The sequence below is a fragment of the Psychrobacter nivimaris genome, from assembly GCF_043419765.1.
Taxonomy (GTDB): domain Bacteria; phylum Pseudomonadota; class Gammaproteobacteria; order Pseudomonadales; family Moraxellaceae; genus Psychrobacter.
Map to the genome: position 1 here is coordinate 173,015 of NZ_JBHOFX010000004.1, position 230,686 is coordinate 403,700.

Sequence of the window (230,686 nt, forward strand, 5' to 3'; positions counted from 1 at the left end):
TACGCTAGCAGATTGGTTGGCTATGTAGATACGCTTGCTGAAGAGCTCAGCGCTCGTGATGATAACGATGCGTTATTTACAGTGCCTTATTCGACATTGTCAGTAGGTACCATCCATGGTGGTACAGCGACCAATATCGTACCCAACTTATGCGAGTTTACTTTTGACTATCGTAACCTGCCGCACATGACGCAAGACGATATACTAGCGCCCATTCGAGCCAAAGTCGCTGAGCTAAATGCCCAAATGCAAGCACGCGCGCCAGAGACTGGTATTGAGCTGATGCAAGAAGAAAGCGTCCCAGCCATGACTGATAGTGATAGCGCTGAGCTACAATCGTTAATCGCTGCGCTGACAGGAGATGATGAGCGTCATAAAGTGGCTTACGCGACTGAAGGCGGTCAGTTTACCAATGCAGGTATCCCAACGATTATCTGTGGCCCTGGTAGTATTGAGCAGGCGCACAAAGCGGATGAGTATGTGGAGCTTAGCGAAATTGAACGCTGTGATGCGTTTTTAAAGAAGCTGTTAGATAGCTGTACGACTCAGCCGTCCATGTAATCGTAATTCTTCAGAAGAATGCGTGTCGGTCTTTTAATAATTTTCTCGAGACTTTTTGATATATAGGTATAAGTGACACCGTCTTAATGGCGGTGTTTATTTTTTAGTCGCATATTTAAGTCGTATAGCCGTTCGTATTAGAACCATTTACACATGACAAAGTAGGGGTGGGTTGATGTCTTGGCATCTGTTTGCAGTGTTTTTCGCAAGTACGTTTTTTATCTCAGCGACCCCTGGTCCTAATATGCTGCTGGCGTTTCAGTATGGCATGAACTATGGCGTCAAACGAACCTTATGGACGCTGGCAGGTCTGAGCCTTGGCTTGTTTGTATTACTGCTATCGACACTGCTTGGATTAGACGTAATCAGTCGCCAGTCACCGTGGCTACTGACCATTATCAAGGCCGTGGGTGCGGTATATTTAATCTATTTGGGTATCAGCTCTTGGCGCGATGCTGGCGACGGTAGCTTGATGAGTGATGCTAAAGAGTTGAGTGCCGAGGTAGCAGCAGACTATGCTGCCACTGACGGCGTACCCAGTACACCACAGCCGCGTTCACTATCTAGTGCTGCTACTAAGATAGCGCCGAGCAATACTACCTTGTTTCGTACTGGTGTTTGGGTATCATTATCTAATCCGAAAGCTATCTTGTTCTTTGCGGCATTTTTTCCTAAGTTTATCAATTTTAGCGCGCCACTATGGCCGCAATATGTCCTATTGACCATCGGCTTGTTTTTGAGTGAAACGATTTGGCAAATCGTATATACGCTAGGTGGCAAAAAGCTGGCAAGCTGGCTTGATGTTGGTAATCGCTTAGCCTGGCTCAATCGTGGTTGTGGGGTGATATTTATAATTATCGCTGCTGCTTTATTGGCTGAAGTGTTAAATAGTTTTATAGCTTAAAAACTACCGATAAGATTTCAAATTAAAGTGATTAATTAAACACACGTTTATTAAATTATTTTCTATACAAGCCAAATTAATTATTGACTTTAATTTTTAAATCGTTATTATTGGCTCATTGATTTACATTGCTTATCTTTCATAATCAATAAATCGTTTCAATTAATCTGCTATTGTCGCCATGATATTAGCCACAACCTATGGAGGAATCATCGTGTCCTATATAACTACCAAGACGTTTTTAAAGATTAAATGTGTAAACCACATGACAGCAATGACACCTTCGAAAAGGTTTGGCTAAATTTTTATATAAGCTATTGAGTGATATCCCATCTATCGATATCAACGAATAGCCTTCTGTATCTACTTGCGCTATCTCTTTTCTAAGTCTACTGTGCCAAATTTGCTCTGCGATCATGCTAAGCTATATTGCGCCTGCTGTTATCTGTTTACCTAACATTTTTCTTTACCGTTGTTGCTAATAAAGCGACTCAGGCTATGATTTAGCTAAAGCTTTTCTATGCGTATACTATTTACGCTGTGGCCGACGGTACTGATCTATATTATCTTTCTTTAAAATGTCCATAATAAATTAACCATGAATTTTTATTGATTTTTTAATTAATAAGAATACGGTTTTTTATTGCCTAAATTTTATAATTTATTAATTTTAGTTCTTATTAGACGTTTCGTTTAATTGAGATAGATAAGTAATGTCTAAAAATTATGAAGACTGGTAATTATAAAAAATGCATGGTTATTAAGATAATAAATGGAAATAACAAATTATGAGCATTCAATTAGTATTAAATGAAAATCGTAAGCAAGGCGTACCCGTCAAGATTTACACCTCGGATGTTGAGCAAGGTGCGATGCAGCAGTTACGCAATTTAGCCCAGCTAGAGTTTGTGCATTCACATATTGCAGTGATGCCCGATGTGCACGTTGGCAAAGGCGCTACAGTCGGCAGCGTGATACCGACCAAGTCAGCCATCATTCCTGCCGCAGTTGGGGTAGACATTGGCTGCGGTATGAACGCAGTACGTTTGTCCCTAACGGCAAGTGATTTGCCTGATAGCTTAAGGTCATTGCGATCGATCGTTGAGCAACAAGTGCCAGTCGGCTTCAATATGCATAAGCAAATCCAAGCCAAGAACTCAACGCTTGATCCACTAGGCAAACGCCTAAAACCGATTACTGATAAACATCCAGGTTTGCTTAAAATGCTTAAAGGTTTTGAGCGTACGTGGGCAAAGCAGTTGGGAACACTCGGCGGTGGCAATCATTTCATTGAGCTGTGCTTGGATGAGAACAATGATGTCTGGGTCATGCTGCATTCTGGCAGTCGCGGCATCGGTAATTGTATCGGTCAGTACTTTATTAACCTTGCCAAAAAAGAACGTCAATCGCGTTTTGGTCATGTACCAGATCGTGATTTGTCTTACTTTGCCGAAGGGTCTGATAGCTTTGCTGATTATGTCGAAGCAGTGAGCTGGGCGCAGGATTACGCGCTTGAGAACCGCCGCGAGATGATGCGCTTAGTGATTAAGTCATTACAGTCGCCACAAGCGGGGTTGCCACGATTTCAGCTGACCAAAGAAGCCATCAATTGTCATCATAACTATGTCAATGAAGAGGTACATTTCGGCGAGCAAGTCTATGTGACGCGTAAAGGTGCCATTAGTGCTTATGCAGGTGAGCTCGGCATTATCCCAGGATCTATGGGTGCCAAGTCCTTTATCGTCCGTGGTCTAGGCGCGGCAGAGTCGTTTTGTTCTTGCTCACATGGGGCAGGGCGACAAATGAGCCGTGGTAAAGCGATACGCGCGTTCACCATTGATGAGCTAAAAGCGCAAACCGATGGTGTCGAATGTCGCAAAGACAAAGGCGTCATCGATGAGATACCCGGCGCTTATAAAGACATTGATGAAGTCATGGCCAATCAAACTGACTTGGTTGAAGTGGTGCATACGTTGAAGCAGGTCATGTGTATTAAAGGTTAGAGAGTAAAACCATAGCGAGTCACGACGGTGTCAATCGAGCTAAATGTACTAAGTGTACTATTTGCGCTCGATTTCTTCACTAAGATGATTTTCGGTATTGGTATCTCAAGAAAATCAAAGAACAGGTAACAATATGAGCTTAAAACAAACCTTAAAAAAGGCCAAACAAATTGAACGGCAGCTAGAAAAAAAAGCTGAGACAGGTGTGCAACACTCGCTAGGCACAGTCAAGCCGCGCAACTATTTGGCACTGGATCCACTATTAAGAAAAGGTGGTATTCATGAAAAAGAAGATATCGATATCGTCCGCAAAAAACGTCGCCGCGAGACCAAGCAGCAGTTACGGAAAACAGATTGGTTATCAGAATAGTGATGATTAACATTCACTCACAAAAAAGCCGTTCGCTATTATAGTGAACGGCTTTTTTATTCTTACTCAAACTTATAATTTAACCATTGTTACCTTAACCACTAGGCCAATACTTCGATTAGCTCACCTTTCACCATGTGCGGACTGACGAAATCAGTAATACGTACGCTTACAAGTTTACCCAACAGCTCATCCATTTTCTCAACATCATGAGGGAACATAACGGTACGAGTATTATCTGCCGTACCGATTAAGCAATCAGGATGACGGTTGGCGACTTGTTCAACCAAGACGCGAGTCGTAGTGCCGACCATTTCATGAGTTTTGGCAAGCGTTGAGTCAATGATGACTTTCTGGAATTCAGCCAAGCGAGCTTTCTTGGTGGTGAAGCTTACATCATCTGGCAACTCAGCGGCTGGCGTACCTGGTCGCTTAGAATAGATAAAGCTATAAGAGTGATCGAAGTTCAACTCTTTCGCCAAGTTTAAGGTATCTTGGAAGTCTTGATCGGTCTCACCTGGGAAGCCAATGATAAAGTCACTCGACAAGTGAATATCTGGACGAATGGCCTTTAGCTTATTAATCTGATTGATATAAACATCAATCGTATGGTTGCGCTTCATCGCTGCCAAGATAGCGTTTGAGCCACTTTGAACCGGTAGATGTAAGTGCGATACTAGCTCTGGCAATTGTGCATAGGCATCAATGATGTCATCAGTGAACTCTAGCGGATGGCTGGTCGTATAGCGAATACGCTCGACACCGTCGACATGCGAGACATAATGCAATAGCTCAGCGAAACGGCAAATGCTGCCATCGTCTTTTTCGCCACGATAGCCGTTGACGTTTTGACCCAATAGGTTGATTTCACGGATACCTTGAGCGGCAAGGCTGTCAATCTCAGCCAATACGTCATCAAGTGGACGTGATAATTCTTCACCGCGCGTATAAGGCACCACGCAAAATGAGCAATACTTTGAGCAGCCTTCCATAATAGAGACAAATGCTTTGTAGCCTTCTACTCTTGGCTCTGGCAAAAAGTCAAACTTTTCGATGCTAGGGAATGACACGTCAATTGTGCCAATACGGTTTTTAGGCGCGATTTCACGTTGCTCATTTGATTGATCGTATAGCTCTGGCAGGCGATGCAAGGTTTGCGGGCCAAATACCATATCGACATAAGGCGCACGCTTTTGAATATTATCGCCTTCTTGTGAAGCGACGCAGCCACCAACGCCAATGACAAGGTCAGGGCGTTTTTCTTTTAGTTTGCGCCAGCGGCCCAATTCTGAAAAGACTTTTTCTTGCGCTTTTTCGCGGATAGAGCAGGTATTCATTAACAATACGTCGGCCTCATCGATATCATGAGTCACTTCCATACCATGCGAATCGCCGAGCACGTCTAGCATTTTGCCAGAGTCATAGACATTCATCTGACAGCCTTGGGTCGTGACAAAGACCTTTTTTGTCGCTGCTTTTTCGACGGGTGCTTGGACTGAACTTGCTTCTTTGAGTGCAGTGACAGCACGTGCGGTGACAGTCGTCTCAGCAACAGCATCGTCATCGATGCGGGGATTGAATACAGTAACACTCATAAGGATAAGTCCATGATTGACCAAAAATATAGCGGAGTAGCCGATTAACAGGTGGCGTATTTTATCACAACCCTGTGCCAATGTGAAAAATTAGCACGAGCGATAGCTCCTCAATATGATAAATAATTCATAGCAGTATCAATTATTTACTGTCGTTCATATTACTATTCATAAAAACTGCGGCTCGTTATCACTTCTATGTTACACCGTGCTGTCCTATTTATTAACAAAAGGTAAAGGAGATAGTTGAAAGCACAATGAGTATAGTATGATGATTGCTATACCCTTGGCGGTACTTAGCGAACCGTTATTCACATATTTGTAGAGATATCATAAAGAGAGTCAGTATGACAAAGTTGCGTGTTGCGCATAGCATCAAGGATGAAGAGTCTATCAGTCAAAAACACGCGTCAAAGCGAATCACAGTAGGTACGCTACGGTTGAGCGCGTTGAGCGTGGCAACAGCGGTCAGTGCACTTGGTGTGTCACAAGTCGCTTGTGCCGAGTTGACATGGGGCGATGAGGAAAGCTACCAACAAGAAAGTAACTATCAACAAGATTATCAGAAAGACAGTAGTATTGACTCATTTATGGCAGCCGCTATCGCCGCAGATCGTGGTGATGTGAGTGCGCTCTATAATTATGAGCAGGTCATGAGTGGCGGCTTGTTTGCGATGTATCCCACTTATTGGCGTATGAATCTAGACCTCAATTCACAGAGTTCAGCAGCTGTCTCGCAGTTTGTGCGTCAGTATCCAGATACGGTTATGGCTGAGAAATTGGTGGCTGATTTTGCGGAGACCAAAGCGGGGTCGAATGATTATGCCTCGGTTAGACAGGTAGCCAATTTGATTACCAATGCGGATGCCAGTGAGCGCTGTGCGGTTGCGCTTGGGTTCAATAATGGTGGTGACACCATGCGTGCTATGGCAGCCAAATCTGATGTGTGGCTGACCACCAAAAAGCAACCAGCATTGTGCGATCAGCTAGCGATGGAGATGAACAACAACGCGCTAATTAGTAATCAAGATCGTGCGGCTCGTCTCAAGCGTATGCTACGTAAAGGCAAGACTGGTGATATTATGGCATTGTCCTCACGTCTTGGTACGCCAATTGCTTATTCGGCGCTCAGTGAAATTCAGCTAAATCCGTCTTCTTTCTTTAGCCGTTTTGGTCGTGAGCCTGCAAGCCAAACCAATCAATACCTATATATGTATGCAATCGGCCGTATGGCTGATAAGTCTTATCGTGAGGCGGCGCTACAGTTAGACTTTGATATCAAACAAGACAATCAGCGCGCGGTCAGATTGTTGAATGACGAAACCCGACGCTATGCTTATCGTACGCTTGGCGTACAGCGTATGAATCACAACACTGACGATGGGTTTAACGCTGAAGCAGTCGATTGGTTCCGCAACAGTTTGGACAATGACTTTAATTTTGAAGAAGCTGAAGATTACGCTATGGCGGCGATTCGCTTCGGTCGTTGGGATGATGTGGTAGAAGCTATCTCAAAAATGGATGGCGAAACGCAAAAAGAAGCCCAGTGGCAGTATTGGCTAGCTCGTGCGTATGAGCAGTCAAGCGATAGTAGCAAGCGTAATACGTCCAAAAAAATGTATCAGAACCTAGCAAAGAGTAATGACTACTATGGTTTGATGGCAAAAGATAAAATAGGGCAGCGTTTCGATGCCAGCCGTTTAGGTGGTAGTAATTTGCCTAATGTTAGTACTGCTGACCGCGCGCGTGTCATGCAAGACGCTAACTTCGCTCGTGCGTTTGCGTTATACAACTCTGAGGCTAGTCGTGCTTATGCCAATCGCGAGTGGAACTGGGCGGTGAAGCAAGCTCGTGATAATCGTGATGACAATTTGATTATTGCCGCTGCTCGTCAAGCCTATGATATGGGCTGGCTCGATCGAGCGATTTATGCGGTTGATAATACTGATAGGGTGGATAGCTTAGCACTCTCGCATCCAATGCCGCATCAAAGCGCAGTCGTACGTTATAGTGAGGCAGCAGGTATTGATCCAGCATGGGCGTACGGTATTATGCGTCAAGAAAGCCGTTTCGTATCTTCTGCGCGCTCAAACGTAGGCGCGAGTGGACTGATGCAAGTCATGCCTGATACCGCAAAATATATCGCTCGTAACCTAGGCGAGACGTATAGTGCGAGCCGTGCCAATAGCGGTGATACCAATATCCGCTATGGTACGTGGTATATGGGTGATATTTTGGGCAAACTCAATTATCAGCCAGTATTGGCAACCGCAGGCTATAATGCTGGACCTAATAATGCCAAACGCTGGCAGCCAGTTTATGGCTCACTTGCTGCAGATCAGTATGTAGAGTCGATTGCATTTCCTGAGACACGTAACTATGTCAAACACGTGATGGAAAACGCCACTATCTACAGCAGTCTATTGGGTCGTGGTCAGCCGATTACTCAGCGTATGGGTACGGTGCCAGCTGGCTTTTAATCACTGAACTTGCATTTGATAAACCACTAATGATTTATTGTTAGTGGTTTATTTTTATCTACTGATTTGCTTTGTCAATTGATCAACTCTGATTTGCCCAAGCAGCACTCATCTAGCTAAAATAAATTTCATATTTTTTATCCTTCAGTACTTTATAAACATTTATCGAGCTTCCTGACGATGTCGTCAACGTTTACGTTTTTGCTATAGATTAAAAAAAACGTTTTGTTACCATTGCCTTAATGGGAAACCCTATTTTTCAGTCTTGTTCTTAGGTCAATACGTGTTTTATGTATCGCGTCTAATGATTTAAGTTATAGCCTATGTCTTATCATTGCTAACTAACTGCCTTCAGTCCTATGATCAAAAAATATTTTAGTCTGTCTACGTCGCCAAAAACCAAATATTCGTTATCTAATCGGATATGCTTTTTATCGAAGGCAAATACAAAGACAGATACAAACCTGAGCAACAAGGCTGCTAACTCTATGATGCGATTGCGTGCAGGTTTGGCTAGCAAACACCGTGTAGGTAGTACTAAAGCAACGATGAGCTTCGGCGCTTTAATACTTATACAAGGCGTTATACTGCTACCAGCACAGGCGGCTAGCACGGTTAAGACTGGTCAGCGCGTATTGATGATTGAGATGACCCCAGCATTATGTAATATGCAGCCAACGCGGGCACGTATGCGTCAGTGTTTAGAAGGGTATTCATTGACCGTATCTGGTCTGGATATGGGATATGGCGAGCGCTGCGGTCGTGGTAGTGAGCCACGTCTCACACCGCTACAACTAAAAGTCGTTAACCGAATCATGCCTGACACAACGGTACGTAGCCAAACGTGGCAACGTTACGGAGCCTGTAGTCCGCTTAGCGCTAGCAGTTACTTTCGGCAGATTACTAACTATGCAGGTGGATTAAAGCTACCGAATGAGCTAAATACGGGTAATAGTTATACCGTTTCCAAATCACGATTTATCAGTCAAATGACCCGTCTCAATAGTGGTATGTCATCAAACAGTGTGGATCTCATCTGTCAAGAAGGCAGCCGTCGCCAATCGATACTTACTGATATACACGTGTGTTATGAAGGTAGTGATTTTGGGACTTGTCATGACGTTATAGACAGCTGTGGCAGTAAATTTATCATTTCAGGTGGACGATAGCCTTTACTTAGTTACCTGCTCAAACTTCTTTTTTGATACCATTTTTCATTTCACTTAGCCCAACTTAATAGTGCAAATTGCCTATTTTGACCATTGTATCTACGTATAATACAGTGAAAATATGCTTTAGTTATCATGTACTGAAACCCTCTAGCGCTTTATTCGTAAGCGCTTAGCCTCTATAGAGCTCCTCTCGTATAAAATGTAACAATATAATCCCTGACGGGTCTATGACTGTATCTAGACGGTCACTGCGATGAAGTGCTACACTAGCTCTCGGTTTATACATGCTGCTATGCGGCAAACAAGTCGATATCTAAAATGATAATCGTTCATTAGAATTATCTAATAATTAATTAGGGAGTATTCAATGTCAATGAAACAGCCTTTACGTGTTGCCGTCACTGGTGCCGCTGGTAATATCAGCTACGCGATGCTATTTCGTATTGCATCTGGCGAGATGCTAGGTAAAGATCAGCCAGTTATTTTGCAATTACTTGAAATTACGCCAGCTCTTGACGCCCTAAAGGGTGTGGTCATGGAACTAGAAGACTGTGCATTCCCATTGTTGGCTGGTATCGTCCAAACTGACGATGCTAACGTCGCATTCAAAGATATCGATTATGCTTTACTGGTTGGTGCACGTCCTCGTGGCCCAGGTATGGAGCGTAAAGATTTGCTAGAAGCCAACGCTGCGATTTTCTCAGCACAAGGTAAAGCATTGAACGAAGTCGCTAGCCGTGATGTAAAAGTATTGGTAGTCGGTAACCCTGCCAACACGAACGCACTTATCGCTCAGCGTAATGCACCAGATCTTGATCCACGCAACTTCACTGCAATGACTCGTCTAGACCATAACCGTGCTATGGCACAGTTGGCTGGCAAGACTGACAGCACTGTAAATGACGTGAAGAAAATGATCATCTGGGGCAACCATTCGTCAACTCAGTATCCAGATCTAACCGCTTGTACAGTAAACGGCAAGCCTGCGCTAGATTTAGTTGATCGTGAATGGTACGAAGCGACTTATATCCCAGAAGTACAACAGCGCGGTGCTGCGATCATTAAAGCTCGCGGTGCATCATCTGCCGCTTCTGCTGCCAACGCTGCTATCGCACACATGCGTACGTGGGCGCTAGGTACTGATGAAAACGATTGGGTATCTATGGGCGTTTACTCAAACGGCGAATATGGTATTGCTGAAGGTTTGATCTACTCATTCCCATGCACATGCACTAACGGCGACTGGTCTATCGTAGACGGCGTTGATGTATCATCAGACTTCTCGAAAGAGAAAATGGCTGCCACTGAGCAAGAGCTTAGTGAAGAGCGTGATGCAGTAGCACATTTACTACCGTAAATCTAAGCTGCTATCCAGTAAGCTATGATGTAAGTAGTAAAGATAAGTAGTACAAAAAAGCCCTCTTAAATATGAGGGCTTTTTTTATGTCTATAAGAAATAGGCAGATGAGAGCAATTTAATCATCATTTTGAACGAATAAAATCAGTTTACCGTTAATACAATTGATAACGTTAGATAAACGTTGATTAACAGCTATTAAAATAAAGCTTGCTACAATGAATGTGTCAATTTGAATAATAAGCACATTAAACAATAAGTACGAATAAGTACGACCATATTCGTACCATTTAAGGAGAAAATTATGTTGGGTGAACCAGAATATAGTATGAATGAGTTATTTGCTCAGTTAGGTCTAGACAGCTCTGATGAAGCAATTGATAATTTTATCGCAGCAAATCAATTAGCTAGCGAAGAAAAACTGACAGAGGCTAGCATTTGGACGGATAATCAGCGTATGTTCCTGCAGGAAGAATGGCAAAAAGATGCAGCATGGGTAGAAACCATCGACGAGCTAAATGTCCGTTTGCATCCTGACGCATAAAGACTTATAAGCATATTTAAAGAACCCCGTGATAGTCTTAATATCGCGGGGTTTTTTATATCTGGAGGAACACTAAACCTTAAATTTGCTTGTCGCGCCACTCAAGTAAGTCTGCAACATCTTGATGAATACCCGCTTTTAATGCTTCTATTCCATCATAGCGACGCTCACCGTGCAAAAAGTGTAGGAAACGTACGTGTAAGTTCAATCCGTATAAATCAGCTTGCAACTGTGGAAAGTGGACTTCTAGTCGCCAGTCATCACCTTTATCAACAGAAGGTCTTTTACCAATATTAGCCGTGCCGAACAAACTATGCGGACGCAATCCGGCAACACCTGTATGACCGTCGGTGGCAAGCGCAGTCAAACCATCAGCGATCACATTACCATTGTCATCTAAGCTCACCACATCGACTGCAAAAATACCATGCAGGGCAGGCTTTATTCGTTGCAAATCGATATTTGCGGTAGGAAAGTCTATTGTTCGACCTATCTGGTCGCCGCGCACAACCACTCCTGTGATTGCATAGTCACGACCAAGCAACCGGTTGGCCGCCTGAAGGTCACCTGCCAATAGTAAATCACGAACGCGAGTAGAGCTGATACGGGCAGCGTCGTTATCGGTCGTATCAATACTGTCGCTATCAGTACTACTATCAGTAACCGTATGCAGGTTGGTCACATCCAAACCATAATCACGCAAAAACTGACTGTCGCCAGTACGATCATGGCCGAAGCGAAAGTCATCACCCAGCACCAACGCTTTTACATTCAAACGCTTGGCTAATATATCGGCAAAAGCTTGTGCTGATAGCGAGCGAAATTCTGTATCAAAACCTGCTACGATCAATGTTTCAACACCATATTCTGCTAGCAGTGCTTGCTTCTCTGCCAGATTGGTCAAACGTGCAGGCGCTTTAGCAGGTGCAAAAAACTCGCGTGGCTGCGGCTCAAATATCATGACCGCTGCACCCAAATCTTGGGTATGCGCAATCTCACGAACTTGGGCTAGCATGGCTTGATGACCAAGGTGCACACCGTCAAAATTACCGATAGTGAGCACGCAAGATGCCAACTCTACTGGGACAGTGTCCGTAGATGAGGTGTGTGGCGACGAAATCAGTTGCTCAAGAAAATAGGTTTTCATAAGTTTTCAGCTATGATGAGACCAAATAAAAAACGAAAAAACACATCTATGCTTAAAATTGATGTGTCTAAAACCAGCCATTATAAAGTAAAATAGCCACACTAACATCCTATAGTCTACGTGTAATGCAAGTATGGCGCATAGGGTGGCTATTCTTTATTGCCAATGATGCTAATACCAACCCTAACAACAATCTCGACAACGATGGAGATCTTATGTCTGCTGCTGCCTTAAATACTATACCAACCGACCTATCGACATATCAGCTTACCGATCAGTTCGTTGTGCAGCGTGCAAGTAAAGAAGATTTACCAGAAGTTTTAGCCATTTATAATCAAAGCATACCGGGCAAACAAGCAACAGCCAATCTTGCATTGGTTACGCTAGAGGAGCGTGCTGCTTGGTTTAATGAACATTTGGATAGCACAACCAGACCGATATATGTGGTCAAAGTACTACCATCAGATGATGGAGCTCAGACAAAGGCGCCAATAGTCGCATGGGGCAGCTTCAGCGATTTGTACGCGCGTACGGCCTATCACATTAGTACCGAGATTAGCATTTATCTAAATCAAGATTATCAAGGCAAAGGGTTAGGCAGTTTGCTGACTCGTTGGATGTTGACGCAAGCACCAAGCCTAGGTATTCGAAATATCATCGCCCTCGTCTTTGCTCACAACCATCCAAGCTTAGGATTGTTCCGTAAGCTTGGCTTTGAGCAATGGGGTTATATGCCCGAAGTCTGCGATATGGAAGGGTTTATCGCTGATGTTGTGATGCTTGGTAAATCAGTGACATCAGACGATATCTCAGATAAAGCGTCTGAAACAATTTAGCTTAAAACGCTCTAACCTAAAATCTTCCATTGACCTTCTATCTTCTGTAGCTGGTAGGTCAGTGGTGCAGGTTCGCTCTGTCCTTTTAGCATCAGCTCGCCAGTGATGGTGGCACGAGTTTTATCATCATTATATTTGGTATCAGTAATCGTAACGCCATCCACCGTTTGCTGAAACGCAGACTGGGTATTGGCAAGCTCTTCTTCGAAGTTTGCCATATCGACTTGGTAGTATGATGCTGCATCCTTCACGTCACCGTAATATAAACTGTTTAGGGCTTGCTTGACAGTATCCTCTGGCGTACCGGCTTGAGTCGGATTGGTCACTAGGCTTTTCTGTTTAGGCGCATCGGTAACTGGATTAATATTGTTACTATCAATCGCTGTCTTATCTTCAGTGCCATCTGTAATTTTGCCTGTTTCGCTAGCACTGTCATCGGTCATTGCTTGGTCAGTCGTATCATTGTCTAATGTGATGTCTTCTGAGGTATCCACAGTCGCTACCACATCTTCATTATCGGTAGCAGTTTCAGCCGACTCATTATTGCTACAACCGCTAATAAGTAATCCAGTGCTTAGTACACCAGTTGCTAGCAAAATTGGTAAGCGCTGAAAGATTGGCTGTTTCGTTGTCATATTAAACCTCAAATGTCATTTATTCATTAGTGATCTATTATGACAATTATTCGCAGCGCGCATTGTCATTTCTCATAACAGGCTTGTTTTGGTTTCGTAAGCCTGCCATAAGTTTGCTTATACTTTGTCCTAACCGTGCTTTAGCTGACGCGGACGGAACCCTGTCGCTAGCAATACCACACCGTAAACCAGCGCTCCGACGGCACACATAATAATCAGCGCGACGATACGCTGCCACTGAGCCTCATCGGTAGGGAAGTAAGGGAGCATAAAATAAAGCACGCCAATCATAGAGCCAGTCGAGATAGCAAACTGCGTAAACAGCTTTTTCCAATGCGGACCGAAACGGAAAATATCACGCTTATGTAAGAAGTAATATAGCAAGCCTGCGTTTACAAAAGCAGCGCCAGTCGTAGCCAATGCCAGACCACCATGTAAGGGTATCTCTAAGAAATAGAATATCCCGATAAAAATAACGCTAAAGATCATATTGGCGATGACAGAGATGATGCCGATTTTGACAGGGGTTCTAGTGTCTTGCCGCGCAAAGAATGCAGGAGCAAATATCTTAATGAGCATAAATCCTAAGATACCACCTGCCATACTACGTAGAGCCAGTGAGCTCATTTGAGCGTCACGTAAGGTAAACTCACCGCGTAAAAACAGCGCTTGCATCAGTACATCTGCCAGTACAAATAAGGCAGCCGAGGCAGGCACACCGACCAAGATGATAAGACGTGCTGCCCAGTCGATGGTCTTTTTGAAACTGACGTCGTCTTTTTGAGCTTCACTTTTTGATAGGCTTGGTAAGATGACGGTACCAATCGCCACACCAATCAGACCCAACGGCAGCTCGCTCATACGTTCAGCTGCATAGAGCCAAGAGACGGAACCGCCAATCATCAATGAGGCAAAGATAGTGTTCAACAGTAAATTGATCTGAGTGACAGAAACACCAAAGATAGCAGGTAACATCAATTTTAAAATTCGACGAACGCCTTCGTGCTGAAAATCAATCTTTGGCGCGACAAGCAGCTTTTGTTGCCAGAGTTGCGGCAGTTGAATCAAGAACTGTAGCAAACCTGCGATGGCGACTGCATAGCCGAGTGCCATAATAGGCGTATCAAACATTGGCGCAAAAATCAGTGCGCCACCAATCATACACAGGTTCAATAACACGGGCGCAAAGGCGGGCGCGGCGAAACGACCGTAGCTTTGCAAAATGCCACTGGCAAAAGCTGTCATAGAAATGAATAGCAAATACGGAAAGGTAAGACGCAGTAACTCAGCGGTGATGGCAAACTTGTTGGGTTGATCGGCAAACCCAGGGGCAAACAACGTCACCACCCAAGGTGCGATTAAGATGACCACTACCGTAAGCATCGATAGCACTAGCAACAATGCGCCCGAGGTACGACTGACCAAAATCTGCACTTGTTGTAAGCTGTATTTTTCCTTGTACTCAGATAGCACAGGAACGAATGCTTGGCTAAACGCACCCTCCGCAAACAGTCGTCGTAAGAAGTTTGGGATTTTGAAGGCGACCAAAAAGGCATCCATCAAACCACCTGCACCAAAAACCCCTAGCAATACAACATCACGTACCAAACCTAAAATACGCGATAACATGGTCATACTACTGACCACCATGGTTGAACGAAATAACCGACTTTTTGCCATGAGAACCTATCTTGCTAAGTTGTATATTGAGTTATGTGCCGATGTGATATGGATGAAAAACTGACGAATTATATCACTTTCACCATTGAGATAAATGGATTGAGTGTGGAAATCACTTATGTGACGGTGCATCGTTTTTCGTTGCATCAGTAACTAACTGGCGCAACCTTGCCCATTCAAAATAATCACCAGGGTCAGTCTTACGCCCAGGCGCGATATCGCTATGGCCTGTCAAGTGGCGACGTGTTTTGGGATAGGCCTTATAGATGGCGGCAATTACGTCGGCTAGCTTCTTATATTGAGCAGAGGTGAAGGACACAAAATCCGACCCTTCAAGCTCAATGCCAATGCTATAATCATTACATTCAGGTCGACCTAAGTAGCTAGACCGTCCAGCATGCCACGCCCGTTCGTTGAAATTGACAAACTGAGTGATAGCACCATCACGTTCGATAAGTAAATGCGCTGATACTTCTGCGCCTTTGATTGTTTGAAAATAAGGATGAGCATCCCAGTCCAATTGATTGGTAAATAATGCTTTCACGTAATGCGTACCGTTAGTGTCGCAGGCACCAAATTCATTCGGTGGTAGGCTGATATTGTGTACGACGATGGCGTCAATACTTAAACCTTTTGGCCTTACATTGTAATTGGGTGAGGCTAGCCAAGTGGCTGCTGATAGTAGACCATCTTTGATGGACATTGGTGAGGTAGATGCTGAGTTTGGTGATAATACGGGCATAATACTCTCTTTTTATACTAGTATTGATAATGGTGTGATAGATAATCTATCTAAATAGCTAAACGATAGTGGGCGACGTGTTTGGTTTTTTGACCCAGAAACTTTAATAACGCTGATAGCGTATGAATAATAACGTGCGAGATTTTAACTCATGTCTATAAAACTGACGTCCATACCTATCGATTGTACGCTAATGACCATTGGCCTGCGAGCACGTCTGCCATTAGCTGTAGCAGGGTTATTGCTCTCGGCTCAAACACAGGCGTTTTTACCAACGCCGCTCTCTGTCCTTGAATCAGATACATTGTCACCTGAGGCATCTAGCATAGCACCTACTAGCACAGCACCTACTTATTCTAATTCAAATGCATTATCCGAGCCGGATAATATTAATAGTGCTGAACCTAATATTCAAAATAGTACTTTATCTGAATCAGGCTTAGCGACAGAACAGCTATTATCGAGATGGCGTCAACAAGTAAAAACAGGCAAGTTGGCACAGCATACAACATGGCGACGCTTGTTGTATTTTTACGATGATAAAAACAGTGTATTCAGCAAAAAGAAAACCGAGAGTTTGGTTGATGATCCGAGCTTTTTTTTAAGTAAAAATGGTCAACGAGATTCAGGTGCAGAGTTAGATGCGATGCTTGTGGCACTCGCAAAAGAGTTGGCATCATCATCAGCGACTGATAACGACGAAGCAAGAACTGTTACCAATGATAATTCTGTCTTATGCCGTTTCCCAGCGCGAGTACAATGGCTGACTGATACGTTGAATATTGACGACACAACGATACAAGTTGATTGTCCAGAGCTGGATGAGTGGATGTCGACATTAGCGCCTGAGCAGCTATCTATCATGTTTGCGCAGGAATATTTGGACAATCCGCTCTCTGCGTTTGCTCATACGCTGTTACGCATTGACTCAAAAGCGAGTATCGCCGATCCAAACCAAATTGATAAGGCTTATGCGCTGAACTATACGGTAGACGGTGATCCAAACGACAGTTTTCCAGTCTATGCTACTAAGTCAATGATTGGTAGTTACAACAGCGCTATCGAAATTGATCCTTATCCAGAGATGCTAGCGAAATACCTGCAAGATGATGAACGTGATACGTGGACATATCAGTTGAGTCTGACGCCAGCGGAAGTGCAGCAGATTATGCGTCACGTTTGGGAAACCAAAGCATTAAAGATGCCGTATTACTTTACCACGGACAATTGTGCTTCTGAGATTCTGCGTCTTATTGATGTGGTCCGTCCGCAGCAAAACTTACTGAGCCAACTGTCTTACGCCGTCGTGCCTTCTGACGTGATTCAGTTATTAAATGACGAGCAGTTGCTGGCAAGTAAAACTTATACGCCTGCTGATAATACCTTACGTCAAAATCAGCTAAATGAGGAAAAACAACAGCGCGCGCAGTTGGGCTATCATAATAGCGCCAAACAAACCGTGAATGAGATTAAGTCTGCGCAGCTCAACCCTGTATCGAGCATGTCAGCTGATGGGCAAACACTACTCAAGCGTCAAATCGACGTATCGGATAATAATCCGATAGACAGGCATCCGCTACAACTGGGTACGATAGGTATAGGGCAGCGTGGCGATGATGATTATATGGATATTGGGTTTCGAGCGGGGTTTCATGATACGCTTGACCACGCCTCAGGGTATCCACAATTCTTTAATTTAGAAGGGCTGGCTGCGACATTACGACTGTATGACACAGATAACAATAAACCCAATCAGCCAGACAGTGTGGTCTTGCAAAACGTCACGTTGATTCGTGGCCGCTCTTTTAACCCTGTTAATGCTGCCAAAAAAGGCAATACTTGGGGCGCCAGTATCGAGGCGATGCGAGTGAACGATGGATCGCAAGAGGCAGGTACGGATCATTTAGTCGGTAGTGTGGGTTACGAGAAAGGCTGGTCATGGGCATTTGGTACACCAGTTGCAGGTACTGGTGAGATGCCGCCGCAACTGTGCTATACGTTTTTGGCAGGTACAGGGCAAGTAGGACGCGGTATCAATAAAGGCTTTCGTCTAGGTGCAGGTATCAATGCAGGTTGCCGTTATCAGATTAACAATCAGTTACGCGCGCAAGCTGAATTGCAATTGCCATATTGGTATCATGGCAACAGCGATGAATCCAACGTTCGTGGTCATTATTGGCAACCAATCTCAAGCCTAGGTCTGCAATACGACCTTGATAAAAAACAAGCCCTACGTATCAATGCAAATTACGAATGGCAAGAACGTATCGATGCCAATGATGATATACAGCTATCGTACAGACGATACTTTTAGTCACTGATTTAGATATTGGTTTAGACACTGATTTAGCCGTTGATTTAGGCATTAATTTAAACAAAACGGCTTCTAAGCGCTGTAATGGTTGTATAAAGGAAGTTGTATAAAGGAAAACATGCTTTATGAGTACGCAAAATTTACTAATTATTGGTCAAGGTGCTATCGGCCTGCCAGTAACCAATAAACTTGCCCAAGATGGCTATTGTGTGACTGGGCTGGCTCGTAGTGAGCGCCACCATTATGATTTGATAGATAGCGCAGATTTTCTGCAGGCTGATGCGTTGACGCTGACGGCTGAGCAGCTACAAGCGTTTACTCATATTGCGATTATCGTCACCCCTGACGAGTACTCGACCAGCGGTTATCACGACAGTTATCTAGCGATTAATCAGCATTTAGCAACGCTTGCTCCACAGCTCACCAAACTTGAACGTGTGGTATTTATTTCTTCTACTGGTGTCTATGGTCAGGACAATGGCGAGTGGATTGATGAGCATACTGCACCTATTACGCCTGCGCGTGAAGCCTCGAAATTCATATTGCAAGCAGAACAAGCGCTGCAACAAGGCTTCGGTGATAAAGCCATTATTATTCGCCCCAGTGGTATCTATGGGCGCGAGCGCTTAATGCGACTACGTAAGGCTCGTGAACCAAATAAAGATCCAGTCCCAGCTGAGCATTGGAGCAACCGTATTATGGATCGCGACTTGGTCAATATCATCACTAAAGTGTTGACGATAGAAACACCAGAGTCTGTCTATCTAGCAACGGACTATCGACCTGTTACTACGTTTGAGCTAGGGGTTTGGCTTAGTGAGCAGGTTGGCGAGACACCTCCTACTATTGATAATACAAAAACCTCAGTGACAGGAAAACGCTTGCACAGCAACATTCCGTTAGCTTGGCTTGATTATGCTGATTGGCAGACAGGCTACCGAGATATTTTAAATCATCAAGAGTAAGCCTTTAGAGTTAAGCCCTAAAGAGTAAAATAGCCCTTGATATAATCGTTTTTATTTGTTTTACAGTTTATGGAGATTTCATGTCCCAGCCTTCTACTTCTGACGATCGTTTGTCTCATGCTAATCTGGCAGCAGAAGGCGGGCAGCTAGCAGAAGGTCATGTCCAAAAAAAGGCTGAGCAATCGTCTATATTAGCTGATTCACAGCAACCTGCGATCGTACATCCTAACTTTGATCCCAAACAATCTCCTCTTGACCCTGCCAGACCATTGAGTGATATTCCTGAGCCTGCTCGTCGCCTAAATGGTCAACTGCGCAGGCTCTACGGTAACTCGACTCGGTTCTATCAGCCCAATGCAGACAGCTTATCGAAATGGTCGCTGATAGCCTCAGAAGCGCTGGCTGAGCATTTATCATTGCTGAATGCAGCACAGCTTATTGCATTGCCGGATAGCTTTTATCAAAATCATAGTGAGCAGCCACTAATATCGACATTATCAGATATGACGTTGTTAGATATGTCGGATATTCAGCAGGCGATTCGGGCTTATCCAAAACTGAACCGTTACGGGTTTTTGCCTATTGATAACTCTACAGTGACTGAATCAGATAACGACTCAAATAATGACAGAAAGGCTGAGAAGCCTGCATTATCTATGCGCGCATTGACCAAACGTTATAATCCTGATGAGCTACTCAATAGTCTGTATGCCGACGATTGGCAAGTGATACTACAACCGCAGCAGTTTGATACAGGTGAGGGCAGTTTGGCCACAGATATCATGGCATGTAGCGTGGCCGTCCATGCGCTAAAGCAATGCAGTAGCCGTAAAAGTATCAATCATAGTTATAGCGCCGCAGAAATCTGCCAGCATGTGCGTAGCTATTTGCTCAGTCAGATCATTTGTGAGCCGTCGCAACGCCACGCATATCGTCAGATTCGACTATTTGCTGGTCACATTATTGTTGCCGCTTATCATTTGGGTTGGGAGATGCAAGTCCGAGCAGATGGACAGAGCTATTTTAATATCTCGTCGCGGAGTGGTTTGTTGACTCGCTATGCCAATATGCAGGATTATGAGATCAATGGTTGGTCAAGCTGATCAATAATGCGTACAATAATGCAAATTTTTTGTCCCCTCTTTTTGCTGATAGGAATGTCATAATGTCTCATGTAACACGCCCTCAAGACCCTACATTTTCATCTCATCAATTTATTCAACTGGCTCTAGACAACCAAGTGCTCAAATTCGGTGAGTTCGTTCTAAAGTCTGGTCGTATCAGTCCGTACTTTTTTAATGCAGGTTTGCTTGCGACTGGTGAGATGTTGTCGTTACTAGCACGTGGTTATGCAGATGCCTTAGCTGAACAAATAAGTGCAAATAATGACGATAATGAGCAAGAGCTAGTCATCTTTGGTGCGGCTTACAAAGGTATTCCTTTTGTCGCAGCGACAGCGCAAGCGTTATGGCTACATCATGGTATTAATGCTAAATGGGGCTATAACCGTAAAGAAGCCAAAACTCATGGCGAAGGCGGCAATTTGGTCGGTGCTGACGTAACTGGCAAGGCTGTTTGGGTACTTGACGACGTCATCACAGCGGGTACAGCCATGCGCGAAGTAGTCGAGATTTTAGAGCAAGCAGGCGCAAGCGTTGCTGGTATTCTCGTCGCACTTGATCGTAAAGAAAAAGGTCAAGCAGAGCACTCTGCTATTCAAGAGCTTGCCGCGACACTAGAAGTGCCCGTACGTGCATTGGTCGATATTGATGATTTGATCAGTTATTTGGCTGATGACCATGGTGCACAAAACGGCCAGCATAAAGACGCGACCCAGTTAGCCAAAATGCAACACTACCGTGAGCAGTACGGCGTATAGTTGGGCACTGATGTTGTTTAGTAGGTGTGTTTCATATTAATAATATAATGTAAGTGAGTCTTATCATGAGCCAACAAAAACAAGAAAAGTCGCTAAAAATACTCGTTATTATGGATCCTATCGAACGGGTTAATTATAAAAAAGACACCAGTCTCGCTATGATGTGGGCCGCTCAAGACCGTGGCCATCAGCTCGGTTATTGTCAGATTCATGACCTGTGGTTGGACCGTGGTCAGTTGATGGTTGATACGCAGCCGCTTACAGTGAAGCGTGATCCTGCAGATTTCTATACATTGGGTGATAAAGGCACAGGGCCAGTGGGCGACTATGACGTGATTTTGATGCGCAAAGATCCACCGTTTGATATGCGCTTTATTTATGCCACTTATATGCTTGACCATGCCAAAGCAGCAGGCGTGCTCGTGGTCAATGATCCACAAGCGATTCGCGACTGTAATGAGAAGCTATTTGCGACGTGGTTTAGCGATTATATGAGCCCAACGATTGTGACTAGCAAACAAGCACACATTCGTAAGTTCATCGCTGAACAACAGGACGTCATCGTCAAGCCACTAGATGGTATGGGCGGCACTGGCATCTTCCGTTTGACTGCTGATAGCCCAAACATCGGAGTGACGTTAGAGATACTGACTGAGCTTGAAACTTTGCCTATCATGGCGCAGCGTTATTTGCCAGAAATCAAAGAGGGCGATAAACGCGTATTAATCGTCGATGGTGTCGTGGTAGATTATAGTTTGGCTCGCATTCCAACCAAAGGCGAGACCCGTGGTAATCTAGCAGCTGGTGGTAGTGGCGTTGCTATGCCATTGACTGATATCGAACGCCAAGTAGCAGAAGTAGTGGCACCAATTGTCAAAGAAAAAGGCCTAATGTTCGTTGGTCTAGACTTGATCGGTGGGCGTATCACTGAGATTAACGTCACTAGTCCAACGTGCGTACGTGAGATTAATGACCAGTGTGGTACAGATATCGCGACCGATTTTATCATGGCGGTTGAGAATAAATTTACTGCGTAGCTTTCGCTATGTTCAGGAACGTTTTGAATTAAAGAATGTTTTGACTACGTAAAACCCATATTTTGAGGTATTGTTAGTCATTGGGTTTTCTTACCGTTTACTAGTATTACACGACGCCAAGCTGTGACCAATCATGGCTTGGATTTTTGTTATTTTTGCTGCATAAAGTACTGTATATAAGACAATGATTTCCTCTATACTATGCGGGCTTTTGCTAGGTCATTATTTTTCATAATTGCTACCGCAGCAGTGAGATAAACCCTTCATATAAATAAAGTAAAGATAGGCAGGCGTTCATGAAAACACCGCATATATTGATGATGGCAGCTGGTACTGGCGGGCATGTTTTTCCAGCGCTTGCAGTGAGCGACGAGTTGACCCAGCGCGGTGCGGTGATTCATTGGTTGGGAACGCCAAACGGTATGGAAAATGGGTTGGTTGAGCCGACGGGTTATCCTTTTCACGCTATTAATATGCAAGGACTTCGTGGCAAAGGCGTTGGTCGATTATTGAAGCTACCAATGACTCTGCTATCCGCGACGATGGCAGCCGTAAAAGTGATTCGCAGTAATCAGATTGATGTGGTCGTTGGGTTCGGTGGTTATGTCACTGCACCTGGCGGTATCGCTGCGCGTATGACTAATACGCCTTTGATCATCCATGAGCAAAATGCCATCGCTGGCATGAGCAACCGCTACCTATCTAAACTGTCGACCAAAACGTTACAAGCGTTCGAGAATACCTTTGCTAATAGTCAGCAAGATGCCAAGCTTGAGACAGTGGGCAATCCTGTGCGTAATGCCATCACTGGTGTCGCAGAGCCAACGGTACGCTACGATGTAAATGACAGTTCACCGCTTAAACTGTTGGTAGTCGGCGGTTCACTTGGCGCTCAGATATTAAATGATACAGTACCAAAAGCGTTAGCATTACTAGATCAACCATTTGAAGTCCTACACCAGTGTGGACGCAACAATGAAGCAGCCACGCAAGCGGCTTATAGCGAGCAAAATCTAAACAACCATCAGTTTACTGTACAGCCTTTTATTGATGATATGGCTGCAGCTTATAACTGGGCAGATATCATCGTTTGCCGCGCAGGTGCATTGACCGTGACGGAAATTCAAAACGTCGGTATCGCCGCTATTTTTGTACCGCTACCGCATGCAGTGGATGACCATCAGACGGCTAATGCGCGCACGTTGACCTCGCATGATGCGGCAATTCTATTGCCGCAGTCAGAGCTAACTGCCAAAAGTCTAAGTGACGAGCTTGGCCTACTCAATCGAGAGAAGTGCTTGGCGATGGCAAAAAAAGGCCATGCATTGGCCAACCGTAGTGCGAGTAAGCAAGTTGCTGACATCATTTGGCAAGCGCTATAGTCTGTAATCTATACCCTTATTTGAATTTACCAAGTTTTATTGACCTTTAATAAAGAGAGATCCTTATGCCTACCTCTGCGAAAGCTCTACCTAAGCGTTTGATTGAAATACCAGAAATGCGCCGCATTCAGCATTTGCATTTTATCGGTATTGGTGGCTCAGGCATGTGCGGTATCGCTGAGGTAATGAACAATCAAGGCTATCAGGTCAGTGGTTCTGACATCGCAGAAAGCTTGGTGACTAAACGGTTACAGCAGATTGGTATTGAGATATCGATTGGCCATGACTCCAAAAACATTGCCAATGCTGACGTCATAGTTGTTTCATCAGCGATTGATCGTAGCAATCCTGAGGTAAAAGCAGCACTTGAAGCTCGCCTGCCAGTGGTACGCCGCGCCGATATGCTTGGTGAGCTAATGCGCTATCGTCATGGTATCGCGGTTGCTGGCGCGCATGGCAAAACGACAACGACGAGTTTGCTCACCACAATGATGGCAGAAGGACAGCTAGATCCTACCTATGTCATCGGCGGTAAGTTAAATGCGTCAGGAAAAAATGCAGCATTGGGTAGCAGCCGTTTCTTGGTAGCAGAGGCTGATGAGTCTGATGCATCGTTCTTGTCATTGCATCCGATGGCCGCGATTGTGACCAACATCGACCAAGACCATATGGAAACCTACGAGAACAGCTTTGATAAATTAAAAGCCGCTTATATCCAATTTCTACAAAATATGCCGTTTTACGGTTTAGCAGTGGTTTGCGGTGACGATCCTGAGCTGTATGCAATGATCGATGATATCGGTCGTCCAGTATTAACCTTTGGTCTTGAGCCGTTCAATGACGTACAAGCTGTAGACTTAGTGACAGAGGGAACCAAAACTCACTTTACCGTATTGCGCCGTGACCGTGAGCCATTACGCCTGACGTTAAACATTCCTGGTACACATAATGTCTATAACGCGCTTGCTGCCATCACGATGGCGACCGATGAAGGCGTTGATGATGCAGCGATTGAGCGTGCTCTGCAAAAATTTGAAGGCGTGGGCCGTCGTTTTGAGCAGCATGCCTCTGTCGATATCGATGATGGCAATGTCTTGTTGATTGATGATTATGGTCATCATCCAAAAGAAGTTGATGCGACCATTAAAGCCGCTCGTCAAAGCTTCCCTGATCGTCGTTTAGTGATGCTATTTCAGCCGCATCGTTATAGCCGTACCCGTGATTGCTACGACGATTTTGTAGAAGTGCTATCGAGCGTTGATGAGCTATTATTATTAGATGTTTATTCAGCAGGTGAGAGTCCGATTACGGGCGCTGATACAAAGTCACTAGCGCGCAGTATCCGTTTGCGCGGTGAAGTTGAACCGACTATCATTGATAAAGACAATCTAGCCCCTGTTATGCAGCGTTTGCTAAAAGCTAACGATATGCTGATTACCCAAGGCGCTGGTAATGTCGGGCAGATTGCTATCGATTTAGCTGCCAATAACCTTTATATTAAGTAAGCTAAAATTTAGGGACGATCCTCATGACAACTGATAATAAAGACAATAATAGCACTCAAAATGCAGCTACCAATGATACATCTTTAGACACGACGACTCATGCAAAAGACGCCAGTCAGTTTGGCAAAGTAGCCGTTATTTATGGCGGCAGTAGCAATGAGCGCAGCGTGTCTTTAGACAGTGGTGCGGCAGTATTGCAAGCGCTCCAAAACCAAGGCGTTGATGCGACTCATTTTGATCCAAAGCACCAAGACATCACTGAGCTACGCAAATATGACCGCGTGTTTAATGTGTTGCATGGTCGTGGCGGCGAAGATGGCCTGCTGCAAGGCGTATTACAGTGGTTTGATATACCGCAAACTGGCTCAGGGATTCTAGCTTCTGCACTAGGCATGGACAAAGTACGTACCAAGCAATTGTGGCAAGGTTGCGGCCTTTCAACTGCACCATTTTCGTTATTGACGGCTGATACTGACTGGCAGCAAGTGGTTAATATGTTAGGTCTGCCACTTATCATTAAACCAGTTCATGAAGGTTCAAGTATTGGAATGACCAAGGTCAATCACCTTGACGAGCTACCTGCCGCTTATGCAACTGCAGTGGAGTGTGGTGATGCAGTGATGGCTGAACGTTGGATTACAGGTCGCGAATTTACGATTGTGATTATCGATGACGAAGCCTATCCAGTTATTCGCCTTGAGCCTGCCGACATTACTAACTTCTATGATTTTGAAGCCAAGTACAATCGCAACGATACCAGTTACTACATCCCCTGTGGATTGAGCGCGGCTGATGAAAAGCACCTGCAAGATTTAAGCCTTGCGGCATTTCGTGCAGTAGATGCAAAAGGCTGGGGGCGTATCGATGCAATGCAAGATGAAGCAGGCAATTTTTGGTTGCTTGAAATCAATACCGTACCAGGTATGACCAGTCACAGTTTGGTTCCGATGGCAGCCAAAGCTCGCGGCCTAGATTTTGATGCACTATGCTGGCACATTTTGGCGCAAACACTATAATTACCAAATCAACTAAATTGAGTAGATAGTGATGACTCTTTGTGTCACTAGAGCTGCTATACCACAGCTTCGTGTAAACTTGTGTAAATTCGCTGCTGCTAGTTGGTGTTTGGCTATTGTTTAACCATAAAATACGTTAATATTGTAAGAATAGGTCTATTTCGGTGATATTTATGTTGTTTTGTGAATACAACTGATAACTTATTCATAATTTAAGAAAAATGTTACGTTTAAATTAACGTAATCGCTGTATATAAGCTATATTTTTAATAAAATTTGATAACATATCGACTTAATAAGCTTCTGCCAAAAATACGCAGATTTATATCAATAAATAGCATGATCAGTTTTATGCAAATATAGGGACAAAGGTCGTTATGGCTCAAACTGTCAACGAGGTAACTGACTTGATGAGTGATAAAGCCGGTCGCCCAAAATCTAAGATCCAAATACCGGCAACGGTAAAGTATTTATTTATGGTACTGGTCTTAGGTTTGCTAGTGCTAATATTAATGATGGGCGGCAAAGCGCTGCGTGATGCACCGCCAGCAAATATTTATGTCAGTAATCAAGGTTTGTCTGCTGCTCAGTATGGCTCATTGCAAGACGTGATGGAACAACAACAAGTAAGTAGCTTCTTTACTTCTGATTTGCAAGCATTGCGAGACATTACGATGGGTTTAGCTTGGGTAGACCAAGTGAGTATCTCTCGTGATTGGCAACGTGGCATCGTCGTCAACGCATTACCCAAACAAGCAGTTGCTAATTTTGGTACAGAACGTTTGGTCGATGCAAAAGGGGCTGTATTTGTTCCTGCTGATAGTAGAGATTTAACACAAGAGCGTTTTGCCACCCTACAAGGCGAGATGTCTCAAGCACCAGTTATCATGCAACAAATGCAGCAGGTCAATGATTGGTATGCACCGCTTGGTATGCAGGTCGAAGATATCATTCTGTCACCGAGAATGACTTGGTTAATCCGCTTTGACAATGGGCTACGTGTGATTGTCGACAATGAAAATACGGCGCAAAAACTACTGAATTTAAGCCAACTGCTTGGCAATCAGTTACGTACGCGTCGAGATGAAATGCAGTCTGTAGATTTACGATACAAAAATGGCTTTACCATTGCTTGGAACGTGACACAGAGTGCTGAAGCAGAATAGCCTAAGTAAGCATTACATCTATACATAACCGATATGAGCTAATATGGTTTATTTAGTTTGAAGAAAATATGTACAACATCATAGCGTATTAGTAACGCTTTTTTTAATGATTCAATAGAAGAGCATTACTTGCTCTTCTATTTAGCGATAATTTGTCTGGTACCATGAAAAATAATGAAAATCTGGTTGTTGTCCATCTAAGTGCCACGGCAGTATATGTCGTCATAGGCAATGTTGTCTCTGCAAAAGACATTCGTATTTTGGGCGTAGGACAAGTTAAAAACAGCGATTTTTATCAAGGTCAAATAAAGCATCGTGAACGTCTGCAAGGTGCTATTAAGCAAGCCATTCAAGAAGCAGAAGACACCGCTAACTGCCGTGTGCACAGTGTTTGGTTAACGCTTGCGACCCCTGAGCTATCCAGCAAAAACAGTGCTGGAGAGGTCAAAGTAGAAGATGAAGTCGTACGTGCCAAAGATATGGTACAAGCATTGGCCAATGCAAAATCGCGTGATTTATCATCTGATTATTATTTGATGCATTGCTGTCAGCAAGGTATCTATGTCGATGAGCAAGACTTTATGGTGGATGATGTCATCGAAATGATGGCACACAATATCACCGTGATGTACCACATGATGATGATGCCTGTTGCCAGCCGTCAGAATATCCAAAAACTATTGCAAAGTTGTGACGTCGGCATTGATCATATTGTTTTCGATGCAGTGACCAGTGCTGAGTATAGTTTGATGACTGAGGAACGCCAACAAGGGGTTTGCCTAGTAGATATTGGCGCTAGTACGACCAGCATCTGTGTGTATAAAGAAAATAAGCTGATTTTTACACATTGTATAGCAACGGGCAGTCATGAAGTGACAATGGATATTTCAGCTGATTTTGGTATTTCCATGATTGAAGCTGAAAAGCTGAAGAAGTCTCATGGTACAGCTGATGTTAATAGTGTCGATCCAAGCGCCTTCTTTTTGTTCAAGCCTCAAGGCTCGGGCGACGAAATTAATATTGGTATCTATAACTTGGCACGTATTATTGAAGCTCGTTACGTTCAGATATTTACTGAAGTAGCGCGTCAATTACACGAAGCAGGTTTGATAGGCTATATCGATAAAGGGATTGTGTTGACTGGCGGCGGTAGTACGATTAAAGGTATGATACCCTTTGCCAAAAAGCTACTAAAAATGCCTGTCGTACTAACAAACACCCATCCTGCTATCAGCGCTTATAATCATTTTGATAATGATGAGTCATTTAAGCTATTAAATAGTCAAGTGAATGACCGTGCTTATCAGACAGCTTTTGGCACATTGCTATATAGTCAAAGTGAGCAATTCCGCCGTAGCGAAAAAAGCGAACCTGAAGCGATTCAAAACAATCGAGTATCAGGTGTATTTCGGAGTGCGGGTCAACGGTTTGCAAATGTTTTAAAGAAAATACTATAGACCTGTTTAACAGAATATCTAGAGCATCCATACGTTATGGAATGTCTCTAAATTAGTTAAGCAAAAAAATAAAGTAATATTGCGAATAAATTCGTTTTAAAAATAAAGTATTAAGTAATAATGACATATTATTGTCTATACTGATCGATTTTAGCCATACCCCGTTTTATTTAAATACATTTATATATAGTATGTCGATAGCGCGCCACATGAGTGCGTTACTATGTATCGACTTACACGCTATCTGCAACTGGAGAATCTTTTTTATGTCAAAATACACCATGCCAGATGATAATCAGCTTCAAAACAATGGCCAAGCAAGCTTCACTGTATTCGGTGTTGGTGGCGGCGGCGGTAATGCAGTTGAACATATGGTACAGCAAGGCATCAGAGGTGTAACGTTCGTTTGTGCCAATACAGATAAACAAGCGCTAGATCGTCTTACTGCACCGCACAAACTGCAATTAGGTGCAAAAACGAACCGTGGTCTAGGGGCAGGCGCAAATCCAGAAGTGGGTCGTGAAGCAGCAGAGAGCGAAGAAGAAGCGATTCGCGCATTGCTTGAGCACTCGGATATGGTATTTATCACTGCTGGTATGGGTGGCGGTACTGGTACAGGCGCAGCGCCAGTTGTTGCTCGTATTGCGAAAGAAATGGAAGTGCTGACAGTTGCGGTTGTGACCACGCCATTCAAATTCGAAGGTGGTAAGCGTATCAAAGCTGCTAAAGCAGGTATTGAGCAGCTGACTAACTTTGTCGACTCAATTATCACGATTCCAAATGATAAATTAATGAGTGTATACGGCAACATCTCTATGCAAGATGCTTTCAAAAAAGCGGATGATGTATTGCTGCATGCTGTTCAAGGTATTGCGGAAACCATTGCTAGCGAAGGTATGATCAACATCGACTTTAACGATATCCGTACGGCAATGACTGCGAAAGGTCATGCGATGATGGGTATTGGCCGTGCCAGCGGTGATGATCGTGCGCGTCAAGCGACTGAAAAAGCCATCAGATCACCACTACTTGATGATTTGCGTTTAGAAAATGCAAAAGGCCTATTGGTTAACGTTATTTCTTCAGAATCATTGTCACTAGATGAGATGAGCAAAATCAGTGCAATAGTCGAAGAAATTACTGACATCGACGACGCTCACATTTTCTACGGTTCTGTGATTGATGAAAAAATGGGTGACGACTTACATGTAACCGTTATCGCAACTGGCTTAACGTTAGATGAGAATGCTGGACAAGAGCCAGAAGTAGTAGAGCAGCCAGTACCTTCTGTTAATAGCACGCAACCTGTTGATCCTAATGTGCATACCAGCGCTTTAAATAGTCAGAAGCAGTCTCAAGCTCAGCAGTATCAAGATAGCGTTGCACGTCCTAGTGCAAGTGCACCTCAAGAGCAGCCTAAGACGAAAACAAACAGTATTCAAGACTATTTAAAGCGTCAACAGAATAAATAGTACTTCTAATTTACTGTGAGTAAGAAAAAGCCAGCGTTTTAACGCTGGTTTTTTTGTATTTAAGGAAAAATGAAACGTCTTGTATAAGAAAAATTATGACAATTTTCTATGTAATCTATATGTATATGATTGTCGAAACGTATATGAGCCTCGTTGTTTTATAGCATTAGGTAGGCCATATAAAGTAAAAATCAGCAATAGAATATTGACGATAAGTGTTATCAATCAAGGAGATAAGAAAATTAGCGCTTTTTATATATAGCGAATAAGGGGTCGGTAATGGTACACTATGTCAATTGTAACAAAATATGTGAGAAGACAACCATGAACCAAAGAACCATAAAAACAGCAATAGCCGTTACGGGTACTGGTCTACATAGTGGTCAGCCTGTTGACTTGGAGTTTCATCCACAGCCGATTGACACTGGTATTGTTTTCGAGCGCTCTGATATAGAAGGTAGTCAACCAATTCCAGCGAGTGCGTTTTTAGTACAAGACACGATGATGTCATCGAACTTAGTGTTTGGTGGTACGCGAGTGGGCACGGTTGAGCATCTGCTTAGTGCCATCGCTGGTCTAGGAGTAGACAATCTGTTAGTTCGGGTCTCTGCTTCAGAGATACCAATTATGGATGGTAGCGCTGCGCCTTTCGTTGCGCTCTTACTAGATGCAGGATTTTGTGAGCAAGAAGCGGCCAAAAAGTTTATTAAAATTATACGTCCAGTACGAGTAAAGCTAGAAGATAAGTGGGCAGAGCTACGTCCTTATGAAGGGTATGAATTAAATTTCGAAATTGATTTTGATCATCCTGCGTTTGATAAGAACTTTCAGCATGCACAGTTGCAGTTCTCTACACAGAACTTTATCGAACAATTAAGCACTGCGCGTACTTTTGGATTTTTACGTGATATAGAAGCGCTACGTCAAAATAACCTAGCATTAGGTGGCAGTATGGAAAACGCCATCGTTATCGATGATGCCAACATACTTAATGCAGAAGGCTTACGTTTTAACGATGAGTTTGTCCGTCATAAAATCTTAGATGCTTTGGGAGATTTGCATCTGATTGGCTACCCAATTTTAGGTCGTTTTAACGCCTATAAGTCTGGTCATGCTCTAAATAATTTATTAGTACGTGAAATACTATCTGACGAAGATAACTTTGAAATTGTAACTTTTGATGACAATGTAACCTGTCCTATCGAGTATTTACCACTTAGTGATTTGGTTATTGAAGGATAAATACAGGAATATACAGGAAGTATCGAAACATTTACGCAATATTACATAGGAAGCCCATAATTACATTTATATAATATGCTATATTTTGAATATATTATCTATATGATTATATGAATTTTCTGTTAAGGCATGTAATACAAAAGCTGTAGATGGTTTTTAAATCCTTCGTTATCTATATCCATAATCTGGATGTAGCTAACGAAGGATTTTTTTTATCTGATACATTACAAAAATCCATCTTTATCAATGCCATCACCTGCTCTTATTTACATAACTTTACATTTAATGGTCAGTATTTTTAATGATTAATCAAACGCAAAAGAGCTTTTTTGAGATTTTCATCAGTGGTGACATGCTCTGCGGCCTGTGATATAGTCCGTTTTGTGTTCTGGCTAAGCGCCTGATTTTCATTGGCTTTACGAGAATTTGGTAAGTGCAGTGATGATGTTGATGATTGTTTAGATGAATAATTATCAGTAGAGTTTTTAGCCACAACGACGCGAATTTGCTTGAGTTGTTTAAATGTAATTGACTGCTCTGTTAGTATTTGCAAATACGAGCTATGTAAATAGCGAATATGATTTGCTGCTGTCATTGAGCTAACACTTAATATCAACTGCTCAGGTGATAAGCCTACAACCCAACAGGTATTGAGTATTTCTTCAGGTAGACAGTCTACCAATAGCTCTTTTATCTCGTTGGTTGCTTCTATATATAGTCGCATGTTGTTAGCAAGGGTTTGAGGTAGCGCGCTACCAGCAAATGCTTGATGATCTATAAGCTGGGCAAGCCGATTAGGCTGTTTTTTTGACATCGTAAGTACTCATCTAATAGGTGACAAACTCGATACTCATAACAGACATGCTAAAAGCAATATATAGCAGATGGCTTATAAGATAGTTGACTAGGTGGGAAGTACTACTGGCACTAGTCACTATTTGAAAAGAATGAACCGTTGTAATAGGGATTTTATCACGTCTATTTGATGATTATATCCTCTAAATTAATTGATGCTTCGTTACGGATGACGAGTAGACTTGTATTAACAATAGGTAGTAAATTTATGAAACAAGCTTTATTAATTTTGTCAGTATTGGGAATGGGTATCGCACAGACGAGTGGTGCTGCCGAAACAACCTTTCAACCAAATAATACCTTGAGTCATACCATCACAAATATTTCTACTTCTGCGAACTATGGTTCTAGTCGCAACATCTATAGCACTAGCAGTGGTGCCCATGTATATAGCAACGATGAGATCAGTCAAGCAATTGACAACCTAAGCGCTCATGCTAAGCAAAAAGAATACCAACTAGCTTCACTGACCAGTCGTTTGTCTTACGAACAGCGTCAGCAGCAAGCAAGCCGTGTACCTGACCGCAACTCTGCTCCTGCTATTGCAGCAGCAAATGCATCTCGCGTTGCACTATCTAGAAGCTCTGGCTACTGTGCTCGCTATGTACGTAAAGCATTACAATCAGCAGGTTACGAATTTACGCCTAACCCTTCAGCCTATCAGTACGCCTCTCGTGGCACGCTAGCCCAAGCCGGCTTTACCAAAATCAGTAACGACATGGCACCACAAGTTGGTGATGTCGTTGTCTATAACCGCACGTCAAGCCGTCCACATGGTCATATTCAGATTTTTGATGGCAATGACTGGGTATCTGACTTCCGTCAAAATAGCATTAGCCCTTATAGCGGTACATACAGCTATACGACATGGCGTGATTCGCAGTATGTTGATGATGCATCAGATCGTGGTATCTACCTTGCGATGGCTGACAAATAAAGATCGGTTAAATGAAGTAAGTATCAGTTAAATAAGACTCAAGTTTTCTCCAAACTCAGTAATGCTCTTTATGACATTACTGAGTTTTTTTTGTGCTTTAAACTGGGATGCCTAAGTGAGTACAGCTCATATAACCAAATCAAAGCTCAAATTTTGGCCAATAATCACGATTGTGAAAATCAGGCGGAGAGGCATGGCCCGAGGCAAAGTATAAGTCAGTTTTGCCAAACCATAAGATGACACAAGGATGTATTTGTTCGATCCTCATGTTTGCAATAGCGTATTGTTGATTCGGTAGTTGAGTTATAGGCAGGCTAAAGCTGCGCTCATAACGAAAGGCTGTCTGCGCTACCATTGGAGTGCTAGATAACGGGTTCTCCCCTGATATATCTGCTAGCTCTTTACAGTTATGCCAATTAATAGATGCGCATGTGGTTCCGTCGGTCTCGTACAACGGTACTGGCGGTAGTGTCACAGGGTTACGATAGTTCTCAAATTGATAGAGTGCATAGCGGCCGTCAGGGCTAGTATTGATCTCTATATAAGCGGTTGCTTGCTGAAGTGGTATCTTGTGAGGTTCGGTCTGGTCAGATGCTACGACATCTTCACCATCAGTCTTACAGCGCACAATCTTGCTGCCAGCAATAAAACATTCAAGGCAGGTTTCTTCCCATAGGTAATCAGTGAAATTTACTTGAGTTTGTTGCCATGTTGGCCAATTGAATTGATTGGCTAGAATTTGGCTAGGCAGAGTCACTTGATAGGTCAGCACTAGTTGCAAAGCTGGTTGCTGGATGATCTCTGCACTTACTTTGATAGAGATATTCTCAAGCTCTTCTATAGACACGCCTAATTCCTGAGCATCTTTCGCTATCGTCTCGGTGGCTAGACGGAGGTTAAAAGCTTGTTTCATTATAAGTACATCTCGACGGTAATAATAAAGAGGTGATAGTGACAAGAGAAATTATACTGATTCAGGGAACTAATACTATATGTTAAGTATAACCGAGACTATCGGAGAACATAAAAGCCGCGAGCAAGATGCGTCGCGGCCTTTGTATTTCATTATCGTTTGGCTATGATATAAGTGAACATAAAACCCAGTCACTTAATGCCAGTCTATCATGACATATTACTGCGCGTGACGTGCTAGGTTAGACAGTTTTGGGTTGGCATTTGGGTTTTTGCGTAGTAATAATGCCATACGACCAATAGAATGAACCAAAGATGCATTAGCCGCTTTAGCAAGTTCAGCGCCAACGATGTCACGCTCTTCTTTCGTGCCAGCAGGCAATTTCACTTTGATAAGCTCATGATCTGTTAGCGCGCGATCGATTTCTTCAGTGATGGTTGGAGTAATACCCTTGTTGCCGATCATAACGATAGGCTTTAGCTCGTGACCGATGCCTTTTAGACGTTTGATGGTAGCGTTATCGAGTTGCATAGAATTCCTAAGTGTTGGTAAAAATAAAAATGGTACTGTCAAAAACAGTTATTGATCATTATAGATAATCTGTGACCATCTTGCATGAGATCAGCAGGATTTTGCACGATTTTACGTGACGAAAATGTTAAACTGAATGTTTGGTACATTATAAACGCTACTGCCTTATAAAACAGTTATTTAACCAATAGAATTTGGTCAGTTTGCAACCAACCATGAATAAAAAATCTGATTAACACCGTATTTAGAATAATCCGCAACGGATTAATATCAGTTTGTAAGTGATAGAGCAATTAAAGCAGCTAGATTTAGTAAAGCAATAGGAGCAGGTATTTTGGCCACGCGTATCGAAAACAAAAAACTATCAAAGAGCAGCAGTGCTTGGATGAAAGAGCATATTGACGATCATTATGTGCAAAAAGCTCAAAAAGATGGCTACCGTGCCCGTGCCGCTTATAAATTATTAGAGATTAATGAAAAAACCAACCTAATCAAAAAAGGCATGACGGTCGTGGACTTGGGCAGTGCGCCTGGTAGCTGGTCACAAGTCGCTAGTCGATTGGTAGGTGACGATGGTATCTTGATTGCCTCTGATATTTTGGCCATGGATACCTTGCCTGATGTGACTTTCATTCAAGGTGATTTTCGTGAAGCTGAAGTGTTTGATGCCATTATGGCAGAAGTGGGTGATAGACAAGTCGACGTGGTATTGTCTGACATGGCACCCAATACTGCGGGAAATAGCGCTATCGATCAGCCACGTATGATGTACTTATGTGAGCTGGCTGTAGACTTCGCGCTCGCAACCTTACCAGAAGGTGGCGCACTTATTATGAAAGTGTTTCAAGGTGAGGGTACACAAGAATTACGCAAGCAGATGCAGCAGGATTTTAGTAAGATTCGTAGTATAAAGCCAGGTGCGTCACGACCACGCTCAAAAGAGATGTTTTGGATAGCGATTAAATAGTTTTAACATCAATAGGTTGCTGCTCTTGTAAGCGTGAGGGTAAACCACCATGAAGTGTTATTATCGCGATATAAAAGCTGCGTCAATTGTTAAATGAATAATCGTAAAACCTGCTTGAATTATGCGGGTTAGCACCACATATCATGGTATATTACCTTTGTTTTTAGCATACGTTTTAGGCAAAGTCGTCTGATAATAAGCGTTTTACAAGTTCAGTGATCGTATATCTATGTTTATCTCATAATGATTATTTATAAAAACAATTTTTAGGCTACCTATAAATCATATAAGTTTAATTTAGCAGTTTTTTATTATCGGGATATTCGTTAAAAATGAGCAATACGTTTATAGACGTCACGTGTTTAATAAACACACCAATAAGTAAGGGATGGGAATAACTAGTGAGCGACATGGTAAAAAATACCTTATTGTGGCTGGTGGTAATCGGCGTTTTGGTGCTGGTGTTTAGCGGCTTTGATCAATCCTCTGAGCCGGATAACCTTAACTACTCTGAGTTTGTGACCGCAGTGTCAGAAAACCAAGTAGCCAGTGTCGAGATCGACGGCGAACAGATCACCGGCGAAAAGAAAAATGGTTCATCTTTTGAGACCATTAGACCAGCTGTGTCAGATGACCAGCTCATGCCAATGCTACGTGAGAACCAAGTCGAAGTTCAAGGAACTGCACCAAAGCGCCAAAGCGTACTAATGCAACTACTGATAGCCAGCTTCCCAATTCTATTGATTATTGGTCTGTTCTTATTCTTTATGCGTAATATGCAAGGCGGCGCTGGCGGTAAAGGCGGTGGCCCAATGAGCTTTGGTAAATCAAAAGCGAAAATGCTGACCGAAGATCAAATCAACGTTAACTTCGAAGATGTGGCCGGTTGTGAAGAAGCCAAAGAAGAAGTTGTTGAAGTGGTTGAGTTCTTACGTGATCCAGATAAATTTACCAAACTGGGTGCAACGATTCCTCGTGGCATCTTGATGGTAGGTCCTCCAGGTACAGGTAAAACCTTGTTAGCGAGAGCTATTGCTGGTGAAGCTAAAGTGCCTTTCTTCTCAATTTCAGGTTCTGATTTTGTTGAAATGTTCGTCGGTGTTGGTGCATCACGTGTCCGTGATATGTTCGAACAGGCGAAGAAAAGCGCTCCTTGTATCATCTTTATTGATGAGATTGATGCAGTCGGTCGTCATCGTGGTTCCGGTATGGGCGGCGGTAATGATGAGCGTGAGCAGACATTGAACCAACTATTGGTTGAGATGGATGGTTTTGAAGGTAATGAAGGCGTTATTGTTATTGCCGCAACCAACCGTGCTGACGTGCTTGATAAAGCGTTACTGCGTCCAGGTCGTTTTGACCGTCAGGTACAAGTAGGCTTGCCGGATATCAAAGGCCGTGAGCAAATCTTGAAAGTCCATTTGAAGAAACTACCAAACACAATCAGTGTAGATGCCAGTTCTCTTGCTCGTGGTACGCCTGGATTCAGTGGTGCACAGCTTGCGAACCTTGTAAACGAAGCTGCATTGTTTGCCGCGCGTCGTAACAAGACTAGCGTCGATATGAATGACTTCGAAGATGCAAAAGACAAGCTATATATGGGTCCTGAACGTAAATCAATGGTAATCCGCGAAGAAGAGCGCCGTGCAACTGCATATCACGAAGCGGGTCATGCGTTAGTAGCTGAGCTATTGCCAGGTACAGATCCGGTGCATAAGGTCACTATTATGCCGCGTGGCTTTGCCCTTGGTGTTACTTGGCAGTTGCCTGAGCATGATCAGACCAGTATGTACAAGTCTAAGATGCTAAGCGACATTGCTATCTTGTTCGGTGGTCGTATCGCTGAAGAGGTGTTTATCAATCAAATGTCAACGGGTGCTTCAAACGACTTTGAACGTGCTACTAAAATGGCACGTGCAATGGTCACAAAGTACGGTATGTCTGATGCACTCGGTATCATGGTGTACGAAGATGACGACAACTCGCAAGGATATTTCGGTGGTGGTGGTCGTACTATCTCTGAAGCCACGCAGCAGAAGGTCGATGAAGAAGTGCGTCGTATGCTAGAAGAGCAGTATGATATCGCTCGTGAATTGATTGAAGCCAACCAAGAAAAAATGCATGCAATGGTTGATGCACTTATGAACTGGGAAACTATTGATCGTGACCAACTGCAAGATATTCTAGCAGGTGAAGAACCGCGTCCACCAAGAGTTTACCAGCATAACGAAGTAAACTTGTCGAAAAACGATGTTAAAACAACGGGTGCTACACCGCCACCATTACCGGCGATGTAAATGCTAGCGTACTCATGTTTTATAAAAAGCCCTTTATGATAGAGGGCTTTTTTATTGTCATCATTTTATGAAGGATTTAGAACCCTATAAGATTTACTGGTATCATAAGCGTAGATAACAATAAATAGGGCGTGTTGAACACTCACAAATAGGCACTGCTAATCACTAAAATTGTTTCAGATAAGGTATAAAGCGACGGTAATGCTCCAGCCTTAACTAGGTTTGCAACGTACTGCTTGTATGGATCTGGGGACAGTTTTAGGCTCAGCTCTAATATTAACAGAAGGAGACAGGACTCTTTTTTGCCATTTCATTGTTAAAAATACACGCTTAGAATGACTAAACTTACTATTTTTAACGTCGAACTGTCTAAAAAAATAGTCTCTGTCAGTGCCATGGTCGAATGTTCAATACGCCCTAAAGCTGCATTATAAATTTTACTTGCGATGGATTATCCATGTCATTATTCCAACCTTTACCCAACTACCAAGTATCTAGCCGTGATAAAACCTTAGATTTGTCGCAGCCGCATGTCATGGGCATCTTGAACGTAACGCCAGATTCATTTTCGGACGGCGGGCAATTTAACGCAGTAGATAAGGCCGTCGCTCATTGTCAGCAGATGATAAATGAAGGTGCTACTATTATCGATATCGGTGGTGAATCTACTCGTCCAAATGCGCAAACTGTGGCAACTGATGATGAGATGCAACGAGTTGTGCCGGTGGTTCGAGCCATTCGTCAGCACTGTGGTGATGCCATTTGGTTATCGATTGATACTAGCAGCCCTGAAGTCATGCAGGCAGCGTTTAATGAAGGTGCTGACATTTGGAACGATGTACGAGCACTGAAACGTACTGGTGCGGCAGAGCTGGCAGCTAAGCTTGATATACCTGTTATGCTAATGCATATGCGCGGTGAGCCAACGACAATGAATAATCTGGCACAGTATAACGATGTGATCGATGAAGTGCGTACAGAGCTGCTCGACCGTATTAACAAAGTAGTCAGCATCGGCGTTAAACAAAGCAATATCATTATCGATCCAGGTTTTGGCTTTGCTAAGAACTATGAGCATCACTGTGCATTATTAAGCCAGCTGAGTAGCTTGCAAACATTAGGATTGCCAATGATGTTTGGCATTTCTCGTAAGCGTTTTTTAGCAGAAGTATTGACCAAAAGTGTGGCTGAAGCTGTGAGTACGACGCAAGCGGTAGAGCGTGATTCGGCAGGAACCGCTGCTGGGTTGTTTGCGCTACAACAAGGCGCAAGTATCATTCGTACGCATAATGTGGCGATGATGCAGCAAGCAGTGGCCTTATGGAGTCAACTGTCAGAATATCGTTGTTAATATCACTTTATAAACGCAAATGCGCAATAAATATTCTTAGGCTTATAAATATTCTATACGCTATGCTTAACGTCTATTTTTAAACTATCTAAACCCGCAAAACTATATAACTTAATAAGAGTAAATCTATGACAAGTACAACTCAGCCAGAACCAACCAATGAACAGCGCCGTATCATTTATCAAGCTCGCCGCGGATTAAAAGAATTGGATTTTTATATTGATCCTTATGTCAAAGAGCTGTATCTGACAGCAGATGCTACTGAGCAAGCAACATTTGCAGAAATGCTCACTCATGAAGACCCAGACTTGCTAGACTATTTTACCAATCAAAATCGTCCAGAAGAGGACGACATCTGGGCATTGGTCAATAAGATAAAAACATGGCGCCATACCAAAGACTTGGTTTAGGTCTTAAAGAATGGGTCGGCACAATATCTAACGTTTCCCATGGTACGCTTATATGACGCCAGTAACCTCGCTACGTATTGATACAGCTATCACGCCTGCCAGTTATATACGCGCGCTGCTATATGTAGGTTTGACTGGCGTTATGATGATATTGGCATGGTTTGCATCTTTGGCCTTATGGCAGTATTTACTAATCTTAATAGTCTCGGCAGCAGTCGCAAGTTATCTGATTATATCGAGACCAATCCTATTACATATTAGTCAGCCAGCGCTCAGTCAGCGTGTCGATAAAGAATGGCAATTACTGATACGAGCGGGACGCGGCGATGAGTTATGGCAAGCAGAGTTGGTCGATATAAATCGCTATCAATGGGCGATGAGTGTCGAGTTCAACATTGTTGAGCCTTATCAAAGAACGTTTTCGACTACTATATTCCGCGACCAAGTGAATCACGAGCAATGGCGACAATTGAATATTTTAGCGAATACCAGTAAGGGTAATATTAGATAGCTGAGTATTTATGGAGCTTAGGTTTTTCCTTTTACGATGAGAAATCCCTACACGTCATAACAAAATAGCTATCTCAAAGGACAAAGAGGTTTGTTATATTAAAATCTGTTATATTAAAAATAGAAAATAAAACTCATAAGTCTGCTGTCCTGTTATTAAATAACATATAGGCAGATATGAGGTTTCATAAATTTTAGCAGTATTTTTGTACTAAACAATACGATAAAAAGAGGAATAGATAATGAGCTTATTAGGGAATTTAGTGAGCCAAGTGGCACGTAGTGCAATGAATCCAGACGACGCTCAGCGTAATCCAGTTAACCAACGTACTGAAACACGGCAGACTGGCGGACTAGGTGATATCTTAGGTAGCGTATTAGGCGGTGGCAGTCAGGCAGGTGGTTATAGCCCTCAACAAAATAGCCGTCAAGCAGATAATGGTTTTGGCTTAGATGACATCATTGGTGGTCTCACGGGCGGCAGTCAGCGCGGCGGTATGAGCTCAGGTGTTGGCGGACTCGGTGATATTTTAGGTAGTGTATTAGGTGGTCAGCGTACTAATAGTGGGTTTGGTGGTAAAGGTATGCTCGTTGCATCATTGATGCCTATGGTACTTAGCTGGATCAAACGTAATGGTGGCTTGAGCGGTGCATTGTCGAAAATCACTGGTATGGGTTACGAAGGTCAAGCACGCTCTTGGATGAGTAATAACGAAGCAAATGATAATTTAAATCCAGACGAAATTAATCGTTTATTTGACGAAAACGAAATTCAGCAAGTAGCCGCTCATACTGGTGCTAATGAAACTGAGGTAAGACAGGGACTTGCTGAGCTATTGCCTGAGGTCATGAATCAGCTAACGCCTAATGGTAATCTAGATAATGAGTCTGAAGCCAATGAAGAGATAGATCAAATCATTAGCCAGCTATCTAGCCGTCTTGGTAATTTTAAGTAGTTTGTTCAAGTAGTTTGGCAGCTTAGAATTTGAAAATTTCTAACTGAATACTTAAAAGTCATGTAGATTAAAATAATTGATAGTATTGATTAAAGAGCACGTTATATAACGTGCTCTTTTTTACGTCTATCACAAGAGCATGACTGTCGGTAAATACTGTTTGGCAGGGACAGTGATAGCGATAGTAAGCCCTTAAAATCGCTCGTCTAGCGTCTCTGTTGTATGGTTAAGTGCTGCAAAGCAGATATCGGTATTGAACCCTCTATACTGTAAAAAACGTAACTGTTTAGCTTTTTCCTTTTGTTCAACTGGTATGTCATTACCGTATTTTTTGGTACGTGCTATCACCGCCAGTTTTAGCCAATCTACACCGTCTACTAAGTTGTCTGCATCATCATCTACAAACTCACTAAATTCATCAGACTCAGTATTTGCCATATCGATTAGCTCATCAATGTTACCTGGCATAGCAATCTTCTTACGATAGAATTCTTGTTTGATCCGGCCACGTCCACGGCCTTTACGGATATTCTCACGTATCAGCATTAGGGTAGTGCGGTAATCACTTTGATAACCTTTTTCTTCAAACTCATCGAGCAGTGCATCAATTTTCTCTGGATCTTGTTCTTTGTCGATCAGCTTTTGCTTTAGCTCAGCCTTACCGTATTCACGGCGTGATAAGTAATAAAATGCGAGCCAACGCAACCGACTTTCTGCTTTAATCGCATCGATTTCTGCTTGTTTTTGTTCAGGGGTTCGTAAGTAGGCTTTGAGCGCAGCTGGTATGTTATCGTTTTGGCTGTCTGTTTCACTATCATTGATAGCAAAAAGCTCAGCTTCATTTTCTGAGTTTTTGGATAGTGGCTCAGTGCTATCACTAGAACCAGTTGTCAAACCATCACTAATTTCGTCATTATGAATGTCGAGTTTGACTTCTGCCAGCATCTCTTTAATGGTTTGCGTTTCAGGGGGTTGATATGTAGGGGCGTCACTAGGCTCAGCGATAAAATTAGCCGCTGGATGGAAACGCTTTTTACGTTTTTTAGATTTAGAAGTCTTCTTTGACTTAGGAGAGGAGTCTTCAAAGAACGCTGTATCAATAGTAGCGTCATTCGTGACTGAATCATCTTTACTTGAACGAATAGTCCGTCTACTAGACTTCTCTGGTTTTTTAGACTCTTTCGTATAAGAGTTCTTGGACGGTTTTTTTGATTTTTTATCAACAGAACTAGCTGAGTCGGCGCCCGACTCAGCTAGGATTTCAGCTAAGGTTTTAATTTTCATAATGAATCATAGTGACTGACAACAGTTAATTGTTAAACCATTATTGTACAGGTTCAGAAGCCTGTTCTGCTTCTTCAGTTTCATCGGCTTTACTATTTTTCTTTGTACCAAGCTTTTCGTCACGAATTTTGTCTTCGATTTCTTGAGCAATGGCAGGATTCTCTTTTAAGAAAAGCACAGAGTTGGCTTTACCTTGACCGATTTTTTCGTCGCCATAGCTGTACCAAGATCCTGCTTTACCAACCGCTCCAATCTCTACACCTAAGTCAATGACTTCGGCTAAGTGGTTAGTACCTTCACCGTAAGTAATTTCAAACTCAGCTTGGCGGAAAGGTGGTGCCATTTTATTTTTAATGACTTTGACACGGGTCTGGTTACCGATGATTTCATCACCGTTTTTGACCGCACCAATACGGCGGATATCCATACGTACAGAGGCGTAGAATTTCAGCGCGTTACCACCAGTCGTAGTCTCAGGGCTACCGAACATAACACCGATTTTCATACGGATTTGGTTAATAAATACCACCATACAGTTAGAGCGTTTGGCGTTACCAGTGATTTTACGTAGGGCTTGGCTCATCAGACGCGCTTGCAGACCCATGTGTGAGTCGCCCATTTCACCTTCAATCTCGGCACGTGGTGTCAACGCAGCTACTGAGTCAATCACGATCATATCGATTGCGCCTGAGCGTACTAACATGTCGGTAATTTCAAGTGCTTGCTCGCCATTGTCAGGCTGCGAGAGCAATAAGTCATCAGTGTTTACTCCAAGCTTGCGTGCATAAACAGGGTCGAGCGCATGCTCGGCATCTATGAAGGCACAGGTACCGCCTTGCTTTTGACATTCTGCAATAGCTTGCAGGGTCATCGTCGTCTTACCTGAACTTTCTGGACCGTAAATTTCAACGATACGGCCTTTTGGTAGACCACCAATACCAAGCGCAATGTCTAATCCTAGAGAGCCTGTAGAGACCACATCGACATCCATAATGGCCGAGTCATCGCCTAGATGCATGATGGTGTTTTTACCAAATTGCTTTTCGATTTGACCTAATGCCGCTTTGAGGGCTTTGGCTTTATTGTCGTCCATATTGGATTCCTTGTTTTCGGTAGTTAAGTTGATGCTATAAATAAAATATTGGTACTGTTAAAACTTTTGGCAAACGCATACTGACTGTTATGAAATCGGCAATTATTGTTTGGCTGTTTTATCGAAAAATAGGTTGTCACGTGACTGGTATAGGTAGTAGTATCGAATGTATCGTTCTACTATACAGTAAAATTAAATAGCGAGAGAAGTAAAAATAAGTCCGTAATACACTGTCGTTATCATTGTTTTTAAGTCAGACTTGGCGTGCTAATTACTTGACTCAACTTCTTAACACTGTTGATTTGATAAGGTAATTATAACAAAAGCAAGGCACTATAATGAGCGTTGAGGGATGCTAGACGACACTATCTGTCGTATGGTATGCGGCTAAAAATCTATAGAAATGATGCGATAGGCCGTTGTTGTTTTGAACCTTATAATGACTATGCTTGTCAATAGATTTAGGAGTTGTCCACAACAAATAAAAGGCTTATTTTCACTAATTGTGAAACATTATGAATAATTAAATTATTTTAGAAATTATTTAAAATAATTTTTTATGTGTGTGAATTTAATGTAAGTAATTGATTTTTAAGGTTTTATAAATTGTACAAAAAATGAACGATTTTACCTTATCCTTTAATTTGCTTAGCTATAAACTTGTCAAGTGGTGACTTATGCACAGGGTTATCCACAGCTTATGGGGAGAACTCTGTAAAGCCTTATAATACATAAGTTTACGTAGATTATTAGTATTAGGAACGGATTCTATATTTCGTTTCTGATCACTTTAGAGAAGCAATTTTGTCTACAAACAACGCTATGAGCGCTATGTTTCACAAATTATAAATTTATATTTTTTTATGCATAGTCATACTATAGGCATTAAAAGTCAGGAGTATGACTCAAGATATATACCTAAGATGTCAACAGACATAGTTATGCATAGAATGTCTAGTATTTTTGAAGATATTTTCTATAGCATATAGAAGGCCACAAAAAAGCGGCTACATCAGATAGCCGCTTTGTCAAAACACTTAAAAGTAGAGCTGTATTAATCAGTCTTTGATATAGATCAAATCCCACACACCATGCCCACGGTCGAGGCCACGACGCTCAAACTTGGTCATTGGACGGAAGTCAGGACGCTCAGTGAAGTTACCTGTACCTGCTTTGTTAGTCAGTCCAGCGAAACCATCCAATACTTCAACCATCCAAAATGCATAATGCTCCCAGTCAGTTGCTGTATGGAACCAGCCGCCTTGTTTTAAGCTGCGCGTAACGATAGTCATACGTTCAGGACTGACAAAACGACGCTTATAGTGGCGCTTCTTTTGCCATGGGTCAGGGAAGTATAGCTGAATACGGTCGATATGGTTTTCTGGTAGCTGCTTGAGCAATTGAATGGCATCACCGTTGATGATTTTTACGTTGCTCAAATCTTGGGTGCCAGCCATATACGCACATTTACCAATACCAGGCTCATGCACTTCTACACCAACAAAGTTACGAGTAGGGTCAGCGGCCGCCATTTCAATAAACGAATCACCCAAGCCAAAACCAATCTCTACCGTAAGCGGCGCATCTGGACCGTTAGGGCTATCAGCAAATAACGTACGTAAGTTGTCAATACCGGTAAGATCGCCATCACCAAAACTGTTATTGACCAAATACTCAGAAAACTCTGGAGCAGTTAATGCAAGCTCAGCGTTTTTGTTCATGTGCGTACGGCGCTTCATAAACGTATTGACGATGCGGATATGCTTGTCAGAGGTCGGTTCTATTTCTTGGTTGGTGCTGTTATCGATATCGATAGGCTCGCTTGTGCTATTAAGGGTTTGCTTATCAGTAGTATTGGTACTATTGACGTTGTCATTGATATCAGAATGTTGACTCATAGGATTCGTAAGGCTTAATTAGGTGGGTGATGTTTGCTTATTATAAGTTAAATCCATACAACTGTGAACGGACAATCCTATTTTCGCGTATTTGCTGGTCAGTGCTGTGGTTTCTCTATGTTACACACGGGTTTTGGCATTATCATATAATGGTATTTTTCAAATGCTTTTTCTAAGAATCAGTAAGTAGAGCGTGTTGCCATGTTATTTATCGAGACCGATTCACCGCCACCGTTTTATCAAGAATCGTTAACACCTGCTAAACGTAAGCAGTTAGACAAGTGGTTCATAGGCAATCGTACCCAGCGTTATTATCTCAAACGCTTTGAGCAGTTTGATCAGCAAGGTTATCTGTCGCCAAAATGGCATTGGGCTGCGTTTTTTATCACTTTTCCTTGGCTGCTATATCGCAAGCGCTATATGGATGCGATTGTGTATAGTGTCGCAGGGTGGTCTTTTATTCAGCTTAATGTGGCACTAGTGCTAGTCGCTTTTGAGTTTGTAGCGATGTCCTATGTGCCAGATGCCTATCAGATGGCAATACGTATCGGCATTGCTGCCGTTATTTGGCTATTTTGGTCGTTTATGGTGGCACGCTGGACAGATGCGTATTACTACCGTATGGCAAGGCGTGAGATCGCTGATGCGATAAATGATCATCCGCGAGATGAGGCAGCACAGAAGGCACATCTGCAAAGAGAAGGTAGCGTTAGCTTATTTGGACTGGCATTAGGGTTTGGTTTTTTTGCGTTTTCGCTATTGGTGATTAAGGTGCAGTTTTTGCCTATTATCGCTAAGCCAAAAGCAAATGAAGTGTTGTTTGATGCTTATAATATTGCGAAGAACGCCCAAAACCGAGTGGCATTGATTTATCAGCAGACAGGGCAGTGCCCAGTAAATCTGCCCCTGAGTACCGAGCAGCAGCAAATACGCATGCATGTCAACATTCAGGCCGATGGCGTGACAGAAACCGACTGCGCGGTAGTGGCAACGATTCAAAACGTGACGTTTCCGATACGCTATTTAAACGAGCAGACGCTGGTCTTTTATCATTCACCAGAAAGTGATAACTGGGATTGCATAAGCTCACTGAATAAAAAACAAGCCCCTAAAAACTGCATGGCTGATTAGGGGCTGTTTTTCACGAGTGCTTGTAGATGTTGCTAGTACTGAGAGCTACTGCTTAGAGTCCGTTGCAATATCATCTTTTTCATCAACTGGTGTTGCTTGGCTCTTTAATGCCTCATAAAAATCGGTTAAATCCATTTTCCGTGCTTTACCAATGTCTTCGTCAAACAAGCTTTCAAGCTCAGCCATTGCTGATTGTGCGGACTCAATCATGCTGGCTTCATCATCATAAATGGCTTGCTGACGTTCAATCAAATCATCATCATAATCACGGAATGTTTTTACTGTTTCTCGCGCTTTTTCTGGAGAAATACCTAATAACTGTAGCGATTCGCGCGACATGTCCAAAGACGACAGATAAGTCTCACGCCAAATGTGACGCACGCCAACCTCACGCAAGCGATAATAGTGCTGACGATCGCGGGCTCTTGCCAATACAATTAACTCGGGATAATTCTTACGAAGATACTGAGCGGTGGTGATAGAACGCTCTAAATCGTCGATGGCAAGAATAAACACTCGCGCTTTTTGAATACCTGCTGCTCGTAAAATCTCAGGGTTTTTCGGGTCGCCATAATAGACTTGGTTACCGAATTTGCGAACGAAATCTACTCGGTTTGCAGAGCGTTCAATGGCGGTAAACTCGATATTGTGCATGCGCAGTACACGGCCAATAATCTGACCGACGCGGCCGAAGCCCGCAATAATGACCTGATGCTCATGATCAGGAATAGTGTCGTATTCGCGGCTCGGTTTGCTCTTGGCGAATAACGGTTCGCCTATTTTTTCTAATAACAAAAATGCCAGAGGCGTTAGCGCCATTGAGATGGTAACGACAAGGTTAAGGGTATTGGCAAGCTCGGGACGTAAGACATTTTGGGCAGTGGCGACACTGAATAGGACAAAGGCAAACTCACCACCTTGAGCCAATGTCACGCCCAATCTGATGCTGGTCGGCCAGCGATTGCCCGATACCTTTGCAATTCCTGCAATCACTGCAAACTTGATAAACATCAAGGCGAGCGCACAGCCAATAATAAAGATGGGTTCTGCTAAAATGAGTTTGACGTCGGTAAGCATACCGACCGACATAAAGAATAGACCTAACAGCAATCCTTTAAAAGGTTCGATACTGGCTTCTAATTCGTGACGATACTCAGAATCAGCGAGCAACACACCTGTCAAAAATGCACCTAATGCCATTGATAGACCGATTTGACCCATCAAAATAGACACGCCCATCACGATAAATAGCGCGACCGCTGTCAGTAGTTCTGACGCACCACTGGAAGCCACAAATTTGAAGAAGGGTCGAACCACATAACGGCTGGCAAAAATCAGACCGGCAAAGACAGCAAATACCTTACCAAAATAAATTAAATCGTAGCTTTGCTCACGCACCCCTGATAAGAACGGAATGACTGCCAACAATGGAATGACCGCAATATCTTGGAATAACAAGATAGTGAAGGCTTCTCGACCATGCGTGCTCGAAAGCTGCTGTTTTTCAGTCAGTATCTGTAGTACAAACGCGGTAGAAGACAGGGCTAAACCAAAACCAACGATAAAGGCAGTATCTAGTTGTAAGGAGAAAAACTGGTGTAGGAGCCACATCAGTAGCGTACCAGTCAAACCGACCTGCAAACCGCCCAATACAAATATAGAGCGGCGCAATGCCCAGAGCCGCGAAGGCTGGAGCTCAAGCCCGATAATAAACAGCAGCATGACCACGCCAAACTCTGAGAAGTGCAATAAACTTTCAGCGTCGCCTGCCACATCCAAGCCACTTGGGCCCAATATGAGTCCAGTGATGAGATAGCCTAAAACCGTTGCAATGCCGAAGCGTTTACCGAGAGGGACAAAGAGCAATGCTGCTCCCAAAAAGATAGTGGCTTGCAACATGAGATTTGGTGAGCCGGCGGCGGCAGCAAACATCTGGGCTCCTTAAAAATTTGAATAAAATATACGATATAAAATCAACGTGACTAAAATCAGTATGGCTAAAACGATATCGCGCTAATATCTATTATTTTTTACGATAAATTTTCCACACACCATTGTCTGCAAGCGGATTATTATAAGCATCGTTGCGGCGTTTACGCGGTGTCTGGCGACTATCTACAATCTTAAAGTCAGGCAGGGCATGTACAATCAGACCAGTACGATAAAACCGTACCCGCTCAGGCTCTAGCATCTCGCCCTTACTATCGCGACAAAAAACATAAGCACGCAGATCGATAAACTCACGGTGCGCTACCAGTCGCGCTTCGTCATCGTTATCTAGCACCGCTGTCATGCGCTCAATTTCATCATCCGTATATTGACCACACTTATCGGTCAGAGCACCTACTGACCCAAAGCTTTTGGATTCTTTAGCGCGTGTCTTAGTTAAATGTAGACGCTGAACATGATAGATAAATTGCGGTATTTCCAGACTGGCAGGGAGCGGTAGATAGTCAGGTGGCATGTTGGCCGCTGGATAAAAATCCTTTGCGCGCTCAAGCAGATTTTGCCAACGTTGTTGATAGGTTTGGACTTCGGCTAAGTTGCCTTCATAAATAGGCATATCACGAATTTGGCGCAAAACATCAGGTGGAAACTGTTCATTACGAAAGTTTGCAATGTCTTCTTGCAGCGTTGATAACAAAACTTTGGCGTGTTTTTTGCCATCTTTTGATGCAGGATCATCGATATAGTCTGGGGCGACAAAGGGTGCTGAGCGTCTAGACATAGTGTTGTATCATCAATAGATAGAGTGAAAATACCAAAAAGTATGATTATAAAAATTAACTGGGGTGCTAAACAAAACTTTATAATAGTTATTATAACCACATAAGCCGATTCGGACTTAATTTTTTTAAGTTGAATAAAACAAAAGATTGTCGCAAATCACGACTGCTTTAATGTGATCTAGATTCTAGTTCTAATTCTACGTAACTTTTAGTATGAGCCAGTATCAGATGCCTATACTTGTATTTGCTACATTAGGGTTCGAATTACTGACCTCTTTATTCAATCACTTAGCTGAAAATGTATCATCAATGATTATGACCAATATGACTATTACCATCAGGCAGCTGTCCCGAAATATCACAGACCAATGCATCGCTATGTGCGATATTCTGCGGGTGAGACGAGCTTTCGACCTGAATAGTAGCATGGTGAATACCAAGCTCTAGTAGTCTTTGTTCGAGACTGGTAATCAGAATATTTGACTCATGGATACTCATCTCACTATCCACTACTACGTGACAAGAGAGTGCATTGAGACCGCTAGTAATACTCCAAACATGTAGGTCATGTACTTTTTGTACTTGAGCGTCTTCGAGTAATTTTTGCTCCACATCGACTAACGATATATTGGCAGGCGTTCCTTCCATTAATATATGCACAGAATCACGTACGACGCGGTAGCCACTGATTAAAATAAGCACGGCAACGATTACTGATGCCACTGCATCTGCCCATACCCAACCAAAACCCATCATGAGTAGTGCAGCGATAATCGCTGCTACTGACCCTAATAAATCGCTCAATACATGCAAATAAGCGCTTTGCATATTGAGGTTAACGGGTTCTGCATTATTAGGTTTCTGCTCTGTGACCTTGGCATCATCCTTACCATGATTATGACCGTGTGACTCGCCACCTTGACTACCTCGGTGCATTAGCCAAGCGACCAGAATATTGATTAACATACCGATAGTCGCCACGATAAGCATGCCTTGGGTCGCAATTTCTGGCGGTGAGTTAAAACGTTTAATCGCTTCATAAAAAATCATCAAAGCAATTATGACAAGTGTCGCGCCATTTACCGTAGCAACTAATATCTCAAAGCGTTTATAGCCGAAAGTTTTCTGGTGAGTGGCCGCTTTTTCGCCGATTTTAAATGCGACCAAAGTGGCACCAAGCGCTATCGCATCGCTTAACATATGCCCTGCATCAGATAGCAAGGCTAAACTACCGGTAAGCCAACCACCAATGGCTTCGATAAACATATAACCAGTAATAATAATAAAGCTGAACAGCAAAGTACGCTGATAGCCTTTGGTATCTCGTGCTGTGGTTGTTTGTTCTAGATGCTCATCATGATCGTGATGGCCTTGGTTTTCTTGAGTGTAATTATTTTCTTCATCGTCGCAAACGTACTTAGGCACATCCGTATTATCATGCTGTTGGCTATGATTGTGCTCGTCAGAGTTTTGATTATTTGGATTCATAATAATACTCAAATTCGCTGATAATTGCGTTCGGTAGATGATACTTACTGACAAGTGACGTTTACTAATAAGTGATGCTTGCTATGAGTAGAGTAAGCGTAGAGCCTTTACCGCATACCATTTGATAGTTATAAATTTAACATAGCCAAGCATGAGAAGCTGTAACGACGAAGTAAACGTGATGAGAAGGGGAGCAGGAAAATACGCTATCGTGTATTAAGTTTTAAATGAGAGTTACCAACCGACAGGATCAATATCCAAAGTGAGCTTAAGGTATTTAGCGCTTGGTAGGGCGAGCACTGGCTGCCACCACTGTCCCAACACATGGTGCAATTGACGACGGTCTTTAGCCAATAGCAAAAGCTGTGCATGGTAGCGGCTGTTCTTTTTACTCATGGGCGCATCAATAGGACCGAGAACAGCGAGGTTATGAGCATTCGGCAAATGCGCAATAGCATCCTTGAGTGCTTGAGTAGTAGCTGCTAATGTTTTACCTTCGCAGCGTATCAATGCAGCATGTCGATGAGGAGGTAAGCCCATCATTTGACGTTCTTGCAGTAGCTCGCGCGCGAATGACAAGTAGCCATCTTTGACCAGTTTTAATAGTAACTCGTTATCAGGTTGCAACGTTTGAATCAATACGCGGCCAGCTTTGTCACCTCGACCAGCACGGCCAGCCACCTGAATCATGAGCTGCGCGGTATGCTCTGGTGAGCGAAAGTCTGCTGATAAAAATCCGCGATCGGCATTGGGTAAGCAAACCAACGTGACATTGGGGAAGTGATGACCTTTGGCAACCATCTGTGTACCGACTAATATAGCAGGGTTGCCTTTATTGATTTGCTCATAAATATTTTCCCAGCTGTCTTTGCGTCTTGTGGTATCACGGTCTATCTGAATAATCGGATAGAGCTCTTTGCTAGTTTGAGGGTTAGCAAAGATTGCATGTAGATTTTCGCTAAGCCTTGTCGTTCCCATACCTTTGGCGTCTAGATTTTGACTGCCACAATCAGGGCATACGGTAGGGATATAAGCTTGCCAATCGCAATGATGGCATTTTAAGTAAGAGTTGCTTGAATAACTGTTTTGTTGGGCTTGACTATTATAGTGAACGGTCAGGTGCGCGTCACAGCGCGGACAATCTGCTTGCCAGCCACAAGCCTCGCACAAGAGAACAGGCGCATAGCCACGACGGTTCAAAAATATTAGTACTTGATCACCAGCTTCTAGCGTTTGCCGTATCGCTCCGATCATGGCATCCGTCAGCCCTGTATCATAGCGTGCACCGTCATCTTGTGCTTGTTGATGAGTACTTTGCAAGCGAGCATCGATCAGTTGCATGGTTGCAGGCTTGGCATTACCTGGACGAGTAAGCAGTTGGTATTCTACTAGTTTGCCATCATCGACCAGTTTTAAATGCTCAAGAGAAGGTGTGGCAGTGCCGAGTATGACAGGGATTTTGTACTGCAAACCTCGATAGAGAGCGACATCAGCGGCATGATAACGTAACGTGTCCTGCTGCTTATACGAGCCATCATGTGCCTCATCAACGACAATCAGGCCTAAGTCTGCGAAAGGATATAGTACCGCCGAACGTGTACCGATCACGATTTGTGCATGCCCCGTGCGGCAGTCTTGCCAACCTTGTAAGCGATGAGTGTTGGTCATGCCAGAGTGTAATAGCACAATGTGGGCGGCGAACCGACTAGCAAACCTTGCCCGCGTTTGCGGTGTGAGACCAATCTCTGGTACCAAAATCAACACCTGTTTACCAGCTTCTAGTACAGCTTGCATCGCTTGCAGATAAACTTCAGTTTTACCACTACCAGTAATACCATTGAGCAAAAAACCAGTATAAGTATCAGATTCGTGTGCAGCAATAATAGCGTCGACAGCAAGTCTCTGCTCCTCGTTGAGATCAAGTGGCATTTTTGCCAGTTTAATTGGAGCAGGCGCTTGTTTTGGCTGAATATAGCGCTCGACTAGCCCTTTATCTTCTAGCGTCCTTAAAAATGCTCGTTGCATCCCTTCTAATAGCAATACATCTTCACTTGCGCCGTACTGACCATGTAGCTTTAGCATGTCGAACTGCTGCTTTTGTTTTTTAGCATTGGCTCGAAAATCATCATCAGTGATATGAGGCAAAATGCGCCAATGGGTAATCAGCAAGTCTAATGGTTTGCCTTGACGGACAAGGCTTGGCAGGATAACTGCTAACACGTCGCCAAGTGGATAGTGGTAATAGCGTGCCAACCAGTAGGCAAGCTTGAGCATGTCCGAGTCCAAAATAGGCTCAGCATCTAGACATTTATTAATAGGTTTGATCTTGTTAGCAGGTACGCTGCTATCGTCTTGTGAAATATTAGCAATCACAATGCCAATCAGAGTCTGACGACCAAATGAAACTTCGACACGGCTGCCGATTTGCGGTATCGCACTGTTTGGCAAAGCAAGCATATCAGCTGGTAGGCTATAGTCAAACACCCGATAAAGGGGAACGGGCAGAGCAACTTGTACCAACATAAACGCTTCGCAGTCTTATTAGGTGAATATAAAATCAGAATAATAGAACGGAGACCAATAAGCTTAGCATGATGCTAAGCTTATGGTGATATGACTCATAGGCTGTTGCTAAAATTAGCACTGAATAATGAGGCTTAACAATTAGCACTTAATACTAAGCATTAAATATCATCTTATTCGATATAAAGAATAGACTCAATTTCTACCACACCACCTTTAGGTAGAGCAGCTACTTGAACGGCAGCGCGGGCAGGGTACGGCTCGCTTAGATTGGCGACAAACACTTCGTTCAAGACAGCAAAATCACTCAAGTCAGTCAAAGATACATTGAATTTGACCACGTCATTTAGACTGCCACCAGCTGCTTCACAGATAGCTTTGATGTTTTCAAATACTTGCTCAGCCTGTGCTTTAAAACCTTCTCTTAGCTCCATCGTGTCAGGATCAAAACCAAGCTGACCTGAGATATAGACAGTATTGCCGACTTTTACAGCTTGAGAATAGGTGCCGACCGCTGCAGGTGCTTTATCAGTTTGGATGGTTTGACGAGTCATGGGGTATCCCTTTTATATTTTATGTGAGTGATTCATTGCTACTAGAATAGCAGTTCTATTTTAGCTATTTGCACCACGACTATATCAGTGATGCAAATCAGCAAATGCGCTTATTATAATTGATATAACCGTATAATGTTAGGGAAACCTAGCAGCGAGCGTAGTTCACGAATACCCTGTGCTAAGTGGTTGCGACTACGTACCACGATATGAATGATGGTATCAGTATTGCGAACATCAACGGTTTCCACACCCATATTGAGCTGGCGTAAGTGATAGATAACTTCACTGATTTGCTCGTCACTAAGCGCAATTGAGAGCTTTAAATAAGCAGGAAAACGAATCTTACCGCTATTTTTCAGGTCATGCTCACCGATGTCGCCTTGTTTGACCGCATTGTCATTTCGCCAACGTAACTGGATCACCTGATAAGGATTGTCTTTGCGGATATCGTCCAGTGAGAAGCACTTATGACGGTGAACGACCAAACCATGACGTGATAAATGGCCTACGATAGGGTCGCCATATATTGGATGACAACAATTAGCAAAATCAAGCTCGACGCCAGCAGCATTCGCAATCAGCTGTTGCGGTTGAGTCATGTCATCGCTATGTACTTTTGCCTGTAGGTCGCTTAGCTCATCGCTAAACAAGCGTGTCACGACTAGCTGAGGAAGTAGCGTACCTGAGCTTATTTGTTCAAATAACGCATCTTTTTCAGTTAGGCCGCGCCATTCAGTCAGGTCTTTCCAGTCAGCATCTGTCAAATCATCAAAGCTTTTCTGGTGCGTTCTGAGCGCACGATCTAAGGCTTGTCTGCCATGGTGTTGTTTGTCAGCGACAGATAGGTCTTTGAACCAACGTAAAATCTCTTCACGGGCTTTGTTGGTCACTACAAATCCCAACCACTCAGCTTTTGGTTCTGAGTGGCTATTCACTTCTATCTCAACGGACTGTCCATTTTTTACTACGGTGCCAAGCTTTGCAGCTTTGCCATCAATATTTGCACCAACAGCAACGTTACCAATCATAGGCCCGACCGCGTAGGCAAAATCTAGCGCGGTTGCACCCTGTGGAAGCTCGTAAGCACGGCCTTGAGGACTGTAGCAAATGATTTTACTAGAGTGCAGATAATCCATCAGCTCATTAATGGTAGAGACTGCCGCTGAAAAATCAGGACTGTTTTCATTCAGATTGTCTTCATCGACCAAATCTTTCATGTTGCGCAATGATGCTTGGATAACCGATTGACTCACATCAGATGCGTGCTCTGCCCCGATGACACCAAGTCTTGCAGCGCTTTGCATTTGCTTGGTCAATATAGTGACTTTTACCACATCATTGTCACGCTCATATATGAGGGTGAGGGACTGGTTACCACCTGGCAGCGGGCGACGAATATTATCCGCAATATGGGTATCATCAATCTGATATTTTTTGATCAAATAATAGGCCAGCTTATCGCACGCTTCGATATTGTCGAGGACGATTTCAAACGCATAATGACGCAGTAGCGCATTAATCTCACCGCGATTGCGGAAAAACTGACGATATATCACCACGCGATTGTCTAATACTTTGACCAGACCATTGAGATCCAAGTTGTTTAGCACGATGCTTAAATAACGATGAATGGACTCTCTTTGAAAGTTACGTCCAAGCCCATGCTGTAGCAGTTTATCGGACAGCTTGTTGTACATATCAGAGTCTAAATTGCGATAACACAATACTTCGATATAGTCAGCAATATCATTCAGACCCATTAATCGGGCAAATGGCACATAAAAATCTAAGGTTTCTTGAGCTGTGGTGCGCTGCTTCTCAGGCCGTACCGCATCAAGCGTAGACATATTATGTAGACGGTCAGCAAGCTTGATAATAAGTACACGTGGGTCAGCGAGGGTTGCGGTCAGAATTTTATGAAAGGTGGCCGCTTTATTCTGCTGCTTGTTATGTGAAGATGACTTTAGTTTGGTCACACCATCGACCAGTCTTGATACAATTTCACCATAACGCTGCTTGATTTGCTCATCACTGACTTCGGTGTCTTCGACCGTATCATGCAGGATTGCTGCAATGATGGTATCTCGATCTAAGCGAAAGCCCGCTAGTATCTCAGCGACAGCGATTGGATGCGTGATATAAGGTTCCCCTGATTTGCGCTTGTCTTTAATGTGCGCAATATCTCCGAACTCACAAGCATCAACAATATCACGGCGCTCAGCAGCAGTGAGATAACCTACCGAACGTAGTAAATTATATTGAGCATCATCGACGAGGTGATGACTGAGTTTGGGTAGGGTTTGACTCATAAAATGATGATCCTATTTTCCATGACCTACTTGTTGGGCCACTTACCGAAGCAAATGGAGGCTAAATAATGACCTACCATACAAAACTTAAGGATGAGTACGCCATTCTCTAATTAATCGCAAATCGCTTTCAATGTCAACTGATAAGCGTGTGGGCGATGAAAAAATTTCACTCAGTGGTCTATTTTGGGGATAGATGGTAACCAAAATAGCCAATACATTATTATTACAACCAAAAAACCACAGCCTATGCTGTGGTCTCTATAGTTGATCAAGATGTGTACTTATTTTATAAAAACGCTATTGGCTCTATAAAATACATCTTATCAAAACAACTTATTAGAAGCTGTGGTCGCCTGACAATGCTAAATCTAATGAGCTAGTAGCAAAATTATGCTCTGGCTGATTTAGGATGTCGCGTGTTATTTTGCCAGCGGCAATTTCACGTAGTGCCAATACTGTAGGCTTGTCGTTATCAACGTCAACCAACGGCTCGGCAATACCTTTGGCCAATTGACGGGCGCGTTTGCTTGCGACCAAAATTAGCTCAAAGCGATTATCAACATTATCCAAACAATCTTCAATCGTCACTCGTGCCATAAATAGCTACCTCGGTTGTTTCTATTAGTAACGGACCTTGCCCGCCACTCAATAAAAATAATATCAAAAATATAAAGGGGGATAGCTAAATATTATAGCATTTTTTGCCAAGCCGCGTAGTTGCTTTTTATATCTACTTACGAGATTAGCTGCTTGTGCTTAGTTTACTCTTCTACCTGAGTGTTTAGCAAGTTGCTAATCGTGCGATGATAGCGCTGCTGCTGACGACCAAGCGTCTGTCTGTCGGCCACGATAATGGCTTTTAACTCAGCTAATGCTACGTCAAAATTATCATTGATCACTACATAGTCAGCATTCACGTATTGTGCCATTTCGGTGACCGCGCCAGCTAGACGGCGCTCTATAACTTCTACAGAATCCTGCGCGCGGGTTGAGAGACGTTGACGTAATGTCGCAATGCTAGGTGGTAGAATAAAAACCATAATAGCATCGGGAAAGATATTTCTGATTTGCGTCGCGCCTTGCCAGTCAATCTCCAAAATAACGTCAATACCCGCCGCTAGCTGGGTACGGACACTTTCCTCTGACGTGCCATAATAGTTACCAAATACTTCAGCATGCTCTAGAAATAGACCTGCATTGATACCATTGGTAAAACTATCGGTATCCGTGAAATGATAGTGCTGACCATCAATCTCGCCCGGGCGTGGTGCGCGAGTGGTATGAGAGACGCTGACAGTTAAGTCATTGGTGGTAGCAAGCAATTGCTTAACCAGTGAGGTTTTGCCAGTACCTGAAGCGGCAGTAACGATGAATAATGAACCTGTCATACAGTTTATCCTAATAGAAGGTGTCTTAGTAACTCGTAAAATGTATCGTAATAAATGCGTGTTGATAAAAAGTTAAGCAGTGCCTCAGTCAAAAACAAAGACTGGAAAAAATAAAAAACGCCATCATGTATGGCGATAGAAATTATAATAGATGCATTATTATAAACGGCTTTTATACAAGTTAAAGCTGGTTTTGCAATATGTCGTAAGTATGCTGAGGTTTGCCTACAAAATATTGCTATGAGCAGACAGCTATTTTAGAGAGCGACAAAAGCAAATTATGCTAAAGTAGAGCATTGATTTCGCCCCAACTTTTGAATAAAAAATTCAAAAATACGTTTTAACTATAAATTATCCAATGATAGGCCTTTTTATGCAAATTTATCTTGCCAATCCCCGTGGATTTTGTGCTGGTGTGGACCGTGCAATTGCGATTGTTAATGAAGCATTGACACGTTTCGAGCCGCCTATTTATGTCCGTCATGAAGTTGTGCATAATAAGTTTGTGGTGTCAGACTTGGCCAATCGTGGTGCGGTATTCGTTGAAGAGCTTCATGAAGTACCAGACGGCTCTATCGTTATTTTCTCCGCTCATGGGGTTTCTAAAGCAGTCGAAGATGAGGCTGAGCGCCGAGATTTGACTGTGTTTGATGCAACATGCCCGTTGGTAACTAAAGTACATATCGAAGTGGCAAAGTTCGCACAAGATGGCATGGATGCAGTGTTGATAGGACATGCAGGACATCCAGAAGTCGAAGGCACTATGGGGCGCTTTAATCGTCGCCATGGCGGGCAGATTCATCTGGTCGAAGATGAAGGTGATGTGGCCGCATTGACTGTACAAGATGCCGAACGCTTGGCATTTGTGACTCAGACAACCTTGTCGATGGATGATACTGCGCGCGTCATAGATGCGCTGCGTGAAAAATTTCCTAGTATCCAAGGCCCTCGCAAAGACGACATTTGCTATGCTACTCAAAACCGCCAAGATGCGGTAAAAGATTTGGCCAGTCGCTGTGAAGTCGTACTAGTGGTCGGTTCACCAAACTCATCAAACTCTAATCGCCTGCGTGAGCTGGCTGAGCGTATGAATTGCCGAGCGTATTTAATCGATAATGCCAGTGAGATGGACAAGCGTTGGTTAGATGGTGTGCAGAGTATAGGCGTGACCGCTGGTGCATCCGCGCCCGAAGTGTTGATCCAAGAAGTATTGCAACAGCTGCAAGACTGGGGTGGTGATCTGCCTAGTGAGCTATCTGGTATTGAAGAAAATGTGACGTTTAGTCTGCCGAAAGCGTTGCGGATACCTGTTACTCAGGTTGGTAAGTAACTAATATTCGTGTTTGTATTTGTATGAACCATCATTGATATGGATAAGGTCGCATGAAAGAACCAAAAGCCAGATTTGTATTGGCAGAGGCCACGCTCGCTGAAGTCAACAAGCAACTAAAGCTCAATATGCTAGTGATGGCAGCAGTGGTTTTTGTATTGTTTATGAATATTATGAAGTTTATGGCAGATAAAAGCTTTTTCTACGCAATGCTCGCAGTAGTCATGATCTGTTTGTTATTTTTCATACAAAAAGCTCGCCGGATTCTCACGCTCAGAAAACAAGAGCTTATCCATAAATAAAAAGTACAAGCCTAAATAAAAAATACAGATGAAAGTACCAAATATAGGATAGCTATGACTGCTTATTACAAATTTGTTAAACGAGAATTACAAGAAGACGGTGTTAGTGTGGCGCATTATCAGCCAACCAAGCATGCTCAAGGTGCTTGGAATGAGCATGAGCAGCACATGGCGCCAGCAACAGGCCTATTAACAGCCGAGATTAACAGCTTCGCGCCACAACCTAATACCCGTATCGCACGTGTGAGCCTCGATATCTTGGGGCTAATACCGCTTGACGATTTTACTATCACTACTCGCTGTATCCGACCGGGTAAGACTATTGAGCTGGTCGAAGCGGTCATGAGTAGCCGTGGCCGCGATGCTATCATTGCAAGAGCGTGGCGACTGATTACTCAAGATACCAGCGAGATTGCCGGACTTGAAGATCAACCAGCAGAATACAAACCTGAAGGACTACCAGTTTGGGAAGGTATGAAAGGCTGGCCGGGTGGTTTTATTGAGAGCGTACGTCTAGTAGCGACAGAAGACCGTCGTTCTGGTCGCGGTATGGTATGGATTACCAATGATCTCGACATGGTAGAAGGCGAGCCGACTGATGATTTGGTGCATCTGTTAGGTATGGTCGATACTGCCAATGGTGTTGTACCAAGATTGGGTCTTGGTTTATCTAAGTTAGAATGGATGTTTCCCAATACTGATTTGCAAATCCATATGCACCGCTCGCCAAAAGGTCGCTGGCTGGGTATCGAGGCTGTACAACAATATGGTGATGATGGTATCGGGTTGACCAGTGCGGTATTGCACGATGTGTCTGGGCCTTTTGGTCGTAGTGAGCAAATCCTTACTATTCGCCCTATGCCACGTTAAAAGGCTAAGAGTCAGTCAGGCTATAGTTTTGAAAAATGAAACTATACGTTGTAATCAATTAATTATACAAATAATAGAGAAATGGTTTTAATAGTAGCTAACAAGACAATATTACTAACAATACAATATTACTAACAAGCTGATGTTAATCGACATAGAGGTTACTATGAAAACCCATACTCAATTTTCAAAAAAGCTGACGACTCTCTGGGATATATTGATAGAAGCATATTCAGAATAGTTGCTGTTGTTTGCGCGTTGATTGTTATATCAGAAAATAACTGAGCAATTAAATGACGAAGCAAGTAAAAACCAAGCAAACAAATAACTGATACCAGAACACCGCCTTGGTAAACAAGCGCGGTGTTTTTTATGGAATAAAACTTTTGAGCTTGAATTTTTTCTCAATGCCCCTATTAGTATAGACAGTTTAACGGTATTACATACGGCAAGTTCTCTAACATTATGAGAACGGCTTTAGTGAGTATATCGTTATCTGATAATAGGTCTTTCATAGAATTTAAAGGAGTTTTTATGAGTGAAGCAACTCAAGCTGAAGGTCTGAATCCAGAATTAAAAAAACATACGTTTGAAGCGGAAGTGGCGCAGTTACTGCATTTGGTAACGCATTCACTATATTCTAACGCTGATATTTTTGTCCGCGAATTGGTATCTAATGCGTCGGATGCTTGTGATAAGTTGCGCTTTGAAGGCACAAATGATGATAGCCTCTATGAAGATGATGGCGAATTAAAAATCCGCATCGCCGTCGATGAAGCTGCCAAAACTATTACCTTTACCGACAATGGTATTGGTATGAACGAAGCCGATGCCATCGAAAACTTAGGTACGATTGCTAAATCAGGTACCAAGGCATTTTTAGATAAATTGTCTGAATCACAAAAGCAAGACGGACAATTGATTGGTCAGTTCGGTGTTGGTTTTTACTCAGGTTTTATCGTCGCTGATACCATCAGTGTCGAATCACGTAAAGCGGGCGAGCCTGCGGATAAAGGCGTGCGCTGGGTATCAGATGGTACTGGTAGTTTTACTGTTGAACCTATTACCAAAGACACGCGCGGTACGGCGATTACTTTGCATCTAAAAGAAGAATATAGCGAAGGCGAAGATAACTACTTAGATCGCAGCAAAATCAAGCGTTTGGTTAATAAATACTCTGACCATATCAGTTTGCCAATTCAAATGCGTAAAGAGATCTGGCAAGAAGATGTAAAAGAAGACGAGAACGACGACACGCCTGCTGGTGGCAAGATGGTACTCACTGATGAGTGGGAAACAATCAATAAAGCCAGTGCACTATGGACTCGCTCTAGCTCTGAAATTGAAGATGATGAGTATGTCGATTTTTATAAGAATATTTCTTATGACATGGATGCGCCGCTTACTTGGACGCATAACCGTGTAGAGGGTCGCGTACAGTATACGCAGCTACTATATATCCCTAAAAAAGCGCCAGTTGATCTATACACTCGTGAGCAGCAGCATGGTCTAAAGCTTTACGTGAAGCGCGTCTTTATCATGGACGAAGCTGAGCAATTGCTACCGATGTATTTGCGTTTCGTGAAAGGTGTGATCGATTCAGCAGACTTGCCATTGAACGTGAGCCGTGAGCTACTACAAGAGTCACGTGATGTAAAATCTATCCGTGATGGTAACGCTCGCCGTATCTTAACCTTACTCGCAAGCCTTGCTAATAGCGAAGACAGTGACAAGCAAGAGAAATTTGCCCAATTCTATGCAGAGTTCGGTGATGTCATCAAAGAAGGTCTAGGCGAAGATGCAGGCAATCAAGAACGTATTGCTAAGCTATTGCGTTATGCCACCAGCACCCAAGACGGTTTGGTAACAAGCTTCGAAGATTATAAAGGCCGTATGAAAGATGGTCAAAAAGCCATCTACTACCTCACCGCTGATAACCTAGCCGCTGCGAAAAACAGCCCGCAACTTGAGCTATTCAAGAAAAAAGGCATCGAAGTTATCTTGATGACCAGCCGTGTTGATGAATGGGCAATGAACTTCTTGACCTCATTCGATGAGACACCGCTGCAAAACATCGCGAAAGGCGCAGTAGACCTAGGCGACTTGCAAGATGAAGCAGAAAAAGCGGAAGCAGAGAAAGCACAAGAAACGCTAAAGCCAGTAGTTGATAAGCTAAAAGCTGCGTTGGGCGAGCGTGCTAAAGACGTCAAAGTATCGACGCGTTTAGTCGATAGTCCAGCTTGTTTGGTCGTTGGTGAAGGTGAGCTATCACCACAAATGATTCAGATGCTACAGCAAATGGGTCAGGACGTACCAGCAAGTAAGCCAACGCTAGAAGTAAACCCTGATCATCCACTCATCAAAAAGCTTGAAAGTAGTGATCAGTTTGACAGTCTGGCACAAGTAATCTTTGATCAAGCATTGTTAGCAGATGGCGGTCAGCTAGACGATCCAGCCGCTTACCTAAAACGCGTCAATGAACTATTGATGAGATAATGTTTAGTAATTAGTAAAAAGGGAGGCTTTATATAGGAGGCCTCCTTTTTTATTTGAACTTTTAGCCGAATTTGAGTGAATTTTACAAATCAGCCTTATCCTCTTAACCGACAATCCGTTACAATCGCGATAGATTAGCGAGCTAAAATATTAAGCAGTGCTGGTCATCTTCTATAATCACTCCATCGTGAATTCAATATAAATCGATGTCTGCATGCTGTATAAAAAATCGTCAATTGATTGCACCGCGCGGCTGTTACATTAAGATAATTATCATTGAGTCATTTTATTTTTCTCGACTGGCTAGAGGTCTAAGTCTTTGTCACTTACGTCGTTAAAAACCGTCTCGCTTCAGCGTTTTTCGCTCAATTTCGCTGCCAATATTATTGCAACCTTATGGATGCTGGTGGGCTCAACACGGGCTTTTTCTTGGGTTAAACCTACTTTTGTACAGTTTGCCGTATTTGCGCTATTGGCACTTGGTAGTAATGTCTTATTTTCATGGTTAGCTGCTGAAAGTGGCAGTATATTTAATGAGCAAGGATTGGTCAGTTATTTGATCTGGCCGATGATTATTTTGCTTGGTGGTATCATTTTGGCTCGGCGAGCGAGCAACCAAGCCTTGGTATTTGTACCAGTAGTGCTGTGGTTGGTCGCCGATACATTGTCAGCCTTATTACAGAGCTTGGTGCAGTTTTTTGGTAGCTATGGTTGGTTGCCAAATTGGAGTTATTCGTTCTTACCAGTACTGTTTTTAGTATTGTTCTTATGGCAAACGCTAGCGCTATTGTGGATTTTCTCCCGTCGTCTGCGTATACCATGGTGGGAGCGAATCATTGTATTGGTTGGCGCGGTGGCGTTGCTGACCATCTGGCAGCGTAATGTCGCTGATCAGCCAATTTTTAAGCAAATACCTGTAGAGCCTGTACTAGAAGAGGCGGCACTATATCAGCAGCCACGTCTATTACAGCAAGCATTGGATAGTATAGACCCAAGTATCGATGGCAAAACTGACTGGTACTTTATGGGAGTTGCGGGGTTTTCTGATCAAAATGTCTTTCGCTCTGAGATTAATAAGGTACGCGAGCTGTTTGATGTGCGCTTTGGTACCAGCGGGCATTCACTATCGCTGATCAATAATACTTATAGTTGGCTAGATGAACCAATTGCTACTAAGACCAGCATTTTGCGCGGCCTAAAGAAAATCGGTCAGCAGATGAACGCTGATGAAGATGTGTTGTTTCTAACGTTGTCTTCACATGGTAATCAGGATATCGTCCAATTGGCAAATCCGCCGCTTGCGATGGATAATTTAGATGCTATATGGTTGCGTGACGCGCTAGACGCATCTGGTATCCGCTGGCGTGTGATAGTGGTGTCTGCCTGCTACTCAGGTTCGTTTATTGACGAATTAGCATCGCCAACCACGGTAGTGATTACTGCATCAGCTGCTGACAAAGCGTCGTTTGGCTGCACCAACACAGCTGAGATGACCTATTTTGGCCAAGCGTTTTTTGCTGAAAGCCTACGAGGGAATACCAGTTTTGAGTCGGCTTTTAAAGATGCCAGTATACGGGTCAATGAGCGTGAGAGCGCAATGGGCTTTGAGCCATCAGAGCCGCAAATGGTCATTGGTAGCTTAATGGAGACGGCATTGCCTGCGTTTGAGCAAGTACTGTTTGATAAGGCGCGCCCATCCGTTGCTAGTATTACAAATAATACTACTTCTACAATGGTTAATATTCTACCTGACAATGCTGCTAATCAGTCGGTAGACGAAGTAGAGATAGGCGCTGAATAGCTGAATAAATACAAAGTATGATCTAGCATTTTATAAATGCCAATATCAGATTTACTATTAGATGATGAGTATTTATTAAACATCGTCATTGGTTCTATTTTGAATAAAAGGATATCACTCATGCAAAACTCCTATAGTCATAGTTTATCTACCAATAGACAGCTTACTCAAAAAAGCGTGAATCGCTGTTTTAATGGTGAGCAGCATTATTATAGTCACGAGTCGACATCTACCAAAACCTCTATGACGTTTAGTATTTATCTACCTGATGAAGCCTTGGCTGGGCGACGTTGTCCTGCGATATTGTACCTATCAGGTTTGACATGTAATGCCGATAATGTCACCCATAAGGCGCATTTTCAGCAGAAATGCAGCGAGCTTGGTATGATACTTATCGCACCTGATACTTCGCCTAGAAGTAGCGACGACAGCGATGTACCAAACGACGATCGCTATTTTGTCGGTCAAGGTGCAAGCTATTATGTTGACGCGACCCAAGCGCCATGGTCAGAAAATTTTAATATGCAAAGCTACATCGTTGATGAGCTATATGACTTATTACGTTCAGAATTTCCTATCCATAGCATCGGTGTCACAGGACACTCAATGGGTGGTCATAGTGCGCTGTTGCTAGGGTTTAAGTTCCCGAGCAAGTTTGTCAGCGTATCGGCTTTATCGCCAGTATGCGCAGCTAGTGAATCTGCATGGGGGCAAGCTGCCTATACAGAGTACTTCGGTGATGACAAGTCTCTATGGGCACAAGCGGACGCCTCACAGATGATTGAAAAAGTCGGTCAGCAGTATTCGAGCATTTTGGTTGATCAAGGCGCAGCTGATAACTTCTTAGCAGAAGGCCAACTACAGACATCTAAACTACAAGATGCTTGTGCAAAAGCCGAACAGCCCTTAACATTACGCTATCAAGCGGGGCATGACCACAGCTATTATTTTATCCAAACGGTGATTAATGATCATATCGAACATCATTGGCATATGGCTCAACTGAGCTAGGCTGCTAAGTAGATAACCGTAATACGTGTTTTCGCTATCCCATTTCATGCTCAAAAGGTAATTTTTATGGCAAGTTATCAAGATTTGACAGCTTCTAATTCAAAGAATAAGTCAGCAGATACGAGCTCTACAAAAGCGACTATGCAGGCTGATATGGATGCTGCTCTAAAAAACAAACAACGTAGCAATGAGTATAATGATGAAGTGTCTCAAGCTAAGTCAGACGAGCTGATTGCAAAAACCGTTAACGATGCTGGCGATAGAGTACTTGATGATGTACAAATATCTCGCGTGATAGAGATGGCATGGGAAGATAGAACGCCATTTGGTGCTATAGAGCATAGCTACGGTCTCGATGAGACTGGGGTTATCAAACTCATGCGCCAAGAGTTAAAGTCGTCATCTTTTCGCTTATGGCGTCAGAGAGTGAGCAATCGTGCTACCAAGCATGAGGCAAAGCGCTCTTTCGAAGTTGGCCGTGCTTATTGTAAAACTCAATATAAGCAGCGCTAAACCACTAAGTATTTAGCATCAATATATAAAAGGCTCTCAGTATATGTGAGCCGCTTGAAATTTCCTTTTTAATTTATCAATATCTTATATAAACATGAATTAGGTAGCTCAATTATGAACAGTCCTGCTAAACCTTATCTTATTGCACCGTCGATACTCTCAGCTGATTTCGCGCGGTTGGGCGAAGAAGTGGAGAAGGTACTAGAGTCGGGTGCCGATGTGATTCATTTTGATGTAATGGACAATCATTACGTACCCAATTTGACGTTTGGTAGCATGATTTGTAAGGCATTACGTGACTATGGTGTTGAAGCGCCAATTGATGTACATCTGATGGTTTCACCTGTCGATAGTATGATTGAGCAGTTTTTGGAAGCGGGTGCTAGTATCATTACCTTCCATCCTGAAGCCAGCGCTCATATCGATCGCTCACTTCAACTGATCAAAGATGGCGGTGCAGAGTGTGGCTTGGTATTGAACCCAGCGACCCCGCTGCATTATCTTGATTATGTCATGGATAAAGTAGATCAGATTTTATTAATGAGTGTGAACCCGGGCTACGGTGGACAGTCGTTTATCGATAGTACTTTAGATAAAGTCCGTCAGGTACGTCAGCGTATCATTACTAGTGGTCGAGATATTCGATTGGAAGTTGATGGTGGTATCAAAGCTAGTAATATACGTGCGATTGCTGAAGCGGGCGCTGATATGTTCGTTGCGGGTTCTGCAATCTTCAATCAAGAAGATTATAAAGCGGCTATTGATGAGATGCGCGCAGAGTTATTATTAGCCAATAATAGCTAGCGAGTGTTATATGGTTAATAAACGCTATTAGCCATACAACAATGATATTAAGATGTGCTGTATAACTTATGACTATATAGTTAATCCGATATAAAAGAGCTACAGCGTTAACCTCGCTTGAAGTATCACAGTTACATCTGCACTCAGTTGCCTTGTACCTCTTTCAAATTGAATCAACTCTATATAACGGTCAGTCACGTAAAGGTGAAATATGGACACAAATAATTCTAGCAGTTCAACAGTGCCTTCTGAGCAAACAAGCTCTCATGAAGCGTTGAACCAGCAGGCTAAGCAATCACTTGAAAATGAAACACCGCAGCGCAGTTTGGTACCGAAAGGTATTACCATTGGCTTAGCGATGTTTGCACTGGTACTTAGTTTGGCAGGTTATGGCTTTCGCCTGATGATAGGTGATGACGTTGAAACCGTACTGCGTCACGCTGCAGTCATTGTGCCTGCATTTATGCTAGGCATTCCGCTGTTTTTTTGGGTAGGCTCTCGCATACTCAATAAAGTTAAAGGTCTGCATATCGAGAGTTGGAATGCCATTAGTTTGGGTTATTTGACCTCTTGTATCTCAATGCTATGGCTGATGGGTACTTACAGTTAAGTTGTTTCGCTGTAAATATAATGCTTTTTCGCACCTATATTGTTTATTCACGCCTATACAGTGTCGTAATATTTTATATTTTTTAATCATTAAGCCATGTTCTACAAGCATGACTGGAATTTTATATGAGAATCGTACCAGCCAGTATTGCTAAAATTATCTATCCTAAAGACTTACCAAATGGCTTATTTACCAGCTTAATTATCGCTTGTTTATTAATGGGGTTGGCGTCACTACGTCACGGAACCGATTTACAAGGTTGGCTAAATGTCATTGAAAACTGGCTGCTGATGCTGCTGATATTGCCTACTGCGACGGCCACCGTTGCACTGCCATTTAAGTATCGTGATCCTAGCCTTGAGCTAAAGCTGGTTTATTATCTTGGAATGTTTGTGGCCTTCTTATTTACATTAGGAAAGTTGCGTTATTGGCACTAATATATACAAATGACATGGCATTCAAGTTTGCTTTTATAGCGAAGACTTATGTGACAGCCCTTGAATTCGAGTGTTAAAGCGTCCATTGTATGAGTAAGACAGATTTACCCGCGTTACTGTAAGACGATAGATTTGCCGAATGAGTTTGTTTTCAATAAATAACTGCTTTGCAATGACCAGTTTCTCTACCAGTACTAAACGGGATAATAAGGAACACATTAATGCCATACGATATCGATAATGATATAGAAGTAGATAACGAGAGTAGCGATCAATTTGCAGGATTTGCTAAAGAAACCACGTTAGAGTTGGTGGAAGCAGATGATGGTAGATTGTTATTGCGTGATGCTGAACAAGACGAAGCGCCGCTGATGACTATCGATTTTTCTGACAAGTTAAAAGAACTACTTGGTAGCGATACTCAAGCCATTGGTCAACACATGATTCATGCTGCAATTCAGGTCATTATGCAAAAGCAAATGAGTAAATGGCATGCGCATGTATATGATAAAGAACCAACACACTACAGCTAACCTTTGGTTATTCTTGAGCACCAGTTAAAGCAAACGCCATTCAAAGTGAATGATTGAAGATATAGCTTAGCAACATCAAACTACAGCCATAAAAAAAGGGTTTATCAATTGATAAACCCTTTTTTTGTTCAAATAACTTCTTTATAGAAAGTATTTATAAAAATGCCTTCTACAAATGATGGCAGTTATTTGATTTTAGCTTCTTTAAAGATCACGTGCTGGCGTACTTTTGGATCAAACTTTTTGATTTCCATTTTGCCAGGCATAGTGCGCTTGTTTTTAGTAGTGGTGTAGTAATACCCAGTACCAGCTGTTGATACTAATTTAATTTTATCTCTCATGATAGCTTTCCTGTAAATGAGGGGTCTTCAAACGATAGGTACGTGTCTCAAAGAGTAAGTTGCCACAATTAATGTAGCAAAACAGCAGCCTAAATGATGAGAGTCATCACCCAGCTGCTATTTTTAACTTAAACTTTTTGACCTTGTGCGCGTAGATCCGCTAACACTTTATCGATACCAAGTTTGTCAATGATGCGCATACCTTTGGTAGACACACGTAGACGTACAAAGCGGTTTTCAGACTCTACCCAAAAACGATGGTTGTGAAGGTTTGGTAGAAAGCGACGACGGGTTTTGTTGTTTGCATGCGAAACATTATTACCCACCATAGGGCGCTTTCCAGTCACTTGGCAAACTCGAGACATGGCGAACTCCTAATCTATGAGGTATGAGTTTTTCTCATACCAGTCTGGGCAAGTTGCACGTTTTTGCGGCATGGACACAGCAAGCGGCAGCTTTGCACCAAACAAAACTATATGAAGGTTGAGCTGGTTTTGCTGCTATCTAAAGGCAAATAACAGGCTGACCAATTCAGAAAATTTTAAAGCCGACATTTATACCATAAAACAGATGAATACTCAAATATTTTTACAATAACTGTCGAATTAAAGGAGGGGTATTATACCCTGAAATGAGCGCTCTATGTTGTTGATTGTTTAATAGTAAAGATTAATTTTTAGTTGTAAGTTATAACAAAAGTCAGTAAAGTTGCTGTTATATATTTAATACAATCTGTTAATACACCAGTATTACTGTAAATCTATGTATCATTACCAATTTCTTTTGATTCTGGGTAATGATTTTTTGCTTATTTGCTCAGATAAATTACTGCTCATGCGGAGTTAAAACATGTCATATACATCCCTGCCTACTTCTAAGTTGTTTCAATTAACAGCACTCACATTATCATTAGCCCTAGCGGGCTGTGGTGGCGGCGGTGACGGTACTGATACTATCGCGCCGGAACCTGACTTAGGAGTGCAACAGCCAGGTACTGGTGATGGGGGCGTTGAAACACCTGCTGCAGAATTAAATATTAGCAACAGTGGGCTAGTAGATGTAGATGGTAATACCATAACTTCTATCGATCTAGAAGGTGCTTATTATGAAGTACAAGTTATGGACGGGAATGATGAGCCTGTCGCAAATGCTAAGGTAACATTCTCGATTGATGCTGATGGTGTTGTGTTATCTCAGACAACATCAGGAGCCAAGTTAACAGATAGTGAAGGTAAAGCTCGAATTTTCGTGAAGCCTAATGCTCCTGAAGTTTCTGGCGCATACACCATCACCGCTAATGCAAGTAATAATGACAATACGGCGATTAATAATTTAACATTTTCCGTACAAGCAACAAATGTAAATCTAAGTGCCCTAACTGTGGTTGACTCGCAGCTTTCTGCAGGTGGTCAAACAGCTATATCATTAATGGCAACTGATACGGAAGGTAACGCTATAAGTGGCATATTAGTCAGTTTGAACGCTAGTTGTGGTCAGCTACCTACTCAAGCAACTTCAGATGAAAATGGTATGATTACATTTGTCTATAAAGCTATAAATACAGACAATACTTTATGTAGTGGGAATGTTCGTATATCGGCTAGTACAGGCAGTTCGGCTACTCAGACGGCCAATCTTACTGTTCAAGCGCCTGAAGCTACTTCTATTGTTTATACTTCAAATGAACTTACATTAGGTATTCAGAATAGCGGCTCATCAGCGACGGGTGAAGCTGAATTTGCAATATATTCAAATAAAACACCGCTCGCCAACGCAGAAGTGACTCTCTCATTAGAAAAGTCTCCTCTCGGATTGACTTTTGGTGTATTAGGAAACAAAAATAGTTTTAATGCTATTACGGATGAAAATGGTAAGGTTTCAGTTAATATTTATCCTGGCAGTACTCCAGGCCCTGTAGAGATAAAAGCAACTTTAGCAACTGATGCTCGTATTAATGCTTTATCAAAAGGCATATCTATTGCTAGCTCTCGTGTAACACAAGATGGAATAAGCTTATCCTTCGGTAAAAATGTGCTGGATTGGAGTTTGGATGGTGATGAAACTTCAGTAGTTGCACGTCTAGTCGATCGTAATGGTAATAAAGTACCCGATGGGACAGTAGTTAACTTTACTGCTGAAGGCGGTAAAGTATCTCCTTCTAGTTGTACAACATCTAATGGTGCCTGTGAAGTTACCTTCTCAACTCAAAACCCTCGCCCTGGTGATGGTCGTGTTAGTATTCTAGCAGTTGTTGAAGGTGAGAAATCATATATAGATAATAATGAAAACAATGCTTGGGATGAAGGAGTTGATACATTGGTCCACAATATTGGAGATACTTTCCGTGATGACAATGAAGACGGCATCTTCCAAATAGGGGAGTTCAATTACCCATTAACTACTCAAGCCAATCAAGTGTGTGAAAACAATATCCAGCAATTTATCCAGCTTAAGTTTCCAACTTTTGCTCAAGATAAGAAAGATCTCTTTGAAAATACCTTTATTGGTAACTTTGTATCGCCAAATAAACCTATGACCTGTAACTCAGGGCTAGATGCAGTAGTACGTTATGAAGGTATTCAGTTGCTATCGAATGGTATTCCAAATATCACGTTATTATCTCCTAATACACAAATCATTACTGCAGCAAATAAAAGAGTAGTTACTCGCATCAATAGCGGTGGTTTCTATGATTTAAACCCAATGCCATCTGGTACTACTATTTCAGGCTCAGTTGTTGACAAAACTAGCGGAGAAGGCAGTGGTAGCTGTACTGTAGAAATGATTGGAGGCCCTGAAGAAGTGCCAGCAATAGTATCTCCTGGTAAACCTGGTGATAATACAGGGACTATTAATACTTTTGCATTAGATGAGTGCGAAGCAGGTGACTATTTCAAAATTTCTGTGACTACTCCTAAAGGTGTGACCACTAATGTTATTTATACTGTTCAGTAAATTCTCATAATTTGTAAACCCCTGACCACGTGTCAGGGGTTTTTAGTTTGTCCTTTCAAAAAACCAAATCACCTTAAATAACCAAAAACAACCAACTCGCTCAGCAAAGTATTGCAAAAAAGATTAAAATAACCGGTTTACTATGCTGTCAGCAATTTTTCAGCGATAAGTCATCATTTTTTATATTGGGCGAATTATGTCAGACAACACTAAAACGGTTTCATTATCGACCATAGCTTCTCAGAGCAAACAGATTCCTAGCGCTATCGATACAGCCACGCTGCTCATCAAATGCAAAGATCAGGCTGGTATCGTACAAGCAGTCTCTGAATTTATTCATCGTTATGGTGCTAATATCATTACGCTTGATCAGTATTCAACGGCGCATGAAGGCGGTCAATATTTCATGCGTTTAGAGTTTGCTTTGGCAGGATTGAGCGATATTATCGAGAATTTTGAGGCCAGCTTTGCGCATACGGTTGCTAAGCGCCACGATATGGATTGGCGTCTACATAATAATGCAACGAAGACCAAAGTCGGTATTTTGGTATCTAAGTTTGATCATGCGTTGTTAGATCTATTATGGCGACATCAGCGTGGACTGCTCGATTGCGAGATTACTTGCGTGGTCAGCAACCATCCTGATTTAAAGCAAGCAGTACAAAATTTTGGCATTACTTTTCATCATGTGCCAGTGACCAAAGACAATAAAGTAGAGGCAGAAGAGCAGATTCATAAGCTGATGGCAGGTAACGACTTGCTAGTATTGGCGCGCTATATGCAGATTTTGTCATCAGATTTTGTCAAACGTTGGCCGATGCAGATTATCAATATTCATCATTCTTTCTTGCCAGCGTTTGTGGGTGCAGATCCTTATCGTCAAGCTTACGATAAAGGCGTTAAGCTTATCGGCGCAACTGCACACTATGTTACAGCTGAGCTTGATCAAGGGCCTATCATCGAGCAAGACGTACACCGTGTAACACATCGCCAAGGGGTGACAGAATTGCGTGCTATCGGCCGTGATATCGAACGCAACGTATTAGCACGTGCCGTAAACTGGCATGTGCAAAACCGTGTGATTGTGGCGGGTAATAAGACAGTCGTATTTAACTAAGAAAAATGAGTAGTGAGTCGGCTAGAAATATAAAAAAGGCGGTCAGTAACTATTGTTGCTGACCGCCTTTTTCTGGATATATATTTTATAAGAGCATTTCTAAGACGAACTTGCTACCAACAAAGCCAATGGCTAATAGGATAAAGGCATAAATAGTGATATTGGCCGCACGTTTGCCTCGCCAGCCTGCACGCCAATTACCGAATAGTAGTACACCAAATAATAACCACGACAGCAAACTAAAAACAGTCTTATGCACGATATGTTGCGCCATCAAGTCTTGCACATAGATAAACCCAATCCCCAGTGCAATACTGAGCAATACAAAGCCAACCAACAGCATATCGAATAATAAACTCTCCATACTTTGCAAGGAAGGTAGTTTATTGACCCAAAAGCGGTGAATGGTATGATGCTTGAGCTCACGTATTTGTAGACGTAGAAATAGCGCTTGTACCGCAGCCATCAACAGCACACAATAGGCAGCTAATGATAATATGATATGAACTTCAAGTCCGATACTGACGTCAGTGAGTGGTTGATAGGGTGCACGGCCGACATAGCCGACAGTCATACCTATTAGCGCAGTGGGTGCAGCCAAAATACCAAGGCTAAGAATAGGGCGATATAAACAGAACAACAGGTAAAAGAATAAGAAAAATAAACTGGTCAGACTGATGATATTGAATAAGTTGAAATTCAAACCATACAGCGTCACAACGTATGGATATAGCAGTGCTGCATGTGCAGCCATGCCAACCAACAATAAGCCCAAACTGAGGCTTTTGTGGATAGGTTTGTCCTGAACCAGCGCCCAACCAATATGAATGCTGACTAAGAGATAAGCCATGCTAGCAAGTAAGAATGCAAAGTGCACAGATAAAAAGCCTCATCTTATACTGAGCATAAACTGCCGCTCAATGTGTCGCTAAAGTGGTATTATCAGAATGATTAGAATAATCGTCCAATTTATCATAAAATGGGTGCCAATTGAGCACCATCTTGCTTATAACTTATAAATGATCGGTAGTGCTGCATAGCGCCAAACATAAAATATATCATCTGTAAAAAGTTGACTACAATTATAAGCGCTGTGTCCTTTGCGAAACGACTATAAGTTTTGAGCCATGTTAATGCTATAGTATTGATAATATAATTCTTTTATCATGTCCCTTGTCATGCAATATCCTAATATCTTATAGCGTATCCTAATATTATTTATGAACCATTTTAATGGTTTGATTTAGAGTTATTTTAATTGCGTATTATTTAATTGAAAACCATTTTAATTGAGAGTTATTTATGTTTGATACCTTAACAGAACGCTTATCGTCGAGCCTACGTAACATCGTCGGTACTGGGCAGTTGACCGAAGACAATATCAAAGACACGCTACGTGAAGTGCGTATGGCGTTGTTAGAAGCCGATGTAGCACTACCTGTCACTCGTGACTTTGTAAAACGCGTAAAAGAACAAGCGCTTGGTGCTGAAGTGCTAAAAGAGTTAGCGCCAGGCCAAGCCTTTGTCAAAATCGTACACGACGAGCTGACCGAAATGATGGGCAGCGCCAATCAGCAGTTAGAGATGACAGGTAAGCCGCCTGTTGTTTATTTGCTAGCAGGTCTACAAGGTGCGGGTAAAACGACTACAGCTGGTAAGTTGGCAAAATATTTACAAGAGCGTCAAAAGAAAAAAGTGATGCTAGTTTCTGCCGACGTTTATCGTCCAGCGGCTATCAAACAGCTTGAGCAAGTAGCCGGTCAAGTGAATGCTAAGTTTGTGAACTCAAGCACAGATGAGAATCCAATTGATATCGCAAAGCGTGCGATTGAAGAAGCCAAAATCCAATATCAAGATATCCTGATCATTGATACCGCTGGTCGTCTACATATCGACGATACCATGATGGATGAGATTAAGGCGCTAACTGCTGCGGTTAACCCATCTGAGACGCTATTTGTCGTCGATGCAATGACGGGTCAAGATGCCGCCAATACCGCAAAAGCTTTTAATGATGCGTTGCCATTGACAGGTGTTATCTTAACCAAGACTGACGGTGATGCTCGCGGCGGTGCGGCGCTTTCTGTACGCGCTATCACTGGCAAGCCAATTAAGTTCTTGGGCCGCGGTGAAAAACTAGACGAGCTAGAGCTGTTCCACCCTGAACGTATCGCGCAGCGTATCCTTGGTATGGGTGATGTACTGAGTCTGGTCGAAGAAGTTGAGCAGAAAATTGACCGTGATAAAGCCGAAAAAATGGCGAAAAAGATGCAAAAGGGCGGTGACTTTGACCTTGAGGATCTATTGACTCAGTTCCAGCAGATGAAGAGCATGGGCGGCATGGCAGGTTTCTTGGATAAGATGCCGGGTATGGGCGGCTCAGATATGCAAAAGGCCGTCGAAGATGCCAAACCAGAAGAAAAAGTACGTGAAATGGAAGCATTGATCAATTCAATGACGCCGTTTGAGCGCAAAAACCCTGATAAGATTAACCCAAGTCGTAAGCGCCGTATCGCTGCAGGTTCAGGGCGTGAGATTCAAGATGTTAACCGCTTGCTCAAGCAACACAAGCAAATGGCAAAAATGATGAAAATGATTTCAAAGCCTGAAGGCATCAGTAAAATGATGAAGTCTATGCAAGGGCTCATGGGTGGCGGTAGTGCTGGCGGTGGCGGCGGTCCATTGTTTGGCGGGGGTCAGCAAGGTGGCGCTAAGGACGTGAATCCAGAACAAATGGCCAAGCAGATGGGACTGGATCCAAACAACATGCCAAGCACCGAAGAGATGCAAAAGCAAATGCAAGAAATGCAAAACCAAGCACCAAAGAAGTTCAAAACCCGTTTTTAGATAACAATTAGTTATTTGTAAGAAGTTTGATCAAAGCCCCGAAGCCAATGAAGCTTTGGGGCTTTTTACCGTTAGCAGTTGTAGATAAACACTGATGGATAAAGTGTGAAAAATATAGAAATTAATAAAATTCGTGTACCCTAAATGCTATGATAGGCGCTGCTTCACTCTGTCTAGATTATTACAGGACATGAATGATAGATCGTTATAAAAAATTAGTAAAATCTGATAAATCAATTTAGAACGCCAAAAGTAAAAGCCGAGGTTGTGATGTTTTTAGCAATGGATACAGTGTTCGACCAGTGTTCGATCGCGATTTTAGATTCGAGTGGACAGGTACTATCGAGCCATACCGAAACAGGTAAGCGTCAGCAGACTCAACAGATTTTACCGATGATTGATGCTGCATTGTCTGAGGCGCAGTTACGTCTTGCTGATATACAAGCTCTAATATTCAATCGTGGGCCGGGTGCATTTAGTGGTATCCGTATCAATACGGCAGTGGTACAGGCTCTGTCTGTAGCGCATAACTTGCCTTGTGTTGGCGTCTCAAGCCTGCAAGCAATCGCACAATGCGCGTATCAGAAGTATGGTCTAACACATCTATACAGCGCCCTTGATGCTCGTATGCAGCAAGTTTACTTTGGACAGTATGAGTTGGTAACTGATGACAAATTAGGTCATAGCATTATGCAGCCAGTATTGGCTGATGGTAGCGATAGTACAGAGCAGCTATTAAATTATGCTAACCAAACGGCACTCAACCTACCTATTGCGGGTAATGGCGCGCCGCTATTGGCACGATATGATCAGCAAGACTGCCATGAAGATGTTTGGCCAGATGCTGTTGTGATTGGGCAGCTTGGTATTGCTCAGTTTGCAAACGATGGTGGTATAGAAGCGTCGCAGGCATTGCCAAAATATCTACGCAACCAAGCTTGGAAAACACTTAAAGAGCAAAGCAAAGCATAGCTTTATAAATATGCTCTTTGAAGCGTCGCTTGCTGTCACTGGTTATGATAAATACTTTAACCATAACCAGTTTAAATCAATTGATAGCAGCTAGCTTTTTAGTGTTTAGCAAGCACATACCGATATAAAATCAACGTTAATATAGGACAGCCAATCGGTCTGTTTTTAGGCCAGTTTTTTTAGGCCAGTCTGTTTCTAGGAAAGTCACTGTGGATATAGTTTTATTTGTTCAAGCTGTCATCATGGGTATCGTTGAAGGTATCACTGAGTTTTTACCCATCTCTAGTACGGGATATTTGATTTTATCAGCAGATGTGATGGGTTTCTGGACTAAAGAAAAAGTCGATTTATTTGTCGTGGTGGTACAGCTTGGCGCTATTTTAGCAGTGATTTATGACTATTGGGGTAGATTGTGGCAAGCGTTGATGGGTTTGCTGACTGGCAAAGCAGAGGGAATGACCAATCCTAGACAGCTGGGACTGAGTCTGATTGTCTCTACTATCCCTGTGATGATTGTTGGTTTTACCTTTGCCGATGAAATCAAAGCTTATTTGTTTAATCCTATCGTCGTTGCCATTATGCTCATCATCGGCGGCCTGCTGATATTTTACGTGGAAAAGCGTCCTAAAGCGGTCATTGCAGAAGAAGCGGAAGATGTCAGCATAAAAACTGCGTTGATGATTGGTTTGTTCCAATGTTTAGCTCTTATACCAGGGACGTCACGCTCAGGTGCCACTATTATTGGTGCGCTGTGGTTAGGTGTCTCACGTAAGGCTTCTGCTGAGTTTTCTTTCTTTTTGGGTATACCTGTCATTGTAGGCGCGGCACTGTTGGATTTACTCAAACATGGTGACGTATTGACCAACAGTGAAGACTGGCTGGTGCTGGGTATCGGAACCATCGTATCATTTGTAGTAGCGCTACTTTGTATCCGCTTACTTGTGGCATGGGTAAGTCGCCGCGACTTTACTATTTTTGCTTGGTTACGAATTATCACGGGTGTTATCGTGTTGGTCGCCGCTTGGGGCTTTGGTTATCAAATGGCTGGCTAGATTTGCGTTATGATTTAACACGCCAGTAATTCATAGTGAAAATAAGCAGCAAATAGGATGATGGTTATGACCGATGTGCCCCAAACGTATGACGAGACAGGTGCTGTTGTACATTGTCAGTTATTCTACGTCAATGACAGCCAGCAAGCACAGGTTGAGAGCCTACAGTCATTGATAGCTGAGAATAAATTACCAATCATTTTAGATATTAAAGTCGCTACAGAGAAACTCACTCAAAAGCGCCGTCAGCAATTGAGCCAAGCATCTACTCAGCCTATTTTATTATTAGATTATAAAGACAAGCTATCATGGCTAAGTGATGGGCTCAGTGTGGCACCTGAATGGGACAAGTTGCAGCGCCGTGTAGTGAGTGCTGGTCGTAAGTCTGAGCTGCTATTACAAGCGGCCAAAATTACATCAGATAGTCATGTTATTGATGCAACCGCTGGCTTTGGGCATGATAGTTTGATATTGGCCAGTACTGGTGCCCAAGTCACCATGCTTGAGCAGCAGCCGTTGATGGCATTGCTGTTACTTGCAGAGCAGCAGCGTATGAGTGCGCTACCCAATTGGCAAAAGCTCATGAGCCGTCTACAGATTATCAATACTGATGCACTCAGTTATTTTGCGAATCTAGAGGCTGGTACCGTAGTCGATAACGCTACCACAATCGATGTCGTCTATTTGGATCCGATGTTTCCAGAAGATAGCTATCAAGATAGCAGAACAGGTAAAGGAGCAAAAGTCGGTAAGCATATGCAGGCACTGCATCAATTGGCTCGTCCACCAACGCTAGATGAAGAACAACAGTTACTTGATAGTGCGCAGGCCGTTGTTAGTCGATATAGACAAGCACAAGGTCGCGTGGTTGTAAAACGTCCACAATATGCACCATTGCTTGCTGAGCAGCCGGCTAGCGAAAGCTGGCACAATGAAGCCGTGCGCTTTGATGGGTATTTTGTCTGATAGCTGCTGTTTGTGATAACGAATGTACGAATATAAATGTACGCAATTAATCAGCTTATATGTTCAAAGTTAATGGATTTAGGAGCAAGGAATGTCAGCGTTAATCATTTGGGTTATGGGTGCAATTCTATTGTTGATTAATATCATGCTGCGTACTCGCATTCTTCGGCTTGAGGCACGGTTAAAAGAGCTGGGCAATCCACAAGAGCAACTAGCATTTTTACGTCAACAAGCAGCACAAAAAGACAAAGTCCCAGCGCTGAAAGCATTACGCAAGCAATATCCTGAGCTATCACTGATCGAAGCGAATAAATTATGGCAACAAATTCAGTAGCCAGTCCATTAAACTTAGTAATTAGTCCATTAAAACTAAGCAACCAGCCTTTTCAAAAATTAATTTAGTTGTTCTGAGCGAAATATATAAGCGCACATAAAAAGTATTCAAACAATGATAATAAAAAGCCATGACATTTAAAGACAAGCTACAAGCCTACATCCAGCTAACCCGTTTTGATAAGCCAGTCGGCATTGAGCTGCTCTTATGGCCAACATTATGGGGCGTACTACTCGCTGCAATGGGTCAAGCGCAGCAGCAAGGAATGACGGCAGCGTTGCCAAGTATCAAGGTGTTCGCGATATTTGCCCTTGGTGCAATATTTATGCGAGCGGCTGGTTGTGCGATCAATGACTTTGCGGATCGAAAAGTAGATGGTCATGTGACTCGCACTAAAGGTCGCCCATTAGCAGATGGACGCTTATCTGGTAAAGAAGCCGTCGCTGCATCTTTAGTACTGGTGCTGTTAAGTGCCAGTCTACTGTTTTTCTTACCCATAGCTGTATTCTACTGGTCGCTCGGTGCCGTTGTATTGGCGTTTATTTATCCATTTATGAAACGCTATACGCACCTGCCGCAAGTATTTTTAGCAGCTGCTTTTGGATGGGCGATACCGATGTCTTATGTGGCAGTGCAAGGCGCTCCCGATATTTGGTGTTGGCTGCTATTCTTAGCGTATATGTGCTGGACAGTGGCCTACGATACCCAGTACGCCATGGCTGACCGTGAGGATGACTTAAAGATTGGCGTAAAATCAACAGCGATACTATTCGGTCGTTATGATGTGATTATCATTTCAATATTGCAGATGCTATTTTTGCTAATGATGGGTGTGGTTATGTGGCATTACTTTGCCCCGACCACATTAGGCGTAACCCCAGTATTTGGGTTGGCGCTAGTTGCGATGATGTTTGCCAAACAAAACAGCGCTTGTGCCAGTCGTAACCCTTTGGCTTGCTTTCAGGCGTTCTTGGCCAATATCTGGGTAGGGCGCTATGTCTTTGCGCTCATCGCAGTTACTTGCATATGGACGACGCTAAATGGATAAATTCGATAAATTGTCGAGGTTCAAATCAAAGAAACTGTCTGATACGAATGCGGCTGTCGTAGACTATCAAACTAAACTTGCCGAACATGGTCTGACTCGCGAGCAAGTTATCGCAACTGAGCGTAAATTAGCAAAGTTTGCTAACACCATGGATTCGCTAGTGCGAGTGCCTTTTACCAAGCAAGGAATGGGTGCGGATGCGGCGCTTTCGACCATTCCACTAGCAGGAGATTTGGCAGGATTGGCGTTGACCAGTTATGCATTTATATTAGGGCGTCAGTTAGGTGTGCCTGCTCACAAAATGACGCCAGCGGTGAGATTGGCACTTATTGATATGGTCGTTGGTATCGTACCTGGCATTGGTACGCTATTAGATATTTTTATTCGTCCTAGCCGTAAGACACTGGGTATCGTGCACGAGCATTTACACCATGAGTATGGTATTACCGAAACCATGCATATGGATCGTCCGTTTTTGCACCAGTCACTAGAAGACAAGCAGCAGCAAAGCCGTTTTGGGTTTTTTTGGCGCAATCCAATTATCGCTTGGCTGTATTTGCATATCCCTGATTTTCTTGGCCTGCTAGTCATTGTATTTGTCGGTTGGGGGCTGTGGACAGTGATAAGCTGGTTGGTCGGGATGTTTGGTCAATCGACTGGGTTTGGTTAAATATAATCACTTATCACTCATCACTCATTAGACAGCTCAGTAGAGACAAGTCAGTACAGAGCAATACACAGAAACGAAAAAGGCGGCAACGATAATAACGTTTGCCGCCTTTTCTATGGTTTTAAAGAGGGCATTGAAACAAAGGCCGCCTCAGACTTTATTCAGTGATGACTTCTGCTTCAGCACTGACGGCATCAAAGTTAGTGACTTTATTGTTTCGGAGAAGGTCGATAGTGCCGCCACCAGCATGACTGACGAGTTGGATGCTACCGTCAGCTGATTGATAGGTAGGATTATTGCCTTGACCTTCGGGTGCGCTTAAGGTCATTTTTGGCTGGTTGGGACGAGTAATGATAGCGTTAAGCATACCAGCTGCCGACGTCTCAAAGACTACGGACAAACTCTCACCTGTTGCACTTTTATAACGGACATCAGTGATTTGTGCGCCTTTAATAGCTTGTTCTGGATTAGGTTTTTCAGCGCTATCATTTGCCGTGGACGTAGTATCACTAAGATCTTTATCTAATTCTGTTAGGTTCATATCACGTTCTGAATCAGTCTGCGCTACATTTTGAGCATCATCTACGTTGCTATCTTCAGCTGCATCAACGTTGATATTGGTCGTTACTGGCGTGGTTTGCGTTGAGGTCTCAGCTGTAGTTGTATCAGTTGCTTCAGGTTCTGGATCTTTTTGACAAGCAGTCAGTAGCAACAGACTGAAGAAAATAGCAGGCGCCGTACGATAAAGCAATTTAGATTTTCGTAAGTTTAGTACTTTTGGAAGAGAAGTATTCATAATCAGCTTTATCCGTTAATAGCGCTCTATGTAAATGTGGTAATTTGCAAGGGTCAACCTGCTATTTATTGACAGTATATTATTACGTATTTACCGTAATCACCAGCTTACGCTGTCCGCCATATTCTTGCAGGTTTCTATGCTCACATAAGTAAATACCTTGCCACATGCCTAGACCTAACTCACCATCGACAAGCGGTATAGTCAAGCTTACCCCAAACATCATGCTTTTGAGATGCGCTGGCAGGTCGTCTGAGCCTTCTAAGGTATGGCGATACTCTGGCTGATCTTCTGGTGCGATTTTATTGAGCCATTCCTCTGTATCTAGTCTGACATCTGGATCAGCACTTTCATTGATTGCGAGACTGGCTGACGTATGCAGCAAAAACAGATGAACCAACCCTACCTTAGCAGAGTGAGGTAACAGCTGCGAAATAGCTTCTTCAACCTTCGGAGTAATGATATGAATGCCACGCGCATAGGCGGGTAGAGTAAGGGTGGTTTGGTGATAGCTCATAGGGTATATCTCACTATTAAAGTCGACATCAAATTAAGATATCATAAGCCAGTATAAACCGTAGAGAGCGTTGCTGTTATTTACACAAGAGCCATTTGTTCTTAAACAAGCGGTGTCTGTAAACGTGTACGATTGGGTGATAAGCGTGCGAGCATCATCTCTGACAGTGGTGCGAATGACCCTAGCATCATATCTGCTAATGCTTCAGCGCAAATAGGTGCCAATGCATAACCTTTTGCGCCCATCGCACTCATTGTCCATATCCGCTGACTGTTTGCCAGTTGTCCAACGATAGGATGGTAATCAGGCGTTTGGGTGCGAATGCCAGCTCGTCCTTGCCACAGACTCGTATCCGCCGGAATGATAGATGCCATTTCAGGAATGGCGGTAATTAGCTTGTCTCGGCTAATCTGATGCTCTTCAGGACGTATGTCAGTACTTGTGTCATTGCGGATAAAACTCGCGCCAAGCAATAAATAGGGCTTGTCAGCGACGACTGTATTTAACTCATCATCTCCAGTCTGCGCGTTGAACCGCGCACAGTAACCACTATATTTAAGCGGTATTTTAGGTAGCTTTATTAATTGCTCCGTCGAGGGCATAAACCAAGACAGCTGCCCACGAATTTTACGACAATCAAAAACACGCTGATCCAATTGATGACTTTCAAAAGCCGCGCAAATAACGATATTATCAGTAGTCATCGTGACAGTGTTATGGTTTTCATCGATACCTTCGATACGAACTTGCTGCTCAGTCTCGGTGATTTCATTCACTTCTAACTGTTGAAAGCAAATGAGTGGATGAGTCAGTATGATGTTTTTTAATGCTTGCGGATTGACCAGACCAGACTGCGGTAAGTACAAGTTCTCTGATAAGTTCTGCTCTTTTAGGCCACTAGTAATCTGTGCTTGCTCATGCGATAGGGTGGTCGCCATCTCATCAGGATAGTCGGCAATTTGTTCCGTACCGATATTGGCTTTTATAAGCAAATCAAGGGCGCCAGTCAGTTCAAGTACTGATGCTGTATTAAACTGTACAGCTGTTTGATTAAGGTCTCGATATAGCCTGCTGCTGTGGAGATAGCCTATGGTATGCAGATGTTCATCAACATGGTGAATCGGCGTCATTTTGGGCGCAAGTAATGCTCTAGGATTGCCCGATGCGCCTGCTAAGGGCGCTGATTTATCTAATAAGGTGACAGTAATACCGCGATTGGCAAGCGACCAAGCTGTGAGCAACCCTGAGACGCCTGCACCAATGACGACAGTATTATCGAATGTGCTGTAAGTCTTTTCCTTCTTCGCATTGTGGCTTTTATTATCACAACTTTTATTATCGCTAGTAATGTCACTACTGTCCGTATCAATCATAATGGCTGTTAGCATTTCTCGTTTTCGACCAAAACCTCTGACTTTTTTAATTTGAAAGCCATGCTCTCTTAGTCCACGCTTGACGATACCTGCACAGCTATAAGTAGCGGCAGTCGTATGAGGGCGTGATAGGCGCTGCATTTGGGCAAAGATACTGTCAGCCCACAACGTACTGTTGCAAGAGGGCGCAAAACCATCTAAAAACCAAGCATCAATACAAGGCGTATACTGATGGGAGTGGTCTAATGCCAGTTTGCTTAGACTTTCTGCTGCATCACCAAGCCACATATCGACAGTTAAGTTATCATGAGAAAAACTTAAACGATGACAGCCTGCAATCAGGGGCGGATATGCAGCCAAAAGTGGCTTAATAAATGCCATTAGCTCAGGCGCACGCTGACCCCATAACGCAAGTATCTGGGTCAGATCTGCTAGCGGTATAGGAAATTTTTCAGTAGTGATAAAGTGTAAACGAGCCGTTGCTAATTGCGGATTGGTTTCACGTAATTGTTGCCACAATTGCCACGTTGCTAGTAGATTAAGCCCAGTTCCAAAGCCTAGCTCAGCAATCGTAAAGCATTGCTTTGGTGCAAGGTGTGCTAAACGTTCTGGTAACTGATTGTGCTCTAGAAACACGTGACGCGTCTCTGCCAAACCATCTGCATGAGAAAAATACACATCCCCAAACTCACCTGATACTGGCACCATATTGCCAGTATCATCCATTTGCCAGTCAATCTTGGCAGGTGTGATAACGTTTAAATGTTCAGGGTTTTGATAGTTAGCGATAGACATGAGGCACTTCTTAGAAATATCAGGAATGGAAGCTAAACGATCAGTTATTACGAATCAATGATATCGACATTTGGTCAGACGCAGCGAAGTAGAGTAATGCAAGTCAGTGCGAGCACAGTATATGTTACCAGCGCTCACGACGGACAAATACTAACCACGAGACAAAAATACCGACTAATAGACTGATCAGAACGGTAAACGCACCGTATAGAAACAACTGTCCTTTACTTTCGTAAACCAAGACATTTACTTGAGTCTGCAAGTCGTTCACTTGGCGCTGCAGTTGTGCATTACGGCTGAGCAGTTCTTGATTGGCAGCTGACAATGCTTTAGTAGATGGTTGCAACTGTGCCGCCAAGGTATCATTGATATCTAGCGCTGAGTTTTTCGTTGGTAAAGCGCGCGCCGCTACTGGCCCAGTCAACGGCAGCACTGCTGTCGGATCGGTTGCATCGACAGCAGGTGTTATGGGCGCAGTGGGTGCAGCTTGCGCCGAAACAGCTGTCACTAACATAAGACCAATCAGGGCACTTTTGTAGAAACGGGTAGGTGAAAAAGAGACTCTCTGAATCACGATGCAGCTACTTGATTGTTGCTATCAGTTGGTGCTGGCAATGCTTGAACAAATGGTTTGATATCGACATGACTATACACGCCATCACGTAAGTAAGGCTCATCGTTTGCCCATGCTTGAGCCGCTTCGATAGAGTCAAAGTCTGCAATGATTAAGCTGCCTGACATATCACTTTTGCCATGCTCGATAGGCGTTGGACCTGCGATAACGAGACGACCCTCTTGGTGCAATGCTTTTAAGCGTTCAATATGTTCAGTACGAGTGATCAGACGTTGTGCACTGCTATTAGCCACGTCATGACCAATGATTGCAAATAAAGACATGAGACTTCCTTAGTGAATAATAAAAAAGTAATGATGAGCTTATGTGGGCTTAGTATAAACGTCATAGCGACAAAGTGATTGCTGCTATGATCAGGCAACAGAAATTATTTTGTGGCTTTGTCTGTTAGGGCAGGGTTGAGATGCTTTTTCAACAGGGCAAATTGAGCCACGACAAAAACCAGCATAATCGGAATCCAGCCATAGGTCTTAAAGTTGATCCATGCTTCATCTGACATTGTGAACGCTGTGATATAATGTAGTACAGCCATTAGGGCAAAAAACAATGCCCAAGCAACGGTCAGCTTTTTCCAGCCGCTAAGCGTCAGGGTAAATACCTCTTTCATAGCAAGCTGCATCAATGGCTTATTAATAGCGGCACTGACGAATAGTGTCAATGCAAAAATACCATTGATAATGGGCGACTTCCAGCGCAAATAAATATCATCACGCAGCAGTAATGTGCCGCCGCAGAATAAAATCGTTAATAATAAGACAACCCATTGCTGCTTATCAAACTTACCTTTTTGACGAATAAAATGAATGGCGTAAACGATAATAGTGGCGACGAGCAAAGCCCCTGCCGCTGCTAAAATACCGTTATAACGCGCCGCGATAAAAAAGGCAATTAAGGGAATAAAGTCTAATAATGCTTTCATAGCAAAGGGTGTATCCAACAAAAACGTATGGGGTAGTTTACACGTCTACCGCACCAAAAAAAAGCAATCAACACGATAATCATGCGATATACGCGACCTACAGAGTAATACTTTCTTATTGCGCCTGATGACCATGCCACTGGCCAAATATAAACACGAATACAGTAACGATAACTGCTAAATCTACAGAATGAGCAAGACAAATCACAATACTCATAATCGTAACAATGACTGTCTGCTACCTAACTTTTATTCTACTTTTATTTTATTTAACACTTTAAGGCTCAGCTTATGAAAATTGACTTACATTGCCATAGTACTTGTTCAGATGGTACCTATGCACCGACCGAGGTCATACAACGTGCTCATTCAGCGGGCATCAACGTATTGGCATTGACTGACCATGACACGCTGGCAGGGATTGACGAGGCAAGGGTCGCTGCCAGTGCCTGCGATATGCAGATTATTAATGGCGTTGAAATCAGCTGTGAACATACGTTAAGCGGTGGTTACGGAAAGAATAAATCCACCAATAAAATTATTCATGTACTTGGACTGGACTTTACTGATCGCGAAAAAATGCACGCAACGCTGCAGCAACTGCAAGACAGTCGAGCCACTCGTGGTCAGCGTATCGCCGAAAAATTGAGTGAGCTATTAGATATTAATTATGATGAGCTATGGCAAGCAGTGCTCGATAAAGCAGGCGGTAACCCACAAGCAGTCGGGCGCGCCCATATTGGACAGGTATTGTTTGAGCGCGGTGAAGTCAAAACCGTTCAAAAAGCTTTTGATAAGTACCTAGCAGATAATAAACCTGCTTATGTAGCAATCGAGGCGTTAACGATGCAGCATGGTATCGAGCTGATTCATGCTTGCGGCGGCAAAGCGGTGCTCGCACATCCCACGCGATATCAACTATCAGCGACACGCGTGCGTAAACTGATCGAAGAGTTTGCGCAGCTAGGCGGCGATGCTTGTGAACTGCCAGCCACTAGTGAGCCAATTAGTACCCGAAGAATGGTCGACCGTAGCATTGCTGAGCATAGTCTTGCGGCATCTATTGGTAGTGATTTTCATGGTAGTAACATGCCTTGGCGACGTTTGGGCGATGTCCCTATTTTAAATGATGATCAGCAAGGGATTTGGGAGTCTTTTGCAACGCTTGCTTAGTGAATAGGATTTACCTTTCTACAGTTACTTCCAATAGTGATAGGGCCTCATTTATTATAACTAATGAGGCCTGAAATATGTACGTAAACATAATTACATTCATAGAGAAATTATTGGGAAATAAATGCGTAAAATAGATTGATAATAGGGCCAGAACTTGTAACACTTGATATAAAAATTTCAGAGCGAATAGTATGCTTTCACTCTGATTTTAGCGCTTATATATTCAACGTATTTATACCTTTTAATGTATTTACACTCTCTGCGGTAGCCCTTCTATGGCTGTATCGATATCCCATCTAGGTTACAACAAAATCTCTCAAATGATTTTTGAGTGGCAGGCTGCTGACCGAACATCGCTGATGGCCTTATTTATCGTGTTAGAAGTGTCGTTGCATTGGTTCTGGTGCTTGTATGTCTGGTGGCAGCAAGATGCATTAAACACCTATGTAAATATGCATTATCTATATCCATTATGGCTTGGGATTAGCTTTGTCGGGCTGTTCTTTTTGTGCATGGTCAAAGGCTTATTTCACTCAAGCAATGACAACGACATTGTCTTAAGCAGATGGCAGATAGCTTTGGTTTTGGTTTACACCGCCTACATTTCTACTGTTATTGTGATGATAGGGTATAGCAGTCTGTTTGCAGGCGTGTCGCTCGTCGGCGGCGCTATGCTTGGCATGATGCTGATTAAGCGGCGCTATGCTTGGCGTATGTTTTGGCTGCATATTATCTTGATGCTATTAGCGATCATGTCACCTTACTTTGGTATCAGTCTGCCTAATTTACGCCAATTGACCGTCATTCATCCCATGCTTGAAAGTCATAACTATCTAACTTACAACGAGATTATGGCTGCTGAAAATGCGGTTGCTGCGTTGGCTTTTGAGAACAATGTCTTAAATTGGGATAGTATCAGCGAGCTACAGCGTTCATCCGCATTTTTTTGGCGGTCGACTCATTTATATTTAGCGCTGCCAAAAGCGATTTTTATTGTTTATATGTTTCGTGCTTTGCTATTGGTGTTAGATGATAGTCGGTTTGAGACCCTTCTGCATGCCAATCAGGACGAGCTTACTCAGCTTAAAAATCGCCGCTACGGTCTGAAAAAGATGAAGTATGCCTTGGCAACGGTGAGAGAATATCAAGATTTAAGCGTCATGCTGTTAGATTTAGATTGGTTCAAACAGATTAATGATAATTATGGTCACGACGTAGGTGATCAGGTTCTGATTGAAATATCGCAGACGCTATCGCAGTCGTTAACAGATGAGTCAATCATCAGTCGTTACGGCGGCGAAGAGTTTTTGGTTGTACTACCAGACACGAAGCATGATAGTGCTATGGTGATAGCTGAGCAATTACGGCTAAATATTGCTGAGCATGTCATGAAGATTGAAGGTCTGGCTGATTTTAGTGTGACAGCAAGTTTTGGGCTATATACCCTAACTCATGAAGAGCGAGATTGTATCGCGCAGGGCTACAAAACGATCACACAGCAAAAGACTGTCGCTCAAACGTCACCTCTTATCAAGCCAATTGCTACACAGCGCGCGGAAAGCAAAATCGCCTCAATGCAAAAGCTGCCTAGTGATATCTGCCAACGACTTATTAGCATAGCGGATAAAGCCTTATATGAAGCCAAGCACCGTGGTCGCAATCAAGTTGTCAGTGCAAATGAGATGTGGGCCGAAAAAGAAGGCGGTAAGCAATCGCTTTACAAAAGCCGCTAGCCATTAATTTATTAACGATCAGCCATGCCACTAAGACTGTGTAAGTATTATCGGTATGGCTGATATTCTATTGATTGGTCCAATTGAGGCTTCGATTTAATCCAATCAAGACTCTAATTCCTGCACTAAACTTGCGAGCACACTTGTGGCAAAGCTACCCGTCGTCAAAGTAAAGTTTAATACTAGCGTCTGATCGTCCGACCATTCCCAGCTTAACGCCTCAATCGGTAGGCGTAGCGCTCGTCTTTGCGCTTTAATATCACGCTGCTCTAATCCAGTTGCTAGTTGCATAAGTAGGGGGCTGTGTTGTACTACCTCGGACTCTAAATCTGCAGCGCTACCGGTAACTTTATCGTTACCCGTGCCCCATAGCACAGCAGTTGGATGAATATCGCCACTGTCAATACGAGCATGCAACGTATCATCTAGTGTTTCACTAGTAAATATCGATCCTGAGCCATCTAAATTAAAAACCTCGCCTGCTAGGCCAGTGTTCCAGCTACCATCGCGTACCCGTGCTGCCAATATCTCATTAAATATCAAGCTACGGGCAGCAGACAATTCCATCGTATTTTGCTCGCGCGGGGCACGCTTACGTTTGCTCTTTTTTGGTTGCGGGCGAGGCTCTCGCGGTGGACGAGCAAACAGTGATAAAGCTTCTCTGACGTTATTACCCTGACGACCAAAACGCTGTGGACCAAAATAATTGGGTACACCATTTTCACCAATGCGTGTTAAATGCTGCTCGACGGCCTCTTTTGCAGATAGTAGTTGCTCAGGTGATACGTTATTTTCGTCATCAACATTTTCGTCACCAACGCTCGCAAACTGGATATCACGTAAAGTAATAACAAACTGATTGGCACGGTGCGTACCGCGATTGAGTTTTTTATTGTGCCAGTGCTGTGCAAGGATAGTGACAGTCTCATTTTCGCCGATGTCTACTGGTGCAAACTTAGTAGGCGGTAATTGTTTTTTTGGTATACGCAAACTGAACCATTGGGTCGTCAACGCGTGACGGTCTTTCAACCCTGAGTAGCCAACATCACGCAATGGAATGTCTGCCCACTCTGACAGTAGTTTCGCCAGATAAGCGGTATTCATGCCTGATTTTTCGATATGCAACCACAAATGCTCACCTTCACCAGTGAAATCTAATGGCAATAGCTCGTTAACGATAAAATCAGTCGTATTGGCTTTATAAGTCGCTTGCTGTATTGGCTGCAAACTTGGCTGTGGCAAATTTGCAGTATCTGTAATAGTGGCAACATCAATATGAGCTAGGTCAATTTGCTCACTGGCTGTTTGTTCATTAGCGTTTTGATCAATAGCTGTTGGATCAATAGTAGCAGCTTGGCTATCTAAACTGTCTTGAGCAGTAGTAGTTATTTCGTTTTGGTTGTCTTGAGAAGTCATAAGATCGTCTTATATTTTGTTTATTAATAATGATTAGAAGTAAAAAGAGTGCGGAAAGCAAAGTTGCATAATTACGTTTTGCAACGCAGCAAACATACAAAAAAACATCGTGTGCGAGGCGCTCTTGCTACTATCAATGCATAGCATATTAAAAATAATAGGATAAGTTGAATTTGTCTGGTTGGTTACGGTCATTTTCAACCTGCTGTCATCAGACATCATTATAACTGTTAAGGAAGCATTATGACCGACACAACGATCAACACAGTCACCATCAGTAAAGCGGATATCCCAAGCGGTGGTATGAAATCATATAAGCAAGAAGACGATAGTATCATTTTAATCACTCGCGATGACGATGAGTTCCGTGCATTCGATGGTAAATGCCCACATGCGGGTGCAGACTTGGGTAACGGATTACGCTGTGGCAATCGGGTAGTCTGTCCTTGGCATCATGCAACTTTTGATAGTCGCGATGGCACCCTATTAGAGCCGATAGCGACTAAAGGCTTGACCCAGTATGAGCTGACTCATGATGGTGATAATTTGAAAGTCGATACCTCAGCTCAGGTAACGGGGCAAGTCGAAAATGATAAATTAACTGACACTCATACCATTATCGTTGGTGGTGGCGGTGCAGGATTTATGACGGCCGACCAGTTGCGTCAGGGTGGCTATGGCGGCAAGATTACGTTGATTAGTAAAGAGGATAAGGCTCCTTACAATCGTCCTTTATTATCCAAAGCGTTTTTGGCAGGTAAGATGGACGAGGATAAGCTGCTATTGGGCGGTGCTGATTGGGCGAATAATAACAATATTGAGTTACGCCTCAACCAAACGGTTAGCGAAGTGCTACCCAATGAAGCGACCGTCGTCATCGAAGATCATGATGGCAATAGCGAGCGACAATCTGCAGATTTCTTGGTCGTCGCCACTGGCGCTAAACCAAATTTACCACCCATCACAGGTGCTGAGATAGATGGCGTATATACGCTACGCAGCATGAGTGATGCCAAATTAATTAAAGCGGCCAGTCATGACCAGCGTGTGGTGATTATTGGTACAGGTTTTATCGGTATGGAAACCGCTTCGGCGTTAGCACAAGCAGGCACGACAGCTTCTATTACGGTGATTGGGCAAGGTAGCCGCGTGATGGGCAAGATTGTCTCTGAAACGGTGAGTAACGCCTTAATTAAGTTACATAAAGAGAAGGGCATCAATTTTGTGTTTGACGCAACCGTCAATGAAATTACTAAGGTTGACCGTCAAGTGGACAAGGATGGAGATAATAATAATCAGGCTTTCTCAAATGTAGGCGGTGTCACGCTGGCGAATGGCGAGCATATTGATGCTGATATTGTGATACTGGGTACTGGCGTGTCTCCACGTACAGAGATATTGAGCGAAGTTAACGATCCAGATGGTGTACAAGTCGATACGCATCTACAGCTGCGCGATGGCGTCTATGCGCTGGGTGATATTGCAAAAGCTAGCAACCAAACGGGTCGCATGCGTATCGAGCATTGGCGCGTGGCGCTGCAGCATGGCATGGTTACAGCTGCTGCAATCCTAAGCGACGACAGTGTTGACTCATTAGAGGCGCGTATCCCTTTCTTTTGGACCATGCAATATGGTAAGAGCCTACGCTATAGCGGTCATGCCGAGACACCAGATCACAATATCCTATTTGGTACGCCAGACATGCATGATTATATCGAATACTACTTCGATGATGAAGGAGAGGATACACGAGCTAGTGCAGCAAGTACGCTTGGACGTGATAAAGAGTTGGTCGCTTTCTCTGAGCTGCTCCGCCGTGGTCATGCACCGACACGCGCTCAGCTTAATGCAGGGCTCGATATTATTGAGCAAGCGCATGCATTATCGCGCTAGTACTATAGACTGATAAGTATTAGTATCTGGCGCATGTCATCAATTAGAACATGAACACATTTAGTGGTCTTAAAATGGCTAAATTTGTGCTAAACATCGTCAGAAATCTTGCAAATATGTTCATATTAACGGCAATTTCTTCCTCGTTTATCTACAATTTTTCTCATTTTAAGCTGGACAATCTAATTAATGACATACCCCTAGACTGGCTTAGTAATCTAAGTCAGTTTTTTTATAGTTAAATCTATATAGATCCGCTACATCGTCATCCTTGTTAAGTATACTAATGTATCACTTGCACTCGGTTTTCTTGTATCGAAATTATTTGAATGCAACTATCCATAGACGGAAAAGGAAAAATTATAATATGAGCGAAAACAATATAAATAACAGCAATATAAAAACAGACCATTTTGATAAAGAGTCGGTATTTTTGCGTGAAGCGACATTGGATGATATTGGTGCACTTGAACAATTATTGAATTGCTGCTATCGCGAGACAGCAGGTTGGACCAATGAGGCCGATTTGATCGGTGGTATTCGAACTACATCAGCGGAGCTCGCTGCTGTTATCAATGATCCTAAGCACTATTATTTCGTTTATCCGAAAACCACAACGGGCAATCGTGAGGGAGATGAGACGGGTGAAATACTTGGCTGTATCGCTGTCGATATCAAAACGGATGCTTCCTCGAACAAAAAAGCCTATATCGGCATGTTTGCGGTACACCCTGTGCTACAAGGGAAGGGTGTCGGGAACGTGATTTTACAAGCAGCTGAGACTTTTGCAGATCGCCACTTACAGTCACTTAATCAGCCTAGCCGTCTGACTATGTCTATACTAAGTCATCGTCCTGAGCTTTTGGCTTACTATCAGCGCCGTGGTTATCAGTTCAATGGTAATAAAATGCCGTTTCCAAACGATGGCAATAATGGCGAGCCAAAGCGTGATGATTTGGAGCTATTAGAACTTGAAAAAATCGTTAGCTAATCAACTTGGCCCAGTAAAAAGCATTAAAAAATATTCTATCTAGCTCAACCCCAAAAATGTCCAAAGGTCATAAACAGACCAATACTCAGCAGCATAAATGCCACAATGATTAGGCGCTTGAACCAGTTAAATGCTGGCAAGCGCGTGGCATTATCATCCGACATTAGATAAGCGAACAAAAACAATAGGCTTGCTGCTAATGTCATGATACCAAGTCCAATCGGTAGTATAAATAAGTACACCTGCCACACAGTCATCTCTCAACGGTCAGTATTAATCGCATCATAACAGCAACAGGATTGCGCTGTCAGTATGCCTTACTTTAAATTTCTTAATGCAAATAATGATTAGAAAAATACAGTAGTCATCAGTGTAATATAAAAGTCATAAGAGCGTTTCATGCATACGAAGCTATATGCTTGCGTCACAACTGATAATAAAAAAGGACGCTCAAATGGCATCCTTTTTTATAATAGTTAAGAATAAGAGAAATGTTAAACAGTGAGCTTAACGCATCGTCACAAACTCTTCTGAGCCAGTTGGATGAATGGCAACGGTATTATCAAAGTCAGCCTTAGTCGCGCCCATTTTAATCGCAACGGCAAAACCCTGAATCATCTCATCGACGCCAAAACCAATGCCATGCAGACCAATGACTTTTTCGTCATCGCCCAAGCATACTAGCTTCATGGTGCATTTTTGACGATGTTGAGTGACCGCGCTATACATATCGGTAAAGCTTGAGGTATAACACTTGATGTTTTCTTTGCCATAGCGTTCTACCGCGTCGATTTCAGACAGGCCAATCGTACCGATAGCTGGATGAGTGAAGATTACCGTCGGTATCAATGTATAGTCTAAGTGCTCATTAGGTTTGTTGTTAAACAAACGCTCAGATAAGCGGCGACCAGCGGCAATCGCTACAGGCGTTAGATCTACGCTGTTTTCGATGATATCACCGACTGCATAAATACCATCGACATTGGTATTTTGGAACTGATCGACTTTGATTTTACCCGTCTCAGTCGTCTCGACCCCTGTCACTTGCAGATTGATACCGTCTGTTGATGGCGCACGACCAATCGCCCAAATCAAGCAATCAACAGTGTCGATACAGTCTTCACCGCCATCGTTAGTGGTTAAATCGAGGCTGTCATCGTCATTTTTATTGACTTCACTGATCACCGTATTGGTGTGTAACTTGATGCCAGCTTGTTCCATTTCTATCAGCAAAGTCTCTACGATAGTATGGTCAAACGTACGTAGTGGCGAGTGTTTGCGTACATACAAATGCACTTCGGCACCCAGACTGTTTAACACGCCTGCGATCTCGACAGCGATATATCCTGCACCTACAATCGCCACACGTTTTGGCAAATGATTCAACGCAAAAAAGCCGTCAGAGTCGATGCCGTATTCTGCGCCTTTGATATCTGGCTGAATAGGATGACCGCCCGTAGCAATCAAAATATGGTCTGCGGTAATCAGCTCGCCATTTACTTCTACGGTATTGGTATCGACAAACTTAGCAAAGCCTTTGATCACTTCGACGCCGTTTTTGGCCAAGTTATTGTCATAAGCGCGGTGAATGTTTTCGATGTATTGTTGGCGGCTCTGTACCAGCTTTTGAAAGTCAAAACCTTTAACATCGACATCAAAACCATAGTCTGGTGCATATTTGTGGATAGCTTCAGCGACTTGCGCGCCATACCACATTACTTTTTTGGGAACACAGCCCAAATTCACACAAGTGCCGCCCAGTTGGTTGGCTTCGATAATTGCGCATTTTTTGCCATAACTGGCTGCACGGTTGAGTGAGGCGATGCCGCCGCTGCCGCCGCCAATAGAGATATAGTCATAATGTTTGGTCATAATTCGGTCTCTTTATTAAGTTGTTATTGGTGCTGTTTCTGACTCTACTGTAATGGGTCTTATCATCCATCTTACAAGTTTTTTATGGTTAGCGTATGTTGAATCGCTTGATTATAAACGGTGGTTGGTTAAGAAATGCCTAGCATTTAGATATTTAAATCTACCTAGACCTGCTTATACAATAGGGCGACGTCTATAAAATAACAGCCCAGGGATAGACAAACCAAGCACCAATCCTGAGGTCACAAATAACGCTTCAAACAAGTACACCATCATTTGGCTAAATAACTCATCTGAAAAACCAAAGTAACCAATCTGCACCATACTGACCATCGCCTTATAAGCGGCGATACCAGGCATCATACAGATAACGCTAGGCGAGATGAGCGCTTTGGGCGGTAGAGTATATTTCTTAGAAAAGTACACACCCAAAAAGCTGGCAAGCATTGCGCCAAAAAAGCTAGCAACCACGATATGGATATGCTGATAAACGAGTGCTGTCTTCAACCCAAAGCCAAAAGCCGTCATCAGTAAACAAGGCAATATATAGCGTTTGGGTACGCTAAACATCAGCGTCCAACCAAGGGTGATGATACAAGACAGTATGACGGTTTTGATAAACCACATCTTAAAACCCCCAATGCTGTATGCGAAGTAAAACCAGCGCCATCACGATACCGACGCATGCGGACAAGGTGAGCATATAGGTAAAAACCGCACGCCCAACGCCAATATTGACATAGCCTTTTAGGATATCGGACAAAGAGTTAATCAAAGGAAAGCTAGGTACCAATAGCAGCACGCTAGATGCGACGGCGATATCGGCATTATTGCCAATATCAAAATAGTAGGTCGTCGCGCCAATGAGCGAGGCAATAAAAGCCGTCACAATGACCGTGATAAAAGGGTTAAAGTGATGCTTGGATAGATAGATACGGGTAAACATCGCTACCATGCCAGCGATGAATGTCACCGCCGTAATCGACCAACTACCGCCATTCAAATAAGCAAAAGCCGCACAAGATGCACCCACAAATAGACTGACGAGCCACGTTGGATATACGGTCTTATCCAACTCATCAAAGGCAAGGGTAGTGCGGTCAATCAAGTCATTATGATCGACAGTGGCTTCGGTCTTGTTGACGATTTGCTGGATTTGTACCAATAGATTGACATTGATGCTCTGATTGATCGTATCTCTGGTAGTAGTGATACAGCGCTCGTCACAGATAGTCGTCAGGGTAATGGCGTTAAAGTTCAGCGAACATTCGACGCTGTTCATTCCCAAGGCAAGACCCAAGCGTTTGGACAAGTCCACCACCACGGCAGACTCAGCGCCATACTGCATAAGGAGTAATCCGCAGCGTACACATAGTCGAGTAATGCGCTGCTGCTTTACGTAGCTGATAGAGGTCATGGGTGAGATACGCAGGTTGGTTGGTATTGATACGCTATTATAAAGGGTATAGGTGCTGACGCGCAGACAATATCAGTCATTATCGAATATTATGTTGGCTGCTATTATAAAAATTTTTGGCAAGGAGCATAAAATGCATATCGCTATTTTGACATTGACATTTTCATTGCCGGGCTGCAGCTCGCTAAAAGAAAAACGCCAACGTATGGGTGGCTTACATGCGCGCTTTGGCAATGCGCCAAGCGTCGCAGTATGTGAGAGCGACGAGCGTGATCGGCATGATGCCAGCGAGTGGACGTTTGTGATCGTTGGACTGTCTAAACATGAGGTCGAGTCGCAATGTAGTCAAATTGAGGAAAAGCTAGAACGTACGGTGGATGCAAGGGTGATGAATGTTGAGAGGGAGTTTGTTTAGGATTTGTTCTAATTATAAGGCTTAATCTACTTGATATATAAATTATAATGCACTATGTTTTAGTGATAAATTTCGATACGAAATATAATTATTACAAATGGATTTTGGGAGTAATTATGAGTAAGAAGTATAAGACACTATACGATTTATTAGGTATGAATAATACTTCATTAAAAGTTAATAGTAACACTATCCAAGATCTAAATAATCAGTTGCAATGTTCACTAAAAGTTGAGCCAAAAGATAATTTTCTCACGTTTAAAGCGCAACTTATTTCATTTCTTAGGGAATATTATCCTGAAGAACTTATCGTTGCAATTAATATTGTAGAGATATGGCCACCTAATATATCAGCCACATTCAAACAGTCTATTCTATTAAATACCTTTCTAAGCATTCCCGAGAAAAAATTTAAGTGTAATAAGACTATTAAAACATATGAAGAGTTTGAACGATTTACTGAATATTTGATAACTATCTTCCCAGATTTTCCAATGATGGAAGATTATGTGCCAGAAATAGATTGGGGGGAAGTAAAGTTTGAATTAGATAATCAGCTTTATAACATATTTTATGGTGGGGTAATTGAGAGAGTCCCTGATTTTATACATGCTTTTTTAATTGTACACGGTGATAAACCTGACGCCCTAGAAGCTATATTGTGTGTATTACAGGTTCAAGATTACGTTATAAATCAACTCAAACATATAATAGAAGTGCCAAAATCTATAGATAGTGGGTACTTAGAGGTTCCAAGTATTCAGTTCTGGACTGAATGTAGAAAGGTGCTTGCGAATTTAGACGAACATATCAAAGATGTACCTAATATACTTTCTATAGTACTAGGTAAAGAAAGTACTTACTCAAATCTTAATGAATTTAGTAGTGCATTTATGCAGTCGAAAGTGAACCAAAACATATTCGTTCAGATATTAGGAAAATACTATCCTTTCTCAATCCGCAATTGTGCATCTGTCGTCATAGATAAGTTTTCTAAAAAACCAACTGATGTTAAAAACGTCTCATTTCGCTTACTAGAATTTATTAACCGTAGGGTTAACACCAGTAGTGAACAGCCCTTAATACTATTTGACTCTAACCAACTATATTCGACAATCGTAACCGCTGTTCTGCATGCTCAAAACCAATTCTACTTTATAATTATATTAGATGATGACGAAGATACAGCAGAGGTTTTCGAGAGTAATTTACAAAAAGCGCTTAAAAGTGATTACTGGGGATTTAAAAGGATAAATTCACCTTATGCATTTAATATTAAGAATGAAGATGAGGAATTAGTATCTAGAGAAAAAATAGAAATATTATATGTAACAGGTGGTGTAACCACAGCCATGGGTATGCATAAAATCCCAAAGTATGGCAAAGTATTCCCATTTTCTGAATTTATTTCAATATTCGATAGTATCGAAACAATGGATGAATTTGTAGATTTCTTAAGTTTTGTAGAAGAATATAAGAAGAGCATGTTTTCTCCGATAAGTTCTTTGGCAGATAAATTCGGTTCCTTTAAGGATTCAAATGGAATTTTAGAAAAAGGTGCTATTACCTACGATGTCATTGCCCTAGATCCTCACACTGGTTCTAACTGGCGATATAAGTACTTAACTAGCTACTGGAAAGACTTAAGCGTCAGTTTTCCTGATGAAAAGACTAAATGGATACCTAAAAAGTCTTACGACAATATTCAGTTTTTAGGTGCTCGTGATGGTACTAAATACAGTTGGTCAACTAAAATTGAAAGAACTAATATACATTTTGTAGTTCAAGTAGAGGAGTTTATATATTTGCCTCAAGTAAACGGTAGAATGCTCGATTTTTTTGCTGAGAGTGCTACCGATGCTCTATCACAGAGACGAGAGATTCTTTCGCAACTTGATGTTATTCAACAGTATCATACCGTTATTTTTGAATGTGAGTTAAATAAGGAGTATTTAATTAATGATAAGGGTGAAGTTGCACCTATCAATGTTAATTTCTTCGACAGTTTAGTTTGGGAGGTTCATCAAAATGATAATTGTAGTAAAGGACGCCTAACTGTTAGTTTGTCTATCAATATCATAGCTATGAAAAATGAATTGGATAAGTCTATTAATAGCGAATTTCAAGGAAGGCTAACTAAAAAACTATTAGAGATTATTTATATAAATAATAGTGCTTATATCTCAGAGTCAACTAGCGAGCTGTTGAAGAAGTCTTATGAAAATAATATTAGAGTATCTTTGGGCTCTAGAAGTAGAGAGTTCGACTCATTAGAAAGCTTCCATAGTTTGCCTAAACCTGAACATTATATAACTGCTAGAAAGGAATTAGCTAAAATAATAAGGGATACAGGCTATGAGAAAAAACGTTATGAGCTGAATTCTGCTAAAAAAGTAATAAATGATATTGCATCAAAATATTTAGCTAAATTGCAAGAGGTAATAGCAATCTATGACAAGTACCAATTAATAATTGATGTCTTAAATAACTATGATTCATATATATATTACAAATATAATAATAGTTATCGCGCAATGCAAAGCCTAGAGCATGAGGTAGCTTTTGATAGAGAGGAATCTGTATATGAACTTCAAAGTAGTTTTGCTAAAAACAGTAATGATCTTAGATATCTTCTTGAAAGATTAATAGCAAACAAATTTAGTGGTGTTAAGAAGCCTTTGCAAGACGATATGTTATTAATAGTAGCCTATGTTGATTGGTTGATGACTTTATACTCTGCTAGTGAGGTAATTCATCATGGTATTGATGTTGGTGGTATTGAGATAGATAGCGAATATATCCCACAGGTATTTTTTTCTGATAATTTTGAAGACTTCGACCATGAGTTTGGTCTTGAGCAAGCAAGAAATAACTTAGGTATAGATATCAATGAGGATGACTCAGTAACAGGTTTAATTACTGAGGACTTACTTGATAAGCTCAACTTAGCTTTTAAAGATGATTTAGGCTTCTCTTTTATGACTCTTGCTATAGTATTGGATGTTCTTCAAAGTTGGGCAGATATAACTAAAATTAAATTAGCTAACCATTACTGTGCATCTTTAGAAGAAGTTATCAATGTGTGTTTTAAGACGATATATGAACTTAAAGATTCAATTAATGTCTCAAAATTAGAGATAACAAAAGCAATTAAATTTTTAATTTTAAACCCTAACAGAGTTCTAAAAAAGCTTGATTCCGAAACAGAAGAGTTTGATGTACCTGTTCTAGAGTACAACAAGAGAGATCAACGCTTAAACATTAGACCTCTCATTAGCTTAGACAATAGTGTTATATGGAGTGCAGGGTGTGCTTATCGTACAAGAGGTATATGGCTAGATAGAATCAATGAAGGGCGTCTTCCTGCTAACTTTTCTTGGGGATCAGTTAATACAGTAGTAGATAGTCTCAAAGTTGATATTGAGAAGGAACTTGAAAAGACTACTTTTAAAGTTTTCAACCGTCATTATGGTTCTGGCTTTTGTCATCATGGTATAGACTTTAAAAGACGCTTTAAAAAAGAAGGCTTTGACGATGTTGGTGACTATGATGTTCTAGTTTATATTCCAAAATCAAATACATGGATTATGGTAGAATGTAAATATAATCAAACACCTTATTGTTTGCAAGATATGAAGCGACTGAGAGAAAAGGTTTTCGGGAGTGGGAAGAAAACTCATATACCTAAGATAATGAAGAGATATGAATTTCTTGAAAAAAACCATAATAAAATTTGTGAGTTATTAGGCTATCTAGATCATTTAAATAGTTCACCAAATATTGTTATGTTATATGTTACTAGAGAAATTTATTGGATTCATAGACGACCTCCTTATCCTATAGACATACAGTTTGTTCAAATAGATAAACTAGATAGTTGGTTAACTAAAAATAAAGATGAATGGGAAAATAAAAGCTCATTGTAGTTTACACTGCTAATTTTGCTTTGCATAAAGTAGTGGAGAGTAGCGATTAGTCATAACAACCAAAATCCCAACCAACAAAAAAGGCCACCCTATAAAGAGTGACCTTTTATCAATCATGACTAACGGTATTAGCTGACTTCTTTCATACCTTGCTCAAGCATTGGCTTTAAGAATATACCCGTGTATGACTCTTTGACTTCTGCCACTTCCTCAGGCGTACCCTCAGCGATGATCATACCACCACCTTTACCACCTTCAGGGCCTAAGTCGATCACCCAGTCTGCCGTTTTGATAACATCCAAATTGTGCTCGATGACCACGATGGTATTACCTTTATCGCGTAGGGCATGCAGGATATTGAGCAGCTTATCGATATCATGGAAATGCAAACCAGTGGTTGGTTCATCCAAGATATACAGCGTCTGTCCCGTATCACGTTTGGCAAGCTCACGCGCCAGTTTGACACGTTGCGCCTCACCACCTGATAGTGTTGGCGCAGACTGACCCAAGCGAATGTAGCTCAGACCGACATCCATCAATGCTTGCAGACGACGATAAATCGCTGGAATGGCTGAGAAGAACTCAACGGCATCTTCAACGGTCATATCAAGCACATCAGCGATGGTTTTGCCTTTATAGTGAATCTCTAAGGTCTCGCGGTTGTAGCGCTTGCCTTCACAGGTATCACACGGCACATACATATCAGGCAAGAAATGCATCTCAACTTTGATGAGACCATCACCTTGACACATCTCACAGCGTCCGCCTTTTACATTGAAACTAAAGCGACCAGGCTTGTAACCACGAGCACGCGCTTCTTGCGTCTGGGCAAACATCTCACGCACAGGGGTAAACACACCCGTATAAGTTGCTGGGTTTGAGCGAGGTGTACGACCAATTGGACTTTGATCAATATCGACCATTTTGTCCAAATGTTCAAGACCGCTAATGCTCTCAAACTTATCGGCAATCAGTGTCGAGGCATTGTTTAACTGAGTCGCTGCCAATGGCATAAGGGTACGGTTAATCAAGGTTGATTTACCCGAACCTGAGACACCCGTCACACAAGTCATGATACCAACAGGAATGGTCAAATCTACATCATGTAGGTTGTTGCCTGACGCGCCTTTTAGCTCGATGGTCATCGGTACTTTTTTGGCTTTGGCCTTACCTTTGACTTCCACATCGATGGTTTTGGCTTTATGACGCACAGTTGGAATCTCGATTTTCTTCTTACCAGACATATATTGTCCAGTGAGCGATTCTTTATTTGCCATGATGTCATCGACCGTACCTTGGGCGATCACGTGGCCACCATGTACGCCTGCACCGATGCCGATATCGATGACGTGATCTGCTTGGCGAATCGCATCTTCATCATGCTCAACGACCAGTACCGTATTACCCAAATCACGCAAGCGCGTTAGGGTTTTTAGCAGACGATCATTGTCACGCTGATGCAGACCGATTGACGGCTCATCAAGTACATACATGACGCCCATCAGACCAGCACCGATTTGGCTAGCCAAACGAATACGCTGCGCTTCACCGCCCGATAGTGTCTCGGCAGAGCGAGCAAGGGTCAGATAATCCAGTCCGACGCTGACGAGGAAGTTTAAGCGCTCATTAATCTCTTTAAAGATTTTTTCTGCGACTTCGCCTTTGTGACCGCCAATTTTTAGCGTTTTATAATAGTCCGCCGCATCACCGATAGACAGCTTAACGATTTCTGCAATGGTCTGATCATCAACACGGACGTTACGTGAGATTTCATTCAGGCGCGCGCCGTCACAGACGTTACAAGTGGTATCTGCGAGATATTTAGCTAACTCATCACGGACAAGGTTACTTTGCGTCTTGGCATAACGACGCTCTAGGTAGGGAAGCACACCTTCAAATGGTACAGTCTTATTTGTTTTGCGACCGCGCTCATCGGTAAAGTTAAAGGTGAGCTTTTCTTTACCAGAGCCTTGCATGATTAGGTCTTGCTGCTCTTTTGACAGATCTTGCCATGGTGCATCCATATCGATTTTGAAATGCTTACATACCGTGCTAAGCAAACCAAAATAGTACGCATGACGTTTGTCCCAACCGTTGATTGCGCCTTGGTTAAGTGACTTCTCATGATGAGTAATCAGTTTTTCAGCGGCAAAATATTGACGTTTACCGAGACCATCACAGCTTGGGCATGCGCCATATGGATTGTTGAAACTGAACATGCGTGGCTCAAGCTCAGGCACCGCACGATCACAGACAGGGCATGAATGCTTGGCTGACATCACTTGATTTTCGTCGCCGCCCTCTTTTGGATTACCATCCATAAAGTGTAGCGTGACCAGTCCTTGACCTAAGCGTAGCGCTGTTTCTAAGCTCTCAGCGACACGGTTGCCCAAGTCATCACGGACTTTAAAGCGATCAACCACCACTTCGATAGTATGTTTTTTCTTTTTATCCAGAGTCGGTAGCTCATCGGTATCATAGACATCACCGTCGACGCGCACACGGACAAAACCTTGACCAATCAGCTGCTCAAGCAAAACGGTATGCTCACCTTTACGCTCACGAATCACCGGTGCCAAGATCATAATCTTGGTGTCATCTGGCAATGCCATGACCTGATCGACCATCTCAGTGACCGACTGCGCGACCATTGGCTCACCATGCTCAGGGCAATATGGTGTACCGATGCGTGCATAGAGCAGACGCAGATAGTCATAAATTTCGGTAATCGTACCGACGGTCGAGCGTGGGTTATGGTTGGTTGATTTTTGCTCAATAGCAATCGCAGGGGATAGACCCTCGATACTATCGACGTCAGGTTTCTCCATTTGCGAGAGGAACTGACGCGCGTAGGCCGATAAACTCTCGACATAACGACGTTGCCCTTCGGCATATAGCGTGTCAAATGCCAATGAAGATTTACCAGAGCCAGATAGGCCAGTGATTACCACGAATTTATCTCGTGGAATGTCTAAATCGATGTTTTTTAAATTATGAGTACGTGCGCCGCGTATTGCGATATGGTCATGTGCCATCGGTTACAGGTTTCCTATTTGCTAAAAGGGGATTGGGAAATATCTCAAGCTAAAAAGTAAATACAGATCAGTAAAGTGGTTGGTTAAAACGTGAATAATTCTAAATTTATGATGTTGTTATAAGTAGTGTTTTTATAAAAGGTATCGTTATAAACAAAACAGTCGTTATGAACAGTGTCGTTATAAAAGGTACATATATTGATAAGGTAAAAGTTAAGCCAGCCTAGTTATTCATTTTCTATTGTTGTTTGGCTTTGTATTGCTTATCGCTCCTACGACTATTTGTTATAGGACTAAGCAAATCTAAATCAAATCAGTGTTAAGTAACAGGCATCGTTTGTTATGGTTTTGACCAAAAATGTCATTTTATAGAAGCGTTCGTCGTTACGTAGATATGGTGAGTTAGCCGTTAATTGTGCTGACAACGTTTTACTTTATTGTCATGGTGACAGCATTATTCAAGGTGTCACTGTGCATCTGATGCACTTGGTAACAAAATAATCTCGTAATATGAATGGCTTGGGTTGAGGGCGCATACGTTACTGCACCAGTAAGACAAAAGTCTCGGCAACCAAACGGCGAATGTCTTATACTAGGGGGCTTGATTTATAGGCCAATGCCTTGATAAACCAGTAGTGATAAATCATGGTATGGCGCAAGTGTTAGTCATGAAAGATAGCACTGAGCAACCAGCAATGATCAACCAGTGAGGCAAGTATGAATAGCGTAGAGAAACGGGCAATCCTCGGAGTCGGTGGCATCTTTGCCTTACGTATGATTGGCTTGTTTATGATTGTGCCGGTATTTTCTGTTTATGGTGACAATTATGCACACGCGACGCCGTTTTTAATTGGTTTGGCCGTTGGTATTTATGGCTTAGGGCAGGCCATCTTTCAGATACCGATGAGTTTGGCTGCTGATAAATTCCCGCGTAAGCCTATTATCTTTTTGGGATTGATACTATTCGCTGTCGGCGGCATGATTGCAGCAAATGCAACGGATATTTACGAAGTAATCATTGGTCGGGCGCTAGCAGGTAGTGGAGCGGTATCTGCTGTGCTTATGGCACTATTGGCTGATGTGACTCGTGAGGAAATGCGTACCAAAGCGATGGCCACGATGGGTCTGACGATTGCGACCTCTATTATGCTCGCCTTTGCTTTTGGTCCATTGTTAGTCGGATCGCTCGGAATCTCTGGACTGTTTTGGCTAACTTCAGGATTTGCTATATTGGCGATGCTGCTATTGGTGGTGGTACCGACGCCTATGCGCGTGCTCAAGCACAATCTGGATAATAAGACCATCGGTCAACAGTTGGCTACTGTCCTTAAGATTGGCGATCTTAACCGCTTACATATCGGCATCTTTGCGCTACACCTAACGATGACGGCGATATTTGTGATATTGCCGCACCAGCTCAGTGACGTACTTGGCTTGTCAGTACGTCAGCAAGGCATGGTTTATCTGCCACTACTGTTTATCGGGTTCGCCATCGCAATACCTTTTATTATCATCGCTGAAAAGAAACGCAAAATGCGTCAGGTATTTTTGGGTGCAATTGCACTGATGACTGCCGCTTTAGCAATACTCGCGCTTGGTAGTCAGGTCGGTGTTGGTATCATATTTGGTTTGTTGCTGTACTTTATGGGCTTTAACTTGCTTGAGGCGACGATTCCCTCGTGGATATCAAAGCGCGCCCCAGTCGCCAATAAAGCGACCGCGATGGGGCTTAATTCCTCTAGTCAGTTCTTTGGTGCATTTGTAGGTGGTGCAATGGGCGGCCTGTTATTAAGCCAGCCTAATTTGTTGGCGTGGGGCATACTGGCTATTATTATGGGTGCCGCACTACTTATCATTATTCCCATTTCTCAGCCACCTTATCTATCGAGCACGACCGTTACTATTCCCAAAGACATCAATATCCAAGACTGGTCACGACAAATGCTGGCAGTAGATGGCGTTGATGAGTTGGTCGTCATGGCAAAAGAGCAAGTCGCCTATTTAAAGTTAGATAAGACACAGTTGACGGACGATTCACGTCAGCAGCTATCGAGTTTGGCGCAGAGTCCGTTAGATATTTAATACGATATATAACAGCTTTAGGCTTATGTTTTTATATAGAAACAAAGCCAAATAGCAAAAATTGCACAGACAGCAATCTCATAAACCATCAGTATCAATCAGTGGAAACTAACTATTTATTTCTACTTAAAAGGAATTAATATGAGTAAATTTGAGATGTTGTCTGGTAGTGTCATCGAGGGTAGAAAGAAGGCACATCGCTCAATAGCCAAGCTAACCGTAGGTCTTGGTTTATCAGCCATGCTGCTGACCTCTGGTTGTGCTACACAAAATATTCAGGCATATCAGAACACCACACCAACGCTCGACATGCATGAGTTTTTTTCGGGTCAAATTGATGGTTGGGGTATGTTCCAAGGTCGAAATGGCGAAGTAAAAAAGCGCTTTTATGTCGACATTGATGCAACCCATGAGGGAGATGATGTCATTGTCCTAAACGAGAAGTTCTCGTGGGCAGATGGCACGAAATCGCAGCGTATATGGCATCTGACTGAGCAGACAGATGGCAGCTGGAAAGGTGTCGCAGGTGATGTCATTGGTGAGGCAACAGGGCAAGTGGTTGGCAATACGTTGCACTGGAATTACTTGTTAGAATTACCTGTCGAGGACAAAACCTATAAAGTAACGTTCGATGATTGGATGTATCTTATCAATGAGAATGTCATGCTCAATCGCTCAGTGATGAAAAAATTTGGCGTAGAGCTGGGTAGCGTGACATTGAGCATGCACCGCAAGCCTTCCGATGTTAATTAAAAACGTCTAAATCATTTGATAATAAGCCAGGTGCTATGCAATATCGATAAAGGTGAAAGGTGTTCTTCAGCGTCTTAAAATGGCAAAATAGCAGCTATTTATCTATTAGCTATTATTTATTGAACTCTACAATATCGACTAGTATATCAAGATAGAGGATCTAAGCGACATAGACTGACGTGCACCATAGGTAGCCTATAGATATTTCGATAAAAATTGGTTAAAGTAAAATTATACAATTGATAGTGTCAAATGATGCTATCAGATAACGATTAAAACAGTTTATTAAATTATTCATAAGTAAAAGGACGGTATCATGCGCGGAGTCAATAAAGTTATCATCATCGGTAACCTCGGAGCAGATCCTGAGGCACGCCAATTCAGCAATGGCGGTAGCGTAACCAATATCTCGGTTGCGACATCAGAGCAGTGGACAGACAAACAAAGCGGCGAAAAAAGAGAAGCGACAGAGTGGCATCGTATCGCACTTTTTAACCGTCTAGGTGAAATCGCAGCGCAATACCTGCGCAAAGGTAGCAAAGTCTATATCGAAGGTAGTTTGCGTACACGTAAATACCAAGACCAAAGTGGTCAAGACCGTTATATCACTGAGATTCGTGCTGAACAAATGCAGATGCTCGATGGTCAAACTGGCGGTGGTCAAGGTGGAGATAGCTTTGGTGGTCAAAACCAGGGTCAAAGTGGCGGCTATAATAATCAAGGTGGCCAAAACAACCAGAATAACTTTGGTCAGCAAGCCAATAACCAGATGGCACATCAAGGCGGTTACAATCAACCAGCAGCTCAAGGTGGTCAGAACAGCTTTAACAATCAAGCGCCTGCTCAGCAAAACCAGTTCAATCAGCCAGCACAGAAACCTGCACAATCTAAGCCTACAGCAATGCCAGACGGCCCTGTAGATGATGATATTCCGTTCTAACTTATACAATAATAATATATGGAATGTAAAAATGCTAAAAAAGCCCTGCAACTGCAGGGCTTTTTTAATGATTGCTATAGTTGATTCAATTTAAAAGAGATACAAGGCAACTGAGTGCAGATGTAACTGTAATACTTCAAGCGAGGTTAACGCTGTAGCTCTTTTATAGAGGATTAACTATATCCAGAAATATAATTCAGTTGATGCTTTTTAACGTAGCTAAATTAAATTTTTATTAAAGAGTTTTTAATTTATTTAGTACGCTCTTAATATTTAAACGATTAAACTTAAGTTTAATTAGTACTGGTTTAATACTATTAATTATCTCATTGGCTAGTATGCCTACTACCTTCTATACTCTATATTGACCGTCTATACCAAAAAATAATTATGATTAGTGACGTTTAGTTTTAAAAATTGCTATACTGACTTTATATGGCGTATAGTTAATATATTGATCGTATATAAATAAAATAAATTTCGATGATAATAACCAAAGCTTTACTTGATATTGGTTAATAAATCGAAAGCTATTTAGATAATAGGTCTTTATATGAAATGGTTAACTTCTTCAGAAAGCAGTATAGCAACGACATAGTAAGTTACAGAGCTGATGCAGAACTATCTTCAAGATTAGCAGTATTTGAGCGTATAGTGTATTGGCTTACTACTCTAGTATATATAGCTTAGATCTAATCTGCATTATTTGTAATTCCGATAAAATCTCTATTACTTTAACAGTGAATTTTTGTCGAAATATTATTGTGAAACTCTAGTAGTAGTCAAAGTACTAGAATTTTGTTTTATTATTAGAAAATGTTTTCGAAGTTATAATAGCAATATATAAAGAATAGTGACTTATGTGTTTAGATTTATCTAAAACTAAATTTATTTAAAATGGATACAATGAGCATCTATCGCTATACATTTTCTATTTATAATGTGTTGTTCGGGTTGTTATTAGGAATTAAATACTCTTTAGAATTAATGATATTTTATACATAGATTTAATGGCCAATGAACGATTTGTTCTCTGCATTATTTCACGAAAAAAAATACCTCAATAGAGGCCACACTCTTATTTTATAGTTGGATTTATTATGAGCAAAAATAACGCAATTGATTTAGAAAGTTTGAACGTAGATGAGTTACGTGCTATCACTGAAAACGCTCAACAACTTATCGCCAAAAAACAGCATCAACGTTTGTATGATGCCTATATGCAGTTCGAGCAGATTGCAGAAGATAGCAATGCAACGATTGAAGAAATACTGAAAGCTGGTGAAAAGTTAGAGAAAAAACGCAGCATTAAATATCGTAATACTGATGACCATAGTGAAACTTGGACTGGCCGTGGCCGTAAGCCAACGTGGTTAGTCGAAGCGCTAGCAGCAGGTCGTGATATCGAAGATTTCGCTATTTAATTAGCTGTTTTCTTATAGAGTTACTTTCTGTGAACCAGTTAGAACATCCTATTTATAATGGTGTATTTACAACCATTTAGCGATAGATATAGCTGCTTTCGAGAAAATAAAAGCCAGTATCTTTACTGCCAGTATTTTGGCAAAAAGATACTGGCTTTTTTTCTGTCATCTATATGCCATTGTTTGTTATGATAATGACGTTTTTGTCTTATATAAGAGTTGTACGACTGTGGCCCAAGTATCTGAGTTTTCTCATAAACGTCCCCGTAAGCTCTGGTGGCTAGTTGGGTTTGTGTTGTTTGCGCTATTTGCTGTGTTGCAAATGCCAGCAGCATGGTTACTTGAGAAATACGCGCCAGATACGCCTTATGTCCAGCATGTATCTGGCAATGTATGGCAGGGTGCTGCTATTTGGCAGTTGCCTATGTCATCGTCGTCGCTCATAGGTATGGCGGAATGGTCATGGCAGCCTTGGCAGTTACTCATAGGTAAGCTAGGTGTGGATGTTAATATCCACTCAGCACAGACACGCTTGGACGGGCAAGTTAAACTTGGGCTAAACTCATGGCAAGTTGACAGCATGAGTGGGAAAATTGCACCTGAGACGCTAGCTAGTATGGTCAACTGGCAGCTGCCAAATACCCCTATTCAAGTAAATAATGTATCGCTAACGCGTCAGTCTGGTAAAAGTGACGCATCTAATAGTGAGCCTGCTAAAGACGCTGGCGGATTTAGTGCAGCGGATGGACAATTGACTTGGGTTGGTGGTGAGGTAGGCTATCCTAGTGGTGGCAAAGTTTTTTATATTACGATGCCTGCTCTAAGAGCTGAGCTTAGTACAGAGCAAAAAAACAATAGAGATTTGCTGCATGTTAATTTATTGAACAATCAAGATAAGCGTTTGGGTGATCTGTATCTCGATAGCGATAATATGCTCGATGTCAGTTTGACGCAGCGTTTGCTAGAGAACATGCCTGAGTACAAGGGACAAGCCCCTCAAGATACGCCAGTTGTCAGTGTGCGCCAGCCATTGCTAGCTGGTTTGGGGGCGAACTAAATGCTTAATATCGCCGCAAGCCTAAAACCTGTTATCAATACTCTCAATCGCTTTTCAGCTTGGCTATTATTGTTAGCCATTGCTTGGCTATGCTGGACAGCCGCTCGTCTTTTATGGCTACTGCTAGCAGCGCCTTTAGCACCTGCATTGCCTTTAGCGCCTCTACAGAGTAATGCCAAATCCACCAACGATTATAGTGGCTTGTTTGCAATCTTTGCTGATCCCGATCCTGTTACCGCAGCCGTGCAACCACCTCCCAACATTGAGCTCAAAGGCGTACTACTAGCCATACCTGAGAGCATGTCTTCCGCCTTATTGAATGTCAATGGCGAAGTCAAAAATTACCGCATCGGTGATGGACTAAAGGACAGTGATTATACGCTCGTGGCTGTTGATTGGAATTCAGTCATTATCGCTGATGCTAACGATAAAGAAACCGTTATTAAAATGCCAGAGGCGATGCCATTAGACCAGAGTGATATGCTAGCAAGCGGAATAAGCAATCAGCGTTTGCCAAACAATAGCATGTTGCCTACAGCGCCCCAACCAGTACAAAACGCTATTCCTGAGACAGAAGGGACAACTGGCGCAGACACTTCAAAAAGTCCACAGTCGGCTATCGAAGAAGCGGTTACGGCCTTGCAAGAAAACCCTGCCAGTTATCTAAGTAGGATGGGGGTGATGGCATCAGGTGAGAGTTATCAAGTCACAGCGGCGATGCCTGCTGGCCTACGTAATCGTTTAGGGCTTGAGCCAGGCGATAAGGTACTGACCGTCAACGGACAGAGCGTAGGTAATAACCCAGCGCAAGATGCTAGTGTACTTCAGCAAGTACAGCAAGCAGGTGAAGCGCAGATAGAGGTTCAACGTGGTGAGCAAGTTATTACGATTCGCCAGCAGTTCTAGCAAGGTAGGTTTTTAGCAAAATTGCTCCCTAAACACTCAGCACATAGTAAGCAATATCACTGTAGGTAATCATCAATATGGTAAGTTTTCAGAATTTTTCAGCCACGCCTTTGTACTGTAGCCTGCAGCGTCTGATGCGCCTGTGTCGTCCACTTTGTCTAGCAGTGCCATTATGGGCTGCTGGTATTGGTCTTGCCAATGCTGAGAGCTGGAAAGTCAATTTGCAAGATGCTGATATCAAAGCCTTTATTAATGAAGTTGCGACCATTACAGATCAAAACTTTGTGCTCGATCCGCGTATCAATGGCAATGTTACAGTCATCTCTAACAAAGCCCTGTCCCGTGATGAGATTTATCAGTTATTTCTGAGCGTGATGCAGGTGAATGGTATTGCTGCGATTGAATCGGGAACGACGACAAAACTGGTGCCAGATAATATCGCTAAGCAATCTGGTGTGGCGGTTGATTTACGCGGTGATAGTGTTGGCGAATCGCTCGCCACTCGAGTTATTTATTTGACTAATACCCAAGCTGCAGAAGTATTAGGTGTTATTCGCCCATTGATGCCGCAGTCGGCTCACGCAGCCGCTGTACCTGGTGTCAATGCGCTAGTATTGTCCGATCGAGCAGACAGCCTTAATCAACTGACGGCCCTTATCCGTGATTTAGACAGTAATGTAAATGATAGTTTGCAAGTGATACCACTGCGCCACGTCGATGCCGAACGTATGATGGAGTTGATTAGCGCTTTAGTCTCAAGTGCGGGTAGTGGGCAAGCACAAGGTGGCAACAATCAGCTAAAGGTGATTGCTGATACGTCGAGCGATAGGTTGCTGGTCAAAGGCAGTCCTGAAATGATTGCTAAAGTCCAAGAAATGGTCAATCAATTGGATACCACGCCGACCAGACGTTTAAGCGGTCTACGAGTCTTTCGTTTAAAGTATGCTAGTGCTGGTCATATCGCCGATATGTTACGCGGCTTACTTGCTAATCAATCTATCAATAGTGCTGGCGCGACCTCGACACTAGAATCAGCCTCACTAAATGATGTAAGTAGCACAGGCGCCGCAATTAATAATGCAGCTAGCGATAGCCTAGGTAGCAGTGCGGCCGCTGTGTCGACTAGCAGAACAAGCGGAACAAGCGCAGGAGTGGGCGGTCGTCCGTTTAGTATTATCGCTGATGAAACTCAAAATGCCGTTATCGTCAATGCCGCACCCGAGCTAATGTTCGAGATTGAAGACGCGGTCAACCAATTAGACAGTCGCCGTGCACAAGTATTGATTCAAGCGGCTATTGTTGAAGTGTCAGGCGATGATGCCACCCAGCTAGGTGTTCAGTGGGCGCTAGGTAACGCCAATAGTGGCTATGGAGTGGTCAATTTCAATAATGTGGGAGCCAGCGCAACGACGCTTGCGGCGGCTGCTTTAGCAGGGACGAGTACGGCAGGTATTAGCGCTGCTGCAAGCTCTATTGCTGGTGCACTGATAGGAATTGGAGACAGTCGTAAAGACAGTCAGGGCAATACAGAGTTTTATGGCGCTATTTTACAGGCGCTTGACTCATCTACCAGTGCTAATCTATTGTCCATGCCATCGATTTTGACATTGGATAATGAAAAAGCCAGTATCTTGGTTGGTCAAAACGTGCCTTTTGTCACAGGTTCTTTTACCACCAGTGGCAATAATTCAAACAACCCATTTCAGACAATTGATCGTCAAGACATTGGTATTAATCTGAATGTCATTCCCCACATTGGTGACAATGGCACAGTACGTTTAGAGGTATCGCAAGAAGTCTCGTCAGTCGTGCCAGGCAGTACGGGTAATGCTAGTGGATTGATTACCAATAAAAGCCTTATCAACACAACCATCCTTGCAGATGATCAGCAGACGATTGCCTTGGGCGGCCTGATGCGTGATAACACCACTACACGTCAACAGAAGGTTCCTGGACTGGGCAATGTTCCTGTTATCGGTAGACTCTTTCGTTCTGACAATGACAGCACCCAAAAGAGCAATTTGATTATCTTTTTACAGCCGACTATCTTACGTGATGGCGGCGCGGTAGCGAGTGTGACTGAACGCAAATTCAATCAAATGCGAGTGTTGCAGTTGGTCATTGATAAAAACGGTACGATTAAGCAACTACCATTGAGCGGCACTGAAGGTTGGAATGGTAATGTCAGTGCGGATTACGAGCTCATGCCGCTAAATCCCCTTATCCCTAAACGTGATCAAGCGCCAAAATCTACTTCGCAAGGTTTTACGAGAGTAGATAGTCCTAATAGTGGTATCACGACCTATCCTCTTAATCGTTAAAATATTAGCTCTATATATAACGGTTAATGCGATTCAGCTGGCATAAATTAATGTACGATGTAATAGATACTAGTTACATCGTACATTAGCTTGCGTATTCATAACACAGATAAACATAGCCGCTTTTATATTTAAGTATATTAGTTACTAATAAAATAATGAGTTACGTATTATGTTTTCCGCTACAGTAAATCAGAAGCTAAAATGACAGATGATAAAAATACAAAAAAATGGCTTTTACTAAGTGTGGCTGCAACTGCACTATTACTCATTCCTAGGCGCAGTAGTCGAAAGGACAATACGAAGACAGTAAACAACCATGATACCGTATCTGAGAGCAGTATTAATGATGCTCGTGAGAATGCAGCTAGTAAGTAGAAGCTAGTAATTAAAAAGTAGAAGATTAAAAATGCGTCTATAGCAATATTCTTATATAAAAATACTTATTTAGGAAAAACTGTTTAGCATTTACTATTCAATTCTATGTTTTGAAAAGTTAGTTTTGGAGTTTATTAATGTGTGGCAACGAATCAGCGACCAATGCTGAGAGAACAAACGCTCGAGAAGCTTTAAAAAATGTCTATCCTCTTATAGATACGCATACACATTTTGATGCTCCAGTATTCGACCATGATCGCAGGCAACAGGTGGAGCAAGCTTATAGTCAAGGTGTCCGTCACTTAGTGCTAGTAGGTTATCTGTATCAGTATTTTGATCGAATGTACGATACTCAAGATTTCATCAATAAAATGTCGCAATCGTCTGCGACGAAAGCAAACAACCAAGATAAGTGCGATATTGCAGCCCATATCGCGCTCGGTTTACATCCTTTTTATATTGAGCAGCATACCGATGATCATTTGATACAACTTGAGCAGATAGTAACTGATAATCGTCCATTAGCCATTGGTGAGGTTGGATTAGACACCTTTACCGATGCAATGAAGCAGCCTGATGTATTTGCTAAACAAAAAAGGTTCTTTGCGGCGCAGTTGGATATAGCAGTAGCCCATAACCTGCCAGTGATGCTGCATATTCGTAAGGCACATGCTGAAGCGCTCGCAATATTAAAAACGCATAAATACGATGCGCATAAATTAGGCGGTATTGCCCACAGTTTTAGCGGTGGTGAACAAGAGGCAAAGGCTTTTGTAAAATTGGGGTTTAAGCTTGGTGTTACGGGTCAAATTACCAATCCGAATGCCAAAAAACTGCGCCGTGCTATTCAAGTAGCAGTTGAGAGTCATGGCATCGAATGCTTGGTCATTGAAACGGATTGTCCAGATATGACACCTATTATGTGTCAGACAACGGATGATACTGATTCACATAATAGGAATGTACCAGCCAATCTGCCATGGGTATTGGCAAGCTTAAGTGAGCTATTAGAAATACCACATGATAAACTTGCCAAGCAATTATGGCAAAATAGCTGTGATGCTCTGAAAGTAGAATGGGCTTATTCAGTGTAACTGTGCTATTTATAAGAAAAGCATAGCTGTAATTAGAAGCTAAAAAGTACTAGCCGTATAAATGATAACCAAAATATTTGAAAAGAGAATTTGATCTGTTATGAGTGACACGCGACAATTTGAACAACTGGAATTCGACGAAGACAGCCTTGTACAAGATGGATTAAACCAACAGGATGAGCAGTACGATCGTCGTTTTCAAGGTACACGGACACTATATGGTACCTCTGCGGTTGATACTTTTTCGGCAGCTCATGTCTACATTATTGGTGTAGGAGGGGTTGGCTCTTGGGCAGCCGAGGCGTTGGCTCGGACAGCAGTAGGAATGATTACGCTGATTGATTTGGATGTATTAGTTGCGTCTAATGTCAATCGCCAACTGCCTGCATTGGACAGCACATTTGGACAAAGTAAAATTGAAGCAATGGCAACTCGTATTAGAGAAATTAATCCCACAGTAATGTTAAATTTAGTCGATGACTTTTTGACGGTAGATAATGTCGCCACACTCCTACCAAGTCGTGAAGCAGTCAGATCTGCCACTGCTCAAGGGCGACCGATTGTTATTTTAGATTGTGTAGACGATATGAATGCTAAATTAGCAATCGCTTTACACTGTCGTTTTAATAAACTAAAGTTGGTCTGTGCGGGCGGTGCAGGTGGTAAGATAGATCCAAGTCAGATTAGAGTAAGTGATTTGCGTGACTGTTATCAAGATCCACTACTTGCCAAGTTACGCAACAAGTTACGCCACGAGAAAGGCATTAACAGTGCTTTAAAAGAAAAATTTGGTATCAAATGTGTCTATTCGACAGAGCCGCCAATTGTAGATAAAAGCTGTCAAACAGGTGGTCTACAGTGCGGTGGTTATGGCTCAGCAGTGGTCGTTACGTCAGTAGTGGCGATGATTATGGTGAGTGAAGCATTACAATTATTAATAAGACAGACGAGTCGTAACTAATGCGTCTGATATTATTTAATGGAGTTTATCTTGTCTATGTCTAACTCGCCAAAGCAGAGCTACCCTGTAGCAGTAGATGAATCAGAGCGTATTAACAAGCTGAAAAAGTATCAGGTACTCAACGAAGATGAGGAGCCTGCGTTTGATCGGCTTGTTGAACTCGTAAAGCTGTTTTTTGATGTGCCTGTAGTCACGATCACTTTTATGGATGAGGAAACCCAATATTTAAAGCCAGCCTGCCAATTTGGTAGTGAAGATGAGGCTGTAAGCAAAGGACCACGTAACACGGCTTTTTGTAATTATACGATACTGTCTGATGATGTATTAATCGTGTTAGACACCTTTAAGGATAGTCGTTTTAGCCAAAGTCCCATGGTTATAGGTGCTCCGTATTTACGATTTTATGTTGGTGCACCTATCATTTTAAATGAAGACAACAAAAGGTATCGTCTAGGCACCTTATGTCTTATGGATACTGAGCCACATCAGAGTTTTAGCAGTCAACAAGAAAAGATATTGGCGCAGTTTGCAATGATGGCCGCAGATGCGTTGAAATTACAAGATAAACAACGCGATGCTAAGCGTGCTAATGAGATGAAATCGAGCTTTTTGGCTAATATGAGTCATGAGATTCGCACACCGATGAACGGTATTATCGGTATGGTAGAGATGTTAGGCGATACCGAACTCAGTAGCGAACAGCGTGACTATGTTGATAACATCAAAGTCTCCAATGAGCATTTGATGGTTATTATTAATGGTATTTTGGACTTATCGAAGGTTGAGTCTGGAAAGATGACGATTGATTCTATTCCATTGAATTTATCTAGCTTATGTAATGAGGTTGTTAGTTTATTTGCGATTAAGGCACGTCAAAGAGGTGTAACCTTAGATTATCATTATACTGAAACGCTATCACCTTATGTAAACGGCGATCCTGTACGTCTAAAGCAGATTATCGCAAATTTAGTCAATAATGCGATTAAGTTCACGCGTGAAGGTGGTCAGGTAAGTATCGATGTCAAACATATGGACAATTGCTACTGTCCAGATAACATCGATAAAAAATTCGTGAGTACGAGTCAAGAAAAAGAAGTAAGCAAGATAGAAGGCGATAAAACTGGTCAGAACATGACTTTGTGTATAGAAGTGAAAGATACGGGTGTTGGTATCAAAGAAGAGTCGTTAGAGGCGATATTTGACGCTTATGACCAAGCAAATAAATTTACCCATCGTATTTACGGTGGTACTGGACTTGGGCTGTCTGTTTGTAAGTCCCTAGTCGATTTGATGGGTGGTCACATTTACGTAAATAGTGAAGTAGGGGTTGGTACGACATTTAGTGTTTTATTACCGTTGACTACTATTGATGAAGACAAGTATGAGACATGGCAAGACTCTAACGATACGACCATGATTGAACCTACGCATGAGCGGTCTGGTCATATATTGTTGGTCGAAGATGATGCTGTCAATGCGATCATAGCCAAAAAATCACTAACCAGCAGTGGTCATACCGTTACCCATGTTACGGATGGTCAGCAGGCAATTGAGGCTTTCGCTTTATTCCCGGACCGTTATGATGTGATATTGATGGATCATCATATGCCGATTATGGATGGGGTGCAGGCAACTATTAAATTGCATGAATTATATGATCCCCGAGTACTACCGCCTATTATTGCCCTGACTGCAAATGCAATGGACGGCGAGCGTGAGAAATATCTAAAAGTTGGTATGCAGGACTATTGTACCAAACCTTTTAAGCAAGAGCAGCTAAATGCCTTAGTACAGTATTGGCTGATACAGAAGCAATCATTGGAGGAGGAGTAACTTACTAGATATTATTGTTAGCACTATTGATTAGCATTTCGATAAAACTATGATTGATAAATATAAAAAAAGCTTAACCGCCTATATGGTGGTTAAGCTTTTTTCTTGATGATAGAGGTATTAGTAAATATCAACTACCAGTCATGTTTAGAGCGATATTAGTTTACGCGAGTTTGGTAGTCGCCAGTACGCGTATCAACACGTACCACTTCACCTTGTTGCACAAATAATGGTACACGTACAACAGCACCTGTCTCTAATTTAGCAGGTTTGCCACCACCGCCTGAAGTATCGCCGCGTACGCCAGGATCTGTTTCTGTGATTTCTAACTCAACGAAGTTAGGCGGCGTGACTGACAGAGGAGCACCGTTAAATAACGTAATGGTACATAGAGCATTGCTGTTTTCTTTTAACCACTTGATTGAGTCACTCATTGCGTTTTTGTCCGCTTGAATCTGCTCAAAGCTCTCAGGATGCATAAAATGCCAAAACTCGCCATCGTTGTATAGATAGTTCATTTCAGTATCCATCACATCAGCAGCTTCTAGGCTGTCACCTGATTTGAAAGTTTGTTCCAGTATTTTGCCACTACGAAGATTGCGCAACTTAACACGGTTAAAGGCTTGACCTTTACCAGGTTTGACAAACTCGTTTTCAAGAATGGCACAAGGGTTGCCATCAAGCATCACTTTTAGACCAGCTTTAAATTCATTAGTAGAAAAACTTGCCACAAGAAACTCCTAGGGGTTGTAAATATAATAGTAAGACATAGGGCTGACTGTACCAAAATTTTCTGTTATGCCAAGTATTTACGGATTAACGAGGATACTTTGATAGGCTAGACACTAAGGGCGTATAATATCGGATTTTGGGCACAGGTAATAGGCTGTCATGATAAACCATTTAATCACACAAAAAAACTGGCAAACGCAATTATCGGAAGCTATTACATCTGTTGATGAGCTATTGAGTGTCCTACAGCTTGAATCAATGCGTGCAGAAGTTTACGTACCTAAGCATTTTGAACTGCGTGTGCCGCGTGGCTTTGTGGCAAAAATGGCTATTGGCGACCGTAATGATCCCCTGCTTAAACAAGTGTTGCCAGATCAGCAAGAGCAAATTAACGTCACAGGCTACGTAGCAGATCCGCTAAGCGAAAACACTCAAAATCCTGTGAAAGGCTTGCTCCATAAATATGAGTCGAGAGTGTTGTTAACGATTACGGGTGCGTGCGCTATTCACTGCCGTTACTGCTTTCGCCAGCATTTTGACTATAGTGCCAATATGCCTACTGCTGATGCAAAAGAAAATATCATCAATTATATTAATGCAAATCCTGAGGTCAATGAGGTAATTTTGAGTGGTGGTGACCCACTAAATGTGACCAATAGACGTTTGTTTTCATGGTTAGATACTTTGGAGTCTCTTCCGCAGATTACTACCATTCGGCTGCATACGCGTTTGCCATTGGTGATACCTGCACGCTTGGACGCTGCATTGTTAGAGAGGTTATCTCAAAGCCGCTGTCATATTGTCATGGTGATTCACTGTAATCATGCCAATGAGCTAGATGCACCAACCGCTGAGTATTTGCAACGTGCTAGAGCAGCTGGAGTTACGCTATTAAACCAAGCCGTGTTGTTAAAAGGTGTCAACGATACTCTTGACGGGCAAGTGAAGCTTAGTCAGCGTTTGTTTGCTTCTGGCGTGCTACCATATTATTTACATGTGTTGGACAAGGTGGCTGGTGCAGCGCATTTCGATAGTAGTGAGCAAGCAGCGATTGAGCTTTATTGGTCATTGCTAGCATCATTGCCAGGTTATCTTGTCCCTAAGTTGGTCAGAGAGTTACCGAATAAACCTTTTAAAGTGCCGATTGATATTTACAGCAATAGCTAATGTAGGGCACTATATTAATGTAGAAAAATTGGCAAACAAAGAGCGGCTCTTAAAAAAAGATGCGGATAGTATCTTTAGAAACTAAAATCTAGGATTTATGCTTTTTTATAAGTATAAATAGATATATGATTGAAAAGGAATATAAATTTTCGGTATACGAGTTAATCAAAAAGCATATGACGTGAGATACAAGACTTTGCCAGTATGCAGGTATTGTCAGAACATACTGCTAGATTCAGGCTCACAATAAATAGATAGCATCATTTTTCTATAGTCGAGCTTCACAAACATTTTTTATGCCAGACATGTATTTGTACTGCTGCATATTACTGAGTGCCTCAGAGTGACTAATAGAGAGTAAAGATACTGATGATAAATTTATCGATATTTAAAGATTATTTAAATTCTACAGCGCCACTACCTCTGTCATCAAATCGTTCAGTAAACGGTCAAGAGCGATACTTGCTCAAGTTATTGACAACGTTACCTTCGCAAACTCAGGAGCAGCAAGCAGAACATCTAGAAAGTGTACTAACAGTACTACGTGAAGCCAATATAGATGACCAACAACGCCTTAAACTTACGGCTACAGTAATCGATGCTTCAGATCGATTGATAGCGACTCTGAGGCAGCATTATATATATGAGACAGGTGCGCTTAATCAGTCTCAAATGTTATGTGTTGCTCAAATACAATCACTACATTATTTGATTATTATGGTCTACGATAGAGTTATACGTCGTGAAGTTTTATCTTCAAATGATCCGTTAAAGTTTTCTTCTAGCAAAGGTTGGCAGCGCTATTTTAGTACTGAGAACAAGCCTTCTAGCACGCTCGCTATTGCGACGTATCAGTCACTATTAAGATACCAAAAACTATTAGGTGAAGAGGCGCTATGTTATCGAAAGCCATCAAATTACCTATGGTCTAGAATCAATCAGTTGTACTATTTAGCGCATAAGCAAAAAGTGACTGATATTGACCTTAGCATACATACTGCCACACATCAGGCAAATAATATCCACCAATTATATTGCCAAATCTGTTTACAACATTTATTGAACGTGCGTGCTATGAGGCGGCCCACAATCTTACTGGTACAACGTTTACTGCCTGAGTGGGCTAAATATATGGTTGCAACAATGGAGCCAACCACTGAGACACGGGTTTTTGTTGATCTTCATAGTAATAGCCCACCCAGTTATTTAACTGCCAACTCTAATATTAATCCGTATGAAGATCGTCATGATTGTCTATTTATAGAGCTTACGCCGATGGTTCTATATTTCAATTCACGTAAGCGATCTTTTATAGAAGAAGGTAGTGTAGGAGTGGAGTATAGTTTACTCAATACTATTTCAATGACTATTAGCTATCGTTACTTACAGCCGCCACTTACCTTGCCAACCAAATATAGTACCACCCAGCATGCTAAACTAATTACTAACTTCAGCGATATACACTATCATGCTAGTCATTCACAAAGCTTTGCTAACCTAATTTCTATAAAAGATCTGAGAGAAGAAGAGCGCCCTTTATACAATACATTCGACAAAAGACGCGTTTACGACAGTGCAACCATAGAGTTGTTTGATGATCATGATAATTTTTCACCATATCGCACACTGAATCTGTTACCGAAAGATAGTGAGCTAGATAAGGATTCTATTGATGAAGCTGTTCTCAATAAAGGTGGGTTCAGTGTAGAAAAAGCTGACCCTGACTTTTCTACAACGGCACCAAAGCCCTTACATATCATGAATTTGCTTCTAGTCTGCCGCTCTGATGACACGGTTCAACCTGACTGGTCAATAGGCGTGGTACGCTGGCTCAACCTAGATACCAAAAATCTAGAAGTAGAATGGCAGGTACTCGGACATAAGCTTGTAGCGTGCGGGTTACGTTTGGAGGGCAGTAAAACGAGAAGCCGCCATTTTGTACCAGCATTTATACTTGGAAAAGATGAAAAGCTGAACACTACTGGCACGTTGATAGTGCCACCTTCTTATTTTCAAATCGATGATAGAGTCGTCATGCGTATCAGCAATAAACAAACCTCTTTACGATTAGGGCGTAGGCTGATGATGACTGATGAGTTTAGCCAATATGAGGTAGCGCAACTCTAGGCCTTACCTTTGTTCCCAAAACGCAGATGGATAGGTTGGTAGCAGCGAAGCCATACAGGTTTTTAACAAAAATATAGTGGACAACAAGGGGCATAAGTTAATCTGCAGCGGGCTGAATTATTGTCTATAATGACGGATGTTGTTACTCTGACTTCTATGATACCCCTAACAATAAAAAAACAACCTAAACCAAAAACTCAGTCAATACTATAAGATTTTCTGAACTTCATCCTAGTGCTTCTTTCATGTTAGGCTAGTCTGAAGGAAAGGTGTAAGGTATCAAGATAAAAATACGACTAAAAGGCTCCCTATGCGCTCTCAATCTCTTTTGAATTTATTGGTAATCAATGATGATCAGCTCTACGCTGAACGTCTTGTACAGTTATTGAGTCCTTATTACGATAATGTGAATTTGGGTTTTTTAGACGATAAAGAAGAGCTATTGAAACTCTTACGCCAACCGTGGGATGTCTTGGTATTTGGTAAGGCTTATGATATGAGCTTTACGGATGTAGTGAGCCTAGTACAAGAGCAAAGTATTGATCTGCCGATGATTTGTCTAGTGAACGAAGAGATAGCGACGACAGCTTGTAATGAGGAAGGACTACCTACTGTTATTAGTGGCACAATGGTCAAAGCGCTCACCATCGATCAAGAAATGCCTGTCGTCATGGCTATTTGTCTACAGCATAGTAGTTTGCGCAGTCGTCGTGAGCTAAAAACTTTACGTCAAGTACTGTCTGAAGCAGAACAACGTGCTAATGTGCTGATTAAGAACTCCAAGAGCGCGGTTGCTTATATTGATGAAGGGATTCATATCTTTGCTAATGATCCCTATCTCCAATTATTCGGTTTCAAATCAATGAATGAAGCGGTAGGCGTGCCTATTATTGATCTGATTTCGGGTGGTGATAGTGTCAAAGGATTTAAACAGTTTTTACGTCAATTTGACAAAGGCAGTCGCCAAGACGTTGAGTTCAATTTTGAAAGTGTGCGGACAGATGGCAGCACTTTTGAAGCAAAGTTACAATTGGCATCGGCAACATTAGAAGGTGAGCCAGTCACTCAGATTATTATTCAACAAAACAATAATAATAGTGCAGAGGTCGCTAAACGCTTGGCTGCCGCTGAACGCAAAGACAATTTAACAGGCCTTGATAATCGTCGTGGTTTTGAAGAGCAGATGGCAATAATACATCAGCAGGCAGTACAAGGATTGTTGACAGCAGCACTGCTATATGTGCAGCTTGACAATGTAGGTAGAATAAGAAGTAGCTTAGGTCTACAAGGGATAGATACGACTGTCAAACAAGTTGCCTATACGTTAGATGAGCTAGTACCTGATGGTCATGTTAGCCGTTTTAGTGATACCGCGTTTACGATACTTGTCAAAAATAAGACTGCAAGCGAACTTGAAGAACTGGCTGTGCATATCGGTTCCTCTATTAAGGATATGTTTATTGAGGTAGATAAACGTACGACGAATACAACGGTTAGCACTGCTATTGTCAAAATTGAAAAGAACACAGCAGAACCTACTGTCATACTAGAACGTGCTATGGATGCTATGAGTCAAATCATGGTAGAAACTTCTAATAGCGGTGGCTCTTATCATATATACGATCCAAGCGAACATGCTAATAGTGACGATCATGCACTTGCCGAATCGTTGGTTGATGCCATTACTAACAACCGCTTTGAGCTATCATTCCAATCAATATACGATATTAACAACGATCGTAGCGACTTCTTTGAAGTGTATCTAAGGCTACCATTGTCCGATGCGAATAATACTGTATTGACCCCTGATCAGTTTATGGCAGTGGCTAAAACGCATCAACTATTAGAAAAAATCGATCGATGGGTACTTATTAATGCCTGCAAGAAAATTAATGATGTACGTAAAGTGTATCCTGAAGCCAGATTGTTAGTACAGTTAACCAGTGCTTCATTAGTTGATAAAAAATTGCCGATTGTTGCCAGTCAGTTGATAAAGGCAGTGGGCGGTACAGCTGGTGTATTAACACTACAGTTCAATGAAATAGATATCTCTGATCATTTAACCGTCGCCAAATCCCAATTTTCCGCGCTCAACGATGTCAATTGTCAAATCGGTGTTAATAACTTTGGCTCGTCTGCCAAATCTATCGAAATTGCCAATTTTGTCCAGCCTGATATGGTACGCTTGGCACGCAGTTATATTCAAGACATTGGTTCAGCAGAAAATTTAGAAACGGTTAAGTCTATTATCATGCGTACTAATGATATCAAAGTCGATGTACTCATGCCTTATATTGAAGATGCAGCAACGATGTCAGTTGCTTGGAGTGTGGGTGCACGCTATTTGCAAGGGTATTATTTAGAAGAACCTAGTAGCACAATAAAGGTAGCGAGTTAAAGGGCCAATATGTCATATCGTTTATGTCATGGCGATAATATTCTTCAACTAAAGATTGCTAAAAATGACACTTATTAATAAATATCAAATGAGCAGTCTTTTGGCTGCTGTTCTGTTGCTCGCAGCTTGTGAGAAAACACCACCTGACCACCGTGCTCCTGTGACTCTGCCCTTATATACCGACGGAGATGCGGACAACGGTTCGATAATTTATAAAGATGCTTGCGGTCAATGCCATCAACGTAATGCAGGTCTGAATAAAAAGGGCCCACAATTAATGAATATATATGGTGCGCCTGCTGCTGAGTTAAAAGACTATACCTATAGCGAAGGGCTAGAAAATTCAGGTTGGGTATGGGATGCAGAGACACTCGATCCATATATTGCAGATGCACAAAAAGCCATGCCAGATTCTAAAATGCTGTCTGACCCGATGCCAGATGCGAAAGAGCGTGCCGATATCATTGCTTATTTATCTACGCTCCGTGCCGCTGCACCAACCCTTACAGATGATGTGAACTGACTTATCATCGTTATGACCTAAAAAATGAGCCAATAACCTACTATGACCCATGCAGCTAACGATAGATCATTATCTACCCTTCAGAAAACAGCGAAACCGTTTAGCCAGTCCATACCTAGTACGGCTGATTTTCAACACAATCAGCAGAAAATTGCACAGCTGTTAGCGCAATTAAATCAGATTGTATTGGATAAGCCGCAAGCAGTTAGGCTAGCACTCAGTTGTATCTTAGCAGGCGGTCATTTATTATTGCAGGACTTGCCTGGTATGGGTAAGACGACTTTGGCACAGGGCTTGGCACAGTTGTTAGGTTTGAGCTTTAGCCGAGTGCAATTTACCAATGATATGTTGCCTGCTGATATTTTAGGTATGAGCATCTACGATCAAAGTAAACAGCAGTTTGAGTTTCGTTCGGGCCCTATCTTTACACAGTTATTACTTGCTGACGAAATCAACCGTTCCAGTCCTAAAACACAGAGTGCGCTACTTGAAGCGATGGAGGAGCGACAAGTCACACAAGACGGTCAGACGTATCCTTTGCCGCAGCCGTTCTTTGTCATTGCCACCCAAAATCCATTGCAACAAGCAGGTGTCTATCCGCTTCCAGAGTCGCAGTTAGACAGATTCTTGTTATGTTTGTCATTGGGTTATCCATCGCCTGCCGCAGAGCGTGAGCTGCTAAAAGGTAAAGATCGTCGTGAGCTACTCAAGGATTTGGATACGGTACTTGATACTGAAGCTGTACTACTAGCTCAGCACGCTGTCAGGCAAGTTTATGTAGCAGATACAGTACTGGATTATTTGCAAAGACTGGTTGCAAAAACTCGTGCAAGCCAAGAGTATCACGGCTTATCACCTCGCGGTGTGTTGTCGCTACAACGTGCTGCCCAAGCGCATGCCTATGTATCGGGATATATGGAAATGACCCCTGAAGATATCCAAGCAGTGTTTGCTGCGGTCACTGATCATCGCCTCGGTCAGCGTTTCGTACCCGCGCATGTGACTGGTGGACAAGCGACAAAAACCATCGCCCAACGTATCCTAGCAGAAGTGTCAGTCGTCGCTTAGCAGCTGATATGCTGTTTGACCGTATTGATTAACTGCATCGGTGAACCATAGTTCTACACATAGTCAACGCTATATAACTTAGAAAAATATTAAAGTCACTCAGTTCACTATTTACGGTATTTTCACCCGATCTCCTCGTATTCGAATGGTTCTGAATCGATTATATCGTTCTATTCGTGAGTTTGTTTGTCAGTCAGATGATATAAATACAAATGATGACAACATTGTCAATCAGATGGTAATAATAGGGTAGTCATGAGCTTGTTACCAAAGGCCTTAACCGCACCAATAAAATCAGCTCTGAGCCGCTGGTTTGCCGCGCGCGCGCCTAAAAGTGATAGTGCTACGCTTAATTTGCGTAATGTCTATATTTTCTTTAGTCGTGAAGGAATGCTATTCGCCGTATTGTTAGGGATTACCTTTATCGCGGGTATCAATTATGGCAACAACTTGGTGCTTGGTTTGTGCTTTTATCTGGTCAGTGTTTGGCTGATTAGTTTTCATGTTACTTTTGCTCATATATCTGGTCTGCAAGTGCGTCTGCTAGAAGTCACTATGACAGAAGCTGGCTTGCCTGTTTGGGTTACACTACAGTTGAATAGTGAGAGTCGCCAACCAAGGCGCCAGTTGCTATTTGAATTTGAGCAGATAACCAATAAAAAAACCAAAAATGGCACTAATGCACCACACTCAGTACTCATTACACGGCTACAAGGCGAGCAAGTCATTCGACTTCCTGTCCAGACTTACAACCGTGGTCAACTTGAACTACCGCGGTTAAAAATAAAAACAGTTTATCCATTAGGTATTATGCGCGCATGGTCTTACGTTTACTTTGCGCGTACAGCTTGGGTATATCCAAAACCTGAAGTTTTTGACTGGCAAGCAAAATATGCAATTGCAAGCTTAGAGGATTTACCAACAGGTGGGCAGTATAGACAGGGTCAGGACGACTTTGAGCGATTAGACAACTATATCGAGGGTGAATCATTGGCCCGAGTCTCTTGGGGGCATGTGGCGCGGGGACAAGGTATGCTGACCAAGCACTTCGCTGATCCGGTGGGTCATGAACAAACGCTTGATTATGCAGATATGCCAGCTGCACATCACGAGCAAAAACTTGCACAATTGGCTTATGGGGCATTGACGCTGGGTCAGCTAGGCGTGCCGTTTCAAATGCGTTTACCTAGTGATGCTTCTGCTTCTGCTACTGCTACTGCGGAGATGGGTAACGGAGAATCCTTTGCGCAAGCATGCTTGCTAAGGCTTGCGAAAGCACCATGACCAATTCTAAACGCTTATCTTCTGCTGATGTTGATACACTGTCCACAGAGTATTCTGCGGTCGATGCTACAAAAACGGCCAGCTTTGAGCAGTTGGCTTTAGGTCAAAAAGTCTCGTTTCGACCTGAGCGAAATGACGCTAAATGGTATCGTAAGTTATTTGCACTGCCAGCTTATTATTGGGTATTAATTGCCCAAGTCGTCGTCGTGTTACCGCATGCCGCACATTTACCATTATGGCTGATAGGATTTGCCGCCGTTAGTATCGTCGCTCAATTGCCTCATATCAAAGCTAAATTCAAGAAACTATCGCACCTAAAGCGTATTTACCAAAGTGTACAAATGCTAGGCTTTCTGCTGGGGCTATTAGGTCTGTGGCTGACCTACAGTAGGGCATTTGGGCTTGATATGGGTGTGGCATTTTTGGTGTTATGCCTAGTTAGTAAGCTATGGGAGCTGTATAAGTGCCGCGATGCCTATGTGGTGTTGAATTTATCATTGTTCGTGCTTGCGGCATTGTTTTTGATGGACCAAGGTTTACTGACTACTTTAGAAGTGATCGTTGGCGCAGTCATTGTATTGCTAGCATTTATTGCGCTTAATGATGATAGCAATGCTAGCGGTGATGGACGCTTGCGGACATTGGGTGTGTTAGGGGTTGGCGCGTTACCATTATTGCTGGTGCTATTTTTGTTTTTTCCGAGACTGCCACCACTGTGGTCCGTACAGCTCTCAGGTCAGCAAGCCGTTACAGGTGTGTCTAATAGCATGTCTCCTGGTGATTTTGCCAATTTAGGGCAGTCAACTGAGCTAGCCTTTCGGGTAGAGTTTGCTGATGAGCGCCCACCGCAACAGCAGCTGTATTGGCGCGGTTTGGTATTTAGTGATTTCGATGGTGTCACATGGCGACCAGCTTCCCAAAAGGGTCAATGGTCGTCGAGATTGCAAGCACCTGCATGGATTCAGAATGCCTTTGCTACTGTACCTGACGAATCAAGGGCGGCACCTGTCAATTACAAGGTTATCTTAGAACCTACTCAGCAAAACTGGCTATTCGGTCTTGATTATCCGTTTTCTGAACAGCCAGATATCAATACTACCTCTGAATTTACCTTATCAAAGGACCAACCTGTTACGCAGCAACTTCGCTATGATGTGTTGCAGTTTGCACAGATGCGTATTGATCCGGTTCTAACAGAGGCATCAAGACGTGAGAACCTTGCCTTGCCTGATGAAGGTAATCCACAAGCACGCGCGCTTGCTAAGCAACTATTTGAACAGTCAGGTTCAGACCCTGTTCGCTACATCGCTGCTATTGAGCAATGGATCAATCGGACAGAGTTTCGCTATACGTTGTCGCCACCACGGCTCCATACCAATCGGATTGACGAATTTTTATTTGAAACCAAAGCAGGGTTCTGTGAGCATTATTCGTCAAGCTTTACTTTTATGCTACGCGCCGCTGGTATTCCTGCACGAGTAGTAGCGGGCTATCAAGGCGGTGAGCCGAGTCGCAATGGTAACGTGTGGGAAGTGCGGCAAATGGATGCACATGCATGGACTGAGGTTTGGCTTGAGGGCCAAGGCTGGGTACGTGTTGATCCGACAGCCTTTGTGGCGCCTGAGCGAGTAGAGCAAGGCATGAATACGATGACCGAGCAGCAAGGGGCAGCTATGTTTGGCAATGGTGCCAGTGCACAAATCAGCTATCAGCAGTATCAGATGCTACAAACGCTACGCCGCCTATCAGACCAAGCGAGCTACTACTGGCAAAAAGACGTAGTCGGCTATGACCAAGACAAACAGGCCGACTCGCTACTCAAATGGTTCAATATCAGCTCAATCATGCAGCAAATCATTTGGTTAGCCACCAGTGCGGTTTCCGTTATGGCTATCTTAATATTTGTCATTTGGTATCGCCGCCGTAAGCGCTGCCACCCAGCAGACCTACCTCTTGCTCAGCTCTCAAAACGTGTTGCCAAGCATGATAAATTATTAGCCCGCAATGATAATGAAGGGCAGCTAGCGTGGTTGGAACGTTTGGCATCAGCTATTGATAGCCGTCAGGGTGACAATGCTCACTCTGCTACAAGTCAGCTAACAGATAGTAGTGATCCAATCGTTATTCAGACAAAGCTTATTGAAATTAGACAAAACTACCGTCAGTTACGCTATGGACGACTGAGTACATTTGATAGCAGTCATAGCGAGTATCAAGAACGACTCAAACAACTTAAAAAAGATGTGCGCGCATTATTATAGAGATTTTGGGTGATAGTGTTATTAAGTTGCTAAGGTGTTCTGAGCTAATTAAAAAATAGATAAGCGAATTAGTGAATTAGTAGAGAGGCGGTTATATGGCGATATATGTAGATTTTGTGCAGATAAAATTCAAAGGCCATAAGTGGTGCCATATGTTAGCGGATAGCTTGCAAGAGCTACATGATTTTGCGGCGTTCATTGAATTAGATGAGCGTTTGTTCCACCGTAACGCCAGCTACCCTCATTACGATATCACCGTTCAAATGCGAGAAACCGCGATTGAGTATGGCGCTATTCCTGCCGATAGAAAAAAGATTATCGAGTGCGCAAAGAAATTAAAAGTAGAACTGAATGACCAGATAGAGCAATCTAGTCATTCTTGATATGAAAGATTTTTAAGTAAATAAGTAATACTTCCGTAGCACATTTCACTTATTTACTCGAATGTATATTTATTCAACTATATCGATCGCATTATTTTGCTATTGCTGCAGTACTGATAGCGTTAAGTGCTTTTGAGATATTAGCAATCTCGGTATCGCAACCTTTGATATTGTGACGTGTCTTGAGGTAGTCAGGGTTGTTGTATGACAGCCATACTTTTTTATCGGCATCTTCGCTAATTAAGATTTTTTGCGGCAAATCAATGGCAACAGTTTGCTCACAGTTCATTAATGGCGTACCCGCTTTAGGGTTGCCAAACATAACGACTTGCGTTGGTCTCAATGATAAGTCGGCACTCTGTGCATTTTTCTGATGGTCGACTCGTGCAAATACTTTCATACCCTTGCTTTCGATAACTGAGACCAGCTTGTCTGCGGTATCTTTGACGGAGTGATTGCTCTGTAAAGTTACCAAGCCTTTTTCAGCATTGATAGAGGTTGTTGTGTCTGTCATAGCACCAGTACTCTTGGTTTTATCCAATAGCGTATCGATACTGGCACAAGAGGAAACGGCTACTGCTAGCGCAGCGATAGAGACGATTTTAATCATAATGACACCTTTAAGTTGTCTGTAGTATGGTCAGTCCTAACTATAATGAGCAACATCAAATATTCATTGTGCGTAATCAGGTTTGCGATTGCAAGACGTCTTAACAGAACGTTAAACCAAATGTTCTGCCAAATAATCTACGAGCAGTCTAATCTTTGGTGATAAATGACGGTTATGCGGATAGATGGCCCAAATGCTTTCTTCGGGCTCTCTATAGTCATCAAGTAAACTGACCAACTCGCCAGATGTTAAGTACTTTTGCACATAGTAATCAGGCAGCTGGACGATGCCCAAGCCTTTTAGTGCAGCATCAACTAGGCTATGGCCGCTATTGTATTGCACAGTACCAGAGACACGCAGGTTTCTTTCTACACTTGCTTGTTGGTTATCCGCCTTACCATGAGTATTACTATTCTCTTTTACTTTAGCAGTATCTATAAAGTGCCAGTAGTCACGAGTACCTAGTAGGCAGTTATGTTGACTTAAATCACTCAGTTGGTGTGGTATGCCGTGTTTTTTTAGATAAGAGGGCGCCGCGCAGACAAAGTTAGTACGCAGGCTAAGTTTCTTTGCCATCATCGTCGAGTCATGCAATTTGCCAATACGAATGGCCAAATCATAACCCCCTTCAATCAAGTCTATTTTCTGATTGCTCAAAAAGGCAGTCACTTCGATATCGTGATACTGCATCATAAAATCATTGATGAGTGGTAATAACTGCTGCTCACCATAGGTAACGGGCGCTGTTAGTTTTATCCTGCCTTGAGGCTTTGATTGTAAGTTGCTTACGGCTTGCTCAGCGGCATCCAAGCCATCGAGCACACTGCGGCAATGCTGATAGAATACGCGGCCTTCTTCGGTTAATGAGACCTTGCGTGTGGTTCGATATAGTAGCTTTATACTTAAGCGTTTCTCTAAGGCACTGATCTGACGGCTGACTTGTGCAGTCGAGATACCCAGCTCTTTTGCACCACGTGTAAAGCTCTCATATTCTGCGACATAGACAAACTCACTAATCCCTTCCCAGCGCATGATTATTACCAATATGTAAAAGATATTTGCAAATATAGCATATTGTTATCCGCTCAGAAATAAATATAATGGTTAGTATCAATGTAAACAGATGGTGTTTTACTGTCATCGATGCTTGCCTATAGAGGGCAGGCAAGATAAGCTCAGTCTATCTTTATTTGTTTTAACTGTGGATATAGTGACCGATAAAATCCATAAAATGTGTTAGCAAGTTATTAGAATTGTTTGTGCTTATAGCGCAACTGTCATGTTATCACCCATAAATAACAATCAATTAAAAAGAGAGATTCTTATGTCTGATAAATTTATTAAATCAAAAGCCGCCATCGCTTGGGGTCCAAAGCAGCCATTATCTATCGAAGAAGTGGACGTCATGCTGCCACGCAAAGGTGAAGTATTGGTCAAAATCGTTGCCAGTGGTGTGTGTCACACAGATGCTTTTACCTTATCTGGTGAAGACCCAGAAGGTGTGTTCCCTGCGATCTTGGGTCATGAAGGTGGCGGTATCGTTGAGCAAGTTGGCGAAGGCGTGACTAGCGTTCAGGTCGGTGACCATGTCATTCCGTTATACACGGCAGAATGCGGCGTCTGTAAAATGTGCCGCTCAGGCAAAACCAATCTATGCTCGGCAGTACGCGAGACTCAAGGCAAAGGCTTAATGCCAGATGGTACTACACGTTTTTATAAAGACGGCGAGCCTATCTACCATTATATGGGTTGCTCAACTTTCTCTGAATACACAGTTTTACCAGAGATTTCTTTGGCTAAAGTCAATAAAGAGGCGCCATTAGAAGAAGTTTGCTTACTTGGTTGCGGTGTGACCACCGGCATGGGCGCGGTTATGAATACTGCAAAAGTCGAAGAGGGCGCTACAGTGGCTATCTTTGGACTGGGCGGTATTGGACTGTCAGCAGTGATTGGTGCTGCCATGGCAAAAGCCAGCCGTATCATCGCGATTGATATCAATGAAAGCAAGTTTGAACTGGCCAAAAAGCTAGGGGCAACTGACTGTATCAACCCGAAAGATTACGACAAACCAATTCAAGAAGTGATCGTTGAGCTAACCGATGGCGGTGTTGATTATTCGTTTGAATGTATCGGTAATGTCGATGTCATGCGCTCAGCATTAGAGTGCTGCCACAAAGGTTGGGGCGAGTCGGTGATTATCGGTGTGGCTGGTGCTGGACAAGAAATCTCAACCCGTCCATTCCAGTTAGTGACTGGTCGAGTCTGGAAGGGCTCAGCATTTGGCGGTGTAAAAGGTCGCACAGAACTACCAGGTTATGTCGAGCGCTATTTAGCGGGCGAGATTCCTTTACAGGACTTCATCACTCATACGATGCCGATAGAAGACGTCAACGAAGCATTTGACTTGATGCACAAAGGCGAAAGTATCCGTACGGTTGTACACTTCTCAGAGTAATTAGCAACGACGTTATTGTCTTAGAAATGCTTTATTAAAAATAAAAAGGCTGCTTCGATATTGAAGCAGCCTTTTTTAATGTTATTTGCAAACATAGCTTAAAGTTTAAATGTATCAAGCACTCTTTTTGCTAATGATTTGATCCGCTAATGTCGATAAGTCTGATGCGGTCAAATCTGGAACTGGTACATTGGGCGCGTTTAGCATCGCATTATAAGGACGGGTCAAAAATGCACCGCGACAACCTGCCGCTTGTGCGCCTATGGTATCCCAGAGGTGACAGGCGACAAGGCATAAATCTGACGTATCAACGGCTAGCGTATCAGCCACCAATTGGTAAGTATCAGGTGCTGGCTTGAATTTGCCAACAGTCTCAATACTAAAGTGCTGCTCAAAGAATTGACTGAGTCCTGCTTTTTCTAATGGCGTTGGAGACGCACTGCTTGCTGAATTGGTCAGCGTGACCAGTCGAAACCCTGCATCGCGCAAACGAGTCAGGGCTGGCGCTGCATCAGGATGCGCAGGCAACGCGCTCATTCTTTCTTTGAACTCATTGATATCGTCGTCTGTCAAAGTCACTTGTCTGATGTTAGCAATCATTTGCAATGCACCAACGCCGAGCTCGCCAAAAGGCGTATAGAGACCGGATAACGTCATGGTCTGCGAGTACAGTACTAGCTGAGCGAACCATTCTCGCAGCACTCTTTGCTTGCCAAAGACGCGCGTGAATAAAGGCGTTAGCGTGTCGATATCGAGCAGTGTTTCATTGACGTCAAACACAATAATCGAGGGAAAGCGTTCAGAAGACATAAAGTATCCTTTTATAGAATGACATTTTTATAACGTCAGGTGGTTTACTCAGTCATGTTGGCCAATTGCTCTAAAATACTGATGTAGTTTTCGACCCCTTGAGCACCGCTGACCAGATGACGCTCATTAAAGATAATCGCTGGTACACTTTGGATACCTTGCTGTTGCCAATGCTGCTCTTCTGCTCGTACTTCTTTCGCAAAGAATTGACCTTCTAACACTGCCAATGATTCACTACGATCAAGCCCAGTCTCTGCTGCAATATCGGCAAGCACATTGATATCTGAGATATCTCTGTTATTGGTGAAATGCGCGGCAAATAAGGCTTGCTTTAACTCATGCATGCGGCCTTGTTGATCAGCGAAATGTAGCAGCTGATGCAAGTTAAAGGTGTTGTGCATACGTGTGTCATCATTGAAGTTAAACTCAAAGCCAACTTCCTGTCCAACTTCAGTCATTCTGACTCGGCTAGCATCTGACTCCTGCTTAGTCGAGCCATACTTCTCGATGATGTGCTCACGTAGGTTTTGCCCTTCGCTTGGCATATTTGGGTTTAGCTCAAACGGATGCCAGTGGATAGTGTGAGCGGTATTGGTTTGCTCAAGCGCTGCTGCCAATTGACGATAGCCGATAACGCACCAAGGGCAGACGACGTCTGAGACGATATCTATTCGGAGTGGTTTTTCTGATGTGCTCATATTTCCTCACGGGTATTATTATGTATGTTTTGTTTGGGATATATAGATAGTGGCATATCAGTTGGAATCAAGCAGATATACCTAATTACCAGACAACTATAACTAGTTACCATATATCAGGTCAGTTCATACTAAGAGAATGACTAAGTGATTACAATGTAGTCTGCGCAGTCAGCGTCGCCAATTCGGTAGCGTAATTGTAACTATTACTAATAAGAAAGTAGGCATTTTTGTAATACGCTGACTCAGTCATAACAAAACCTACGAATACTTAACCAAGCAGGCATGGTCATAAAATAGCTTTTTAATTAAAGTGGCTTCGTTGAAATGATAATCGAAGAAGAAAAATTCTAAGCAAGAATAAAAAGTTAATATCAATAATGGAGTTACAGATGAAAAATATCACCGAAGCGATGAACTGGCGCTACAGCACAAAAGAATTTGATACCAATAAGAAAATCTCAGCAGAAGACTTCCAAAGTCTAAAGGATATTTTGCGCCTCAGTCCTTCGAGTACCAATATTCAGCCTTGGCATTTTGTGATTGCTGATGATGAAGCTGGTAAAGCCCGAATCGCAAAAGGTACTGAAGGCATGTATGAGTTCAACGATGCCAAAGTAAAAGGTGCTTCGCACGTCATTATATTCTGTAGTCGTGTCTATGCAGATGATAAGTTTTTGGATGATATCTTAGAAAAAGAAGATGCAGATGGTCGTTTTGCAGAGCCAAAATTTAAAGAGCAAATGCACCAAACGCGTAAAATGTTTTTGGACATTCGTCGTTATGAGCAAAAGGACGAGCCACATTGGTTGATAGAGCAATTGTATCTCAATATGGGCGCTTTGCTACTAGGGGCTGCAACCTTAGGTATTGATGCGGTGCCGATGGAAGGGGCGGATTTAAAAGCGCTCGATGAAGAGTTTAATTTACGTAGTAAAGGCTACACCGCTGTAGCAGTCGTATCGCTTGGTTACCGTAGTAAAGATGACTTTAACGCTGAGCTGCCAAAATCACGTTTTGATGAAGAGACGGTTATTACGAAAGCCTAGCCAGTTATTATCTAAGCAAAGAACATTTTTAATAGACATATCTACTAAATACTATACGTAAAAAGTCTATTTAAGAGCCTCATAAACTGACTGTTTATGAGGCTTTTTTTATCGAGATTTACTTTTAGATAACCTTAAAAACTGAGGATAAAAAATATACCACCTATTAGCAGCGCTAACATTTCGATACTCTTGCAGATTAGAAACTACACTGGAATCCCTACAAAGTAAAAACAAAACAACTGTTTTCATACGTCATAATAAATTTATTGACGCTGTCATTTTGAAGCGTATTTCATCATTCTATTATGTTCATCTGCCAGCGAGAAGCCAGCATGTCTACTTTGACCTTAACAATCAATAAGCAAGATTATCAGCTTGAAAATCTTGACGCCCGTACGACACTGCTCGACGTCTGTCGTCAGCACCTACAAATTACTGGACCCAAAAAGGGCTGCGACCACGGTCAATGCGGGGCTTGTACCATGCTCATTAATGGACGACGGGTCAATTCCTGTCTGACACTCGCCGTTATGCATGATGGTGATGACATCACAACGATCGAAGGCATCGGAATGCCAGAGTCATTATCGGCATTGCAGCAAGCGTTTAAAGACAATGACGCTTTTCAGTGCGGATATTGCACGCCTGGTCAGATTTGTTCAGCGACCGCATTGATAGAAGAAGTGAAACAAAATTGGCCAAGCCATGTCAGCACAGATTTGCAAAACCCTGATGGTCGCCTTGTACAAGAAATTGCTGAGCGCATGAGCGGTAATATCTGTCGCTGCTCAGCTTATCCAAATATTATCAAAGCCATTTCACAAGTGCTTGAGAGTCAGGTATCAGAGAGTCAAATACAAGAAGCTAGTACTCAAACAACAGACAATACAGTGCAAAATTCAAGCGTGACAGGTATCTGGTCACCACCACCGAGCGAGGCGCAACTTGGTAAGACCTCAGCGAATAACAAGACAGCAACTGCTACAACAGGAGGCCGCTCATGAAACGCTTTGAATATAGCCGTGCTGATGCACCAGAGCAAGCGGCAATATCTGCCAGTACCAAAGATGCGTCATTTATCGCAGGTGGTACCAACTTATTAGACTTGATGAAATTGGAGATTGAAACGCCAATTAAATTGGTCGATATTACCCGTTTAGAATTAGAGCAAGTTGAAACCACTGCCGACGGTGGTCTGCGTATTGGCACGCTTGTGACCAATAGTGATTTAGCAGCGCATCCTGAAGTTATTGCAAATTATCCCGTATTATCCCGAGCGATTTTGGCAGGAGCGACTGGCCAGTTGCGTAATAAAGCAACGACTGGCGGTAACTTCTTGCAGCGCACACGTTGTTATTATTTTTACCAGACAGACAGCGCCTGCAACAAGCGTGAACCGGGGACAGGTTGTCCTGCTATCAATGGCGAGAACCGTACGCTAGCTATTTTAGGCACGAGCGATGCCTGTATTGCTCAGCACCCATCTGACATGGCAGTGGCGATGCGCTTGCTGGATGCCACTATCGAGACAGTTAAGGCGGACGGCTCGATTCGTACTATCAATGTAAAAGACTTTTATTGCTTACCGAAAGATACGCCGCATATCGAAAACGTATTAGAGGCAGGTGAGTTAATCACTCACGTTGTATTACCTGCGCCTATCAAAGGTATGCACACCTATGACAAAGTGCGAGATCGCGCCTCATATGCGTTTGCGCTCGTGTCCTGTGCCGCAGTGATAGACGCTGATGATAACGGTAATCTAAAAACGGTACGATTGGCATTTGGTGGTATCGGTACGGAGCCATGGCGTAACGAGGAAGTTGAAACGTTGTTAATGGGTACTGATGGCAATAATGATGTTATCGCGCAAGCCGCCAATCTGTTATTGAATGATGCCAAAGGTAATGGTCAAAACGATTTTAAGATACCGTTAACGCGTCGCCTACTAAAACAAGTCATTCAGCGCGCACTAGCGGGCGAGGGAGCATAATCATGTCATTATTTGAATCAATCACTCAGTCAGAACCGACCAAAAAAATGACTATGGATGAGCCTGTTGAGTCTTTATTTAGCACAACAGCGAGCAAACTGGTCGGTAAGCCAATTAACCGTGTTGACGGCTCGCTGAAGGTTAGTGGTCAAGCGCCTTACAGTGCCGAAATTCATTTAGACAATAAAGCGTACGGTGTCTTGGTCGGTGCGACCATTGCCAAAGGACAAGTCGAAAATATCGATAGTAGTTCTTTAGACGGCATTCCTAATATTATCAAGGTCGTGACAGATCCTAAGCACTTCTTGCGTAATTCTCAGCAAGGCGGATTGAAAAAAGCCCCGAAGCAGGGAGCGACTGAGATTTTTTATCATGGTCAGCCTATTGCGGTGGTCATCGCTGAAACCTTTGAAGCAGCAACAGAAGGGGCAAATGCGCTTAAAGTCACTTATAAAGATGAGACTGACCAAGCAGCATTGAATTTTACTAAAGAGTTGTCTAACGCCCATGAAGTTGATGAGAAAAAAGGCTCTGACAAAAATTATGTCCAAGGCGATCCTGAGCAAGGATTGGCTGATGCTGAGGTAACGCTTGATCGCTTTTATCATACGCCAAGTCAAAACAGCTCGGCGATGGAGCCACATGCAACATTGGCACATTGGGAAGGGGATAAGCTCGTTCTTTATACGGCAAATCAAATGCTCGCGTCTTGTAAGCAGCAAGTCATGGATGCGCTAAACTTAAACAAAGAGCAAGTTCAGCTAATTGCACACTACGTTGGTGGTGGGTTTGGTAGTAAGCTTGGTATTGCCCCCGAATCTATTGCCGCTGCTATTGCGTCAAAAGATCTTGGTCGACCAGTATTGATTACCATGACCCGTCCACAGGTGATGGAAGCAACCGTCAGACGCTCAAACACTCGTCAGCGCATTGCAATTGGCTGCGACAAGGATGGTGTTATCGATACGCTGATTCACGATACCATTTCTAGCAATCTGCCAGACGAGGCGTTCTTTGAGCCAACTGCCTTGTCTACGCACTATCTATACAGTGGTAAAAACCGCCGTGTAAATTATGAAATGGTCGATATGAACCAAGTGTTATCAGGCTCGATGCGTGCACCTGGCGAAGCGGTCGGTATGATTGCCGTTGAATGTGCAATGGATGAATTGGCTGCGCAATTGGACCTTGATCCTATAGAGCTGCGCCGCCGTAATGAACCCGAAAAAGACCCTAGTAAAGACATTCCATTTTCGACGCGCCAGCTGATTGCTTGTATGGAGCAAGGTGCTGAGCAGTTTGGTTGGAGTCAGCGCAACACAAAGCCTGCCAGTCAATTAGAAGGCGACTGGTGGATAGGCACAGGCATGGCTGCGGCCGCACGTGGTAATCAGTTACAGTCTTCTGAAGCGCGAGCAACACTGCAAGTCGATAAGTCAAAAGCGCTCGGTGTCAAAGCGGTTATCGAGACAGATATGACAGATATCGGTACAGGGTCTTATACCGTATTTTCTCAGGTAGCTGCAGATTTATTAGGACTACCTATTGACCATATCGAGATGAAGTTAGGCGATAGTGCCCTGCCGCCTGCATCAGGTTCAGGTGGTAGTTGGGGCGCTGCGAGTGCAGGTAGTGGTGTCTACCTCGCTTGTGAGCAGCTGCGTGAAATGCTAGCAGCAAAAGTCGGCCTATATCCTGATACGATTCAGTTAGATAATGGTCAAATTAAGCAAGTAGGCAAGCACGAACTGACTGCAGTAGAGACAGCCAAAGAGAATGGTCAAGCGTTTGCTGATAGCACTATTGATAAAATATCTGAAACCACAGGAGTTTCATTTTCAGAGAATGTATTAGAAGAACAGTCAGAATCAGAAAAATATAATTTTGACAATACAGAATCATATGCGCTTGCTGACGTGATCGCAGGCTATGAGGAACAAAAAGTCAGTGCCAAAGGACAGATAAAGCCAGGTAAAAATGGTAAAAAGTATCGTCAGTCTTCTTTTGGTGCAAACTTCGCTGAAGTGGCCGTGCATAAAGTCACGGGTGAGATCCGAGTAAAACGCATGACAGGCGCATTTGCCGCAGGTCGTATTCTTAACCATAAAACAGCGACTTCGCAATGCTATGGCGGTATGGTATTTGGTATTGGTTCAGCGTTAATGGAAGAGGTCATCCATGATAAACGTGATGGTCGCCTGTGTAACCATGACCTCGCTGAGTATCATGTGCCAGTCAATGCTGATGTACCGCAGTTAGATGTGATATTGGTCGAAGAGGATGATCCTTATACCAACCCAATGCATATCAAGGGTATTGGTGAGACTGCTATTGCTGGTGCTGCCGCTGCAATTGCTAACGCTGTTTACAATGCCGTCGGCGTACGTGTTTATGATTTTCCGATTACGCTTGATAAGCTGCTTTACGAGATGCCAGAGTAATTTTTTAAGCCATATGTACGACAGGAACCCGCTTAATGAGCGGGTTTTTATAACTCAATCAGCAGTATATTTCGTCATTATCAAGAAAATAACTACCAAATAAGAGGCGTTATGAATCAGGTCGCTGACATTCTTAATCTGGCAATCAAAGCTAAGCAACAAGGTATTGACGCTGTATTGGCAACGGTTGTACGTACTGAAGGCTCAGCATATCGCCGTGCTGGCGCGATGATGCTTATCTGTGAGGATGGTCGCTCAGTTGGGATGATTAGTGGTGGCTGCTTGGAGCCGCATATTATCAAACGTGCCTTTTGGCTTACTCGTAACGGTGCCAATGTGCAAGTCTATCAGACGGGTGATGACATTCAATATGCTGACGATGGCCAAGCGCAAGCAGGTGTGAAGCGAACTAACTCTGATATATATGATGAGTCGGATAAAGGTTTAGATAGCGGCTTAAATGGCGGTTTAGATGACGCGGACTTTGATGAGCTAAATTTTGGATTGGGCTGTAATGGGCGAGTGCATGTATTGTTTGAGCGACTAACGACAGCAACGTCATTGTTAGAGACCATCCGTAATGTTCGACATACTCAGCAGCCGATTACTGTAGCGACTTTGATTCGTGCTGACGACTATCAGCATCAAGATTCTATATCGCAAAACAGTGATAATTTGCAAACTGGAATGCGTATTAATTTAGATGAATACTGCAGTTTGGGAAGCGTTTTTGCACTAGGGAAAACAGCGTTTTCAAGCATACTTGCCAATACTGTAGAAGAATTAGCACAATATAAGCTGTCTGATAAAAATGCCGAATATGTGACGGTGGAAAACGGCAAGGTAACAACAGAGTGGCTTGTGCAACGCCTGCAACCACAATTGCGTCTATTGATCTGCGGCGCAGGTAATGATGTAATGCCACTGGTGACCATGGCCAAGCTACAAGATTGGCATGTGACAGTTATAGATAGTCGCGCGCAATATGCGACACGTATGCGGTTTCCTCAAGCAGACGTTGTGATGCCGCTATCTTTAGACGACAGTGAGGCTTTGCTTAAGCTCAGTAATAACGCAGCCGTCGCTCTGATGTCACACAGCTTGAGTCAAGATCGCGCGCGCCTAGCTGTACTGCTCGAGCATTCAGACAATTATAGATACTTAGGGCAATTGGGGCCGCGCTATCGTACCGAACGCTTGATTAATGAGATTAGCACGAATATTAGCAATCCTACTATGTTAGAAGCGGGCATTCATAAGCTACATTATCCGATTGGTTACAAGCTGGGTGGAGATGGCCCTGAGGCACTCGCGCTCGGTATCATGGCAGAGATTAATGCGGTCATGCATGATCAAAACGCTTCAGTAAATGGTTCACAAAGTAATCTCTCAAATATCTCAGCGGTGAGTAGTGATATAGATGCCAATACTGTCCAGAGTGGCGTATGAGTAAGCGTGCATTTACAGAAGGTACTGAACATACAGAAAGTACTAAACAGCAGAGCCAGAACCATGCGGTCATTATCTTAGCAAGTGGCCTCAGTCAGCGTCTCGGTGAACCCAAGCAGCTACTCGTTAAGAATGGCGAACCGTTGATTATTTATATGACTCGACTGGCAATAACGACCAATCCGCAAGCCATCGTCATTGTCATTCCTGATAATCATCGTTTGATTGCTAGTACGATTACAGAGTTGGCTAATCAATATCCAGCGGTTCAAATAGTGGTGAACTCACAAGCTGATACTGGTATGGCGCATAGTTTACGTTTGGGTATTGAGACAATTGCTGCTTTTAAATCGACTTCAATCGAACGAGTGCTAATCATGGGAGTAGATCAAGTATTATTAGATGAGCCACATTTAACCGCTTTGCTAGCGGACAAGCAGACGATAGTGGCCAGTCATTATCACAGTTGGCAAGATTTAGCGAAACATCAAAATCTAGATAAAGCGGTATCTGATATCATAGGTCTACCTTTAGCAATTAACTATAAACTGCTGAGACAGTGGCAGTCAGAATTGACAGGAGATAAAGGGCTTCGTCACCTAATTAGAGGGTTGCCCGCTGATCAAATAGGCAGGGTCGATAATCACCAACTTAGCTACGATATTGATACGCCCGAGCACCTAGCATTTGCCAAACAACAAGGCTGGCTTGATAGCTAACCTGATTAATTTAATTGATTTTGAACAGTATTCCTTCTGAACAATAAAATGCGAGAGAATAAAATTATAAATACGATAGAAACCGAACGACTGTACTTAAGACAGTGGCAAGCGAGCGACTTTGCGCCATTCGCTAAGATGAATGCCAATCCTAAAGTAATGGAATACTTTCCTAAGTTATTAACTACTTCGATGAGTAATACTATCGCCAAAAAATGCCAGTCGCTGATTAATGATAATGGTTGGGGTTTTTGGGCGGTCAGTCTAAAAGAGACAGATACTTTTATCGGTATGGTTGGGTTAAATAACGCGAATGCCGATATGTCGTTTTCTCCTGCTGTCGAGATTGCTTGGCGCTTACGTAATGATTATTGGGGACAAGGGTATGCGACTGAGGCCGCGCAAGCTGCTTTACGTTTTGCTTTTGATATTTTAGAACTTAGCGACGTGGTCGCCTTTACTGCCGTTATCAATAAGCGCTCACAATTGGTTATGGAGCGCCTTGGTATGACCAATACACAGGAGGATTTCTTTCACCCTATGCTTGACCCTAATCATCGGCTTGCTGAGCATGTACTATACAAAATCACTCGGCAGCAGTGGCAAGATACTGTAATCACTTAGTTGTATTGACGGCTGGCTTTTACTATGTTTGATTAATATCATCTCGCGAAAATGTCAAAATATGTCCCTTAAACGGTAAGTCTAGGTAAGTAGTATTTTCAGGTTTAACGTGCTTACTACTAAAGCCAAATTCAGCCATCTTATTGGTTAGCTTGTTTTTGCGACCGCGACCAGGATCGACCACGATTACTTCGCAAGTCGGCATAGCGTGACGGTCAATGAACTCGGCTAATATATCAATGTGTTGGTCTTCATAGAGCAAGTCACTGCCGATAATCATATCAAACTTGCCAAGATGGCTATTGTCCTCTGCCCAATCTAAACGCTCAAAATTAATCTCTTTGTTATTATTCAGCGTGGTATTTCTATCAAGGAAATACTCAACCGTTGGATGATAGTCAGTCGCTGTGATGTCCGCATGTCTATGGTTAAGTAGCAAACTAGAGAGCGCCATACCGCAGCCAACTTCCAAAATACGTTTGCCTGCAATATCGTAATCGAGCATATGATTGGCTAGCACCAAGCTTGACGGCCATATCACCCCAAACATCGGCCAAGAAGCGGAGCAGATACCCAAATTTAACGCTTCGTCATCAGGGTCGCTAAATTGTTGGTTGTCACGCAAAGTACAAATATGAATGTCGGTATTGCCAATTTCAATCGTTTGATAACGCACGCGCACAGTGGTCAGCGAAGTCATAAACTGTCCTAAAAAATAAGCAAGAATGCAAGGTTTGGCAGGGGTTGCCGATTTCGGTAGGGTACAACGTTGAAAAAGATAATTAAAATGTTGGAAGCTGTATAGATATTTGAATGATTAGAGATTTATGGCAACTTAAGTTGTGGCAAGAAAATACCTAAGTGTATGAGGAGAGTATGACCTAAATTCTGACAAGTTATTGTTAATTCTGAGAGTATTGTTATTGCTGCGTAGAGTTGGCTGATACTAGAGAGTGATATAGATAAGAATGGTACGAACATTTTCATATAAGCATAAGTAGTGTGCTTAGCTAGAATTAAGCGCACTGCTTATGCTCGCGTAAAAGATCGAGCTTAAGCATCAAATCAGACGATACAGTGGAATGAATTAAGCGAATTAAATCAGTTAAGAAACATCCTTATTTAAGAAATCTCAATCCAGAGGTTTTGAGTGCCCATACCAGCTCTACAAAGGCACGGCTATTGGTCAGAGGTTCGCCATCGATGATGAGAACGTAGCCTGCATTATCTATCCATAAAAATACAAAGCTGGTCTCAGGAATGAGTAGGTCGACCTGTTGAAAAAACGAGATTGCCTGACTCTCTACTGCCCACCCACGTTGCTTTTGGCGAAGCATAAATCCTGAAAAGTCAGCGGCGGCGACACTGAGCATGTCCGCTTCTTCTTGACTATAGCCAACTCGCGCTAAACAAAATCCTTCATCAGAGCCAATCGCGGCACGGCGTTTACCAGATAGGCTCGCCACGACATAAGGCAAAAACTGGTCCAATGGCAAGTTAGGCGCTGGTAAAAACAGTGACAGCTTTTCAATCCAGCCTTGTTCTATAAAACTCTGTAGCCAGTCATCATAATAACGCTGAAGCCAGTCAGCGGCGAGCAGTGTTTGATCATAAGACAGCAAATCCTGTAATGCCAACTGCTCATCAGTCGGTTTGTTCTGTGAAAACGCTTCGAAAATACCAGCTGGCGTCAGAGTAAGATAGGTTTTATCAGCATTTAAGTAAGAAGACATAGTAACTACCATTATGATAAAAGTGATTAATAAGTAACAAATTAGGCTTTTATATCGTTGAGTTCAAATAATTTCGATACAAGCAAATCGAGCGTAAGTTATACATTAGTATGCTTAGCGAGGATAACGATGTAGCGGACTTATATGGATTTGACTATAGTTTGATCGAGATGTTGTTGGCAGTTGTCCCAACGTGCATCGAACTGCCAATCACTTCTACCCAAGCGAAACCATACCAACGAAAATGCGAGACGATCATTGCGCGCAGTACAATGGGCAAAAAACTCATTTTCGATTTGCTCGATCGTACCCCAGTCTTCGTCCTCACGCGCTTGCATCAGCTCAGTGGTGATGTCTTTAGCGATTTCTCGGGCATCGTCGCTGCTGATACGTAGTCGTTGCTTTTGCTCATTGAGAGAAGGAGATATCAGCACACTCCAACGAGTGGCCAACATACTATTGCGCTGGATGTATCTTTTTTTATCAATGCAATCACGAAAGCTTTGCTGGACATGAGGATACAAACGATCTTTGATACGAGTAAACAGATTGTTTACATCGTAGGGGATATCAAACCAGCAACCGTAAAAAAAGTCTGCCACTGCACCTTGTAGCGGTTCTTTCTCCGTCAATAACAAAGCTGCATTGATGCGCTGCTCATGAAAATGACGGTTATTGGGTGCCAAAAATACTTTACGAGAATAAAACCGAAATACTCGGTGCGCGACTCTTTCATTTTCTTTGATAAGGTCTGAATCAGACATAATAATACCCTCCTGTCATCGCTATTATTACGACGGTGCTTGCTTCAGTGATAATGATGTCATACGACAAGCGATGATGTAGTTCAGAGAAATAGCGCTTGATATCAATACAATGGTTGAGCGACTAATCCAATAACGTCTGCATTAAATCAATCATAAACTCGGCATCTTCTTCGCTCATTGGCTCAAACCCTTGAGGCATGCCGAGCTCAGCCAAGGCTTCTTTACCATCTCCATCGTTGTGTAAATTGAGAATGGCCTCTAGGAAGATTTGCGCGTCAGGAAAGTCTTCTTTAACAAGGAGTACATGACTGATATCAGCCAAGTCACTTTCGATAAGTACCGATAGCTGAGTTTTGGTCAAACGTGAAAAGCTATGAAATATCTCTGCCAAGAAAAATGCGACTTGGGCTTCACCTTTGATGACCTTGCGGGCAGCCGCTTGATAGGTCTCGGTCACATCCCAGTTGAGATCAGAGGCTTCTATATCGACGGCTTCTAGCAAGCGCAAACCAATCAATTTGACATCTCGGTTGTCAGCCATCGCGACAGTAGCCCCTGCTTGAATGTCTTCCAAACGGCTAATAGCGCTATTAGCTGCGGCTGCAATGACCATCTCGTCAGATTTGCCGATAGGTCGGGCAATGGCTCGATAGCCTTGCTCTCGGATGAGAGTGGCTGCATCAAAAGGGTTGGCATAAATGATTTGAATGTCACCAGCATCAATGACCTGCTCTTGCTCAGCGTGAGAGGCAGGGATATTGAGATGCATGTTTAAGTTGGCACGTTTTTGAATCAAGGTGTTGAACATGTGCCAGCCTGCAAAGCGATCAGGCGAAAAATCAGGGGCGATTAACATATGGTGTGTCGTCATGACTTAGCCTTCCTCATCTTGTTTCATTTGGGCATATTGAGTCATCGCCGCTTCAATTTTGCTGCGTGATGGTTTGCGTCGTACCGAGGTGTAGCCGACGGTTTCGCCGCGACGCACGTTAGGCACCACAGTGGCATAGACCCAATAATGACTGCCGTCTTTGCATAAGTTTTTGACATAGCCATGCCATTTTTGTCCAGACTCGGCAGTATTCCATAAGTCTTTATAGGCGGCTTTTGGCATATCAGGGTGACGCAAAATATAGTGCTGTTGGCCAATTAGTTCATCTACATGATAGCCACTGATTTCGACAAAGGCGTCGTTGACGTGAGTGATGATACCGTCGAGATTGGTACGCGAGACAATCAGCTTACCGTCTGGGTAGGGGCGCTCTATACCAGTATCATAGACAGTCCGTGACGTGCCATCATGATAAGTCATCGTGATTTGCTCAGCAGGCATATCGGGTTTGTGTGCATCAGGGATTGGAGAACCCATGGTCATCTCCTTCGTTGATCGTTATATCGTCAATCCTCTATAAATTGGATACGGTGTCAGCCTTGCTTAGCCTACTACTTGTAGTACTTTCACTCGGTTTTCTTATATTCAAATTATATTGAACCAACTATGTTTATAGTAATTAAAAGCTAATAAATTCGATAAGCAGTCGCCAATCAAATGAGCTTTGCCAACGCTTCTGAGGCGCGCTTAATATCTAGGAATATCAAGCCAAGCTTGGCATTGGGTTTTGCCATGATGGTGAGTACTGCTTCATCGCCTGATGAGGTCATGATGACGTAGCCTTTCTCGCCTTGAATCATAATGCGATCAATACTACCGCGTGCCAACTCGCGACCTGCACGATCACCCAATGATAATAATGCTGCTGACATAGCACCCACGCGATCTTCATCTACGCCGGTTGGTAGAGCTGAAGCAATCATAAGACCATCGTTAGAGATTAGCGCAGATGCTTCAACATCTGCTGATGAACTGTTTAAGTCTTCCAATATCTGCTGAAATGAATCTGTACGCATATCGCTTTCTCTATACTGTTTGTTAATTTTTATTTATGAACTATAGTTAGCCAAAAATAACCCTATTTAAAAAAGGGTATTATAAATCCTTACTAATAATATTGATATAGTAAATCCCTATTTAAAGTGAGGTTATGAAGTTTTTTTTCTTCAATTTCATAAAATTTGCAACATTGTTATTAAAAAAGCCCCAGTCATTAAATGATTGAGGCTTTTTTGATTGTAATGAATAAAAATATATTGACTATATTGTCTCGCGCCACTTACCTTGAACCATAATGCCTTGGATAGGGTTTAGTCCCATCTGATAGGCCAAGTCAGCAGGACGAGCGATATCACATAGCGCTAAATCAGCATCGCAACCCACTTCTATTTTGCCCTTGTTAGGTAGTCCTAATGCTTGTGCTGCATAAACTGTCGAGCCCGCCAGCACTTCTTCAGGTGTGAGGTAAAATAGCGTACAACCCATATTCATCGTCAATAAAAGCGATGTCAACGGTGAGGTGCCGGGGTTACAATCAGTTGAAATTGCCATAGGAACTTGATGCTTGCGTAATGCCTCAATTGGTGGCAACTTAGTGTCACGTAGCGTATAAAATGCCCCTGGCAATATTACGGCAACCGTATTGCTAGCGGCCATTTTTTTGATATCTTCTTCTGACAAATGCTCTAGATGATCGCTTGATAGCCCTTTATATTCAGCAACTAAGGCACTACCACCTATATCAGACAGCTGCTCAGAGTGCAGTTTGACTGGTAGATCTAATGAGCGCGCGACCTCAAAGACTCGTCTGATTTGATCGCTACTAAACGCGATATTTTCACAAAAACCATCGACCGCATCGACCAAGTCCTCTGAATGCAGAATCGGCAGCCACTCGCAGACTTGGTCAATATAGTCATCCGCACGGTCCTGCTCGTGAGACTTGTACTCAGGTGGCAAGGCATGAGCCGCCAAATACGTGGTACTTACATGAATGTCGTACTTTTCACCAAGTTGGCGAGCGACTGTAAGCATTTTACGTTCAGTGTCCAAGTCCAATCCATAGCCAGACTTGATTTCGATACTGGTAACGCCTTCTTTCATGAGCGCGAGTAGACGTTTTTCACTTTGGGCAAATAGCGATTCAATATTAGCGGCGCGGGTAGCACTGACTGTCGCGACAATACCGCCGCCTTGTGCTGCAATGTCTTGATAGCTGGCGCCTTGCAATCGCGCTTCGAACTCATTGCTGCGGTTGCCACCATAGACGATATGCGTATGACAATCGATAAGTCCTGGGGTTATCCATTTTTCATCTACATCTGTGATTTGGCTATCTTGATATTTAGGCAAATAAGCAGTGACTTTATCCTGTGTACCAATCCAAGCAATTTTGCTGTTTTTAATACCGATGGCAGCATTCAGTAATTGTCCATATGGATTACTATCAGCTTGATTGTCGGAGTAAATATCAAACCCGTATTGCGTTGAAAAGGTAACGATATTGGCGTTGATGATGATGTGATCAAATGATGTCATAGTAGATACATCTAGCGTTTGTTCTATAGAGTTTTTCAATACGGAGTTCTTTGATTCATTCATAATATGCTCCTAATTTTTGTGAAGTCGATGATCTTTGTTGGCAAGATTTAAGCGCTAAGTAAGTGCTGCTCTACAATAGTGGCCAGTAAGCGAGCAGCGACTTTGCAGCTACGACTGTCAATATCAAAGGTAGGGTTAATCTCAGCAATGTCTGCCATTTTTACTTTACCTGATGCCATGATGGTTTTGACCATACGCTCAACGAAACCCAGTTCAATGCCAAAGGCGGCAGGTGCGCTCACACCTGGAACGACACTAGATGGTAAGCAGTCCATATCGATGGTCAGATACACGATATCGACCTGATCTACAAAGCTGGAAACCTGATCGGCAAGTATTTGCCAAGGCTGATAATGACAGTCTTCATCACTAATCACCTGTACGCCTAGCTGCTCAGCACGATCAAAGAGCGCTGCCGTATTAGAAAAGCGACTGACGCCAATACAGCAATAATGAAAGGGTTGACCATGTGCGTCAAGATGCTCGGCAATCTGGCGAAATGGTGTACCAGAGGTCGCTACATCAGACTGACGAATATCAAGATGAGCATCAAAATTAATAATCCCAATAGTAGGCGCTGTGTTTGTGCTGATAGTTGTTTCGCTAGTATTTTCTAAGGCCTGCCATAATCCCAAAAAGCTACCATAAGCAATGGCATGACCACCGCCAAGCCCGATGGGTAATCCACCTTGCTTAACGATAGTGCTCACTGCATCGGCATATTTAATCTGAGCTTGCTCAAGGATGCTCTCGGCAAAGCCATCATTATCATCACAATGAATGTCGCCAGCATCACCCAATAAGGTTGATAATTGACCATCAAAACGTTGTTGTAAATCAGCGATAACTGGCAGCGTAGCAAAGGCTCGACGAATCAATGGCGGGGCAGCTCTAGCACCCACGCGGCCTTGATTGCGTCTGACGCCTTGATCACAGGCAAAGCCAATTAGCCCAATATGTTGAGCCTCATAAGGCTGAGCAAGCTGATACCAATAGCGGGCACGCGCAGTCTCAAATGGCTCTGCACGCCCTGTCCACTGGGTCATATCAGCAGGTGTATGGCTAATGGGTGTGGTAGTCGTTGCTGCTGTTCTCGCTATTGTCATCGCTGCTCTCCGCTTATTGATCTTTATTTAGACTCGTACCAATCGCTGCGTAGTGACTGCCAATGTTCAGCAAGCGTACCATCTAATACCAACTGCTTAGCTGCTTCGATATCAGGGGCTAGATAGCGATCTTTGTCATAGAAAGTCACTTTTTCACGTAGTTTCTGATGTGCCACAGTCAGCGGCTCTGACGTATCTAGTCCGCGATGGAAGTCGATGCCTTGACCAGCAGCCAGAAGTTCAATACCAATAATGGTGGCAGTGTTTTGCGCCATCTCGTATAGGCGACGTGCGCAATACGTTGCCATTGAGACATGGTCTTCTTGGTTGGCAGAGGTCGGGATACTATCGACGCTACCAGGGTGGGCGATAGATTTGTTTTCTGAAGCCAGTGCTGCGGCGGTCACATGAGCAATCATAAATCCTGAGTTTACTCCAGCGTTATCCACTAGGAATGGCGGTAAGCCACCAGACAGAGTTGCATCGATCAGTAGGGCCACACGACGCTCAGACATAGAGCCAATCTCAGCGATTGCCAAGGCTAAAATATCCGCGGCAAAAGCCACTGGCTCAGCATGGAAGTTACCACCCGATATAGCAACCGGCCCATCTTCATTATTAAAGATAAGTGGGTTGTCTGTTACCGCATTGGATTCGATGAGTAGCGTTTTCCCTGCTTGGTTGATGATATCGAGACAGGCTCCCATGACCTGCGGCTGGCAGCGTAAGCAGTAAGGGTCTTGAACTCTATCATCTTGCTCACCGTCATGTGAGGCGCGGATAGCACTGCCTTTGATGAGTTGACGATGTGCTTTGGCGATTTCTATTTGACCATGATGACCACGTACTTCATGAATACGCGCATCAAATGGTGAGTCCGAGCCTTTTGCAGCATCAATCGACAGTGAGCCGACAATGGTCGCAGTCTCAAGCAAGTCACGCGCTAAAAAATAACCACGTAATGCCAGTGCGGTTGAGACTTGCGTACCGTTGATCAGTGCAAGGCCTTCTTTGGCTGCAAGAGTAATAGGCTCAAGTCCATGCTGTGCTAGGGCGTCAGCCGCAGGTACTTTTTTGCCAGCGACAAACACATCACCTTCACCCATCATCGCCAGCGTCATATGTGATAATGGCGCTAAGTCACCAGATGCACCAACTGAACCTTTGGCTGGAATATTGGGTGTGATTTGATTGTTGATTAAGCCAAGTAAACTGTCTACCACTTCGCGGCGTACACCAGAAACACCTTGCGCCAGACTGGCAACTTTCATTACCATAATCAGTCGTACCACACCGTCTGGTAGCGCGTCACCAGTACCTACTGAGTGAGAAACGATCAGGTTGCGCTGTAGCAGCTCAAGCTGGTCATCACTGATACGTGTCTTGGCAAGTAAGCCAAAACCAGTATTGATGCCATAAGCGCTTTTGTCACGGGCAATGATCGTACGCACGTCTTCATGCGAGGCATCAATCGCTGCATAAGCACTCTCAGGCAGTGTCAACATGACAGGCTGCTCATAGATATCTCGTAGCATCTCAAAGCTAAGCTGGCGTGGGTGTAGGGTTAATTGTTTGATATTGCTCATGGGGGTAATCCTAGTGTTGTAAGTCATATAGTCATTCCACTATAAAAGTATTACAGCGTTAACCTCGCTTGAAGTATCACATATACATCTACACTCGGTTGCCTTGTACTACTTTTAAATTGAATCGATTATATGGGTTATATTATTTTTGTTTAGGGCGTGTCCTCATTTTAAAAATGGTGATAAAAATGAGATAAATTGCCGTCAAACAAGGAAGATAGTGCAGATAATATCGAGATATTGACCAACTATTTGACGATGTTTGGCAAAATTTAGCTGTTTTTAGCCCATTTAGAGGACACTCGTTTAAATTGAGGACACGCCCTAGTATCTTTATTAAAATGAAGTTGTTAAAAGGATTTTAATCAACGAAATATTTATTATTAAGTTTGAATTTTTTAGCCAATCCAATTGAGGTACATAGCCAGATGTCCGAATGCCGCAGCCAATAAAATACTAAGTACAACGCGCTCGAACCAAATGATGACCATTTTGCCAACGGAGACAGGAATCTCGGTCGCAAGCACACACGGAATCATGGCTGAGAAGAACAGCACGCTGCTGATGGAGATGACCCCTGCGACATAGCGTGTCAGAATATCTGCCTCACTTAGCAATAATGCTGGCAAGAACATCTCAGCCAATCCCGCTGACATGCCTTTGGCAGCGACTAGCGGTTCTGGTAGGCCGCCAAGCCATGTAAAGGGATAGAGAAGCAAGCCCAACGCATCGAATACGGGCGTATATTTTGCTAATAGTAATCCTGTTAAGCCGACCGCGATGATAGATGGCACAATGGCGGCTGCCATCGTCAGGCCATCACGAAAGTTAGACCACAAGATTTGTTTGAGGTCAGTGGCACGGCGCGAAGTGGATAATCCCAAGTCAAATGCTGCAGCTAGCCGTGTACCACCTTTATAATCTAAAGCTGGACGTTCGACATGATCATCAAAGAGACTGATAGGCGGAATACGAGCAGTAATCGCAGTAACAATAAAGGTAATTACTAGCGTAGACCAAAAGAACACATTCCAGAACTCCATCAGACCAAGCGTTTTGGCAACAATAACCATAAACGCCGCTGATACAGTCGAAAACCCAGTCGCAATGATAATGGCTTCACGCGCTGAATATTGCTTTTGCAAGTACACACGATTGGTGATGAGCAAACCAATAGAGTAGCTACCGACAAAGGAAGCAACAGCATCAATCGCTGATGAGCCTGGGGTTTTCCAAATAGGTTTCATAATCGGCTGCATGAGCACACCAACCATTTCTAGTAAGCCAAAACCAACCAAGAAGGCCAATATCAGTGCCCCAAGCGGTACAATCATACCGACTGGTAAGGCCAGTTTTTCAAATAGAAACGGCAGCATGTCCTTTTCCATCATAAAGGCAGGCGCTATGTCAGCCACATACATCACTGCCAACATCAGACCGATGATCTTGAAGGTCGTCATAATCATGTGAGTGATATTTTTACGCCATGAGCCATCGATAAATGGCTTACTCACTCCATAGAGCATGAGTAAAAATAATAGCGTCACGGACAAGGTATGCTGCTGAGTGATTAGATAGGTTGCGCCATGATCGAACAAAATCGTGCTTTTCTCGCCAATGGTAAATGGCACAAAAAACATCACTAAACCGATCGCACTGAATACGATCAGCTGTATTAATGCGATAGGGGTTGATAGCAGTTTTTTTGACGATATCGTTGCATTTTCATCGTTCAGATCAGATGCTGTATTTTGTTCAATCATATTATCCTCCTTGATAAAACGCCGATTATGTCCTTATACCCAGCTAAGGCGTATAAAGACAAGGGACAAACTATTTAATCATCGGCAGATTTAGACCATAGTCTTTCGCTGTCTTAATCGCCAGCTCATAACCTGCATCAGCATGACGCATAACGCCTGAACCGCAATCGTTGACTAATACGCGTGACAGTCTTTTGGCTGCTGCATCAGTACCGTCTGCGACGATGACCATGCCGGAGTGCTGCGAGTAGCCCATGCCAACACCACCGCCATGATGTAGTGATACCCAAGTCGCGCCGCCTGCGACATTGAGCATGCCATTCAATAATGCCCAATCAGAGACCGCATCTGAGCCATCTTTCATGCTTTCTGTTTCGCGGTTTGGACTGGCAACAGAACCCGTGTCTAAGTGGTCACGACCAATAACGATCGGGCCTTTTAGCTCGCCGTTTTTGACCATTTCATTGAATGCCAAACCTGCTTTATCACGTTCGCCCAGACCTAACCAACAGATACGAGCAGGCAAGCCCTGAAATTGAATGCGTTCTTTTGCCATATCTAACCAGCGATGGATATGTTTGTTTTCAGGGAATAGCTCTTTGATTTTTTGATCAGTCTTATAGATATCTTCTGGATCACCTGATAACGCTACCCAGCGGAATGGGCCTTTGCCTTGGCAAAATAGCGGACGAATATAAGCAGGGACAAAACCTGGGAAGTTAAAGGCATCTTTGACTCCTTCATCAAACGCCACTTGACGGATATTATTACCGTAATCAGTCGCTGGAATATCCATCGCTTGCAAGTCTAAAATCGCTTGTACATGTACCGCACAAGATTGAGCAGCTGCTTTGGTCAGTGCTGCATGTTGCTCTGGATCTTCTTGTGCGGCTTTCCATTCCTCTACGGTCCAGCCGCTTGGTAGATAGCCATTGATCAAATCATGTGCTGAGGTTTGATCGGTGACCAAATCAGGCTTCATGCCACCAGCGTTAGCACGCTTGACCATCTCAGGTAAGATATCTGCGGCATTGCCAAGTAGGGCGATAGAGACGGCTTCACCAGCGTCCGTATGTTGTTTGATTAACTCATAAGCATGGTCAAGATCGTCTGCTTGCTTGTCGACATAACCCGTGCGCAAACGGAAATCAATACTAGACTGCTGACACTCAATGTTTAACGAAGTCGCACCAGCAAAAGTCGCAGCTAATGGCTGCGCGCCGCCCATACCGCCAAGTCCCGCGGTCAAAATCCAACGACCCGCCCAGCTACCGTCATAATGCTGACGACCTGCTTCCACAAAAGTCTCATACGTACCTTGGACGATGCCTTGCGTACCGATATAAATCCAGCTACCCGCAGTCATTTGACCGTACATAAACAGGTCTTTGCGATCTAACTCGTTGAAGTGCTCCCACGTTGCCCAACGCGGTACAAGGTTGGAGTTGGCAATCAATACACGTGGTGCGTTTTCATGTGTTTGAAACACGCCGACTGGTTTGCCAGACTGTACTAGCAACGTCTCGTCATCTTCTAACTCTTTTAATGATTCTAAGATTTGATCATAGCTTTCCCAGTTACGGGCTGCGCGCCCAATACCACCATAAACAACTAGGCTTTTTGGGTTTTCTGCCACATCAGGATGCAGATTGTTTTGCAACATGCGGTAAGGGGCTTCGGTTAGCCAGCTTTTGCAATGTAGCGTGCTACCGGTAGGCGCAGCAATATTACGGCTCTCATCGCGTCGAGTAGGTTTGTTGCTATTGTTATCAGTAGTCATGGTCAAATCCTTGTGAAATCTTTTAAGTCGATTGAGTAATCAAATTGAGTGGTTTACGTTCAGGTTAAGCGTTCACCTTGCTGCTTGCTAAATGTGCTGAATTATTGATCCTGCCGTAAAATTGTATATACAAATTATCAAAGATACTTTTTTCATGCAAGGATTTTTTTTCATGAGCTGATTATTTTTGTTATTCACTCAGCCGATTTAGATAACATCGAGTGAGTTGAAAAGCGCCCTAGTTAATACTGAACGCTCAGACATTTTGACTAAGGCTTGCACGGTGGTCTCGTGATATTATGTGGTCATTCCTATTAGCAAAACTGACGGTTAAAGGCGGATATGACAAAGACGATTCCGGCGTATCAACGCATAAAAAACGCCATACTAGACAACATTCATTCTGGTAAGTGGCAGGCAGGCAATGCGATTTCGACAGAAATGGCACTGGCTGAAGAGTTTGGTGTGTCAAGAATGACGGTCAACCGTGCGCTAAAAGAGCTGAGCGAGGAGCGGGTACTGGAGCGTCGGCAAGGGTCGGGCACGTTTGTCGCGCAGCAGCAGTTCAATCATACCTTTGTAGAAGTGCGCAATATTGCACAGGATTTAAAGTCTGCCAATCGTGATTATGAGGCACAGGTCGTGAGTAAGCGTGCTATTACGGCTGATATGCTCGATAATGAGCTGCGTCGTAAGTTTGGTATTAATGAAGGGTCTGTGCCTGTTAACACAAACGCTCAGACAGACGCTAGTGATGAAGCTGTCCTGTATGAAGTAAAAATTATTCATTTTGCTGATGGTCAGCCTATACAGTTTGAAGAACGTTGGGTCGATGCCAAAAAAGTGCCGAAGTTTATCGATCAGGATTTTAGTGTGGTCAATACCAGTGATTATTTAATCGCTAAAAGCCCTCTAGAGAGTGGCAGCTATACCATTCGAGCATTGGCAGCCCCTGATGAGATTGCTGAGTTTTTGCAAATTGCGCCGCAGTCACCAACGCTTGTGTTGCGTCGACAGACCTATTCGGCTGGCCAAGTCGTTACCTTTGTAAAAATGTGGCACGCGGGTGATCGCTATCAGTTCTCAGGCGAGTTGTAGTAGATATAGTCAGTTCAATATAAATCCGCTACATCGTCATCCTCGCTAAGCATACTCATGTATAACTTGCACTCGGTTTCCGTGTATCGAAATTATATTGAACTGACTATAGCTTACGTATGCTCACTGATTGTGTACGTTTTTTCTGTCCAAAGTGAGATACTATATCCATAAGCTGTTATTTAACGAGATAGCAATTGACGTTGATTAAACTCGTCAGAATATTTGAACAATCGTTAAAAATTAAAATATAATATAGAAACAGTATTGAAAAATAGCCCAAATAGCCTCAAATCGGGCAACCAAAGCCGAATATCATAGAGGAGCTTATATTGTTCTTCTGTATCGGCTTGTCTTATTTATTAGCACCGTATATTTTATTAGTGCTGTGTGTCTTATTAGCATTATGCGTTTTTACTTTATTCATTCACTCTTATAAGGACGTCTTATGAAACGTCGTACTCTTTTAGCCCTTGCCGCCAGCACCATGTTCCTTGCCGCTTGTGGTCAATCTACTACCAACGAAGCCGATACCAGTGCAACTGATAGCGCTGCAACAGGCGGTTCTGATTTGCTACAACGTATCAACAACGGCGGCACTATCAACGTCGGTACAGAGGGTACTTATCCTCCGTTCACGTACCATGATGAGAGCGGCAAACTAACGGGTTATGATGTTGAAGTAACGCGTGCAGTCGCGGATAAATTAGGCGTAGACGTTGAGTTTAAAGAAACCCAATGGGATGCGATGCTGGCTGGTTTGGATTCAAAACGCTTTGATATGGTGGCTAACCAAGTTAGTTTGACCACGCCTGAGCGTAAAGCAAAGTATGACAAAGCAATGGCTTATAGCTGGTCAGGTGCGGTCGTATTGGCACCTACTGATGACAATCGTTATAGCTCGTGGGAAGGTCTAAAAGGCCTACGTACGGCGCAATCACTTAGCAGTAACTACGGTGAGCTTGCAGAGCGTTATGGTGCAGAGATCGTTCCTGTCGACGGTATGGCGCAAGCGATTCAATTAGTGAAGCAGGACCGTGCTGATTTTACGATGAATGACAATCTGGCGGTATTGGATTATCTCAAAAAATTCCCAGATTCTGATCTTGAGATTAAGCTAACTGCACCTGCTAGTGAGTTACGTGGTTCAGGCCTAGTGCTTATCAAAGGTGATGATGAAGTCGTAGCAAAGTTGGATGAAGCAATGGCCGAATTGGCTGCTGAAGGTACGCTAACTAAGCTTAGCGAACAGTTCTTTGGTGCTGATATAAGTCAACAAAAATAATGTCAGTTTCTATCATGTCAGCTTCTGTAATGTCTACATCATGGTTCGCGGACTTATTGGCAGTACTGCCATTTATGAGTCCTGATCGAGCACAGATTGTCATCTCGTCGTTTTGGCCAATGCTCAAAGGCGGTATCTATTATTCGATACCGCTAGCATTGATCTCATTTGCGATTGGTATGGCCATTGCACTGACAGTGGCATTGATTCGTATCATTCCGCGTGCCACTTGGTTCCATGAAATCATCTATCGGCTCGCTCGCGTCTATGTGTCCGCCATTCGCGGTACACCGATGCTGGTTCAGCTGTTTATTATTTTTTATGGTCTGCCAAGTGTCGGGGTGAAGCTTGATCCCTTTCCCTCAGCGATTATTGCATTCTCATTGAACATCGGTGCTTATGCATCGGAGACAGTGCGTGCTTCGATTTTGTCGATACCAAAAGGGCAGTGGGAAGCAGGCTCGACGGTTGGTTTGACGTATCTACAGACTTTTCGTCATGTGATTTTACCGCAGGCGCTTAGAGTATCGGTGCCGCCGTTGTCCAATACCTTTATCAGTCTGGTAAAAGATACCTCACTTGCCTCACTGGTACTGGTCACTGAGCTATTCAAACAAGCGCAGATTATCACAGCTCGTAACTATGAGTTTATGCTGGTCTATACAGAAGCGGCAATTATCTACTGGGGTATCTGTCTGTTCTTGACCTTTATCCAAGGCAAGCTTGAAACTAGGCTAGATCGTTATGTGGCAAAATAAGCTACGTAGTAAAATAAGTTATGGCTCAATAGACACGCCCTAGTACAACAGGAATTTTTATGATCAAAGTCACTAATATTCATAAGGCCTTTGGTGGCAATCAGGTGCTAAAAGGCATCGACTTGACCATCAATAAAGGCAAAGTGGTCGTAATATTAGGACCTTCAGGATCGGGTAAAACCACCTTTTTGCGTTGTTTGAATGCGCTAGAGATTCCTGACCAAGGTGTGATTGCTTTTGATGACGATAGCTTGAGCGTCGACTTTGCGACTAAGCCAAGCAAAAAAACGCTACTAGCCTTACAGCGTAAGTCAGGTATGGTGTTTCAGTCTTATAACTTGTTTCCACATAAAACAGCCATTGAAAACTTGATGCTTGGGCCTACGGTCGTACAAGGGCAGAGCAAAGCGCAAGCCCGTGAGCAGGCATTGGTATTACTTGAGAAAGTTGGACTGTCGGACAAAGCAGATCTCTATCCGTTCCAGTTATCTGGTGGTCAGCAGCAGCGTATTGGTATTGCCCGTGCGCTTGCTATTGAGCCATCGCTCTTACTGTTTGATGAGCCAACCTCTGCACTTGATCCAGAGTTGGTACAGGATGTGCTAGAGACAATGAAGCAGCTCGCCTCTGAAGGTTGGACGATGGTTGTAGTGACTCACGAAATTAACTTTGCCCGCGACGTTGCCGATCATGTTGTACTGATTGAAGACGGTCATGTGGTTGAAGAAGGCAGTGCCAAGCAGCTGTTTGAAGATTCAAAGCATCCTCGTACACAGGCATTTCTGCAACGTATTGAGCAATAAAAACGTTTGGTTTTGCGTAAGTGATGAAACAAAAAAGCCCCAATCATGATGTAATGGTTGGGGCTTTTTTTATCGAAATAAATGGGACGAATTTCAAATGAATAGACAGTAATACTATACTTTTTGTCGTTGCTTTAACCAGCGAGGTACGCGAGTAGCAGTACCATTTAATACAGCATTTAATAAAGCTGCTAGCAAAATAAGCGCCACGCCCAAATACTGAATCCAAGACAAAGATTGATGTAGTAATAGCATCGCGAGCGAAATTGCAGTTAACGGTTCGAAAATCGTAAATACCGATGCACGAGTGGCGGGCAGCTTTTCCAATGCCTTCATATATAGCCCAAATGGCACGACGGTTCCCAATAATGATAATCCTAAAACATAGCCCCAAGTCATTAAGGGCAGACTCAATAATTGATCATAAGTGTTATAGGTCTCAGGCAAGAGCAGTAATACGCCAGCACTAATGATAATGGAAGTGAAAAATACCAAAGGGGCAGGGTGAGCGTAATGCATTGCGCGCTTGCCCAATACGCCATATAACGAATAGCACATCCCTGCTGATAAGCCGAGTAAAATGCCCCAGTTAACTTTTGCTTGTTCACCTAACATCGTCAAGCCAACGCCAAACACTGCCATCAATGCCAGCAAGACTGATTTCCGAGTAATAGACTCACTCAGTAAGAACTTCGAAAATAATAAACTAAATACGGGTGCGGTATAGAGTAAGGCAACGGCAGGGCCGGCACCAACGTAGCTGACCGCAAAAAAATAGCAGACCGACATGCCAAGGACACCTATTAACGACTGCATCGCCAGTCCAAGCCATTGTTTTGGCTGTAACTTGATAAGGTGGGGCCACAGTGTTGGTAGCATGGCTAAAATAATAAAGGCCGCCGTGACAATGCGTAATATCGTTACCTGCCAACCACTAAATCCAATTTGGTTTAGGTAAGTCGAGAATATACCCAGCGTACCCCAGCAGATAGCAGCCGTGATGATTTGAATGGTGCCTAGCCATGATTGATGCGAATGGTTCGTCATTCCGTTGTCGATGTTTGCCATACTGTTTTCTTCTTACGATCTAAGTGCCACAAGATGTTGTAAGATTGCTATTGATACAACCTCTCCAAGCAATGCTGAAATAAGAAAAGACAACCTGATTAAAGGCTGTCTTTTGTTTGTTCTTTTGAGTCTATCACTAAAAGATAATAAATGACTACTAGGGCATGTGCTAAATTTAGTCAATAGTTATTTAAACGGCTAAAAAATGGCTAGCGTTTGCTAAATAACCTAAACAATATCGAATCATTAACTCATATCATATTCTTGTTCGCATCACTTTTTTATTTCTACAGTCTCTGTTAATCAATCCATAAAAAGAATGTTTGCTCTTGGAGAGCATTTCGCTGAATAAAGCACACTTTTTCCACTTGGGTTCTTGGTAGATGATCCGTATCAGCTCCGCAATTTTGTGAGCGCTGTTTTATCCACTGAGTCTGTTCTTTTTTAAGGTCAGCCGCTATATCCTCACCGTACAAGCGTCTGACTTCATTTCGCGTTACTCTGTAGCTTTCATTCAATGCTTTATCAGACGTATTATATATCTGATCAATCAGAGCAGCTTGTGATGCTAATGGCAGATAAGTCGCGTTTTCTTTGTAGGTGGCACTATAGGTATCGACTGTCCATTTACTTCTTATAGATATCTCATGGTTCGATGTATCTATAAACCCCTCAAAATCTTCGCCTTCAAAGATATAACCCTGAAATCGACACGGGGTCATGCCATCTTTACATAAGCTATGCTTGGTTTGCGCAGAGTAGTATTTGACAGCATAGGGCGACTTACTAGGTCCTTGTGTTGTCTGCAATAGCCGTCCTAAATCGGGAGCGACTAGCAGCATATTGTTGCAAGTAACACTTCCTTCTGCACAGCTCTCATAAAGGTTAAGACGTTGACCTTGGATGTCCATACCCATTGTAAAGTTTGCCTGTACAGGTGCTACAGCCGAACTGACAGAGGTCACTAGCATTAGGCTCAAGAGCAACGCAGTACGTCTAAGTAAGTTGGATGTATTTAGGCTTGAGCTAGACATGGAGACGGACATATAGGTTTATACCTGCAGCAAAAAATTACTCAGCAATCGCTTAGCGCCTTCAGTGGCAAACGACTCAGGATGAAACTGTACGCCTTGGATTGGGTACTCTTTGTGCGCCAGTCCCATAATCTCATCACCAGTCAATGCTGACTCAGCAAAGCTCAATTCAGCACGGCTGTCATTAGCGACTACTGAGGTAATTGTCAGACAGCTTGGTATAGTGTCGGCTTTTACCACCAGTGAGTGATAGCGCATGATCTCAAGCTCTTGTGGTAAACCTTGATAGATACCTGAGTTATCATGGCGAATTGATGAGACTTTGCCATGCATCGGCACACTGGCGCGTACCACGTCACCACCAAATACATGAGCAATGCCTTGCATACCCAAGCAAACGCCTAATAGCGGCACAGTTTTGCCCAGTGTCTCGATCACCTCTGCACAGATGCCAAAGTACGCCGGATCGTCAGGGGAGCCAGGGCCAGGCGAAATGATAATTCTATCAAGATTCATCGCTTCTACATCTGCTAAGGTTATTTCGTTATTGCGCTTAACGATGACGCTAGCTTCTTTATTACTGTCTAAGGTTTGGAGAATCTCGCCCACATACTGGTAGAGATTGAAGGTAAACGAGTCGTAGTTATCGATAATTAAAACATTCATGGGTCATAAACTCTTTTGTAAAAATAGTGCTAGGTAAAATATGGTCAATTTATGCGGTATGTTTGGCTTCAATTATGATTGCATAAAGCTATCTAACACGACTTTCATCGCCGACAGTTTACGCTGAATCTCTAAGTATTCATCTGCTGGGTTGGAGTCGTAAACGTTACCACCACAAGTTTGAGCGTAGGCAGACTCGCCATTGATAAAGAGGCTGCGAATTGGAATGGCAAAGATACAATCACCATTAAAATTGAACGAGCCTAATGCACCACCGTAAGCACCGCGACCATCCGGCTCTAGCTCATTAATCACTTTAATGGCTTCTACTTTAGGTGCGCCTGATAGCGTACCAGCAGGGAAATTGCTAGCAAGGGCACTAAACATATCTTCGTTAGGATGCAGGATACCAACGATCTCAGAAGAAATATGCTGCACGTGAGAGAAGCGTTTGATATCCATCAAGCTACGTACTTTTACCGTACCAAATCGTGCCACACGGCCAATATCATTGCGATGCAAATCGACTAGCATATTGTGCTCGGCAATCTCTTTGGCATCGTTGAGCAAGGCGCGGGCAAGCTGACGATCCTCTATCACATCGACGCCGCGTTTGGCAGTGCCTGCGAGTGGATAAGTTTCCATTTCACCCTGACGCAAGCGGAATAGCAGCTCAGGAGAAGCGCCAATGATGCACTGCTGCGCAAATTTCATAAAGTACATATGCGGCGATGGGTTAACGGCACGCAACTTTTCATAAATCGGCATCTTGTCACCGGCAATACGATATTTAGATTTAAAGCCTACTTCGCACTGAAAAATACGCCCAGCGATGATATCTTCTTTAACTTGCATGACGACATTGGCATGCTCTTCTTGGCTCATACCATCACCTAAAAATTCAACTTTAGGCGCTTCATAGCTAGGCGTTGGCTCATCGAGTAGGGCTTTGATTTGCTCTATACGGTTTTCTTGCTGAGCGGTCGGGTAATAAAAGTAAAAGATCTCCCCAGTCATCTTATCTAGGGTCAATCCATCTAAATACACGCCAAACTTAAAGGGTTCAAAGTCTTCGCTGGCTTTTGCATTGAGGCTAGGTTCAAAGAAGTTCACGCAGTCATAACCCAAATACCCGACCAGACCGCCGCTTTGGTCACGGGCGATGACATGCTGCGGCGTTATGTCGCGCAGTAGCTGATAAGGATTGTCGGTTTGATAATGGCTTGTCTCAGCGGTTTTATTATCGGTAATCGCAAGCGTGTTGCGGTCTAATGCGGCGATAGTCGTCACAGGGTCAAAGCCAATCGCATGATGGCGCGATATATGGCTGTCTTCACCTAATGATTCGAGCAAATAGCAGGTATCAAATGCGCTTTCAATACGTTTGAATAATGCAAAAAAATCGATATCTTGAGTGAGTTTGATACGTTGTGGTTTGCTCGGGATGTCGATAGGAGCAGGTTTGGTCTGTATGCGAGTACTAGAGGTCATAACAAAGTCCGAAATGGTTCAAATATGTGTTGATTAATAAGTATAAGTTTCGTCAGTAAAAAGATAGATAGTATCGTCGTCAGAGGCTAAGAGCAGTCTCTATGAGTGGCCAATAAAGCGCTGACATCATGGCTTTGCTTGGCCTTGGCACCGCGAGAGACAGTGGCGATACCAACACCTAGTTGCTCAGAGATATCACGTTGGGTGATGCCACGATCTAGCAAGTCAAAAATGCGAATACGATTGGCGATGTCATGCTGTTCTTTATCCGTCAGCAAGGCACTGAGCAGCTTTTCGATATCTGCACTATCAGTACAGTTGGTCAAATGTTTCACTAAGCTTTGATAAGGATCGGTAGTCATAATAGGTAATCTTAGCCAAAGAAAATAGATAGCTCGTTTATTGAGCAATTTTTCGCTGAGAACTATCTTGTTTCAGTATTCTAGTACAGTAGTACAAGAAAAACAAGTGATGAGCTAAGTTAATATCAGACTACTATAGAAGTGATAAGCGCCTACGCCTGACTATATATAGCCTTAATACATAGCCAGAATAATATTGAATGATAATTTTATAACCAGTATCGAAGCATTTTTGCACTCTCTCAGCATATTCAGGGCTAAAACAGAGAATTTATTATATTAATTATTGCCAAAGTGTTAATACTTCGTTATTATGCCTCTCATTATTTAAACGCAAATCATTATCATTAACATTAATCATGTTATTCGCATGATGAGTTAAGCGTTTTCAAGATATTCCATCTTCTGGTAGGCACTATTTTAAAGGTTTTCGATGATAGCCCTTAAAAATAATTCTAAAAATTCTAATTTCTGACAGTAAACAAAGTGAGTAAATGTGTTATGCGCGAAGTAAAGTTATCTAGTCAATTGACAGTATTGTCTATCGGTGTCGTAGCTGTATTGTGGACGCAAGCTGCCAGCGCTGCAACGGCAGCAGATATGCCAAACACGACATTACAGACGATCACTGTAACAGCGAATAGTTCAGTACGTGACGCTGTACAAGAAGACTCTGTCTACATAGATGACTACACCCCAGCTGCACAAGCCAGCCATTTGAGCGATTTTCTGGACGTTGTGCCAGGGGTAAGCGTGGGCGGTACCTCATCGGTCAACCAACGTATTCGTGTACGTGGTCTTGATGATACCAACCTAAAAGTAACGATTGATGGCGCACGTCAAGAAGGCGCGTTGTTCTACCATATGGGTGACGTCACTATTGATCCAGATCTGCTAAAACAAGCAGAAGTATCAGTGGGCAATAACTCAGTGACGCTAGGCAATGATGCTATTGGCGGTGCGGTTGCGTTTGAGACAGTCGACGCGGCAGATTTACTTAAGCCAGGTCAAAAGGTAGGTGCTAAGCTGCATACAGGTTATGCTAGCAACAATGATGAACTGCTAACCTCAGCTACTGTATATGGTGCGCCAACAGAAAATGTTGATTTGCTGGCTTATTATGGCAAACGCAATGCGGACGCTGGTGAAGACGGTAAAGGCCGTAAAATCCAAACGGAAGACAGCGAAGGCGAAAACATCCTATTAAAAGCTGGTGCTTATGTCGGTAGTGATCATCATGTAGGCGCTAGCTTTAGCCGTACCGAAAACAAAGGCAAGTTCCCATTACGTCCAGATTTTCCTGCTGGTGGCTGGAACCCAATCATCCCGCAGGAAGTCAAACGTGATACCTATGCGCTTGACTACGCTTACAGTCCTGCCAACCAGTTGGTTAATGTAGACGCCAATGTATATCAGACTAGCACGCAGATTTTGCGTAACTCTGATGGCGAACCTGGGTTTGAGTTTGATGCAGAAGTCCAAACCACAGGCGCAAAAGTACAAAACACCAGTATCGTCGATAGCAGTATCATCAATGGTGTGCCAGGGGTTCATAAGTTAATCGCTGGGGTTGAGCATTACAAAAAAGAATCTGAGATGACACGTGACTTTGGTAATGCGAGCACCGATGAAGCAACCAATACGTCTGTATATCTAGAAGACCAATGGCAAATGGGTAAGCTTAGCTTAACGCCAGGCGTCCGTTATGACCGTTATGAGTCTCCAGAGTATGTATCGGCTGGCAAAACTTATGACAATGTCGTTGGCGCATTGGCTGCGAGCTATGAGATTGCACCGCGTACCCAAATATTTGCGAGCTATACGCAGTTATTTAATGGTCCAGATCTTAGTCAAACGATTTTTAACACCGATGGCGCTGATACGTATGTAAACAATGACCTAAAAGCAGAAGAAGGTGACAATGCAGAAGTCGGTATTGCTACAACGCTGCGTGGTCTGACTATGGCTGATGACTCTTTAAAATTAAGTGCTAAATACTTTGAAACCAATATCGAAAACTATATTGAGTTTGTACGTGCAGGTGGTAGTAGAACTGGCATGAATTGCACAACTGGGCAACTAGGTACAAGTGCTGCCCCTGAAGCCTGCCAAGGTGTCATTAACAATGACGAAGATTTCAAAATCAAAGGTGTAGAGCTATCGGCCGACTATCGCGCAGATAACTTCAACATGGGTCTAAGCTATGCTCGTGCGCGTAGCAAAGGCGAAGATACGGGTTACAATATCTCTTCTGTTAGTGGTAGTGGATCTGAGTCTGGCGATAAGTACATGGTCAACTTGGGTTACGCTCCAACCAATACTACTGAGCTTGGCTGGCGCAGTACTTATGTGGCCGATGTGACACCGAATACCGCTGGTGATGACAACGAAAAACCAGGCTATGACGTACACGATATCTTTATGACTTATACGCCAACTCAAATCGAAGGTCTAAAGGCCACACTAGGTGTATACAATATCTTTGATGAGACTTATGCAAGCCATGCATCACGCAACTCTATCGATGATGCCTATACTGATTTTGAGATGGGACGTAATATCAAAACATCTTTAACTTATCAGTTCTAATCTAGCTTATCGAATTTAAGTCTAATCGTAATTATAAAGTCAGCTGTCTTACTCGAGAGCTGGCTTTTTATTGCCTACTAGCTTTTACATTGGCTGTAACAGCAATGACGTGCCAACTGATAAGTACCTACTAAAACAATATATGATAAAGAACTACGACTAATGATTTCATTCAATCTTCGTCAAGCTTGCCTATGGCTCCATCGTTATACTGGGCTTGCCATGGCAGCTTTTTTAATTATCACTGGTATTACTGGCACGTTATTGGCATTTCATGACGAGCTAGACGATGTCTTCAACCATAAACTGGCTCAGGTTGAGAAACAAAACGCATCACATCTGCCTATTGCAGAGCTTCATGACAAGGTCATCAGTGCGTACCCTCAATATGCTTTTTCTAGCATGCCAACCTCGATAGCAGCAGAGAGGTCAGCTGTATTTTCGGTAGACAGGGCACGAGGAAAAGCCGCCCAAAACCAACCAAAAGCACCGTTTCAACAAGTTTATGTCCACCCTTATACTGGCGATATCATTGGTACTCGTGATAGAGATGAGTGGGCATGGCACAACACCATGTGGAAAGTGTTTTGGTTGCATCGCGATTTATTACTGGGTGATATTGGAAAATTGCTACTAGGGATTGTCGCGCTCGTGTGGACGATTAATTGCTTTATTGGCTTTTACTTAACGTTTCCTAGAGCGATCAAGAAAAAAGCACAGAACCAAACCTCGCCTAAAAAACGAGCCTCCTTTTTGAAACGCTGGTTACCAGCGTGGAAAATTCGTACTAAAAGTAATATGTTCAAATTGAATTATGATCTACACCATGCCTTTGGGTTATGGCTTTGGGGGATCTTGTTTGTCATCGCGTGGTCGAGTGTTGGTTTTAATTTAAGAGAGGTCTATCAACCTGTAATGCATGCTGTCGTAGGGCTTGAGGGCAGAGAGGAAAGACAGGAGAACTCAAGAAAACCACATGGAAAAGCAGAGCAGGCTTCTGGTGCAGAAACAACGGCTAGAGTTGAGGTTGTAAACAATGAGGCTGTCGATGTCGAAGCTGTTGATGTGGTCAACAAAGCCAATAGCATTGCTTATTTGAGTGAGCAGGCAAACACCGCTGCCCAAAGCAAGGGTATGATAGTACGGGAGTTTTTAGGCATACGTTGGATTGAGGACGAGGGTCAATGGCAGTTGCGCTTTAAGACAGATAAGGATATTGGTAAAAAAGGCGGTGCATCATCCATCACGGTCAATGCAAAAACAGGTAGCGTTGAACAGGTGAACTTTGGCTACCAAAACTCATCTTTTGGTAGTAAAACCAATAATTGGTTATTGACCTTACATATGGGGCATATTGGCCACGGCATCGGTCACTTACTGTATCAAATGTTTTTAGCATTGGTAGGTTTGGCTGTGACAGTGTTGTCAGTTACGGGCGTCTATCTGTGGTGGAAAGGTCGACAGCAACGACTTAAAGCATCGCAAAAACTTAAATAGATATTAAGACATAAAATTAATGTGCTCAATACATTGCAGTATATTGCTAGTACCAATGTACTGGCACTATATTGAGTTTTTTATTGCGTACTTGAATACGGTTTAGTCATTAAACCGTATCAACAATCACTGGACGTCCTTGATGACTTAGGACAGTGACATCGACGTTGTATAAATCTTTCATCGTTTCTTTAGTAATAACATCAGCAGGGCGACCAACAGCTGTCACTTCTCCTGCTTTCATCGTAACTACAGTATCCGCAAACTGTGCCGCTTGATTGATATCATGCAGGACGATTACTACGGTTTTTTGCTGATTGTGACTAAGCTGACGTAGCTCACGCATGAGTCGACCAGCATGATACATATCTAGGTTGTTCAGTGGCTCATCGAGCAATAGATAGGGCGTATCTTGGCAGACAATCATAGCAATCAGCACGCGCTGACGCTGTCCACCCGATAGCGTTGACAAAAAACGCTCGGCAAGTGGCTCAAGCTCAAAGCGCTCGAGGATTTCTTGTACTTTTTGCTGATCGTCTACGGTTGGTTGTCCTTGATGATAGGGATAACGACCAAACATCAGTAGCTCATGTACGCGCAGGCGTCCTTGTACATGATTGTCTTGCCCAAGCATCGCGACCGTCTTGGCCAGCGTCCGCGCCTGACAGCTGACAATATCACGCTCTTCATTATCTACAGCGAAGCTCACCTGCCCAGACTGTAGCGGCTGCAAGCGAGCCATAACAGAAAACAACGTAGACTTCCCAGCACCGTTAGGCCCAATCAAAGCAATCACCTGCGCCGTTGGTAGGGACAACGTAATGTCATGTAAGATTTGTTGTTTGCCAATATGATGAGAGATATTATTCAGTTTAATCATAGTCAGTCTTATTTAAAAAAGTCTTAGGTTTTTCTTGATGAACAGGATCGGCTAAATAAACAATGTCAGCTAAGTAGTCACAACGAACGACGTTGAGACATAAATATCAATGCTAAGAACATTAAGCCGCCCGCTAGCTCTATCACCACTGACAATACGCCTGCCATATCTAGTACTTGCTCAAAGATAGTTTGACCCAATACTAAGCAAATCATAGCGACCAAGCTGACCAATATCAGCCGCTCGGTGTGATACATATGTCGCGCGATACGATTGGTCAATGCGCAAACCAATAGACCAAAGAAAGTCACTGGACCGACCAGGGCGGTAGCCGTGGCAACCAATACAGCAATGACAGTTAATAGACCAAATGCCAGACGCTGATAGTTGATACCAAGGTTGACGGCCTGTGCTTGTCCGAGCATCAACACATCGCACTGATAACGCCAGCGCCATACAAAGATCGCAGTGATGGCACAGATAAATAAGCTGATGCCCAGCAGCTGAGGATTGACCGTATTGAACTGCGCGTAGCTAGCGGACTGTACGACCACAAAATCATCAGGGTTAATCAGCCGTGCAATGAGTGCTGATAAACTGCGAAACAACACACCAAAGATAACGCCCACCAATATTAGCCGCGTCAGATCCTGACTGCTTTTAGAAAATAATAACTTAAACAATAATAAAGATGCGCCAAACATCAGGACAATCTCTAGCGTGAACTTGGCAATAGGATCGAGACTGGTAAAGCTGATCGCACCTAAAAAGAAAACCAGTAAGCTCTGCAACAGAACATAGAGTGAATCAAACCCAAGTAGGGAGGGTGTTAGAATTGGATTGTGAGTCAACGTCTGAAACAGTAACGTCGACACGCCAATTGCATAGCCAACCACCATCAGTGCCAGCAGTTTTTTGCCGCGTAATGGTAGCGCAAAGTCCCAATAGCCATTGACATTGAGCGTCATAAACAAGGTCATCGAGATAAGTAGAATAATAGCTGCTATGGATTTTGGATGCGCAGTTATCCATGCCCAAAGCTTTGCCAAATGACCTTGTGTAGCGGCTGAGTACTGACCATCTGCTGAAGATGAGTTATCTACCGCTGTGCTAGTGTCGGTAGTACCAGTCTTGGTAGAAGTAAGCTTAGTTGATGAGAACATACAAAAATCCTATGGTGCCAAGCTTATCTAATAAGGCAAAAGATGAACGACAATAAGTGAGCACAGTTAGTGAACATAGTGCTATTGCTCAGCTGGTGCACGTAATAACAGCCATAAAAACAGCACCGTACCAACCACACCAAAAATAGTGGCGACCGGTACTTCAAATGGATAGCGAATAGAGCGCCCGATAATATCGCATAGCAGTACGGCTGAAGCACCAAGTAGGGCAACTGCTGGCAAGCTGCGACGCAATTTATCTCCCATTAGACGGCTCACAATGTTTGGCACGACCAGCCCAATAAAAGGAATCATGCCCACAGTCACGACCACGACAGCGCTCATCATGGCGACCATACCTACGCCAATCCAAGTGACCTGACGCTTACTGATACCCAAGTTCAATGCAATATTGTCACCTAATCCGACGATGGTCAGCTTGTCGGCAATGATATAGGCCAATATGCACAGCGCACCCGTCAGCCATAACAGCTCATAGCGCCCTGCCAATACGCCCGAGAAATCTCCAAACTGCCAAACACTGAGCATCTGTAGTGATTCGGTTTGATAGGCGATAAAGGTAGTGACTGCTTCGATAATGCCGCCGAAGACAATGCCAATCAGTGGAATCATCAAAAAATCAGTGGGCTGTATACGATGAATGAGCAGCATAAATAGCATCATGCCAAAAACGGCAGCGATGGTTGCCACGCCCATTTTGACAATGAGCGCACTGGCAGGGAACAGCAGACTGACCACCAGCAAACCAAGTGCAGCGCTCTGAGTTGCACCGACCATAGACGGCTCTACAAAGCGGTTTTTGAGCACTACTTGGATAATCATCCCAGCCACAGCCATTGCGATACCAGTCAAAATAATGGCGATGGTGCGCGGTATGCGGCTCACCAATAGCAATGAGCTATCGGAGTTGGCACTCTGAGTCAGCAGGCTCTGCAAGATACCTGACCACGAAAAGTCGGCCACACCAATAGATAAGCTCAATAACACCAAAAGCCCCATAAGAATGAGGCTTGCTGTATTGATGAACCACGGTGGTATGACAGTACGTCGATGCAATGCATTGCCAGTACCGCTCTGCCAACTTGACGCTGATGGGGCAGTACTGGATTTGAGCCTAGCATGAGTACGGTGTGAAAATAACGACATAATCTCTACTGGCTTAAAAATGAGCAGGGTTAACGGTAATAATACCTACTTGTGCAATAACCGTTTGTATAGAGAACGGCATTATTTAGCGTTAGTAAAAGCATCTTTAATCGTCGTCAGATCCTGCATCCACTGGTAGTAACCGCCAAATGCTAAGTAAGAATCTGGGCTAAGATAAACCACTTGCTGCTTGCTCCATGCATTGCTCTGGGCAACCAATGGATTGTCTAATACGGCCTTGGCACCAATACCGTCTTCACCAATTGCGGCACTGCGGTCGATGACAAATAACCAATCTGGATTGGCTTTTTGGATATATTCAAACGATATGGGCTGACCATGAGGCGCATCAGCAATTTTGTCATCTGCCATTGGTACATCTAACACAGTATGGATAAAACCATAGCGAGACTTGTCACCATAGGCTGACATTTTGTTGCCATTGACCATGACGACTAGGCCAGTGCCTTTATTTTCTTTCGTTAGACTTTTGGTCTCAGTGATGAGTCCATCTATGTTCTGTTGTAGCTTAGCTGCTTGATCGCTTTTACCGAACAGCGCACCTAGATCATGCAGGCGCTGCTTGCTTGACTCATAGATATTGGCTGTATCAATACTCATGTCCAATGTCGGCGCGATACTTGATAGCTCGTCGTATTTTTCTGCCATGCGTGAACCGACCAAAATAGCTTGCGGCTGCATTGCATTCAACGCTTCAAGATCTGGCTCAAATACAGTACCTACCGATTTTGGATCAGGCTGTGTTTCTGAATGTAGATTCTTTAGTAATAGACCACCAGGCATACCATCGACCGCCACATCTAGCGCCGCCAAGTCTTGCATCAACGTCATGTCATAAACGACAAGTGGCGATGGGTTCATAGCCAGCTCAACATCACCTTTTACGGTATTGACCATGATTTTTTCAGCAGATACAGCGTCATTACTGGCAACGTTCTGTGATTCATCAGCCGTTGGGTTTTCAGTTTTGGCGTCTGCTGGCTCAGAGTCATTAGATTCAGGCGAGCTACATCCTACCACTACCGTAGCTAACAACGCTGTCATGACAGCAGTCAGTAATGGACGTTTGAAAAAAGAGGCGGTAGGTCTGCTAGATAATAAGGGTGTCGGCATAATGAACTCGGTCTATCAAAAAATGTTTAAGCAATTGTCTAAAATAATTGCAAATGAATGACGCTAAAAATATTAAATCTGAAAGATGCTTGAGATAAAAAGCATAAAATGAATAGTCTACTTAGGGCGTGTCCTCAATTCAAACGAGTATCCTCTAAATGGGCTAAAAACAGCTAAATTTTGCCAAACATCGTCAAATAGTTGGTCAATATCTCGATATTATCTGCACTATTTTCCTCGTTTGACGGCAATTTATCTCATTTTTATCATCATTTTTAAAATGAGGACACGCCCTAGTACCACTCACTAATTTTTTATACGAATAGTTTTTATAAAAATAGTATGGGTAGACAACACAGCGGTTATCATAAAGTAGTTGAGACTCATTATCAATATAAATGATAATGGTTTTTATTAACAGTACTTGTTATATTAAACGCAACGTATCATTTGATGAAAAGATAAGGTTCATAGTAGTAAGGTATAAAAGTAGGTAACGTTCATAAAAATGAACGATGCAATAGGTAAAACCACTAAGCAATGTCACGTGTCAGAGATGTATTAAATAGCGAAAATATTGTAAATTATTATTGATAATAATTATCGTTTGCATTATTATCTACGCCATTCTACTCTGAGTAATAAACATTAGGCTGTTATGAGTTCAACGGATTTAGACGCGCCACCACTTAAGTCGTTATTGCTAGCTATTGTTGCAGTCGTAGGACTCCATGTGCTTGCCGCAATTGCACTAGTGGCAATAAAAACGCCTGAACTCAAACCTGAGCCAAAAAAAGAGATGTCACCACTTGAGATAAAGTTTGTGTCATTACCGGCAAAAACGGTCTCAACTGAAGTAGAAAAACAAACAGTCACAGCAAAAAAAGAAGTACAGCCTGAGGTACAAGTTCAGCCAGCACCGCAACCTGAACCAACGCCTAAAGAGCCGATTAAACAACCAACAGAGACCCCAGTAAAACCAAAAGAGCCTGTTGTAAAAAATATAGAGCCGAAAGTGACGCCTGTGATAGCGTCAGAAAAGCCTCGTCCTGATACCAGTCAAAAAGTAGCCCCAAAAGAGCCGCTACCGAAACCAAAGGTTGATAACTCAGCAGCTGAAGCACAACGTCAAGCAGCTGCCCAAGCTGAATCAGAGCGACAAGCCAGAAAAGCTGAGCAAGAGGCGCAAGCTAGGGCAGAGCAAGAAGCCAAAAGAGTCGCTGATGCGAAGGCTGCCGCTCAAGCGAAGGCTGCCGCTCAAGCGAAGGCTGCCGCAGAGGCCGCCGCTGCACAAGCAAGAGCTGAGGCAGAAGCAGCAGCAGCTGCTTTAGCACAGAGTAATGAGCCTGTGAGCTTTACTGCTAGCTCAGCCAACTGGGCATCTGCGCCAAACTTTAGTTTCCCTGAGCGCGCCGCACGTAGAGCCCGTTCTGGTGATACGCTCAATGTTGTCTTGGTATTACGAGTCAACAAGCAAGGCGGCATCGATAACGTGCGCGTTGCCCAATCATCAGGTAATCCGCTAGTAGACAAAGAAGCCCGACGTCAAGTGCGATCTGGCAAGTTCAAACCTTTTACTAAGAATGGCGTACCCGTGGTAGGTGATGTGACCCTACCGATCAGTTACGCGGTTCCTTGATAGTTCATACTTTATAACAACGTATTTATTGATCATTTTTCATTATAAAACTAAACATGATATTTACCTCAGTATCAGGTAATGGCATTACACATTAAGGAGTCTGACATGGACTTTATGCAATACTGGCAGATCAGCGACATGGTGACAAAAACGTTGTTCTTTTTGTTGCTTGCGTTATCTATTCTCTCTTGGGTGACAGGTATCGTCCGCGTATTGCAAAGCCGCAAACTGGCGACCAATGTAGCAGATGATTTGAGTCAGCAACTACAAGCCAGACAGTCTGACTTGGCTGGTGCTGATGCTGCCACTCGTCGTTTGGTGACTGAGCAGACTTTGCTCAAGCACATCGGTCGCTATCGCTTTGCTAGTGAGCGCGGTCTGCCAATTCTTGGCACGACGGCAGCGATTGCACCGTTCATTGGCTTGTTTGGTACTGTATGGGGTATTTTCCATGCCTTGCACAATATCGGTATGAGTGGTCAGGCAGGATTGGGGCAGGTTGCAGGGCCAGTCGGTGAAGCTCTAATTATGACAGGTCTTGGTATTGCAGTAGCGATTCCAGCTGTGGTGTTTTACAACCTTGCAGTACGTATCAATCGCCGCATAATGTATCAAGCCAACGACAGAGCGCATGATTTATTGGCGCAATCAACGGGTCTTGTGGATACTACCAAGGTAACTACGAGCCATGCTGCTAGCGCCTCTCAAGTGCACGCTGCACCAAGCAGTCGTTCAACGACGAGCGAGACTCAGCATACCAGCAACTACAGTAATTCTGTGCCAAAGCAGCTATAGATAGTGTTGATTTTGCAAGCATTAAATCTGCAAGCGCTAAGTCTATAAAGGCTAAAACGACAAGTCGACAAACCGTCAAAAAACGGCTTGGCTGTGTGAAAATAACCAAAAGCATCGAGAGTAACTATGGCATTTCAATTGGGTGATGATGACGTACGAAGCATGGATGAGATGAACCTCATTCCGCTTATCGATATCATGCTGGTATTGATGATTATATTTTTATTGACAGCGACCGTGTTGAATCCGACGGTGCCTTTAGATTTGCCAGAGACCAGTGCCGCGCTCAATGAAACGCCGCCAGAAGCGATTCAAGTCAGCATTGATAAAGACGCGGGGATATTCTGGGATAGTGATCCAATCAGCATGAAAGAATTGGAGACACGCTTGCAGCAACAAGGCGCAACTGGTAAGAACCCAGCGGTACAGTTACGTGCAGATAAAGAAGGCAAGTACGATACGGTCGCTCAAGTTTTGGCAGCGGCAAGTAATGCTGGACTGACTAAAATCGCCTTTGTGAATGAATAGCTTAGTAGCTAAACATTAAATAACTTAGGCACTGAATAACTTAAGCACTGAATAGTTTAAGCACTGTGAGTCAGTGCTAGTAGCTTTGACTTTATATTAGAAAACTGGCTAGATAAATCAATAGCCCGACCAGTAAGACAACCAGCACCGCTATAATAAAAATAATTAAAATAATAAAATTTTCTCCAACCTCATTAACTACTTAAACCTCAAATTAAGTCGTTAGTGAGGTTTTCTTTTTTTACCAGCCGTAGCCAAACGGACGATAGCCGTAACCAAAACCTGCATGTCTGTAGCCAAATGGGTAAGGTGAGCGTAAGTAGTCGAGATCGCGCTGACGGATATAGTAGTAGCGCCCTTGAGAGTAGGCTTCTTCTAACTTCTCAATACCTTCTAACGGACAGACAGGTTGCCAGTCATAGCCTTCGCGACCGAGCTTATAAGCGTTCAGCTCAGTACAGTAGTTTTTGAGACCCTGTTGACGGCCTTGCTCCCATTGGATACGGTTAGGACTAGCACCGCCTATACTGGCGCAGCTATTGGTATAGTGACCGAAGTAAGCTCCTGAACGTCCTTGCGAACCATCAGCGTAGCCGACCTCTTGCCAGTTACTGCTTTTACATTGCTGAGTCGTTAGGCTCTGAGTCGTGGCACAGCCTGATAATGTCAGTACGACCGCGCCAAGTAGCGATAGACTCATGCCTGTTTTGCTCGCGACTTTACTTGTCAGCTTGCGAGCGTGATAAGCGCCCGATGAGTTTGACTCAATAAGATAATTCATAATAAACCTGCGCGCGTTTAAAATTATGGTTTATCATAGCACTTTTTTGAACTGACCACTTTTCGTATCTGATTTTTATAGTGTACTGTACTCAGTAAGTTTATATACGCTAAATAGCTGATTTTACAGTATAACTAGCGAAACTATAATGAGCTTTAGAAGCACTTGCTACACCACGATTGGACGACAACGCTTGATTTTTAATGGTTCGTGCTCATTATAAGCCCTTATATATCGTTGTTTGTTATCGTACTAATCGCAAAACTATATGTACTATTTATAAATAACGGTTCATTAGCGATATTTACCGCTATATCTCTTAGTATCTTTTTCATTTAGTCAAAAGGCCAGACCATCATGGGAACATTGATTGGCGTTATCATTGTACTATTCGTATTAGGGAGTATGATGGCGCTCAAACCGAACGGTATCGATCAGCGTTTGGATAAGCTGCGTATGACCGCGCGTCGTTTACAGCTCAATCCAAAGCTCGTTTCGTGCCCTGATTGGATCAAAGGCCGTGACAATGAGTATGGCCGCGGTATGCTTGGACAGTACTGCCTGATATTTGAAGACACTAAACTGCCGCATACCCGTTATCAAGTGATTGATGGACAATGGCGACCAGACAGCAGTTTTGTCGATACCAGTACAGACGATAAGACGCTTACTATTCCCAGTGCGATTCGTTCTAGTCAAATCAGCAATAATCCAGTAGTCAAAAAGACTGATTTTAGCTTGGATCAAGTGCCGTTAGATTTGCCAGTAAGTATCGAGCCGTTTGTTAAAGGTTTATTGACCAAGGCCAATAGCATTATTATTTATTGGGAAGATATTGCTTATGTACGTCCAGCATCTAATCCTACGTACCATCAAAAACGGATCGAAGCGGACTTATTAGTGCTCAGAGAAAACCTTGAGAAGTGGGCGCTACAGATGCAAAAACAAGCATAAACCTAGTAAAGCATTTTTTCGTCTCCATTAAAGGGCAATATGCAAGTGGTTTGTCATATTCAAATTATTTAAAGTTGACAGTTTAACGCTTAGCAGTGTAACGTCTTTATAACTATATCTTTATTTTATGGTTATTATTTGTTTTATAACCTTTTTTATCAGCAGCGATTATTACTATAAATAGCTGAACCATGGTCGAACCATGAGTATTAGCTTCCATAAATTGCCGTGCTGCTGAATTTAATCTTACTTTTAATTTACTTATATTATGGTGTCGTCAAACATGGCAAAAACCACAACCAAAAAAAGTCCAGCACCAGCTGCTGACAGCCCAAAGGGTAAGTCTTTGGTGATTGTAGAATCACCAGCCAAGGCAAAAACGATTAATAAATACCTTGGTGATGACTTTATCGTACGCTCAAGTATCGGTCACGTCCGTGATTTGCCGGTCAGTGCGAGCAAAAGCGCAAAGAAAGCAACGACCGCTAAAAAAGATGACAGTCTGACCAAAGAAGAAAAAGCGCAGCAAGCACTGGTACGCCGCATGGGTGTAGATCCAGAGCATGACTGGGCAGCAGTCTACGAAGTACTACCCAACAAAACCAAAGTCATCAAAGAGCTTAAAGCATTAGCCAAAGACGCTGACAAAATCTATCTGGCAACGGATATGGATAGAGAAGGGGAAGCGATTGCTTGGCATCTAAAAGAAGTCATCGGTGGCCCTGATAGTAAGTATCAACGTGTGGTCTTTAACGAGATTACCAAGTCAGCTATCCAAAGTGCGTTTAAACAGCCTTCGAAATTAGACATTGACCGCGTGAACGCGCAGCAAGCGCGCAGATTCTTGGACCGTGTAGTTGGCTTTATGGTATCGCCACTATTATGGCAAAAGATTGCCCGAGGACTGTCGGCAGGCCGTGTACAGTCAGTCGCCATGCGCTTGGTCGTCGAGCGTGAGCATGAGATTCGCGCGTTCATTCCAGAAGAGTACTGGCAGATTCATGCGGACACGCACATAGCCAATGGCAAAGCCAAAAAGACCTCAGACGCTGAGCAAATCAGTATCCGCTTAGAAGCGACCAAACAAGGTGGCAAAACGCTAAAGCTTGGTAATAAAGAGCAGACCGATAAAGTTTTAGAGGTGCTTAAAGCAAGCGACTTTATCGTCAAAGAGCGTGAAGAGAAACCAACGCAATCACGTCCAAGCGCGCCATTTATTACTTCGACCTTGCAACAGGCTGCTAGTACGCGCTTAGGTTTCTCTGTTAAGAAAACCATGATTTTAGCGCAGCGTCTATACGAAGCGGGTCATATTACTTATATGCGTACCGATTCGACATTCTTATCAGGCGACGCGCTTGCTGCTGTCCGTGGTCATATCGAAGACAGCTATGGTGCAAAATATGTACCAGAAAAACCAAATTTCTATGGTAACAAGCAAGGCGCACAGGAAGCGCATGAAGCGATTCGTCCTTCTAATGTCAATATGAAGTCAACGCAGCTCAAAGGTGTTGAGCGTGATGCGATACGCCTATACGAGCTAATCTGGCGTCAGTTTGTGGCGTGTCAGATGTTACCTGCCAAATATCTATCAGTGAACCTGTTTGTAGGCGCAGATGATATCGAGCTAAAAGCCCGTGGTCGTACCATGGTGTTTGATGGCTACACAAGAGTCATGCCACCAGCCAAAACTGATGACACCTTACTCCCTGATGTCAAAAAAGGCGATAATTTAAACCTAGACAAGCTCGATCCGAGTCAACACTTTACCAAGCCTGCGCCTCGCTATACTGAAGCAAGCCTAGTAAAAGAGCTTGAGAAAAAAGGCATCGGTCGTCCATCGACGTATGCCTCAATTATCTCAACCATTCAAGATCGTGGTTATGTGAAGCTTGAAAACAAGCGTTTATTTGCCGAAAAAATGGGTGATATCGTTACGGATAGATTGACAGCTAGCTTCCCAGACTTAATGGATTATACCTTTACTGCTGCGTTAGAGGACAAGCTCGATCATGTGGCAGAAGGTGATCAAGATTGGAAAGATGTGCTTGATAACTTCTATGGTGAGTTCAAAACCACTCTAGAGCGTGCCAAAGAAAAAGATGGCATGCGTCCAAACGATCCGACTGATGTGCCAGATGTCCATTGTGATATCTGTGATCGTCCGATGCAATTGCGTACAGGGTCAACAGGTGTATTCTTAGGCTGTACTGGCTACAATCTACCGCCAAAAGAGCGCTGTAAAGGTACCAAAAATCTAATGCCAGTCGAAGCATTCGCCAATCTAGATGATGCGGAAGGTGATGACGAAGCGGCAGAAGTTAAAGATTTGATGGAGAAAAAACGCTGCCCGAAATGTGGCACGGCGATGAATGGTTACATCGTGGATGGTGGTCTCAAACTACACATTTGCGGTAACAACCCTGATTGCGATGGTTATATTCTAGAAGAAGGTAAATTTGAAGTACCTGGTTCAGATGCACCAACCATTGATTGTAATAAATGTGATGGACAGATGGAGCTGAAGACGGGACGTTTTGGTCCTTACTTCGCTTGTCAGAAATGTGACAATACGCGCAAGGTGCTAAAAACAGGCGAAGCAGCGCCGCCACGTATGGATCCAATCCATCTGCCAGAGCTAAAGTCGACCAAGCACGATGATTATTTCATTTTGCGTGAAGGGGCGGCTGGGATGTTCTTAGCAGCGTCTAAGTTTCCAAAAGTGCGCGAGACACGTCCGCCAAAGCTGGCTGAACTACGAGAAATCAAAGATAAAATGGAAGACAAGTTCCAGTATCTGTTTGCAGGACCAGACGAAGATCCTGAAGGCAACCCAACCATCTTGCGCTGGTCACGTAAGAAAAAAGAGCAGTATATTGGCTCTGAGAAAAACGGCAAGGCCACACGTTGGGGTGTTTACTGGCGTAAAGGTGAATGGGTAGAGGAGTAACTATTGTTAAATCCAATATAGTGCTTTTATAGCGTCAGACTCATCTAATGTACTACAGGTACAATTTGCATTGGTCTTTCTTGTATTAGCTTTATATTGGCTTCAACGAACCTAATAGTTACTTCCAATAAAAAACCCTCTTATAATTTAAGAGGGTTTTTTTTGTACTTATAATATTTCTTTTAAGCTATTTTTACGTCTATAGACTTAGCCTAAGTTCATAGGTTTGGACAGTATTAGTTTTTTACGATGATACCGCAACCAATACGATCGCCTGCATTACCTGAAGGCTGACTGGTATAGTCGTCAACGCCAGCATGTACGATAAAGGCCAAACGATTTACGCTGTATTTACCTGCTTCAGTCGCTGCGATTTTCTTGTTCACATAGTTAATAGTAGCAACACCATTTTCATTAGCAGTTAAGTTTGGCAAGTCACCAGCATGGCCATTCATATCATCTGGATTAGAGTGTGGCTTGTTGTCTGGATTGAAGTGACCGCCTGCTGCTTTACCCATGACGTCACAGCTACCTGTTTCGTGGATATGTAATGAAACAGTTCTACCTGGCTGTAGATTAGTGAGTTTACCGTAAACTTGGACGCCACCATCGACTGGACGTAAGAAAACTTGACCAACTTCTTTCTTCTCGCCATCTACTGTTTGTATGGTTGATTTTAGCGTTGGCTGTGCTAAAGGATTGCCTGTTTGCATTTGACTTTCTACCGTTTGGCAACCAGTCATTGCTAACGCTGAACCGCATAATAGAGTACTTGCAAGTAATATCTTATTCATTATTATCTCCAATTGTTTGAGTTGTTATTTTTAATCTTCATTAAAGCCACGAATATCTATCTTATTGTTCTATAAAAATCGGCGTCAATATTCGTTAACATCGGAGTCAGTATAGCCAAGCTAACTCTATAGTTATTCATCAAATGCGCAACAATCAGTTAATAAATGTAAGTAACGTATGGGTTTGAAAAACGGACTAAAATAAATAATTTCTGAAATTAAATGGCTTTAAATGCGTGAGAAACCTATTAAGAAAGCTATGAACTATAAGTAAATAGATAATAAACAGGCATAAAAAAGCCGCCCATCATTGTGATGAGCGGCTTCTTAATCTATAGGACGAGTTTAATAAAGGTTCAATTAATTATGCAGTGCTTTGCCAGAGGTTTTATCAACCGTAACTTTTGCAGGTTTGATTGGTGTTGGCATACTCACCAAAGCAACCTTTAAGATTTCTTCAATCGTGGCGACTGGCTGAATGGTTAGGCCTTCTTTTACGTTGTCAGGGATATCAGCCAGATCACGCTCATTAGTCGCTGGGATCAAGACGTGCTTGATACCGCCGCGATGTGCCGCCAGCAATTTCTCTTTGAGACCACCGATGCGTAATATCTTACCGCGTAAGGTAATCTCACCTGTCATCGCAATATCTGGACGGATAGCGATACCTGTCAACGCAGAGACTAGCGCTGTCGTCAGTGCACCACCAGCAGATGGGCCGTCTTTTGGCGTGGCGCCTTCTGGCATATGCACATGGACGTCTGTTGTTTTAAACGTCTCGTAATCAATGCCTAAGCTATCACCGCGAGCACGAACCACGCTCATGGCAGCGCGAATCGACTCTTTCATTACATCGCCGAGTGAACCGGTAAAGCTAAGCTCGCCTTTACCTTTCATACCGACCGCTTCGATGGTCAATAGCTCACCGCCAACCTGAGTCCATGCAAGACCAGTAATACGACCAATCTCAGGCTCTTCTTCAGCCAGACCGTAGTCATACTGATGTACACCTAGATAGTCATCAATGTTTTTGTCATCGACGGTCACTAGCTGACGTTCTGCTTTTTTCGGAGCACGTGCGCCATGAGTTTCAACCGAACCACGAACCACTTTACGGCAGATTTTATTCACTTCACGTTCAAGGTTACGCACACCTGCTTCACGCGTATAGCTACGCACGATGCTGTGCAATGCCGCTTCAACAATCTCAATCTCGCCTTCTTTAAGACCGTTTTGCTTAATCGCTTTTGGCACTAGGTATTTCTGTGCGATATTGACCTTTTCTTCTTCGGTATAACCCGGCAGACGAATGACTTCCATACGGTCAAGCAGTGCAGGCGGAATATCCATGCTGTTGGCAGTACAAATAAACATCACTTGCGACAAATCTAAGTCCATGTCTAAATAATGGTCGTTAAACGTATCGTTCTGTGATGGGTCCAATACTTCAAGCAACGCTGATGCTGGATCACCGCGGAAGTCTTGCGCCATCTTATCAATTTCATCTAATAAGAATAGCGGGTTTTTGACTTCTACTTTTGCAAGAGACTGAACGATTTTACCCGGCATCGCGCCGATATAAGTACGGCGATGACCACGAATCTCTGCTTCATCACGTACGCCGCCAAGCGCCATACGCACAAACTTACGACCCGTGGCACGGGCGATAGATTCGCCTAGTGAAGTTTTACCGACACCTGGAGGACCAACGAGACATAGAATCGGACCACGAAGTTTTTTCACGCGTGATTGCACGGCGAGATATTCTAAGATACGGTCTTTTACATCTTGCAAACCATAATGGTCTTCGTCTAATACTGTTTTGGCTTTGTCTAGATTGATAGATACTTTGGTCGTCGCATTCCAGGGCGTGTCCAAAATCCATTCAATATAGTTGCGTACCACTGATGATTCACTTGATGCAGGTGGCATCATTTTGAGCTTTTTGAACTCTTGCTCAGCTTTTTTGCGCACATCTTCTGGCAAGTCAGCATCTTCTAAGCGCTGCTCTAGCTCAGCCACATCGTCTTCACCATCGAACGCGCCGTCATTCATATCTGACAGCTCATTTTTAATGGCTTTCATCTTCTCATTCAAGAAGTATTCGCGCTGATTGTCTTCCATTTGCTGACGGACCGCATCTTGGATATCCTGCTCGATATTTTGCTCAGCACTTTGCTTGACCAGATATTCAGTCAAAGTATTGATATGCGTTTTGATATCGTCTTCTTCTAAGAAAGACTGTTTGATATCAAGGTCCATCGACACACGAGTTGAGATGAAATAAACCAACTCAAGCAAGTCGTCGATACGCTTAGCCACACGAGTCAGCTCACGTGCATTGCGAAGTCGCGCATCTGCATAGCTTTCAAATAATGTAGTTAACGCTTGAATTGTGTTTTTCTGTTGGCTCTCATCCATGCTGACATCGAGGTCGGCACGTTCAAATCTCGCCATCAATAAATCGTCATGACCTTCTATGTTATCGACACGAGCGCGGTATTGACCTTCGATCAATACTTTAATGCAGTTCTCGTCGCTGTCATGTGGCATCGTGCTGACGATGCGACACACTGTACCGTACTGATACAAGTTATCTTGATCAATATCTTCGGTCAGTGAGTCTTTTTGCGCGACTACCAATACTTTATTGCCATACTCAGCCTGTGCCAACTCAACCGCTTTTACCGATGGCGCGCGTCCCACAAACAATGCAATCTGCATATGTGGATAGACGACGACGTCGCGTAATGCTAGCAGTGGCAGATAGCTTTCATCTTCATTGTCTTTGACAGCATTGGATGAGGCATTTAACGCATCTGTAGATGAGCTTTCTGTCTCATTATTCGCGTCAGCACTGATGTTAGCGTCAGTGTCAGTATTGGCATCAGACGTCGTGTCAGTGTTCAGGGCAGATGATACATCGATGTCGATGTTGTCTTTATCAATATTATGTGCACTCATATGTTTTTCCTCGTTCCCCAGACTTGTAAAGTCAAGTTCGTGGTTCATGTTTAGATAAATGGTGCTCACGAAAAAAATTGCAAGGCTGAATGGTGAAGTCGTTTGCTTATCTTTGTTAAATAGTTGTCTGAGCGCCCAGTAAACAATGTTATCGATGTTATCAACGATGTGTCGGTAATGATGTATCGTCAATAGTGTGGCTGGTCAATGAATGATAAAAACAGTCAGAAATCATAGAAGAAGGTGTAGATGTATAGGTAACATTTGGCTGTCCGTATTGATGCCTAATCGGTTCTATGCGTAGGCTTTATACCCAAAATAAGGTAAACTGGCGCGCGTCTAAAACAGGCTCTCATATTGAGACGTTTTAGACAACAGGGCGATATTCATTAGTTTCAATATTCATAGGTCTCAATACGACCAAAGTATAAAGAACAAGGGGCAACACATGGCCATCAATGCAGTATTGCTAGCAGTTATTATTATGCTAGGACTGTCACTTTCGCGAGTGCACGTGGTGCTCAGTTTATTAATCGGGGCGCTGGCAGGTGGACTGCTAGCAGGGCTTGGTATTACTGATACGCTCAACGCTTTTCAAGAGGGCATCCGTAATGGCGCAGAGATTGCGCTGTCGTATGCACTGCTCGGGGCGTTTGCGGTAGCGATTGCTCATTCGGGCTTGCCGCAGTCGTTGGCAGGCGCGGTTATCAAGCGTATTGATGCCGCTGGCACGAGTGGCATGATTAAGTACATGCTGTTTGCAGGCCTCATTACCATGAGCTGCTTTAGCCAAAACTTAATCCCTATTCATATTGCCTTTATTCCGCTACTGGTACCGCCACTATTACTAGCATTCAATCGAATGCAGATTGATAGACGCCTAATTGCTTGTCTGATTACGTTTGGACTGGTCACCACCTATATGTTTATTCCTTATGGCTTTGGTGATATCTATCTGAATCAGATTATGCTAAAAAACGTGGGTGAAGCGGGTATTGATGTTGCCAATATTTCTGTGGTGCAAGCCATGGCGATTCCTGCATTGGGTATGCTAATTGGCCTGCTGGTTGCCGTATTTATCAGCTACCGTAAGCCACGTGTGTATCAGCAGATTGCGATAGATCAGCAAGCGCATGATGCCGTCGTAGAAGGTGATGCCTTAAGTAAAACTGCCGCTGGTGCACAGTCGCAAAGCAAGCTAAAGACACTGGTTGCATTGGCTGCTATCGTGACTGCTTTCGTCGTGCAGCTATACACTGATTCGCTACTACTTGGCTCAATGTTTGGCTTCGGTGTGTTTATGGCGACCGGCGTGGTGAAGTGGCGTGATGCTGATGGCGTCTTTAATGACGGTATCAAGCTGATGGCGATGATTGGCTTTATTATGATTACCGCGCAAGGTTTTGCTGAAGTAATGAAAGCGACTGAGCAGATTCAGCCATTGGTCGATGGCGCAGCCTCAATATTCGCTGGTAACAAAGCAATGGCGGCATTTATTATGCTATTGATTGGTTTGATTGTGACCATGGGTATTGGTTCGTCATTCTCAACCATTCCTATTTTGGCCGCGATTTATGTGCCGCTGTGTATCTCTCTAGGGTTCTCGCCGTTGGCTACTGTGGCTATTATCGGTACGGCTGGCGCACTTGGAGATGCGGGTTCGCCTGCGTCAGATTCTACATTGGGGCCAACCTCTGGTCTAAATATCGACGGTCAGCATGACCATATCAAAGACAGTGTGATACCGACATTCTTGCATTACAATATTCCGCTACTGGCATTTGGTTGGATTGCAGCGATGGTGTTGTAGTAAATGATTTGAATGATTGGGTCTGATATAAAGGGCGAGGATAGCTATAAGCTATCCTTGCCTTTTTTGCTTTTTATCGATTACTGAATCGATGCAAGACTCAATAATCTTCATCAAAATCTCTCAACTCGTAACTTAAACCATTCAAAAACGCATCACTTTGCGCGAGCAAAGCATTTAAGCGATCTTCATTGACGAGCCGTGTCATCTCCTCAGCGCTAAAGGGTTGCTCTTGACTGTAGTAGCGTTGCTCTCTAGCGTCCTCGTTGCCTAATGTCTGCAAATACTCATCCACATTGTCTGCACTGGAATCAGCAGCGCTAGAGTCTTTTTCAAATTGTTTATCGTCTTTCATTAAAACCACCTTATGCCGCTTGGCGTAATTAAACCATCTAATGGCACATCCCACGGTTGACGTGCTAATTGTTCAACCACTTGAAAATTATAGCACCAGCCTATCTTTAACGGCCTTGAAGTCCCTGAGCGATAGCTGTTACCAAGCGTCGTATCATAGAACCCGCCACCCATGCCCATGCGGTTGCCATGCTTATCTACCGCGACTAACGGGCAAATAATCACGTCTAGTTCTGACGCCCATAGCAGAGCGCGGCTGTGGTTCTGTTTCATGCCCAATTGATGAATGCGAGTGGGGACATTGATCAGTTTTGAATGATGAACAGGCACAAAGCGCAATCGTTTATCGTCATTGCCATTGCTAGTACGACCAAGAGAACCGACAACTGGTAAATAAGGTAAATAGCCTAAGCGTTGACACCAATCCAATAGTGGCTGAGTAGGTAGCTCACCAAAGCCATCATAGTACAGTCCAACACGCGCATGTATAGGCAATCGCTGCTGTAGTTTGGTCAAATGTAAGCTTGCAGACTGAGCAAGTTGTCTGCGTGCGCCATCAGTTAACTGGCTGCGTTGGCGAGTAAAGTGCCGCCTAGGCAGGTTGTTGATGACAGGTTCGGATGTTTCAGCGTTTCTTGAGTCCGAATTATTTGGATCAAGGTTGTTTGAATCAAAGTTATTTGGCTCAGGTCGTATTGGTTTGGGGTGCATGGTTTCAGAGTGCATAATTTTAGAGTGCATAGGTATCTTATCCAATGAAGTATCAGATTGGTGATGACAAGCGTTTTTAGACATTCGTTTTTAGGCATCGCTCAAGGCTATTTGTGAATATTCAACACGCCTTAGTCATGCTATCATAACGCCACTTTATATCGTATTCTCCTTTATGTGCAGCAGCTGTTGCACTTTTTATCGTTCAGTTATCTAACAACAAACCAGTAAAGAGGGTAGTTATGTCGACACAGAATCAGGCAACTCGTACCGAAAAAGACACCATGGGCAACGTGGAAGTCCCAGCTGACGCTTATTGGGGTGCGCAAACTCAGCGTAGCCGCGAAAACTTCAAAATCGGTGGCGAGACTTTGCCGCGTCCAATGATTGAAGCGATGGCACTGGTCAAAAAAGCCGCTGCGATTACCAATGCAAGCCTAGAGCGTATTGAAGGCGACAAGCGTGATCTCATCGTACAAGCTGCTGACGAAATCATCAATGGTGGTCTGGTCGATCAGTTCCCATTGGTCGTATGGCAGACAGGTTCTGGCACCCAGTCAAACATGAACATGAACGAAGTATTGGCCAACCGTGCCAACGAAATCGCTGGTTCTGAACGTGGCAGCTACACGCCAATTCACCCAAATGACCATGTAAACCATGCACAGTCTACCAATGACAGCTTCCCAACAGCGATCCGTGTGGCTGCTGCTCGTCAGATCAACAGCTTATTGATCCCAGCAGTACAAGCCCTACGCGACACGCTAGCGGCAAAAGCCAAAGAATTCGATAGCATCGTAAAAATCGGTCGTACGCATTTACAAGACGCGACGCCTTTGACTTTAGGCCAAGAGTTTAGCGGCTATGTGAGCCAACTTGACCATTCATTGACTCGTATCGACAACGCGCTACAAGGTCTATATGAGTTGCCACTAGGCGGTACTGCGGTTGGTACTGGTCTAAACGCCCATCCTGACTATGCAGTAAAATCAGCTGAGCAACTAGCGACTTTGACTGGCTTGCCATTCGTTACGTCACCAAACAAATTCGAAGCACTAGCCGCTCGTGATGCAGAAGTATTTGCCTCAGGCGCACTAAAAACATTAGCGGGCAGCTTAAACAAAATCGCTAACGACGTACGTTGGTTGGCTTCAGGTCCTCGTTGTGGTCTAGGCGAGTTGACGATTCCTGAAAATGAGCCAGGCTCTTCTATCATGCCAGGTAAAGTAAACCCAACTCAGTCAGAAGCAATGACCATGGTTGTCGCTCAGGTCATGGGTAACGACACAACTATCAGCATGGCTGGCGCATCAGGTAACTTTGAGCTAAACGTGTATAAGCCAGTGATCGCCTTTAACTTGTTGCAGTCTATCAAACTACTTGGCGATGCTTGCAACAGCTTCAACGAAAACTGTGCAGTGGGTATCGAGCCAGTAAAAGACAAAATTGATGACTTCTTGCATAACTCATTGATGCTAGTGACGTCATTGAACCGTCATGTTGGTTATGAAAATGCAGCAAAAATCGCTAAGACTGCTTATAAAGAAAACAAAACCTTGAAGCAAGTGGCGGTTGAGCTAGAGCTACTAACTGAAGCGCAGTTTGATGAGTGGGTAATTCCTGCTGATATGGTACATCCTAAGTAAGCAGTAGACCAAATAATAAGCTGCTACGGCGTCAGACTCGCTTAATGTACGATAAGTATAATTTGCACTCGTCTTTCTGGTAGCAGCATCATATTTGTTCCACTGAGAATTTAGAATAAAAAAAGACCTTGTCACGTTATGTGGCAAGGTTTTTTTTGTTCAAGTTTTTGGCTCGGATCGTATTTTTATATTGTATCTATTAGCTCTTACATTTTATCTAAACTAACAGAATGATATCGCTATTAAAGTCAGAACTTGTAACATTTTTTGAATAAATATATGTTGGTCTAGGTTTTGAGCATTTTATAGAAGCCAAGTACGATACTTTATGCTAGTAAGCTATCTAGAATAGAAGAAGAAATAGGAAAGCTAGAGTTTTTCATTATATTTTAAACTTGAAATATATGGGGTTCCAAGATGACAGAACGAAATTTTGATTATTGTGCCTTACAGTTTTTGAATCATTGGCTAGACAAAGAAGAAATATATTGTGATTTATTATCTTCATCAAACTTAGAAGACCAAAGGCAAGCATTAGTTAAAGCTGGTGGGTATTTCCGTGTTGCTCGTAATGTACCTAAAAAATATGATCTAAATGGAAAACGATACCAAGCTATATTGGATATATTATCTACTATAGACAATATAAGTTTAGATAATGTAGTCGAAGTAGTTAATGAAGTTAAAACAAGTATTTCAAAAAACTATGGAAATAGACAGGTTTTGTCTCTAACGACAAAGTTTCTATGGCTGAAGTTTAAAGCGCCAGTTCGCATTTACGATACTCAGGCAAGAATTTCATTGGGAACACAGGAAAATAATTACTATGCTTTTCACGAAGCATTCTCTCTTTATTACAAAGATAAGGAAAGTGAGATTATAGAAGCATGTAACAAACTAGAAAATGTTATAACTTACTTAGTAAATCCAAATATGAGCCCTGAAGATATTGAAAACATAGTATCTGAACAATGGTTTCGAGAGCGTGTGTTAGACATGTACCTATGGAATAATGGTCGCAAGTGACACATTAACTTTACTTATTGATTTCTCTCTACTCTAAAAATATGTCTTTATGTATGAGCTAGAAAATCAGTATCTATTAAAAATAAATTTTTTATTCAGTAGTATAGGTATTGGGAGGTTTAAGCCGATTTAACAAGTAATAAAATTATCGACGAAGCAGCCAGTATTTTAATTTTTTAAAAATACAAAACTAAGGAACGTAATGGAGTTAAGTTGGATAGATGTAGTTGATACAGCTGTTAAAATTGGATTTGGTGCAGTTATTACGGCTATTTCAGGATATTTAGTTCTTATTAAATCACAATCGTATGAAAGTGATAAAGAGATTAAGGAGCGCTTCTACAAACTACAGGATGAGAAAAAAATTAAGTATGTAGAATTCTTAGCACAATCACAGGAACTAATTCAAAGTCATTTATACACTTCATCACTGCCAAACTCTGAAGAGTATAAATGCTATTTACGTATTTTCAATGAGGTGCAAATAGTATCAAGTAATGAGGTTCGTGCTATAGCTTACAAATTAATGTCTGCTATAAGTCATTTTATTTTCTTGAATAAAAATGCTCAAGAGATAGAGCTCGTTAGTGATATGGTTAGGTTGGCAAGAGAGAAAGTTGCCTTATTTCAGGAAGTAGTCCAAATAGAAGTAACACAGAGCCCCGGAAAATAACTATATTTTCATTGTAAACAAGAAAGGCATACGATCAACTCATATGCCTTGGTAATCTAGCTTGCAATATAAACCTAATTAGAACTTATAAAGCAAACCAAGAGTGGTTGCCGCTTCAGTACGTGAGTCGACCATTGGGCTATCGTACTGCTCATTTGGTACATAGCTCACGCTTTGATTGGCAAATCCTACCCAGCGCTCATTAAAGTCATAGTTGGCACTGATATTGATATACGGATTCAAGCTAGAGTTAGATTTATACGCATCAACGCCTGTCTCTGCTGACTCTTTTTCACTGACACCATAGTAGTATTCATTGTAGTCAGCATCATGATATTCAAAACCAATACTTGGATAAACCGTTAGCTTGCCTTTAGTGATTCTAGAAAGATAGGTCAGGCGAGCCGTGTTGCCGCCACTACGATCTAATACATCAGCACCTATCTGCGCACGGATGCCGCCAATAGCCGTACGACGCTGATAGCTTAGACCTGCTTCTGCTGAGGATTTACGCTCATCCAAGCCCTGTAGTGCGCCATTGGCATCATCAGGATCAAACTCAGAACCCGCAAGCTTGGCATAGGCAGACAACTGATTGACACCATCGTTGATCAGATATGCACCAGCTTGAGCACCGCGTACATAGACTTTATTGTTGTCATAAAATGCACCTGGTAGCACTCGCACTTCAGTACTGTCTTCTAGATCGTAGGCTGATTTGACCGCCATGACATTGACCCCAACGCTGAGCTCAGCATCTTTGTCAGTCGGCAAGTTGTCATTAAAAAGTGCGGCGTTAGACAGGCTAGCCACACTAAGTAGTGCAGTAGCGGTGAACGCGCTAAATATAGTACGTGTAGAGATATTAGGTAGCGCTGCAAGTTTTAACATAATTGGATCTCGTAAGTGAGTATAAATAACTGAGTGGTGCGATTAGGCAAAACGTGTTCAAAAGAGTAAGCAATAAAACGAATCAGTAATGTTGGTCAGTATGCTGTTTTTGGAGTCTATATAGCAATGATAGATAAGTATGAGCATTTACTCAATGGCTTTTAGTACTTGTAGTAATTGCTGGTGAATATCTTGCCACCACCAGACAAAACCAATGCCGATAAGTAACATCGCAAGCCATGGTAATAGTTGCCAGATAATGTAAGGTTTTTTAAGTGCTTCGGGTTCAATACTATTATGAACAGTGCCATTGTTTAACGGTGAATTGTTAGCAGTAACGCTTTCAGCACTATTGTTAGCATTTATATCAGACGCATTCGTTTCATTGTTAGCAACCGCAGTATCTTGCTCGGTAGAATTAGCATCAATATGAGGTGATTGATCGAGAGGAGTAGCATCATAATGGCTTTGGTTATCGTGTTGGTCATTATACTGGCCACTATAATGACTGTTATATAATGGGGTGTCGTGAGCGCTGTATGAATAGTTGGTTTGATAAGCGTTGAACGTGCGCTGCTGCTGAATCGCTGCGTTTTGTATAGCGACTGCCAGACGCTGACGGTAGCCAATCGCAAAAGCCAACGCAATTATTAGTCCTGTGATTGCGCCACCGATATGACCAGCATTATCAATACCTGGTACGGCAAACCCATAGACGAGGTTGATGCCCATAATAAATATTAGGCTTTTAAGATTGAGCACCATGCCATTGACCGATATTTTAAACAGTGCCGCGATTAATAATGCCGCGCCAATACCCATGATACCGCCTGACGCGCCAGCTGATAGTCCGGGCTGTCCCGTACCATCCAAGATACTTTGCCACGTGACATAGCTATTGAGCAAGTTACCGCCAATTGCTGCTAGTAAAAATAACGCCAAAAACTTGGCTGAGCCAAACATCGGCTCGGCAATCTGCCCAAAGAAATACATGGCAAAGCCATTAAACAATAAATGCATCAAACCAATGTGCAAAAACGCACTGCTGACCAAGCGCCAAGGATCATCACCCATGGTAAAAGGTAAGGCATTGGCACCCCATTTGAGCAGCGCTTCAGTGGAAGGGTTATTGGCATCGACACCTGTCAATATCTGCATAATAAATAGCCCAATAAAGCTGGCTAGTAGCAGGGTAGTGACGGGCGCTGTTTTTAATAGTTGTTGAATGGTCATAAAAGCGAGATATCATTAAAATGTTGTATATATAGTATAGAGGGTATGGTCAGATAATGTTATGTATCCGCAAGTCATCATGGTACAAGTTTTCATAATCTTGATGGCTGATAGCTTTTAAAACTAGCAAGCTCTTAGAAATGGAAAGTGCTTAAAAACGGATAGCTCTTAAAAATTGATAGTTCTTAAAAATGAATAGCTCTAAAAATGACTAACTTTAAGATTCTCATAAGTACCTTTTACCAAGATATCATCCGTAACTTTATTGATATCGGTATGACCGCAGAATGCCATTGAGATATCACACTCTTTATAGATAATTTCGAGCGCGCGGCGTACGCCATCTTCACCATAAGCGCCCAATCCATAGAGAAAAGCGCGACCAATCATCGTGCCTTTTGCACCTAGCGCAATCGCTTTTAGCACATCTTGACCAGAGCGAATGCCACTGTCTAACCATACCTCGATATCGCTATCCTCAGCATGGACAGCTTGTACGATGTCAGACAGCGCAGAAATAGAAGACAGTGCGCCATCTAATTGACGGCCTCCATGGTTAGAGACGACCAGTGCATCGGCACCGCTACGGGCCGCCATGATGGCATCTTCGGGTTCCATGATGCCTTTGATGATGAGCTTGCCGCCCCACATATCTTTGATACGCGCCACATCCTCCCAGCTCAAACGTGGATCGAACTGCTCTTCTGTCCATGAGCTCAATGAGGACAAGTCTTCAACGCCTTTGGCATGACCGACGATATTGCCAAAGCTACGACGTTTGGTACCTAGCATGTTCATACACCACTGCGGCTTGGTCATTAGGTTTATGATGTTGGTAAGTGTCGGTTTAGGCGGAGCAGACAAGCCGTTTTTGATGTCTTTATGACGCTGACCCATGACCTGCAAGTCGGCAGTTAATATTAGGGCTGAACAGTTGGCATCTTTGGCTCGTTGAATCAAATTTGCCATATAGTCTTGATCGCGCATGACATATAACTGAAACCAAAACGGTTTGCTGGTATGAGTAGCGATGTCTTCGATAGAGCAGATGCTCATGGTCGAGAGCGAGAAGGGCACGCCAAACTTTTCAGCGGCACGCGCGGCGTGAATTTCGCCATCTGCCCACATCATGCCGGTGAACCCAGTCGGAGCGATGGCAACAGGCATATTGACGGACTCGCCAATCATTTGTGTCGCTAGACTGCGATTGTCCATATCGACCAATACCCGCTGGCGCAATTTGATACGGTCAAAGTCAGTTTCATTACTGCGATACGTGGTCTCAGTCCATGAGCCTGAATCGACATAGTCATAAAACATGCGCGGTACTTTGCGCTCAGCGACACGGCGCAGGTCTTCAATCTCTGTTACTTTCTTTAAGACAGGTTTTAAATCTTTCATGATTTCTCACCACTTTATCATCGTAATAGGGCGTCTTTGTTATAGGTCTAATGCTATTAAGCGAACAGCTGCTGCAAATCCATCACCGAAAACGGATAGTTTAATCGTTTGGATGGCGTCAAAATCACAGGAATAGCTGTGGCAAATTCCATCATCAGCGCCTCATCAAAGTCTGCAATATCGACATGTTGGTAACTAATTGGTTGTACCGCCTGAAACTGAGTGATTATTTGCTCAGCGATATCACATAAATGGCAGCCTGAGGTGCCGAGTAGCCACCATTGATTGTTATTTTCAGCGGTGTTGAGGCTTGGATTTGCTCCAATAACACGCGCTCGTAATACTTCTATATTATCATCGTACATGGGTAGTCTCTTATCTTCATACTGATTGCAAAGCGCTGATGCTCAGCACGCGCTTATTTAAAGCATAAAATACTTTAACGGTCATTACATCATAAAGAAGTGGGGTAAATAATGACAGCGATTGTGAGATTAGGTAAGATGACCTGCTATTGATCGTTATTAATGGCTGATGCTCAACGGTCGATGATCGGCTATACATAGCCCATTTATAATCATTGATTCTTAGTTGATGTCTCATAGTCATTGATAGAGTATCAACCTTATCTTATTACTTTTTTAACCACTCGGATATCGCGCATGGCAAGTTTTGGCACATTTATCAAACGTTTGTTATTGGCAATTATGCTATTGGTTGTCGCATTCCATATATTGGTCGTTGGGCTACTATTAATTTGGAAAACACAGCCAATTAACAACAGTATGTTTATGTTGACGCATCGCCTAACGGGCGGCACGGTCACTCAGACATGGGCTGAATATGATGCGATTGCCAAATCTGCCAAGCAAGCGGCGATTGTGAGTGAAGACTCGACGTTTAGTCAGCACAGTGGTTTTGATTTTAAAGGTATCAAAGCCGCGCAAAAGAAAAATGAAGAGACAGGCAAAATGTCTGCTGGTGGCTCAACGATTACTCAGCAATTGGCAAAGAACTTGTTCCTAACCTCGCATCGCTCTTATGTGCGTAAAGCGGAAGAGGCTGTCATCACTGTGATGATTGAGACGCTATGGGACAAGCAGCGCATCATGACCGCTTACCTAAATGTGGCGGAGTTTGGGAATGGTATCTATGGTATCGATGCAGCAGCGCATCATTATTTCGATAAGTCTGCGGCCAATCTAAACCGAGATGAGTCAGCGCTTCTGATTGCAATGCTTACCAATCCAAAGTACTACGAAGACAATCAAGGCGATAAGCGTTTGCGTAACAAGCAACGTATTATCAAAAAACGCATGAAAAATGCTGTATTACCGCAAGCAGCTTCGTAAATATAAAGCATGAGGGTTGGGCTAGGGCGTGTCCTCATTTTAAAAATGGTGATAAAAATGATATAAATTGCCGTCAAACAAGGAAAATAGTGCAGATAATATCGAGATATTGACCAACTATTTGACGATGTTTGGCAAAATTTAGCTGTTTTTAACCCATTTAGAGGACACTCGTTTGAATTGAGGACACGCCCTAGATTATAGGATTGAATGTTGTAGGCTCGGCTATTTCGAATAAAACTAGGACAGACCCTAGAAAAGACAGAACGATAAAAGATGATGGCGTATCGATAACGCAAAAGGAGTAGTGACGTGGTAGAGATGACTAGTAATCAGGGCAGCGGTGATGTTAACGATATGATTGACGTTAATAATGTTGAAGACGGTGCTAATGACAATATTAATAAAGAGATTAGTATAGATAGTATCCAAAATAACTTGGCAGAAATCGGATGGCAACGTTCAGAAGATGGTAGCTATTCACCGAGCAGTTATATCAATCGTGATTTGTCTTTATTACAGTTTCATCTGCGAGTATTAGCGCAGGCATCTAGTTCACGTCACCCACTGCTTGAACGCTTATTTTTCTTGATTATTTTTTCATCCAATCTTGATGAATTTTTTGAGATTCGGGTCGCTGGTATCATGCAAAAGCTCAATATCGGTGATGTATCGACCAGTGCTCATGGCATGCGCCCTAGCGAAGTGCTTAACGAGATATCTATTATCACTCATGCCGCAATCAGTGAGCAGTATCGTATTCTCAATGAGGATATCCTGCCAGCACTTGCGCTCGAAGATATTCGCTACCTAAAGCGTGATGAGCTAAACGCTGAGCAGTCTGCATGGATGAAGCGCTATTTTACGGAGCAAGTCGTACCTGTATTGACGCCGATTAGTATTGATCCTGCGCATCCGTTCCCGCGTCTTGTAAATAAAAGCTTAAACTTTATCGCCACATTGGAAGGCAAAGACGCCTTTGGACGCGATATCAACTTAGCGATTGTACCTGCGCCGCGCAGTCTACCGCGTGTGATTCGTCTGCCAGATGAGCTAACTGGTGGTAAAGAGCATCATGTGATGCTATCCGCTATTATCCATGAACATATCGGTGAGCTATTCCCTGGGATGAGTGTGACTGGCTGTCATCAATTTAGGCTGACACGTAATGCTGATTTAGATTTGGCCGATGATGTCGAAGATATTGCCAAAGCATTAGAAGGCGAGCTTGAAAACCGCCGCTTTGGTGATAAAGTACGTCTTGAAGTAACAACCGATTGCCCAACGCATATCAGTGAGTATCTGCTCAATGAGTTTGAGTTGCATGACAATCAGCTATACCGTGTCAATGGCCCAGTCAACCTAACGCGTTTGCTGTTTGACTTTAATATTCCTGCACTACGCTACCAGCCATTTACTCATGTCGTGCCAAAGGCATTTCGCCGAGAAATGGATAAGTCCGATAAATCGACCAGTATGTTCGCTGCTATGCGTAAAAGTGATGTGTTGGTTCATCATCCTTTTCATGCGTTCTCACCGATTATTAATTTACTTTGGCAAGCGGCCAGCGATCCTAAAGTATTGGCGATTAAACAAACGCTATATCGTTCAGGTACCAATTCAGAAATCGTCAAAGCACTTGCCGCCGCCGCTCGTAATGGCAAAGAAGTCACGGCCGTCATTGAGTTACGTGCGCGTTTTGATGAAGCGTCTAATATCGCAGTTGCCAACTATCTACAAGAAGCAGGCGCGGTCGTGGTCTACGGTATCGTCGGTTATAAAACTCATGCCAAGCTCATGCTAATCGTACGCCGCGAGGAAGACCGAATCCGTCGTTATGTTCATCTAGGCACTGGTAACTACCATGCGGCCAATGCTAAGGTTTATACGGATTATGGTCTGTTTAGTGCAGATCCTGATATCTCAGAAGACGTTCACAAAATATTCCAAGAGCTAACCGGCATGGGTAAGCCTGCCAACCTCAAAAAACTACTACATGCACCCTTTACTTTGCATGAAAAACTGATGAGCTTTATCGATGATGAAATCGCTCATGCCAAAGCGGGCAAACGTTCTCATATCATTATCAAAGCCAATGCGCTCACTGAGCGCCGTCTCATTGATAAGTTATACGATGCTTCGCAAGCAGGCGTTAAGGTTGAGCTGATTCTACGGTCTATGTGTTGTCTACGTCCACAAGTAAAAGGACTCTCCGAAAATATTACGGTACGCTCTGTTATCGGTCGGTTTTTAGAGCATACGCGCGTTTATTATTTCTATAATAATAGCGATGAGCGCTTGTACTGCGGTAGTGCAGATTGGATGGATCGTAACCTGTTCCATCGCGTAGAAGTGGCATTCCCGATTGAGAATAAAAAGCTATTTAAGCAGATTTATCAAGATGGCTTAATTAACTACTTACAGGATAATACGCAAGCATGGACACTTGATGGCACTGGCGTGTGGCAGCAGCTACAGCCAGCAGCAGGTGAGGAGCCACACGTCGCACAAGAGCATTTATTAAAAACGATTAATCGTGTCGGAGAGTCTAGCTAATTTGCAAAAGTACCTTTAGGCGATAATCAGCTATTCAATTATCTATCTGACCAAGCACTGGTAAATACTGGTGCTTGGTTTTTTTGTGCTCACCAATTGCAAAAGTTACAAACTGACTTGCAACCTCACAATTATTCACATATTGATACGGCAGTACACTGGTGCATTACCTAAGGTCATACCTATAATTAATATCAATTCTGACGCTACTTGATAAGTATTGGCTACTTACTTGAGCGTTGGTACAAGTTCAAAACAATTTAATAAAATCATAATAATAGGAAATAAACCATGAGTACTACTAACGATGACAATTCAGATATCAAGCAAGCTGCAGAACAGGTAAATGGTCAGGAAGTTGAGAAGAACTTAGCAGAGAATAAAACAGTAGACGCTCCTGAACCGTTAAATGAAGAAGAGCAAACACCTTTTATTGATGATGATTTACGTACCGATAAGTAGGGTCTGTTGAACATTAGAATATCGACCTAATAGGCAATAATAACCAATAATAAAGCGAGGGACGCGCCATGACTATGCAAGAACCAGTAGCAACAGACACAGAAGAAAAGGTAATTGTGGATGACCCTGCTGCTAACGAATTAGAAAATCCTAAAGATAGCTATGCAGGGCGCAAGCACAAGCCTGAAATAGATGGCCCTGAGCAAGACTCGCAAGAGACTGACGAAGTTTATGCTGATCCACGTAAAGAAGAAGACCTTCCAGCAGGTGGCAAGAACGCAGCAGAACTAAGTGCCTATGACTTGAGCCAAAAAGGTAATGAGTAAAGGAATATAGGTAACAGCGGGCTAACCAAATCGATAAAATTATAAATATAAAAAGAGGACATGATAATGCAAACCAAAGACTCAGCAATAGACAAGACAAAAGTACTAGGATCTGACGATCATAGGGCAATTGAAAAAAACACCACTGAGAACAAAGGAACTGATACTTTTGATGAATCTGTGGTTGACTCAGAACACGTAAATGATAATGACAATCCAGCGCGCCAACCAGATCGCCGTGATCAAGAAGGTAGTACCGCATTTGATGATAATATCAATGAAGATACTGTCGGTAGTGCAGCACCAAAGAGTGAGGGTATTAATGATTTAAATCGTTATGCCAATATTGATAACGCACAAACTCGTATCTTAAATCCTGATGAGAAAGATTAAACAGGTATAAGTCTCGAAAGGTATATAGCGTTCCTTGGGTTAGACGAGTAATTATCATAGTAGGGAGTACCAATGAATAACTCACATAATGAAAGCGTTGATAGTGATCATAACTTAAAAGATGCAGATGACAATAATGGTATTGTCCCTGATGATGCATTACAAAAGGCAAATCCAGCTGCAGCAGAAAAGGCTACGGAAGACCATGATCCGCATAATGTCGCTAAGAGCAACAAACAGTATGATAGTCCACTGATGGAAGATAAAAAGTAAGGATTAACTATATCGGTATCTATTAGTATTTGTACATAAATAGGCATTTGTACATAGATAAAAAGGCACTGTGTTTGGTAAGAGTATATAACTCGTATCAAACACAGTGCCTTTTTTGCTTACTATATTTTTACTTTCTACATTATATAGGTAGATATGTTTAGGTAAGGCGTAGGTTTTAAGCAGGCGTGCCACTATGAAAACGTAGCTCAGCATCTGGGCTACTTATTAATTCAGCCTCCACTCCCTTAAAGAAAGCGACTCGCTCATCGATATTCTCATCCGACAATGATTGAGCAAGCGCGAGATAATCCTCGAAATGACGACTCTCTGACTTGAGTAGATAACGATAATACTTCGCTAAGCGTTCATCATTGATGACCTCGGCCAACGCTGCAAAACGCTCACAAGAGCGCGCCTCAATAAATGCCCCAATTATCAATACATCGACCATCGCTGCTGGCTCGTAAGTGCGTTTGTGCTTCAACATACCTTTGGCGTAGCGTCCAGCACTCAGATATTTCCACTCTTGACCGCGCTCATTCATGATACCCAGTACTTGCTCGTAGTGCAGCATTTCTTCTCGTATCAGCTGTGCGAGTTTACGCTGCAAGTCATACGAGAACTCATAACGAAATATCAAATTCATCGCAGTACCAGCGGCCTTTTTCTCGCAGTTGGCATGGTCTTGAATGATCATAGGTAGGTTTTCAATCGCAGCATTTACCCAAGCTTGCGTGGTTCGCGCCCCTAAGAAGTTGTAAACAGGAGATAAGTCTACCTTTATAGGAGTGCGCAGATGCGTAATATCGACACCGTCTTCTTCAGGCAGCTCTTCTTCGATTAGATCTGTTTCGGCACTATTATTTACAGTTTGAGAAACATTTTCTTCGACAGATTTTTTCTCGATACTATCGTTATCTATAGTATTTGCTGTTGATTGTAATGTTGCGAGGTCTTGTTGATTGATAGTCATAGTCTAAGGAAGCTTTATTTATGAATAGTAATAGCAGTAATTATATCGTTAGTCTGACCTAGATACGATGCTAAATAACTGACAGTCATCAATAAGTGTTTATTAATAGATAACGGTTAAGCATAATTAAAGGTATTAATGATTACTTACTGTTTATATTGGTTTTGCTGCATCTATCTCCCAGATGATGATTATAGCTCCTAGAGTAAGCCACTCATACATTATCATTATCAAACAGCCTAAGTATTTACTTAGTGAATGGTGTTTCCTTGTTAATTTCATTATTTGATAGTAGGATGAGATTTTGCTATTTAAGCATTTCGTCTTACTTTTATGATTCACTCTTAGTAAAGAGTAAGTCTAATATTAATAGGTCACCTTTTATTAGAACATCAAATTTGTAAATATATCCTCGTAGAAAAATTAGAGAATTAAAGATTCCATAACGAATGAGATATGAACGTTTAGACCTCACAAGATTAAAAAATCTTAAACAGTTACTGTCACAACTCAGTATTAGTACCCCTCACGAACAGATAAGGATAACAATATGAGCCAGTCTTCTAACACCAATCGTATTCAAAAAGGCAGTCTTGCCATCGATCAGCAGTTATATGACTTTATTGAAAACGAAGTACTACCGAAAGTCGGTGTGGATTCAGACGATTATTGGTCAGGTTTCGAAAAGGTTATTAAAGAATTTACCCCGCGCAATAAAGCGTTGCTTGCGACTCGTGACAAGATTCAAGCGCAAATTGACCAATGGCATCTAGATAATCCTGCAAAAGATGGCGAAATAGACTATCCAGCTTATAAGACATTCCTACAAGAAATTGGTTATCTGCTACCTGAAGGCGGAGCGTTTACGGTTGATACCAAAAACGTCGATGACGAAATCGCACACATCGCAGGGCCGCAGCTGGTCGTACCAGTTCGTAACGCTCGTTATGCGCTTAATGCGACCAACGCACGATGGGGTAGTTTATACGATGCTTTGTATGGCACCGATGTTATCAGCAGTGATAATGGCCAAGAAGCGGGTGGTAGCTATAATCCTACTCGCGGCGCTGCTGTTGTCGCTTACGCTAAAGCGTTCTTAGATGAGCACTTCACACTAGTATCAGGCTCTTACAATGATGTGACTGGCTTTAAAGTAGTCGATGGCAAGCTAGAAGTCGTACAAGGTAATAGCAGTACTGAGCTAAAAGATACGGCTAAGTTTGTCGGTTTTGTCGGTGACGCTGAAGCTCCTACAGGTGTACTGTTAAAGAACAACGGATTGCATGCTGAGATTCAAATCGATAGCAACCATCCAGTGGGTAAAGACGATCCAGCAAACATCAAGGACGTACTGCTTGAGTCGGCTATGACAGCCATTCAGGATTGTGAAGACTCAGTCGCTGCTGTAGATGCAGAAGAAAAAGTTGAAGTTTATCGTAATTGGCTTGGCTTAATGAATAGCGACCTACAAGAAACCTTTGAAAAAGGTGGCAAGACGCGTACCCGTAAGCAAAACCCAGATCGTGAATATAACACGCCAGATGGTGGCAAGCTGATCTTACCAGGTCGTTCGTTATTATTAATTCGTAACGTCGGTCACTTAATGCAGAATCCTGCAATCTTAGTCGATCTAGGTGATGGTCAAGAGCAAATATTTGAAGGCTTGATGGATGGCCTAATCACGCCACTATTATCACTTAATGATATTAAAGGCAAAAACGAGCTATCAAACTCACGTCAAGGCTCAATGTATATCGTGAAGCCAAAAATGCATGGCCCTGAAGAAGTTAAAATGGCCAATGACTTATTTAATGCGTCAGAAGATCTGTTAGGTCTAGAACGCAATACGCTCAAAATCGGTATCATGGATGAAGAGCGCCGTATGACGGTCAACTTAAAAGAAGCAATCCGCCAAGCCAAAGAGCGCGTTATCTTTATTAACACAGGTTTCTTAGACCGTACTGGTGATGAGATGCATACCAGCATGAATGCAGGTCCATTTGTACCAAAAGGTGAGATGAAGTCGCAAGCATGGCAGCCTGCTTACGAGCAGTGGAACGTCGATATCGGTCTAGAGACAGGCCTACAATGTCGCGCGCAAATCGGTAAGGGCATGTGGGCTAAGCCTGATGAAATGAAAGAGATGATGGATACTAAGGCTGCTCATCCTAAGTCTGGTGCTAGCACTGCGTGGGTACCATCACCAACGGGCGCTACCTTGCATAGCATACACTATCATCAAGTGAGCGTAGCTGATGTACAAGACACGCTAAAATCACGCGAGCGTGCTAGCTTGGATGACATCTTGACCATTCCATTAGCGAAAAATACCGACTGGACTGACGAAGAAAAGCAGCAGGAGCTTGAAAACAATGCTCAAGGTATCTTGGGTTATGTCGTACGCTGGGTAAATCAAGGCGTTGGTTGTTCCAAGGTACCTGATATCAACGATGTAGGTCTCATGGAAGATCGTGCTACTTTACGCATCTCAAGCCAACATATTGCTAACTGGTTGCATCATGGCGTGGTTAGTGAGCAGCAAGTGATGGATACGATGAAACGCATGGCCAAGGTCGTTGATGAGCAAAATGCAGGTGATAATGACTATCAATCAATGGCAGATAATTTTGATAGTTCTTACGCATTTAAAGCCGCCTGTGATTTAGTCTTCAAAGGACGCGCACAGCCTAGTGGTTATACTGAGCCATTATTGCATCAAGCACGTTTGGATCTTAAAGCAAAAGCTTAGAACAATAGACTAAATATGACAGGTATTTGAGCATACTTGATGGGCAAGTATGCCAGTCATTCTTGCTCATTTGTAACTAATAAATGTGTCAAAGATAAGTCATAAACTATTTTATGAGCGCTATTTGTTTATTGATAAATAGCGCTTTTTTTTGGCATATTACTTAGTATCTATTACATGCGTTTAAGACTATTAGTAACGGTATTAACCAATATTATTCGTATCTAATTGAGTAAATAGAAGTTTTTTCACAATCGTTCAAATATAAGAAACCATCTGTTATTCGATAACGCGTGTATCGAAAAAGCAAAAAAATATGTTGCAAATTATGTCAAAGTTGTTATGCTTGTATTCGAAGTATGAGTTTGGTAACGGATGTTACGCACGGAGCAATAAAGACCAAACGTTACATGGCAGTTGCGTTGTTTAATCCCAGTCATGTGTGTCATGGTTTTTTACCTTACTGTAATAGAAATTCGCCACACTTGTTTCTGACTAATCTCGGTAGCCAGTTACACATTATATCTTTGAGGATTTGTGACGATACCATTATGGGCGCCAGCTAATAATAGCTTGCTCATTACTACAATTGTAAAGTGGAGATACCCCATGAAAAAACTACTTTTAGCTACAGCAATCGCAGCCCTATCTGTATCTGCAGCCAATGCAGCACCTACCGTTTATGGTAAAGCTTTCGTTACTGCTGACTATGTAAATGCTGAGCGTGATGGCGACAATGATCTATATGACGTAGATAGCGATTCAGTACAAATCAACTCAAACATTTCACGCCTTGGTTTCAAAGGTTCTGAAGCGATGACTGCTAACACTGATGTTATTTATCAGTTAGAGTATGGCATTGCTATCGATGGTACTGATGACAACATCGGCTTCAAAAGCCGTGATACTTATCTTGGTCTAAACAACAAAGACTTTGGTCAGTTCCGTTTTGGTCGTAACTACTCAGTAACTGACTACATCAACAACGTGACTGTTACTGAAGGCTACTGGGATAACCTAGGTGTTAGTAACCTTGATATGGAAGGCGATGTACTTGATGCTGTAACTATGGCTGATGGCGGTCGTGTAAACAACTCTGTCGTATGGATTGCACCTAAATATAACGGTTTGCCTTTAGAGCTTGCTCTTCAATACGGTGCTGACGAATCATTTGTTTCTGACAGTGATGACCGTGACAGTGGCTATGGTGCTTCTTTAATGTTTGACCAAGGTACTGGCTTCACTGCTGGTGTTGCTTACGAAAAAGACATGAGCCAAACTGGTGACCTTTTACGTGGTAGTGCTACTGTTGATCTAGGTAAATACATGGCTGCACCAGTTATGCTAGGTGCTATGTATCAAGTAGCTGATTTCGATGACGGTGCTAAAGACGAAAAAGGTCTAATCGTAAGCGCTGAAATGGGTCTAAACAACTTTGCTCGTCCAGCCTCTGTATATGTACAGTATAACGGTACTGAAAACTTAGCTGGTGTTAACAACCGTGATTCAGATCAAGTGGTTGTAGGTGGCAAATATAACTTCAAAGACAACATGATTGCTCATGCTTATATTGGTAACAACTCTGCTGAAGATAAAGATACTAATACTGATCTTGATGTATTCGCATTGGGTGGCGGTCTAGAATACTTATTCTAATATCACACTTAAGTAGAATATATAAAAAACTCATCCTTCGGGGTGAGTTTTTTTATGCGATAAAGAATGATAACGGCTATGTAAACTTTGGTTTTTTCATCTTACTGTAATATTTGCTTGGTAAAGTTATGTCTAAGCAGTTCTTATGGCTCGCTATATATATGGTTCCGAAGGTGTAAGACCTTGCCATTATATATCTAACGATCTTAGATCATTTATCACTCAAATCGTAAAGTGGAGATATCCTTTGAAAAAATTACTTTTAGCTTCAGCAATTGCAATGCTATCAGTTTCTACTGTTCAAGCAGCCCCAACTGTCTACGGTAAGGCATTTGTGACTGCTAACTATGTAAATGCTGAGCTTGATCGCCAGTCGATGGATTTGCCAAACGATGCTATCAATGTTAATGAAGACAATAGCTCGGTACAAGTTAGCTCACACTCTTCACGTTTAGGATTCAAAGGATCTGAGGCAATAACTGCTAATACAGACGTCATCTATCAGTTAGAGTACGGTATCAAGATCGATGACAGTGGCAGTGACAATATTGGCTTTAAAAGCCGAGACACTTATCTGGGTCTAAAGAATAAAAACTTTGGCCAATTCCGATTTGGACGTAACTACTCAGTCTCTGATTATGTTAACAATGTGACTGTAAATGAAGGGTATTGGGATAACATTGGTTCGAGCTCTTTAGGTAGTAGCAATACACTAACTGAAGCACTTACCTTGACTGATGGTGAGCGTATCAATAACTCAATCGTGTGGATTGCGCCTAAATATAACGATTTACCAGTAGAGCTTGCACTACAGTACGGCGCTGATGAGTCTTTTGTTTCTGATAGTAGTGATCGCGATAGTGGCTTCGGTGCTTCGTTGATGTTCGATCCGGGCACTGGTTTTACCGTAGGTGTTGGGTATGACAAAGATATGAGTGTCACAGGTGAGATTCTACGCGGTAGTGCTAGTGTCGACCTAGGTAAATACGTGGCTTATCCAGTAAAGCTAGGCGCGCTATACCAACAAGTAGATTTTGATGACTCAAACGATGAAGAGAAAGGTTTAGTCGTCAGTGCTGAAATGGGTCTAACCAACTTCTCACGTCCAGCTTCTGTTTATCTACAGTATGATAAGACTGAGAACTTAGCAGGTCTAGGTGGCAATGATTCTGACCAAATCGTATTGGGCGGTAAGTATAAATTCAAAGACAATATGATTGCACATGCTTATATCGGTAAAAACTCTGCAGATTTAGAAAATGGTCTCCTAGTAGTCAGAGACTACGACAACAATACTTCTGAAGAAGTTGTTGCACGCGGTGAGGCGGATGTATTCGCTATCGGTGGCGGTTTAGAATACAAATTCTAAATTAGATTTTTGTATAAGTTATTCATAAAGACTCATCCTTCGGGATGAGTTTTTTGTTGCGTAGCGTTTTAATAATAGAAAAATGTTTGCTACCAACACGAAAATATAAGAGTTTCAGACAGTTTGCATTTTTGCCCTATATTTTATGGCGTATTTTTAGTAAAATCCTTCTTTACCAATTACCGACAGAGTACTATGACCAAGTTTATATTCGTGACCGGTGGGGTAGTGTCCTCACTAGGAAAAGGTATCACCGCAGCTTCTCTTGCAGCGGTCTTAGAAGCACGTGGCGTGACTGTCACGATGACCAAAATGGATCCGTATATTAACGTCGATCCAGGTACAATGAGCCCGTTTCAGCATGGTGAAGTATTCGTCACTGAAGATGGCGCAGAGACCGATTTAGATTTGGGTTATTACGAGCGCTTTTTGCGTCACTCAAAAATGAGTAAAAGTAATAACTTCACCAGTGGCCGTATTTATCAGAATGTGTTGAATAAAGAACGCCGTGGTGAGTATCTAGGCGGTACTGTACAGGTTATTCCGCATATTACTGATGAAATCAAAAACAAAATCCTTGCCAGTGGCGAAGGGTATGACATCGCTATTATCGAAATTGGCGGTACCGTTGGTGATATCGAATCACTTCCGTTTATGGAAGCTGTACGTCAGATGCAAGTAGAGCTTGGCCGTAATAGAGCCATGCTAATGCATCTTACTTTAGTACCGTATATTGCTAGCGCTGGTGAGACCAAAACCAAGCCAACACAGCATTCAGTAAAAGAGCTGCGCTCTATTGGCCTACAGCCTGATATCCTAATTTGCCGCTCTGACCATCATATCTCACAAGACAACCGTCGTAAGATTGCGCTATTTACCAACGTTGAAGAGCGTGCGGTAATCATGTGTGAAGATGCACAAAGTATCTATCAGATACCGCGTACATTACACGAGCAAGATCTTGATGATCTAATATGTGAGCGTTTCGGTCTTGATGTGCCTGAAGCTGATTTGAGCGATTGGGACAAAGTGGTTGAAGCTCAGTTGAATCCAGAAGGAACAGTGACTGTTGCGATGGTTGGCAAATATGTTGAGCTACCAGATGCTTATAAGTCTATTAACGAAGCATTGCTTCACGCAGGTATCACGCATAAAGTAGACGTGAAGATTGACTACATCGATGCTGAACGTCTAGAAGATGACGATACTTTACTTGCGCAGCTAAACGATGCTGATGCTATCTTAGTACCAGGCGGTTTCGGTGAGCGCGGTACGATGGGTAAGATAAAAGCCATCACTTATGCTCGTGAAAACAACGTTCCGTATCTAGGCATTTGTCTTGGTATGCAGTTGGCAGTAATTGAGTATGCACGTAACGTACTTAATATTGACGCCAACTCTTCTGAGTTTGATCGTAAGACAGCTGAGCCTATCATTGGTCTGATCACTGAGTGGTTAGATGAGCGCGGCGAGCTACAGATTCGTAGTGATGATTCAGACCTTGGTGGCACGATGCGTCTAGGCGCACAGCAAGCAGAGCTAGTTTCTGGTAGTAAGCTAAGCCAAATTTACGGTGCGAGCAATATCACTGAGCGTCATCGCCATCGCTATGAGATGAATAGCCGTTATATCGAGCCGTTAGAGCAAGCAGGTATGACCATCTCTGGTTATTCTGCCAAGCAGCATTTGGTAGAGTCGGTTGAGATTTCTGAGCATCCATGGTTTGTTGCTGTACAGTTCCATCCCGAGTTCACTAGCTCACCGCGCGGTGGTCATCCACTGTTTAACAGCTTTGTAAAAGCGGCTAAGAACCACAACGAAGCAAAATAGCTCTCAAAATGTAATCTATATTGAAAGCATTTATTATAAAAAAGACTGATCTCCGGATTGGTCTTTTTTTTGTTTAATTCAGGCTGTTTGTTGTTATTAATCAGCAATCATCTTTACTAATGACGTCTAATTACGCTTGCATACTTTTTTTAATCAGCCTATCGGTTACAATATGGGATAGAGATATTAATAACAAAATAAGAGGTAATGGCTTCATGGAAAACTTATTGACCGCACAATCACATATCACGCTCAATACTCCTAACAACGATACGATTAAAATTGGTAACGACCAGTCTTTTGTATTGTTCGGTGGTATGAATGTTTTAGAGTCTAAAGAATTGGCATTTGAGATTGCTGAGCAGTATGTTGATATTTGCAAGCGCTTGGGTATCGGCTATGTTTTTAAAGCGAGCTTTGATAAAGCCAACCGCTCAAGTTTGCATTCGTATCGTGGGCCCGGTTTAGAGCAGGGTATCGATTGGCTAGGTCAGATCAAAGAAAAATTCCAAGTACCGATTATCACTGATGTGCATGAACCACATCAAGCAGCACCAGTCGCTGAAGTGGCCGATATTATTCAGCTACCTGCATTTTTGTCACGTCAGACAGATCTAGTGCATGCGATGGCAAAAACAGATGCCATTATTAATATCAAAAAGGCGCAGTTTTTGGCCCCTCACGAGATGCGTCATATCGTTAATAAGTGCCTAGAAGGTGGTAATGATAAATTGATACTTTGTGAGCGTGGTAGTGCCTTTGGCTATAATAATTTAGTCGTGGATATGCTTGGTTTTGATACTATGAAGCAGATGGATATACCGGTATTCTTTGACGTGACGCATAGCTTACAACAGCCAGGTGCACGTAGTGATAGTGCTGGTGGACGCCGTGAGCAGATTACAACGCTTGCCCGTGCAGGTATGGCTACAGGGTTGGCAGGGTTATTTTTAGAAGCGCATCCAAACCCAGAAACTGCAAAGTGTGATGGTCCATGTGCGCTGCGTATGAGTCAACTAGAGCCTTTCTTACGTCAGCTTAAGAAAATTGATGATTTGGTCAAAGGTTTTGAAGTATTGGATACTCATTAATACGGTACGTTATAAGAGGGCTATACAATGGCAATTCAGATGGCGCAAGTAAGCATCGAAAATATCGATGATGTAGAAGGCTTAGATAGCGTAATGACTGTGCTTAAGAATATCTCAGGCGTGACGGCTATCAATTTGGATCCTAAGCATAATGTCGCAACGGTAAGCTATGATGATACAGATACTAGTATCCATGCCTTAACAGCAGCGATTAGTATGGTGGACTATGTGACTCAGCCATTTCCGATCGATTCACCGCAGAACCCGCACCATAACGATTTATAATTACAAATAGCTATTGCTATAAATTTGTCGATGCGCTCTTTTACGTTTTTATTAATAAGTTGCTGCCTCGTTAATAGCATCTCGTTAATAAAGCAACAACCAAACGGTCTTGTTGTCGAGGATAATAGGGCTTATGCTTATTTAATGTAGCTTTGATAGTTGGCCTTACTTTGATAACTTAAAAAATATCAAAGTAAGCATTAACAGAATCACTATTAGAGTTGCTTGTTACTAATAAAAATAAGGAGCCTAATATGGCAGATCAAACACGTATTATTAAAATTGACGGTATGACTTGTGGCGGATGCGTAGCAAGCGTACATACAGCAACAGCTGATATTGATGGATTAGAAACTATTACCGTTGACCTAGCTGATAACCTAGCGACGATAACCTTTGATGATAGCAAAACCAGTGCAGAGGCTATTGCTTCAGTTATTGACGATGCTGGATTTGAGGCGACAGTTGCTAACTCATAAATCTCATCTTCTCTGTAAAGAACCAGCTAACATGTTATTACAAGCATGATAGCTGGTTTTTTAATGATTAACGATTATGAGTATTTAGCATTGCTACATTGCTACATTGCTACATTGCTACTTTGTCTAAGATACTCATACTGAATACAATATAACCCAATTGCTTTATTTGAATTTTTTACTAACCCACTGATATTTTATCGTGGTTCCTACGAATTTATAGGCACCATGACGAGTTTTGTTTATGAACGATACCACCCGTACTACCAAAGATGAGTCTTATGATGTCGAAACTGATGTTGAGTCCAATACGCCACTGACACCGCAACGCGCGCATCTGCAATTAGCGATTGATGGCATGACTTGTCAAGCCTGCGCCTCAAGAATCGAGAAGGTGCTTAACAAAAAGCCTTCGGTGTACGAGGTAAGTGTAAGTTTTGCTGGCGAGACTGCCAATGTTGATTATGATCCAACCCAGACGACGCCCGAACAGGTGACAGAGTGGGTGAATAAAACAGGCTTTGTGGCTAATGTGCAGGCAGCCGATAGCTTATTTGCTCAGACTGACGAAGATACCGCCACTCAATACCCATGGCGTTTAATCGGATTATGGGTTTGTTTGGTGCCATTTTTAGTGGGTATGGCAGGTATGTTGACGGGTTTTGGTATGGCGTGGATGCCGCCAGTCTGGGTGCAATTTATTTTAGCGACTGTAGTACAGTTTGGTTTAGCGCTACCGTTTTATAAGAGTGCATGGGCATCTATAAAAGGTGGCCTTGCCAATATGGATGTACTGGTGGTCATCGGTACAGTGACGATATGGGCATATTCGACGTATCTATGGCTCACGCACGGCGATGGTACTCTAAACAGCCTATTGCAAAGTGGGCATCTGGGCGAACACGGTGCCATTAACAGCCCAGCCGTATATTTTGAAGCAGGGGTAATGGTCATTGCCTTTGTGCGTACAGGTAAATATCTTGAGGAACGTACCAAGAAGCACAGCCTAAACAGTATTGATTTACTATTGTCATTGACACCTGATGAAGTAGAGCAGCAGCAGCCAAATGGTGAATTTCATAATATTGCGTTATCTGATGTGCAAGTAGATGACGTCCTACGTGCAAAGCAAGGCAGCCGCGTCGCTACAGATGGTACCGTCATAGAAGGCAGCGGTTGGTGCGTGGAGAGTCATTTAACTGGCGAGTCGGTAGCTCTCAAAAAAGAGCAAGGCGATGGATTGCTGGCAGGTGCCTTGGTAGAGAATGGCAGTCTGCTATACCGTGTCAGTGCGAAGGGCAGTGATACTAAGCTGGGTGATATGGTGCAAGCACTGAGTGATGCACAAGGCTCAAAAGCCAATCTCGCACGTCTCGCGGATCGAGTAACGGCTATTTTTGTCCCCGTAGTGGTAACGATTGCGTTGGTTACTTTTGGGGTCACATGGTGGCTGACAGGTATGGTTGATACTGCTTTAATGCACGCAGTATCGGTGTTGGTTATTGCTTGTCCTTGTGCGCTTGGTTTGGCCACGCCAGCGGCGATCATGGCTGGTATGGGCGTTGCCGCGCGTCATGGTGTGTGGTTCAAGGATGCACAAAGTCTTGAAGCAGCAGGTAATATCGATACGGTAGTACTCGATAAAACAGGCACATTGACTATTGGCAAACCTACTATCGTCGATCATGTCATGGTGGATAAATCGCTTGCTGTGGACGATGTATTGCAGATTGCCGCCAGTGTCGAGGCGCATGCCAGTCATCCACTAGCAACTGCCCTCGTCAATACGGCTAAAGAACGTCAACTGTCTCTATTTAATGTGACTGACATCAGTGTGATAAAAGGTGCTGGTATACAAGCAAATATCGAAGGTCTTGGGCTGATAAAAGTGGGTACGGCAGAGTTTGCGAACTTGACGTTGCCAAGATTCATGCCAAAAGTATGGCAAATTGCCAGTACCGTTGCGATTAGTATCAATGATGAGCCACTAGGTGCGTTTGCACTAGCCGATGACTTAAAGGCAGATACGCCGCAAGCAATCACTGCACTACAAGATGCGGGTATTAATGTGATTCTGATGAGTGGTGATAAGCAGTCCGTCGTCGATCATGTAGCAGGGCAGTTGGGTATTGATAAGGCTTATGGCAAGATGAGCCCGCGTGACAAGGCCAGTCAAATTGCACTATTGCAAACTGCTGGTCATAAGGTAGCGATGGCAGGAGACGGTGTCAACGATGCGCCAGCGATGGCTACTGCCGATGCCAGTTTTGCGATGTTTGAGGGGACTGATGTCGCTCAGCATAGTGCCTCTGCACGTCTAATGGGTGAGTCGCTCATGCATATCGATGCGGCACAAAAAATCGCTCAAGCAACGCTGCGCAATATTAAACAAAATCTGTTTTTTGCCTTTATTTATAACTGTCTTGGTATTCCGCTTGCTGCGTTTGGGTTTTTGAATCCGATGATTGCTGCCGCTGCTATGGCGCTTAGCTCCATCTCAGTACTCATGAATGCACTACGATTGACACGGTTTAAGACAGAGGTTGAGCTAGATAATACGGTATCCACCTCTCATACGGATAAAGAACGCATAGCGAAATAATAGCTATCATATCTGCCTAGGTCTTCTATAAATATAAAACAGATAGCCATCGCATATCTGTATCTCTAAGATTGTTTTTATGACGGCAAGTCGGTGTAAGATAAGGGAAGTTTGGTAAAATATATGCTATGATGCCAAGCACTATAGCCGACTATTAATCTGCTTTATATCCCTCTAATTGCTAGGCAACGATAGCCACAAGATAGAAAGGTATAAAGGGTTTTTAGGATTACGCGCTATATGATATTTTGCTTTATCTTTTTTGTATGCTAGCTGCCGTTATTTATCTCACAAACTTGGCATGACCAAAGGAATTAACAGACATTATGTACGCTGAAGAAACCAACAACGTCACCGCAATTAAAGACATTCGCGCTCGTGAAATTTTAGACTCGCGCGGCAACCCAACTATCGAAGCTGATGTTATCTTAGCTGACGGTACTGTCGGCCGTGCTGCTGCCCCAAGTGGCGCATCAACAGGCTCACGTGAAGCGCTTGAGCTACGTGATGGCGACAAGACCCGCTTTATGGGTAAAGGCGTCAAAAAAGCCGTTTCTAATGTCAACAGTCAAATCCGCAGTGCCTTGATTGACAAAGATGTGACTGAGCAACAGACCATTGATGATGCCATGATTGCACTAGATGGTACAGAAAACAAAGAAAGCTTGGGTGCTAATGCTATGCTAGCTGTGTCACTTGCGACTGCAAAAGCGGCAGCCAAGTCACAGAATCTGCCATTACATCAATACATCGCCAATCTACGTAATCAAACGTCGTTGACCATGCCTGTGCCGATGATGAACATCTTGAACGGTGGCGAGCACGCGGACAACACAGTTGATATCCAAGAGTTTATGATTGAGCCTGTAGGCTTCACAAGCTTCTCAGAAGCGCTACGTGCTGGTACAGAGATTTTCCATAGCTTAAAGTCTGTGTTGAAATCTCAAGGTTTAAACACTGCCGTTGGTGATGAAGGTGGTTTTGCACCGAACTTACGTAGTAACGAAGAAGCCATCACGGTTATTATGCAAGCGATTGAACAAGTTGGCTACAAAGCTGGTGAAGATATTCATCTTGCGCTAGATTGTGCGGCTAGTGAGTTTTACAAAAACGGTCAATACGTTTTGGCAGGCGAAGGTAATAAGGCCTTTGATAGCCAAGGGTTCTCAGACTACCTAGTTGGGCTGGCACGTCAATATCCTATTATCTCTATCGAAGATGGTCTTGACGAGTCGGATTGGGATGGCTGGAAATATCTGACCGAGCAGATTGGCGATAAAGTTCAATTGGTTGGTGATGATTTGTTTGTGACCAATCCTACAATCTTGCAAGAAGGTATTGATAAGCATATTGCCAATGCTATTTTGATTAAATTTAACCAAATTGGCACTTTATCAGAAACGCTAGATGCGATTTATATGGCTAAGAAAAATGGCTATGCAACCATCATTTCACATCGTTCAGGTGAAACGGAAGACAGCACCATTGCGGACTTGGCAGTTGGTACCGCTGCTGGCCAGATCAAGACTGGTTCACTATGCCGTTCAGACCGCGTAGCGAAGTACAACCAATTGCTACGTATCGAGCAGCAAGTACGTGCAAGCTATCGTGGCCGTGAAGAGTTTATCGGTCTACGTGGCTAAGAGTCTGACTGGCTGTTTAGCGCGTAATATACGTTAAGTAATGTACGCTAAAAAGCCTAGACTCATCAGCTGAAGTCAATATTTAGGCGATATATAACCGTTTGTATATCGCCTAATCAGCTTAAATTTTACTATCCTCTTTTATACCGTTTGGCGTTATCACCTTATGAAATATTTTAGCCAATTTATACTACTTGCTTTAGCCGTTGCAGTGCTTTTAGGATTGCAATATCAGTATTGGTTAGGTGAAAATGGCCGATTTGAGCATAATAAGTTGACGGCTCAAATCGAAGAGCAACAACGTTTGAATGACAATCAAGTTGCAGCAAACAACTTACTACGCACCGATGTCCAAGATTTAAAAACGGGACTTGAGGCCGTAGAAGAGCATGCTCGCTTAGATTTAGGTTTAATCAAACCCAATGAGACTTTTGTCCAAGTATCCACCGCACCAACTACGCACAGCAACTATTAGCTTTATAAATACACTAGCTTTCACGAATACACTAATTTTCACGACATGAATTAATTTTCATGATGCAGCATCATAATGTTGTTATCTGACACCATTCATCACACTTAACACCTGCTTTATTCCTCTTTACATATACTGTCATGGGCTTAAACCATGAGTACACTACTATGAATACAACCCCTAATATACATGCCATGATCGTCGCAGCTGGTCGCGGCAGCCGTTTTGGTGCGTCTATCGCCAAGCAATACATAATGCTAGAAGGTCAGACGCTATTGCAGCATAGCGTGGCACGACTTGCTTGTAGTGATTACATTGATAAGTGTCTATTGGTCATATCAGCCGATGACAGCACGGCTCAACAATTAGAGTTTATCCTCCCTATAAGCTATGCAGTCGGCGGAGCAGAGCGTTGGCAGTCAGTACAGTCTGGCGTTGAAGTGATTAGTCAGACAGGTGCTGATGATTCAGATTTGGTGCTTATTCACGATGCAGCACGTCCCGCTGTACCAAGTTCAGATATCGATCAAGTGATTGAAGCAGCGATGCTGGAACCTTATGGCGCTATTCTAGCGACACCAGTAGCCGATACGTTAAAAGCTTCCTATCAGCTAGCTACCTCCGCAGAAGAGAGTCGTGCACATTCTTATACCAAATCTACCATTGATCGTAGTAACATGTGGCAAGCACAAACCCCGCAAGTATTTCGCTTAGGTCAATTAAAAAAAGTCCTAAATCATGTGTTTGAACATCAGCTAAGCATCACAGATGAAGCCAGTGCTTTTGAACAACTAGGTTTTCCAATACGCTTAGTCTCTGGTAGTCGCCAGAATATGAAACTGACCTATCCTGATGATGCGGTACTGTTAACAGCGATTATGGTGCTTCAGTCTTAGTTTCAACTCTGCTTCCGCTAACGAGCATCAGTTTTACTCCTTTTATACTTAATGGTGGCCATGATAAGAATTATGGCTTCAGTAGCCACTATATCCTCGTTAGACTTTTCTGTACTATTCTTAAAAATTAATGAATTCAGAAATAATCTATTGCTAAAAGCTATACCGAGAATATATATAATCTACTTTGGAATATAATATGGTTATTACATATGTTTTTTGTTTCTGAGCGGGCCTATGTCCAGTAATAGGTTGCTTTAATGACCAAACTAACCTATGATGTAACTAACTTAATACAATTAATATAAAAACTTATAAAATCAATAATATATCAGACCGATTCATTACGCTTAGTTATGTTGTCTCTATATTTTTTCTGAAGTTAGTATGATTGTTTTAGCGACATTTACCTGATAATAGGGAGAAGCTGATTGTCAACAATCAACGATTCAACAAATCCAGTAACGACAGATCTCTGCCAGCTTGTATATATAAGCCGGATTACCTCTACTGGTCTTTCAAGTCCTAGCACGCTTAATGATATCTCAGAGACCGCGGTTGAACGCAATCAAATAGATAATGTCACGGGTATTCTTTGCTATGGCAATGGCTACTTTTTACAGTGTGTCGAAGGCTCAGAGCAGGCACTAACCAATCTAAAAAATCGTTTGTTGGTGGATGATCGACATAAAGAATTAAAGATTTTAGATTTTTCTGAAATTACCAAACGTCGCTTTGCCAGTTGGTCATTACGTTCGATTACCCTTGAGCGTTGGATGACTAAAGAGCCTGAGCTTAAAAAGTTAATGCCATTTAAGCCTTATGAGTGGGATTCTAATGAGTGGCAGAAGTTCTTGGACGTGTTGCAAGGCTACTATGAAGAGCAAACGAGAACAGGTAACGTTGATACGCCTCCTGTCAAATATAGTACGCTAGGGGTGACTCTAAGTAAGGTTGTAGGGCAGCATCAGGCGTTCTTTTTAATCCAGACGATATTGGGATTGATGATAGTGGCTACGTTGCTATGGTTGCTGCTGTAATCGATAGATATGAAAAAAGTTCCCATTGAGCCAAGCTATATTTATAATCAATAAGACAACCAAATAAAAAAGCCAGCATCGATTGAATGCTGGCTTTTTTATTTAAAAGAATAAGTTGGCTCTTAATGAGAGACATAAAAAAACCCAGTTCATAATAAATTATGAACTGGGTTTTGGTGGTACGCTTGTTAGTCTAATCTAATGCTAAGCAAAAGTGCTAACAAGTGACGCCAAATAGTGGCGTCCCCAGGGGGATTCGAACCCCCGTTACCGCCGTGAAAGGGCGGTGTCCTAGGCCTCTAGACGATGGGGACTAGTAACAACACTTCAACTGCTTTCACCATTTATGCTGAAGTGGTGCGTATTTTAATAGCGTCGGCGCTTCCTGTCAAGCCTTTTTCTACGTCTTTTTAAAATTAAATATCTTTTTTTAATTGCGCGACGAGGATGTAGGTCATTTCGCTTTAAATGATAGCGAATCCATAAAGAAGTACAGGCGCTAATCGTCAGTGCGAGCAGCATATAACCGATAATGGTGCTCCATAACTTGAGCTGTGGATCCATAATAAAGTCCCTCCTATTAATCTTGATAATGCTTGCTATCAAGACAGTGTGAGCAACTTAAACCATCTATAGGATATAACTACATCGCTTAAGAGTCATATTTTATCATCAGACCGTTATTCATATCCAATAGAACAACTATGTCTGTAATCAATAAATAGTTCCATCTATATATTATGATATCAATCATATCCTTATTGATTGCCAAATCAAGATGTTAAAGTCATCAAGTATTACAAATAGCACTATTATGTATGATTGGCAATATAGGATATGTGATTTATTGACTGTCGCTATCAGCTGACTCTTCTTTCGCCTCTTCATTATGCAGTGCATTGGCCAACATAGGGTAGTTATTTAGTATATGACAGAATAGCTCAGCAGTCTTTTGAGTGTCATACAAGGCTGAGTGAGCATTTTTGCCATCAAACTCTAACCCTGCTGCTTTACAAGCGCGTGCTAGGACAGTTTGACCAAATGCCAATGCTGATAAGGTGACGGTATCGAATACTGAAAAGTTATGAAATGGATTGTGATTTTTGCTATTGGTTCGTAGCACAGCTGCATTTAAAAAAGCCAAGTCAAAATGGGCATTGTGCCCAATTAAGACACATTGACGGCATTCTTCGTCACGGCGTACGTCTTTTAACCCTTTAAAGATGCGGCGCAATGCTGTCTTTTCATCTTCCGCAATGGCTTTACGCATTGGGTTTTTAGGATCAATACCCGTAAAGGCAAGCGCACTTGGCTCTAAGTTTGCACCTTCAAAAGGCTCGATATGAGCGTTAAAAGCTTCACCTGGATAAAATACACCTTGCTCATTCAGTAAGACAGGAATGCAGGCAATTTCTAACAGTGCATCGGTCTGGGCGTTGAAACCTGCTGTTTCCACGTCGACGACGACAGGCAAGAACTTGCGAAAGCGGTCTTTTAAGGCCATAGGCGCTTGCTCATCTGTCACTGAAGCTGCATCTTCAGCGGAAGTGCTTAGAGTAGCATCAAGACTAGCAGATTTAGGGTTTGATAAGTCTTGGTCAGGCAAGGTCGCTATGTTTTGATTGGTCATATAAAGTTAAATCACTTTTATCAGTCGTACTAATATATTGAATAAGAAACAAGCATCCTATGATACTAACTGCACCTTTAGTACAAAGAAATTTACTACAAAGGTATCATTAGTATCATAGGATAAAATGATAGGTCGTTTATTGAATGCTAAGCTTTGCGGGCGTTAAGCCTTAATCGACCAAGGTAGCGTCTCACCTGCCATCAAGGGCGTCAATGATGCACCATCAAAATAAGGATAGTCAGTCGGTACTTGCATAGGCGTGTTAACAAGCGTGATAGTGCTTTCATTTAAAGGTAAGCCATAGAACTGAGCACCAAAACGACTGGCAAAGCCCTCTAACTTATCTATTTTTCCAACACTATCAAAGGCGGTCGCATACAAAGGCAGCGCAGTTGCTGCACTATAGCAACCAGCACAGCCACAAGCGGCTTCTTTTTTGTCTGTCGCATGCGGTGCAGAGTCAGTACCCAAGAAGAACTTTGGATTACCACTAGTAGCTACATCTAATAGCACTTTTTGGTGGCTTTCACGCTTTAAGATAGGTAGGCAATAAAAATGCGGTTTGATACCACCAACCAATAGATGATTACGGTTAAACATCAAATGCTGCGGCGTAATAGTGGCAGCAACATGGTTACCTTGTGACAATACAAAATCTGCCGCATCGCTGGTAGTGATGTGCTCTACTACTATTTTCAACGTAGGGAATTTCACGATAATTTGTGCCAGCACTTCATCTAAGAAACGCTTTTCACGATCAAAGATATCTATATGGTCTTGGGTTACTTCACCATGGATTAGCAATGGCAAATTATATTTTTCTAATGCTTCAAAGACATCGACGCAGGCATTGATGTTGGTGACGCCGTCTGCGGAGTTGGTAGTTGCTCCAGCAGGGTAGAGTTTGACCGCTTGTACGATACCTGACTGCGCTGCCAACTCGATATCTTGGGCAGTGGTGTTATCCGTTAAATATAGAGTCATACGCGGATCAAAAGCTGACTTGCGCTCAAGACTTAAATCACTAGCTGCTAATTGCTCCATGATACGTGCGCGGTAAGCAATCGCATCCTGCGCATTTTTGACTGGAGGCACAAGGTTAGGCATACAGATGACACGGTTAAAGCTGCTTGCTGCATGAGGTACGGTCGTGCTCAAAGCGAGATCGTCACGCAAATGAATATGCCAGTCATCTGGCTGAAGGATGGTCAATTCTCTAATCGAATCAGTCATAGTGTCAAAGCGCTCTATATCGTCAAATAAAGGAAACAAAAGGGAGTACTACTGTGGGTCTATCATAACAGATTTGCCCACTTGACTAAATATAAGGCTAGATATCTGTACATAATTCATCGGGCTAAGATTAATATCTTGTTGTTAAATGATGTTTAAATTCTGGTGGCAAAAATGAGGTTGACTAGAATTTAAGTCAAAAGCGCACGCCTTATGGCAGTTAGACTTTTGCCCATAGTAAATATGATGTACACTGAGCAGGTAATTATCGTTCGACTTGCTTTCGATTTGATCGTCGCCTTTTCTAAAACTATATTTCATAATGGGAGTTCTTCATGGCTCAACTTGATCCAAAAAATATCAATAAAATCGTCTTGGCTTATTCAGGTGGTCTTGATACCTCAATCATCGCTAAATGGCTACAAGAAACTTATGATGCGGAAGTAATTACCTTTACCGCTGATATCGGTCAAGGCGAAGAAGTTGAGCCAGCACGAGCCAAAGCTCAAGCAATGGGTATCAAGCATATCCATATCGAAGATTTGCGCGAAGAGTTCGCTCGCGATTATGTATTCCCTATGTTCCGTGCTAACGCCATTTACGAAGGTGAGTACTTATTAGGTACGTCTATTGCTCGTCCATTGATTGCCAAGCGCTTGGTTGAGATTGCTAAAGAGCATAACGCCGATGCTATCAGCCATGGTGCGACTGGTAAAGGCAATGACCAAGTTCGTTTTGAGCTAGGTGCTGTCGCTTTGTCACCAGACGTAGTCACCATTGCTCCTTGGCGCGAGTGGGATCTATCAAGCCGTGAAAGCTTGATGAAATATGCTGAAGAGCATGATATCGCCATTGATTATGCGGGCAATAAGAAAAAATCTCCTTACTCAATGGATGCAAACTTACTGCATATCTCTTATGAAGGCGGTGTCCTAGAAGAACCGTATACTGAAGCAGAAGATGACATGTGGCGCTGGTCTGTCAGCCCAGAAGACGCGCCTGATGAAGCACAGTATTTAGAACTAGAATACGAAAAAGGCGACATCGTTGCTATCGATGGTGAAGCGCTGAAGCCTTATGAAGTCATGATTAAGCTGAACGAAATCGGCGGCAAACATGGTATCGGCCGTTTAGATATCGTTGAAAACCGTTACGTCGGCATGAAGTCACGTGGTTGCTACGAGACGCCAGCAGGCACGATTATGCTAAAAGCGCATCGCGGTATCGAGTCGCTAACGCTTGATCGTGAAGCTGCCCATCTAAAAGATGAGCTAATGCCACGCTACGCAAAAATCATCTACAATGGCTATTGGTTCAGCCCTGAGCGTATGATGCTACAAGCATTGATTGACAAGTCACAAGAATACGTCAACGGTACCGTACGTGTAAAACTGTATAAAGGTAGCGTGAGCGTTGTTGGTCGTAAGTCTGACGATTCATTATTTGATGAAAAAATTGCTACTTTCGAAGATGATGCGGGCGCTTATGATCAAAAAGACGCAGAAGGCTTTATCCGTCTAAATGGCTTACGTCTAGCTATCGAAGCTAGCCGTGGTCGCGATTTATCTAAGTAAGTTTTTGGGCTACTGATAGCCAACTCTTAACTTAGATCGCATAATAAAAAAGAGACTCTATGTTGATAGGGTCTCTTTTTTTATGGCTAATAAATGATTGCCAAACGGTTGCTTTGAAAATATTTGTTTCAAAAGTAAAACGCTTTACTCAGCTTTTTCTGTCTCTGCAACGTCAGATTCATCTTCGTCTACCATTACGATGGCCACATCTTGCTGTTGGCGCTCGTCAATAGCATCTTGTTCTAATACTTCTTCAGTTGCCAGGATCGCACCGTCAGATTTTTGCGATTGGTACTTTAAGGTAGCGAGTGCACCAAGGATACCAACGACAAGTATGATGATAAGAATGACAGGGTTTTTCCATAGTGGTGTAGAAGCCTCGTATTCGATGGGCTTTTCACTAGTGGTGGTCGGTGTATTGTCGTTATTGCCGCCGATTAGTCCCAAACTTACTAAAGGCGGTTTAGGCGGATTGGCTGGTTCAGAGTTAACGCGCAGTCGATTTCGACTGAGATAGATATCTGAGATTTTGGCTAATTGAAGCAGCCAACGTTGATGTGGTAAGGCAACGGCATGCATCTCCGTAAATACTAGCATATCGTTGTGACGACCCTGCTGTAGATTGTCAGGTGAGCGCCCAATGGCTTTTAGATAATTGCCTGTTGCCATTTGCATATCTTGCACAGGTTCATAGTTTTCAGGTTTGAATCCGGACAGTTCATACCAGTAAGGATCAAAAGGAGGTGGAGTGCTTGATAGCTGCTCAGCATTTAATAACGTACGCTCCGCATTACTCTCTGAGTTGTTTTCTATCGCTTCAACAGCTTCAGTAGTTGATTCGGGCAGGTCACTATTGCTTTCTGTCTCAGCAGATGAGGTATGTGTATGCTTTGGGCTAAATCGTGCCACTGATAAAAACTGTGGTTGTAGCGCAAACCATTTATTGATCTCATCACTGTCTAGCTGACTGTATTCTGTCAGAATAGCCAATTCACGCAGCACAATCACGCACAAGGAGGTGAGTAGAGTTTGAGCCTGCTGCATCGTTGCATCAATCTTCTCAGCGATATGTTCGCTTGCCTTTATGACACGGGCGTTATCACTAAATACGGCATCTGCCGCATCGTGACGATGGTAGAGTGTGGCGCTAATGGTGGCAAAGTTCATTGAGTTATACTGTCGTAACTCTTTGACAGCACCACGACCAAACAGCTTTTTGCTGACTGCTTGTCCCTGATGACGCTGCTGATAGGCGAGCAATGCACTTACGATGGCTTGTAGACTGGCATCCATCCCTAAGCGAGCTTGCGGTAGAGAGAGATGTGCTGCATCGGCCAAAAGTGACAGCATAGGCTGGGTATCATGATATAAAAAATCATACATCGACACACGTGTCGGTGAAATAGTCGTCATAATCTGCTAGCATCAAAAAGTGTGCCCCTATATTACGGTGCCAAATGTCTTGATACAATCCCTTGATAATAGAAATTTTCAATCATTTTACTAATAAACTTGATAGTAATCTGATGAATGACTGATAGTCGGAAGCATTTATGACCAATAATAAGACCCTTGATAAACAACTCGTGATTAATATTGCTGAGCAAACATTGACGCTGTACCAGCAGCAAACTGAGGTTGTGAGATACGTAGTTTCCACTGCAAAGAATGGTATTGGTAGTCAGCAGGATAGCGGTTGCACACCGCTCGGTAGGCATGTCATTGAACAAAAAATAGGTGGTAGTGAGCCTGTGAATGCGGTATTTGTCGGGCGTGTACCGACAGGTGAGATATACGATACAAATCTTGGTGAGCTACATCCCAAGCGTGACTGGATATTGAGCCGTATTCTTTGGTTAAGCGGTCTTGAAGAAGGGTTAAACAAAGGTAGCAATGGTCAAGGTGGTTGCGATACTTATGAGCGCTATATCTATATTCACGGCACACCAGATACTGAACCAATGAGTATTCCGCTATCACATGGCTGTATCCGTATGCGTAATGAAGATATCGTAGAATTATTTGAGCAAGTACAAGAGGGTATGCCCGTTACGATTGTGGCTAATTAGGACATGTTGCACATTTAGCCATGACGCTAACAGGAGCTATTTCAACACAATAAAAAAAGACAGCTTGTTATATAACAAGCTGTCTTTTTTATGGGGCAGTTTTACTTTATGAAAGCAGTATCCGTCATAAACATAATATTCCTACTTCTACCAAAACGTTGAGCTGTCCGCAAATTTTGCTAAACGTGCATCAATATGACTCTGGTCATCAGTCAGTATGGCCGTAAACCAACCCGCACCATATAAAGCATTAGCGTCTGTCTTTGACTTCAATTCATAAAACTGTTGATGTTGATTATCATCGTTCAGTTGTTCTAACGCTTTTTGCGCTTTTGTCAGCCGTTTTAGCCAACATTTGGTTTTCTTTTTAGCTTTTTTCTTACTTAATAAAGGCGTAGAAAACTCACTGATGTAACGCAAATCTCTTAACTGATTGAGCAGCTCGCTTTCAGGTTGGTCATTATCTGCAATGTCTGTGCTTACCTCTACGTCATCGCTCACAAGCTCAGCAACACTTACTTCGTCAGCTTTTTTATTGGTTTTAAGACATTTTTTATATTGTTTAGAGAGGACTTTCGTTAGCTTATCGCAGGCAAGCTGATCAGTCTGAGGTTCAATGCTAGGGTCGCTCATAGTAAAGGCAATCAGCTCTAGTAAGGTTATCTGAAAGTCATTAGCTTGCAGCGTATTGATGGGTGTGATTTTGATATTTTCGACATCCGTTATCCAGTCAACGGCAGGCGCGCCACATGCTTGTAGCTCAGGTTCGATCTGTGCATTGATATAAGCAAGTTGATAGTAATCGCTAAGCAAGTTCGCAGTTTGCTTTAGTATCGGCAGCCATTCAGGATTAATTTCATCAGAGAAGTCGGTAAATGCTTTCAACACAGTACGCAAGCGATCAACACCAATCCGTAACTGTAGAATATGATCGTCATCTATACTGCCAGCGACGATAGCACTGCTGTTTGGTAGTATCTGCAATAAGCAATTATGTACGACCGCACGTATAAAGGCAGGTGCGCTGCTGTCTTTGTCTATTTGCAATTGACTTAGGTTTGCGTTGACTGCTGGACTGTGATTTTGTCCGTTAATAAGTAAGCCACCGTTTTCAGCTTTGGTAACGGTAGATAGACACAGTTTATAGCGCTTGCACCATGTTTTGGCAGTCGTAAATAGAAAATCTAAATCTCCTGACACCAGCTCAAACTCTATCTCTTGAAGGGCTTTGCGTAACGAGTCATCAGTACCATGGATGATTTCTCCCTGATCGTAAGCCATTTCGATACAGTTATCGGTTTCATCCTCACTACTTTCTGTTAGCAACCGCGTAGTGCGCTCGACGTCAGTCACATAAAGGCGTGTTAGCGTCTTTGCTAGCTTTTTGAGTTTAAAGTCAGCCAATGCCGCAGCGATTGGAGTGTCTTTATATATCGTTAAATCAGGCATCAGCTCATTATTATCAAGCATCGTTTGTACTTGCTCATTATCGAGTACGGCATTGTGCTCCAAGCGTGCCGCGATACCATCACCACTAGCTTTAATGGTTTGAACCCATGTATCACCTTCTTTGCGAATACGCAGACCGATACCTGCCTGTGCAAGCTGTTGGTCAGGCGTATCGTAATAATGTGCAGCCAGTTGCGTCACTTGTGAGGATTTAACGTGCGTTTGACGCATTAAACCCTTTAGCCGTGACTCTGGTACCAAAAACTTCAGCTCTATCTCTTGCATATTAGCTCCTAATAATTCTGACTGATGGCTCTGATCGATGGTTGTGATAAACAATTATTAGTCTACCATTCTCTGATTATTTAAACCGCAATAAAAAACCGCCCTACATGATGTAGAGCGGTTTTTTGATAAATACTGCTAGTCTGTCGGTTATTAGAACTGGTTCATCGTGTTCTTGCCGCCGCCAGCTTTCAGAGCGTTGTCACCAGAGAAGATTTCTTTGTGGTCATCGCCAAGGTCAGAACCAGCCATTGCTTGGTGCTTAACACAAGAGATGCCTTCGCGGATTTCTTTACGCTGTACGCCAGCTGCATAAGCAAGCATACCTTCTTCACCGAAGTAGCCTTTAGCAAGTTCATGAACGCTAAGAGCAGTTGTGTGGTAAGTCGGTAGCGTGATTAAGTGATGGAATACACCAGCTTCACGTGACGCATCACGTTGGAAGTTCTTAGCGGCTACGTCAGCTGCTGCATCAAGTTCAGTACCGTCATAATCAGCACTCATCAAGTCATCTTTATTGTATGCAGAGATGTCTTTGCCTTCTTCTTCCCACTGAGCGATAACTTGCTTACGGAAGTTAAGTGTCCAGTTGAATGATGGGCTGTTGTTGTATACAAGCTTGGCTTTAGGCTGCTGTTCTTTAATACGGTCAACCATCATTTTGATGTGTTCTACGTCTGGAGTCGGTGTTTCGATCCATAGTAGGTCAGCGCCGTTTTCTAGAGCAGTTACACAGTCAAGTACAACACGGTCAATGTTAGTCTCTTCACGGAACTGATATAGACCGTTAGGTAGACGAACTGGGCGTACTAGTTTGCCGTTGTGCTTAAGTAGGCTGTCATTTTCTTGAGCATTTTCTAGCGTTACTTCTTCCATTTCGATGAAATCGATATATTTAGAAGCAAGATCGCCTGGCTCATTTGATACTGGAATTTTTTGCGTTAGTGATGCGCCTTCAGAGTCAGTACGAGCAACGATAACGCCGTCTTCAACACCAAGCTCTAGGAATGCATAACGGATAGCGTTTAGCTTAGAGATGAAGTCTTCATGCGGTACAGTTACTTTACCAGCCTGGTGACCACATTGCTTAGCGTCAGATACTTGGTTTTCAACCTGAATGGCACAAGCACCAGCTTCGATCATTTGCTTAGTCAATAGGTAAGTGGCTTCTTCGTTACCGAAACCTGCATCGATATCAGCGATGATTGGCACAACATGTGAATCAAAGTTTTCGATTTTTTCTAGGATAGCTGAAGTGTCTTGGCCAGCTTCTTCAGCAGCGTTTAGCTCACGGAAGTAGTCGTTCAACACTTTAGCATCTGCTTGACGTAAGAAGGTGTAGATTTCTTCGATTAGCTTAGGTACTGACGTTTTTTCATGCATAGATTGGTCAGGTAGTGGACCAAACTCAGAGCGTAGGGCAGCTACCATCCAACCTGAAAGGTAGATGTAAGTTTTAGAAGTTGTACCGAAATATTTTTTCTTAGCGTACATAGTTTGCTGTGCAACAAAACCATGCCATGCACCTAAAGACTGCGTGTACTGAGACGTATCATTATCATAATCTTCCATGTCTTGACGCATGATTTTTGCAGTATATTTTGCGATATCCAAACCCGTCTTGAAACGGTTTTGTGACATCATACGTGCAGCATCAACTTCGCTAATGTTCTGCCAGTTGCCGTGCTTTTGCTTTAATTCACGTACTAAGTCGATCGCTGATTTATATGCAGTTGACATCTATGTCTCCTTGGGTGGGGTGTAAAAACAAATAAGTTAATTGTTAAAATAATGGGTCTGTCGCTTTACTAAAATCCGCTTTACTAAAACCTTTGTACTAAAAAATAATATTCAAAATTTGGTCTATCATTTATCTATCGAAGCTCTATTTACCCTAAACAAACCGCTAGGCTATTACAAGAAGTTTGCTGAACTCAACAGTTGAAAATAATTGCTGGTTTATAAATATTTATCGATTCTCACTATATGTTTAAAAGGTATCTGAATACTTAATAGCCAGTGATGTCATAATTGGTAGCAAGAGATGTTACAATAATGAGGTCAATTAACCGTATTTAACGACTGATAAAAACCATTAATATATTACTTAGCGACAATATTTAAGCGGATAAAAACAGCTTATGAATCTAACGTTCGTCCTCTATGCTGCAAATCCTTTATAGAACTCACTATAACCACCTTACCAAGATTTATCTAATTTATGATAGTTATCTTTGGTATTTCTGTATGATATAATGTTTATATAACAGGGTCTTACGATAGGTTGAATGAGTTATAATGTAGGTCTATCAGAAAAAACTAGAACGAAATTAGTAAAAAATAATGAAATTATGCTGTTACAGCGCACAAATCACCGTAGCAGCACTACAAATGCCAGCCTTAATATGGCGTTTATTCAAAAGCCAAGAGAACCAAATATGAATTTGCAGCGGGTTGATTTAAATTTATTAGTCCATCTAGATGTGTTGCTACGAGAAAAAAACGTCACTCGCGCAGCCGAGCAGCTTGGGATTACTCAGCCTGCTATGAGTAATATCTTGCGCCGTTTGCGTAAGTTGTTTAATGATCCATTATTGGTACGCTCATCTGAGGGTATGACGCCGACTGAACGCGCCCTTGAGCTACAGCCACGTATCCGCGAGATACTCGCTGATTTGACCCAAGTGTTGGAGCCGCGTACTGAATTCCGTCCTTATAGTACCTCTCGTGTGTTCCGTATCATGACGTCAGATTATGCCGAAGCGACTTTAGTACCTAAGCTGGTGAAAGCGCTACGTTCTGAAGCGCCTAATGTTATTTTGGACTTTTTGACTCCATCGGACGTCTCTTACCGAGATATGGAGCAGGGACGAGTTGATTTAGCGATTAACCGTTTTAATGAGATACCTCAAAGCTTCCATCAGGTTCTGGTATGGCGTGATACTTTTAGCTGCCTATTATCTTCTGACAGTCCTTATGCCAATCGTTTTAATTTGAAAAACTACCTTAAAGCACAGCACGTTTGGGTATCTAAAACAGGGATGGGCGTGGGCTTTGGGGTCAATCCAGAAAAATCTGGTGGACTAGGGTCTATCGATCAGGCCCTGCAGCGTCTTGGGCAAAAACGCCAAATCAGTGTCTTTACTCGACATTATCAAATGCCTGCTATGCTTGCAGCAAATAAAGATTTGATAGCGACTTTGCCCACGCGTGTGGCAAGAATGCAGGCAAACAATGACAGTATCATGATGGAAGATCCGCCGTTTTTTATTCCTGAGTTTGAGCTCACGATGGCATGGTCTCCTTTGTTGCAGCATCATCCAGCCCATCGCTGGTTACGTCAGTTAATTATGCATGTAGCGCGCCAAGTCGTTGCTGAAGAAGAAAATCCACCACAAGAGATACCTGTCATTAATCATTTGTTTTGATTGGTTTGTGTGAGTTGAACTTATCTACTATTAAAGTGACATGTTTCTTATTATTTAATTTTTTAATAAAAAAATTTTTCTTTAGCTCCCACTCTATATAGTTATTAGACCAGCCACTAGGCTGGTTTTTTTATGTCCTAAGGGTTAATAGTTAATATATTGAATTTAGATTTACTTAATAAGTCAGTCACACTATTAACATCTTCAACACACTTCACAATATATTGTAAAACTCTTCATCAAATAGCTTGTTAAGATAACGGCAGATAGAAAACGAGCTACCAATAGATTGTGCTATCGACGTAAATTTAATAATTAAAACTGTCACAGCAAAATAATTACAAGTGGCAATAAACCCGACTATAAATCCCAAATATAAATTCGAATAATAAGGACAGTAACTATGTCAGACATTACTACTATTAACCCAACCACGGGCGAAGAAATCAGTAACTACAATTATATGAGCAACGATGAAGTCAACAAGATTGTCGACGCTTCACATAACGCATTTTTAGAATGGCGTACAGTAGGTCACGAAGAGCGCGGCCGTGTCATCAAATCTATCGGTGATAAGCTGATGGAGTATAAAGAAGAGTTGGCTAAACTGATGACTGAAGAGCGTGGTAAGTTGTATAGCCAAAGCATGCAAGAGATTGATCTTTGCAAAGCTATCTGTGATTACACTGCTGAAAACGGCGTTGCTTCTTTGGCTGATGATGTACGTGATATCGAAAGCATGAAGAAAGGACTAGTGACGTATCAACCTATCGGTATCATCTACGGCATGCAGCCTTGGAACTTCCCAGCGTATCAAGTATTCCGTTACACCATTGCAAATCTAATGGCGGGTAATAGCATCCTGTTAAAACACGCATCTAACGTAACAGGCTCTGGTTTATTAATTGAAAAAATTCTTCACGAGTCTGAATTACCAAGTGATTTGTTCCGTACGATTATCATTGATCATGACCAGTCAGAAGCATTGATTGGCAATGACAAAGTACGCGGCGTGACATTGACAGGTAGTGACAAAGCAGGCGTGATCGTTGGTCAGCAAGCAGCGAAAGCAATTAAGAAAGCGGTACTAGAGCTAGGTTCAAATGATGCATTTATCGTATTAGAAGATGCTGATATCGAAACTGCTGTAGAAACTTGTACTCAAGCACGTTTAATCAATAACGGTGAAACTTGTGTAGCGGCCAAACGCTTTATCGTAGTCGATAGCGTATATAATGAGTTCCGTAAACGTATCGTTGAGAAATTTGAAGGTACTAAAGCGGGTGACCCAATGGATGATAGCTCAGATATCGGTCCATTAGCACGTGCAGATCTACGTGAGCAGCTACATGAGCAAGTAGAGCAAAGTGTGGCTAAAGGTGCAACGATCGCTGTTGGCGGTAAAGTACCTGAAGGTAAAGGTAGCTTCTATCCAGCAACTATCTTAGAGAACGTTGAAAAAGGTCAGCCTGCATACGATGACGAACTATTTGGCCCTGTCGCTTCATTGATTCGTGCCAAAGATGAAGACGATGCAATGCGCATCGCTAATGACAGTCGCTATGGTCTAGGTGGTGCAATTTTCTCAAAAGATGAAGAGAAAGCTGTTCGTCTAGCACGTGAGCAATTTGATACAGGTATGGTTTATATCAATGGTTATGGTCTTGCCAATCCTGCACTGCCATTTGGTGGCGTGAAAAATTCAGGTTATGGCCGTGAGCATGGTGGCTTCGGTATCAAAGAGTTTGTCAACATCAAAGCGGTTCATGTATTCTAAAAATGAACTAATTAGACGAATTAGCTAAATAGATAACTAGTTACGATTTTAAATGATAGTAAATAATAAATAGTTATCAAATAAAAAAGCCCAGTTGCTCATAATGAGTAGCTGGGCTTTTTATTGAGCTATATAAAGTGGTATTAAAAGCAGCTTAATAAGCCGAGATTTTTATCCGTCTATAAGCAATTGCAAAGGCAACTTAGGTAAATAAGTTTGTATTTGCGATGATGTATTATTTGCTTCAAGTGGCAATACATTTTTTGCTAGTAGTAAAATCGTCCAAGGTAGCAACTGATGTTCAAGTTTCTGTACCCGTGACTGTAAGCTCTCTACTGTATCGTTGATATCGACATTTAATACGGCTTGAGTCAATACCTGACCTGCATCAAGCTCCGCTGTCACTTTATGAATACTACAACCATGACAACGTTCACCCGCTTGTATGACTCGTTTGTGAGTATCTAAACCCTTATAAACCGGAAGTAGAGAAGGGTGAAGATTAATCATGGGCGCTGGTACATTATCGATAAATGAGCCACTTAGTACACGCATAAACCCAGCCAAGACGATTAAATCAGGTTGCCATGCTATTAGCTGCTCGTTGGCGTGGGTTTCAAACGTCTTGATGCCCATACGTTTACCTTTAGCAACGTGTGACAATACCGCAACTGGAATATTGGCATCTTTAGCACGTGTCAATGCATAAGCGTCTTCACGGTTACTAATGACACCAACTATTTCAATTGGTAGTGCGCCTGCTTGCATTGCATTGATTAACACTTGCAGGTTGCTACCACTTCCTGAGACTAGAACAGCAATACGCAATGGTTTGATAGGCTGGCTTGCGTTATCAACTGACATTAACGGTACACCACTGCATCTGCCTGTTCATCAGTGCTGCGTTTGACCATTTCACCTAGTTGCCAAGCTGTCTCGCCTGCATCAGTTAAAGTCTGAATAGCAGCTTCTGCTTTGTCTTTTGGCATAACGATGACAAAACCAACGCCGCAGTTAAAGGTACGGTACATTTCGCTCTGCTCGATATTACCTTGGGTCTGTAGCCAAGTGAATAGCTCTGAGAACTGCCAGCTAGTGGTATCGATGCTAGCCGCTAGATTGTCAGGTAGTACACGTGGTAAGTTGTCCGTTAGACCACCACCTGTGATGTGTGACATCGCATGTAAGGCTGAGCTACCAAGCGTATCTTGTAATGCTTTGATTGCTTTTACATAGATACGGGTAGGAGCCATTAGAGCGTCTTGAATAGGCTGACCGTCTAGTTGCTCGTCGCTACTTGTAACATCCACACCGCTCACTTCGATGACTTTACGAACCAGTGAGTAGCCGTTTGAGTGCGCGCCACTTGAGGCAAGTGCAATCAGTACATCGCCTTCTGCAACATTTTCACCAGTGACGACTTCTGCTTCTTCAACCACGCCTACACAGAATCCAGCTAGATCGTAATCATCATCTTGATACATGCCTGGCATTTCAGCAGTTTCGCCACCGATGAGCGCACAGTTAGCTAGTTTACAACCATCACCAATACCAGTCACGACAGTCGCCGCTACATCAACATCCAGCTTACCAGTTGCATAATAGTCTAAGAAGAATAATGGCTCTGCGCCGCAAACCAATAGATCATTGACGCACATCGCGACCAAGTCAATACCAATCGTGTCATGACGGTTCAGCTGTAGCGCCAATTTTAGTTTGGTGCCGACGCCATCAGTGCCAGAAACCAATAATGGTGAAGTATAACCTGTTGGGATACGGCATAACGCACCAAAACCGCCAAGTCCACCCACGACTTCAGGACGAGTAGTGGCTTTTGCAACGGACTTGATTCGCTGAACCAAAGCATCGCCTGCATCGATATCAACACCGGCATCTTTGTAGCTTAAAGAAGGCTTGTCACTCATAGTCATCTCACAGTTGGGGATAGATAATTGGGATTAGAAGGTAAAGTAATTGAGCACGCAAAAATCAGCGTTATAAAGTTCAAAAGTAAAGTTTAAAGACAGTGCGCGCATTATACCCAAAAACAGACCGTACTCGCAAAGCAACTTGCCAATATTTGACTAAGATTTGCATTAAGTGGCAAATAAGCCGTTAAGAAACAAAAAATGACTGATTTTTTGTTGTACTCTGCGATAATAGAACGCTAAATTTATTGTCAATAATGGCCTTAATACAAGTTCAAATGTGATTGATAGAATAAAAACTAAGAAACATAAATTTATTAAGAATCAGGCTTTTTAGGGACTTTGATACGTCTCAGTTTAGCTAGCTAAAACTAATGAGAAAAAAGCAATTCGCCTAGTGACACATCGTGATGGCTATAGTTATATCATT

196 protein-coding genes and 1 tRNA gene (1 of these 197 only partly in view) are annotated in these 230,686 nt (G+C 42.8%); 119 read left to right on the forward strand and 78 right to left on the reverse strand.

The window, feature by feature from the left end; translation table 11 throughout:
• The 4 genes from argE to ACHEVO_RS10215 form a co-directional block, all read left to right on the forward strand.
• Positions 1-561, forward strand: the 3' portion of a protein-coding gene (argE, locus tag ACHEVO_RS10200) for an acetylornithine deacetylase (protein WP_394124832.1). 720 nt of this gene lie to the left of the window's left edge; 561 of the gene's 1,281 nt are visible here — the last part of the coding sequence; its start codon lies beyond the left edge, outside the window; the stop codon is at positions 559-561.
• 175 nt (positions 562-736) lie between these two features.
• Entirely contained in the window at positions 737-1,465 is a 729-nt protein-coding gene (locus ACHEVO_RS10205) for a LysE family translocator (protein WP_394124833.1), read from the forward strand.
• A 788-nt stretch (positions 1,466-2,253) separates the two neighbouring features.
• Positions 2,254-3,468, forward strand: a complete 1,215-nt coding sequence (locus ACHEVO_RS10210; protein ID WP_394124834.1) for an RtcB family protein — start codon at positions 2,254-2,256, stop codon at positions 3,466-3,468.
• Positions 3,469-3,601: 133 nt separating this feature from the next.
• Positions 3,602-3,838 (forward strand): hypothetical protein, encoded by a 237-nt coding sequence (locus ACHEVO_RS10215; protein WP_394124835.1) that lies wholly within the window; start codon positions 3,602-3,604, stop codon positions 3,836-3,838.
• Between the two features lie 101 nt (positions 3,839-3,939).
• On the opposite strand, the gene miaB is transcribed toward ACHEVO_RS10215, so the two are convergent.
• The gene (gene miaB, locus ACHEVO_RS10220; RefSeq protein ID WP_341610260.1) at positions 3,940-5,433 is read right to left on the reverse strand and encodes a tRNA (N6-isopentenyl adenosine(37)-C2)-methylthiotransferase MiaB; all 1,494 of its coding nucleotides are present in this window, start codon (positions 5,431-5,433) and stop codon (positions 3,940-3,942) included.
• Between the two features lie 347 nt (positions 5,434-5,780).
• Between miaB and ACHEVO_RS10225 the strand changes: the two genes are divergently transcribed.
• The 4 genes from ACHEVO_RS10225 (at position 5,781) to ACHEVO_RS10240 (ending at position 10,986) form a co-directional block, all read left to right on the forward strand.
• Positions 5,781-7,913, forward strand: a complete 2,133-nt coding sequence (locus ACHEVO_RS10225) for a lytic transglycosylase domain-containing protein (protein ID WP_394124836.1) — start codon at positions 5,781-5,783, stop codon at positions 7,911-7,913.
• A 488-nt stretch (positions 7,914-8,401) separates the two neighbouring features.
• A complete protein-coding gene (locus ACHEVO_RS10230; protein ID WP_227522950.1) occupies positions 8,402-9,082 on the forward strand; it encodes a hypothetical protein in 681 nt (226 codons plus the stop codon).
• Positions 9,083-9,452: 370 nt separating this feature from the next.
• Positions 9,453-10,442, forward strand: a complete 990-nt coding sequence (locus tag ACHEVO_RS10235) for a malate dehydrogenase (RefSeq protein ID WP_179797575.1) — start codon at positions 9,453-9,455, stop codon at positions 10,440-10,442.
• A 304-nt stretch (positions 10,443-10,746) separates the two neighbouring features.
• A complete protein-coding gene (locus tag ACHEVO_RS10240) occupies positions 10,747-10,986 on the forward strand; it encodes a DUF2789 domain-containing protein (protein WP_057761462.1) in 240 nt (79 codons plus the stop codon).
• 79 nt (positions 10,987-11,065) lie between these two features.
• Here the strand turns inward: ACHEVO_RS10240 and ribF are convergent, their stop codons facing one another.
• On the reverse strand, positions 11,066-12,133 hold the full coding sequence (gene ribF / locus ACHEVO_RS10245; protein WP_394124837.1) for a riboflavin biosynthesis protein RibF: 1,068 nt from the start codon (positions 12,131-12,133) through the stop codon (positions 11,066-11,068).
• Between the two features lie 125 nt (positions 12,134-12,258).
• Between ribF and ACHEVO_RS10250 the strand changes: the two genes are divergently transcribed.
• Positions 12,259-12,969: a GNAT family N-acetyltransferase gene (locus ACHEVO_RS10250; protein ID WP_394124838.1), complete on the forward strand. Its 711-nt coding sequence runs from the start codon at positions 12,259-12,261 to the stop codon at positions 12,967-12,969.
• An 11-nt stretch (positions 12,970-12,980) separates the two neighbouring features.
• On the opposite strand, the gene ACHEVO_RS10255 is transcribed toward ACHEVO_RS10250, so the two are convergent.
• The 3 genes from ACHEVO_RS10255 to ampD form a co-directional block, all read right to left on the reverse strand.
• Positions 12,981-13,604, reverse strand: coding sequence for a hypothetical protein (locus tag ACHEVO_RS10255; protein WP_394124839.1), 624 nt, complete (start codon positions 13,602-13,604; stop codon positions 12,981-12,983).
• Between the two features lie 129 nt (positions 13,605-13,733).
• A complete protein-coding gene (gene murJ / locus ACHEVO_RS10260) occupies positions 13,734-15,284 on the reverse strand; it encodes a murein biosynthesis integral membrane protein MurJ (protein ID WP_201570656.1) in 1,551 nt (516 codons plus the stop codon).
• A gap of 112 nt (positions 15,285-15,396) precedes the next feature.
• On the reverse strand, positions 15,397-16,026 hold the full coding sequence (gene ampD / locus ACHEVO_RS10265; protein ID WP_394124840.1) for a 1,6-anhydro-N-acetylmuramyl-L-alanine amidase AmpD: 630 nt from the start codon (positions 16,024-16,026) through the stop codon (positions 15,397-15,399).
• 151 nt (positions 16,027-16,177) lie between these two features.
• Between ampD and ACHEVO_RS10270 the strand changes: the two genes are divergently transcribed.
• The 12 genes from ACHEVO_RS10270 (at position 16,178) to lpxC (ending at position 31,461) form a co-directional block, all read left to right on the forward strand.
• Positions 16,178-18,340: an Lnb N-terminal periplasmic domain-containing protein gene (locus ACHEVO_RS10270; protein ID WP_394124841.1), complete on the forward strand. Its 2,163-nt coding sequence runs from the start codon at positions 16,178-16,180 to the stop codon at positions 18,338-18,340.
• 125 nt (positions 18,341-18,465) lie between these two features.
• The gene (locus tag ACHEVO_RS10275) at positions 18,466-19,305 is read left to right on the forward strand and encodes an SDR family oxidoreductase (RefSeq protein WP_394124842.1); all 840 of its coding nucleotides are present in this window, start codon (positions 18,466-18,468) and stop codon (positions 19,303-19,305) included.
• Positions 19,306-19,385: 80 nt separating this feature from the next.
• On the forward strand, positions 19,386-20,408 hold the full coding sequence (locus tag ACHEVO_RS10280; RefSeq protein WP_394124843.1) for a hypothetical protein: 1,023 nt from the start codon (positions 19,386-19,388) through the stop codon (positions 20,406-20,408).
• Between the two features lie 62 nt (positions 20,409-20,470).
• A complete protein-coding gene (gene pyrE / locus ACHEVO_RS10285; protein WP_394124844.1) occupies positions 20,471-21,184 on the forward strand; it encodes an orotate phosphoribosyltransferase in 714 nt (237 codons plus the stop codon).
• Positions 21,185-21,249: 65 nt separating this feature from the next.
• Positions 21,250-22,221, forward strand: a complete 972-nt coding sequence (gene gshB, locus ACHEVO_RS10290; protein ID WP_394124845.1) for a glutathione synthase — start codon at positions 21,250-21,252, stop codon at positions 22,219-22,221.
• A 296-nt stretch (positions 22,222-22,517) separates the two neighbouring features.
• Positions 22,518-23,603 carry an undecaprenyldiphospho-muramoylpentapeptide beta-N-acetylglucosaminyltransferase gene (gene murG, locus ACHEVO_RS10295; protein ID WP_394124846.1) on the forward strand — a complete coding sequence of 362 codons (1,086 nt, stop codon included), beginning with the start codon at positions 22,518-22,520 and terminating at the stop codon, positions 23,601-23,603.
• 65 nt (positions 23,604-23,668) lie between these two features.
• On the forward strand, positions 23,669-25,108 hold the full coding sequence (murC, locus tag ACHEVO_RS10300; RefSeq protein ID WP_101205772.1) for a UDP-N-acetylmuramate--L-alanine ligase: 1,440 nt from the start codon (positions 23,669-23,671) through the stop codon (positions 25,106-25,108).
• Positions 25,109-25,131: 23 nt separating this feature from the next.
• A complete protein-coding gene (locus ACHEVO_RS10305; RefSeq protein ID WP_394124847.1) occupies positions 25,132-26,124 on the forward strand; it encodes a D-alanine--D-alanine ligase in 993 nt (330 codons plus the stop codon).
• A 377-nt stretch (positions 26,125-26,501) separates the two neighbouring features.
• Positions 26,502-27,290, forward strand: coding sequence for a cell division protein FtsQ/DivIB (locus tag ACHEVO_RS10310; RefSeq protein ID WP_341610248.1), 789 nt, complete (start codon positions 26,502-26,504; stop codon positions 27,288-27,290).
• A 164-nt stretch (positions 27,291-27,454) separates the two neighbouring features.
• A complete protein-coding gene (gene ftsA / locus ACHEVO_RS10315; protein ID WP_057761435.1) occupies positions 27,455-28,747 on the forward strand; it encodes a cell division protein FtsA in 1,293 nt (430 codons plus the stop codon).
• 266 nt (positions 28,748-29,013) lie between these two features.
• Positions 29,014-30,219: a cell division protein FtsZ gene (ftsZ, locus tag ACHEVO_RS10320; protein WP_057761433.1), complete on the forward strand. Its 1,206-nt coding sequence runs from the start codon at positions 29,014-29,016 to the stop codon at positions 30,217-30,219.
• Positions 30,220-30,543: 324 nt separating this feature from the next.
• A complete protein-coding gene (lpxC, locus tag ACHEVO_RS10325; RefSeq protein WP_057762614.1) occupies positions 30,544-31,461 on the forward strand; it encodes a UDP-3-O-acyl-N-acetylglucosamine deacetylase in 918 nt (305 codons plus the stop codon).
• A 298-nt stretch (positions 31,462-31,759) separates the two neighbouring features.
• Here the strand turns inward: lpxC and ACHEVO_RS10330 are convergent, their stop codons facing one another.
• Entirely contained in the window at positions 31,760-32,275 is a 516-nt protein-coding gene (locus tag ACHEVO_RS10330; RefSeq protein WP_394124848.1) for a hypothetical protein, read from the reverse strand.
• 249 nt (positions 32,276-32,524) lie between these two features.
• On the opposite strand from ACHEVO_RS10330, the gene ACHEVO_RS10335 reads away from it, so the two are divergent.
• On the forward strand, positions 32,525-33,253 hold the full coding sequence (locus ACHEVO_RS10335; protein ID WP_102092767.1) for a CHAP domain-containing protein: 729 nt from the start codon (positions 32,525-32,527) through the stop codon (positions 33,251-33,253).
• 139 nt (positions 33,254-33,392) lie between these two features.
• On the opposite strand, the gene ACHEVO_RS10340 is transcribed toward ACHEVO_RS10335, so the two are convergent.
• Both ACHEVO_RS10340 and ACHEVO_RS10345 read right to left on the reverse strand, forming a co-directional pair.
• The gene (locus ACHEVO_RS10340; protein ID WP_394124849.1) at positions 33,393-34,166 is read right to left on the reverse strand and encodes a hypothetical protein; all 774 of its coding nucleotides are present in this window, start codon (positions 34,164-34,166) and stop codon (positions 33,393-33,395) included.
• Positions 34,167-34,385: 219 nt separating this feature from the next.
• Entirely contained in the window at positions 34,386-34,697 is a 312-nt protein-coding gene (locus tag ACHEVO_RS10345) for a YhbY family RNA-binding protein (protein ID WP_057761426.1), read from the reverse strand.
• Positions 34,698-35,031: 334 nt separating this feature from the next.
• Here ACHEVO_RS10345 and ACHEVO_RS10350 point away from each other — a divergent pair, with 334 nt between their 5' ends.
• The 6 genes from ACHEVO_RS10350 to ACHEVO_RS10375 all read left to right on the forward strand — a co-directional run bounded on the left by ACHEVO_RS10350 (position 35,032) and on the right by ACHEVO_RS10375 (position 41,188).
• Positions 35,032-35,664 carry an RlmE family RNA methyltransferase gene (locus ACHEVO_RS10350; RefSeq protein ID WP_394124850.1) on the forward strand — a complete coding sequence of 211 codons (633 nt, stop codon included), beginning with the start codon at positions 35,032-35,034 and terminating at the stop codon, positions 35,662-35,664.
• A 401-nt stretch (positions 35,665-36,065) separates the two neighbouring features.
• The gene (gene ftsH, locus ACHEVO_RS10355; RefSeq protein ID WP_114700600.1) at positions 36,066-37,961 is read left to right on the forward strand and encodes an ATP-dependent zinc metalloprotease FtsH; all 1,896 of its coding nucleotides are present in this window, start codon (positions 36,066-36,068) and stop codon (positions 37,959-37,961) included.
• Positions 37,962-38,418: 457 nt separating this feature from the next.
• Positions 38,419-39,312 carry a dihydropteroate synthase gene (folP, locus tag ACHEVO_RS10360; RefSeq protein WP_394124851.1) on the forward strand — a complete coding sequence of 298 codons (894 nt, stop codon included), beginning with the start codon at positions 38,419-38,421 and terminating at the stop codon, positions 39,310-39,312.
• Positions 39,313-39,440: 128 nt separating this feature from the next.
• The gene (locus tag ACHEVO_RS10365; RefSeq protein ID WP_057761419.1) at positions 39,441-39,722 is read left to right on the forward strand and encodes an FAD assembly factor SdhE; all 282 of its coding nucleotides are present in this window, start codon (positions 39,441-39,443) and stop codon (positions 39,720-39,722) included.
• A 52-nt stretch (positions 39,723-39,774) separates the two neighbouring features.
• Positions 39,775-40,233 (forward strand): hypothetical protein, encoded by a 459-nt coding sequence (locus tag ACHEVO_RS10370; RefSeq protein ID WP_394124852.1) that lies wholly within the window; start codon positions 39,775-39,777, stop codon positions 40,231-40,233.
• Between the two features lie 241 nt (positions 40,234-40,474).
• The gene (locus tag ACHEVO_RS10375; protein WP_394124853.1) at positions 40,475-41,188 is read left to right on the forward strand and encodes a YidB family protein; all 714 of its coding nucleotides are present in this window, start codon (positions 40,475-40,477) and stop codon (positions 41,186-41,188) included.
• Between the two features lie 192 nt (positions 41,189-41,380).
• Here the strand turns inward: ACHEVO_RS10375 and ACHEVO_RS10380 are convergent, their stop codons facing one another.
• From ACHEVO_RS10380 to trmB, 3 genes are all read right to left on the reverse strand, one after another.
• Entirely contained in the window at positions 41,381-42,472 is a 1,092-nt protein-coding gene (locus ACHEVO_RS10380; RefSeq protein ID WP_394124854.1) for a regulatory protein RecX, read from the reverse strand.
• Positions 42,473-42,512: 40 nt separating this feature from the next.
• Positions 42,513-43,565 carry a recombinase RecA gene (gene recA, locus ACHEVO_RS10385; RefSeq protein ID WP_101205782.1) on the reverse strand — a complete coding sequence of 351 codons (1,053 nt, stop codon included), beginning with the start codon at positions 43,563-43,565 and terminating at the stop codon, positions 42,513-42,515.
• A 1,058-nt stretch (positions 43,566-44,623) separates the two neighbouring features.
• Positions 44,624-45,463, reverse strand: a complete 840-nt coding sequence (gene trmB / locus ACHEVO_RS10390; RefSeq protein ID WP_394124855.1) for a tRNA (guanosine(46)-N7)-methyltransferase TrmB — start codon at positions 45,461-45,463, stop codon at positions 44,624-44,626.
• A gap of 201 nt (positions 45,464-45,664) precedes the next feature.
• On the opposite strand from trmB, the gene ACHEVO_RS10395 reads away from it, so the two are divergent.
• Positions 45,665-46,594 carry a DUF2628 domain-containing protein gene (locus ACHEVO_RS10395; protein WP_394124856.1) on the forward strand — a complete coding sequence of 310 codons (930 nt, stop codon included), beginning with the start codon at positions 45,665-45,667 and terminating at the stop codon, positions 46,592-46,594.
• 45 nt (positions 46,595-46,639) lie between these two features.
• Here the strand turns inward: ACHEVO_RS10395 and ACHEVO_RS10400 are convergent, their stop codons facing one another.
• The 8 genes from ACHEVO_RS10400 to gmk all read right to left on the reverse strand — a co-directional run bounded on the left by ACHEVO_RS10400 (position 46,640) and on the right by gmk (position 57,591).
• Positions 46,640-48,526: a monovalent cation:proton antiporter-2 (CPA2) family protein gene (locus tag ACHEVO_RS10400; RefSeq protein WP_394124857.1), complete on the reverse strand. Its 1,887-nt coding sequence runs from the start codon at positions 48,524-48,526 to the stop codon at positions 46,640-46,642.
• Positions 48,527-48,617: 91 nt separating this feature from the next.
• On the reverse strand, positions 48,618-49,322 hold the full coding sequence (locus tag ACHEVO_RS10405) for a hypothetical protein (protein ID WP_394124858.1): 705 nt from the start codon (positions 49,320-49,322) through the stop codon (positions 48,618-48,620).
• A 307-nt stretch (positions 49,323-49,629) separates the two neighbouring features.
• Positions 49,630-50,811 carry a cation diffusion facilitator family transporter gene (locus tag ACHEVO_RS10410; RefSeq protein ID WP_394124859.1) on the reverse strand — a complete coding sequence of 394 codons (1,182 nt, stop codon included), beginning with the start codon at positions 50,809-50,811 and terminating at the stop codon, positions 49,630-49,632.
• A 234-nt stretch (positions 50,812-51,045) separates the two neighbouring features.
• Entirely contained in the window at positions 51,046-53,334 is a 2,289-nt protein-coding gene (locus ACHEVO_RS10415) for a primosomal protein N' (RefSeq protein ID WP_394124860.1), read from the reverse strand.
• Positions 53,335-53,507: 173 nt separating this feature from the next.
• On the reverse strand, positions 53,508-53,888 hold the full coding sequence (locus tag ACHEVO_RS10420; RefSeq protein WP_057761400.1) for a RidA family protein: 381 nt from the start codon (positions 53,886-53,888) through the stop codon (positions 53,508-53,510).
• Between the two features lie 113 nt (positions 53,889-54,001).
• The gene (locus tag ACHEVO_RS10425) at positions 54,002-56,200 is read right to left on the reverse strand and encodes a RelA/SpoT family protein (RefSeq protein WP_057761397.1); all 2,199 of its coding nucleotides are present in this window, start codon (positions 56,198-56,200) and stop codon (positions 54,002-54,004) included.
• A gap of 339 nt (positions 56,201-56,539) precedes the next feature.
• Entirely contained in the window at positions 56,540-56,800 is a 261-nt protein-coding gene (gene rpoZ, locus ACHEVO_RS10430; RefSeq protein WP_057761396.1) for a DNA-directed RNA polymerase subunit omega, read from the reverse strand.
• A gap of 164 nt (positions 56,801-56,964) precedes the next feature.
• Entirely contained in the window at positions 56,965-57,591 is a 627-nt protein-coding gene (gene gmk, locus ACHEVO_RS10435) for a guanylate kinase (protein WP_102091897.1), read from the reverse strand.
• Between the two features lie 373 nt (positions 57,592-57,964).
• Between gmk and ispH the strand changes: the two genes are divergently transcribed.
• From ispH to ACHEVO_RS10490, 11 genes are all read left to right on the forward strand, one after another.
• A complete protein-coding gene (ispH, locus tag ACHEVO_RS10440) occupies positions 57,965-58,921 on the forward strand; it encodes a 4-hydroxy-3-methylbut-2-enyl diphosphate reductase (RefSeq protein WP_057761392.1) in 957 nt (318 codons plus the stop codon).
• Between the two features lie 53 nt (positions 58,922-58,974).
• Complete coding sequence (locus ACHEVO_RS10445; protein WP_394124861.1) at positions 58,975-59,223, forward strand: hypothetical protein; 249 nt, start codon at positions 58,975-58,977, stop codon at positions 59,221-59,223.
• A gap of 54 nt (positions 59,224-59,277) precedes the next feature.
• Positions 59,278-60,093 (forward strand): thioesterase family protein, encoded by an 816-nt coding sequence (locus ACHEVO_RS10450; RefSeq protein WP_296207102.1) that lies wholly within the window; start codon positions 59,278-59,280, stop codon positions 60,091-60,093.
• A 534-nt stretch (positions 60,094-60,627) separates the two neighbouring features.
• Positions 60,628-62,589: a molecular chaperone HtpG gene (gene htpG, locus ACHEVO_RS10455; protein WP_394124862.1), complete on the forward strand. Its 1,962-nt coding sequence runs from the start codon at positions 60,628-60,630 to the stop codon at positions 62,587-62,589.
• Between the two features lie 319 nt (positions 62,590-62,908).
• Positions 62,909-64,390, forward strand: coding sequence for a C13 family peptidase (locus ACHEVO_RS10460; RefSeq protein WP_394124863.1), 1,482 nt, complete (start codon positions 62,909-62,911; stop codon positions 64,388-64,390).
• A 120-nt stretch (positions 64,391-64,510) separates the two neighbouring features.
• Positions 64,511-65,401, forward strand: coding sequence for an S-formylglutathione hydrolase (gene fghA, locus ACHEVO_RS10465; RefSeq protein WP_394124864.1), 891 nt, complete (start codon positions 64,511-64,513; stop codon positions 65,399-65,401).
• Between the two features lie 282 nt (positions 65,402-65,683).
• Positions 65,684-65,914 (forward strand): TIGR03643 family protein, encoded by a 231-nt coding sequence (locus ACHEVO_RS10470; RefSeq protein WP_394124996.1) that lies wholly within the window; start codon positions 65,684-65,686, stop codon positions 65,912-65,914.
• A 114-nt stretch (positions 65,915-66,028) separates the two neighbouring features.
• A complete protein-coding gene (gene rpe, locus ACHEVO_RS10475; protein WP_057761380.1) occupies positions 66,029-66,718 on the forward strand; it encodes a ribulose-phosphate 3-epimerase in 690 nt (229 codons plus the stop codon).
• A 211-nt stretch (positions 66,719-66,929) separates the two neighbouring features.
• Entirely contained in the window at positions 66,930-67,328 is a 399-nt protein-coding gene (locus tag ACHEVO_RS10480; RefSeq protein WP_394124865.1) for a hypothetical protein, read from the forward strand.
• Between the two features lie 125 nt (positions 67,329-67,453).
• Positions 67,454-67,765 (forward strand): hypothetical protein, encoded by a 312-nt coding sequence (locus ACHEVO_RS10485; protein WP_057761376.1) that lies wholly within the window; start codon positions 67,454-67,456, stop codon positions 67,763-67,765.
• 221 nt (positions 67,766-67,986) lie between these two features.
• Positions 67,987-68,298 carry a hypothetical protein gene (locus ACHEVO_RS10490; RefSeq protein WP_101205798.1) on the forward strand — a complete coding sequence of 104 codons (312 nt, stop codon included), beginning with the start codon at positions 67,987-67,989 and terminating at the stop codon, positions 68,296-68,298.
• Between the two features lie 185 nt (positions 68,299-68,483).
• Here the strand turns inward: ACHEVO_RS10490 and rpmG are convergent, their stop codons facing one another.
• Together rpmG and rpmB are read right to left on the reverse strand one after the other, a co-directional pair.
• On the reverse strand, positions 68,484-68,639 hold the full coding sequence (gene rpmG, locus ACHEVO_RS10495; RefSeq protein ID WP_010201403.1) for a 50S ribosomal protein L33: 156 nt from the start codon (positions 68,637-68,639) through the stop codon (positions 68,484-68,486).
• A 128-nt stretch (positions 68,640-68,767) separates the two neighbouring features.
• Positions 68,768-69,004, reverse strand: a complete 237-nt coding sequence (gene rpmB, locus ACHEVO_RS10500) for a 50S ribosomal protein L28 (protein ID WP_057761372.1) — start codon at positions 69,002-69,004, stop codon at positions 68,768-68,770.
• Between the two features lie 484 nt (positions 69,005-69,488).
• On the opposite strand from rpmB, the gene ACHEVO_RS10505 reads away from it, so the two are divergent.
• The gene (locus ACHEVO_RS10505; protein ID WP_394124866.1) at positions 69,489-71,594 is read left to right on the forward strand and encodes an Ig-like domain-containing protein; all 2,106 of its coding nucleotides are present in this window, start codon (positions 69,489-69,491) and stop codon (positions 71,592-71,594) included.
• 196 nt (positions 71,595-71,790) lie between these two features.
• A complete protein-coding gene (purU, locus tag ACHEVO_RS10510) occupies positions 71,791-72,711 on the forward strand; it encodes a formyltetrahydrofolate deformylase (RefSeq protein ID WP_224737772.1) in 921 nt (306 codons plus the stop codon).
• Between the two features lie 85 nt (positions 72,712-72,796).
• On the opposite strand, the gene ACHEVO_RS10515 is transcribed toward purU, so the two are convergent.
• Positions 72,797-73,561 (reverse strand): cytochrome C assembly family protein, encoded by a 765-nt coding sequence (locus tag ACHEVO_RS10515; protein ID WP_394124997.1) that lies wholly within the window; start codon positions 73,559-73,561, stop codon positions 72,797-72,799.
• Between the two features lie 452 nt (positions 73,562-74,013).
• Here ACHEVO_RS10515 and ffh point away from each other — a divergent pair, with 452 nt between their 5' ends.
• The 7 genes from ffh to ACHEVO_RS10550 all read left to right on the forward strand — a co-directional run bounded on the left by ffh (position 74,014) and on the right by ACHEVO_RS10550 (position 80,600).
• Positions 74,014-75,558 carry a signal recognition particle protein gene (ffh, locus tag ACHEVO_RS10520; protein ID WP_057761369.1) on the forward strand — a complete coding sequence of 515 codons (1,545 nt, stop codon included), beginning with the start codon at positions 74,014-74,016 and terminating at the stop codon, positions 75,556-75,558.
• A 270-nt stretch (positions 75,559-75,828) separates the two neighbouring features.
• Entirely contained in the window at positions 75,829-76,530 is a 702-nt protein-coding gene (gene tsaB, locus ACHEVO_RS10525; protein WP_394124998.1) for a tRNA (adenosine(37)-N6)-threonylcarbamoyltransferase complex dimerization subunit type 1 TsaB, read from the forward strand.
• Between the two features lie 209 nt (positions 76,531-76,739).
• Positions 76,740-77,582 (forward strand): undecaprenyl-diphosphate phosphatase, encoded by an 843-nt coding sequence (locus ACHEVO_RS10530; protein WP_341610226.1) that lies wholly within the window; start codon positions 76,740-76,742, stop codon positions 77,580-77,582.
• Between the two features lie 66 nt (positions 77,583-77,648).
• Positions 77,649-78,548: a class I SAM-dependent methyltransferase gene (locus tag ACHEVO_RS10535; protein WP_394124867.1), complete on the forward strand. Its 900-nt coding sequence runs from the start codon at positions 77,649-77,651 to the stop codon at positions 78,546-78,548.
• Between the two features lie 91 nt (positions 78,549-78,639).
• Positions 78,640-78,882 (forward strand): hypothetical protein, encoded by a 243-nt coding sequence (locus ACHEVO_RS10540; protein WP_394124868.1) that lies wholly within the window; start codon positions 78,640-78,642, stop codon positions 78,880-78,882.
• 130 nt (positions 78,883-79,012) lie between these two features.
• Complete coding sequence (ubiA, locus tag ACHEVO_RS10545) at positions 79,013-79,930, forward strand: 4-hydroxybenzoate octaprenyltransferase (RefSeq protein ID WP_394124869.1); 918 nt, start codon at positions 79,013-79,015, stop codon at positions 79,928-79,930.
• Positions 79,923-80,600, forward strand: coding sequence for a DUF4112 domain-containing protein (locus ACHEVO_RS10550; RefSeq protein ID WP_394124870.1), 678 nt, complete (start codon positions 79,923-79,925; stop codon positions 80,598-80,600). Before ubiA ends, ACHEVO_RS10550 begins: the two co-directional genes overlap by 8 nt.
• 157 nt (positions 80,601-80,757) lie before the next feature.
• On the opposite strand, the gene ACHEVO_RS10555 is transcribed toward ACHEVO_RS10550, so the two are convergent.
• The 6 genes from ACHEVO_RS10555 to ispZ all read right to left on the reverse strand — a co-directional run bounded on the left by ACHEVO_RS10555 (position 80,758) and on the right by ispZ (position 85,634).
• A complete protein-coding gene (locus ACHEVO_RS10555; protein WP_394124871.1) occupies positions 80,758-81,396 on the reverse strand; it encodes a hypothetical protein in 639 nt (212 codons plus the stop codon).
• Between the two features lie 82 nt (positions 81,397-81,478).
• The gene (locus ACHEVO_RS10560) at positions 81,479-81,913 is read right to left on the reverse strand and encodes a secondary thiamine-phosphate synthase enzyme YjbQ (protein WP_394124872.1); all 435 of its coding nucleotides are present in this window, start codon (positions 81,911-81,913) and stop codon (positions 81,479-81,481) included.
• 101 nt (positions 81,914-82,014) lie between these two features.
• Entirely contained in the window at positions 82,015-84,081 is a 2,067-nt protein-coding gene (gene mnmC, locus ACHEVO_RS10565) for an FAD-dependent 5-carboxymethylaminomethyl-2-thiouridine(34) oxidoreductase MnmC (RefSeq protein ID WP_394124873.1), read from the reverse strand.
• 124 nt (positions 84,082-84,205) lie between these two features.
• Positions 84,206-84,595 (reverse strand): hypothetical protein, encoded by a 390-nt coding sequence (locus tag ACHEVO_RS10570; RefSeq protein ID WP_261869048.1) that lies wholly within the window; start codon positions 84,593-84,595, stop codon positions 84,206-84,208.
• A 56-nt stretch (positions 84,596-84,651) separates the two neighbouring features.
• On the reverse strand, positions 84,652-84,978 hold the full coding sequence (locus ACHEVO_RS10575) for a YciI family protein (protein WP_057761353.1): 327 nt from the start codon (positions 84,976-84,978) through the stop codon (positions 84,652-84,654).
• A gap of 104 nt (positions 84,979-85,082) precedes the next feature.
• Complete coding sequence (gene ispZ, locus ACHEVO_RS10580; RefSeq protein WP_394124874.1) at positions 85,083-85,634, reverse strand: septation protein IspZ; 552 nt, start codon at positions 85,632-85,634, stop codon at positions 85,083-85,085.
• Between the two features lie 291 nt (positions 85,635-85,925).
• On the opposite strand from ispZ, the gene ACHEVO_RS10585 reads away from it, so the two are divergent.
• A complete protein-coding gene (locus tag ACHEVO_RS10585) occupies positions 85,926-86,807 on the forward strand; it encodes a PHP domain-containing protein (RefSeq protein WP_394124875.1) in 882 nt (293 codons plus the stop codon).
• Between the two features lie 278 nt (positions 86,808-87,085).
• Positions 87,086-88,543, forward strand: coding sequence for a GGDEF domain-containing protein (locus ACHEVO_RS10590; RefSeq protein ID WP_394124876.1), 1,458 nt, complete (start codon positions 87,086-87,088; stop codon positions 88,541-88,543).
• Between the two features lie 105 nt (positions 88,544-88,648).
• Here ACHEVO_RS10590 and truD read toward each other — a convergent pair whose 3' ends face one another.
• Positions 88,649-89,959, reverse strand: coding sequence for a tRNA pseudouridine(13) synthase TruD (gene truD, locus ACHEVO_RS10595; RefSeq protein ID WP_394124877.1), 1,311 nt, complete (start codon positions 89,957-89,959; stop codon positions 88,649-88,651).
• Positions 89,960-90,202: 243 nt separating this feature from the next.
• Between truD and ACHEVO_RS10600 the strand changes: the two genes are divergently transcribed.
• Entirely contained in the window at positions 90,203-91,852 is a 1,650-nt protein-coding gene (locus tag ACHEVO_RS10600) for an FAD-dependent oxidoreductase (RefSeq protein WP_394124878.1), read from the forward strand.
• A 367-nt stretch (positions 91,853-92,219) separates the two neighbouring features.
• Positions 92,220-92,843, forward strand: coding sequence for a GNAT family N-acetyltransferase (locus ACHEVO_RS10605; protein ID WP_394124879.1), 624 nt, complete (start codon positions 92,220-92,222; stop codon positions 92,841-92,843).
• Between the two features lie 44 nt (positions 92,844-92,887).
• On the opposite strand, the gene ACHEVO_RS10610 is transcribed toward ACHEVO_RS10605, so the two are convergent.
• The 4 genes from ACHEVO_RS10610 to ACHEVO_RS10625 all read right to left on the reverse strand — a co-directional run bounded on the left by ACHEVO_RS10610 (position 92,888) and on the right by ACHEVO_RS10625 (position 96,132).
• Positions 92,888-93,085: a hypothetical protein gene (locus ACHEVO_RS10610; protein WP_240990986.1), complete on the reverse strand. Its 198-nt coding sequence runs from the start codon at positions 93,083-93,085 to the stop codon at positions 92,888-92,890.
• A 265-nt stretch (positions 93,086-93,350) separates the two neighbouring features.
• Positions 93,351-94,715: a glutathione-disulfide reductase gene (gorA, locus tag ACHEVO_RS10615; RefSeq protein WP_394124880.1), complete on the reverse strand. Its 1,365-nt coding sequence runs from the start codon at positions 94,713-94,715 to the stop codon at positions 93,351-93,353.
• 174 nt (positions 94,716-94,889) lie between these two features.
• The gene (locus ACHEVO_RS10620) at positions 94,890-95,342 is read right to left on the reverse strand and encodes a threonine/serine exporter family protein (protein WP_101205820.1); all 453 of its coding nucleotides are present in this window, start codon (positions 95,340-95,342) and stop codon (positions 94,890-94,892) included.
• Position 95,343: 1 nt separating this feature from the next.
• A complete protein-coding gene (locus tag ACHEVO_RS10625; RefSeq protein WP_102090334.1) occupies positions 95,344-96,132 on the reverse strand; it encodes a threonine/serine exporter family protein in 789 nt (262 codons plus the stop codon).
• Positions 96,133-96,265: 133 nt separating this feature from the next.
• Between ACHEVO_RS10625 and ACHEVO_RS10630 the strand changes: the two genes are divergently transcribed.
• Both ACHEVO_RS10630 and ACHEVO_RS10635 read left to right on the forward strand, forming a co-directional pair.
• A complete protein-coding gene (locus ACHEVO_RS10630) occupies positions 96,266-96,547 on the forward strand; it encodes a DUF503 domain-containing protein (RefSeq protein ID WP_394124881.1) in 282 nt (93 codons plus the stop codon).
• A gap of 116 nt (positions 96,548-96,663) precedes the next feature.
• Positions 96,664-100,473 carry a hypothetical protein gene (locus ACHEVO_RS10635; protein WP_394124882.1) on the forward strand — a complete coding sequence of 1,270 codons (3,810 nt, stop codon included), beginning with the start codon at positions 96,664-96,666 and terminating at the stop codon, positions 100,471-100,473.
• A 128-nt stretch (positions 100,474-100,601) separates the two neighbouring features.
• Here ACHEVO_RS10635 and uvrA read toward each other — a convergent pair whose 3' ends face one another.
• Complete coding sequence (uvrA, locus tag ACHEVO_RS10640) at positions 100,602-103,508, reverse strand: excinuclease ABC subunit UvrA (RefSeq protein WP_394124883.1); 2,907 nt, start codon at positions 103,506-103,508, stop codon at positions 100,602-100,604.
• Positions 103,509-104,225: 717 nt separating this feature from the next.
• On the opposite strand from uvrA, the gene ACHEVO_RS10645 reads away from it, so the two are divergent.
• The 11 genes from ACHEVO_RS10645 (at position 104,226) to ACHEVO_RS10695 (ending at position 117,257) form a co-directional block, all read left to right on the forward strand.
• Entirely contained in the window at positions 104,226-105,590 is a 1,365-nt protein-coding gene (locus ACHEVO_RS10645; RefSeq protein WP_394124884.1) for an MFS transporter, read from the forward strand.
• Between the two features lie 141 nt (positions 105,591-105,731).
• Positions 105,732-106,343: a DUF3833 domain-containing protein gene (locus ACHEVO_RS10650; RefSeq protein WP_394124885.1), complete on the forward strand. Its 612-nt coding sequence runs from the start codon at positions 105,732-105,734 to the stop codon at positions 106,341-106,343.
• A 316-nt stretch (positions 106,344-106,659) separates the two neighbouring features.
• Positions 106,660-107,283 carry a single-stranded DNA-binding protein gene (ssb, locus tag ACHEVO_RS10655; protein WP_101204383.1) on the forward strand — a complete coding sequence of 208 codons (624 nt, stop codon included), beginning with the start codon at positions 106,660-106,662 and terminating at the stop codon, positions 107,281-107,283.
• 1,100 nt (positions 107,284-108,383) lie between these two features.
• Positions 108,384-108,707 carry an H-NS histone family protein gene (locus tag ACHEVO_RS10660; protein WP_394124886.1) on the forward strand — a complete coding sequence of 108 codons (324 nt, stop codon included), beginning with the start codon at positions 108,384-108,386 and terminating at the stop codon, positions 108,705-108,707.
• Positions 108,708-108,936: 229 nt separating this feature from the next.
• Positions 108,937-109,764: a type II secretion system protein N gene (gspN, locus tag ACHEVO_RS10665; protein WP_394124887.1), complete on the forward strand. Its 828-nt coding sequence runs from the start codon at positions 108,937-108,939 to the stop codon at positions 109,762-109,764.
• Positions 109,765-110,670 carry a type II secretion system protein N gene (locus ACHEVO_RS10670; RefSeq protein WP_394124888.1) on the forward strand — a complete coding sequence of 302 codons (906 nt, stop codon included), beginning with the start codon at positions 109,765-109,767 and terminating at the stop codon, positions 110,668-110,670. It begins immediately after the preceding gene.
• A 77-nt stretch (positions 110,671-110,747) separates the two neighbouring features.
• Positions 110,748-112,991: a type II secretion system secretin GspD gene (gene gspD / locus ACHEVO_RS10675; RefSeq protein WP_394124889.1), complete on the forward strand. Its 2,244-nt coding sequence runs from the start codon at positions 110,748-110,750 to the stop codon at positions 112,989-112,991.
• A gap of 204 nt (positions 112,992-113,195) precedes the next feature.
• Complete coding sequence (locus ACHEVO_RS10680; RefSeq protein WP_394124890.1) at positions 113,196-113,369, forward strand: hypothetical protein; 174 nt, start codon at positions 113,196-113,198, stop codon at positions 113,367-113,369.
• Positions 113,370-113,506: 137 nt separating this feature from the next.
• Complete coding sequence (locus tag ACHEVO_RS10685; RefSeq protein WP_394124891.1) at positions 113,507-114,463, forward strand: TatD family hydrolase; 957 nt, start codon at positions 113,507-113,509, stop codon at positions 114,461-114,463.
• 100 nt (positions 114,464-114,563) lie between these two features.
• Positions 114,564-115,424: a tRNA threonylcarbamoyladenosine dehydratase gene (locus ACHEVO_RS10690; protein WP_394124892.1), complete on the forward strand. Its 861-nt coding sequence runs from the start codon at positions 114,564-114,566 to the stop codon at positions 115,422-115,424.
• Positions 115,425-115,460: 36 nt separating this feature from the next.
• On the forward strand, positions 115,461-117,257 hold the full coding sequence (locus ACHEVO_RS10695) for a GAF domain-containing hybrid sensor histidine kinase/response regulator (RefSeq protein WP_394124893.1): 1,797 nt from the start codon (positions 115,461-115,463) through the stop codon (positions 117,255-117,257).
• 158 nt (positions 117,258-117,415) lie between these two features.
• Here the strand turns inward: ACHEVO_RS10695 and efp are convergent, their stop codons facing one another.
• Positions 117,416-117,988, reverse strand: coding sequence for an elongation factor P (gene efp / locus ACHEVO_RS10700; RefSeq protein WP_394124894.1), 573 nt, complete (start codon positions 117,986-117,988; stop codon positions 117,416-117,418).
• 160 nt (positions 117,989-118,148) lie between these two features.
• On the opposite strand from efp, the gene epmB reads away from it, so the two are divergent.
• The 8 genes from epmB (at position 118,149) to ACHEVO_RS10740 (ending at position 129,200) form a co-directional block, all read left to right on the forward strand.
• Positions 118,149-119,156 (forward strand): EF-P beta-lysylation protein EpmB, encoded by a 1,008-nt coding sequence (epmB, locus tag ACHEVO_RS10705; RefSeq protein ID WP_394124895.1) that lies wholly within the window; start codon positions 118,149-118,151, stop codon positions 119,154-119,156.
• Between the two features lie 369 nt (positions 119,157-119,525).
• Positions 119,526-121,283 carry a hypothetical protein gene (locus ACHEVO_RS10710; protein WP_394124896.1) on the forward strand — a complete coding sequence of 586 codons (1,758 nt, stop codon included), beginning with the start codon at positions 119,526-119,528 and terminating at the stop codon, positions 121,281-121,283.
• Between the two features lie 310 nt (positions 121,284-121,593).
• The gene (locus ACHEVO_RS10715; RefSeq protein WP_394124897.1) at positions 121,594-123,681 is read left to right on the forward strand and encodes an EAL domain-containing protein; all 2,088 of its coding nucleotides are present in this window, start codon (positions 121,594-121,596) and stop codon (positions 123,679-123,681) included.
• Between the two features lie 64 nt (positions 123,682-123,745).
• Positions 123,746-124,204 carry a c-type cytochrome gene (locus ACHEVO_RS10720; RefSeq protein WP_394124898.1) on the forward strand — a complete coding sequence of 153 codons (459 nt, stop codon included), beginning with the start codon at positions 123,746-123,748 and terminating at the stop codon, positions 124,202-124,204.
• 42 nt (positions 124,205-124,246) lie between these two features.
• Positions 124,247-125,272: an AAA family ATPase gene (locus ACHEVO_RS10725; RefSeq protein WP_394124899.1), complete on the forward strand. Its 1,026-nt coding sequence runs from the start codon at positions 124,247-124,249 to the stop codon at positions 125,270-125,272.
• Positions 125,273-125,527: 255 nt separating this feature from the next.
• Complete coding sequence (locus tag ACHEVO_RS10730) at positions 125,528-126,556, forward strand: hypothetical protein (protein WP_394124900.1); 1,029 nt, start codon at positions 125,528-125,530, stop codon at positions 126,554-126,556.
• Entirely contained in the window at positions 126,553-128,817 is a 2,265-nt protein-coding gene (locus ACHEVO_RS10735) for a transglutaminase family protein (protein WP_394124901.1), read from the forward strand. The genes ACHEVO_RS10730 and ACHEVO_RS10735 overlap by 4 nt, the downstream gene beginning before the upstream one ends.
• Before the next feature lie 95 nt (positions 128,818-128,912).
• Positions 128,913-129,200, forward strand: coding sequence for a DUF4031 domain-containing protein (locus ACHEVO_RS10740; protein WP_394124902.1), 288 nt, complete (start codon positions 128,913-128,915; stop codon positions 129,198-129,200).
• A 91-nt stretch (positions 129,201-129,291) separates the two neighbouring features.
• Here ACHEVO_RS10740 and ACHEVO_RS10745 read toward each other — a convergent pair whose 3' ends face one another.
• Both ACHEVO_RS10745 and ACHEVO_RS10750 read right to left on the reverse strand, forming a co-directional pair.
• Positions 129,292-129,810: a DUF302 domain-containing protein gene (locus ACHEVO_RS10745; protein WP_160022024.1), complete on the reverse strand. Its 519-nt coding sequence runs from the start codon at positions 129,808-129,810 to the stop codon at positions 129,292-129,294.
• A 111-nt stretch (positions 129,811-129,921) separates the two neighbouring features.
• Positions 129,922-130,842 carry a LysR family transcriptional regulator gene (locus tag ACHEVO_RS10750; protein WP_394124903.1) on the reverse strand — a complete coding sequence of 307 codons (921 nt, stop codon included), beginning with the start codon at positions 130,840-130,842 and terminating at the stop codon, positions 129,922-129,924.
• 292 nt (positions 130,843-131,134) lie between these two features.
• On the opposite strand from ACHEVO_RS10750, the gene ACHEVO_RS10755 reads away from it, so the two are divergent.
• The gene (locus tag ACHEVO_RS10755; protein ID WP_057761290.1) at positions 131,135-132,265 is read left to right on the forward strand and encodes an S-(hydroxymethyl)glutathione dehydrogenase/class III alcohol dehydrogenase; all 1,131 of its coding nucleotides are present in this window, start codon (positions 131,135-131,137) and stop codon (positions 132,263-132,265) included.
• 114 nt (positions 132,266-132,379) lie between these two features.
• On the opposite strand, the gene ACHEVO_RS10760 is transcribed toward ACHEVO_RS10755, so the two are convergent.
• Both ACHEVO_RS10760 and ACHEVO_RS10765 read right to left on the reverse strand, forming a co-directional pair.
• Positions 132,380-133,075 carry a haloacid dehalogenase type II gene (locus tag ACHEVO_RS10760; RefSeq protein WP_394124904.1) on the reverse strand — a complete coding sequence of 232 codons (696 nt, stop codon included), beginning with the start codon at positions 133,073-133,075 and terminating at the stop codon, positions 132,380-132,382.
• Between the two features lie 44 nt (positions 133,076-133,119).
• Entirely contained in the window at positions 133,120-133,773 is a 654-nt protein-coding gene (locus ACHEVO_RS10765) for a DsbA family oxidoreductase (RefSeq protein ID WP_394124905.1), read from the reverse strand.
• A gap of 392 nt (positions 133,774-134,165) precedes the next feature.
• On the opposite strand from ACHEVO_RS10765, the gene nfsB reads away from it, so the two are divergent.
• From nfsB to ACHEVO_RS10800, 7 genes are all read left to right on the forward strand, one after another.
• Positions 134,166-134,822: an oxygen-insensitive NAD(P)H nitroreductase gene (gene nfsB / locus ACHEVO_RS10770; RefSeq protein ID WP_394124906.1), complete on the forward strand. Its 657-nt coding sequence runs from the start codon at positions 134,166-134,168 to the stop codon at positions 134,820-134,822.
• 335 nt (positions 134,823-135,157) lie between these two features.
• Positions 135,158-135,829, forward strand: a complete 672-nt coding sequence (locus ACHEVO_RS10775) for a 2Fe-2S iron-sulfur cluster-binding protein (RefSeq protein WP_394124907.1) — start codon at positions 135,158-135,160, stop codon at positions 135,827-135,829.
• Positions 135,826-136,818, forward strand: coding sequence for an FAD binding domain-containing protein (locus ACHEVO_RS10780; RefSeq protein WP_394124908.1), 993 nt, complete (start codon positions 135,826-135,828; stop codon positions 136,816-136,818). Before ACHEVO_RS10775 ends, ACHEVO_RS10780 begins: the two co-directional genes overlap by 4 nt.
• A 2-nt stretch (positions 136,819-136,820) precedes the next feature.
• The gene (locus ACHEVO_RS10785) at positions 136,821-139,259 is read left to right on the forward strand and encodes a molybdopterin cofactor-binding domain-containing protein (protein WP_394124909.1); all 2,439 of its coding nucleotides are present in this window, start codon (positions 136,821-136,823) and stop codon (positions 139,257-139,259) included.
• A 111-nt stretch (positions 139,260-139,370) separates the two neighbouring features.
• The gene (locus ACHEVO_RS10790; protein WP_394124910.1) at positions 139,371-140,708 is read left to right on the forward strand and encodes an XdhC family protein; all 1,338 of its coding nucleotides are present in this window, start codon (positions 139,371-139,373) and stop codon (positions 140,706-140,708) included.
• Positions 140,705-141,427, forward strand: a complete 723-nt coding sequence (locus ACHEVO_RS10795) for a nucleotidyltransferase family protein (RefSeq protein WP_394124911.1) — start codon at positions 140,705-140,707, stop codon at positions 141,425-141,427. Before ACHEVO_RS10790 ends, ACHEVO_RS10795 begins: the two co-directional genes overlap by 4 nt.
• A gap of 48 nt (positions 141,428-141,475) precedes the next feature.
• Positions 141,476-142,051: a GNAT family N-acetyltransferase gene (locus tag ACHEVO_RS10800; protein WP_394124912.1), complete on the forward strand. Its 576-nt coding sequence runs from the start codon at positions 141,476-141,478 to the stop codon at positions 142,049-142,051.
• A gap of 22 nt (positions 142,052-142,073) precedes the next feature.
• On the opposite strand, the gene ACHEVO_RS10805 is transcribed toward ACHEVO_RS10800, so the two are convergent.
• The 11 genes from ACHEVO_RS10805 to hutU all read right to left on the reverse strand — a co-directional run bounded on the left by ACHEVO_RS10805 (position 142,074) and on the right by hutU (position 154,279).
• Entirely contained in the window at positions 142,074-142,751 is a 678-nt protein-coding gene (locus tag ACHEVO_RS10805; RefSeq protein ID WP_394124913.1) for a class I SAM-dependent methyltransferase, read from the reverse strand.
• A gap of 418 nt (positions 142,752-143,169) precedes the next feature.
• Positions 143,170-143,784: a hypothetical protein gene (locus ACHEVO_RS10810; protein ID WP_394124914.1), complete on the reverse strand. Its 615-nt coding sequence runs from the start codon at positions 143,782-143,784 to the stop codon at positions 143,170-143,172.
• A gap of 140 nt (positions 143,785-143,924) precedes the next feature.
• Positions 143,925-144,548 carry a hypothetical protein gene (locus tag ACHEVO_RS10815; RefSeq protein WP_394124915.1) on the reverse strand — a complete coding sequence of 208 codons (624 nt, stop codon included), beginning with the start codon at positions 144,546-144,548 and terminating at the stop codon, positions 143,925-143,927.
• Between the two features lie 124 nt (positions 144,549-144,672).
• Positions 144,673-145,422 (reverse strand): PhnD/SsuA/transferrin family substrate-binding protein, encoded by a 750-nt coding sequence (locus ACHEVO_RS10820; protein ID WP_394124916.1) that lies wholly within the window; start codon positions 145,420-145,422, stop codon positions 144,673-144,675.
• Between the two features lie 3 nt (positions 145,423-145,425).
• Positions 145,426-145,920: a PAS domain-containing protein gene (locus ACHEVO_RS10825; RefSeq protein WP_394124917.1), complete on the reverse strand. Its 495-nt coding sequence runs from the start codon at positions 145,918-145,920 to the stop codon at positions 145,426-145,428.
• A 176-nt stretch (positions 145,921-146,096) separates the two neighbouring features.
• Positions 146,097-146,459 (reverse strand): roadblock/LC7 domain-containing protein, encoded by a 363-nt coding sequence (locus ACHEVO_RS10830; protein ID WP_010201036.1) that lies wholly within the window; start codon positions 146,457-146,459, stop codon positions 146,097-146,099.
• Between the two features lie 244 nt (positions 146,460-146,703).
• A complete protein-coding gene (gene hutI, locus ACHEVO_RS10835) occupies positions 146,704-148,044 on the reverse strand; it encodes an imidazolonepropionase (RefSeq protein WP_394124918.1) in 1,341 nt (446 codons plus the stop codon).
• Positions 148,045-148,091: 47 nt separating this feature from the next.
• The gene (gene hutG / locus ACHEVO_RS10840) at positions 148,092-149,150 is read right to left on the reverse strand and encodes a formimidoylglutamase (RefSeq protein WP_394124919.1); all 1,059 of its coding nucleotides are present in this window, start codon (positions 149,148-149,150) and stop codon (positions 148,092-148,094) included.
• 23 nt (positions 149,151-149,173) lie between these two features.
• Positions 149,174-150,736, reverse strand: a complete 1,563-nt coding sequence (hutH, locus tag ACHEVO_RS10845; protein ID WP_394124920.1) for a histidine ammonia-lyase — start codon at positions 150,734-150,736, stop codon at positions 149,174-149,176.
• A gap of 398 nt (positions 150,737-151,134) precedes the next feature.
• Positions 151,135-152,499 (reverse strand): YjiH family protein, encoded by a 1,365-nt coding sequence (locus ACHEVO_RS10850; RefSeq protein ID WP_394124921.1) that lies wholly within the window; start codon positions 152,497-152,499, stop codon positions 151,135-151,137.
• A gap of 70 nt (positions 152,500-152,569) precedes the next feature.
• Positions 152,570-154,279, reverse strand: coding sequence for a urocanate hydratase (gene hutU / locus ACHEVO_RS10855; RefSeq protein WP_394124922.1), 1,710 nt, complete (start codon positions 154,277-154,279; stop codon positions 152,570-152,572).
• A 342-nt stretch (positions 154,280-154,621) separates the two neighbouring features.
• Here hutU and ACHEVO_RS10860 point away from each other — a divergent pair, with 342 nt between their 5' ends.
• The 4 genes from ACHEVO_RS10860 to ACHEVO_RS10875 all read left to right on the forward strand — a co-directional run bounded on the left by ACHEVO_RS10860 (position 154,622) and on the right by ACHEVO_RS10875 (position 158,223).
• Complete coding sequence (locus ACHEVO_RS10860) at positions 154,622-155,377, forward strand: UTRA domain-containing protein (RefSeq protein WP_296208479.1); 756 nt, start codon at positions 154,622-154,624, stop codon at positions 155,375-155,377.
• 448 nt (positions 155,378-155,825) lie between these two features.
• A complete protein-coding gene (locus ACHEVO_RS10865; RefSeq protein WP_057761253.1) occupies positions 155,826-156,662 on the forward strand; it encodes an amino acid ABC transporter substrate-binding protein in 837 nt (278 codons plus the stop codon).
• A 14-nt stretch (positions 156,663-156,676) separates the two neighbouring features.
• Positions 156,677-157,420, forward strand: coding sequence for an amino acid ABC transporter permease (locus ACHEVO_RS10870; protein ID WP_057762590.1), 744 nt, complete (start codon positions 156,677-156,679; stop codon positions 157,418-157,420).
• 59 nt (positions 157,421-157,479) lie between these two features.
• Positions 157,480-158,223: an amino acid ABC transporter ATP-binding protein gene (locus ACHEVO_RS10875; protein ID WP_057761251.1), complete on the forward strand. Its 744-nt coding sequence runs from the start codon at positions 157,480-157,482 to the stop codon at positions 158,221-158,223.
• A 114-nt stretch (positions 158,224-158,337) separates the two neighbouring features.
• On the opposite strand, the gene ACHEVO_RS10880 is transcribed toward ACHEVO_RS10875, so the two are convergent.
• The 5 genes from ACHEVO_RS10880 to ACHEVO_RS10900 form a co-directional block, all read right to left on the reverse strand.
• Positions 158,338-159,291 (reverse strand): DMT family transporter, encoded by a 954-nt coding sequence (locus tag ACHEVO_RS10880; protein WP_394124923.1) that lies wholly within the window; start codon positions 159,289-159,291, stop codon positions 158,338-158,340.
• Between the two features lie 299 nt (positions 159,292-159,590).
• On the reverse strand, positions 159,591-160,337 hold the full coding sequence (locus ACHEVO_RS10885; protein WP_394124924.1) for a lysozyme inhibitor LprI family protein: 747 nt from the start codon (positions 160,335-160,337) through the stop codon (positions 159,591-159,593).
• 6 nt (positions 160,338-160,343) lie between these two features.
• Complete coding sequence (locus tag ACHEVO_RS10890; RefSeq protein WP_394124925.1) at positions 160,344-160,991, reverse strand: anthranilate synthase component II; 648 nt, start codon at positions 160,989-160,991, stop codon at positions 160,344-160,346.
• Positions 160,992-161,063: 72 nt separating this feature from the next.
• Positions 161,064-162,482: an anthranilate synthase component I family protein gene (locus tag ACHEVO_RS10895; RefSeq protein ID WP_394124926.1), complete on the reverse strand. Its 1,419-nt coding sequence runs from the start codon at positions 162,480-162,482 to the stop codon at positions 161,064-161,066.
• A gap of 86 nt (positions 162,483-162,568) precedes the next feature.
• Positions 162,569-162,844 carry a Trp family transcriptional regulator gene (locus tag ACHEVO_RS10900; RefSeq protein WP_114700514.1) on the reverse strand — a complete coding sequence of 92 codons (276 nt, stop codon included), beginning with the start codon at positions 162,842-162,844 and terminating at the stop codon, positions 162,569-162,571.
• Between the two features lie 501 nt (positions 162,845-163,345).
• Between ACHEVO_RS10900 and ACHEVO_RS10905 the strand changes: the two genes are divergently transcribed.
• Together ACHEVO_RS10905 and ACHEVO_RS10910 are read left to right on the forward strand one after the other, a co-directional pair.
• Positions 163,346-165,433 carry a TonB-dependent receptor domain-containing protein gene (locus tag ACHEVO_RS10905; RefSeq protein WP_394124927.1) on the forward strand — a complete coding sequence of 696 codons (2,088 nt, stop codon included), beginning with the start codon at positions 163,346-163,348 and terminating at the stop codon, positions 165,431-165,433.
• A 222-nt stretch (positions 165,434-165,655) separates the two neighbouring features.
• Positions 165,656-166,930, forward strand: a complete 1,275-nt coding sequence (locus ACHEVO_RS10910) for a PepSY-associated TM helix domain-containing protein (RefSeq protein ID WP_394124928.1) — start codon at positions 165,656-165,658, stop codon at positions 166,928-166,930.
• 109 nt (positions 166,931-167,039) lie between these two features.
• On the opposite strand, the gene ACHEVO_RS10915 is transcribed toward ACHEVO_RS10910, so the two are convergent.
• From ACHEVO_RS10915 to ACHEVO_RS10930, 4 genes are all read right to left on the reverse strand, one after another.
• Complete coding sequence (locus ACHEVO_RS10915) at positions 167,040-167,810, reverse strand: iron ABC transporter ATP-binding protein (RefSeq protein WP_394124929.1); 771 nt, start codon at positions 167,808-167,810, stop codon at positions 167,040-167,042.
• A gap of 77 nt (positions 167,811-167,887) precedes the next feature.
• Positions 167,888-168,973: an iron chelate uptake ABC transporter family permease subunit gene (locus ACHEVO_RS10920; protein ID WP_394124930.1), complete on the reverse strand. Its 1,086-nt coding sequence runs from the start codon at positions 168,971-168,973 to the stop codon at positions 167,888-167,890.
• Between the two features lie 81 nt (positions 168,974-169,054).
• Positions 169,055-170,140 carry an ABC transporter permease gene (locus ACHEVO_RS10925; protein WP_394124931.1) on the reverse strand — a complete coding sequence of 362 codons (1,086 nt, stop codon included), beginning with the start codon at positions 170,138-170,140 and terminating at the stop codon, positions 169,055-169,057.
• A gap of 81 nt (positions 170,141-170,221) precedes the next feature.
• Complete coding sequence (locus tag ACHEVO_RS10930; RefSeq protein ID WP_394124932.1) at positions 170,222-171,274, reverse strand: siderophore ABC transporter substrate-binding protein; 1,053 nt, start codon at positions 171,272-171,274, stop codon at positions 170,222-170,224.
• A gap of 658 nt (positions 171,275-171,932) precedes the next feature.
• Here ACHEVO_RS10930 and ACHEVO_RS10935 point away from each other — a divergent pair.
• The 3 genes from ACHEVO_RS10935 to ACHEVO_RS10945 all read left to right on the forward strand — a co-directional run bounded on the left by ACHEVO_RS10935 (position 171,933) and on the right by ACHEVO_RS10945 (position 174,239).
• Positions 171,933-172,913, forward strand: coding sequence for an energy transducer TonB (locus tag ACHEVO_RS10935; protein ID WP_394124933.1), 981 nt, complete (start codon positions 171,933-171,935; stop codon positions 172,911-172,913).
• 108 nt (positions 172,914-173,021) lie between these two features.
• On the forward strand, positions 173,022-173,711 hold the full coding sequence (locus ACHEVO_RS10940) for a MotA/TolQ/ExbB proton channel family protein (RefSeq protein ID WP_394124934.1): 690 nt from the start codon (positions 173,022-173,024) through the stop codon (positions 173,709-173,711).
• A 126-nt stretch (positions 173,712-173,837) separates the two neighbouring features.
• Entirely contained in the window at positions 173,838-174,239 is a 402-nt protein-coding gene (locus tag ACHEVO_RS10945; protein ID WP_394124935.1) for an ExbD/TolR family protein, read from the forward strand.
• Positions 174,240-174,480: 241 nt separating this feature from the next.
• Here ACHEVO_RS10945 and ACHEVO_RS10950 read toward each other — a convergent pair whose 3' ends face one another.
• The gene (locus ACHEVO_RS10950) at positions 174,481-175,020 is read right to left on the reverse strand and encodes a DUF2799 domain-containing protein (RefSeq protein ID WP_394124936.1); all 540 of its coding nucleotides are present in this window, start codon (positions 175,018-175,020) and stop codon (positions 174,481-174,483) included.
• 357 nt (positions 175,021-175,377) lie between these two features.
• Between ACHEVO_RS10950 and ACHEVO_RS10955 the strand changes: the two genes are divergently transcribed.
• A complete protein-coding gene (locus ACHEVO_RS10955; protein WP_394124937.1) occupies positions 175,378-175,974 on the forward strand; it encodes a hypothetical protein in 597 nt (198 codons plus the stop codon).
• 283 nt (positions 175,975-176,257) lie between these two features.
• Positions 176,258-178,924: a type I DNA topoisomerase gene (topA, locus tag ACHEVO_RS10960; protein WP_394124938.1), complete on the forward strand. Its 2,667-nt coding sequence runs from the start codon at positions 176,258-176,260 to the stop codon at positions 178,922-178,924.
• 236 nt (positions 178,925-179,160) lie between these two features.
• Here the strand turns inward: topA and ACHEVO_RS10965 are convergent, their stop codons facing one another.
• Together ACHEVO_RS10965 and lon are read right to left on the reverse strand one after the other, a co-directional pair.
• Entirely contained in the window at positions 179,161-179,718 is a 558-nt protein-coding gene (locus ACHEVO_RS10965) for a superoxide dismutase family protein (RefSeq protein ID WP_394124939.1), read from the reverse strand.
• 360 nt (positions 179,719-180,078) lie between these two features.
• Positions 180,079-182,682 carry an endopeptidase La gene (gene lon, locus ACHEVO_RS10970; RefSeq protein ID WP_394124940.1) on the reverse strand — a complete coding sequence of 868 codons (2,604 nt, stop codon included), beginning with the start codon at positions 182,680-182,682 and terminating at the stop codon, positions 180,079-180,081.
• A gap of 448 nt (positions 182,683-183,130) precedes the next feature.
• On the opposite strand from lon, the gene ACHEVO_RS10975 reads away from it, so the two are divergent.
• The gene (locus tag ACHEVO_RS10975) at positions 183,131-184,492 is read left to right on the forward strand and encodes a Na+/H+ antiporter family protein (protein WP_394124941.1); all 1,362 of its coding nucleotides are present in this window, start codon (positions 183,131-183,133) and stop codon (positions 184,490-184,492) included.
• A 100-nt stretch (positions 184,493-184,592) separates the two neighbouring features.
• Here ACHEVO_RS10975 and ACHEVO_RS10980 read toward each other — a convergent pair whose 3' ends face one another.
• Both ACHEVO_RS10980 and ACHEVO_RS10985 read right to left on the reverse strand, forming a co-directional pair.
• Positions 184,593-184,847 carry a hypothetical protein gene (locus tag ACHEVO_RS10980; RefSeq protein ID WP_394124942.1) on the reverse strand — a complete coding sequence of 85 codons (255 nt, stop codon included), beginning with the start codon at positions 184,845-184,847 and terminating at the stop codon, positions 184,593-184,595.
• A complete protein-coding gene (locus tag ACHEVO_RS10985; protein WP_394124943.1) occupies positions 184,847-185,641 on the reverse strand; it encodes a 5-formyltetrahydrofolate cyclo-ligase in 795 nt (264 codons plus the stop codon). Before ACHEVO_RS10985 ends, ACHEVO_RS10980 begins: the two co-directional genes overlap by 1 nt.
• A gap of 158 nt (positions 185,642-185,799) precedes the next feature.
• On the opposite strand from ACHEVO_RS10985, the gene fumC reads away from it, so the two are divergent.
• The 3 genes from fumC (at position 185,800) to ACHEVO_RS11000 (ending at position 188,902) form a co-directional block, all read left to right on the forward strand.
• Complete coding sequence (gene fumC, locus ACHEVO_RS10990) at positions 185,800-187,203, forward strand: class II fumarate hydratase (RefSeq protein ID WP_057761207.1); 1,404 nt, start codon at positions 185,800-185,802, stop codon at positions 187,201-187,203.
• A gap of 417 nt (positions 187,204-187,620) precedes the next feature.
• The gene (locus ACHEVO_RS10995; protein WP_394124944.1) at positions 187,621-188,229 is read left to right on the forward strand and encodes a hypothetical protein; all 609 of its coding nucleotides are present in this window, start codon (positions 187,621-187,623) and stop codon (positions 188,227-188,229) included.
• Between the two features lie 202 nt (positions 188,230-188,431).
• Positions 188,432-188,902: a hypothetical protein gene (locus ACHEVO_RS11000; protein ID WP_394124945.1), complete on the forward strand. Its 471-nt coding sequence runs from the start codon at positions 188,432-188,434 to the stop codon at positions 188,900-188,902.
• 78 nt (positions 188,903-188,980) lie between these two features.
• On the opposite strand, the gene ACHEVO_RS11005 is transcribed toward ACHEVO_RS11000, so the two are convergent.
• The 4 genes from ACHEVO_RS11005 to ACHEVO_RS11020 form a co-directional block, all read right to left on the reverse strand.
• Positions 188,981-189,793: a MipA/OmpV family protein gene (locus ACHEVO_RS11005; protein WP_394124946.1), complete on the reverse strand. Its 813-nt coding sequence runs from the start codon at positions 189,791-189,793 to the stop codon at positions 188,981-188,983.
• Between the two features lie 147 nt (positions 189,794-189,940).
• Complete coding sequence (locus ACHEVO_RS11010) at positions 189,941-191,026, reverse strand: rhomboid family intramembrane serine protease (RefSeq protein WP_394124947.1); 1,086 nt, start codon at positions 191,024-191,026, stop codon at positions 189,941-189,943.
• Between the two features lie 201 nt (positions 191,027-191,227).
• Complete coding sequence (locus ACHEVO_RS11015) at positions 191,228-192,427, reverse strand: alpha-hydroxy acid oxidase (protein ID WP_394124948.1); 1,200 nt, start codon at positions 192,425-192,427, stop codon at positions 191,228-191,230.
• A gap of 56 nt (positions 192,428-192,483) precedes the next feature.
• Positions 192,484-192,792: a glutaredoxin family protein gene (locus ACHEVO_RS11020; RefSeq protein ID WP_394124949.1), complete on the reverse strand. Its 309-nt coding sequence runs from the start codon at positions 192,790-192,792 to the stop codon at positions 192,484-192,486.
• Positions 192,793-193,089: 297 nt separating this feature from the next.
• On the opposite strand from ACHEVO_RS11020, the gene mtgA reads away from it, so the two are divergent.
• From mtgA to ACHEVO_RS11050, 6 genes are all read left to right on the forward strand, one after another.
• On the forward strand, positions 193,090-193,779 hold the full coding sequence (gene mtgA, locus ACHEVO_RS11025; protein WP_102093061.1) for a monofunctional biosynthetic peptidoglycan transglycosylase: 690 nt from the start codon (positions 193,090-193,092) through the stop codon (positions 193,777-193,779).
• A gap of 321 nt (positions 193,780-194,100) precedes the next feature.
• Positions 194,101-196,335 (forward strand): polyphosphate kinase 1, encoded by a 2,235-nt coding sequence (gene ppk1 / locus ACHEVO_RS11030; protein ID WP_394124999.1) that lies wholly within the window; start codon positions 194,101-194,103, stop codon positions 196,333-196,335.
• Between the two features lie 291 nt (positions 196,336-196,626).
• A complete protein-coding gene (locus ACHEVO_RS11035) occupies positions 196,627-196,797 on the forward strand; it encodes a hypothetical protein (RefSeq protein WP_394124950.1) in 171 nt (56 codons plus the stop codon).
• 68 nt (positions 196,798-196,865) lie between these two features.
• On the forward strand, positions 196,866-197,123 hold the full coding sequence (locus tag ACHEVO_RS11040) for a hypothetical protein (protein WP_290165714.1): 258 nt from the start codon (positions 196,866-196,868) through the stop codon (positions 197,121-197,123).
• 66 nt (positions 197,124-197,189) lie between these two features.
• Positions 197,190-197,516: a hypothetical protein gene (locus tag ACHEVO_RS11045; protein WP_394124951.1), complete on the forward strand. Its 327-nt coding sequence runs from the start codon at positions 197,190-197,192 to the stop codon at positions 197,514-197,516.
• A gap of 72 nt (positions 197,517-197,588) precedes the next feature.
• A complete protein-coding gene (locus ACHEVO_RS11050; protein WP_191114062.1) occupies positions 197,589-197,789 on the forward strand; it encodes a hypothetical protein in 201 nt (66 codons plus the stop codon).
• Between the two features lie 178 nt (positions 197,790-197,967).
• Here ACHEVO_RS11050 and miaE read toward each other — a convergent pair whose 3' ends face one another.
• Positions 197,968-198,765, reverse strand: a complete 798-nt coding sequence (gene miaE, locus ACHEVO_RS11055; RefSeq protein WP_394124952.1) for a tRNA-(ms[2]io[6]A)-hydroxylase — start codon at positions 198,763-198,765, stop codon at positions 197,968-197,970.
• 550 nt (positions 198,766-199,315) lie between these two features.
• Between miaE and ACHEVO_RS11060 the strand changes: the two genes are divergently transcribed.
• The 12 genes from ACHEVO_RS11060 to ACHEVO_RS11115 all read left to right on the forward strand — a co-directional run bounded on the left by ACHEVO_RS11060 (position 199,316) and on the right by ACHEVO_RS11115 (position 214,880).
• Positions 199,316-201,514 (forward strand): malate synthase G, encoded by a 2,199-nt coding sequence (locus ACHEVO_RS11060; protein ID WP_394124953.1) that lies wholly within the window; start codon positions 199,316-199,318, stop codon positions 201,512-201,514.
• A gap of 609 nt (positions 201,515-202,123) precedes the next feature.
• A complete protein-coding gene (locus ACHEVO_RS11065; protein WP_394124954.1) occupies positions 202,124-203,170 on the forward strand; it encodes a porin in 1,047 nt (348 codons plus the stop codon).
• Positions 203,171-203,417: 247 nt separating this feature from the next.
• Positions 203,418-204,539, forward strand: coding sequence for a porin (locus tag ACHEVO_RS11070; protein ID WP_394124955.1), 1,122 nt, complete (start codon positions 203,418-203,420; stop codon positions 204,537-204,539).
• Between the two features lie 195 nt (positions 204,540-204,734).
• Entirely contained in the window at positions 204,735-206,369 is a 1,635-nt protein-coding gene (locus tag ACHEVO_RS11075) for a CTP synthase (RefSeq protein WP_394124956.1), read from the forward strand.
• A 215-nt stretch (positions 206,370-206,584) separates the two neighbouring features.
• Positions 206,585-207,460 (forward strand): 3-deoxy-8-phosphooctulonate synthase, encoded by an 876-nt coding sequence (gene kdsA, locus ACHEVO_RS11080; protein WP_394124957.1) that lies wholly within the window; start codon positions 206,585-206,587, stop codon positions 207,458-207,460.
• 27 nt (positions 207,461-207,487) lie between these two features.
• Positions 207,488-207,745: a cation transporter gene (locus tag ACHEVO_RS11085; RefSeq protein ID WP_394124958.1), complete on the forward strand. Its 258-nt coding sequence runs from the start codon at positions 207,488-207,490 to the stop codon at positions 207,743-207,745.
• A 254-nt stretch (positions 207,746-207,999) separates the two neighbouring features.
• Entirely contained in the window at positions 208,000-208,224 is a 225-nt protein-coding gene (locus ACHEVO_RS11090; protein ID WP_201578727.1) for a heavy-metal-associated domain-containing protein, read from the forward strand.
• A 244-nt stretch (positions 208,225-208,468) separates the two neighbouring features.
• Positions 208,469-210,826 carry a heavy metal translocating P-type ATPase gene (locus ACHEVO_RS11095; protein ID WP_394124959.1) on the forward strand — a complete coding sequence of 786 codons (2,358 nt, stop codon included), beginning with the start codon at positions 208,469-208,471 and terminating at the stop codon, positions 210,824-210,826.
• A gap of 326 nt (positions 210,827-211,152) precedes the next feature.
• Positions 211,153-212,469: a phosphopyruvate hydratase gene (eno, locus tag ACHEVO_RS11100; RefSeq protein WP_394124960.1), complete on the forward strand. Its 1,317-nt coding sequence runs from the start codon at positions 211,153-211,155 to the stop codon at positions 212,467-212,469.
• Positions 212,470-212,635: 166 nt separating this feature from the next.
• Positions 212,636-212,944 carry an FtsB family cell division protein gene (locus tag ACHEVO_RS11105; RefSeq protein ID WP_057761172.1) on the forward strand — a complete coding sequence of 103 codons (309 nt, stop codon included), beginning with the start codon at positions 212,636-212,638 and terminating at the stop codon, positions 212,942-212,944.
• 167 nt (positions 212,945-213,111) lie between these two features.
• Positions 213,112-213,840, forward strand: a complete 729-nt coding sequence (gene ispD, locus ACHEVO_RS11110; RefSeq protein WP_394124961.1) for a 2-C-methyl-D-erythritol 4-phosphate cytidylyltransferase — start codon at positions 213,112-213,114, stop codon at positions 213,838-213,840.
• Positions 213,841-214,271: 431 nt separating this feature from the next.
• Positions 214,272-214,880, forward strand: coding sequence for a BLUF domain-containing protein (locus tag ACHEVO_RS11115; protein WP_201608401.1), 609 nt, complete (start codon positions 214,272-214,274; stop codon positions 214,878-214,880).
• A 238-nt stretch (positions 214,881-215,118) separates the two neighbouring features.
• Here ACHEVO_RS11115 and ACHEVO_RS11120 read toward each other — a convergent pair.
• The 4 genes from ACHEVO_RS11120 to pyrC form a co-directional block, all read right to left on the reverse strand.
• Positions 215,119-215,194: transfer RNA gene (locus ACHEVO_RS11120), tRNA-Glu, on the reverse strand.
• 52 nt (positions 215,195-215,246) lie between these two features.
• Entirely contained in the window at positions 215,247-215,444 is a 198-nt protein-coding gene (locus ACHEVO_RS11125) for a hypothetical protein (RefSeq protein WP_394124962.1), read from the reverse strand.
• A 280-nt stretch (positions 215,445-215,724) separates the two neighbouring features.
• Positions 215,725-216,384 carry a ribonuclease T gene (gene rnt / locus ACHEVO_RS11130; RefSeq protein ID WP_394125000.1) on the reverse strand — a complete coding sequence of 220 codons (660 nt, stop codon included), beginning with the start codon at positions 216,382-216,384 and terminating at the stop codon, positions 215,725-215,727.
• 291 nt (positions 216,385-216,675) lie between these two features.
• Positions 216,676-217,746, reverse strand: coding sequence for a dihydroorotase (pyrC, locus tag ACHEVO_RS11135; protein WP_101206305.1), 1,071 nt, complete (start codon positions 217,744-217,746; stop codon positions 216,676-216,678).
• A gap of 335 nt (positions 217,747-218,081) precedes the next feature.
• On the opposite strand from pyrC, the gene ACHEVO_RS11140 reads away from it, so the two are divergent.
• Positions 218,082-219,320, forward strand: a complete 1,239-nt coding sequence (locus ACHEVO_RS11140; RefSeq protein WP_394124963.1) for an argininosuccinate synthase — start codon at positions 218,082-218,084, stop codon at positions 219,318-219,320.
• A 144-nt stretch (positions 219,321-219,464) separates the two neighbouring features.
• Here the strand turns inward: ACHEVO_RS11140 and ACHEVO_RS11145 are convergent, their stop codons facing one another.
• Entirely contained in the window at positions 219,465-220,733 is a 1,269-nt protein-coding gene (locus ACHEVO_RS11145; protein ID WP_394124964.1) for a hypothetical protein, read from the reverse strand.
• A gap of 140 nt (positions 220,734-220,873) precedes the next feature.
• On the opposite strand from ACHEVO_RS11145, the gene ACHEVO_RS11150 reads away from it, so the two are divergent.
• Complete coding sequence (locus ACHEVO_RS11150) at positions 220,874-221,389, forward strand: L,D-transpeptidase family protein (protein ID WP_394124965.1); 516 nt, start codon at positions 220,874-220,876, stop codon at positions 221,387-221,389.
• Between the two features lie 147 nt (positions 221,390-221,536).
• Here ACHEVO_RS11150 and ACHEVO_RS11155 read toward each other — a convergent pair whose 3' ends face one another.
• Both ACHEVO_RS11155 and ACHEVO_RS11160 read right to left on the reverse strand, forming a co-directional pair.
• Complete coding sequence (locus ACHEVO_RS11155; RefSeq protein ID WP_394124966.1) at positions 221,537-223,123, reverse strand: CYTH and CHAD domain-containing protein; 1,587 nt, start codon at positions 223,121-223,123, stop codon at positions 221,537-221,539.
• A gap of 153 nt (positions 223,124-223,276) precedes the next feature.
• Positions 223,277-224,863 carry an isocitrate lyase gene (locus ACHEVO_RS11160; RefSeq protein ID WP_101206309.1) on the reverse strand — a complete coding sequence of 529 codons (1,587 nt, stop codon included), beginning with the start codon at positions 224,861-224,863 and terminating at the stop codon, positions 223,277-223,279.
• Positions 224,864-225,561: 698 nt separating this feature from the next.
• Here ACHEVO_RS11160 and ACHEVO_RS11165 point away from each other — a divergent pair.
• Both ACHEVO_RS11165 and ACHEVO_RS11170 read left to right on the forward strand, forming a co-directional pair.
• Entirely contained in the window at positions 225,562-226,551 is a 990-nt protein-coding gene (locus tag ACHEVO_RS11165; protein ID WP_057761159.1) for a LysR family transcriptional regulator, read from the forward strand.
• Positions 226,552-226,954: 403 nt separating this feature from the next.
• On the forward strand, positions 226,955-228,328 hold the full coding sequence (locus tag ACHEVO_RS11170; protein ID WP_296208367.1) for an NAD-dependent succinate-semialdehyde dehydrogenase: 1,374 nt from the start codon (positions 226,955-226,957) through the stop codon (positions 228,326-228,328).
• Positions 228,329-228,499: 171 nt separating this feature from the next.
• On the opposite strand, the gene purN is transcribed toward ACHEVO_RS11170, so the two are convergent.
• Complete coding sequence (gene purN, locus ACHEVO_RS11175; protein WP_296208365.1) at positions 228,500-229,192, reverse strand: phosphoribosylglycinamide formyltransferase; 693 nt, start codon at positions 229,190-229,192, stop codon at positions 228,500-228,502.
• Positions 229,192-230,253 carry a phosphoribosylformylglycinamidine cyclo-ligase gene (purM, locus tag ACHEVO_RS11180; RefSeq protein WP_296208362.1) on the reverse strand — a complete coding sequence of 354 codons (1,062 nt, stop codon included), beginning with the start codon at positions 230,251-230,253 and terminating at the stop codon, positions 229,192-229,194. Before purM ends, purN begins: the two co-directional genes overlap by 1 nt.
• Positions 230,254-230,686: the final 433 nt, after the last annotated feature.

Excerpts from the sequence above, each read along its gene's own strand:
- fumC (WP_057761207.1), top strand. The coding sequence starts at position 185,800 with ATGTCGACACAGAATCAGGCAACTCGTACCGAAAAAGACACCATGGGC.
- ACHEVO_RS10740 (WP_394124902.1), top strand. The coding sequence starts at position 128,913 with ATGGCGATATATGTAGATTTTGTGCAGATAAAATTCAAAGGCCATAAG.
- gmk (WP_102091897.1), bottom strand. The coding sequence starts at position 57,591 with ATGACAGGTTCATTATTCATCGTTACTGCCGCTTCAGGTACTGGCAAA.
- ACHEVO_RS11085 (WP_394124958.1), top strand. The coding sequence starts at position 207,488 with ATGGCAATTCAGATGGCGCAAGTAAGCATCGAAAATATCGATGATGTA.
- ACHEVO_RS10755 (WP_057761290.1), top strand. The coding sequence starts at position 131,135 with ATGTCTGATAAATTTATTAAATCAAAAGCCGCCATCGCTTGGGGTCCA.
- fghA (WP_394124864.1), top strand. The coding sequence starts at position 64,511 with ATGCAAAACTCCTATAGTCATAGTTTATCTACCAATAGACAGCTTACT.
- ACHEVO_RS10765 (WP_394124905.1), bottom strand. The coding sequence starts at position 133,773 with ATGAGCACATCAGAAAAACCACTCCGAATAGATATCGTCTCAGACGTC.
- ACHEVO_RS10420 (WP_057761400.1), bottom strand. The coding sequence starts at position 53,888 with ATGACTCGTCAAACCATCCAAACTGATAAAGCACCTGCAGCGGTCGGC.
- ACHEVO_RS10775 (WP_394124907.1), top strand. The coding sequence starts at position 135,158 with ATGTCTACTTTGACCTTAACAATCAATAAGCAAGATTATCAGCTTGAA.
- ACHEVO_RS11020 (WP_394124949.1), bottom strand. The coding sequence starts at position 192,792 with ATGTACGATGATAATATAGAAGTATTACGAGCGCGTGTTATTGGAGCA.
- ACHEVO_RS10905 (WP_394124927.1), top strand. The coding sequence starts at position 163,346 with ATGCGCGAAGTAAAGTTATCTAGTCAATTGACAGTATTGTCTATCGGT.
- ACHEVO_RS10570 (WP_261869048.1), bottom strand. The coding sequence starts at position 84,595 with ATGTTAGTGACAGCTGTTTCGGCGCAAGCTGCACCCACTGCGCCCATA.
- ACHEVO_RS10635 (WP_394124882.1), top strand. The coding sequence starts at position 96,664 with ATGAGTAAGAAGTATAAGACACTATACGATTTATTAGGTATGAATAAT.
- gshB (WP_394124845.1), top strand. The coding sequence starts at position 21,250 with ATGAGCCAACAAAAACAAGAAAAGTCGCTAAAAATACTCGTTATTATG.
- ACHEVO_RS10920 (WP_394124930.1), bottom strand. The coding sequence starts at position 168,973 with ATGTTCTCATCAACTAAGCTTACTTCTACCAAGACTGGTACTACCGAC.
- ACHEVO_RS10270 (WP_394124841.1), top strand. The coding sequence starts at position 16,178 with ATGTCTATAAAACTGACGTCCATACCTATCGATTGTACGCTAATGACC.
- ACHEVO_RS10235 (WP_179797575.1), top strand. The coding sequence starts at position 9,453 with ATGTCAATGAAACAGCCTTTACGTGTTGCCGTCACTGGTGCCGCTGGT.
- ACHEVO_RS10505 (WP_394124866.1), top strand. The coding sequence starts at position 69,489 with ATGTCATATACATCCCTGCCTACTTCTAAGTTGTTTCAATTAACAGCA.
- ACHEVO_RS10650 (WP_394124885.1), top strand. The coding sequence starts at position 105,732 with ATGAGTAAATTTGAGATGTTGTCTGGTAGTGTCATCGAGGGTAGAAAG.
- ACHEVO_RS10885 (WP_394124924.1), bottom strand. The coding sequence starts at position 160,337 with ATGTCCGTCTCCATGTCTAGCTCAAGCCTAAATACATCCAACTTACTT.
- ACHEVO_RS11170 (WP_296208367.1), top strand. The coding sequence starts at position 226,955 with ATGTCAGACATTACTACTATTAACCCAACCACGGGCGAAGAAATCAGT.
- ACHEVO_RS11050 (WP_191114062.1), top strand. The coding sequence starts at position 197,589 with ATGAATAACTCACATAATGAAAGCGTTGATAGTGATCATAACTTAAAA.
- ACHEVO_RS10375 (WP_394124853.1), top strand. The coding sequence starts at position 40,475 with ATGAGCTTATTAGGGAATTTAGTGAGCCAAGTGGCACGTAGTGCAATG.
- ACHEVO_RS10240 (WP_057761462.1), top strand. The coding sequence starts at position 10,747 with ATGTTGGGTGAACCAGAATATAGTATGAATGAGTTATTTGCTCAGTTA.
- ACHEVO_RS10670 (WP_394124888.1), top strand. The coding sequence starts at position 109,765 with ATGCTTAATATCGCCGCAAGCCTAAAACCTGTTATCAATACTCTCAAT.
- ACHEVO_RS10415 (WP_394124860.1), bottom strand. The coding sequence starts at position 53,334 with ATGTTGGTACAAGTTGCTCTGCCCGTTCCCCTTTATCGGGTGTTTGAC.
- ACHEVO_RS10980 (WP_394124942.1), bottom strand. The coding sequence starts at position 184,847 with ATGAAAGACGATAAACAATTTGAAAAAGACTCTAGCGCTGCTGATTCC.
- ACHEVO_RS10515 (WP_394124997.1), bottom strand. The coding sequence starts at position 73,561 with ATGGCTTATCTCTTAGTCAGCATTCATATTGGTTGGGCGCTGGTTCAG.
- ACHEVO_RS10695 (WP_394124893.1), top strand. The coding sequence starts at position 115,461 with ATGTCTAACTCGCCAAAGCAGAGCTACCCTGTAGCAGTAGATGAATCA.
- ispH (WP_057761392.1), top strand. The coding sequence starts at position 57,965 with ATGCAAATTTATCTTGCCAATCCCCGTGGATTTTGTGCTGGTGTGGAC.
- ACHEVO_RS10895 (WP_394124926.1), bottom strand. The coding sequence starts at position 162,482 with ATGACCTCTAGTACTCGCATACAGACCAAACCTGCTCCTATCGACATC.
- rnt (WP_394125000.1), bottom strand. The coding sequence starts at position 216,384 with ATGGCCTTAAAAGACCGCTTTCGCAAGTTCTTGCCTGTCGTCGTCGAC.
- ACHEVO_RS10965 (WP_394124939.1), bottom strand. The coding sequence starts at position 179,718 with ATGAATAAGATATTACTTGCAAGTACTCTATTATGCGGTTCAGCGTTA.
- ACHEVO_RS10820 (WP_394124916.1), bottom strand. The coding sequence starts at position 145,422 with ATGACGACACACCATATGTTAATCGCCCCTGATTTTTCGCCTGATCGC.
- ACHEVO_RS10250 (WP_394124838.1), top strand. The coding sequence starts at position 12,259 with ATGCAAGTATGGCGCATAGGGTGGCTATTCTTTATTGCCAATGATGCT.
- truD (WP_394124877.1), bottom strand. The coding sequence starts at position 89,959 with ATGACTTCTCAAGACAACCAAAACGAAATAACTACTACTGCTCAAGAC.
- ACHEVO_RS10710 (WP_394124896.1), top strand. The coding sequence starts at position 119,526 with ATGATAAATTTATCGATATTTAAAGATTATTTAAATTCTACAGCGCCA.
- ACHEVO_RS11095 (WP_394124959.1), top strand. The coding sequence starts at position 208,469 with ATGAACGATACCACCCGTACTACCAAAGATGAGTCTTATGATGTCGAA.
- ACHEVO_RS10795 (WP_394124911.1), top strand. The coding sequence starts at position 140,705 with ATGAGTAAGCGTGCATTTACAGAAGGTACTGAACATACAGAAAGTACT.
- ACHEVO_RS10645 (WP_394124884.1), top strand. The coding sequence starts at position 104,226 with ATGAATAGCGTAGAGAAACGGGCAATCCTCGGAGTCGGTGGCATCTTT.
- kdsA (WP_394124957.1), top strand. The coding sequence starts at position 206,585 with ATGGAAAACTTATTGACCGCACAATCACATATCACGCTCAATACTCCT.
- ACHEVO_RS10685 (WP_394124891.1), top strand. The coding sequence starts at position 113,507 with ATGTGTGGCAACGAATCAGCGACCAATGCTGAGAGAACAAACGCTCGA.
- ACHEVO_RS10380 (WP_394124854.1), bottom strand. The coding sequence starts at position 42,472 with ATGAAAATTAAAACCTTAGCTGAAATCCTAGCTGAGTCGGGCGCCGAC.
- ACHEVO_RS11165 (WP_057761159.1), top strand. The coding sequence starts at position 225,562 with ATGAATTTGCAGCGGGTTGATTTAAATTTATTAGTCCATCTAGATGTG.
- ACHEVO_RS10780 (WP_394124908.1), top strand. The coding sequence starts at position 135,826 with ATGAAACGCTTTGAATATAGCCGTGCTGATGCACCAGAGCAAGCGGCA.
- ACHEVO_RS10370 (WP_394124852.1), top strand. The coding sequence starts at position 39,775 with ATGACGCCAGTAACCTCGCTACGTATTGATACAGCTATCACGCCTGCC.
- ACHEVO_RS10725 (WP_394124899.1), top strand. The coding sequence starts at position 124,247 with ATGACCCATGCAGCTAACGATAGATCATTATCTACCCTTCAGAAAACA.
- ACHEVO_RS11035 (WP_394124950.1), top strand. The coding sequence starts at position 196,627 with ATGAGTACTACTAACGATGACAATTCAGATATCAAGCAAGCTGCAGAA.
- ispZ (WP_394124874.1), bottom strand. The coding sequence starts at position 85,634 with ATGAAAGCATTATTAGACTTTATTCCCTTAATTGCCTTTTTTATCGCG.
- ACHEVO_RS10995 (WP_394124944.1), top strand. The coding sequence starts at position 187,621 with ATGACAGAACGAAATTTTGATTATTGTGCCTTACAGTTTTTGAATCAT.
- ACHEVO_RS11140 (WP_394124963.1), top strand. The coding sequence starts at position 218,082 with ATGGCTCAACTTGATCCAAAAAATATCAATAAAATCGTCTTGGCTTAT.
- ACHEVO_RS10490 (WP_101205798.1), top strand. The coding sequence starts at position 67,987 with ATGCCATACGATATCGATAATGATATAGAAGTAGATAACGAGAGTAGC.
- ftsZ (WP_057761433.1), top strand. The coding sequence starts at position 29,014 with ATGTCAAAATACACCATGCCAGATGATAATCAGCTTCAAAACAATGGC.
- ACHEVO_RS10395 (WP_394124856.1), top strand. The coding sequence starts at position 45,665 with ATGTTATTTATCGAGACCGATTCACCGCCACCGTTTTATCAAGAATCG.
- hutH (WP_394124920.1), bottom strand. The coding sequence starts at position 150,736 with ATGAGCAATATCAAACAATTAACCCTACACCCACGCCAGCTTAGCTTT.
- ACHEVO_RS10865 (WP_057761253.1), top strand. The coding sequence starts at position 155,826 with ATGAAACGTCGTACTCTTTTAGCCCTTGCCGCCAGCACCATGTTCCTT.
- ACHEVO_RS10975 (WP_394124941.1), top strand. The coding sequence starts at position 183,131 with ATGGCCATCAATGCAGTATTGCTAGCAGTTATTATTATGCTAGGACTG.
- ubiA (WP_394124869.1), top strand. The coding sequence starts at position 79,013 with ATGACATTTAAAGACAAGCTACAAGCCTACATCCAGCTAACCCGTTTT.
- ACHEVO_RS10205 (WP_394124833.1), top strand. The coding sequence starts at position 737 with ATGTCTTGGCATCTGTTTGCAGTGTTTTTCGCAAGTACGTTTTTTATC.
- hutG (WP_394124919.1), bottom strand. The coding sequence starts at position 149,150 with ATGACAATAGCGAGAACAGCAGCAACGACTACCACACCCATTAGCCAT.
- trmB (WP_394124855.1), bottom strand. The coding sequence starts at position 45,463 with ATGAGTCAACATTCTGATATCAATGACAACGTCAATAGTACCAATACT.
- ACHEVO_RS10875 (WP_057761251.1), top strand. The coding sequence starts at position 157,480 with ATGATCAAAGTCACTAATATTCATAAGGCCTTTGGTGGCAATCAGGTG.
- ssb (WP_101204383.1), top strand. The coding sequence starts at position 106,660 with ATGCGCGGAGTCAATAAAGTTATCATCATCGGTAACCTCGGAGCAGAT.
- ACHEVO_RS10735 (WP_394124901.1), top strand. The coding sequence starts at position 126,553 with ATGACCAATTCTAAACGCTTATCTTCTGCTGATGTTGATACACTGTCC.
- ACHEVO_RS10605 (WP_394124879.1), top strand. The coding sequence starts at position 92,220 with ATGAGCGAAAACAATATAAATAACAGCAATATAAAAACAGACCATTTT.
- lon (WP_394124940.1), bottom strand. The coding sequence starts at position 182,682 with ATGAGTGCACATAATATTGATAAAGACAACATCGACATCGATGTATCA.
- ACHEVO_RS10445 (WP_394124861.1), top strand. The coding sequence starts at position 58,975 with ATGAAAGAACCAAAAGCCAGATTTGTATTGGCAGAGGCCACGCTCGCT.
- ACHEVO_RS11005 (WP_394124946.1), bottom strand. The coding sequence starts at position 189,793 with ATGTTAAAACTTGCAGCGCTACCTAATATCTCTACACGTACTATATTT.
- ACHEVO_RS10860 (WP_296208479.1), top strand. The coding sequence starts at position 154,622 with ATGACAAAGACGATTCCGGCGTATCAACGCATAAAAAACGCCATACTA.
- ACHEVO_RS10800 (WP_394124912.1), top strand. The coding sequence starts at position 141,476 with ATGCGAGAGAATAAAATTATAAATACGATAGAAACCGAACGACTGTAC.
- ACHEVO_RS11000 (WP_394124945.1), top strand. The coding sequence starts at position 188,432 with ATGGAGTTAAGTTGGATAGATGTAGTTGATACAGCTGTTAAAATTGGA.
- ACHEVO_RS11125 (WP_394124962.1), bottom strand. The coding sequence starts at position 215,444 with ATGGATCCACAGCTCAAGTTATGGAGCACCATTATCGGTTATATGCTG.
- miaB (WP_341610260.1), bottom strand. The coding sequence starts at position 5,433 with ATGAGTGTTACTGTATTCAATCCCCGCATCGATGACGATGCTGTTGCT.
- ACHEVO_RS10805 (WP_394124913.1), bottom strand. The coding sequence starts at position 142,751 with ATGACTTCGCTGACCACTGTGCGCGTGCGTTATCAAACGATTGAAATT.
- murJ (WP_201570656.1), bottom strand. The coding sequence starts at position 15,284 with ATGGCAAAAAGTCGGTTATTTCGTTCAACCATGGTGGTCAGTAGTATG.
- topA (WP_394124938.1), top strand. The coding sequence starts at position 176,258 with ATGGCAAAAACCACAACCAAAAAAAGTCCAGCACCAGCTGCTGACAGC.
- ACHEVO_RS10550 (WP_394124870.1), top strand. The coding sequence starts at position 79,923 with ATGGATAAATTCGATAAATTGTCGAGGTTCAAATCAAAGAAACTGTCT.
- ACHEVO_RS10340 (WP_394124849.1), bottom strand. The coding sequence starts at position 34,166 with ATGAAACAAGCTTTTAACCTCCGTCTAGCCACCGAGACGATAGCGAAA.
- ACHEVO_RS10760 (WP_394124904.1), bottom strand. The coding sequence starts at position 133,075 with ATGTCTTCTGAACGCTTTCCCTCGATTATTGTGTTTGACGTCAATGAA.
- ACHEVO_RS10310 (WP_341610248.1), top strand. The coding sequence starts at position 26,502 with ATGGCTCAAACTGTCAACGAGGTAACTGACTTGATGAGTGATAAAGCC.
- ACHEVO_RS11155 (WP_394124966.1), bottom strand. The coding sequence starts at position 223,123 with ATGCAAGAGATAGAGCTGAAGTTTTTGGTACCAGAGTCACGGCTAAAG.
- ACHEVO_RS11060 (WP_394124953.1), top strand. The coding sequence starts at position 199,316 with ATGAGCCAGTCTTCTAACACCAATCGTATTCAAAAAGGCAGTCTTGCC.
- ACHEVO_RS10535 (WP_394124867.1), top strand. The coding sequence starts at position 77,649 with ATGACCGATGTGCCCCAAACGTATGACGAGACAGGTGCTGTTGTACAT.
- ACHEVO_RS10890 (WP_394124925.1), bottom strand. The coding sequence starts at position 160,991 with ATGAATGTTTTAATTATCGATAACTACGACTCGTTTACCTTCAATCTC.
- ribF (WP_394124837.1), bottom strand. The coding sequence starts at position 12,133 with ATGAAAACCTATTTTCTTGAGCAACTGATTTCGTCGCCACACACCTCA.
- rpmB (WP_057761372.1), bottom strand. The coding sequence starts at position 69,004 with ATGTCTCGAGTTTGCCAAGTGACTGGAAAGCGCCCTATGGTGGGTAAT.
- ACHEVO_RS10900 (WP_114700514.1), bottom strand. The coding sequence starts at position 162,844 with ATGACTACCGATCCTTATCAAAGCTTAGTGAAACATTTGACCAACTGT.
- ampD (WP_394124840.1), bottom strand. The coding sequence starts at position 16,026 with ATGCCCGTATTATCACCAAACTCAGCATCTACCTCACCAATGTCCATC.
- ACHEVO_RS11160 (WP_101206309.1), bottom strand. The coding sequence starts at position 224,863 with ATGTCAACTGCATATAAATCAGCGATCGACTTAGTACGTGAATTAAAG.
- ACHEVO_RS10255 (WP_394124839.1), bottom strand. The coding sequence starts at position 13,604 with ATGACAACGAAACAGCCAATCTTTCAGCGCTTACCAATTTTGCTAGCA.
- ACHEVO_RS10745 (WP_160022024.1), bottom strand. The coding sequence starts at position 129,810 with ATGATTAAAATCGTCTCTATCGCTGCGCTAGCAGTAGCCGTTTCCTCT.
- ACHEVO_RS10690 (WP_394124892.1), top strand. The coding sequence starts at position 114,564 with ATGAGTGACACGCGACAATTTGAACAACTGGAATTCGACGAAGACAGC.
- ACHEVO_RS10575 (WP_057761353.1), bottom strand. The coding sequence starts at position 84,978 with ATGTCTTTATTTGCAATCATTGGTCATGACGTGGCTAATAGCAGTGCA.
- ACHEVO_RS11065 (WP_394124954.1), top strand. The coding sequence starts at position 202,124 with ATGAAAAAACTACTTTTAGCTACAGCAATCGCAGCCCTATCTGTATCT.
- ACHEVO_RS10405 (WP_394124858.1), bottom strand. The coding sequence starts at position 49,322 with ATGTCTAGACGCTCAGCACCCTTTGTCGCCCCAGACTATATCGATGAT.
- ACHEVO_RS10215 (WP_394124835.1), top strand. The coding sequence starts at position 3,602 with ATGAGCTTAAAACAAACCTTAAAAAAGGCCAAACAAATTGAACGGCAG.
- pyrC (WP_101206305.1), bottom strand. The coding sequence starts at position 217,746 with ATGACTGATTCGATTAGAGAATTGACCATCCTTCAGCCAGATGACTGG.
- ACHEVO_RS10870 (WP_057762590.1), top strand. The coding sequence starts at position 156,677 with ATGTCAGCTTCTGTAATGTCTACATCATGGTTCGCGGACTTATTGGCA.
- ACHEVO_RS10485 (WP_057761376.1), top strand. The coding sequence starts at position 67,454 with ATGAGAATCGTACCAGCCAGTATTGCTAAAATTATCTATCCTAAAGAC.
- ACHEVO_RS10910 (WP_394124928.1), top strand. The coding sequence starts at position 165,656 with ATGGCAGCTTTTTTAATTATCACTGGTATTACTGGCACGTTATTGGCA.
- ACHEVO_RS10555 (WP_394124871.1), bottom strand. The coding sequence starts at position 81,396 with ATGAATACTTCTCTTCCAAAAGTACTAAACTTACGAAAATCTAAATTG.
- ACHEVO_RS11075 (WP_394124956.1), top strand. The coding sequence starts at position 204,735 with ATGACCAAGTTTATATTCGTGACCGGTGGGGTAGTGTCCTCACTAGGA.
- purM (WP_296208362.1), bottom strand. The coding sequence starts at position 230,253 with ATGAGTGACAAGCCTTCTTTAAGCTACAAAGATGCCGGTGTTGATATC.
- mnmC (WP_394124873.1), bottom strand. The coding sequence starts at position 84,081 with ATGTCTATCGCTAACTATCAAAACCCTGAACATTTAAACGTTATCACA.
- ppk1 (WP_394124999.1), top strand. The coding sequence starts at position 194,101 with ATGACTAGTAATCAGGGCAGCGGTGATGTTAACGATATGATTGACGTT.
- ACHEVO_RS10560 (WP_394124872.1), bottom strand. The coding sequence starts at position 81,913 with ATGAGCTATCACCAAACCACCCTTACTCTACCCGCCTATGCGCGTGGC.
- ACHEVO_RS11150 (WP_394124965.1), top strand. The coding sequence starts at position 220,874 with ATGACCAATAATAAGACCCTTGATAAACAACTCGTGATTAATATTGCT.
- ACHEVO_RS10930 (WP_394124932.1), bottom strand. The coding sequence starts at position 171,274 with ATGCCGACACCCTTATTATCTAGCAGACCTACCGCCTCTTTTTTCAAA.
- ACHEVO_RS10480 (WP_394124865.1), top strand. The coding sequence starts at position 66,930 with ATGGACACAAATAATTCTAGCAGTTCAACAGTGCCTTCTGAGCAAACA.
- epmB (WP_394124895.1), top strand. The coding sequence starts at position 118,149 with ATGATAAACCATTTAATCACACAAAAAAACTGGCAAACGCAATTATCG.
- hutI (WP_394124918.1), bottom strand. The coding sequence starts at position 148,044 with ATGAATGAATCAAAGAACTCCGTATTGAAAAACTCTATAGAACAAACG.
- ACHEVO_RS10425 (WP_057761397.1), bottom strand. The coding sequence starts at position 56,200 with ATGAGTCAAACCCTACCCAAACTCAGTCATCACCTCGTCGATGATGCT.
- rpoZ (WP_057761396.1), bottom strand. The coding sequence starts at position 56,800 with ATGGCACGAGTGACGATTGAAGATTGTTTGGATAATGTTGATAATCGC.
- ACHEVO_RS10400 (WP_394124857.1), bottom strand. The coding sequence starts at position 48,526 with ATGTTTGCTGCCGCCGCCGGCTCACCAAATCTCATGTTGCAAGCCACT.
- ACHEVO_RS10950 (WP_394124936.1), bottom strand. The coding sequence starts at position 175,020 with ATGAATTATCTTATTGAGTCAAACTCATCGGGCGCTTATCACGCTCGC.
- ispD (WP_394124961.1), top strand. The coding sequence starts at position 213,112 with ATGAATACAACCCCTAATATACATGCCATGATCGTCGCAGCTGGTCGC.
- ffh (WP_057761369.1), top strand. The coding sequence starts at position 74,014 with ATGTTTGATACCTTAACAGAACGCTTATCGTCGAGCCTACGTAACATC.
- ACHEVO_RS11105 (WP_057761172.1), top strand. The coding sequence starts at position 212,636 with ATGAAATATTTTAGCCAATTTATACTACTTGCTTTAGCCGTTGCAGTG.
- ACHEVO_RS10955 (WP_394124937.1), top strand. The coding sequence starts at position 175,378 with ATGGGAACATTGATTGGCGTTATCATTGTACTATTCGTATTAGGGAGT.
- ACHEVO_RS10600 (WP_394124878.1), top strand. The coding sequence starts at position 90,203 with ATGACCGACACAACGATCAACACAGTCACCATCAGTAAAGCGGATATC.
- ACHEVO_RS10280 (WP_394124843.1), top strand. The coding sequence starts at position 19,386 with ATGTCCCAGCCTTCTACTTCTGACGATCGTTTGTCTCATGCTAATCTG.
- ACHEVO_RS10230 (WP_227522950.1), top strand. The coding sequence starts at position 8,402 with ATGATGCGATTGCGTGCAGGTTTGGCTAGCAAACACCGTGTAGGTAGT.
- ACHEVO_RS10815 (WP_394124915.1), bottom strand. The coding sequence starts at position 144,548 with ATGTCTGATTCAGACCTTATCAAAGAAAATGAAAGAGTCGCGCACCGA.
- lpxC (WP_057762614.1), top strand. The coding sequence starts at position 30,544 with ATGAACCAAAGAACCATAAAAACAGCAATAGCCGTTACGGGTACTGGT.
- hutU (WP_394124922.1), bottom strand. The coding sequence starts at position 154,279 with ATGACTACTGATAACAATAGCAACAAACCTACTCGACGCGATGAGAGC.
- purN (WP_296208365.1), bottom strand. The coding sequence starts at position 229,192 with ATGTCAGTTGATAACGCAAGCCAGCCTATCAAACCATTGCGTATTGCT.
- ACHEVO_RS10275 (WP_394124842.1), top strand. The coding sequence starts at position 18,466 with ATGAGTACGCAAAATTTACTAATTATTGGTCAAGGTGCTATCGGCCTG.
- ACHEVO_RS11010 (WP_394124947.1), bottom strand. The coding sequence starts at position 191,026 with ATGACCATTCAACAACTATTAAAAACAGCGCCCGTCACTACCCTGCTA.
- ACHEVO_RS10985 (WP_394124943.1), bottom strand. The coding sequence starts at position 185,641 with ATGTCTAAAAACGCTTGTCATCACCAATCTGATACTTCATTGGATAAG.
- folP (WP_394124851.1), top strand. The coding sequence starts at position 38,419 with ATGTCATTATTCCAACCTTTACCCAACTACCAAGTATCTAGCCGTGAT.
- eno (WP_394124960.1), top strand. The coding sequence starts at position 211,153 with ATGTACGCTGAAGAAACCAACAACGTCACCGCAATTAAAGACATTCGC.
- rpe (WP_057761380.1), top strand. The coding sequence starts at position 66,029 with ATGAACAGTCCTGCTAAACCTTATCTTATTGCACCGTCGATACTCTCA.
- ACHEVO_RS10750 (WP_394124903.1), bottom strand. The coding sequence starts at position 130,842 with ATGCGCTGGGAAGGGATTAGTGAGTTTGTCTATGTCGCAGAATATGAG.
- htpG (WP_394124862.1), top strand. The coding sequence starts at position 60,628 with ATGAGTGAAGCAACTCAAGCTGAAGGTCTGAATCCAGAATTAAAAAAA.
- gorA (WP_394124880.1), bottom strand. The coding sequence starts at position 94,715 with ATGACCAAACATTATGACTATATCTCTATTGGCGGCGGCAGCGGCGGC.
- ACHEVO_RS10620 (WP_101205820.1), bottom strand. The coding sequence starts at position 95,342 with ATGTGGTTTATCAAAACCGTCATACTGTCTTGTATCATCACCCTTGGT.
- murC (WP_101205772.1), top strand. The coding sequence starts at position 23,669 with ATGCCTACCTCTGCGAAAGCTCTACCTAAGCGTTTGATTGAAATACCA.
- ACHEVO_RS10715 (WP_394124897.1), top strand. The coding sequence starts at position 121,594 with ATGCGCTCTCAATCTCTTTTGAATTTATTGGTAATCAATGATGATCAG.
- ACHEVO_RS10450 (WP_296207102.1), top strand. The coding sequence starts at position 59,278 with ATGACTGCTTATTACAAATTTGTTAAACGAGAATTACAAGAAGACGGT.
- ACHEVO_RS10225 (WP_394124836.1), top strand. The coding sequence starts at position 5,781 with ATGACAAAGTTGCGTGTTGCGCATAGCATCAAGGATGAAGAGTCTATC.
- tsaB (WP_394124998.1), top strand. The coding sequence starts at position 75,829 with ATGTTTTTAGCAATGGATACAGTGTTCGACCAGTGTTCGATCGCGATT.
- mtgA (WP_102093061.1), top strand. The coding sequence starts at position 193,090 with ATGGCAAGTTTTGGCACATTTATCAAACGTTTGTTATTGGCAATTATG.
- recA (WP_101205782.1), bottom strand. The coding sequence starts at position 43,565 with ATGGACGACAATAAAGCCAAAGCCCTCAAAGCGGCATTAGGTCAAATC.
- ACHEVO_RS10945 (WP_394124935.1), top strand. The coding sequence starts at position 173,838 with ATGGCATTTCAATTGGGTGATGATGACGTACGAAGCATGGATGAGATG.
- ACHEVO_RS10925 (WP_394124931.1), bottom strand. The coding sequence starts at position 170,140 with ATGTCGTTATTTTCACACCGTACTCATGCTAGGCTCAAATCCAGTACT.
- ACHEVO_RS10345 (WP_057761426.1), bottom strand. The coding sequence starts at position 34,697 with ATGCAACTCGATAACGCTACCATCAAACGTCTAAAAGGCATCGGTCAC.
- ACHEVO_RS10730 (WP_394124900.1), top strand. The coding sequence starts at position 125,528 with ATGAGCTTGTTACCAAAGGCCTTAACCGCACCAATAAAATCAGCTCTG.
- ACHEVO_RS10940 (WP_394124934.1), top strand. The coding sequence starts at position 173,022 with ATGGACTTTATGCAATACTGGCAGATCAGCGACATGGTGACAAAAACG.
- ACHEVO_RS11045 (WP_394124951.1), top strand. The coding sequence starts at position 197,190 with ATGCAAACCAAAGACTCAGCAATAGACAAGACAAAAGTACTAGGATCT.
- nfsB (WP_394124906.1), top strand. The coding sequence starts at position 134,166 with ATGAAAAATATCACCGAAGCGATGAACTGGCGCTACAGCACAAAAGAA.
- miaE (WP_394124952.1), bottom strand. The coding sequence starts at position 198,765 with ATGACTATCAATCAACAAGACCTCGCAACATTACAATCAACAGCAAAT.
- ACHEVO_RS10850 (WP_394124921.1), bottom strand. The coding sequence starts at position 152,499 with ATGATTGAACAAAATACAGCATCTGATCTGAACGATGAAAATGCAACG.
- ACHEVO_RS11090 (WP_201578727.1), top strand. The coding sequence starts at position 208,000 with ATGGCAGATCAAACACGTATTATTAAAATTGACGGTATGACTTGTGGC.
- murG (WP_394124846.1), top strand. The coding sequence starts at position 22,518 with ATGAAAACACCGCATATATTGATGATGGCAGCTGGTACTGGCGGGCAT.
- ftsA (WP_057761435.1), top strand. The coding sequence starts at position 27,455 with ATGAAAAATAATGAAAATCTGGTTGTTGTCCATCTAAGTGCCACGGCA.
- ACHEVO_RS10810 (WP_394124914.1), bottom strand. The coding sequence starts at position 143,784 with ATGTCTTCTTACTTAAATGCTGATAAAACCTATCTTACTCTGACGCCA.
- ACHEVO_RS10680 (WP_394124890.1), top strand. The coding sequence starts at position 113,196 with ATGACAGATGATAAAAATACAAAAAAATGGCTTTTACTAAGTGTGGCT.
- ACHEVO_RS11015 (WP_394124948.1), bottom strand. The coding sequence starts at position 192,427 with ATGAAAGATTTAAAACCTGTCTTAAAGAAAGTAACAGAGATTGAAGAC.
- ACHEVO_RS10335 (WP_102092767.1), top strand. The coding sequence starts at position 32,525 with ATGAAACAAGCTTTATTAATTTTGTCAGTATTGGGAATGGGTATCGCA.
- ACHEVO_RS10625 (WP_102090334.1), bottom strand. The coding sequence starts at position 96,132 with ATGACCTCTATCAGCTACGTAAAGCAGCAGCGCATTACTCGACTATGT.
- ACHEVO_RS10365 (WP_057761419.1), top strand. The coding sequence starts at position 39,441 with ATGACAAGTACAACTCAGCCAGAACCAACCAATGAACAGCGCCGTATC.
- ACHEVO_RS10720 (WP_394124898.1), top strand. The coding sequence starts at position 123,746 with ATGACACTTATTAATAAATATCAAATGAGCAGTCTTTTGGCTGCTGTT.
- ACHEVO_RS10915 (WP_394124929.1), bottom strand. The coding sequence starts at position 167,810 with ATGATTAAACTGAATAATATCTCTCATCATATTGGCAAACAACAAATC.
- gspD (WP_394124889.1), top strand. The coding sequence starts at position 110,748 with ATGGTAAGTTTTCAGAATTTTTCAGCCACGCCTTTGTACTGTAGCCTG.
- ACHEVO_RS10585 (WP_394124875.1), top strand. The coding sequence starts at position 85,926 with ATGAAAATTGACTTACATTGCCATAGTACTTGTTCAGATGGTACCTAT.
- ACHEVO_RS10935 (WP_394124933.1), top strand. The coding sequence starts at position 171,933 with ATGAGTTCAACGGATTTAGACGCGCCACCACTTAAGTCGTTATTGCTA.
- ACHEVO_RS10305 (WP_394124847.1), top strand. The coding sequence starts at position 25,132 with ATGACAACTGATAATAAAGACAATAATAGCACTCAAAATGCAGCTACC.
- ACHEVO_RS10540 (WP_394124868.1), top strand. The coding sequence starts at position 78,640 with ATGTCAGCGTTAATCATTTGGGTTATGGGTGCAATTCTATTGTTGATT.
- ACHEVO_RS10830 (WP_010201036.1), bottom strand. The coding sequence starts at position 146,459 with ATGCGTACAGATTCATTTCAGCAGATATTGGAAGACTTAAACAGTTCA.
- ACHEVO_RS11040 (WP_290165714.1), top strand. The coding sequence starts at position 196,866 with ATGACTATGCAAGAACCAGTAGCAACAGACACAGAAGAAAAGGTAATT.
- ACHEVO_RS10630 (WP_394124881.1), top strand. The coding sequence starts at position 96,266 with ATGCATATCGCTATTTTGACATTGACATTTTCATTGCCGGGCTGCAGC.
- uvrA (WP_394124883.1), bottom strand. The coding sequence starts at position 103,508 with ATGGCACATGACCATATCGCAATACGCGGCGCACGTACTCATAATTTA.
- purU (WP_224737772.1), top strand. The coding sequence starts at position 71,791 with ATGTCAGACAACACTAAAACGGTTTCATTATCGACCATAGCTTCTCAG.
- ACHEVO_RS10410 (WP_394124859.1), bottom strand. The coding sequence starts at position 50,811 with ATGAATCCAAATAATCAAAACTCTGACGAGCACAATCATAGCCAACAG.
- ACHEVO_RS10660 (WP_394124886.1), top strand. The coding sequence starts at position 108,384 with ATGAGCAAAAATAACGCAATTGATTTAGAAAGTTTGAACGTAGATGAG.
- ACHEVO_RS10880 (WP_394124923.1), bottom strand. The coding sequence starts at position 159,291 with ATGGCAAACATCGACAACGGAATGACGAACCATTCGCATCAATCATGG.
- ACHEVO_RS10790 (WP_394124910.1), top strand. The coding sequence starts at position 139,371 with ATGAATCAGGTCGCTGACATTCTTAATCTGGCAATCAAAGCTAAGCAA.
- ACHEVO_RS10210 (WP_394124834.1), top strand. The coding sequence starts at position 2,254 with ATGAGCATTCAATTAGTATTAAATGAAAATCGTAAGCAAGGCGTACCC.
- pyrE (WP_394124844.1), top strand. The coding sequence starts at position 20,471 with ATGTCTCATGTAACACGCCCTCAAGACCCTACATTTTCATCTCATCAA.
- ACHEVO_RS10825 (WP_394124917.1), bottom strand. The coding sequence starts at position 145,920 with ATGGGTTCTCCAATCCCTGATGCACACAAACCCGATATGCCTGCTGAG.
- ACHEVO_RS10785 (WP_394124909.1), top strand. The coding sequence starts at position 136,821 with ATGTCATTATTTGAATCAATCACTCAGTCAGAACCGACCAAAAAAATG.
- ACHEVO_RS11145 (WP_394124964.1), bottom strand. The coding sequence starts at position 220,733 with ATGACGACTATTTCACCGACACGTGTGTCGATGTATGATTTTTTATAT.
- ACHEVO_RS10330 (WP_394124848.1), bottom strand. The coding sequence starts at position 32,275 with ATGTCAAAAAAACAGCCTAATCGGCTTGCCCAGCTTATAGATCATCAA.
- rpmG (WP_010201403.1), bottom strand. The coding sequence starts at position 68,639 with ATGAGAGATAAAATTAAATTAGTATCAACAGCTGGTACTGGGTATTAC.
- ACHEVO_RS10590 (WP_394124876.1), top strand. The coding sequence starts at position 87,086 with ATGGCTGTATCGATATCCCATCTAGGTTACAACAAAATCTCTCAAATG.